The sequence below is a fragment of the Rhizobium jaguaris genome, from assembly GCF_003627755.1.
GTDB lineage: Bacteria > Pseudomonadota > Alphaproteobacteria > Rhizobiales > Rhizobiaceae > Rhizobium > Rhizobium jaguaris.
Genome location: NZ_CP032695.1, coordinates 1,722,918 through 1,953,603, shown reverse-complemented (window position 1 = coordinate 1,953,603; position 230,686 = coordinate 1,722,918). Strand labels below are relative to the sequence as shown.

Genomic DNA, 230,686 nt, shown 5'->3' with positions numbered 1-230,686 from the left:
GAAGGTGGTGGTGCCGGAGACGGGCTTTGCTCTCAACAATGGCATGATGTGGTTCGATCCGCGCCCGGGCCAGCCCAATTCGATCGCGCCGGCGAGCAGGCCGCTTGCCAATATGTGTCCCATCGTTGCGACCCGCGACGGCGTGCCGGAATTGGCGCTCGGCGCTGCCGGCGGCCGGCAGATCGTTCCGGCGGTGACGCAGATCCTCACCTATGTGGCGGCTTACGGCTTGTCATTACAGGAGGCGCTACTCAGCCCGCGTATCGACGCCAGCGGCACGACCATCCGCATCAACCGTGCCGCGGCCTCCGATGTTGCTGCTGCGGTCGCGTCCGAATTCAAGGTCGATATCATCGAAGACACGCTCTATCCCGTCAATTTCGCCGTGCCCTCGGCAGTCCTGCGCCGGGATGGCGTCAACATCGGGATGGTCCACCCAAAGAATCCATGGGCCGCCGTTCGGGAGGCAAACCCGAGATGACGACGCCGGTTCTGACCGTGGAAGACCTGCATATCTCAATTGGCGGCAGGCCTGTCGTCGATGGTGTCGGCTTCTCGGTCCGTGCGGGCGAAATCGTCACGCTGGTCGGTGAATCCGGCTGCGGAAAGTCGATGACGGCTTTTTCGGTCATGGGCCTGTTGCCGCGCGTCGCAGCACGAAAAAAGGGTTCGATCCGGCTGAACGGCAAAGAGTTGACCGAACTCGACAGTGCCGCCATGAAGCGCCTGCGCGGCGACGAGATGGCGATGATCTTTCAGGAGCCTGTCGCCTCGCTCAATCCGCTGATGCCGATCGGCAAGCAGATTGCTGAAAGCCTAGTCGTCCACCGTGCGCTTGGGAGCAAAGAGGCGCAGCGGCAGGCGATTGCTATGCTCGGTGAAGTTGGCATCCCTGAGCCGGCGATGCGGTTCCATCAGTTTCCCTTCGAATTGTCGGGTGGCATGTGCCAGAGGGCAATGATCGCCATGGCGTTGATCACTCGGCCGCGCCTCCTGATTGCCGATGAGCCGACGACCGCGCTCGATGTGACGATCCAGGCGCAGATCCTGGAACTGATGAAGCGATTGCGCGCCGAAACCGGCACGGCGATCCTGTTGATTACCCATGATATGGGCGTCGTTGCCGATATCGCCGACCGTGTAGCGGTGATGTATGCCGGCCGGATCGTCGAAGAGGCGTCCGTCGATGCAATCTTCGACGAGCAAAGACACCCCTATACGCGCATGCTGCTATCGACCATTCCAAGGCTCGACGGCGAGGCCAAGACCCTGTTGCCGACCATCAGCGGCGCGGTGCCGGATATCGGCGCCTGGCCGGAGGGATGCCGGTTTTCGACGCGCTGCCCGTTGGCTGATGAGCAGTGCCGGCAAACGCCGGCGCTTGCGGCCGCCGGCATCGACCGCCGGGCCGCCTGTTGGCATCAGGACCTGACTGGGAGGCTCGCATGACCGCGCCGCTCCTTTCCGTACACGATCTTCACGTGCATTTCCCGGTCCGCGGCGGTTTTCTCGGCCGGCCGGTCGGTTGGCTAAAGGCGGTCGATGGCGTCGATCTCGATATTGCGGCCGGCGAAAGCCTGGCGCTGGTCGGTGAATCCGGTTGCGGCAAGTCGACGCTCGGCGCCACGATCCTCGGAATGCAGCCAGCGACGTCGGGCAGGATCGTCTTCAATGGGGAAGATGTCACCAGCGACGCCTCGGTGCGCCGCGCCGATCTTTCCAGGGATATCCAGATCGTATTCCAGGACCCGGTTTCGGCGCTCAATCCCAAGCTTACCATCGGTGAAAGCATTGCCGAGCCTCTGATCGTCCACGGTGCCGGCACGCGGGAAGAACGCCGGCGACGTGTTGCGGAATTGCTGGAGCTTGTGGGGCTCAATCCAAGCCATGCCGATCGTAAGCCCAACGCCTTTTCCGGCGGTCAGCGGCAACGTATCGTCATTGCCCGCGCCATCGCGCTGCAGCCCAAGCTCCTCATCCTCGACGAACCGGTTTCTGCGCTCGACGTATCGATACGCTCACAGATCTTGAACCTGCTGCTTGAATTGCAGCAGCGCCTCGGCCTTTCTTATCTGTTCATTTCGCACGACCTTTCAGTCGTACGCCACTTTGCCGATCGCGTCGCCGTGATGTACCTCGGCCGGATCGCCGAGACCGGATCGACGGCGGAGGTTTTTGCGAACCCGGTTCATCCTTATACCGAAGCGTTGCTCAGCGCTGTACCGCTGCCTGATCCGAGAGCGCAGCGCCACCGGCAGCGCATCATCCTGCAAGGCGATCTGCCGAGCCCTGCCAATCCGCCGGCGGGCTGCCGCTTTTCGACCCGATGCCCCATCGCCGTACCTGTCTGCCGAACGATCTCTCCCGAGCTTGAGGCCCTCCAGCAGGGCGGCCATTCCGCTGCATGCCACGTGAGAGCGCCAAAATCCTAAAGGAGTAGATCACGATGCTACGCAAGGTTATTGTTTTCACGGCCGTTCTTGGGTTGGCCCTTTTCCCATTCGCCGTGATGACCCAGGCTGCCGAAAAGCAGCAGATCGTCGTGGATCTCGTCAACGAGCCGTCGACACTCGATCCGCAGCTTCAATGGAACCCGGACAGTTATTTCGTCTATCGCAATATTTTCGACAACCTCGTCACACGCGACAATAGCGGCAAGATCGTTCCGGAGATCGCCACCTCATGGAAGAACCTGTCGGACACAAAGATCGCCTTCACCCTGCGCGGCGACGTCACTTTTCACGATGGCACGCCGCTGACGGCCGAAGACGTTGCCTTCAGCGTCAATCGCATCATCGATCCGAAGCTGGCAAGCCCGCAGCTCAGCCAGTTCGCCAAGATCGCTAAGGCCGAGGTTTCCGGCGATCATGAAGTCACTTTGACGTTGCAGACGCCATATCCAGCTCTGCTGGCGCAGTTGACCAAACTGTCCATCGTTCCCGAGCATGTGGTGCAGAATGTCGGCAACCAGGCGTTCAATCTCGCGCCGGTCGGCAGCGGTCCCTATAAGTTCGTCAAATGGGATCGCGGCGTTTCCGTCACGCTTGTCCGTTATGATGGTTACTGGGGTAACAAAGGTCCGTTCGAGCAGGCCGTATTCCGCGCCGTACCGGATGCTTCGACTCGGCTTGCGGATCTGCAGGCAGGCGTTAGCGATTTCGCCCGCGCCCTGTCCTCAGATCAAGCGGCGCAGTTGGATGGCTCGCAGACCGTCAAGGCCGTGCCGGTATTGACGGAAAGAATGGCCTTTATCCGCATCAATCCGAACAAGCCTCCTTTCGACAAACTGGAGCTGCGCCAGGCGCTCGCCTATGCCATCGACAAAGAGGGAATCACACGGGGCATCCTCGGTGGCTTCGACAAGCCTGTCAGTCAGATGATGACGCCAGCGCATTTCGGGTGGAGCGACAAGATTACCGGGCTACCCTATGATCCGGATAGGGCGAAGGCCCTGATCTCCAGCGCCGGCAAGCCGGCGAAGTTTCAGCTGACCATTGGCGCCTTCTTCGACCAACGCGTCGCCGAAGCAATCCTGCAGGAACTGCAGGAGGTCGGTTTCGACGTCGAGATCTCGCAGGTCGACACGCCGACTTTCCTGCAGCTCGTCCAGAAAGGCCCGACCAACGCTCCGGCCTTGGCGATCAGCACCAATTCCTGCGCCTGCCAGGATGCCGATGGCGTCTTGAATTACCTGTTCCACTCAGGAAGCACTTGGACGATTGTCGAGAAACCCGAAATCGACGCCCTGTTGGACGAGGCAGGCTCTTCGTTGGACGAACAGAAGCGGTTGGCGGATTATGAAAAGATCGGCCAGTTCGTCGTAGACCAAGTGCCCACGGTGCCGCTTTACCAAATGGACGCGATCTACGGCGCGGCCAAGGCGCTGAATTTCCAGCCGACGCCCAATGAAAGCTTCTTCCTCAATCGGATGAGTTGGGCAGGATAAGTCGTTCTTATTCAATCATTTCTCGAGAAAATATCCCGCCGCCATGACTGGCGACGGGATTTTGATTTGGCGTGCCGGCCGGGTTGAAAACACCGATCAGCGGCCTTTCTGTTTCCGCCACTCGGCGAACTTGGCTTTTGGTGCGTCGCTGGTTGCCGGGTAGAGTCCGATGATGGTCGCGCCGTTCAAGACTTCCTCGGTGACGAAATCCTCGTAAGCGGTCATTTCTACAGTCTCTTCGGCAATCTCGTCGGCGAGGTGAGCAGGGATGACGATAACACCCTCATTGTCGCCGACGAGAACGTCGCCGGGGAAGACCGCTACATCGCCGCAGCCGATCGGTCCATTTATTTCGATTGCCTGATGCAGCGTCAGATTCGTCGGCGCTGACGGGCGGTGATGATAGGCGGGGATATCGAGATTGGCGATTTCCGGGCTGTCGCGGAAGCCGCCATCCGTCACAACGCCGGCGACACCACGCACCTGCAGCCGCGATATCAGGATCGAGCCGGCCGAAGCCGCGCGTGCATCCTTGCGGCTATCCATGACCAGAACAGCGCCGGGCGGGCACGCTTCGACAGCAGCGCGCTGCGGATGCTCCGGGTTGCGGAAGACATCGAGCGTATTCAGGTCTTCGCGCGCTGGGATGTAGCGGAGTGTAAAGGCCTGGCCGACCATGTTCGCCTTCTTCGGCGACAGCGGGTGGACATCCTGGATGAATTGATTGCGGAAGCCGCGCTTGAAAAGGGCGGTGGCGATCGTCGGCGTCGCCACGCCCATCAGCTTGTTGCGTGTCTCGCCGCTCAGCACGTAGTTGCTCATGATATCGTCCCTTGTGGTCAATAAATGTCGGGTTCGCCCGGCGTCGGGCCGAAACCGTTTTCCAGAAAATCGAAGTCGCAGCCGGTGTCCGCCTGCGCCACATGACGAGCGAACATCCAGCCATAGCCGCGGCCGAATTTTTCCGCGGGCTTGACCCAGGCATCGCGCCGCCGCTGCAATTCATCTTCGTCCACCAGCATGTCGATCCGTCGCGCTTCGAGATCGAGGCGAACGATGTCGCCGTTCCTCAGCAACGCCAGCGGGCCACCGACATGCGATTCCGGCGAGACATGCAGGATGCAGGCGCCATAGCTCGTCCCGCTCATCCGGGCGTCGGACAGGCGCAGCATGTCGCGATGGCCCTTTTTCAGCAATGCCTTCGGCATCGGCAGCATGCCCCATTCCGGCATGCCAGGGCCGCCCTGAGGGCCGGCGCCGCGCAGCACCATGACGTGGTCGGGGGTGATGTCGAGATTTTCATCATCGACTGCCGCCTTCATTTCCGGATAGCTGTCGAACACCAATGCCGGTCCCTGATGCTTGTAGAAACGCGGATCGCAGGCGGCCGGCTTGATGACGGCACCGGTCGGGGCGAGATTGCCCTTCAGAACCGCAAGCGACCCCTCATGATAGACGGGATTGTCGAGCGAACGAATGACGTCGTCGTTGTAGCACTTGGCGCCCTCCAGCGTTTCTCCGAGGGTGACGCCGGAAACGGTCAGCGCGGAGAGATCGAGCTTGGAGGAGAGCTTCGCCATCAGTGCGCTCAGGCCGCCGGCATAGTAGAAATCCTCCATGAGATAGGCCTTGCCCGTCGGCCGAATATTGGCAAGCACCGGTGTCGTGCGGCCAGCCCTGTCAAGATCGTCCAGCGTAAGGTCGACGCCGGCGCGTCGCGCCATTGCGATCAGATGCACGACCGCGTTGGTAGAACAGCCTGTTGCCATCGCCACGGCAACGGCGTTACCGATGGCGGCCGCAGTGACGATCTTCGAGGGGACAAGGTCCTCCCAGACCATCTCGACGATACGCCGACCGACGGCTGACGACATGCGGATGTGGTTGGAGTCGGCTGCCGGGATCGAGCTTGCGCCGGGCAAGGTCAGGCCCAACGCCTCGGCGATCGCAGTCATGGTGCTCGCCGTGCCCATCGTCATGCAGTGGCCGTAGGAGCGCGCAATGCCGGCTTCGACTTCCACCCATTCCTTTTCCGAAATCGTGCCGGCGCGGCGCTCGTCCCAGAACTTCCAGGAGTCCGACCCGGAGCCCAGATATTCGCCGCGGTAATTGCCGCGCAGCATCGGGCCTGCGGGCAGGTAGATCATCGGCAAGCCCATGCTGAGCGCTCCCATGACGAGGCCGGGCGTGGTCTTGTCGCAGCCGCCCATCAGCACGGCCCCGTCGACCGGGTGCGAGCGCAGCAGTTCCTCCGTCTCCATCGCCAGCATATTGCGATAGAGCATGGTGGTTGGTTTGACATAGCTTTCCGACAGGGACAGCGCCGGCAGTTCGAGAGGAAAGCCGCCGGCCTGAAAGATGCCGCGCTTCACGTCTTCGACTCGGTGCTTAAAATGGGCGTGGCAGGGATTAGCGTCGGACCAGGTGTTGAGGATGGCAATGACTGGCTTGCCCGTCCATTCTTCCGGTGCGTAGCCCATCTGCATGGTGCGCGAACGGTGTCCGGAACTTCTCAAGTCATCGGGCGCGAACCATCTGGCACTGCGCAGTTCCGCCGGTTTCTTCCTATTACTCATTATGTTCCAGCCCTGTATTCAATAATTGGTCGAGGAGATAATTCGGCTGCGCATCATTCTTTCATTCCCCATTTCTGCAAGGTTCTGCGCTCGATTGTCTGGAAAACCAGGTTCTCGACGATAAGGCCGATGACGATGACCGTCAGCAGGCCGGCGAAGACCGAGGGTATGTCGAGAAGGTTGCGGTTTTCGAAGATGAACCATCCAAGCCCGCCTTGGCCGGAGGAAACGCCAAAGACCAATTCGGCGGCGATCAATGTACGCCAGGAAAAGGCCCAGCCGATCTTCAGGCCGGTCAGGATTGACGGGAAGGCGGCGGGGATGAGAATGCGAAATACGTAGGAAAGTCCGGTCAGTCCGTAGTTGGCGCCCACCGTGCGCAGCGTGCGCGAAACGCCGAGAAAGCCCGCATGCGTGTTGAGAGCAACAGCCCACAGAACGGAATGTACGAGCACGAAGACGAGGCTCGCAGGCCCCAGACCGAACCAGATGAGGGCGAGTGGCAGCAGTGAGATCGCCGGCAGCGGATTGAACATCGCCGTCATGGTTTCGAGGAAGTCGGTGCCGATGCGCGTGTTGATCGCAACGACGGTCAGGATGGCGGCGAGCACCGTCCCCGTGACATAGCCTGTGACCAAAATCTTCAGCGTGGTCCAGATGCGTTCGGGCAGCACGCCATCGGAAAAACGATCGTAGAGTGCCATAAGCGTGTCGCTGAGCGTCGGGAAAAGCAGCGGATTGTCGAGATGCCGTGCATAGGTCTCCCAGATGACGGCCAGGACAACGATCAGCAGCGATTTGCGGAAGAGGCTCGATTGCCAAAGAAGCTCGACGGCGCCGAGCTTCTGCTCGACTGCAGCGATGTGGCCTGAGGGTTCGGCCCTCTCGGCCGCGAGGATGATCTGCGGTGCGCTCATGGCCTATTCCCTATGTCCTGTTTCGGCAAACAGCATGTGATGGATTTCCTGCTCCAGCTTGGCGGCGGCTGCGGTGTCGTGGCGGACTGCTTCGACATTGTGGATCTCGGCCTTGACGCGGCCGGGATGCGGCGAAAGCAGCAGGATGCGGTTGGAGATCTTGATCGCCTCGGCGATCGAATGCGTGACGAAGATGACGGTGAAACGCGTATCCTCCCAGAGCTGCAGAAGCTCATCCTGCATTTGCCGGCGGGTCAGCGCATCGAGTGCCGCAAAGGGCTCGTCCATCAGCAGGATATCGGGCTGCATGGCCATGCCGCGGGCGATCGCCACACGCTGCTTCATGCCGCCCGAAAGCATGTGCGGATAGGTATCGACGGCGCGCGTGAGCTTGACCTTCTCGATATAGTCGCGGGCGATGGCTTCGGCTTCTGCACGAGGCAGGCGTCTGGCGGTCGTCAACGGAAACATGACGTTTTCAAGGACGGTTTTCCACGGCAGGAGCTGGTCGAACTCCTGGAAGACCATCATGCGGTCGGCTCCCGGCTTCTTAACTGGTTGCCCCTTGATTTCGATACGACCCGCCGTCGGCGTCAGATAGCCGCCGATAGCCTTCAGCAATGTCGATTTTCCGCAACCCGACGGCCCGAGGAGCACGAAGCGATCGGACTGGGCGACCGAAAAGCTGACCTCTTCGGTGGCGGTAATCAAAAGGTTCGGCGTCTTGTAGCGAAGCGTCACCTTGTCGACGTTCAAGAGTGGTTTTGCCACGGCCGTTTCAGTCGGTAGGCCATCGGCTGCAATTTTTGCCTGAAGCATAAGGCTCCTCCAAGAGAGATAGCTGAAGGCGGCATTGGCGCCGCCAACAGGCTTCAATTGCCGTTCAGATCCGCCGCTTCGGGCAGATAGTAATCGGTCCAGGCCTTGGGCATCGTCTTCAAGGTCCCGATCTTGTAGAGGTGCGCCGCAAATTTCATGGTTCCCTGCGGATCCATGCGGAATTCCATCATGTGCGGCTGATTGAGGATCGCCAAGAGATCGTCGACGCTGGTCTTGTCGCCGCTGACCGTCTTGTAAGCCTCGACTGCCTTCTTGGGGTCCTTTTTGATCACATCGATAGCGTCCGCGGTTGCTTCGCGCACGGCCTTAATGATCGTCGGATTGGCGCCGGCGAATTGCGTCGTCGTAAAGAAGGTGCCTTGCGTCAGCTCACCGCCGATAATGTCGCGCGAATTGACGACCTCATGAACGCCCGGCTGCTTGAGTTCCAGATATTGGAAAGGCGGGGCCGAGAAATGGCTCTTCACTTCATGGTTCTGGTTTGCAAGCGCTGCCATGGCGTCGGGATGGCCAAGCTGTACCGTGTTGGCATCAAATTTGTGGACCTGATTGTCACCGTACATCTGAGCGGCCGCCATCTGGAGCAGGATCGCCTGCGTCGAAACGCCGACCGTCGGCACGGCGATCTTGTCACCCGGCTGGATGTCTTTTAGAGATTTGATGCGCGGATCGCGTGAGACCATGATGACCGGTTGCGCGGAGTTGGTGACGATACCCTTGACCTTGCCCCTGGTGCGGTCCCAGAGCAGCAACAGATTGCCGGTGCCGGTATTGACGATGTCGACGCTGCCGGAAAGAAGCGCATCGGTTTGCGCCCCGCCGCCGCTAAAGGTGCGCCATTCGACCTTGACGCCCGGCAGGCCGTCCGCTTCGGCGCGTTTCTCGATCAGCTTCTGCGTCTCCATGACATGGCTGACGAGATAAAGAATGCCTGGCTGCCGCGTGATCGAAATATCGGTTTTTTCGGCAGCGCCGGCCGAAAAAGCGCCAGCCAGCATCATGGCGGCCGCGGTCAGGCCGTGAAGAAATCCTCTCATTATGTCCTCCCAGATCGCGCAGACCCTTGAAATCGCGTTTGCATAAATTGACTAAAGCACTAATGTATCAGTGCATCAAGCCCTAAATTGTGCTTTATGATCTGACGCTCTCAACCAGGAAGGTAGCCAGTGAAAGTAAACCCGAAAGAATTCGCCTTGGACCGCTCCCGCCAGGTCGCGCCGCAGATCCTGGAAATCCTGAGGTCGCGTATTCTTTCAATGAGTTTGCCGCCGACCACCGTCCTGTCGCGCATCTCGCTTCAGAGCGAATTCAACGTCAGCCAGACGCCAGTTCGCGACGCTCTGATCAGGCTTGAAGAGGAGGGGCTCGTCGAGGTCTATCCGCAATATGCCACCGTCGTCGCCAGGATCGATATCGGCAACGCCGTCGAGGCGCACTTCCTGCGTTTGTCGATCGAGCTGGAGGCCATCCGCCGGCTGACGGCCGATTCGTCCGAGGAAACGGCGGCAGCGTTGCGGCATGTTCTGGTGCGGCAGGAGCATGTCATGTCGCCTGAAACCTACGATCTCTTCGATGGTCTCGACAAGGATTTCCACCGCGTTCTCTTCGAAAGGGCCGGCATACTGGGCCTCTGGGCAACCGTCCGGCGCCAGAGCGTCCATCTCGACCGGCTTCGCATGCTGAACCTGCCGATGCCCGGCAAATTGCAGCAGGTCATCGCCGATCACCATGCCATTGTCGACGCTGTTCAGTCTGGGGAGGTTGAGCAGGCTGTGGCGGCGCTTCGCAAGCATCTTTCGGGCACGCTGTCGATCATCGATCTCATCTGCGAAAAATATCCGGATTACCTCAGCCGATAGGCGGCTAATTGGTTACGGTCAGGACAACGTCGCGCGAAGCACATGCCCGGAGGCGTGTGCTTCCTCCTCCGGGGCGGTGCGTCTGGTCGTCACGAAAACGGAGCGGGGATTGGCTCTGTCCATAACGATCTTGGTTGGATGCGTCACCGGAAAGGGTATCGGTTCCAGCGCTTCGCCTGATGGCGCGAAGCGGAGAAGTTGCGATCCACCGACGCCGGCGATCCAGTAGATCCCGTCCTCATCGATGAATGCCCCGTCGGGCCGGCCTGCGAAATCATGCGTCGTCGCAAAGACGCGGCGATTGCTTGGCGCTCCCGTGCCGAGATCATAGTCACAGACCCAGATGGTTTGCACGGTGGGATGAGAATCCGAGAAATACATGCGGTGGCGAACGGGATCGAACGCGAGCCCGTTCGGTGTCCACAGGTTATCGAAAAGGCGGCGGTGGGTAAAACCGGCCTCGATGCAGAATATGGCTCCCGCGGGTTCCGTGAGATCCAGGTGCATGGTGCTAGCCCAGAAACGGCCTGCAGTGTCGACGGCGCCGTCGTTGAAGCGAACATCCGCGCGGCTCTCCGGTGAGCAGGCCAGGTCGAAACGGCCGTTTGCCGGATCGAAGAGAAAAATGCCGCTGGCAAGACCCGCCAGCAGCATCCCATCCGGCCGCAGGGCGATGCAACCGACAGCTTCCGGTGCATCCCAAACCTCAGTTCTGCCCGATGCCGCGTCCGTCCGCAGCAGACGGCAACCTTCGGTGTCGACCCACCAGAGACTTTTGCCATCCCCCGACCAGACCGGGCTTTCGCCGAGAAGGCCCCTTCGGTCGGAGAATATTTCGAATGCTGATATCATCTTGTTTCTTGCTTATGCGCGCTGTCTGCGGGCGTCCACATCGTCGCCGGATGTCAAGCTATCGACCAGATCCTTCCATCGCCCTAGGCGCGGTGCCGTTTCCGGCAGCGCCACCGTGCAGGCGATGGTAACAGCACAGCCGACAGCGATGAAGCCGGCAAGCGCCCAGGGCGCACCATTCAAAAGCGTCAGCAGCCAACCTGCGGCGAGCGTCCCGACGGAACCGATCAGCGCGCCGATCTGCTGGATGAACGAGACGCCGCTGGCGCGGACTCGCGTCGGGAAGAATTCGGCGAAATAGGCTGCTTGCGGCCCATACATAGCACTATGGCCGATCGCCAGCGCCGACGTCAGGCCGACCCAGATGTAATTGTCGACGCGATAATAGACCAGTGCGAAGGTGGGAAAGCTTGCCAGAAGGACTGTCGCCGCACCCAGGATATAGACGGGTTTACGGCCGATGCGATCGGAAAGGGCGCCCCAAAACGGCATGCTGATCAGTTCCAGTACGATTGCGACGAGCGATGCCGTTGTCATCACCGGCCGCGCCACGCCGCGGCTCGTCGCATAGGCGGTGATCAGCACGGCAAAGCTGGTGAAGGCAACGCTTTCGGCAAATTTGGTGCCGCAGCCAAGAGCAAGATAACGCGGATATTTCCTGACGATCTCGACCAGCGGATGCGGGTCTTCCGCACGGCGTTTGCGCATTTCCAGGAACAGCGGCGATTCCGTCAGCTGCAGGCGGATATACATGCCGACGGCGATCAGCACGAGGCTGAGCAGGAAGGGTATACGCCAGCCCCAGCTCATGAAAGCCTCATCCGACAGCGTCGTCGTCAACACGGCGAAGATGCCAAGCGGCAGGATGAAGCCGGCCGGCGCACCCGTCTGCACCCACGAACCGAAATAACCGCGCCTTTTGGCGGGCGCATGCTCGCACATGATGAGGATCGCGTTGCCCTGTTCTCCGCCGATACCGAAACCGTGCAGCATGCGGATGAACAGCAGGATCAAGGGAGCGGCGATGCCGATGCTGCTATAGGTCGGCATCAAACCGATGACGAAAGTGGCGACGCCGACGATCAAAAGCGTGGTGACCAGTGCGCTCTTGCGGCCATAGCGGTCGCCGAGATAGCCGAACAGCAGTCCGCCGATCGGGCGCACGAAGAATCCGGCGGCATAGGTGCCGAGGGCGACCAGCGAGCCGACGAGCGGATCGAAACTCGGAAAAAACAGCTTGTTGAAAACCAGCGCCGAAGCAGTGGCATAGATGAAAAAATCATACCACTCGACGGTGGTGCCGATGCAGGAGGCGATCGCCACCCTTCGCATCATGGCGGAGCTTGCCTGCTCCTTCAGTCCAATATTGCTCATAATATCCTCCCAGATCCTATATGCAGGCATTCCTCATCGGTACACTAGAGCACTAATGCATCAATATATCAATAGCGCGCTTGCAATGCCTTTGGTGGAGACAAGCACCGGCATGCCAGGAGTTTGGAAATGTTTGCGATGTTGAGAAACGTGGAGTCGCCGAACGGCTGCATTGGCTTAGGCGGCGCTTCGTGCGAGAAAAGTAAAGCTCGAACAAGATAGGGAATTTCCTTGACCATCGGACTTGCGCACGCCGAATTGATCGCGGTTCTGACGGCCGTTACCGGCAATGATCCCAGGGTTATGACGGTGCGGTCAGGCGATGCATTGCCGTCGGGACCGTTTGAGCTCGGGCATCGGACCTTGCAGAGCGGTCTTCGCGAATGGGTGCAAGAGCTAACGGCACATCCCGTCGGCTATCTGGAGCAGCTTTACACTTTTGCCGACCGTGATCGGAACAACGAGATCCTTGGCGGCCGGACGATCTCGATCAGCTATCTCGGCCTGGTGCGCGAGCAGGCAGCCCCTGGCGCCGGCCGGCCAGGATGGCATGGTTGGTACGAATATTTCCCCTGGGAAGACCATCGTCACGGCCGGCCCGCCGTACTGGAGGATATTGTCAGCCGGCTGAATATCTGGGTCGCCGGCGATCCGGCCAGGCTTGATCAGCGTCGGCGCCGCGCCGATTTTGCCTTTGGTTTGAACGATACCGCCTGGAACGAAGACTTGGTCCTGCAGCGCTACGAGCTTCTTTATGAGGCCGGGCTTGTCCTGGAGGCGGGTTGCGCTCAGAAGAGCAATTCCGGCCGGCCGATGTTTGCTGACCATCGGCGGATTCTTGCGACCGGCATGGCGCGGCTGCGCGCGAAAATCAAATATCGCCCTGTCGTTTTCGAATTGATGCCGGAGAGTTTCACTCTCCTTCAACTGCAACGCACCGTCGAGGCTTTGGCGGGTCTGACACTGCACAAGCAGAATTTCCGCCGGTTGGTCGAGCAACAGGAGCTGGTGGAGGAAACCGGCGCAACCGAAAGCGAGACAGGCGGCCGCCCGGCCAAGCTTTTCCGCTTCCGCCGCGCCGTCCTTGAAGAACGCGAACTCGCCGGAACAAAATTGCCGCTCTCCCGCAATTGACATATGCTCATAACGAGGATATCTATTTGCACATAATATGCTCAAACTGAGTATAATAAGGAGCCGGTCATGAACTACCCCGTATCCGCATCCTCCCTCTATGATCGTGTCAGCCGTGTCATCCCCAAAGCCGAATGGCTGACGTTTCAGGATGATGTCGAGGCAATTCTCGAGCTGAAACGACGCCGCAACGCCGTCATCCTCGCGCATAACTATCAGACGCCGGAGATCTTCCACGGCGTCGCCGATATTGTTGGCGACAGCCTGGCGCTTGCCCGCAAAGCGATCGACGTGGACGCCGACATCATCGTGCTCGCCGGCGTGCATTTCATGGCCGAGACCGCCAAGCTGCTCAATCCGGAAAAGACCGTGCTGATCCCCGATATGGCCGCCGGTTGCTCGCTGGCGGAATCGATCACGCCGGAAGACATCGCGCTGCTGCGCCAGGCGCATCCCGGTGTTCCCATTGTCACCTATGTCAACACGTCCGCTGCGGTGAAGGCGGCATCCGATATCTGCTGCACATCGGGCAATGCCAAGCAGGTGGTGGAATCGCTCGGCGTTCCCAAGGTCCTGATGATCCCCGACGAATATCTGGCGCAGAACGTGGCGCGGGAGACCAAAGTCGAAATCATCGCCTGGCATGGACACTGCGAGGTGCATGAGCTTTTCACGGCCGACGACGTGCGCCAGCTTCGCGAGAACTACCCCGGCGTGACGGTGCTTGCGCATCCGGAGTGTCCGCCTGACGTCGTCAAGGAAGCGGATTTCGCCGGCTCCACGGCCGTTATGTCTGACTATGTCGGCAAAAAGAGCCCGGCGCGTGTCGTGCTGCTGACCGAATGTTCGATGAGCGACAATGTTGCCGTCCATCATCCGGATGTCGAGTTCATCCGGCCCTGCAATCTCTGCCCGCACATGAAGCGCATCACGCTTGGCAATATCCGCAAAGCGCTAAAGGAAAACCAGCACGAAGTGATCGTCGATCCGGCAATTGCCGTTGCCGCGCGTCGGGCTGTGGAAAGGATGCTGGCGATATGACCGAGATTCATCACGATCTTGCAGACCGCGTGGCCATCATTGGCAGCGGTCTCGCCGGGCTGATGGCCGCGCTGACGCTGGCGCCGCAGCCGGCCGTCATCGTCACCCGCTCGGCACTCGGCGCGGAAACGTCGAGCGCCTGGGCACAAGGCGGCATCGCCGCCAGCATGGGAGCGGATGACAGCGCAGAGCTGCATCTCGCCGACACGCTTGCTGCCGGCGACGGACTTTGCGATCCCGCGGTGGCTGCCAGCATCATTGCCGAAGCGCCTGCGGCAATTGCCGCTCTGGAGCGGGCGGGCGTCCGCTTTGACAGAAATGGCGCGGGGGCCTTGTCGCTCGGCCTCGAAGCCGCCCATTCGTGTCGCCGCATCGTTCATGCTGAAGGCGATGGCTCTGGTGCGGCGATCGTTCGGGCGCTGGTACAGGCCGTCGTCAATACGCCATCCATTACAGTACTGGAAGGATATGAGGCGCGGCGGCTGCCCCTGGATGGCGAGCGGATCAGCGGTCTGTTATGTGCGACACCGAAGGGAATGGCCGTTCTGCCTACGTCCCGCGTCCTCCTTGCCACCGGCGGTATTGGCGGTCTCTTCGATGCGACGACCAATCCCATCGGCAATTTCGGCCAGGGAGTAGCACTTGCGGCGAGAGCTGGGGCGCTTCTGGCCGACATGGAATTCGTGCAGTTCCACCCGACAGCGCTTGCTTCCCGCCGCCGGCCGCTGGCTCTTGTCAGCGAAGCCGTACGCGGCGAGGGCGCAGCACTCGTCAATGAAAAAGGCGAGCGCTTCATGGCGTTGGTTCCCGGCGCGGAACTGGCCCCGCGCGATGTCGTCGCGCGGGCGATCAGTGCAGAAATCGCGCGCGGCGGCCGTGTCTTTCTCGATGCCCGCGAGGCACTCGGCAGCCGCTTTGCCGCCCGCTTTCCCGTCATTGATGCGCTTTGCCGCGAGGCCGGCATTGATCCGTCGCGCGAACTGATTCCAGTGCGTCCCGCCGTTCACTATCACATGGGCGGCGTGGCGACGGATGTGAACGGCCGCAGCTCCGTTTCCGGTCTCTGGGTAGCGGGGGAGGCGGCGTCAACCGGCCTTCACGGAGCCAATCGGCTCGCCAGCAACTCGTTGCTGGAGGCGGCTGTCATGGGCATGCGCGCGGCGCGGGACATCGCTGGCGTCTCGGCAAGCCTGGCGAACGTGCCTTCGGACCATGCGCGGCCGCCAACTCCGGATGCCTCGCTCGTTCGGCCGATCGTCTCGCGTCATCTTGGCGTGCTTCGCAATGCCGGCGCCATTCATGGAGCGATTGCTGCGCTTCTGCCGCTGGCCGAAAGCGAAGGTCCGGCCACCGATCCTGCCATCGTCGGGCTGCTGATCGCGGTTTTCGCCAACCTGCGGACGGAGTCACGCGGTGCCCATGCCCGAACGGATTTTCCGCTGAAGCTGCAGCAGACGCAACGCCGGACGATGCGCTGGCCTGACGCCTTGGATATCGCGCGGTCCGTCATCCCCTATTCCTTCGCCAGGAGCGCCTGACATGACCCTCGTTCCCCTTCCGCGCCTCATCGTCGAGCCGCTGGTACGCAATGCCTTGCTGGAAGATCTCGGTCTTGCCGGCGATATCACGTCCGCCGCCGTCATCCCGGAGGATCATCGCTCCGCCGTTGCCATGGTGGCCCGTCAGCCGGGCGTGATTGCCGGACTTGATGCCTCGGAACTCGCCTTCCAGCTTGTCGATCCAAGGATTACCATGACCCGCCATCTTCACGACAGCGCGAAGGTGGGCGCCGGCGACATCATTGCAACGATCGAGGGCCCCTCCCGCGGACTGCTAACGGCCGAGCGCACGGCGCTGAATTTCCTCGGCCATCTCTCCGGCATTGCGACGGTGACGGCCGGTATCGCCGAGGCGATCAGCGGCACGAAGGCATCGATCGTCTGCACCCGCAAGACGACGCCGGGGCTGCGTGCGTTGGAGAAATATGCGGTCCGGGCCGGCGGCGGTATGAACCATCGTTTTGCGCTCTACGACGCGGTGCTGATCAAGGACAATCATGTCGCAATCGCCGGTGGCGTCGCGAAGGCCATCCGGCGCGCCAAGGCCGGCGTTGGCCATATGGTCAAGATCGAGGTCGAGGTGGATACGCTCGAACAGCTTCACGAAGCCATAGAAGAGAGCGTCGACGCCGTGTTGCTCGACAACATGACGCCTGAACAATTGCGCGAGGCGGTGAGCATCGTTGCCGGGCGGGCAATCACCGAGGCGTCAGGCCGCGTCACGCCTTCGACGGCTACTGCAATTGCCGCCTCCGGCGTCGATCTGATCTCCGTCGGCTGGCTGACGCATAGCGCGCCGACGCTCGATATCGGGCTCGATTGGAAAGCGGTAGCATAAGCGGGGCTTGATCGACCGTTTCAAGCCGTGATCGGAGTCGGCGCCGCGATGTAACGATATCGTTATGGAAATTGCGCCGCGGCATCCGGTTGGCGCTTGCGCATCCGTCGCCTTGCTGATCAAAATCCGCGAGTTTTCATCATCATGCATGGGATGCGGCAAACAGTGACCAAGATTATAGATTACGTTTTTTCCATCGGCTCTCCCTGGTCGTATATCGGCCTGGAGCCGTTTCTCGATCTCGTTGAGAAGACGGGTGCGGAAATCCGGCCTTATCTCACCACCGTCGTCGAAGAGAATGGCGGCATCTTCTCGCGCAACCGGCCTGAGGCCCGTCGTCAATATTGGCAGCGGGATCTCAAGCGTTGGGCCGCCTTTCGCGGCAAGAAGTTGCTTCTGGAAAACCGCCCGCCGCTCGCCGACCCCGCACCGGCAGCGTTTATGGTCATCGCCGCTTATCTCGACGGCAAGCCGTGGCTCGACCTGACGAAGATCCTGCAGGAAGCGTTCTGGGGCCGCGGCGAGGATATCGGCAATCCCGAGGCGCGCAAGGCGATCGCCAGCGCCGCAGGTTTCGATGGCGACGCGCTTTCGAAGCGGGAGGGCGATGCCGATGTGCAGGGCAAGTGGACGGCGGATCGCGAATTTGCCGTCAAGAACGGCGTCTTCGGCTTCCCGTCGTTCCTCTATGACGGCGAACTCTATTGGGGCCAGGACAATCTGCATTTCCTCGAAAGTCATCTCAACGGCGTCAAGCCATAAGTGGCAGTCGCCATGCGTATAACTCCGGAGATTGAAATTAGTTTGCGGCGCTATACGCGGATTGAAAGTATTAAGTGTGCATCGCACCTATTCTGTGTGCGATGCGGTAATCTTGATTGGCCGAGTCTATATTTTGTCGTTGTGCAGGACTGCCTGTTCTACTTTACAGCGGGTTATTTTGCCGTTTAACTGCCGGGCTAGATTGTCGAGCGAGGCTAGGCTATAAAAATTTAATGATAGACACTCGGTTTCCGACGGCATTTCAGATGGTATTGACTACGGCCGTTCACAATCGAGACGGCCTGCGGTGCACGAGCTTTGAATTGGCCGCCGGTCTCGGCTCCAATCCCAGTTTTGTTCGGAAATTGCTCGTGCCGCTCAGTCAGAGCGGAATACTGATTTCGTCCGCCGGGAAGAATGGCGGCATCCGTCTGGGACGCTTGGCAAGCGAAATCACCCTTCACGACATCTATAGCGCGGTCATTTTCGACAAGCGCCTGTGGGCCGCACGCGATGATGTGCCGTGCCGCTGTCCTGTCAGTACGCATATCGCCGTGCTATTCGAAAGTGTGGCGCGCCGGGCGGAATTCGCCGTGATGGGAGCGCTCAATAGTTTGACAATCGCGGACGCGCTTCGTCAATTGAAGGAAATCGAGCAGCAGGAATTGCAAGCGGCCGATCCGGCGGGCTGTCCCAAGGCTGCGGCTGCCAAGAGCCTCGAATCGCTGTAAAGCCGAATTCTCCTCAATTGCGGCAAGGAAAGGTCCGGCAGGGAAACCGGACCAATCCCCATTTACTGATCGGAGGTCAATCTGATCAGAAACTACGCTGGAAGCGCAGGATGCCGGCCCACTGATCCTGACTGATCGAATCCCAGTTGGTGTAGGACACTTCAGGCTCGATCAGGAGGTTCTTCACCGGATTGAACTTCAGGTTCGTGGTCGCGGCAAAGATCTTGGAGTCGGTATAGGCGACCTGCAGGTTCCACTTCAGCTTGTCGTTGAAGGGAACTGCGACGCCACCCCAGGCAGCCCAGTCACCCCAGCCGCAAAGATCGCCGCGGCCCGGAGGGCAAGAATCTTCCGACAGGTTGGAGCCGGCATACTGGTTCAGCTTGGAGCCGTCCGTGTTCCAGCCGCCCATCAAGAACGCCGAGAAGACGCCGAAGTCAGCGTCGACACGAGCCTTGACTGCCCCTTCTTCGACGATCGAGTCATAGCCGCCAACAACCTTGACGCCCCAGATGCCGGACTTATAGCCAGCACCGGCAACGACGTTCGGAGCATAGTGGTTGGCCTTCGAGGTAACCCAGGCGCCGTCATAGCTGGAAGCGTCCGAAGCGGAGTTGGAATCTTCGAGCGAGATGACCGCCGTGAAGCCGTTGCCGGCATCGTAGTTGTAGGTCAACTGATTGAGTTCGTAGGGGCCGTCCCAGATCACGTCGTCGTTGATCACGTCGCCGGCGTAGCCTGCATAGAGGTTGTACTGCGAATCGAGCTTGCCGACCGTGAAGCCGCCCAGGCTGATATTGGCAAACAGCAGCTTCGTTGCGGTGGAGCCGCCTTCCTGCCAGTCCCAGCGCAGAACCATGTTGGTCTTCAGCGGGCCGTATTCGGTATCCGTGGCGGTATCGAGATTGAGTTCGGCGCGGGTATGCCACAGCGTGCCGACTTTGTTCGTCGGGCTGTAAGCGTCATACCATTCACCTTCGGAGCGAACTTCGCCGCCGACCTTCAGGCAGGTTTCGGTACCCGGAATAAAGAAATATCCCGTGCCATAGGCATCGCAAATGCGAACGTACTGAAGAGGCTCTGGTTCGGCTGCGACGATGGCGTCGGCAGCATGCGCACCAGAGGCGGCGGCAAGCGCCGCTGCAGAGCTGAGAAGAAGCGTTCTAATGTTCATAGTAAGTCCAATCTATTCTCGATTGGGCACAGGTTATCGCGCCGAAAAATCGACGTCCCCACCCCGGTCCCGTTTCGTAAACCCTTTCGGGTAGCGGTCCCTAACCGCGCCCTGAAGTATACAGATTCTCGATTTTGCAACAATGATAGATACAGTAAAATGACAATCATTGAGCGCAACAGTCAAGAATGTTGCGGGAATGTCACGGCAATTGAGGGTTTGGTTGCGCTACATTAAAATACAATTTAAAAATAGTAATTCCTGAGCAATGCGCCCGAACGGTATGGCAGGCTTCTATGACAACTGTTTGGCCTTCAGCACCGAGACGGCTGCTTCGCTGTTATGGACGTAGTCATTGGCGTCGGGCTGCCGCTGCACCAGTAGGATGAAGAGCAGGTCGGTCAGCATCAATTGTGCGTCGCGTGCTGTGATGGCCGAGGAGCGGACTCGGTCTTCGTCGCCGACGGTGTAGAGGCGAATATCGGCGACATGGGCAAGGGGATTGTCCTGGAGGCCGGTCACGGCGATAACGGTGGCGTTTCGCTGACTGGCAAGTTCCGCAATGCGTAGCGTTTCGATGCTGGTGCCGGAATAGGAGAGGGCGAACAGCAGGTCGTCGGCACTGAGCGTCGATGCATTGGCCATCTGCACATGACTGTCGCTGTCGTGCAGCACATTGCGCCCGAGCTTCATCAGCTTATAGGAAAAGTCGCGGGCGACCAGCGATGAGGCACCAACGCCGGCGAGATGAATGCGGCGGGCCTCGTAAAGCGCCTTCAGCGCCTTGTCGATATCCAGTTCGTTGTTGACGGCGATGGTTTGTTGCATCGCCTGCAGCTTGCTGCCGAGCAATTTCTGCAGGATGGTCAGATAGCCGTCGTCCACTTCGATCGTCCCGTGGATCATGCCCGCCGGGGCCTGCCATTCCTGAGCCTTGGCCTCGCTGACGGCGAGCTTCAGCTCCTGGTAGCCGGCATAGCCGAGTTTCTGGCTGAATTTGACGACACTCGATTGACTGCGGCCCGTCTCTGCGGCGAGGGCGGCCGACGACAGGCGCAGCATCTGGTCCGGATTTTCGACGATGAATTGCCCGATCTGACGATCGGCCGGCGCCATGCCTTCGAGCTTTGCGCTGATTTTCTTTAAAATAGACATCCGCCCCTTCAGGCCGTGGAGGCCGGTTCATGCGTCGACACAATCAAGCCACAAGATATCATCCGGCCGTCAGCGGGCAACCACGCTTTCGTCCCGTCAGCCACAGACGTTATAGCAAAGAACGCATGGAATAAAAAATTCCAATTCACATTGACAGGGCGGAATGGGCGAATACTCTTAAGTCTGAAGCAAGGGAATGGACTCTGCGCCTTCGCCCCTCTCCTTGACGGGTCTCATATCATGGACAGATTGCGAATATCAGGCGGAAACAGGTTGCAGGGCGCTGTGACGATTTCCGGCGCCAAGAATGCCGCCTTGCCACAGATCGCGGCGGCGCTGCTCAGTCCCCATCCGTTGGAACTAACGAATCTGCCGGCGGTGACCGATGTCGAGAACATGCTCGGCGTCGTCACGCTTCACGGAGCCGTCGTGAACCGTTCCGCGCACGGCACCACCGTCGATACCAGCGCCATCGTCTCGAAGGAAACCTCCTACGACACCGTGAGGCGTATGCGGGCGACGGTGCTGGTGCTTGCACCGCTGCTGGCACGTTTCGGCCATGCCCGTGTCTCCCTGCCCGGGGGCTGCGCGATCGGCGCCCGACCGGTCGACATGCACATCAAGGCGTTGGCGACGCTTGGGGCTGACATCGCCATCGAAAATGGTTTGATCGTTGCTTCGGCCCCTGGCGGGTTGAAGGGCGCGCGGATCGTTCTGAGTTCCCCATCCGTAGGAGCGACCGAGACGGCGATGATGGCCGCATGCGCCGCCAAGGGCGAGACGGAGATATTGAACGCGGCGCGCGAGCCGGAGGTGGCCGATCTCGCCGCCTGTCTCGGCGCCATGGGCGCCCGAATCGAGGGTGCCGGTACGCACCGCATCCTGATCGAGGGCAGCACGAACTGGCAGCCTGCCCGGCATCACGGCATATCCGACCGGATCGAGGCCGGCACCTATGCCGTTGCAGCCGCCATCACCGGCGGGCAGCTTGAACTGATCCACGCTCGGCTAGAGAACCTGGCTTCCGTCGTGCAGGCGCTGGAAGCCATGGGTGTCAGCGTCTGGCCGAGCGACCGCGGCCTGGTTGTTTCGAGGGATGGTCCGCTCAAAGGCGCCGATATCACCACCGAACCCTATCCCGGCTTTCCGACTGACCTTCAAGCCCAGTTCATGGCACTCGCCTGCTGCGCCGAAGGCGCCTCACTGATCCGCGAGACGGTGTTTGAAAACCGCTTTATGCATGTGCCGGAATTGATGCGCCTCGGCGCCAACATCACGCTGCAAGGCACCAGCGCCCTGGTCCGCGGCGGCGCGCCTCTTAGAGGAGCGCAGGTCATGGCGACCGATCTGCGAGCCTCCGTCTCGCTGGTGCTCGCGGCACTGGTGTCGAAGGGAGAAACCATCGTCAACCGCGTCTATCACCTCGACCGCGGCTATGAGCAACTGGATCGCAAACTCCGCCTCTGTGGGGCAGATATTGAGCGGCTGACATCATGAGCGGCGGAGCAGACAGAGCACGCTATTTTCTCGGTATCGATGGCGGAGGCACCGGCTGCCGTGCCAGGATCGAGGATGCGGATGGTACAGTGTTGGGCCAGGGATTGTCTGGCCCTGCAACCACGCGGCTCGGCATAGACGAGGCCTGGGCTTCTATTGCGCGGGCCTTTGGAGCGGCCATTGAGGAGGCAAGCCTCAGCCCGTCCGAAGTCAAGCGGATTCATGCGGGCGTTGGGCTTGCCGGCATCGGGCGGAAGGGCGCGCTTGAGGCATTGCGGGCCATAAAGCATCCTTTTGCCAGCATCGACTTTGTCAGCGACGGCGAGGGCGCCTGTCTCGGCGCCCATTCGGGTCGTGACGGCGCGATCGTCATTGCCGGGACGGGATCGATCGGCCTGGGTTTTGTCGAAGGGCGCCACTTGCGGGTCGGCGGATATGGCTTTCCGATCTCCGACGAGGGCAGCGGCGCGGATCTCGGACTGAAAACGGTGCAGCTTGCGCTGCGCGCGAATGACGGACGCCACGAGAAAACGGCTTTGCTGTCCGAAATCATGCAGCGGTTTCAGAATGATCCGATGGAAGCGGTCGCCTGGATGGACCGTGCCTCTGCCACGGATTACGCGGCGCTGGCGCCGATGGTGATGCGCCATGCGGATCAGGGTGACGCTGCCGGGCGGCGTATTGTCCAGAGCGCGGCGGAGCATATTGATACGCTGATCCGCACGCTTTTCGATAAGGGTGCGCCTCGCGTGTCCCTGCTTGGCGGCTTATCGAGCCCGCTCGAGCCATGGCTCGCACCGGACGTTCGCCGCCGCCTCAAGCCCATCGACGGGGACGCCGTCTCGGGCGCCATCATTCTCGCAAGGAAGTCTGTCTGCAGCCGCTGAAAGGGCGGTTTTGCCATCACCGATTTCATACATCAATTTTGGAATATTTTATTCCTATTGTGATTGACGAACGGAATAAATGGACATAATGTTAAGGAAGGTAAACAGGGAAATTAGCAGCGAACGAAGCCGTAAAGGCCGGCTGCTTGGGCTGATGACAGCTTTCCGTTGCGTTGAAAAATTAAGGCTGCTGCGGCTTGCCCGATCGTTATCGATCGAGCTTGCCAACCCTGATTTATTGTATCGAAGCATAATTTCGAGAGCAGGCACATGAGCGAACAAAGGTTGATATCCGAACTGGAGCAGTTGGTTTCCGAGGGTCGCAATCCGAACACGATGCACATCGATCTGTTGTCGACCTTCGATATCCTGCGTGAGATCAATTATGAGGATCAGACCGTCCCCGCCGCGGTCGAGAAGGTCATTCCAGCGATCGCCGCTGTCGTGAACCAGATCGTTGCGGCCTTCCAGAAAGGTGGCCGCCTGATCTACATGGGCGCCGGCACCAGCGGCCGGCTTGGCGTCCTTGACGCATCCGAATGCCCGCCGACTTTCAGCGTGCCGCCAAACATGGTGATTGGCCTGATCGCCGGTGGCCCGGATGCGCTGCGGCGTTCGATCGAAGGCGCCGAGGACGATCCGGAGCAGGGACGGCAAGCCTTGCAGGACATTAATCTGACGGCTGCGGACGTTGTCGTCGGTATTGCCGTCTCCGGCCGTACACCTTACGTCATCGGTGGATTGAACTATGCGAAGAGCGTCGGCGCGGTCACCGTCGCTCTGTCCTGCAACCCCAATTCTGTCATTGCCGGCATTGCCGATCTCGCGATTTCGCCCGTCGTCGGTCCCGAAATCCTGACGGGATCGACCCGGCTGAAGTCCGGTACCGCGCAGAAACTCATACTCAACATGCTGACGACCGCGAGCATGATCCGGATCGGCAAGAGCTATCAGAACCTGATGGTCGATGTGCATGCGAGCAACAAGAAGCTGGTCGCCCGCGCCTCCAGGATCGTCATGCAAGCGACCGGCTGCACGCAGGAAGACGCACGCCGTGTGCTCGACCAGACGGGCAATGATGTGAAACTCGCCATTCTCATGGAAATTACCGGGATGGGCATTGAAGAAGCCCGCGTGGCATTGCAAAACGCTGGTGGATTTCTGCGGAAGGCGATCAGCGCGAAGACCGCATGAACTGAAGTTGTGGCAGCGACAGCTTTAATGAAGTGGCCAAAATCGGCCGAGGAAGCGTTAAAAAGCGCTCGGAGGGAGAAAAGAATGAAAAGGCATTATGGAAGGAAGCTGATTTCGTGCGTCGCAGTCGCGGCGGGTCTCAGCATGGTAGCCGTTTCGACGGAGGCATACGCGGCAACGTTGCGCCTGGCATGGTCCCAGGACGCGACCGGGCTTGATCCGCACAAGCAGACCGCCTTTTCCTCGATCCGCTTGCTCGAATTGATCTATGAGCCGCTCGTCCGGCTCGATAGCAATCTGCAGATCGTGCCCGCCATCGCCGAGAGCTGGCAGTTTTCGCCCGATGGCAAGGAGCTGACCTTCAAGCTCAATCCGAATGCGAAGTTCCAGAATGGCGCTGCCGTCACTTCGGCCGATGTGAAGGCATCGTTCCAGCGCATTCTCGATCAGGCGACAGGTGCCGCCGCACGCGCCAATTTCCTGTCGATCGCCAGCATCGATACACCTGATGCGACAACCGTTGTCTTCCATCTGTCGCAGCCTGATGTTCCGATCCTGACGTCGATGACGAGCCTCAACGCCGCCATTGTTCCGGCGAGCGAAATCACTGCCGGTTCGATCGGCACGAAGGCGATCGGTTCCGGTCCCTTCAAGCTCGACAATTGGGTTCCGAATTCCAAGGAAGTCCTGAGCGCCAACAAGGCTTGGGCCGGCGGCACGGTCGGCGTCGATGGCATCGACGTGAGCGTCCTTCCGGATGAAACGGCAATTCTGGCATCGCTTCGTACAGGCCAGATCGATTTCGCGCTTCTGAACGACCCGCTGGTGGCGACGCTCGTTCCTAAGGAGCCGAAGCTGCAACTGACCCGGACGCCGGTGCTCTCCTACAACGTCCTGCAGCTGAACCCGTCGCGCAAGCCGATGGATCAGCTTGCGGTGCGCCAAGCGATTTCCTGCGCGATCGATCGGCAGGACGTGCTGGATACGGCAGCGCTCGGCGAAGGCAAGGTGACCGGTCCGTTGACGATGCCTCTCTATCAGACCGATCCAAGCCAGCTCTTCTGCTACAAGCGCGATGTCGAAAAGGCAAAGAAGCTGATGGCTGACGCGGGCTTTGCCAACGGCTTCACCGCAACCGTGATCGCCGCCACCGGCGAGCCACCGACCGCGACTGCCGAAGCCCAGGTCATCCAGTCGCAACTCGCCGAAATCGGCATCAAGCTCGATATCAAGGTGATGGAACTCAACGTCTATGTCGATGCCTGGCTGAAGGGCAATTTCGACATGGCGGTCGCGCTCAACGGCGGCAGCGCCGATCCCTATTCCATGTATAATCGCTATTGGACGAAGGCCGGCAACCTGCAGAAGGTCGCGAACTATATCGACGATACGCTGGATGGCCAGATGCAGAAGGGCCGTGTCGAAACCGATCCGGCGAAGCGCAAGGTCATTTTCGCCGACTTCGAAAAGCACATGGCCGAAGTCTCGCCCTGGATCTGGCTCTATACGTCCTACGGCTACACGGCCGAGCAGAAGAACGTTCAGGGCTTCGTGCCGACACCGACGGGCTCTCTGTTCGGTCTCAGCAAGGTATCCATCAAGTAGTGGATGCCGGGTTCTAGAGGACGTTCCATGGGATACTTGACGCGCCGGCTGATGACATTCCCACTGATCATGTTGGGGGTGTCCGTGCTCGTGTTCGTCGCCATCCGGCTTGTGCCGGGTGACGCGATCACGGCGATGCTGGGAACCAATGCCGGCCTGCTGACGCCTGAGCAGCGGCAGGCTCTGGCAGTCTATTTCGGCATCGACCAATCATGGTTCGTGCAGTATTGGCATTGGCTGTTCGGCGTACTGCAGGGCAATCTCGGCATTTCCGTCACCTACGGCAAGCCGGTGCTCGACATCATCCTCGAGCGGTTTCCGTTGACGCTCGAGCTTGCGCTGCTCTCCATGGTTATCGCGCTGCTGATCGGCCTGCCTGCCGGCGTCTTCGCCGCGACACGAAATGAAAAACTGTCCGATCTTGCGGTGCGCATCGTCGCCATGATCGGGCAGTCCACCCCGAATTTCGTTCTCGGCCTTCTCATCATCTATGCGCTTTCGGCAGGCTTCGGTGTCCTGCCGGCCATGGGCGCGTTCACACCGTTCCTCCAGGATCCGCTCGGCAATCTCGGCCAGATGATCCTGCCGGCGCTGACGCTCGGCTTTGCCTTTGCCGCCTCAGTCACGCGCGTCGTGCGCTCGGCAATGCTCGACGTTCTGAGCGATGACTATGTCCGCACCGCCCGCAGCCGCGGCGTGCCGTCCCGCGGCGTCATCTGGCGTCATGCGCTGCCCAACGCGCTCATTCCTGTGGTGACGCTGAGCGGTGTGGAGTTCGGCTATCTTCTCGGCGGAGCCGTGCTGGTCGAGCAGATCTATGCGCTGCCCGGTCTTGGACGGTTGGTGCTGGATGCGATCCAGCAGCGCGACTATGCACTCGTCCAGGGCTGCGTCCTGTTCATCGCTTTCAATTTCATGATCGTCAATCTTCTCGTCGACCTTGCCTATGTCGCCGTCGATCCGCGCGTTCGTCTGGGAGAGGGTTGATGCGCATTGGAAGGGCTATTTTCGGGCATACGAGCGGCCGCATCGGTGGCCTGATCGTGGGTGCCTATGTCATTCTCGCCATTCTGGGCACGCTGGGGCTGACGCCGCACGATCCGGTGATGCGGAGCCCGCTGAACCGCCTTCATGCGCCAAGTTCCGCATTTTGGATGGGCACCGATCTGCTCGGACGTGACGTGATGAGCCGGCTCATGAGCGGCATTGGCGAATCCTTCATCGTCGCCTTCCTCTCCGTCGCGCTCGCAAGCCTTATCGGCACGATGCTCGGATTGACGGCCGCCTGGTTCGGCAAGCGTTGGGACGGGCTGATCATGCGTACGATGGACGTGCTGCTGGCATTCCCGGCCATCCTTCTCGCGCTGTTGATCATCGCCATCATCGGTCCCGGCACATGGACCAGCGTTGCCGCCATCGCCATCGTCTATACGCCGATCTTTACCCGCGTCGTGCGCGGGCCGGCGCTATCGCTGAAATCGCGCGATTTCGTCGATGCGGCCCGCACCTTCGGCAGCAGCAAACCTTATATCCTGACGCGGCATCTGCTGCTGAACCTCGTCGCGCCGCTGACCGTCCAGATCACGCTGGCGCTCGCATGGTCGCTCCTGACCGAAGCCGGCTTGAGTTTCCTCGGCCTCGGTACGCAGCCGCCGGCCTCTTCGCTCGGACTGATGCTGAGCGACAGCCGCAATCTGATGGAGACGGCACCTTGGCTGCTGATTTTCCCGGGCCTCACCATCATGATCAGCATCCTCGGCTTCAATCTGCTCGGCGATGCCCTGCGTGATATTCTCGATCCGAAAATGCGGAGGTCCAGTCCGTGAGCCCTCTGCTTTCCGTTTCCGATCTGCAAGTGGGCTTTGGCCGCAATCCGGAAGCCAACAGGGTCGTCCACGGTGTCAACTTCGATCTCGCTGCCGGCGAGACGCTAGCGATCGTCGGCGAGAGCGGTTCGGGGAAATCGGTGACCGCGCTGTCGATCAACCGCCTCGTTGATTTCGGCGGCGGCCGCATCATCGGCGGCTCGATAAAGCTGAAGCGGACCGACAACAGCGTTCTCGACCTGACGACGGCGACCGAAGCGGAATTGACGAAAATCCGTGGCGCCGAGATCGGCATGATCTTCCAGGAACCGATGACCTCGCTCAATCCGGTGCTGACCATCGGCACGCAGATCGAAGAGTCATTCCGTCTGCATCGCGGCTTGACCGGCCGCCAGGCCACCGCCGCTGCAAAGGATGCGCTGGATCGCGTCCGCATCCCGGATGCCGCACGGCGGCTAAAATATTGCCCGAACCAGCTCTCCGGCGGCATGCTGCAGCGTGTGATGATCGCGACCGCGCTCGCCTGCAATCCGCGCCTGCTGATCGCCGACGAGCCGACCACGGCGCTCGATGTGACGGTGCAGGCGCAGATCATGGCGCTTCTTGCCGAGCTGAAGCGCGAGACCGGTATGTCGATGATCTTCATCACCCACGATATCGGTCTTGTTGCAGGCATCGCCGACAATGTCATGGTGATGCAGGCCGGCCGGGCAGTCGAACAGGGCGAGCTCAACCAGATCCTCGATAGTCCCAGCCATCCTTATACGCAGCATCTTCTCCATTCCGTTCCCCACTTTTCGGCCGGCCGCGCGGCGCGATCCGATTTTAGCCGTGACGACAGCGCGAAAGCCGCACCAGCGCTGGAGGTCGATGGGCTGACCGTTCGCTTTCCGGTGTCGGGCAGCTTCTTTCACCGTCCGACCGGCGAGGTGCATGCGGTCGAAGGCGTCGGTTTCGATCTGTTGGCCGGCGAGACGCTGGCGATCGTCGGCGAAAGCGGCTCAGGCAAATCCACCACGGCGCGGGCAATCCTTGGATTGGTCAAGTCGACGCGCGGCACGTTCACGGCGAAAACCGGAAAGGCGGCAGATCGCACGAGTGCCGTGCAGATGGTGTTTCAGAATCCCTATGCCTCGCTCAACCCACGACTTCGGGTCGATAGCATCCTGGCCGAACCCATCATCGCCGCCGGAGGCCGTGCATCGGGGGAGACGCGCAACAGAATGGCCATGTTGCTGAAACGCGTCGGCCTGCCCGAAAACAGCCTTGAACGCTATCCGCATGAGTTTTCGGGCGGTCAACGCCAGAGACTGTGCATCGCGCGGGCGCTGATGTTGAACCCTTCGGTTCTAGTACTGGACGAGGCTGTCTCGGCGTTGGACGTCTCCGTTCAAGCGCAAGTCCTGGACCTGCTGATCGAATTGCAGCGCGAGTACCGGCTTGCCTATCTTTTCATCTCGCACGACATGGCCGTTGTCGAGCGGATTGCCCATAGGATCGCAGTGATCTATGCGGGCCAGATCGTCGAGATCGGCGATGCCATGTCGGTGCTGTCGCGGCCGAAGCATTCCTATACCAAGCGGCTGATCTCCGCGGTGCCGACGGTCGATCGACGGCGCGAGAATTTCGTGGTGGACACGCGCCAGGTCCCTTCGCTGGTACGCCCGCTCGGTTTCGAGCCGACTGCACCTGAATGGCGCCGGTTCGCTCCGGATCATATGGCCCAGGCGGAAGCTTGAGAGAAACGCGGCCGGGAGGGGCGCATGACGACAACGGGGAATACGGAATTCGCGCGGCGTTTCGATCGGGCGTTTGAACCGGTTGAGGCTGCCGTTGCGGCCGGGCGCATTCCCGGCGGCGTGCTCGGAATCATTGATGTCGAAGGCAACCGCATGGTCCATGCGGTCGGTTCGGCACAGAAGATCCCGCTGACGCGGCCGATGCTCACAGATACATGGTTCGATCTGGCCTCCCTCACCAAAGTCATCTTCACCACGCCGCGCATCCTGGCTTTGGCCGAAGCCGGTACGATCGATCTCGATGCGCCGTTGATTTCGGTGCTGCCGGATCTGCGCCAATATGATGCGGCTGCCTGGGAGCGGCGGGTGACCTTTCGCCAGTGTCTCGGTCATCAAACGCCGTTTCCCGCCGTCGAGCCGCTTTATACCTACGGCCGCGATCCCGATCTGTTACGCGCCTTTGTTTTGCAGCGGGAGTGGCGGGCCGGTCCGCCGGTCTATTCCGACATCAACTTCATTTTGCTCGGCTTTGCGCTGGAGCGCCTAACTGGACAGATGATCCGTGACATGGATGCCGGCCCGGGATTCGCCTTCTCCGCCGCATCCGATCAAGCCGCCGCGACGGAGGATTGCACCTGGCGTCACCGCGTTCTCTCGGGCGAAGTCCATGATGACAATTGCTCCGCCCTAAAGGGCGCCGGTCATGCCGGCCTGTTTGGAACGGCAGACTCGATCCTCGATTTTGCGATGGGTTTGCTCGCCGGCTCTGGCGCGCCCGAGCGCTCCATTGCATTGATGCGTACGCCGTTGTCCGCGACACGCACCCATGGATGGGAACGGCCCTATGACGGCTGGTCCGGCGGTGGGTTATGTTCACCGGACACGATCGGCCATACCGGTTTCACCGGCACCGGCCTCTGGATAGATTTCGATCGAGGCAGGGCCTGGACCCTGCTGACTAACCGCATTCACCCGACCCGCCATTTCGACAGCGGCATCGTGCCGCTTCGCCAGACTGTCGGCGATTTCGTCAATAGAGCTTAGGAGCTTGATCATGGAACCAATCTGGGCCGTCGGTCTGATGACCGGAACCGTTCTCGACGGCAATATCGATGTCGCTCTGCTCAAGACGGATGGTGAGCGGATCGAAGAGTTCGGTCCCTATGTGCTGGCGCCCTATCCGGATTGGATCAGGACATTGCTGGAAGAGACGTTGGCGCAGGCTCGCGCCTGGAATTTTAACGGGCCGGAGCCGGAAATCTTCAAACGTGCCGAGGAGGCTTTGACGCGCGCCCAGTCGGCCGCAGTCAAGGAGCTCGTCGAAAGCTATGGCCTGACCATGGCCGATATCGGCGTGGTCGGCTTCCATGGCCAGACCGTGCTGCATCGCGCGCCGCAGAAGGATCGTCGCGGGGACACCCGTCAGCTCGGCGACGGCGAATTGATGCGTTCCATCCTTGGCACCAAGGTCGCCTATGATTTCCGTTCCGCTGATGTGCGTGCGGGCGGTCAGGGTGCGCCCCTGGCGGCCGCCTATCACACCGCACTGTTGCGCCGCGCTGGTGCCGCCGCCGACACCGCCATCCTCAATCTCGGCGGCGTCGCCAATATCACCTGGTCGGATGGCGAGGGCAATTTCGTCGCCTTCGACACCGGGCCGGCCAATGCGCCGCTCAATGATTTCGTTAGATCTCATGGCGCTGGTGAGATGGATAGGGACGGGGCGCTGGGCCGGGCTGGCACAGTGGATGAGGAAAGACTTGCGAAGCTGCTGGAGCACCCGTATCTCAGCGCCCCCTATCCGAAATCGCTGGATCGTTTCGACTTCGGCGCCTCGATGGCCGATGGGCTGGGCCTTAAGGATGGCGCTGCGACGCTCTCCGCTTTCACCGCATCAGCTGTTGGCAAGGCACTGGACCTGTTGCCCCATCGTCCAAAAAAGTTGGTGGTCAGCGGTGGCGGCCGTCACAATCCGACGATCATGTCGATGCTCAAGACCCGTGCCGGCGTCGAGCCGATCTCGGCGGAAACGCTCGGCTGGCGTGGCGACGCCGTCGAGGCAGAATGCTTCGCATTTTTGGCCGTGCGCGTATTGCGGGGCCTGCCGATCAGCTTCCCGGGCACGACGGGGGTACCGATCCCGATGTGCGGCGGACGCCTTGCCGAATAGGTCGGCTTCGGCGGAAATCATACTTCGATCATAATCGAACCATTGCCGAGCGAAAATCGCTTATGGTGATGTGGACGCATCCTGTTCAGGAGGATGAAGTGAGAACCGTTGAACCAAAGATTTTGTATTTCGGAACCCCTGTCGCACTCATCAGCAGCTTGAATGAGGATAACTCGACGAATTTGTCTCCGATCTCATCGTTTTGGGCGCTTGGCTGGACGATGTCGCTTGGCCTGTTGAATGACGCCAAGCTCTCAGAGAACCTCGCGCGGCACGCGGAGTGTGTCGTAAACCTTCCGTCTCCCTCAATGTGGCAGATGGTCGAAAAGCTCGCACCGCTGACCGGCAAAGACCCCGTACCCGAATTGAAGTCCAAACAATTCAGAACAGAGAAGGACAAATTTGCAGCAGCAGGATTTTCCAGGCGTGACAGCGAGTCGGTGCGCCCTGTGCGAGCCGCGGAATGCCCGGTTCAAATGGAAGCCCGCGTCTTGTCACTTCACGAAATGGGCGGAAAAAGGCTGGCGGAACTTGGAGGCGGCCTCGTTGCGGTTGTCGAGATCTTGCGCGTCCATGCGTCCGAAGAGTTTTTGAAAGACGATAGCGATCATATCGATCCGAACAAATGGTCTCCGCTGGTCTATAATTTTCGTCACTACTACGACTTGTCCGACACCGAACTCGGGAAAACTTTCCGGGCGTAGCATGCTCCAACAGGTCCTGACTCTATGCCATTGCCGCGACATAGCTGCGCCAGCCGCCATAATGCGTGATGTCGGTCGCATCGGCGATGGCGGTCGCCTCTACGAGAAATCCCTTGGCCGAGGTGCCGTCGGACAGCGAGATCGTACCGATGCAGAGCGGCGAGGGGACGGAGGCGACGAATTGGCCGAAGGCGGCTGGTGCCAATTGCCAGACCTCGACATCGATCTGACCGCCAGCCTCCTCGTCGACACGGATGAGCCCTGGTTTGGCGGGAACCTGCCCCGCCAATGCATATAGCCGGTAGCAGGCCGATGTCTGCGCTTCCCGCACGAGACGGCCATCTAGGGCGTGTAGCTGCGGGTTGAGCGGCATGCCGGAAAGATGGGCGCCGACCACCACGACCTCGATCATGCCTGCGTCATCAACGGCAGGAGGTTCGTCCCGCTGCGGCTGATGCCAGCCGGTGGCACCGAGCATCAGTCCGCTGGCCTTGTGAATATCCCGCGCGAGCGATGCCGTCAGCCCGTCGTGTCCGGACGGCGCTAGCAGGGTGACACTTGCCGGACGGCCGTCACCTCGTATTCCCGTCGGCACGGCAATGCCGCACATGTCGAGCAGATTGACGAAGTTGGTGTAAGTGCCGAGACGCGAGTTCTCGCGGATCGGTTCGGCCTCGACATCGGCACGAGTATAATGGGTCGGCGCGGTCGGTACGCAGAAAAGATCGACCGATGCGACCAGCGGCGCGACCTTCTGTTTCAAGGCTTGCAGCGCGTAGAGGCCGTTGAAGGCATCCGCCGCCGAAAGCTGCTTGGCGCCGCCATAGATCTTGCGCGTCACGGGATGGAAGCTTGCCTCCTTGGCGTCGAAGAAATCCTTCACTGCCGCATAACGTTCCGCCACCCAGGCGCCTTCATAAAGCAGGTTTGCCACCTTGTAGAAATCGCCAAACGACACTTCCACCAGCCGATGACCGAGTTTTGTCAGCATCTGCAAGGCGGCGTCATAGGCTGCTTCCATGACGGCGTCGCCGAAGAACAGTCGGTCGGCTTTCGTCGGGACGCCGATGGTCAGGACATTCGGTGTTTGTCCGAAACCGTCGGCCGGAATGGTTTTCGAATAGGCGTCCGTCGCATCGTGGCGCGCGGCGGCCTCAAACAGCCGCCAGGCGTCATCGACCGTCAACGCGAAGATCGAAACGCAATCCAGCGTGCGGCAGGCGGGAAGGACGCCGGTCGTCGATAACGCGCCGAGGCTGGGCTTGAGGCCGACGATATTGTTGAGGCCGGCCGGGACGCGCCCGGAGCCGGCGGTATCGGTGCCAAGTGCAAAACTGACGATGCCCTGCGCCGTCGCGACGGCCGAGCCCGAGCTTGAGCCGCCGGGTACCAAATCGGGGTCCATGGCATTGCGGGGTGCCGGATGGAGCGTGCGGACGCCGACCAGGCCGGTTGCGAATTGATCGAGGTTGGTCTTGCCGATGACGAGTGCGCCGGCCTCCTTCAGCAGACGCACCACAGTGGCATCGGCCTCGGGCATATAGGCGAAATCCGGGCAGGCGGCGGTCGTTGGCATGCCCGCGACATCGATATTGTCCTTGACCGCAAAGGGGATGCCCCAGAGCGGCTTTGCTCGGGGATCAAAAGGCCCGAGCGCGGCCGCCTGTTGCAGCAAGCTGCTTTTGTCGGCGAGATGCAGGAAGATGCCGGGATCGTCGACCTCGGCAATACGCGTGAAAGCCGCTTCGATGACGGCCGCAACGGTACCGCCGCTTTCATAGAAAACATGCAAGGATGAAATGTCGAAGGCCGGGCTGCTGGTCACGCTTTTTCCTCTTCCAATATTCTGACTGGCCGATCCCATTGGATCAGGACGACGCAGCCTGTATCGCTCCAGACCGAATGCTCGGTCCCGGCGGCATTGACGATGTAACAGCCCTTGGCGTAGTCGCCGGCCTCATCCGATTGTACACCTTCGAGCACGAGAATGGTCTCCAGCCCCTCATGCCGGTGGCGGGGCACCGAGGCGCCGGCCTCGTATTTCAGCAGAGCGACGCCCGGTTGGTCGCCTTCGAAGGGCTTGATCCAGTGGATGGTGACCTCATCCCGGAATGGGCTGAAGGTTAGCTCTTTCCAGCCGCCTGTTGTCAGCAGTTCGCGCGTCGTTTCAGGCATGATTGATGGTCTCCAGAATGTCCTCAACGCGCGCCGTCCAGCCGACAATCGCGCCCTGTGCTCGGATCATCGCGATGGCCGCTGCTTTGAACTCGGGGAAATAGCTTTCGGTCGCCTCCTCCGCGAGCAGGCATTCATAGCCGCGGTCGTTTGCCTCGCGCATCGTGGTCTGGACGCAAACCTCCGTGGTGACGCCGGCGAAAACGAGCTGCCTGATGCCTTTGATCTTCAGGATATCGCCGAGTTCGGTGGCGTAGAAGGCGCCTTTGCCAGGCTTTTCGATGACGATCTCGCCATCGATGGGCGCCAGTTCGGGTAGGATGGCCGTGCCCGGCTCTCCGGCAATGAGAATACGGCCCATCGGTCCGACGTCGCCGATCCTGAGTGAAGGATTGCCGCGGTCGCGCTTGGCAGGTGGCAGGTCGGAAAGATCGGACTTGTGGCATTCCATCGTGTGGATGACCGGCAGGCCCGCACGGCGGAAACCCGCGATTAGCCGTTGGACGTCGGGGACGATCTTCGTGATGCGGCTGACATCGTTGCCGAGGCTGGCGCCGAAGCCGCCGGGCTCGGCGAAATCGCGCTGCATATCGATGACGATCAGCGCCACAGCGTCACGTTGCAGCGGGAAGGCGAAAGGTTGAGCCTTGATCTCCGCTGCCATCAGTGATGCCCCGCCATATGCGCGCCGATCACGGATATATCGGCGGCGCGCGCCTGGGTTTCGTAGACGAGCTTGCCTTCGGAGATCACCATGATGCGATCGGACATTTCGAGAAGCTCATCGAGGTCCTCCGACAGCAGTAATACCGCCGCGCCGGCATTGCGAGCGCGCATGATGCGGGCGCGGATTTCGGCGACGGCGGAAAAATCGAGGCCGAAACAGGGGTTGGAGACGATCAGCAGATCGACCTCTCCCGTCAGCTCACGTGCCAAGACAGCGCGCTGGACATTGCCGCCGGAAAGTGCTGCGATCGGCGAGGAGGATGAGGCGGTCTTGACCTTGAAGTCTGAAATCAGCGACGTCGCGCGGTTCTTCATCTTCCCCTTGTTCAGCCAGATCGCATCACCGCCGTTTTCCTTCAGGTCGAAGGTGCGGAAGGCGAGATTTTCGCTGACGGTCATCCGCGGTGCGCAGGCGTTCTGCAATGGCTCTTCCGGAATGAAGCGGACATTGTTCCTGCGTGTTTCGGGCCGCGTTGCGCCATAGATCTCGCCGTTGACGCTGACCGACCCCCTTTCGGTCGGCCGCTGGCCTGCGAGAATTTCAGTCAGTTCCTTCTGGCCATTGCCGGAAATGCCGGCAATGCCGACGATCTCTCCGGAATGCACCGTCAGCTTGTCGATCTCGATGGTCTTCAGGCCGGAACGATCCGGGGCCTTGACCTGCTCGACATGCAGCACCGGTTTCGCCGTATCGGTGACGGGGACGCGTGTGTCGAGTTCAGCGAGTTTGACGTCGCCGATCATCATAGCCGCCATGTCCGCCGTCGAAAGTTCGCCGACCTTGCCGCCGCCGACAAGCTTGCCGCGGCGGAGGATGGAGACCGCATCGGCGAATTTCGTCACTTCATGGAATTTGTGCGAGATCATCAGAACGGTCAGCTCGCCGCGTTCGGTCATCCCACGTATCAGGCCGAGCATCTCGTCGGCCTCCGCCGGCGTCAGCACTGAGGTCGGTTCGTCGAGCACGAGGAAGGTGCGGCCGAGATAAAGCTGCTTGACGATTTCGAGCTTCTGCTTTTCGCCGGCGGCAAGTTCGCTCACTGGGCTATCGAGCGGGATCTTGAAGGGCATCCGCTCCATGAAGGCGGTAAGCGCCTTGCGTTCTCTCGCCCAGTTGATGACGGCCGGCAATTCGGCACGGCTGATGACAAGGTTTTCGGCACCCGTCAACGACGGCACCAGCGTGAAATGCTGGTAGACCATGCCAAGGCCATACGCGGCCGCATCTTTGGGTGAGGCGACCACTACTTCGCGGCCATCCACCGACAGGGAGCCCGAGGTCTGATGATAGAAGCCCATGATGCATTTGACGAGCGTCGATTTCCCTGCGCCGTTTTCGCCGAGCAGAGCGTGAAAGGTGCCGGCAGGAATGCTCACGGATACGTGGTCCAGCGCCGTGAAGCCGCCGAAACACATGGTCATATCGAGGGTTTCGATGCCGACGGCCTTGCCGGCCTGGGGGAGGGGCGTGTCACGGACGATGTTCATGGCAGTTGGCTCACCAAGGTTGCGGAATTGGACACGGAACCGAAGACGCCGCCCTGCATCTTCACCATCTTGATGGCAGCGAGGTGATTGCCATGGTCGGTCGCTCCGCAGCAGTCTTCCAGAAGCAGGCATTCGAAGCCGCGGTCATTCGCCTCGCGCATGGTGGTGTGGACGCAGACGTCGGTGGTGATGCCGGTGAGAATGATATTCTCGATGCGCTTCTGGTTGAGGATCAGTTCCAGATCGGTGGCGCAGAAGGAGCCCTTGCCGGGCTTGTCGATGATCGTCTCGCCGTCCATCGGCTTCAACTCGTCGATGATGTCCCAGCCCGGCTCGCCTCGGACGAGGATACGGCCGCAGGGACCGGGATCGCCGATGCCGGCATTGATGCGCTGCGAACGCCAGCGCTTGTTGGCGGGCAGGTCGGCAAGGTCAGGCCGATGCCCCTCGCGGGTATGGATGATGTGATAGCCTTTGGCGCGCATGGCGGCGAGCACCGTCTTGATAGGTTCGATCGGCGCGCGGACCAGCGACAGATCATAGCCCATGTGATCGACGTAGCCGCCGGGGCCACAGAAATCCGTCTGCATGTCGATGATGATGAGGGCTGTGTTATCCGGCCTCAGCGCACCATTGTAGGGCCAAGCATAGGGATCGGCGTCGACATAAGTCAGTTTCTGGCCGATGGCTGCGGTTGCGAGACTGTTCATGGCTGATCTCTTCTATTTGGTGAGCGAGAGTGCGCCTGGCGCGCCGGCGAGCGAGCGCGTGGGCGATGAAGTGATGATCATGATGACGAGCGTGAGCACGTAAGGGGCGGCGTAGAAGAGGTAATAGCCCTGGGTCACTCCGACGGATTGCAGCGCAGGGCCAAGCGCGCCGGCGCCGCCGAAGAGAAGTGCGGCGACGAAGCAGCCGATCGGATTCCAGCGGGCGAAGATTACCAGCGCCACCGCCATCAGACCCTGGCCGGAGGAGATGCGTTCATTCCAGGAGCCGGGATAGTAGAGCGACAGATAGGCGCCGCCGATTGCCGCCAGCGAGCCGCCGACAGCCGTCGAAAGCAGCCGGATGCGATCCGGATTGATGCCCATGGCACGTGCCGCATCGGTGCTGTCGCCAACGACGCGTAGCGTGAGACCGACTCTCGTATTTTTGAAGGCCCACCAGAGGACGACGGCGAGCGCCGCACCGAGGATGAAGAGGATGTTGATGTTTAGCGCCGCCTGCACCGGTGCCAGGCCCGACCAAAATCCGAAGGGGATTGCCGGCAGGTGCGGCGCGACCGGCTGAATGAAGGATTTGCCGAGGAAGAAGGCCAGGCCCAGGCCGAACTGCATCATGGCGATGCCGATGGCAATGTCGTTGACCTTCGGCCATTTGCAGATCCAGCCGTGTACCGCGCCAAAGATTGCGCCGGTCGCCATCGCTGCAATGACGCCGAGCCATGGGGAGCCGCTCATGACGGCAACCGCATAGGCGGTCATGGCGCCGAAGACGAGCGTGCCTTCAAGGCCAAGATTGATGCGGCCGGAGCGCTCGGTGATCGTTTCGCCGAGGCTGACGAAGATGAAGGGCGTCGAAACACGGATTGCGCCGGCGAAGATGGCGAGGGGCACGCCCCAGAGACCGATTGCGGTATCGTCCATCATGCGCTCCTTTTCCAGAGGTCGGGATTGAAGATCTTGAAACGGCCGTAAAAGGTTTCGCAGAAGAGAATGACGATGAAGAGCGTGCCCTGCAGGACTAGAACAGTCGCGTCGGGCAGGCCCATGCGGCGCTGGATCAGGCCGCCGGAGGCGTCGATGCCACCAAGAAGAATGGCGACCGGGATGATTGCCAGCGGATTGTGGCGGGCAAGGAAGGCAACGAGAATGCCGGTGTAACCATAGCCTGCGGCAAGTGAGGCATTGGCGCTGCCCTGGACGGCGGCGACCTCGATCATGCCGGCAAGACCGGCGAAGCTGCCGGCAATCGCCGTAAAGCCGGCAATCAACCGGCCGACGGGCAGGCCCTGGATTTGCGCGGCGCGGACGTTGCCGCCGGCGATGCGGGCGGCAAAGCCGTAACTTGTTACCTCGATCAATATCCAGGACGCGATGCAGGCGACGATACCGATGACGAGGCCCCAGTGCACGTCGATGCCTGGGATGTTGCCGAGCATATAGTCATGTGGCAGCGGCTTGGTGGATGGCTTGTTGAGGCTTGCCGGATCGCGCAGCAGCCCCTCGACGAACTGGTTCATCAAGGCGATGGCGATATAGGCGAGCAGCAGCGAGGAGATGGTTTCGTTGACGCCGCGATAGTGACGCAGGAATCCGGCAAGGCCGATCCAGATGCCGCCGATCACCATGGCCGCAAGCGCCATCAGCATGAGGACGATGATCGGCGGCAAGAGACCGACAATCGGCAGCGCGATCGCCGCCGCCGCAACGCCGCCAAGCACGACAGCACCCTCGCCGCCGATGATCACGAGACCGAGCCTCGCGGGTAACGCAACGCAGAGCGAGGTGAGCAGCAGAGGAGAAGCGCGGCTCAGGCTGTTCTGGATCGAAAACCAGCTACCGAAGCCGCCGGTATACATGAAGCGATAAAGGTCGGCCGGCGATTTGCCGACCGCCAGGATGAAGAGGGAGAAAAGCGCCAATCCGGCGAGGATTGCGCCAAGTGTGATCACGACCGGCTCAGCCCTTCGCGCCAGCCATTCGAGGGCCGGGCGCAACGCCCGTCTTTGCGTACCGATGGATAATGCGGGATCGTTGACTTCGACCGTCATGACGCTTCTCCCTCGATGATCAGGCCGTGGAGCCGACGACACCTTCGACCAGATAATTCATGCTCTCGAGTTCGATGGCATCCTCGGCGAAGCTCTTGTCGACCGTGATGACGACATTGCCCTTGTTGTCTTTGATCGGGCCTTTGAAGACCGAGAATTTACCCGCCATCATCTCGGCAAGCGTCGCCTCGAATTTCTTGCGGGATTCGTCGGAAACACCAGGGCCGAGCGGGCTCATCTTGACAAAGCCATCCTTCAGACCGCCTCGGACGAAGTTTCCAGGCTTTTCGCCGGCCTGGGTCTTCTTCACGAAGCCCGAATAGACATTGCCCCAGGCCCATTCGGCCCCGGTCAGATATTTCGCCGGGGCAAGCGGGCTCTGGTTGGCATGATAGCCGCAGATGAAGGCACCACGGCCCGCGGCGGTCTCGACAACCACCTTCGGGCTGTCGACATGGCAGGTGACGACGTCGGCGCCCTGGTCGATCAGCGCGTTGGTGGCTTCGGCCTCCTTGACGGCCAGCGACCATTCGCCGGTAAAGATCACCTGGCAGGTGATGGCCGGATCGACGGATCGGGCGCCGAGCAGGAAGGCATTGATGTTCTGCAGAACCTGCGGGATCGGCTTGGCGGCAACGAAGCCGATCTTCTTGCTCTTGGTTGCATAGCCGGCTGTGACGCCGTTCAGGTATTGACCCTGGAAAATGTAACCGAAATAGGAGCCGGTATTCGCCGGATGCTTTCCCGCCTGCCAGAGACCACCACAATGGCGGAACTGGATGTCGGGATATTTGGCGGCCATGGCCAGCATGTGCGGATCGAAATAGCCGAAGGATGTCGGGAAAACCAGCGTGGCGCCATCGAGATTGATCATCGATTCCATCGTCTTCTGCACATCGACGGTCTCGGGGACGTTTTCCTCCTCGACGACAGTGACACCGGATATCGCCTTGACGACGGCGGCACCTTCGGCGTGTGACTGATTGTAGCCGTAGTCATCCTTCGGTCCGACATAGATGAAGCCGACGGTGAGCGCGGTCTCAGCATAGGCGCGGGAGGAGAGAAGGCCCGGCGCGACGGTAGCGAGTGCGCCTGCTGCCGATGCCTGGAGAAAATTGCGGCGGTTCATGGAAAGGAGTCTGGTCATGTTATTGCTCCTTGCGGCGGAAGCCGGTTCGTAAAAAAAAGAGTTACGAAAAAGTGTATGCAATCACCGTGCCAGATTTTAACCTATTGATATTTGGTATTAAAATTCTTCGATTAAAATGGCCTGCGAAAAGTGTATGCAGATTACGCTAGTAACTGAGCTTCAAAAATGAGCAGTGCTCTTTTTTTGATCGAAAATACAGGATTTATTTTTCAAATGCCATCTTAGGAAGTCTTCCACGTGCTAAACATCATTTCAAAACAATAATTTAAATCGAGAATTGACTTTGCGGTTCTAGCGCTACATCTGTATGCAATAAATCGAGGCAGTCATCCCAGTGAAGCAGGTGAAGCGCAGAGAAATCGTCAGAGCCGGAACGACCGTCGAACAGATGGTGCGGGCAATTGCCGATATGATCGTGACTGGCGTGCTCCTGCCGGGGGCGAAGCTTGACGAAATATCGCTGGCGAGCCGTTTCGACGTATCGCGGACGCCGGTGCGCGAGGCGTTGCGTGAGCTTGGCGCGATGGGCCTTGTCGGCCGCGAACCGAACCGCAGCGCCGTCGTTACGAATGTCACCGGTGCCTATCTGCATTCGATGTTCGAAGCGATGGCGGAACTCGAAGCCATCTGTGCACGCCTATCCGCAGAACGGATGACCGTCGACGAGCGTCGCACCCTCGAGCTCGAGCACCGTGCTTCCGCCCGGCTCGTGCATGCACGCGCCGAAGAGGATTATGCCGCTTACAACATCGAGTTTCACACTCAGCTCTATCGCGGCGCTCACAACGACCATATTTTGGAACTGGTGACGCAAACCAGGGCCAGGCTTGCGCCGTTTCGGCGTGCGCAGTTCCGGCTTCCGGGCCGGCTTTCCAAATCCTTTGATGAACACGACGTTATCGTCACCGCCATTCTGCAGGCCGATGCCCAAGCCGCAAGCCGGGCCGCCTATTCGCATGTTGCCATTGTCAGTGATGCCAGCATCATTTTCGCTGCGCCTAACGCGGGCAACTGAGGCCGCTCCGGACGCTCCGATCACTGATCAAGGAAGCCTTTCACAGCCTTCATGGTTTTCGTTATCGCTTATCGATGCTATCAAGAGCGGCACTCTAGCGATTTGACGGTTTCCAACGGGTTTCGCACGGATGGCAGGCAACCAGCATCGGCCCAGCCTTGTCGGAAAGGCCATAAATTTCGTCATTGCATTCGGCTTTGTGGTTTTGGCCGTTTGTACCGCAAAGGCTCAGCCTGAATGGAGCGTTGCGCCACCTGCTTGCATTTCCGGACCTTTGATAACCGATACCGGCAAAACACTTTGCATCCGCAAGGAAAGTTACAATCGCGATCTCTGCGACGCGATCGACTATTTCGCTCGCGCCAATCATCTGCCACCGGATTATCTTGCCAGGCTCATCTGGCGCGAGAGCACGTTTCGCCCCGATGCCGTCAGTCCCAAGGGTGCGCGAGGCATTGCGCAATTCATGCCGGGAACGGCGAGATTGCGCGGCGTTCAGGACAGCTACGACTTGCTGGAGGCATTGGGCAAGGCGGCAGTATATCTGGACGAGTTGCGCAACCGTTTCGGCAATCTCGGCTTGGCTGCAGCGGCCTATAATGCCGGCGAAAACGGCCTCGCTAATTTTCTCAACTCCGGCAATCTCCCCTTTGAGACGCGCAGCTACGTGATTGCCATTACGGCGCACACGGTTGAGCAATGGAAGGATGACCCGCCTGATACCATCGCGCCGGAACTCGACAAGGGCAAACCTTTCACGCAGGCGTGCATGGCGCTCGCCGGCAGCCGCAGGCTGAAGCAGCAGGTCGCTCTGGAGCAGGAGCGTCCCTGGGCGCCCTGGGGTGCTCAACTTGCGGAACATTTCCAGCTCGATACCGTCCGCAGTCTTTTCTCCGAGGAAGTCGGTAGGCTTCCATCACCCCTGAATGAAGAAAAACCGCTCATCGTGCGCCAGCGTAACGGCGATTTCGGTTTCCGCATCCGATATGCCGCGCGCATCGGCCGGCAGACACGCGCCGAGGCGGACGCGGTTTGCACTCAAGTCCGCGAGAAAGGCGGAGCTTGTCTTGTGTTTAAGAATTGAGCGTTTGGTTCCGTCGGGATCAGCCGCTTGATACAGCGCACAATGAATCCATGCCCGTTACTCCCCAATCTATGGAAAATATTCGCCAATCGGCTAGTTTCATCGAGGGGGTCTCGGGAGGGCAACCAAAGGAGCGTGTGATGGCGCAGAAGCGTGAAGTTCCGGGAATTCGTGCCTACAGCAATCCCGCCGGTGGCTGGGGCGCATTGAGGGCGACTGCCAGGGCCGTGCGTAAGCAGATGGATGTCACCGAAGCGCCATTGCTTCTTCTGCGCACCAACAAGCCCGACGGTTTCGATTGCCCCGGCTGCGCCTGGCCCGACAAGGAGCATACATCGACCTTCCAGTTCTGCGAAAACGGCGCAAAAGCCGTCACCTGGGAAGCGACGAACAAGCGTGTGACGCCCGACTTCTTCGCCAAGTATACCGTGACCGAGCTATTGCAATGGAACGATTACGAGCTGGAAAATGAAGGTCGGCTGACCCATCCGATGGTCTATGACCGCACGACCGATGCCTATCGGCCGATCGAATGGGATGCAGCCTTTGCCCGCATCGGCGAGATCATGCGCAGCCTGCCCAACCCGGACATGGCGGAGTTCTACACGTCCGGCCGTGCCTCCAATGAGGCCGCTTTTCTGTTCCAGATTTTTGCGCGCGAATACGGCACCAACAATTTCCCCGACTGCTCCAACATGTGTCATGAGGCGACCAGCGTCGGCCTGCCGCAGTCGATCGGCATCGGCAAGGGCACGGTATCGCTGGAGGATTTCGACCGCTGCGAGCTGATCATCGCCATGGGTCACAATCCCGGCACCAACCATCCGCGCATGATGGGCACGCTGCATGAATGCTCGCGGCGCGGTGTGCCGATCATTGTCTTCAATCCATTGAAGGAGCGGGCACTCGAGCGCTTCGCCGATCCACAGAACCCAATCGAGATGGGCACGTTCGGCTCGACGCGGATTGCCTCTTCCTATTATCAGGTCAGGATCGGCGGTGATGCGGCTGCGCTGAAGGGCATTATGAAGGCGGTGTTGGAGTTGGCTGAAACGTCCGAAGACGTGCTCGACCGTGCCTTCATCGCCGAACACACCAACGGCTTCGACGCCTTCGCCGCCGATCTCAAGCAAACGGCTTGGGCCGATATCGAAAGGGCCTCCGGCCTTGCGCGTGCGGACCTGGAACGGGTTGCCGCGGCCTATGTCAAATCGAACGCCACGATCGTTACCTATGGCATGGGCATCACCCAACACGCCAAGGGCACCGCCAATGTGCAGCAGATCGCCAATCTGTTGCTGCTGCGCGGCAATTTCGGCAAGCCAGGTGCCGGCATCTGCCCGCTGCGCGGCCATTCCAACGTGCAGGGCAATCGCACGGTCGGGATCAGCGAGAGGCCGAATCCCGCGATGTTTGCCGGCATCGAGCGCGCGTTCGGCTTCAAATCGCCTGAGCACCATGGCCACGATGCAGTTGCGGCAATGCAGGCGATGGCGGAGGGGCGGTCGAAAGTGCTCATCTGCCTTGGCGGCAATTTTTCGATCGCGTTGCCGGATCCAGAACTCTGCGCCGAAAGCATGCGCAAGCTCGATCTCGCCGTTCATATGAATACCAAGCTCAACCGTTCGCAACTGCTGATCGGCAAGGAATCCATCATTCTGCCAGTGCTTGGACGCACTGAGCAGGATATTCAGTCCTCCGGACCGCAATCGGTGACAATCGAAGACTCGATGTCGATGGTGCATGCCTCGCGCGGCAAGCTGAAACCGGCGTCCGAACATCTGCGCTCCGAACCGGCGATCGTTGCCGGTATGGCGCAGGCGACATTGCCCGGCAGCAAGGTCGCCTGGATGGACCTGATCGCCGACTACGATCGCATCCGCGACAAAATCGAAATCGTCTTCCCGGATTTTGCGCGCTACAATGAGCGCATCCGCGTACCGGGCGGTTTCCGCCTGCCCCTTGGCCCAACCGAGCGTGTTTGGAAGACCCCTTCTGCCAAGGCCGAATTCCTGCTGTTCCAAGGGCTTAACGAGGATATTGTGTTTGCCGACGCTGGTATCCTCAAGCTCGCGACGATCCGCAGCCACGATCAATACAACACGACAATCTATGGTCTCGACGATCGCTATCGCGGCGTTTTCGGCCGGCGCGACGTATTGTTCATGAATGACGGCGACCTGGCTGCGAAGGGCCTGGAACATGGCGATCTCGTGGAGATCGAAACGGCCCTGCCTTCCGGCGCCAGACGTCTATTGAAGTTGACGGCGATTTCCTACGATATCGCGCCGGGTTCGGTTGCCGCCTACTATCCGGAAGCGAACTGCCTGATCCCGATCGACTACCAGGACAAGGAAAGCGGCACGCCGTCCTACAAGTCGGTTCCGGTGCGTGTCAGCAAAGCGGCGTAGCGCCGCTCTCAAACCTTGCGGCCACCGACCCAAGTGGCTGCGATGTTTGGCCTCGACGCGGTGTAGATGATTTTCTGCAGGATACGCTCGCCCTTGTCGCGGTCTTCGAATAGCCGCACCGTGCCTTTCTCGGCATCGGCATCGATGAGTACGGCGTCAAACTGATAGCCGGGCGTGAATTGCCCGATCGGAAGATCGAGCGCGATGCCGCCGCCTGCAGTCGCGATATGGAAGGCATCGCGAAAATCGATCTGGGCCGGGCCGAATGTCGAGCGGGCCGCTGCCGGCAAGTTCGGGTCGACGCCGCTTTGCAGCATTCGCGACGCCAGAATTGCGCCACGGGCATTCTCGAGCATCGAAGCGCTCGGGCCACCCGAAATGTCCGTGCCGAGACCGACATGCAGCCGCTTCTCGAGCGCGGCGCGCAATGGAAAGACGGCATTTGCGAAATAGGCATTCGAAAGCGGGCAATGAGCGACGGCGGCCTCACGCACACGGACCGTTTCCATATCCTTCGCGGTCAGGAAATTCGCATGCGCCAAAACCGTCTTGCGGCCAAGCAAGCCGAAGCGATCTAGGCTGTCTGTATCCGTCATGCCATGTCTTGCAAGGACATAGCCATGCGCCCAGTCGCTTTCCGAGCAATGGGTCTGCACATGGCAGCCGCATTCCTTCGCGACAGCGCCAAGGCCTTCAAGTGTCGCATCGGTGCAGGAGGGGATGAAGCGCGGCGTGACGACGGGCAAAACGCGCCCTTCGCCATTGTCTGGATGTCCACGCACATAGTCGATCAACGCTCGTGTGCCGTCGAGCGCCTCTTCCGTCGAGAGGTCGCGGTAGTACTCCGGACACTCATCGGCATTATCCATCGCTACCTTGCCGATCAGGGCGCGCTGGCCTTTTTCCAGACAGATATCGACCAGCGCCCGCGTCGCCTCCTGATGGATGGTGGCGAAATAAAGCGCCGTGGTTGTGCCGCTAGCAAGCAGATCGTCAACCAGCAGACCATAGATGCGGCGCGCGAAGGCGGCGTCCTGATAGCGCGCCTCGAGCGGAAAGGTATATTTCTGCAGCCAGACTTCTAAAGCGACATCGAGCGCATCGCCGAGCTGGGGATATTGCGGCGCGTGGACATGCAGATCGACGAAGCCGGGCAGGATGTAGCATCCGGCGGGGAAGATCACGAGTTCGCCGGAGGCGTCGCGTGCGTCACGAATGGCACGGTAGTTCGGGTCGCCGTGACGGTGAACGGCGATGATTGCGCCCTGAGCATCGATCTCGATTAGCACATCGTCCAGAACGTTGATGGTGCCGCGTTCGGGCGAATGAAATCCCGACGCGCTGAGCGTCTTGTTGCGCAGATCCATGAGTGTGCCTCTTCTCAGGCAGCCATGATCGTCGTGCCGTAGGTGATACCCTTCTCCTTCAACCAGCGGCGATAGGCGATTGAGGTGGCGTCGGCGCGGGTCGGGATCTCGGCGCGCGCTTCCATCGGCAGCAGAACCGGGCGCTGGTTTTCCAAGATGATACGGTCCTGCAGGAAGATCAACTGCTGGAAATGCACGAGTTCCGTCGTCGTCGAGACATCGTCGATCAGGAACATCACGGGATGGGCGCGGCAGCGATCGGGATCGAGCGGCTGCACGAAGAGACAGATCACATCCCAGCGGTTCTCCGCATTGGGGCAGGTCTTGTAGAGCAGGGTCGTGAATGGCGTCATGACGCGATAGATATAATCGGTCATGATGCCTTCGCTGGCCGAAAGAGCCGCTTGTGGCTGAAAGAACTGGCAATTGGTCGCCCAGACCTCGTCGACATCGCGGCGAATCTCGACATTGTAGTGCGTCACCTCGGTGTGCGGCTCGGCGCCGAGAATATCGGTGTGGACGAAGGGAAAATGCGCCAGATCGAGGAAATTCTCGACAATCCTGAGCCCGGAAGCGCGCACCGCGACCGTGCCGCAATTGACGACGCGCCGGTCCGGCTCGTCGGCCTCGGGAAGCTCGAAAAGGCCGCCCGGCGGCGTCCCGAGCGTGGTCCAGACGAGGCCGAAGCGCTTGATCAGCGGCAGCGACTCTTCCTGGCTGTCAGCTTTCACGACGAGCTCGCCGTCCGGATCCCGCGTGACCGTGAGATTGGTACCGAGCAGGCGGTTCGCAGAGGTCCCGAACGGAATCTCATTTTCAGTTTCGAGGGCATACCATTGGTCGAGGGCTGCTTTGTCGGAACATTGGCTCATGGACGCTCTCTTTCCCGTCTCTCGGTTCAGTTTAACGGACATCGCGATAGTAGGGCAGACCGATTGCGGCGGGTGCGGCCATGATACTGCGCATGCGCTGCCAGGCAAGTACCGGCACGATGATGAAGGCCATGGTGCCGAGATAGGGCAGCATGGAGAGGAAGGCCGGCGCGATCGGCCAGCCGCGCGCCTGGCCGACGAAACCGATCGCTGTGATGAGGCCGAAGAGCAGGCCCGAAAGGACGGCCGGGATGGGCCGGTAGCCGGCGAAGATCACCAGCGCCACCGCGATCCAGCCGCGGCCGGCAACGACGCCGTCGGACCAGGAGGGCACAAAGGCGAGTGTCAGGTAGGCGCCGGCTCCGGCCGCAAGCGCCGAACCGGCCGTGACATAGGCGAAGCGGATGAGATTGACCGGAATGCCGGCAGCATCGGCGGCGGCAGGATTTTCGCCGACCGCGCGCAGGTTGAGCCCATGGCGGGTGCGGAACATGATGTAGCTCAGCGCCACCGGCAGGACGATGTAGATGAGATAGACGAGGATATTCTGCGAAAAGAAGGCTTTGCCGAGTATGGGAACGTCGCTCAATAGTGGAATTTCGACACCGGAGAAGGTGGCGCGCGACGGCATGCCGGAATAGGCCCGGCCGAAGCTGGAAGCGATGCCGTTGCCCATCAGCGTCAGCGCCAGGCCGCAGAGCACCTGGTTGGCACGCAACAAGACCGTGGCGAGAGCAAACAGCATGCCGAAGACCGCGCCAACCAGAAGCGCGGCGAGGAAGCCGAAAATGGGTGAAGGAAAGGACGTCGTTGCTGCGATCGCCGTCAGCGCCCCCATCGCCATCAGGCCCTCGACGCCGAGATTGACGACACCGACGCGTTCGGCCAACACTTCGCCGAGGGCGGCGAGGGACAGGACGCCGCCGGCGAGGAAGGCTGTGGTGAGAAGGCCCGTCAGAAGCTCCATGATCTCTTTCTCCCCTTAAGCCTTGTCACGGGCAAAGCGGTAATGGGCGAGTTCGTCGCCGACCGCCGTCAGGAACAGGATAAGACCGGTGATGGCAAGCACGGCCGAAGTGGTCAGCCCCTGGGTCTGCAGAATGATGCCGGAATTGAGGATGAAGGCCATAAACGCGGCGGAAAATATGACGCCGATCGCGGAATTGCGCGCCAGAACTGCGACCATGATGCCGAGATAGCCGTAATTGTTGGAGATACCGCCCTGTAGCCGGTGCACCGTGCCGGCGATCTCCAGCATGCCGGCCAATCCGGCTGTCGCACCGGACAGCAGCATGACGGTGATCAGATGGCGACGGGCCGGCATGCCGGCATAATGTGCGGCGGACGAATTTGAGCCCACCAGGCGGACCTCATAGCCCCAGCGCGAAAAGGCGAGGATGCCGGCGACGACGAAGGCGGTGAGAATGGCGACCGGAAAGCCCCAATGCACCGAACCCCATAGTTCGGGGATCTCCGCCGATAGTCTTGCCGTCGCCGAATTCGCCGTCCGATCGCGCCAGGCACTTGTCGAGACGTAATATACCAGCAGGATGGCGACGAAGTTCAGCAGCAGTGTCGTGATCAGCTCGTTGACATCAGCATAGGCGCGGGCAAGCGTCGGGATAAGGATCCAGACCGCGCCGCCGATGAGGCCGGCCAAGAACATTAGCGGCAGGATCACGACCGGCGGTCCCGGCACGAAGAGACCGACCGCCGCGGCCGCAAAAGCGCCGGCATAGAATTGACCCTCCGCGCCGATGTTCCAGACGCCGATCTGCTGGCCGACAGCGACGGAGAGGCCCGTCAATATCAGCGGTATCAGAAGAACACCTAGATCCTGAAGGCCGAAGCTTGACCCGAAGCTCGAGTCGATCACTTCCGAGGCGAGCTCAAGCGGGTTGGCACCGGTGATAGCCAGGACAATGCCAGTGAAGACGAGCGCCAGCAGGATAGCAGCAATGCGCGCGGCAAAGGCGATGGCGGGCGAGGCGGAGGGCAAACGCTGAAGACGCCAGGATGCAGCCATTTCAGGCAACCTCGCGCATATGGGCCCGGCCGCCCATCAGCAGGCCGATCCGGTCGATGTCGGCCTTGTCGTTGTCGACGATCCCCATGATCCGACCTTCGTAGAGAACCGCGATACGGTCCGAGAGATTCAGCAGCTCCTCAAGCTCCTCGGAGATCAACACGATGCCGGCGCCGGCATCGCGCAGCTCGACGATATAGCGCAGCATAGTATTGATGGCGCCGACATCGAGTCCGCGGCTCGGATAGGCGGCGATCAGCACCTTGTTTGCGATACGCATCTCGCGCCGCGCGACGAGGCGTTGCTGGTTTCCACCCGAGAGGTTGCGAATGGGCATGCCGAAATCCGGAATTGCGACATCAGCCGCTGCGGCGATCTCCTTGGCAAGTGCCGCCGCCGCGCCCGGGCGGTAGACGCCGCCTGAAGAAACCGGCGGCTTCTTATATTCGCGCATGACGGCGTTGATGATGATGCTGCGCGCAGGCGCAAGGCCGCTATGCAGCCGGTCTTCGGGAATATGGCCGATGCCGCGCTCGACGAAATCTGCGGCGTTGCTACGCTCGACCGGCGTTCCCTCGATAAGGATGCGGCCACCGCTGACCGGTCGCATGCCTGCGAGTACCTGGCTGAGTTCGCGCTGGCCATTGCCCGCGACGCCGGCAATGCCGAGAATTTCGCCCGCATGAACCTGCAGCGACACGGCATGCAATGCCTCATCGCCGGCGTCGTTGAGCGCGGAGACCTCCTTGACGCTCAATACCGGTTCCGGCGAGATGGGCGCAGCACCTGCTGCCCGTTGCCGCATGTCGGCGAGGACGATATCGCGGCCCACCATCAATTTGGCAAGCATGAGTGGATTGCAGTCAGCCGTCTTTTCCGTGGCGATCTTGCGGCCACCGCGCAGAATGCTGATGCGGTCGGAAATTTCCAGCACTTCATCGAGCTTGTGGCTGATGAAGATGATGGCACTGCCTTCCCTCACGAAGTCGCGCAGCGCCTTGAACAGCTCGCGGGCCTCAACGGGCGTCAGCACCGCCGTCGGCTCATCCAGAATAAGGACGCGCGCCTGCCTTGCCAACACGCGCAGGATTTCGACGCGCTGCTGTTCGCCGGTGGAAAGATCGCTGATGCGGGCGCCGGGCCGTGTCTGCAGATTGAACTTTGTTGCCAACGCCGCCGCGCGGGCCTCCAGAACCTGCGCCGATGCGCGGCGCGGTGTTTCCGACCAGCCGAGATGAATGTTCTCGGCGACGGTGAAGGCTTGCACCAGCTTGAAATGCTGGTGCACCATGCCGATGCCGGCGGCGATCGCCTGAAGTGGAGTTGCGAATTGCTGGGCGTAGCCGTCGATGATGATCTCGCCGGCATCGGGCTGATAAATACCGGTCAGGATATTCATCAGCGTCGATTTGCCCGCGCCGTTCTCTCCAAGCAGTGCATGGATTTCGCCCGGCAGAACATCGAGATTGACATCTTCGTTGGCGATGACACCCGGAAAATATTTCGCGATGCCCCTGAGCTGGACCAGCGGCGGCGTACCCGGCGGGGCGGAAAAGGAAGGCGCGGTTTCAGTCATTGAAGGGCACCAAGATGTGATGAAGAGCGAACCCGGCCGGATACACCGGCCCGGTTCTGTTGGCGATGATGTATCGGTCAGGCGCTCAGACCGGTGACGCCCTCGACCGACCAATCCCAATTGTAGAGGTCGTTATCCGTCATCGTCTGGCCGGCGGCGATACGAACCTTGCCGCTCGAATCCTTGATCTCGCCAGTGAAGGGCGACCAGCCGCCCATGATCTTGTCGCGCACCGCATCGGCGGCAGCGGCGACATCGGCCGGAACCTTCTCGCCCCATTTGTCACGGTCGACGCCGGAGCCCATTGCAAACAAGGTATCGCCCGGCGTCCAGGTACCTGCAAGGCGCTTGCCGACTTGATCGATGTAGAATTTGTTGAAGTCGATGAGGACGGATGAGACATAGGAATTCGGGCCGTAGCGGCGGATATCGGTGTTCCACATGGCGGCCCAGACGCCGCGCTTTTCAGCGACTTGCAGGTAACCGGCTTCGTCCATGATGCCGAACAGGAAGTCACAGCCGTTGTCGATGAGCGCGGTGCCCGCCTGCGTCGCTGCCTGCGGATCGAACCACGAATTGATGGCGATCGTCTGCAGCGTCGCATTCGGATTGACGGATCGGGCGCCCATCAGGAAGGCGTTGGTGGAGGCAAAAACTGATGCCACTGGGAAGGAGGCCACGTAGCCGAGCTTGCCGGACTTCGCCAGATGGCCGGCCGCAACACCGATGACATAGGTCGGATACCAATGCGCCAGGTAATACCAGCCGAGATTGTCCATATTGACGCGACCGTCACACTCCAGGAAGGTGACGCCAGGCGCCTGCTTGACGACGGCATGCAGGAAGTCGCCATTCGAAGAGGTGTCGAAAATGATGTTGGCGCCTTCGCTGACAAACTGACGATAGGTGCGCGTCGCGTCGGCCGAATAGGGGATGTTCTCCACTTCGAGGATCTTCTTGAGCTTCGGATAGGCGGCTTTGACCGCAAGCAGGCCCTGGTGATGCGCCCAGGTCCAGCCTTCGTCTGAAATCGGACCGACATGGCCAAAGCCGACGATCGCATCCTCTTCCTTGATCGCTGAGAATGAAGCAGCCGCCCGCGCCGGGCTGGCAAGGCCAGCGGGCAGCATCAGAGCCGCCGCGCCGGCGGCGCTCATGTTTAGAAATCCGCGACGGGAAAGCGAACGCAAGTCAATCATGGGGTCCCCTTTTGGTTTGGCGCGGCGAACGCGCCGTGATCTTATCGACGCAACAATTATGCCAGTTGCAGCGGACGGATCGGGCGCTTTGCCGACGCTGCGTGTTCGCAAGCTCCGGAAAGTCTCTTGAATTCTCAAGGAGAGAACGTCTAGAATGCCTAAAACGGAAGCATGTATATTTTTTATGCATAGTGAGCAATTTTGATGCGCAAGGCGGAGAGTGGGTGAGGCGAACGGAAATTCAGCGGCATGACCGAACGGGCGCGGTTTATCTTCAGGGGGCAGATGGTGTGCGACAGTTTCATCGAATTCGCGCTGCATCGTGCGCATCGGCTGGATCTGGACATCGAGATGGAAGCCTGTGACGCGACGTCGGCGACGCTCGCGGTCAAAGGGCAGAACGATCTTGTCGACGCCTTCGAAATGGCCTGCAGCCTCGGGCCCTACGACTGCATCATTCTCGATATTGAGCGGAGTGACATATGAAATTGGAAGCAGGATGGGCGCCTGTCGCTCTGTCGTCGTCGATCGAGCCGGGGACATCGGCAGGCGCGGTCGTCGACGGCAGCGAGATCGTCGTCTGGCGTGACAATAGCGGCAACGCGCATGTCTGGGAGGATCGCTGCCCGCATCGCGGCATGCGCATGAGCTTCGGCTTCGTCCGAGGCGATCACATCGCCTGCCTATATCACGGCTGGCAGTATGATACCGCAGGGCAATGTCGCTACATTCCCGCGCATCCGACCCTGGATGTGCCGCAGACGATCAAGGTGCCGACCTATTCGACCACCGAAAAATACGGGATCATCTGGGCGACGAGAGCTTCAGAAGTGTCATTGCCGAACATCGATGCTGCGACGGGAATTACGCCGATTCGCAGCCTCTATATCGAGCGTGGGGCAGAGGAAGTTCATGCCTCATTCGCGAAAATGGGAATGAGCAGTTTCATCGGGAATGCCGGCATATTGCAGGCCGGGGACGACAGGTTGCTGATCGCGGTTCAGGTCATTTCGCCGAAGAAGACAACCATCCACATCGTCATTCTCGGCTCGCCGGCGATCAATGCGGGCGCCAAACAGAAGCGTTACGCGCAATGGGCCGAAGGTCTTCGCTTCGACCTCGAACAGACGGCTGAGGTCGCTTGATGGCGGAGATTACGCTCTACAACTACGAAATGGACGAGGGAAGCTATCGCATTCGCTTGCTGCTCTCCATGCTTGGGCTCGCCCATAAGACGACCGCCATCGACATGTTTCCGGGTAAGGAGGAAAGCAAGCCGGCTATGCTGGCGCTTAATCCCTTGGGCACCATGCCGGTGCTGACCGACGGCGATCTGGCATTGCGCGGCAGCGAGACGATTCTCGCCTATCTGGCCAAGGCCTACGACCCGACGCGGCGTTGGCTGCCGGAGGACGCGGCTGAATTCGGCCTCACGACGATGTGGCTGCATTTTTCCGCGACGGCACTCGCAGCTGCTGTCGCCGCGCGCCTGCAATCGCTCTTTGATACACCGGGCGATGAGGCCGCCCTGCGCGCCGACGCCCGCAAGGCTTTCCGTATCATGGACGACCACATGACGCTTCGCCATTTCGATGGCTTCGAGTGGTTCGTCGGCAATGGCCCGACGCTCGCGGACCTGACGCTGTTTCCGTCCTTTGCGCTGAGCCGCGATTACGGCATCGATCATGACGACTATCCGGCCCTGCGTCGGTGGCTGCGCCGTTTCCGTGCCATCGACGGCTTCCGCACCATGCCCGGCATTCCCGATTATCATTGATTTTGAGGTGGATATCCGATGACGCTCACACGCTTTTCCGTCAAGCCGCTCTCGACCATGACGCGGACGCTCGCCGACGTCGCCTTTGCCCGCCGGGAGCCCGATCTGGTGATCCAGGACGCGCGCGTGCTGTCGACCTATTCCGAACGCATTCTTGCCGGCAAAGAAGTCTGGATTTCCGGAGGCCGTATTGCCGCGGTCAAGCCGGCCGGCAACTACAGAGGTGGCGGCGCTAAACTCTATGACGCCAAGGGCGGTATCATCGCGCCCGGTCTCGTCGACCCCCACATCCACATCGAATCCAGCATGGTGACTGCCTGCGCCTATGCCGAGGCAGCGCTTCTGAACGGCACGACGACGATCTTCTGCGACAGTCACGAGATCGGCAACGTCATGGATGTCGCCGGTATCGAGGCAATGTTGGAAGATGCACGTCATGCACCGCTGTCGATCTTCCTGACCGTGCCGAGCACGGTGCCGGCTACTTCGTTGAAGCTGGAAACGGCCGGCGGCGATCTGGCGCCGGAGAAGATCGCGGCTCTGTTCGACAAATGGCCGGAGGCTCTTGCGCTTGGCGAGAAGATGGACTTCGTGCAGGTGGCGATGGGTGACGAGCGCAGCCATGCCATTCTGGCAGCGGCGCTTGAGCGCGGGCGACCGGTCTCGGGCCATGTCTACGGTCGGGAATTCGTCGCGGCCTATGCTGCGTCGGGCGTGACCGATACACATGAAGCGATTGATCGAGAGATCGCCGACGATCTGCTGGAGGCCGGCATCTGGCTATTTCTGCGTGGCGGCCCGCCGACGACGCCGTGGCATAGCCTGCCGCATGCGATCAAGACCATCACCGAGCTTGACTCCTCCCATAAGCGCATTGCCGTCTGCACCGATGACCGCGATGCCGAAGACTTGCTGCTCTTCGGTCTCGATTGGGTGACGCGCGAAGCGGTTAAGGCCGGCATGAAGCCGGAACAGGCCTGGTCAATGGGCTCTCTACATGGCGCGACACGCTTTGGCATGGAGCACGAAATCGGCGGTCTCGGCGGCGGGCGCCGCGCCGATCTCGTGCTGCTGACCTACGATCTGAAGCCTGTCAGCACCTGGTATGGCGGCGAGCTGGTGGTCGACGACCGCAAGATTATGCCGGTTCTCGATGCCGCACTGTCCAACCCCTATCGCTATCCCGAAGCGGCCTATCACACGGTGAAACTGCCGCGAAACCTGAAACTGACGCCGGAATTGCCGACCGGACCGGTGATCGCCCATACGATCAAGACCGAATTGCCGGGCATTACGCTCGGCCATGTCACGGTGGAACTCGAACCGGCCAATGATTGGCAGACGCATTTCGATCGTCATGGCCTTTGCTTCGTCACGGTGGTCGAGCGCCACGGCAAGTCGGCCGGCAATGTCGCCCATGGTCTTTTGAACAGCTTCGGATTGAAGAAAGGGGCGGTGGCCTCCTCTGTCGGCCATGACAGCCACAACATCATCGTTGCCGGCACCAACGAGGCAGACATGCAGATCGCGCTCGATGCGATCGCAGCCAAACAGGGCGGCGTCTGCGTCGTCATGGACGGCGAGGCGACGGCCATGGTGCCGTTGCCGATCGCCGGTCTACTCTCCGACAAACGCGTACACGAGGTCGCCGAAGAGGTGAAAGCGCTGAAGGTCGAATGGGAAAAGGCCGGCTGCACCATCGCCTATATGGGCTTCAATCTGATCCCGCTCTCCGTCATTCCGGAAATCCGTATCACCGATAAAGGGTTGGTGCTCGTGCCGGAAATGGAGATCGTGCCGCTGTTCGAGTCGGTCTGACACTTGGTGGTGCCTGGCGTCCTTGCCAGGCACTACAACTATCTTCCAACACGATGCCGGGTGAGGCGTTCGTATTCACCAAGAGCAACCACTCATCGCTAGTGTTGCCTTTTTGGCAATTCATTTAGCGAATAATTGTTCTTTATTAGAACGCCAAAATTCCTCATCCTCCTTGGCATTCGGCAAATGAGCAGCGGTACACGACGATAAGTCGGGCCGCGGGAACAAATAGGGGAACTATTATGTCTCATTTCATGATGAACCGACGTCGCTTCATGTCCAATGTCGCAACGGTGGGCGGCTTAGCCGCAGCACAGACCCTGATCGGTGTACGTGCGGGCCTTGCTCAGGACGTCGCACAGGTGAAAATGCAACTGGGTTGGCTGGTGTCCAACGGCGTGATCGGCGAAGTCGTCGCGCAGAAGAAGGGTTTCTTCAAGGAGCAGGGCGTCGAGCTGGAGATCGTTCCGGGAGGTCCGAATGTCGATGGTGTGGCCGGTGTCGCGGCGGGGCAATCGACCCTCGGGCAAATCTCTTCCAGCCCATCGGTGATGCTGGCGCGTTCGGCCGGCATTCCGGTTAAAGCCTTCATCGCCGGCTTCCAGAAACATCCCTTTACGTATTTTTCGCTGAAGAAGGCACCGATCCGTGAGCCGAAGGACATGATCGGCAAGACGATCGCCACGCAACCGACGGCCTTCATCCTGCTTCGCGCGCTGCTTGCCAAGAACGGCATCGCCGAGGATCAGGTCAAGATGGTCAATATGGGCTCGGACATGAACCAGCTCCTGACTGGCCAAGCTGACGCCGTCACCGGCTGGGTCACCAACACCAATGCCCTGTCGGTCCTGGGTGACGACCGCGTCGACATGATGCTCTGGGACGCCGGGCTACAGCTCTACGCTAACGTCTACTACACCACCGACGAACAGCTCGACAAACACGCCGACGTGCTGGTGCGCTTCACCACCGCAGCGGCCAAGGGCTGGGGCTATGTCCGCGACCATCCGGAAGAAGCCGTCGACATGCTGGTCGAGACCTATCCGAATCTCGACAAGGCGAGTGAACTCAAAGCTGTCGGGCCGATCGCGAAATTCTCCTTCGGCGACACCACCAAGCAATTCGGCTGGGGTGCAATGAACAGGGAAAACTGGGCAGCGCAGATCAAGGCCTATGCCGACCTCAAGCAGTTCACGGGGACGGTTCCGACCGTCGATGATGTCACGAGCTTCGCCATTCTTGATGCGACGGCCGACATCCGCAAGCAGGTCGGGTGAACGGCCATGACTGCCGCTGCCACTATCAAACGGCCAGATCCGCAGCCAGCCGGATCGCCGCTCGCCGTATCCGTCGCCAATCTGGACATCCGCTTTGGCGACAAGGACAACGAGATCACCGCTCTTTCCAACGTGTCGGTGAATATCCCCGAGGGGGCGTTCGTGACGATGCTCGGCCCCTCGGGTTGCGGAAAGTCGACCCTGCTACGCTGCATTGCCGATCTCGTGCACATCAGTGGCGGTTCGATCTCGGTGCTCGGGCGCTCGCCGCGCGAGGCTCGCGAAGGTCGCGATTTCGCCTTCGTGTTCCAGGATGCCACTCTATTGCCCTGGCGCAGCGTCATCGACAATGTTCGCCTACCGATCGAGGTCGGCAAGCATGCCGCCGGCTCCTTTGCCGATCCGGCGGAACTGCTGGCGATGGTTGGTCTCAAGGGGCGCGAAAACGCTTTGCCGCACGAGCTTTCGGGCGGCATGCGCCAGCGAGTCGCCATCGCCCGGGCGCTGGTCACCCGCCCGCGCATCCTGCTGATGGATGAGCCCTTCGGCGCGCTTGACGAGATCACCCGCGACAAGCTGAACGAGGAACTGCTGCGGCTGTGGCAGGAGACGGGCACGACGATCGTCTTCGTCACTCACTCCATCCCCGAAGCGGCTTTCCTTGGCCAGCATGTGCTGATGCTTCAGACACATCCCGGCCGGGTGAAGGAGTTCATGAAGGTCGATCTTCCGTATCCGCGGTCGCTCGCCATGCGGGATACGGTGGAATTCATTCAGGTGACGGCGCATTTGCGCGCTCTGCTGGAGGAATGCCTATGAGCAATGTGGTCTCTTCCGGAGCCCGATCCGGGCCCGCATCCACGCCGCGCAAGGTCGCTATCCTCGACGCCACCGTTGGCACCTTGTCGAAGAACCTGCCGGCGATTTGGCTGGTCTCGGCCTCGTCGTGCTCTGGCAATTGGTGATCTGGATCTTCAAGATCCCAACCTTTATGGCGCCGAGTCCGGCCGATGTCGTGTTCGCATTCCGTGACAATGCACCAACGTTATGGCGGAATTTCCTGCCAACCCTGCTTGAGGCCGCCCTCGGCTTCCTGTTCGGCAATCTCGTCGCCATCCTGCTGGCGGTCTGGTTCGTGCATAGCACGACGGCGGAAAAGGCATTTTACCCGATCGCCGTCTTCATCAAGGCGATCCCGATCATCGCGCTTGCGCCGATCCTCGTGCTGATCTTCGGCAATGGGCTGGCACCGAAGATCATCATTGCTGGCCTGATCTGTTTCTTCCCAACGCTGGTCAACATGGTCCAAGGGTTAAGGGCGGCCAGTCCCGCCATGCTCGACCTGATGCGGGTCCTGTCCGCCACCAATACGGAGATCCTCTGGAAAGTACGGTTTCCGAGCTCGCTGCCATTCCTGTTCGCCGCCTTGAAGATCGCGGCAACCAGCAGTGTCATGGGGGCTATCGTTGCCGAATGGATCGGCTCGAGTTTCGGCCTCGGCGCGCTGATCATCGAGGCCACCTACAATTTCCGCTCGCCGCTTCTCTACGCAACCGTTGTGATTGCAGCCCTTCTGGCGGTGATCCTCTTTGCCCTTGTCTCGGTCGTCGAGGCAAAGGTGGTGCGCTGGAAGCCGGCTGGATCGCATTGAGCACGCGCAACTAGGAGGAAGCGACAGTGATTGAGACAATCCATCAGCCTGCGCGCGACATCAAAGTGGTCGACCGCTCTGACGTCGTCGTGGTCGGCGGCGGACCTGCCGGAATTTCGGCAGCAGTATCGGCGGCCCGCAATGGCGCCAGCGTGACCTTGCTCGAGCGCTATCCCTATGTCGGCGGTCTCGCCGCCGGCGGTATGGTGCTGGTGCTCGACGATATGATCAACGAGCTCGAAATCACCGTGCGCGGCATCTGCATGGAAATGATCGAGCGCATGAAGGCCTGGGGTTTGTGCGTTACGCCCACGGACCGCGACCGCCTGATCGAATTCCGCGACACGCCGGAAGCATGGCAGCGCTGGGCGCGCTGGGGACTATTCGATTTCCACACGCCATCTATGCCGCATCCGATCTGCTTTTCCGCAGCCTTCGACCCTGACGCCTTCAAGCGTGCCTCCTATGACATTCTGGCTCTTGCCGGCGTCAAGCTCAGAACCCATAGCTGGTTCTCCTCCGCGATCGTCGAAGACAAGACGATCAAGGGCGTGATCTGCCAGACCAAGGCGGGCATGGAAGCAATCCTTGGAGATGTCGTCATCGATACCACGGGTGATCTTGACGTCGCCGCCAGCGCCGGTGCTTCGCATGTCGAATCCAATTTTATCCTGACGACGGTTTCTCGCTGGGGCGGCGTCGACACTGATGCGGCGGAGCGCTTTGAGCGCGAAGACCCCGAGGCGTTCAAATTGGTCGACCATGAGGCCAAGCGTCTGATCGGTGGGTGCTGGTCCTTCTGGTGGCTGAAGACGCCGCTGCCTGGCGTCGTTTGGCTCAATTGCCCGCACATGCCAAAATTGAGCGGCCTTAAGGTCGAGGACTTGACCCAGGCGGAGCTAGAGGGACGAGCCCGCATTGCTCGCCTGCTGGACTTCGCGCGTGAAAAGATGCCGGGCTTTGAGAATGCCTATGTCGTCGATTTCGCTCCGCAGACCGGTGTGCGCCAAACCCGGCTTCTGGAGGGCGACTATGTCGTGACGAAAGACGATGTGATGACCAGGCGGCATTTCGCCGACACCGTCTGTCGCGGCCGAGACTACTACACGCCTTATCGGGCGATGCTGCCGAAGGAGATCGACCAGTTGATCGTCGCCGGCCGCCATTACTCGGCAACGCCGCAGGCGCAGAAATCCAGCCGCGAAATTCCGCCCTGCATGGCGATGGGTGAGGCCGCGGGCGTTGCCGCCGTTGTCGCGCTCAATGCCGGCACGACGGTACGCAAGGCGGACGTCAAGGCAATTCAGAAACAAATGCGGGCGCAGGGTGCCGATCCCGGCGACGTACCGTCCGAAAATGCTACCTATCTGGAGGCCGCAGAATGACCACTCTTCCCCTCGACGGCATTCGTGTCATCGATTTCACCCAGGTCATGCTGGGACCGTCCTGCACGCAGGTGTTGGCCGACTACGGCGCCGAAGTCATCAAGGTCGAGAAGGAACGTATCGGCGATCTCTCTCGATGGTCGCTCGGCTCCGATCCGGACGGCCTCAACAATCCGGTTTTTTGCTCGTTGAACCGCAACAAGAAGAGCCTGGCGCTCGACCTCAAGCAGCCGGAGGCGCGCGATACCGTGCTCACGCTGCTGGAAACGGCCGACGTGGTCGTCAACAACTTCCGCCCGGGTGTGATGGAGCGCATGGGTTTCGGCTTCGAGGATCTGAAGAAGATCAACAAGCGGCTGATCTATGCCGTCGGCACCGGTTTCGGCCTGACCGGCCCCTATCAGCACAAAGGCGGCCAAGACGTGTTGGCGCAGGCCGTCTCAGGCGTGATGCGCCGCAAGTCGGACAGCAGTCATCCGACCTCGATCTATGCCACGCCGCTTGCCGATTATTCGGCCGGCATGCATCTGGTTCAGGGCATTCTTTTGGCGCTCCTGCAGCGCGACAAGACCGGCGAAGGCCAGCAGGTGGCAGTCAGCCTGTATAATTCCATGCTCGCCATGCAGATGCAGGAGGGGACGACGCATCTGATGCGTCAAAGAGACCTCAATTGGGGCGCCTTCCCGCTGACCGGCGTGTTCGAAACCACCGATAGCGCCATTGTCATGGTCGGTGCCTTCAAGCAGAACCCGTTGCAGGATATCTGCACTGCGCTGGAAATCGAGGATCTGTCGCAATTTCCGCATTACAAGGATTTCGACGCGCAAATGGCGCGGCGGCCGGAGTTGCAGGCGATTTTCCGCGACAATTTCGCGAAGAACACGACCGCTCATTGGCTGGAGCGGCTGGAAGGCGTCGATATCCTCTGCGCGCCCGTGCGTTCGCTTCCCGAGGCGCTGAGGGACGAGCAGACGATCATCAACAAGATGATCCTGGAAGCCGGCGAAACGGCGGCCGGACCGATCCGCCTCATCGGCTCGCCGATCGACATGTCGGCGGCGCAGGTGAAGGTGCGCATTGCACCGCCGCAGCTCGGCCAGCACAATGACGAAATCCTCGCGTCGCTCGGCAGGCTGCAGGGAGATGCGGCATGAGCGTCGGCTTTTCCGTCGAAGATCGTGTCGCCCGTGTCACCCTGGATCGTCCCGACCGCATGAATGCGGTCGACGCCGCGACGGAGCAGGAGCTGGAGACGATCTGGCGCGAGATCGAAGGGCGCGACGACATCAGTTGCGTCGTCCTGACCGGAGCCGGCGAAAGAGCCTTTTGCGCCGGCGCCGATCTGAAGGGCGGAAGCGACAGCTCCGGCCTCGACTATTGGGCGGCGAGCCGGGTGAACGGCTTCGGTGGGTTGGCGTTTCGCCGATCTCTCGATGTGCCGATCATTGCCCGCGTCAACGGATTTGCGCTTGGCGGCGGCTTTGAGATGGTGCTTGGCTGCGACATCGTCATTGCGGCGGAGACGGCGCGCTTTGGCCTGCCGGAAGCCCGAGTCGGGCGCATGCCGCTGGATGGCGGCATGGTGCTTTTGCAGCGAAAGATCGCCTTCAATCGTGCAATGGCCGTCATGCTGACGGGGCGGCAGTTCAGCGCCTCCGAGATGGCAGGGTTCGGAGTCGTGAACGAGGTTGTTCCGGTGGTTGAACTCGATACGGCCGTCGACCGCTGGGTTGCCGATATCGTTGCCTGCGCGCCGCTATCGCTGCGGGCGATCAAGCAGACGGTGAACCGGACTGGTCACCTGAGTCCCGCAGAGGCGCAGGCATTGCGCACGCCCGCGCTCATCAAGGCGCTGCAGAGCGAGGACGCGTTGGAGGGCGTCGCCGCCTTCCAGCAGAAGCGGGCGCCCGTTTGGCGGGGACGATGAGCGTGATATAGCTTCCGGCAGATCGAGGGGCTCCCATGCACGCTAGCATCTTGAAATATTTCGCAGAAGTTGCGCGTTCGGGCTCGATCCGCAAGGCATCGGACGAGCTGCATGTCGCGACTTCGGCTGTTAGCCGGCAGATCAAGAAGCTGGAGGATGAGCTCGGAACCCCTTTGTTCGAGCGTTTTTCCGACGGTCTGCGACTGACGGCGGCTGGCGAGATCGTCCTGAAGCATGCCAAAGATACGCTGCTGAAATACGAGATCATGAAATCCGATCTCGGCGATCTCCAGGGCAAATGCGCCGGCCGGGTCCATATCGCCTCGCTCGACAGTCTCGCGGTGCAGTTCCTGCCGGAATTCGTCATGGGCTTCCACAAGCGGCACCCGGCGGTGGATTTCCGCATTCGCAACGACAACTACACCAGTATTTTCCGCTTCATAGCGGAAGGCGACGTTGATATCGGCGTCACCTTCGATCTTGCTCGGCCACATGATATCAAGCTGGTCTATGGCATTCCGATGCCGCTGATGGCGATCGTGTCGCGCAATCATCCGCTGGCGCGGCAGAAATCGGCCACGCTGCAGGAATGCGCGCAGTTCAAGCTGCTTTTGCAGCTCGACAATGAAGTCATGAGCTCGATGATCGCCGTCGAGCTCGGTGCACTTAATCGTGTTGGCCGTACGCTGGTCGCGACGAACAATCAGATGATGCTGAAGCCATTGATCCTGTCAGGCGAGGGCGTCGCCTTCTTCACGCCACTTGGCCTCCTGGAAGAGCTCGAAGCCGGGGAGGTCGTTGCTTTACACATCGCCGGCTCGCAGTTGCACAATCTGCAGGTCGGCATCGTCGTGCCGCGTCAGCGCCAGCTTACCCATGCGACTGAAGTGGTGATCGAGTCGATGAGCATCGAGCTGAAGAAGTTCAGCGACAAGATCCATGCCGTGATCCAAAGGTAAAGAAGATGACGACACCCTCCCGGCTGCTGCTCCGTCCCGGCCACGAGGTTGCGGGGCGTTTCGACGGCACGACGCGGTTTCCCTTAGGAGTGGACGGATCGCTCGCACTTGGCCCGGGCGATCTGGTGATGCCGCCGCCCGTCAACGCCCATGACCATGGATACGGCATTCGCACGCTCGATTTCGGCGCCGTCGACGACGCCCTGGAGGTCTGGATTCCCGGCATGCGCCTGCGACCGAGGACAGATGCCTATCTGGAGGCGCTGGTGGCGTTCGCGCGGCTGGCGCGAACGGGCGTGGGCGCGACGATGCATTGCCACAACTCGCTGAATATCAACCGGCTCGGCGATGAAGCTTCCGCCGTCATCCGCGCTGCGGGGGATGTCGGCATTCGTTTGGGACTATCCTGTCCATTACTTGATTTCGATCCCTGGGCCTATGGCGGCGGGCCGGAGAAATTAAAGCCCTTGCTCAGCGACGATGACTGGCAGGCCCTGTTGCCGAGCATTCCGTCCTATGCGCCGATTGCAGAACAGATCGCCGCCGTCGAGGCTGTGGCTGCGGCAAATTCCAATCCGATGGTCGATGTCCAGTACGGACCGATCGGCCCGCAATGGTGCTCCGGCGCCATGCTGGAAGCGATCGCCGAGGCGTCCGCGCTCAACAACCGGCGCATCCACATGCATCTTCTGGAAAGCCCCCGGCAGCGGCAGTGGCTGGATCGCCGCTTCGCGCAGGGTGTCGTCCGCTACCTCGATGATATCGGCTTTCTGTCGCCACGGCTGGCGGTCGCCCATGGCGTACAGTTGCAGCCGGCAGAATGCGAGCTGCTGGCGGAGAGAGGCGTGCAGCTCGTCAGTAATCCCTCGGCCAATCTGCGCCTGCGTTCGGGCATCGCACCGATTCCTCTCGTGGCGGAGAAAGGCCCGGCCTTCGCTATCGGCCTCGATGGGTCCGGCTTCGACGACGATCAGGATCTCTGGCGAGAGATGCGGCTCATCTATCTTCTGCATGGCGGACGCGAGCTGACGCGCCAGTTCACCGCCGATCAAATCTTTGATGCCGCCATTCATATCGGCGCCAAGGTGGTCAACGCGCCGGCAGCTCAGGATTTTGTGGTGATCGATTATGACGCTCTGACGGCGGATTGCATGTTCGACGATATCGACGAGGCGGAGGTGCTGCTGACCCGCATGACATCGGCCTACGCCAAGGGGCTATTCGTCGCCAGGCGTGAGATCATGCGGAACGGTCGCCTGACCTCCGTCGATTTTGAGGGCGCGCGGCGGGAACTGCGCGAGCAGGCGAGGGGCGACTTGCCCCGCCTTCGGCGCGAACGACAGCTCGCCGGAATATTGTCTACCGCAATCCGACGCTACTACACTCAGTCGTGAGAAGGTCGATTATCTAGCCCACCCTCGCCAATTCAGCGGCAATCGCATCCAGTGTGTCGAGGCGCTCCGTCTCACTGATCTTCAGGTTTGGCGGCAATACATTGCCCCATATCGCATTCCCGGTCCGTTTACTAACGAGATATTTCACCGCCGGAATGAGCGGGTGAGCGGCGACTGCCTGCCTGAGATGTCTAACCCTATCGAGGGTCGTAGAATCGCCCTGGTTCTTCCAAAGCCGTGCCGAGGATTGCGGATCGATATTGACTGTCGCAGAAATGCAGCCGGCGAAATTGTCCTTGTCCGCGCTCGCAAGTGCTGCTTCGTTACTGGGAAACACGGCAAAATCGGGAATTTGCGCGAGCTGACGAGCATAGTCCAAATTGCCCGAACTATCTTTTGCCCCGCGAATGCGCTCGGGAAACATTTGGATGAGTTTTGCTGCCAGCGCGGGAGAGAACTCTATGCCCGTTAGCTGTGGGAAATTGTAGAGATACACGGCGATAGGTGTTTCTGCCATTTCCTGAATGACCTTGGCGAACCACGCAAAAAGCCCTGCGTCCTGAACCGGCTTGTAATAGTAGGGTGGCAGGATCAGCGCCGCGGCATAACCCAGTTCATAAGCTTGCCGCGTCAGCGCGATCGTCGTGTCGAGATCGGGCGTACCTGTGCCGACCATCATCCTGTTGCCGCCGAGGCTCTTTACAGCGGTCGCCATGAGTGCGCTTCTTTGCGAGAAGGAGAGTGAGTTCGCCTCGCCCGTCGTTCCCAGCACATTGAGAAGATCACATCCTTTCGCCAGACACCAGCGGCCATGTTCCAAGAAAGCGTCCGTGTCGATGGTTCCGTTTGCGGTGAGTGGAGTGGGTACGGCTGCGATGACGCCACCGATCTTTGCTGCTGTCATGTCGATATCCATTCTAGATGGTGACGCCCGTCTGGATCAGGCTCTCTCATAGGCGGCGACGAGCGGATGATCCCGATTGGTCGTATAGTTCCCGTCCCAGCCGCCGGGTGAACCCCAGTTGGTCACCCCGGGGCCGAAGAAATCGTGATTGACGGCTTTGAAATGGACCCGGTGCTGCGGAATTTCCTCGTCCCAGGATATCGCGTCGACCGGACAGACCGAGAGACAGAGACCGCAGTTGATACATTCGCCAGGGTGGATATAGAACATCCGCCCACCTTCGTAGATGCAGTCGACCGGGCAGGCGACCGTACAGTCACCATCCTTAACGTCGATACAGGGATCGGCAATGACATAGGCCATGCGGCGGCACCTCAATCTCAGCTTGAGGTGAGTATGGCAAAGTGGGGCGTTGCGAAAAAGCGCTGATTTTCGATGTTTTAATTGCCGCAAAGGCAACGGAGGTCGCGACTTGATCGCCGGATATAGGAGGTCTTATTGTTCTCAAACGGGGTGAATAAGATGGCTGGATCGAGACTATCTATTCTTAGCAATAAACCTCGCAACCTGGCTCGCCGGGTTGCTAGCCGGGTAAACCGTTCCGGTGTCGTTGTGCGCGCATTCGAATTTCACGAGGTTGCGCGGGAGCCGGCGCATGCCTTCTATGCGCGGATGTCGGTAGAAAATGAGGAGGATATCGATCTGCGCAGTGATCGATGGTCACGATCACCACCGCCCCCGGATTTTCAATAGCTCTTCCCGATCATCTCCGCTGCCTTAGAGCCGATCGCCATTGCCGGGGCATTGGTATTTCCGGAAGGAATGAAGGGAATGATCGAGCAGTCGATGACCCGCAGGCCATCGATGCCGCGCACACGCAGCTTTCTGTCGACCACCGACATCGGATCGTCGTCCGGCCCCATGCGCAGGCTGCCGGAAGGGTGATAATTCGTTTTGACGGTCTGGCCGGCGAATTTGGCCAGGGCCCGGTCATCCTGCAGCGCCCGGCCGGGCAGGATTTCGTCCGCGATCTTCGATTTGAACGGTTCCGTCTCCAGCAATTGCCGGGCGACCTTCAGCGAGGCGAGCGTCAGGCGCAGATCGTCCGGATCGCCGAAGAAGTTGCAATCGACCAACGGCTGATCCGCAGGGTTGGCCGAGCGCAGCTTGACGCTGCCGCGTGCCTTCGGGCGTAGCAGGCAGGAAGTGAAGGTGACGCCGTAGGTCGGCCTGGCGGAGGAGACGTCACGGTCGAGATAGACGATCGGGGCGCAATAGAGCTGGATCGATGGGCGTTCGCTGCCGTCCGGGTCGTAGAACAGACAGGATTCGATGCCGGTCGTGGTGACCGGGCCGGAGTTGAAGAGCAGATATTGCAGCCCGTTGCGAAGCATGGGCCACCCCTTGTCCTCACCGAAATAGCCGGATTTGGCTTTGGTCGTGGCGATGACCGGGACTTCGTGATGGTCTTGCAGGTTGGCGCCGACGCCGGGAAGATCGAGAGTAACGGCAATATCATGTTCGCGCAGATGATCGGCCGGACCGATGCCGGACAGCATCATCAGTTTGGCGCTATTGTAGGTGCCCGCGGCGACAAGGATTTCCCGTTCGGCATGGACCGTGTGGCTTTCTCCATTGCGCGTATAGGTCACACCGGTCGCGCGGCTGTTTTCGATGACGATGCGGTCGACGCGGGCATCGGTGACGATCTCGAGCCGCTTATCGCCGGCAAGCGGATCGAGGAAGGCCTTCTTGGCATCGGAGCGCTCCATCTTGCCGTGCCACTGGCCGTAGGTGTGCTGCATGATGCCGACGCCATTTTGCCTGACGCCGTTGAAGTCGGGATTATAGGGATGGCCGAGCCCTTGCGCGGCCAGCAGGAAATCCTCCGTTGTGTCCGAGATATGCCCCGGCTCGGAGATGCGCAGATTGCCGGATATGCCGTGATATCTGTTGTTGAAGCGCGTATTGGCCTCGATCCCTTTGAAGTGCGGAAGCATGTTGGCATAGGACCATTCTATCCCATGTCCGAGATGGGCGGCCCAGCCGTCGTAATCTTCTTTCTGGCCGCGCATATAGACCATGGCATTGACGGCGCTGCCGCCACCGAGTGCCTTGGCGACCGGAACGATCGGCCCGCGGCCGCCGAGTTGCGGTTGCGGAACCGTATGATGCATTTCGAGGAAGTCGTCGCGGGCGAGATATTTCATGTAGCCGGCGGGAAAGTCCATCAGCTTGGCTGTCTTACGCGGCCCGCGCTCGATGACGAGCACGGAAAAGCCGAAATCGCGCACCAGCCGCATGGCCGCGACGCAAGCTGCCGAACCGCCGCCCGCTATAATGAAATCATAGGTCTTCGCCACCAAAGCTCCCCCCTCGGCCGATATTCACCGCCTCAAATTGATCGTATCAAGCCCCCATCGACTCTGATCCGCGCACCTGTGACGTAAGACGCCCGCTCGCTAGCGAGGAAGGCAACGACATCGGCAAGTTCTTCCGGCTTGCCGTAGCGGCCCGCCGGGATGGTGGCAATCGAAGCGGCGCGGACCTGATCGAGTGTCATGTTCTGCCGCTGGGCCGCGGCTTGGTCGAGCTGATCGACGCGGTCGGTATGAATGCGGCCCTGGACGATGACGTTCACGGTGACACCGGCAGAAGCGACTTCGCCCGCCAGCGTCTTCGACCAACCGACAACAGCCTGCCGCAGCCCGTTGGAAATCGCTAGCCGCGGTATCGGCACTTCGACGCCGGAAGAAGTAAGCGTGATGATACGCCCCCATTTGCGCTCGACCATCTTCGGTAGGAGCTGTTGGGTCAGCCCGATCAGGTTCGCCACCATGCCTTCGAAGGCCGAGACCCAGATATCGGGTGCGATGGCCTGTGCTTCACCCGGCGCGGGCCCGCCGGAATTATTGATCAGAATATCGACGCCGCCATCGGTCAGGATGGATTGCGCGAGAGCTGAAACGCTGGCGCGGTCGTTCAGATCGACGCGCATGGCGCGGATCTTGCCGGTAGTGCCGGACTCCAGCTTGTTATTGAGGGCATCGATCAATTCACTGCCGCGCGCCGCGCCGATGACGTCAGCGCCTTCGTTGGCCAGTGCCAAGGCGATCGCCGCGCCCAATCCCTTGCTGGCGCCCAGCACCAGTGCCTTCTTGTCTTCCAGCCCGAGCCTCATGCACCGATCTCCTGAAGACGGACCGCTTGTCGGACGAGCAGGCGCTCCACGTCCTTCACATCGAGCGGCGAAAGCTTGGCACCGGGTTTGCGCAGTGCGGCTGATTTGATGACACCACGTTTGGCGAGAACATATTTGCGGGCGGCGAGACCAATACCCTGTTGCTGCTCGTAGCGTGCCAGTGGCAGATAGGCGTCGAAGATTTCATGCGCCCGGTCGACATTTCCGGCCGTATAAGCCTGCACGACGCCGACCATCATTTCCGGATAGCAGAAGCCGGTCATGGCGCCATCGGCGCCGCGGCCCATTTCTTCGGGCAGGAAGAGCCCGCCATTGCCGCAGAGGATGGAGATGCGTCGCGTTTCACCCTTGTCGCTGGAACCGCGCAACGCGGTGATCTTCGACAGACCCGGCCAATCCTCATGCTTGAGCATGACGCAATTCGGCACTTCCTTGATGATCCGGTCGATAACCTTGGGTGCGATGGTGACATTGGTCGTGAGTGGGTAATCCTGCAGCACGAAAGGCATGTTGCCCAGCACTTCGCCGACGGATTGATAGAAAGCAAAGGCCTGGTCGTCGGTCTTGATCGTCCAGGGCGGTGCAACCATGACGCCCGCCGCCCCCTGGTCCATCACCGCCTCGGCCAGTTCTTGCATCGGCGCAAGCCCGGGCGCGGAAACGCCGACAACAACCGGCAGGCGGCCATCGAGGCGCTTCAGCACGCGCTCGACAACGGTGCGCGATTCCTCCGCCGTCAATTTCGGCGCCTCGCCGAGCTGACCGAGTACCGTCAGCCCGGTCACCCCGACGCTTTCGTAGAAATCCACCATGCTGTCGATGCTGGCGAAGTCGAGCGCGCCTTCGTCGGTGAAGGGTGTTACGGCGATCACGTAGACGCCTTTGGCCTCTTCGGTCAGTCTGGCCATCTTGCCGCCTCCAAATTCATTCGCCGAACAGATGGTCCGGCGCTACTGGCAAACATCGTCATAATTTTTGTTGTTCGTCAAATGATTAGGCAGCGTCGCTTTGAGATGATGCTTCAACGGAGCCGATTTCCCTGACCATCGAAATAGCGGCGTCTTTCCGGCGCGCAGCGCAGATAAAGTACATCGCCGCGCTGAACATCCGGACCCTCGCGATATTCAGCGATCAGGCTCTGGCCGTCCTCTGTCTGGCAATAGAGATACCGCGTGCCGCCGAGATATTCGTCGAAATCGACGGTTACGCGGATCGCATCATTGCTGTCCGGCACGACGACGAGATGTTCCGGGCGCATGCCCAGCATCAGCTTGTCGCCGGGCGCCAGGCTGGCCTTCCGTATATCGGTCTTGATGCAACCGCCGGGGACTTTGGCGGAGCCATCGGAGGCCCATTCGGCTTCGATCATGTTCATGCGTGGCGAACCGATGAAGCCGGCGACGAAGATATTGGCCGGATCTTCATAGACCTCGCGTGGGCTGCCGACCTGCTCGATCTTGCCGTCCCTGAGCACGACTATCTTGTCGGCGAGCGTCATCGCCTCGGTCTGATCGTGCGTCACATAGATCATCGTGTTTCCAAGCTCGCGGTGCAGTCGGGCGATTTCGATACGCATGGAGACACGCAGTTCCGCGTCGAGGTTGGACAGCGGCTCGTCGAACAGGAAGACATCCGGCTTGCGCACGATCGCCCGGCCGATGGCGACGCGCTGCCGCTGGCCGCCGGAAAGCTGGCCGGGACGGCGGTCCAGCAAATGATCGATCTTGAGGATCGCCGAAGCGGCCCTGACGCGCGCTTCGATCTCGCCGGCATCGGTTCTGGCCATTTTCAGCCCGAAACCGAGATTTTCGCGCACGCTCATATGCGGATAGAGTGCGTAGGATTGGAAGACCATGGCGATGCCGCGATCGGATGGGTCGAGATCGGTGACATCCCGGCCCTTGATGGCGATCTCGCCATCGGTCACTTCCTCCAAGCCGGCGATCATTCGCAGCAAGGTCGACTTGCCGCAGCCGGAAGGGCCGACGAAAACGACGAAAGCACCTTCCTGCACATCGAGATCGATACCGTGAATGACCTCCAGCCCGCCGTAGCTCTTGCGGACGCCGGTCAATCTCATGCTGTTCTTCGCCATGTCAGGCTCCGTGTTGCATCTGGTCGGCGCGGACCCAGACCAGCATCTCACCCGGCTCGCGATTATCCCATAGATGATACGGAACGAAACGGGCAGTGGCGGCGCGGCTCTTCGGTGGCGCCGTTCGATAGAGGTCTGATCCCCAGTCGGCGTCATCGCGGTTCACCGGAATATCGAGTGCGACTGCGCCCTCCAATGTGGCAATTTCCGCGGTCTGCGCCGCTGCGGGGTTGCCGGCAAGCGTGATGCCGTTGAGATCACGGCCATTATCGGTGGTCTCGACGCAATAGACCAGGGGCCCGCGCATCAGTGCTGCGCGGCCGGCGTCCTGGCGCACTTTGGGATTGGCGAACAGGGTGCGCGGAATCAGCGGAATGTTGAGATCGACTTTATCGCCGCTCTGCCAATCCCGCTCGATGCGAGCATAGCCATCGACAGTGATCGAGGAAAGATCGACGGAGGCGCCATTGATGGCAAGCGTTGCGCCCTCTGCCCATTCAGGGATGCGCAGCGACAGTGCGAAGCGGGTGCTGCGGTCCGGATTGACCTCGAAATGGATCGCGCCATCCCAAGGGTAATTCGTTTCCTGAGACAGTTCGACCGTGGCGCCGCTTGCGAGCGGGACGCGAGCTTTGCTCTCACCATAGAGATGGACGGCGATTTCGTTATCGGCAGCCGCATACATGTAGGAGCCCACCGAAGCGAGCAGGCGGGCGATGTTCGGCGGGCAGCACGGGCAGTTGTGCCAGGTCCAGCGGTGATGTTTGCCGACGCTTTCCAGCGGGTTTTCGTAGAAGAATGTTTTGCCGTCAAGCGATAGCCCGGCCATCGCACCGTTATAAAGCGCCTGTTCCATGATATCGGCATAGCGCCGGTTCGGCCCGCGGCCGAGCATGCGGTTTGCCCAGAAGACCAGGCCGACCGAGGCACAAGTTTCGGCATAGGCGCTTTCGTTCGGCAGGTCGTAATAGTCGGTGAAGCCTTCGTTGGAAGCGGCCGGCCCAATGCCGCCGGTGACATACATCTGCTTGGTGGTCAGATCGTCCCACAGCGTTTCCAGCGCCGAGGTCAGGCTGTCGTCATTATATTCCGTGGCGATATCGGCCATGCCGGAATAGAGATACATGGCACGCACGGCATGGCCGACGACCTTCTTCTGCTCCCGCACCGGCTGGTGGGCCTGATTGTATTCATAGGTCTTCTGCACGAACTTTGCCGGATCGCGGCCGTCGCGCAGCGCCTCCTCGGTAAAGAAATGCGGCTCCTGGCCGCGCTCATCGATGAAATACTTGGCGAGATCGAGATATTTCTTCTCGCCCGTGACGCGAGCAAGCTTGACCAGCGCCAGCTCGACCTCCTCATGGCCGCAATAGCCTCGCAATTGCCCCTCGCCGTGACCGAAAACGGTGATCATGTAGTCGGCAAAACGGCTCATGACGTCGAGCAGCTTGCGCTTTCCCGTCGCCTGGTAATAGGCGACCGCAGCTTCGATGAGGTGCCCAGCGCAATAGAGCTCGTGATGGTCGCGCAGGTTGGTCCAGCGGCGGCCTGGTTGGACGCGTTGGAACCAGGCGTTCAAATAGCCATCCTCCTGCTGCAGTTTTTCATACATGTCGATGATCGCGTCGGCGCGAGCCTCAAGCTCTGGATTCGGGCGGCGATAAAGCGAATAGGCGATGGTCTCGATCGACTTGCCGAGATCGCTGTCCCAGAACATCTGCGTCGAACCCGACCAGGTCTGCAACGGGATGACGATGCCGGGGCTCGGCTGGTCGACGTCGATTGCCTTGATCATGCCGGCCTCGACGCAGCGGTCGAGCAGGGTGGCGGCCGTGGAGTTGCAGATCGCGTCCTGTCGGGCGCCGAAGAGGCCGTGAAGTTCGACATTCGGAACGGGCAGGGGGCGGAATTGGCGATTTTGCTTGTCTGACATGGCTTACATCCGTTTCGTTTGAGGTTCATTTCACCGCGCCGGCCATCAGACCGCGCATGTAATAGCGTTGCAGAAGCAGGAAGACGATGACGCAGGGGATGGTCATGACGGCGATGCCGGCCTGGACCGCGCCCCAGTTGACCGCGCCGAGCCGGCCGGTTCTGACCGCGATCATCAGCACCGGCAGCGTGAATTTCTCATTGCTGGAGAGCAGCACCAGCGCCGCCAGGAATTCGTTCCAGGCGTTGAGGAAGGCGAAGATCGCAACGGTTGCCACACCCGGCAGTACCAACGGGAAGAGAACGCGGAAGAGGAGTTTTAAGTCCCGCGCACCGTCGATGCGGGCTGCTTCCTCGATCTCCTTCGGCACTGCGTCGAAGGCGTTGCGCATCATGAAGACCGAGAAAGGCAGCTGAAGCGTGACATAGACAAGCGTCAGCCCTAGCAGCGAATTGTTGAGGCCGAGCCTTGCCAGGATGATGAAGAGCGGCGTCAGGATCGACTGGAACGGGATCATCAGCGTTGCGATGATCAGGATGAAGAAGGCGCCCTTGAACGGAAACTGATAGCGCGAAAAGCCATAGCCGGCGAGCAGGCTGACCATGACCGTCAGGATGACGGTCGTCACCGAAACGAAGAGCGAGTTCAGCGTATGCTGCACGACACCGGCGCCGAAACCGTCGAGCGCACGGTAGGCGTCGAAGCTGAAGCCCGATGTCGGCCACGGCGGCAGGGGCGGAAGGCTCGCCTCCGTGCCATGCCGGAACGATGACAGCAGCGCGATGGCAAAGGGCGCGAAAAAGAAGATGACGATGATAACGCCGACGCCGTGATAACTGACGGCACCCGACAATTTGCGCCGGGCGCGACGCTCTTTTGCGGTTCTCACCTTTGTGGTGCTCATGTTCGCGATGCTCATGGGCGATCCTCCCCGACGCGCAGCAGCCAGAGTTGGACAATGCTGATCAACACGAGAATAACGAGAAGGGCGATCGACAGTGCCGCGCCATAGCCGAGATTGAAGGACACGAAGGACTGGTTGAAGATGTAGTAGACCACCGAGATCATCTGGTTCTGAGGTCCGCCGCTGGTCATGATGTAGAACTGGTCGAAGGCAAGTACCGAGCCGGTGATCGAGATGATCAAGGCAAGCGCGATCGTCCGACGCATCAGCGGCAGAGTCAGGAAGCGGAAGCGCTGCCAGCGCCTGGCGCCGTCGATTCGGGCGGCCTCCGTCAGCTCCGAGGGGATCGCCTGCAGGCCGGTGAGCAGGATGATCATGGTGAAGCCGGCGATCTTCCAGACCACCATCACGACGATCGTGGCAAAGGCGGTGTCGAAGTCGGCAAGCAGGTTTGGCCTACGGTCGATGAGGCCAAGCGCCTGAGCTGCCGGTACGAAAAAGCCGCTATCGACATTGACGAGCCAGACCCAGAGAAGCGAGGCTGTCGCCAGCCCGACGACGACGGGCAGGAAGATGATGGTGCGGTAAAAGCCGACGAGGCGCCGCTGCTTTTCGACGTAGAGCGCCAGGGGAAAGGCAACCGCGAAAATGACGATGGTGACGATCACCGTATAGTAGGCGGTGAAACGCAAGGCCGCCATGAAGCGAACATCCGACACCATCCTTGTATAATTGCCGAAGCCGATCCAGCGCGGATTGCCGAGCAACGGCCAGTTGTGCAGGCTCATCCAGCCGGTAAAAAGCACAGGCAGGACAAAGAAGACTAGGACCAGCGCCATGGCCGGCGCGATGTAGAGAAATCCGTGCCAACCGGCATGTCGCCGCCGCTTTCGACGACGCAGTGCTCCGATAGCTTCGGGACCAGCCATGGAATGCTCCTGATGTTTTGGTGGGGAGGACCGGGAGGCCAGGCCTCCCGGTCTGTGATGGTTTATTACTGCTGTGCGTTGTCGATGATCGACTGCATTTCCGACTGTGCATTGGAGAAGGCCGAGTCGACGTTGTCTCCAAAGATTGCGGCGTTGGTGAAGCCGGCCCATGGGCCGTTGGCGCTGTTGATCAGGTCGTTGAACTGCAGCGTATAGGGCGTCTTCGCGATGGAGATGGCTTTCAGGCCCACCTGCATGCGCGGATCGAGACCTTGAAGCACCTGGTCGGCGATATCGCCGCGCGTCGGCAGGCTGCCGTATTTTGCCATGATCTTCTGGCCGTCCAGCGAATAGGTATATTCGAGGAACTTCTTCACGGCATCGAGCTTCTTCGTGCCCTTGGAGATGACGAAGTTGTCGCCGCCGGCAAACGAGGACGTCTTGCCGTCAACACTTGGGATCAGCGTTACACCGAAATGGATATCCGGATATTGGGTGATCAGTGTGCCGATCGAGAAGGCGCCGATGCTCTGCTGGCCGATCTTGCCGTTGCTGATGCTCAGGAAGTTGGCGCCGGTGTCACTGGCAGCACCCGCCGGCACCAGGTCCTTCTTGACCATGTTGCGGTAAATATCGACCGCCTTGCGCATCTGCGGCGTGTCGAGCGTCGCTTTCTTGCCGTCGGCCGAAAGAATGTCGGCGCCTGCACCCCAGGTGAGCGGCGTGAAGGTGAAGATCATGCAGCCGCCGCAGCCGCCGCCGGAGAAGTAGAAGCCGTAGGTATCACCGCCGAGCGCGCGGATTTTCTCGGCATTGCTGGTGATCTCGTCCCAGGTCGCCGGCGCCTTGTCCGGATCGAGACCGGCCTTCTTATAGAGGTCCTTGTTCCAGGCGAAGACGGAGGTCTCGACCGAGAGCGGCAGGCCATAAATATGGTCCTGATAGGTGCCGAGCTTCACATGCGACGGCGAGAGCGAGTTGAAATAGGGAAGGCTTTTGGCCCAATCGGTCAGATCTTCCAACTGGCCGGCTGCGGCGAAGGCTGGCGTGTAGATCAGGTCCATCGACAGGGCGTCGGGGGCCTGTCCGCCGGCGATCGCGGTTGCGTATTTCTGCACGAGTTCCGAGAAGGGCACCTCGGTCATGGTGACCTTGTCGTCGTGGCTGGCGTTATAAGCCTCGACGACCTTCTTGAAGGAATCGCCGATGCCGGAGCGCACCCACATCGAGATCTCGGCGGCGGATGCGCCGGACATTAGGCACAGAGATATGAGGCCGGTTGCGGCCAGAAGTCGCTTCATCATGTTTCTCCTCCCATGGGGCGTTTCCGTCTGCCCCTCTTCCTCAACTAATGATCGGGGTTTCCCCCACACGACTGCCGCACGACCAATTCGCACGGCAATGTCCTGATCCCCGGTTCGACGGCGCGGCCTTCCGCCAGCGCCAGAACCGTCAGCCCGGCCTCCCGACCGAGCGCTTTGAGATTCATGTCGACCGTCGTCAGCGGCGGCCGCGTCTGGGCGGCGACGATCTCCCAATTGTCGAAGCCGACCACGGAGACGTCCTGCGGCACGCGTACATCGCGCTCGCGCAGGGCGTCGACCACGGCACGAGCGATCTGGTCGTTGCCGCAGAAAATGCCGTCCGGCTTCGGTCCGGGGGTACCCCATAATTTGGCAACGGCCTCATGCCCCCAGGCCTCGGACCATGTGCCGTACAGTACCGGCAGCGTGTCACCGACGAGGCTGCGATAGGCCCTGGCGCGCTCGCGCACCGAAACGAAGCTTTCCGGGCCGGTGATATGGGCGATCCGGCGACGGCCGAGACCCATGAGCCATTCGACGGCCAGAGTGGCGCCCTGAAAATCGTCGGCGCAGAAGGTGACGCTGCCGGGCGTCCCTTCGGTAAAGGCGTAGACGACGGGTACGGGCAGATGAGACAGATCCACCGGCAGCCGGCGGTCGATCCTCTTTCCCGAGGCGATGATGCCATCGACGCTCTTGTCCAGCATAGCGTCCACATGAACCTTTCCGAGGGCAGGATCGTCTTCGATCGTGCAGAGAAATACCGAGACGCCGTGATCAACGAGCGCCTCGGTAATGCCGGCCATGACAGGGAGAGTGAAACGGCCGTAGGTATCGTTGGTCAAAAGACCGATGGTGAAACTCCGATTGCTGAGCAGGCCCTTGGCTAAAGCATTCGGTCGGAACCCGATCTCGGTCGCCACCCGCTTGACCCGCTCCCTGGTGTCGTCGCCCATCCGCCCGGTATTGTTCAACGCCTTCGATGCGGTCGAAATGCTGACACCTGCGGCAGCGGCAACATCGTGAATCGTTACCCGACCGTTTCTAATACGCTGATTTTCCAGGTGTCCTCTCCCGAACTCATTTGTCGTGAGAAAAGCTTTTCTCTAGGCGGGAGTCAAGATGGGAAAAGCTTTTCTCAAAATTTTTTGATCATGCCTGCCTATTGATGTCTTTCGCTGCAAACCGCCGGATATCTGCGCGACTTTTACTGCCGGTCGAAAGACCAGCGGTTCACCATATAGGTGCGTGGCGACGTTCCGAGCATGCGCCGGAACATTGTGGTGAAGGCGGCGACACTCTCGTAGCCGGCCTCCAGCGCGACATTGGTCACCGGCTGTCCTTCCGCAAGTTGCGGCAGGCATGCGAAGACGCTCGCCTGCTGACGCCAGGTGGTGAAACTAATGCCTGTTTCCTTGCGAAATTGCCGCGTGAAGGTCCGGCGGCTCATCGCCAGCTTTTCGGCCCAATCGTCCAGCCGAGCATTCGGCGTTGGGTTTGTCAGATAATCGCGGCACAGCGCTGCCAACCGCCGGTCGGACGGGAAGGGGAGGCCGAGCGGACGTTGCTCGAGCGTCGAAATCTCCTCGATGAGGAGGGAAAGGACAAGCTCGGCCTTGCGATTTCCGAGCGGAGCCTCCCGCAACCGGATGGCTTCTAGCAGCAGACTGCGTGCGAGATCCGTTACTTCGACCACGCGAGGCGCCTCGTCCGACAGTGTTGGATCGCGCGGTGTCACATAGACCGATTTCATGCTGACATCGCTCAACATCTCAACGGAGTGTTCCAGGCCAGCAGGAATGAACAATGCGTGGCCGGGCGGCACCATCCATCGGCCCCGGGTCGTCAGGATCAAGACAACGCCGGCGAAAACGCAGAGCAATTGCGTGCGGCGATGATGATGCCAGGGAACAGTGTAGCCTTGCGGCGGCTCCGAACTGTGGACGAGTACGTCCGCGTTCGATTCCTCCATCCAAAGCATATTTTGCTCGTGGTCCCTTTCGAGTGTCGCGAGCAGCTTTTGAGAGAGCTTTTCCATTTTGGCCCAATCGCGAAAGAACTGGACCAAAACACGAAAGAAGGTCACCCGCAAGCCGTGTAAAAGGCTGAACAAACAGCATGGCCGAAAAAAGAATCGGCCGGCGCAGGAAGGAATCCTCAATGGTTGCGGCATTTTCGGGTACGCAGGCCCGATTCGAGAAGACGACGATTTCAATCGTGGTGGCGGTCAGCGTCTGCCATCTTCTGAACGACATCATGCAATCGCTGCTGACATCGCTCTATCCGATGTTCCGTGAGAATTACGCCCTCGATTTCGTTCAGATTGGCCTTCTGACGATGACGTTTCAGATTACGGCATCGCTGTTGCAGCCGATCGTTGGCATCGTCACCGACAAATGGCCCATGCCCTATTCGCTGCCGGTCGGTATGGTCAGCACATTTTCAGGGCTGGTTCTGCTCGGTTATGCCAACAGCTTTGCCATCCTTCTGGTCGCAGCAAGCCTCATCGGTTTTGGGTCTGCCGTGTTCCATCCGGAAGCCTCGCGCGTTGCGCGGCTGGCTTCCGGCGGACGCCATGGCCTGGCGCAATCGCTCTTCCAGCTTGGCGGTAATGCCGGTTCTGCCATAGGGCCGCTGATCGCCGCCTTCTTCGTGCTCCAGCACGGCCAATCGAGCGTCGCTTGGCTTTCGGTTCTTGCTGTGATCGGCTTCATTGTCCTGAGCTGGGTCGGCACCTGGTACATCAGCCATCGGCGCCAGCAGGCCGCGCGTCCGGCTCCCAGCCGCGCCTTGCCGATAGCACGTAACAAGGCCATGTGGGCGCTTGCGATCCTGATCCTGCTGACTGCAACGAAGAACGTGTATATGGCGAGCATATCGAGCTATTTCACCTTCTACGTCATCGACAAGTTCCATCTCGACGTTCGCGATGCGCAATTGATGCTGTTCCTATTCCTCGGTTCAGTTGCGGTCGGAACGATTATGGGCGGTCCGGTCGGCGACCGTCTCGGAGCGCGCTTTGTCATTTGGTTCTCGATCCTGGGCGTTATCCCCTTCGCTCTGATGATGCCCTATGCGAACCTGTTCTGGACCTGCGTCCTGACGGTGGTGATCGGATTGGTGTTTGCTTCTGCCTTCCCGGCCATCGTGGTCTTCGCGCAGGAATTGATCCCCGGGCGCGTCGGGCTAATCGGCGGCATCTTCTTCGGCTTTGCTTTCGGGGCAGGCGGACTTGGTGCCGCGTTCCTCGGCGATTTTGCCGATACGCACGGAATTTCCTTCGTCTACACCGTCTGCTCCTATCTGCCGCTGCTCGGTCTGTTCACGATCTTTTTGCCGCGCATACCTCGGCATTGAGCAATAGTGGCGGGGTGGTTTACTGCCCCGCCGGGACGCTTCATCGTCCCGGCTCTTCGCATGGGGAGCCGAGCCTAATAAATCGCTTCTATTTTTGAGACTGGTCATCGGCCTGTTCTTCGCCTTAATCTATGCCTGCTTCACGCAGGAGGAGGAGACCGTCGAGTGAGCACAGGCACCAAAGTCCCGGCCGAGGAGCGTTTCTCCGGCGGCCTTTCCTACCTGCTCTTGCCAGTCACGTTCGTCTGATCCCGTCGGACTGTTATCATCCTTCTTGCTTTGCAAAGCCTCACCCTCCACCACGACCGCCGGTGCGGTCCCGGCTGACATCAACCGTGTAGGACAAGCCATGCATCTGACCATCGCCCAGCGTCTGGATCGCCTCAAGGTACGCACCGCAGAACTCAGCCATTGGCGCGAACGTGCGGTGGTTCCGGTCCGCAACTGGACGTTCGAAGGCGAGGATATAGCAGTCGGTCAGGCCTGGCCGCATCGCAAGGGCGTGATGCATTTCGCCTCGCAAGCAAATGTGCCCGCCGACTGGCCCTTGGAGGAAACCCGCCTGCAGCTCGATCTGGGCGGCGAGAGCCTGACCACGCTGACTTATGAAGGAGGGGAGATCGAGAGATTCGGCCTCGATCCCTACCACCAGGAGTTCCCCCTGAAAGGCCGCAGTCTCTCGATCACCACGGACAGCGTTGCCCGCTTCCCCTTCGGCGAACCGAACCGCCAGCCGAGGTTGAACCGAGCACAGCTCGCCTGGCTGGACATTCCCGTGCATCGGCTGAACCTGTTGATGCGGCAGGTGGCTGAGGCGATTGAGGCGCTTGATAATCACGATGTTGTGCCGCATCTGCTCGACGCCGCCGAGACGGCACTGCGCAGCCTGGACTGGCCTTCCGCCACGGCTCCTTATGTTTCCCGCACGGCGAACGCCGAATGGCAACAAAAGATCTGGGAATTGCCCGAGCTGATCGAAAATCCGCCAGGCCTGTCCGAGGACGAGCGCGCGACCGTCGTTGCTGCCTATGACGGCCTGATTGTCCGCCTGAGGACCCTGCAGGAACGCTATCCGCAGAACGGCGAATTGTTGTTGACCGGCCATGCCCATATCGATCTTGCCTGGCTGTGGCCCTATGACGAGACGCGCCGCAAGATGCGCCGGACCTTTCACACGGCGCTGTCCTTGATGAACCGCTCGCCCGATTTCCGCTTCAACCAGTCGACGGCGCATTATTACGCGCAGATGGAAGCTGACGATCCGCAACTGTTTGCGCGCATCAAGGAAAAAGTGGCCGATGGCTCGTGGGAAGTGATCGGCGGCATGTGGGTCGAGCCGGACACGAACATGCCGACGGGCGAAAGCCTGGTGCGGCAGATCCTTTATGGCCAGCGCTATTTCGAAAAGACCTTCAGCGCCCGTCACACGGTCTGCTGGCTTCCGGATTGTTTCGGCTTCTCCGGCGCGTTGCCGCAGCTGCTGCGCCAGGGCGGCATCGACAGTTTCTTCACCATCAAGGTCAATTGGAGCGAAACCAACCGGTTCCCCTACGATCTCTTCTGGTGGGAAGGTCTGGATGGCAGCCGGGTGCTGGCGCATACCTTTGACAATCCGATGCAGGGCTACAACGGCTTTGTCCAGCCGGATTGCCTCCTGCCGACCTGGAAGAACTTCCGGGCGAAAACCTTGCACGATACCTCACTCCTTGCGGTCGGCTATGGCGACGGCGGCGGCGGCGTGACGTCGGAAATGGTCGAGCGGGAACTACAGTTGCGCGATTTCCCTGCCATTCCGAAGGCTCGTTGGGGCAAGGTCGGCGATTTCTTTACGAGCGCCCATCGTACGGCCGGAGAAAAGCGTCTTCCGACCTGGTCCGGCGAAATCTATCTCGAACTGCATCGCGCGACGCTGACCAGCCAGAGTGGTGTCAAAAGGCTGCACCGAAGGGCGGAGCGGGCGTTGATCACGGCTGAAACTCTGGCATCGATCGCCCATATGATCGGTGGCGCTGCGCCGGAGAGCCTGGAGGCGGACTGGCGCGTAACCTTGAAGAACGAGTTTCACGATATACTGCCCGGATCGAGCATTCGGGAAGTCTATCAGGACGCTGAGCGCGAGCTCTCCGGCGTCATCGATCACGCCAGGATGGCTCAAATGGACGCTATGGATGCCATCGTTTCGGCTTTGCCGAGGGGCGGCATTGCGGACGCTCTCGTCGTCGTCAATCCATCTCTGGACGCCCGGCCGTTGCGTGCGGTTCTTGCCGACGGCACGGTCCTTTGCACCGGCGATATAATCTCGCCACTTGCCATCCATGTCTTCAACCGCGCCTCATTGAAATCTGCCGGCGGTTTGCGCGCCGAAGCGAGGCAGCTAGAGAATGAGCATCTCGCCGTTACCATCGGTGCAAGTGGGGCCGTGCAGAGTCTCGTTCACAAGGAGACCGGTCGCGAGGCGCTGGCGGAGCCCGCCAATCAGCTCTGGGTCTATCCGGTCGATAAGCCGCGCAATTGGGACGCCTGGGACATCGACGCCGACTATCCGGAAAAGGGTATTCGTCTCGACAAGCCGGAAAGCATAGAACTGGTCGAAAACAGTCTGCATCGAGCCGCGATCAAGGTCGTCCATCGCTATCGCGATTCCAGCGTCGTGCAGCATTATGTGCTGACGGCCAATGCGAGGCGGTTGGACATCGAGACGGAAATCGACTGGCATGATCGCCGCGCTCTGCTGCGATCGCTGAGCCCGGTCGCGACACGGGCGCGCACCGCCACGTTCGAATGCGCCTTTGGTGTTGTTAGCCGTCCGACCCACACCAATACGAGCTGGGATGCCGCGATGTTCGAGGCGGTCGCCCATCGCTTCATCGATCTTAGCGAGCCGGATTTCGGCTTCGCTCTGCTCAATGACGCGAAATACGGCCACAGCGCCCGCGGCGACGTACTTGGCATCAGCCTAGTACGCGGGCCTATCTATCCCGATCCGCTGGCGGACGAGGGAACGCAAAGTTTCACCTACGCATTGATGCCGCACACCGGCGAATGGCATTCCGGTGGCGTGCGGGAGGAGGCCGACGACCTGAACCAGCCGCTGATCGTCACGACGGCCGCCGATCTTGCCGAGGCTACGCTCGCTCCGATTGCCGTGACGGGCACACCGGTTGCGCTTTCGGCCATCAAGCGTGCCGAGGATGGCGACGGTCTCGTGCTGCGCGTCTACGAGCCGGCCGGCCGGCGCGGCGGACTTGCCATCACGCCAATGAACGGATGGGCGGTCAGCGAGGCTATCAATCTGATGGAGGAACCAACCCAACGCGATGCAGGTCCGGATATCCTGCCCTTCGAGGTCAGAAGCTGGAAGACAACGCGGGCGTGACGGCTGCGCCGACCTGGACGCTCGAATAAGGAGGAGCCTGCGCTCCATGAGGACGAATTACACCTTCAGGAATTGTGAGGACTTATCGAAGCTCAGGCCTGGAAATATCTTCGAGGTCAGGTCGCCGGCACCGACATCGAACTGCCGGTAAAGCATGGCGGCTGCGATCTCGCGCACGTCTGCGGTAGGCATCAGGTCGCGGTCCTCGAAGAGCTGTTCGTCTTTAATTCCCGGCCATTTGCCGAGCACGCGGCCGCCATTGATGGCGCCGCCCGCCAGTAGGCAGCAGCCGCCGGTGCCGTGATCCGTGCCGCCGGAGCCGTTCTGGCGGACGGTGCGCCCGAATTCGGTCATCGCCAGAACGACCGTTGTCTTCCATGCATCCGGGCCGAGCGTGCTCTTCAATGTCAGCACCGCCTGTGTCAGGTCACCAGCCGCTTTCCGGAACTGAGCCGTCTGCTGCACATGAGTATCCCAGCCGTTGATGGAGAAGCTGGCAATGCGGTATTCACGCAATAGCATCTTGGCTGCAAGCGCTGCGACATCGATTATCTGCTCGCCGCGTTTGGTGCCCGGTTCCTCACCCATCTTTGCCGACTGGTCGGCGCGTGTCGCCTCGTCCATCGCTTTAGCGAAAGCTGGATCGTTGGCATAAAGACGCGTTAGGAACTGCATCTCGTCCGCACCCATGCCGAAATTGGAATCCGAGGCCCAAACGTCGACCACATTGGGACCGGACAGGATCAATTCGGTCGAGGTGTTGATGTCGATCGCTTTGCGCGCCGTCGAGCGCGGAATGGTCGCGAGCGCGCGGTTCAGCCAGCCGGTCTTTTCCTCGGCGACGTGATCACCGCCCGATTCCAGCATGTCCTGGCCGTCGAAATGGCTGCGGGCGTCGCGATAGGGTGTCGAGACCGCATGGACGAAGGCTAGCTCCTTGGCCTTCCACAGCGGAAGCAGGTCCGCGGCCGCCGGATGCAGGCCGAAGAAGCCGTCGAGATCGACGAGCCCCTTGTCGGGAGCAAGAGCGATATCCGGCCGCAAGCTGGCGAAGGATAGTTCGCCATAGGGCTGCACCAGATCCAGCCCGTCCATGGCGCCGCGCAGCACGATGGTCACGAAGCGATTGTCTCCGGGCATGGCAGCAAAGGTCACCGGCGTAAAGATCGGCGCGGCCGCCAGGCAGCAGGCTGACGCGAGGAAACCGCGGCGGGAAAGCGGGAAGGCCTTGTCATCTGCCATGGGAATGCTCCTCGCTCTAGCGACGATTGAATTCGGGCGAAGCAAGCGTGAGCGTCAGGCCCATCATCTTGTTCGGCGCTTGCGATACGACCCGGATCGTGTCGTCGCGGGCCGCATCGGCAAGCGTCTCCTTGAGGAACTGCCGGGGATCATCCTGTTTGCCGTAACGGCCGATCGCGCGCCGCGCCCACGAAATTCGTTCGGAAAGCTCGCCGGCATTGATCCAGGCGTCGAAACCCTCTGGAAAGCCGGCCGGACTGGGTGGCCGCCAGACCGGCTGCCCCATGCGCTGCAACGCATAGATGCCGAGGCCGCGCGGCACGTAGAAGGTCGCGTCGATCGCAGCCTGCCGGCGTTTTGCTTCCTGAGGATCAGGTGCGTTGTCAGGCGTGGCAGAGTTGTTGCCTGGCGTGGCGGGGCTGTCACTAGCCATCGCCTGCGCTCCATCCACGTCATCGGCGAGCGGATCGACAATTGCTCCCGCGGCCGCGTTCTTGGGAAGATTGAGCGCGCGCAGACCAGCGACGATGAAGTCGAAAGGCTGCCGGGCCTTGGTTCCTTCACTCGTCCAAGCGGCCGGATGATCGAGCATCGCACCATAGACAGCCATCAGGTCGCCGTCCGTTTTCCGCCACGCCTGAGTCATCGCATCGATCATCGCTTGCGGCGGCGTATCGGAAATGAAGTGGATGGCGAGCTTACGGCTAATATGCGCCGCAGTTTTCGGGTTCAGCGCCAGATCGTTCAGCAGCTGCAGATAATCCCGCTCGGTCCGCTGCGTTCGGCCATAACTGACGCCCAGCACCCGATGACTGCCGGGCTCCGCAGCGGCCTTCCGGAAATCGGCCTCGACCGCCTGCCGATCGACTGTGATGCCCGTCAGTATCATCGCGGCGGATCGCACATCATCTTGCGTATAGCCGCTGCCGGCACCGAGCGTATGCAACTCCAGCAGCTCGCGGGCAAGGTTCTCGTTCAGCCCCTTGTTGCGTTTGATGCCGGCGGGGGAATCCGGCCCAAGCGACTGCGTCTGATCGAGATAAATCAGCATAGCCGGATGTTGGGTGGCGCTGCGCAGCAGATCGGGAAACGTCCCGCCGATATGGGGCCGGATTGCCTCAGCCTCGAAAAGAGGGACGATGAGTTTCATCGGCTGGGTCTTGTCGACGCTTACCGAAAAATGATTCGTCCAGAAGGCGGCCAGCCGCTCGTAGAAGCCGTACGGCGAGAAAACCGCCTGGGCGATACGCGCATCCGCATCGCGCTGATAGCTTTGCTGGAGTTCCTTGAAGATCGCCTTCTGTTCATCGCGCTTGGCGGCATCATCAATGTCGCTGCTGCGGATGTCGCGAAGACGGTCGGCCACATTGCCGATCGCCTGGCGGCGCGCCTCGATGCCGCCGACGGGAAAGAGACAATTGCCGTCGCTGATCCGCATCGGGTCGAGCAAGGCGTCCCTGTCGGCCGACACCGCTTCACCAGGACGGAAGCCGTAGCCGAACCGCAGCGCTGCTAGGGTCTGAAATGAAAGGCTCATCGCTTGTCACCACGTCACCAATTTCAGACAGGCTCGCAAGCAATTGTGGCAGGAAAGTTCGGAAATTGTGGCTTTTTCCAGACATGGACAATTTGTAATGCCCATATGGGTACGGCTTCCGCAGGCGTCCGATCGGTCCTAATTCGTCCCTAATTTCTCCTCTATATAATCAAGCAAATGAGGTGAGCAATGGTTAGATTTATTTATCGGAACATGGCGCTTTTACTGGCAACGGTCATGACCGCGCTCGCCATAACCATGCACAACATGTTTTTGCTCTTGGTGAGACACCACCACACAGTGCTGCATGACATCCGTCACGCGGTCTTTGCGATTGTTCTTTTCGGCATTTTCTATGCCATCCTGCGCTATATTCAGGCATTGCCGGACGACGCCGACTAGAATTCTTCAAAAGCTCCAGCCCTAAGTCCGAGTTCTTTCAGCTCCATGTCGATAGTCGTGAGGGCGCGCGCTCCCGTTCAACGTTTCTTCAATGCGGCCGCCGCGTACCGGCACTAGGATCGTTTGTTCGCGCGCGAGCATTGCCTCTTTGCTTTTCGTTTTCTTGTCGACATATTGCCTACAATCGCATTAATGTCGATTCAAGAGGCGGCGCCAGCCGCAGGAAAACCGCAGACAACAGGAACTGGAAAGCAAGATGACATGGTCCCACGCCGTCGCCCGCATCACTGACGATGAACGGCAGCTCCGGCTGGTGCGGCTGAGACAGGCGCTGGAGGCAGAGGGGCTTGCCGGAATGCTCCTGGGTTCGACGGACAGCCTGCGCTATTTCACCGGTCTCGTCTGGCATCCGAGCGAACGGTTCCTCGGCGCTCTCGTCACACCCACCGCACTTTACTACATCGTCCCGGGTTTCGAGCGCAGCCGCGTGGAAACACTGCCTCATCTGCCTGCCGAAATTTTAGTGTGGGAGGAGGAAGAGAACAGTGTCGGGCTCGTAGCACGCCTGCTGGGTCAAGTCGGCTCGCTCGCACTTGACGACGAGCTGCCGCTTTTCTTCTACCACAGGCTCGCTGCGGCTTTTGGCTCCGAAAGATTGACAGACGGCGGCCAGATCATGCGGAGCCTACGGCGTATCAAATCGCCAGGCGAGATCGCCCTCATTCAATATGCCATGGGTTTGACGCTCAATATACAGAAGCAGGCGCATGCGCTGATGAAACCGGGTATCAAGGCGTCGGAGGTTGTCGACTTTATCGACCGCCGGCATCGTGAGGTCGGCTCGGACGGAGGCTCGACCTTCTGTATCGTGTCCTTCGGAGCGGCGACTTCTCTGCCGCACGGCGCTGAAGGTGACCAGACGCTTGCGGAAGGCGACGTCGTGCTTGTTGATACCGGTTGCCAGATCGACGGCTATCATTCCGATCTTACCCGGACCTATGTACTTGAAAGTGGCAATAGAGAATTCGAAGCGGCCTGGGCGATCGAACGCGAGGCCCAGCAGGCGGTCTTCGATGCCGCCAAGCTCGGCGCGCCCTGCTCGAGCCTTGATGATGCCGCGCGCAAGGTGCTTGCAAAACATGCTCTCGGTCCCGACTACCGCCTCCCCGGGCTACCTCACCGCGCCGGCCATGGCCTCGGCCTGCAGATCCACGAAGAGCCCTATATCGTCCGCGGCAATGCAACGCCGCTCGCCGCCGGCATGTGTTTTTCAAACGAGCCGATGATCGTCTTCCCCGACAAATTCGGTATTCGGCTGGAAGATCATATCTACATGGCGGCAGATGGTCCGCATTGGTTCACCACTCCTGCCCGAGGGCCAAGCGAGCCATTTTCGTGATCGGCAGGCCGCATCAGGTAGCTGACAGCAAGCATACGCGCTGAATTCTCGTGACGGCCGGCTTTGGCTTTTCGGCTGCACTCGTCTTGTTATCGTGCTGGCGAGTGTTGTTATGGTTAACAATCCATCGCTGGAGAGCACGCCTGTGAATCCACAGCCGCATTTTATCAGGATAAACAATTGGTTAACGGATTTCGACATCGGCGTGGAGAGATGTGTTCAGGTTGGGGCGGGTAGAAGCGCAAACGTCCCCGTGCACCTTTCGATTAAGGGTCGGGGACCACTGAGGGAACCAAACCGCGTTTCCATAGTTTAATGGCGTCGAGATAAGTCAGAGGACAGTGTGACCGCCATGGTCCGCGATATCTGGCGCACGCGGCCATTGATGCGATCAGAAATGCGGAGGGCGATTTGCTGGGCTTTGCAAAAATTACGCGTGATCTTTCCGAACGAAGGAAGGCGGAAGTTAAGCTCACGCGGAGCGAGGAGCAGTTCCGCATTCTCGTTCAAGGTGTCGCAGATTATGCGATCTACATGCTCGATCCCCAGGGGCGCGTCTCCAGTTGGAATCTGGGGGCACAGCGTATCAAAGGCTACACGCAGCGAGAAATTCTCGGTCAGCATTTTTCCCGCTTCTATACGCAGGAGGACCGCGCGGCAGGGCTGCCCTGGAGGGCTCTCGATATCGCCGCCGAAGACGGACGGTTCGAAAACGAAGGCTGGCGGGTCCGGAAGGACGGATCCCGGTTTTGGGCGAGCGTCGTCATAGACGCCATTCGCGCGGATGATGGATCCCTTCTGGGGTTCGCGAAGGTCACTCGCGATATCACTGAGAAAAAGGAAGCCCAGCGCAAGCTAGAACAGGCGCAGGAAGAATTGTTCCAGGCCCAAAAGATGGAAGCCGTCGGCCAACTGACCGGCGGAATGGCCCACGATTTCAATAATCTGCTGATGGCCGTTCTCGGAAGCCTGGAAATCATGCGCAAACGTATCGCTGACGATCCCAATATCACTCCGCTGATCGACAATGCCATTCAAGGCGCCCAGCGCGGTGCGGCGCTGACGCAGCGCATGCTTGCTTTTTCTCGACGTCAGGACCTCAAGATCGAGCCGCTCAACCTGATCGAGCTGGTTCGCAATATGATTGACTTACTGCAGCGCGCGATGGGTCCGTCGATGATGATCGAGACGCATTTCCCGTTAAGCCTTCCAAGAGTGAATTCCGATCCGAACCAGCTCGAGAATGCTCTTATGAACCTGGCCGTGAACGCGCGCGACTCGATGCCATCTGGTGGATCTCTCATCATTGCCGCCAGACCTCGGGAGATTGGCAAAGGTGAAGTGAACGGTCTGGAAGCAGGGTCCTATATCTGCCTCTCCTTAAGGGATGAGGGAGAGGGAATGGACGAGGAGACGCGGGCCAATGCAACCACCCCGTTCTTTACGACCAAGGGGGTCGGCAAGGGAACAGGTCTCGGACTGCCCATGGTTCAGGGATTGATGGCGCAGTCTGGAGGCACGCTGATCCTGAAGTCGCGAAGGGGCGAGGGAACCACGGCCGAGCTTTGGCTTCCCGTCGCGGTGGAGACAGACATAAGGACGGAGAAGCAGGTGGCGGAAGCAACGCCTGCGGGCGGAGGATCCTTCAATATTTTGGCGGTGGACGATGATGCGCTGGTCCTGATGAACACGGCGTTCATGCTGGAGGATCTCGGCCATACCGTTCTGCAGGCCCATTCGGGGGAGGAGGCGCTGAAGCTGATCGAGGATCACGACGACATCCATCTTGTTATCACCGATCATTCCATGCCGAGGATGACAGGCTTCCAGCTCGTAGCGGCGATCGCTGAGCGCCTGCCCGACTTGCCGGTCATCCTTGCGACCGGCTATGCTGAGCTGCCGACCGGCAGCAAGAACGATCTGCTCCGTCTCCCTAAGCCGTTCAATCAGAAACAGCTTGCCGCGGTGATCGCCAAAGCCGTGAGGGATGCTCCCGTCGCCAACATTACGGCTGCCACCGACGGGAGATAGCCAACGTCTCTCCCGTCATGCATGTCCATAGATGAGCTTCGGATACCAGTCCCTTGCCCGTCCCTCGGGCGTCATGTCGAGAATCGTCCATAGCGGCATGAGGTCGGGGGCGCCGCGTGGATCCTGGCCGGGATCGGCGGTCACTGGACCCATTTCCTCGCTCCAGAAATGCCGGATCGTTCCGTCCCTGCGGGTAAAGACATTGATGGCCGCATCGTCGCTGCCATTGGGGCCGAGCGCACGATAATCGCGGCTATATTCGCCGGTCGGGTCGGAATAGAGCGGCAGATTTTGCCAGCGGCGTTCCCTCTGGAAATCAAGCAGTCTTTCGATCGGCGATCGAGCCACCACAGCAATGGCCACCCGCTGCTCGATATCGAGCACTTCGCCGTCCAGCGCCGAAAGGAACGATGTGCACATCGGGCAGGGCCGTGCCCGCTCCGGTCCGAACATATAGCTGTAGATCAGCAGGGTGTCCTTATCGTCGAACAAGTCGGCGAAATCGATCGGACCGTCCGGGCTGATGAGCTGATAGTGCTTTTTCACTATGCCACCCGGCGGCAGCGCACGCCGTTGCGCGGCGACGCGCTCTATATGCCGCCGAAGTTCGATCTCCTCAGCCAGCAGATCATTTCGCGCCTGCCGGTATTCGTTGCTCTCGTTCGGAAACCTGGCACCGTTCCTTTGCGCCAGTTCTGCGGCCGGTATGTATCCATCCTCGTTGATCATGATGTCCTCCCAGTGTGTTCCGCGGGCCTATACTGGTCGCAAGGCGCCGGCGGATTTCTACAATAACGCGGAGGAAAAACCCGGTTGCCGGTTGAAAGTTCCACCGTCCACGGAGGCATTTGACCGGCAGGAATCACTGGGCGGCGGAGCGGGCCTCGATCGCGTCATCCCATTCGACATCCGATGTCGGTTCTTCTTCCTCGAGCATCGGCGTGTCCATGACATAGAGATAGCCGTCGAGCATGTCGCACGCGCGTTCGGTGGCGTCGATCTTTGCCTCCGTTTCGCTGATCGCCGTGGCAATGGCCTTGATGCGGGCACGCAGCATATGGCCAACGACATCCTTGCCGGGGCGTTTCCCTAAGCGATCCAAATGGAGACGGATACGGTCGGAATGACGCTCCAGCTCGCTTTTGCTGAAGTTTGCCTTGCGGATTTCGTCCAAAAGACTGGCGCGCATGTGGGCGACGGGATCGAAGGTTCCGGGTTCGCGCTCGTCCAGCACCATATCGGTGATAAGCTTCTCGATGGCAACCAGCGCCTGCAGATCGACAGCATCGGTCAGTTCGACGTCATAGCCGGTATCGTCGAAGAGCTTTCGGCGCACGGGGTCCAGGAGCAGCTCATAGGCCTTCTGCAGCCGCCCGAAGGCATCGACGTCGCCGCCGGAATCGGGATGCGCCGTCTTCGCCCGCTTGCGATAGGCAGTCTTGATCTGTTCTTCGCTCGCATCGCGTCCGATGCCGAGAATCTCGTATGGATCGGTCACTCCAACTCCTGCTGCCGCCTTATGCTGTCGATGGTATGGGCAGAACACGGGGCCCGCCGACGGGCGGTTCCTATCCGCCCCGTCTCTTCTCTATCATCACCACGGCAGAGTTTGGACAAAAACTGTCGTGACGCAACACAGAAACGTCCCTTCAGTCGAAAGCCCCGATCCTTTAGCAGATTTTTATTTTGCGCCGTGTTTCCCGCAATCGAAAAACTATGCCGGTCCTTCTAGCCTGATTTCGACGGTTGTCGTCCGCGACATTCGTTGTCAGCAAAGGATCAAGGCGATGTACGCTCGTTACGGCATTCAATATCTCGCTCAGCATTTGCAGCAGGAGCAGCAGCTTCGCGCTTCCGGAAGAAACGATGGCGTCAAGGAAATCGATCAAGCCGCACCTCATTCGCATGACGGCAGAATTTTCCTGCGGCTTGCTTGCGTCATTGCCGTCTTCTCCGTCGGCGCTGCCGGCGTCATGCAATTGATGCATTGATTTCAAAAAAAGCCGCCGCCCATGGCCATCGAGCTGGACCAGACCTCACGCGCTACCGTCAACCGGTTTGTAGTAAAATGCGTTGTGGCGATCCTGATATCGCTGTTTGTCCGGTCGAATTATCTTCTCTCCGCAGCCCGCTGTTTTGAGCTTTACGCGCTGTTGATGGGGTTGATTGCGGCTTTGACGCGGCAGCGCTATTCGGCTCACTCCTTCAATCACTGGAGCAAAGCTCTGTGGCTGGCCTTCATATCGGCCGGCCTGCAAGTGCGTGTCCCACGCGACTGCTTGAACGAGGGGCGCTCGGCGGAGATCGGTCTCATTCGGCAGATGAAAGTGAGATAGAGACCTTAAGATCGTTCCCGCATCACGCGCGTCATCTCCTCCGCCGGGATGGGTCTGCTGAAGAGATACCCCTGAATGGCATGGCATCCGGCCTGCGACAGGAAACGGGCCTGCTCCTCCGTCTCCACGCCTTCCGCGATTACGTCCAGCGCCAGCAATCTTGCAAGCGAGACGATCGCGGACGTGATTGCCATGTCGTCGGCATCATCGGGAATATCGGCGATGAAGGACCGGTCGATCTTGAGCCGCGACAACGGGAAGCGTTTCAGAGTGCTCAAGCTCGAATAGCCCGTACCGAAATCGTCAATGGCGAGGCTGACGCCCAAGGCGTTCAGTTCATGCATCTTCATGATCGCGCCCTGCACGTCGCGCATCAGAAGGCTCTCAGTGACTTCGATCTCAAGCCATTGCGGTTCAAGGCCACTCTCGGCCAGCGCGGCGGCCACGTGCCGGATCATGCCATGTTCCTGGAACTGCCGCGCCGACATGTTGACGCCGATCCTCACAGGAGGCAGCCCCTGTTTCTGCCATTCCTTCGCTTGGCCACAGGCCTTGCGCAGCACAGCATCTCCAATCGGAACGATGAGGCCGGACTCCTCGGCAAGCGGAATGAATTCTCCGGGGAAGACGAGCCCGTCGGTTGGATGGTTCCAGCGCACGAGCGCCTCCACGCCAATGATTTCGCCGGAGATCATGTCTTTCTGCGGCTGGAAGTGCAGGACGAACTCGTCCCGTTCGATGGCGCGCCTAAGCTCCTCTGAACGTCCGAGTTTTCGCCGCGCATTCTCCGCCATTACCGGATCGAACACCTGGATACTGTTCCGGCCATTCTCCTTGGCGCGATACATGGCCATATCCGCGTTGGCAAACAATTCCGTGGCCGTTTTACCGTGCATGGCAAAGCAGGCCATTCCAATACTGCATGTGAGCTGCAGGTTCATTCCGGCCAGGGTAAGCGGCCGTGCGATGGTCTCGCGAATGCGCGCCAGCCTTGAGACGAAGTCTTCTTCGGTCTGATGGAGCGCCAGAATGAACTCGTCGCCGCCAATGCGCGATACTAGACTGCCCTGTCCGATCTCCTCGGAGATCCGGTTTGCGACGATCTTCAGCAGCTCGTCGCCGGCCGCGTGACCGAGGCTGTCATTCACGAGCTTAAAGTTGTCGACGTCGAGGAAGACGACCGCGACTTTTCCCGAGGTTTCGTCGGCACGCCGCAGCATATCATCGAGCTTCCGGTCGAGAAGCGTGCGGTTCGGTAACCCGGTCAGGGCATCGTGCTCGGCAAGGAAGGTAATGCGCTCAGCGTCATAGTGACGGTCGATCGCGATACCGATCGTCTGCGCGACGCCCGTCAGGAACTCCCACACGCTCGCTTCATGGCTCGACGATTCCTGGACGGCGAGCACGCCATGCTGTCCGCCGTCACCGGACGAGATTGCGAGGCAGCGCCACAGTGCGGGATTTTCGAGGATATCTGCCGGCGAAATCGAAATGGCGGCTGCAGATTGGGACGCCGCTGCGAGACGAACTAACTGGGCGCCTTCGTCTTGCAGCAACACAGCCGCCGCGATGCCCGGGATGACCTCTTCGAGCAGATCGGCAGCGTCACGCAGGAGCGGGTCAAGACGCACTCCCTTGGCCACCGCTTTGAGAAGTTGCGCCTGAGCCTTCATCAGGCTTTCTGCGCGCTTGCGGGACGAGATGTCCCGTGACGCCCCAACAACGCCGATCACCTTCCCAGCTTTATCCCTGAGCGGGACCCGCGACATCATCAGCCAGCCGCTGCCTCTCAGACGGCGTTCCTCGAATCCGAGATCGGGTTCACCGCTCTCCATGACGCGTCGCTCTATGGCGTCTATACTCTTAGCCGCGGCCGAAGGATGGAGGTCGTAATCCGTCAGCCCAACCATGTCTTCCACGCGCTCAAGCCCATTGTTCAAGACGATGGCCCTGTTGGCGAACAGGAAGCGCCCCTCCAGATCCTTTGCATAGATATAATCGGGCACATGATTGATCATGGCCACGAGCCAGTCGTAGCGCTCGGCAAGACTGGGCTCGCGGGACTGCGGGATCTCCTCCGTCGAGCGCGGGCGCGCGATCATTTCGTCGGCATCCACAGGTACCGACCCCACAGCCTGTTCTCCAACTGCCTTACGCATGTTCCCCTCGCCGTCCACGTCACTACAGTCTGAGCAAACAGTTATGTATCAGTGAAAGGCTCGTTGCGGGAGTGTTCTGTGTCAGCCTTCTCTGGCGACATCGTAAACCAGTGGTTCACAAATGATGTTTTCCGCAAAAATTGCCCCGCTCACGACCGCGTCGTGGGCGCGATGCATCATCCCTGATCACTGCCGCATAGCCGCCCAGACACACCTGCGCCCCGCCTCCAATGACGGAGACGAGGCGCGGGGTCCTGCAGCAGTTGTCCTTTAAAGGATGCTTATGCTGCTGCGAACGGCACAGCCACGAAGGTCTTGTTGCCGTCGCGCTGGATCAGAAGCAGGACCGATTTGCGGCCTGCCTTGCCGGCTTCAGCGACCGCGCTCTGGACTTCATGGGCATTACGGACCGGCTTGTCGTTGACCGAGACGATGATGTCGCCCTGCTGGATGCCGGCTGCTGCTGCCGGCTTGTCCGGATTGACGCTGGCGACAACGGCGCCCTCGACATTTTGCGGCAGGTTCAGCTGTTGCTTGACGTCGGGGGTCAGGTTGGCGAGACCGACGCCGATGCTGGGCTGGTTGGACGGCTGAACCTTGCCGTCGCCCTTGTCGTTGGCCGCCTGCTTGCTGTCGTCGTTGCCACCGACGGTAACGTTTACATCGATGCTCTTGCCATTGCGCCAGACAGTGACCGACCGCTTGTCACCCGGAGAAAGATCGGCAACCAGGCGCGACAGATCCTTGGGCGTCTTGACGGTTTCGTTGCCGACGGCTGTTACGATGTCGCCACTCTTGATACCGGCATCAGCAGCCGGCGTTCCGTCGGTGACATTGGCGACCAGGGCGCCTTGCGACTGCGACTGCGACAGGCCGACGGCATCGGCGACATCGTTCGTGACCGGCTGAATGGCAACGCCGAGATAGCCGTGATCGATCGAGCCGTTCTTTTCGAGCTTTGCAACGATCGTCTTGGCTTCATTCGAAGGGATGGCGAAACCGACACCGACGCTGCCGCCATTCGGCGAATAGATTGCGGTGTTGATACCGACGACATTGCCGTTGCCATCGACCAGCGGGCCGCCGGAATTGCCGTGGTTGATCGGAGCGTCGATCTGGATGAAGTCGTCATAGGGGCCGCTGTGCAGGTCGCGGCCGCGGGCCGAAACGATGCCGGCGGTGACGGTCGTGCCGATGCCGAAGGGATTGCCGATCGCCAGGATCTGGTCGCCGAGCTTCAGCTTGTCGGAGTCGCCCCAGGCGACGGTTGGGAGCGGCTTCGGCGCCTGGATCTTCAGGACGGCAAGGTCCGACTTGGCGTCGGCGCCGAGAAGCTTGGCCGGCACTTCGGTACCGTCGTCGAGCGTCACCTTGATGTCGGTGGCATTCTCAACGACGTGGTTATTGGTGACGATGACGCCATCGGCGCTGATGACGAAGCCGGAGCCGAGCGCCTTGGCACGCTGGGCCGGATTACGCTGCGGCGCCTGCTGCTGCGGCAAGGGGATGCCCTGGTTCTCGAAGAACTGGCGGAACTGCTCGTCCATCGGGGAATCGCCAGCATCCGCGCCGGTATCGGTTGCCTTCATGGTGGTGGTAACGGTGACGACCGCCGGCTTGTCTGCGTCGACGATCGGCGCGAAGGAGCCGCCGGGCGCGATGATGCCACCGGGTTCGTTGGCGGCCATGGCAGCGGGGCTGGTGAGGGCGAAGGGCAGGGCGCCTGCGCCGACGATGATGGCCGCTCCGACGATGGCTGCGGTGCGATGCTTGCGAAGAAGAGATGACATGGCAGATGTCCCTTACGTGATCGTTGGCGATATGGCGTCTTGGGTCCATGTCCAGGACCAGGCGTCAAACGGAGTGCCATTTCTATTCTTTCCCGAGAACTTTGATTGCTCTAAGTTACTGCAGAATTTGCAGCGGAAAGAAGAAGTGGCGCTGATGATTTATATGATCCGCCTGGTAACTTTTACAAATTAAATATTGATCATGTTTATATTACAATATTGCAAGACATTACTAGAATTTAATATTTCTGCGCCGGAATTTCTCCATATTTATTGTTCAGGCACCATCCGCCTGTGGCCAGCGCTTCAGCGCCTCCGAACCAAGTTCGGTCAGGGCGTAAATGCCGCGGTCAACGCGTTCGAACCAGCCATAGACGTTATGCTGCAAGATCTTTGCGGCTTCAGGGGCGTTGGCGCGAATATCCTTGGGGCGCTGCTGGCCGTTCTGGATGGCAACTGCACAGGCGAGTGCCTGTTGGCGATAGGCGGTCATGATCGGCGAACGCGTGCTGCCGCCGCGTGTGGGATCGCCCTTGCGCCGCCTATGCTCCTCAACGAGGCGTGATCGCCGGCGCGTGTTTTTGCGGGGCATCGGCGCAACCGGACTGACGATGACGTCGACAGTGCCGTTGTCGGCAACGGCCAGCATGCCGAAGCCGAGACGGCGGCAGAGATCGCGAAACCGGCGGTCGCTTTCTCGCCCCTTGCCCTTCGCCGAGACGCGGGCGGCAATCCAGACCTCGTCGCTTGCCGTCGCCCGATCGACCGCCTGCAGCACCAGTTCCAGATTGAAGGCCAGCTTCAACTCGCAAATGACGACGACGGGCGGTTCGTCGCCACTCAGGCCGACAAGATCGCAACTGCCGATCTCGCCCTTTACCGCATAGCCGGCTGCCTCCAGGAAATTCTTGATCGGAAGATAAAGCGCCGTCTCCAAATCCTGCCCTCTGCTTATCTGATGGTCATCGCTGTTTTACGTGATTCGCGATGCCAGAAAGTCGATAAAGGCGCGGATGCGGGCGGCAAGATGGTCATGGCCGGCATAGACGGCATGGATCAGTTCGATATCTCCCGCATTGAAGTCCTCCAGCACCGGCACAAGCGCGCCGGCCTCGATATCCGGCTGCACATGAAAATATCCGACGCGGGCAAGGCCGAGGCCAGCGAGACACAGACTGCGCACCGTAGGTCCATTATTGGCCTGCAGATTGCCATAGACCGGTTTCACGAACCCCGATCCGGTGGCCGGATCGCGAAAGGGCCAGCCCTCGGCCGTCGGGCGGAAGTTGAAAGTCAGGCAATTGTGTCGGTCCAGATCGTCGGGTGTCGCCGGCATGCCATGTGCTGCAACGTAGGCCGGTGCGGCGACGATGACGCGCCGACTCTCAAGCAGCTTGCGGGCTTTCAGCGAACTGTCGCGCAACAGTCCCGAGCGGATGGCGACATCGGCGCGTTCACCGACGATATCGATGATGCTGTCGTTGAGGGAGAGGTCGAGTTCGATTTCCGGGTAGCGCGCCAGGAAATCCGGAATGAGCGGCACGACGTAGTGCACCCCGACCGCGACCGATGCGCTGACACGCAGACGTCCGCGAGGGACCGCCGCGCCACCGGCGGCCACGACACGCTCCGTCTCCTGTATGTCGGCGAGGATACGTCGCGCCCGCTCAAGGTACATCTCACCTTCCGGAGTCAATTGCAGTGCACGGGTGGTGCGCACGAGAAGGCGTGTGCCGAGCCGGTCCTCCAGGCGGGTGACGAGCTTGCTGACGGCGGAGGGCGACAGGCGCAATTTCCGTCCCGCCGCCGAGAAGCTATGAAGCTCGGCCACCTCGACAAAGACATCCATCTCACCGGCGCGATTATCTACCATGTTCTCATCTTTTTGAATTTAATTCACAAGTGCTGAGTTTATGTACTGGATTATCCATTGAATGTCTTGAGGCCATATTCTGGCCGAACAAGAACCAGCGCAGCCGGATGCTCCGGACGCTTTTTCGACGGGTCACGTCATGCCATCAGCTCTCTTTGCCTTGACGATCGCGGCCTACGCGATCGGCACCACCGAATTCGTCATCGTCGGTCTGCTGCCAACCGTTGCGACCGATCTTCATATCACTCTTCCGCTTGCCGGCCTCATTGTCAGCGTCTATGCGCTCGGCGTCACCTTCGGCGCCCCGATCCTGACGGCGCTCACTGGCCGCATCGAGCGCAAGCCGCTGCTGCTCGGCCTGATGGCGCTTTTCATTGCCGGCAACGGCATGGCGGCTTTGAGCCCCGGCTACGAGCCGCTGCTTGTCGCCCGGGTGCTTTCGGCCTTCGCCCACGGTGTCTTCTTTTCCGTCGGATCGACTATCGCGGCTGATCTCGTGCCGGAAAACCGCCGGGCTTCGGCCATCGCTATGATGTTCATGGGGCTCACGGTGGCGATCGTCACTGGCGTGCCGCTCGGCACGTTCATCGGCCAGACTTTCGGCTGGCGGGCCACTTTCGCTGCTGTTGCCGTTCTCGGCGTCATCGCCTTTGCCGGCATCGCGCTGCTATTGCCGTCAAATCTGAAGAAGGCGCCGCCGGCAGGCATCGGCGAGCAGGTCCGCGTGCTTGCAAGTGGCCGGCTGCTGATCGTCTTTGCCATGACGGCGCTGGGCTACGGCGGCACGTTCGTCGCCTTTACCTTCCTGGCCTCGATCCTGCAGGAGGTGACCGGCTTTGCGGCCTCCGCTGTCAGCCTGATCCTGGTGCTTTATGGCGTCGCCATCGCCGTCGGTAATGTTGTTGGCGGCCGCCTTGCCAATGGCAATCCGGTCAGGGCGCTGACGGGGTTGTTCATAACCCAGGCAATCGTGCTCGTGCTTTTCAGCTTCACCGCCGTCTCGCCCTGGCTGGCAATTCCGACTTTGGCTGCTCTCGGCTTCCTGTCCTTCGCCAATGTCCCGGGGCTGCAGCTCTATGTCGTCCAGCTTGCCCGCCAGGTGCGTCCGGCGGCTGTCGACGTCGCCTCGGCGCTGAACATCGCCGCCTTCAACTTTGGCATCGCCGCCGGTGCCTGGATCGGCGGCCTGGTTGTGGAATCCTCGCTTGGCCTCGGCGCCACCCCCTGGGTCGGTGCGATCCTGGTCGCCGCGGCCCTTGTCCTCACCCGTTGGAGCGGCGCGCTCGACCGCCGCTCGGCCTTTGTGGCGGCGCCTGGCGCTGCCAGTGCCCGAACCTAGCCAGGAAGTAGTCACAGTATGAGTTTTCACCTAACCCTTGGTATGGCTTCGTCTAACCAATTGCAGTGCGCGGACGAACACTGCGCATAATTGGCCGGCTCATTTCTAATTGGTACCTCTTGGTTGCTTGGGACTTGGCAACCGGAAGGTAAACGATCATGGACGTGTATGAGGCGGTCAAGAGCCGGCGGGCGGTGCGCAGGTTCATCGATCGGGATATCCCGAAGGATGTGCTGGAGCGCGTGCTGCTCGCCGCGACTTGGGCTCCGTCCGGATCGAACATCCAGCCGTGGAACACCTATGTGGTGACCGGAGCGCCGCTTGCCGAGCTCAAGAAGCGCGCGGGGAAACGCGTGGTCGCAGGCGATCCCTGGGACGAGCGGGAATACGAAATGTATCCGCCCGCAATGAAGTCTCCGTACCGCGAACGTCGATCCGCCTTCGGCCATGAACGCTACAGCGCACTTGGCATTGCGGACGGCGACTGGGAGGCAAGTCAGAGAGCGGCTTCCGCGAATTGGGATTGTTTCGGCGCGCCTGCCGCCCTGTTCTGCTACATCGACCGCGACCTGGGTCTAGCCCAATGGGCCGATGTGGGCATGTATCTTCAGACCATCATGCTGCTGCTGCGCGGCGAGGGATTGCACAGTTGCACCCAAATGGCTTGGTCAGTCTACCGCAAGACCGTCGCGGAGATCCTGTCGCCGCGCGAAGGGCTCATCCTGTTCTGCGGCATGTCGATCGGGTACGAGGATGTGACAGCGCCTTACATCCGTACTGGCCGGGCGCCACTGAACGAGACCGTCACGTTCGTCGACTCGACTTCGCAACGATCGGCGCAAATAGCGCGCGGCGATTCGTTGCTGGGTGTATGAAACGATGCCCCCACTCTGCGAAGGCCGACTTGGGGCGTTGAAGTCATCCTGATCGGACTCAGAGTATCTACGATTCAACAACCAGGAGGATTACGACAATGAATTCGATTTTGCCAAGGCTATTTGTGTCGGCTGCAGTTTGCCTCTTTGGCACATTAGCGGTTGCCGCGGAAGACACCGCACACGTCACGCCTCTCATGCAAAAAGACCTTCCAAATTATCCGGGCAAGGAGGGGCTGATGATATCGGTCGAGTATGGACCGGGAGGTTCCTCGCCTATTCACAAACACGAGGCGAATGCATTCGTCTACGCTCTGGAGGGCTCGGTCGTGATGCAGGTCAAGGGACAAAAAGAGGTAACCGTGTCGGCGGGAGAGACCTATTATGAAAGTCCCACCGACATTCACTTGGTCAGCCGCAATGCAAGCAATACCAAACCGGCAAAATTTATCGTCGTCCTGCTCAAGAACAAGGGTGCGCCGGTTGTCCTGCCCGTGAAGTGACATTGGGTGAGATCGGCGGGCCGCTCAGTCCGGGCAGAAGCGGTTGGTGACGATTGCTGCACAATTGTGCAAATTGGAAGGGAGCCGCAACAAGCGGCTCCCTTCGCGATTACGCCTCGAAATTCAGTTCAACTTCGGAAACGGCAATCGACGCCGGCAATAACGGCTTACGGATCCGTTTCCCGAAGTGCCGTTTGAAGCCAAAGACATTGTTGATCAGGCTCTTCGTGTAGAGGCCAGGGCCGCTCGAATAGATGCGCCAGCCGCCGTCGACGGCGATATCGCCTGCCTTGACGCGATCCCAATCATCAGACGCGTGATAACGATCGGCGAAGGCAGCGTCGCTGCTGCTGAAATAGGTGTTGCGCTGGCGCAGCGATGCATGGTCGAGCCGGCCGCTGACCGCGATCGGATTGGCGAGCGCCAGTGCGCTCCAGACGCCTTCGGCATCACTATCGAGGGCCAGCGCTTCGCAGTAGCGCAGATGCGCATGCACATACATCAGCCCGATCTCGCGCCCAAAGAAGGACGAGGATTCGGCGCGACGGAACAAAGTCTCGGGTCCACCGGCATAGGTCGCCGGCTTTTCCATCAGCCTCACCCCGTCCGGGAACAGCAGATTGTCCTTGATCAGCTTCATGTGCTGATGTCGCTGCTCGGGCGTAAAGAGACCACCCAGCATCGGCTGCGTCATTGCGATCAGCGAATAATGCAGGCCGGTGCGGGTATCTTGCGGATGCAGCAGCAGTTCGACGCCGTCATGGCTCGGATTGAACACGCCGTAGCCGGCGACGACGCCGTCGCGCATCAAGAGGCGGTTGAAATCATCGCGCATGGCTGCGGCCGTTTCCTTGAGTGTCTGCGCCTCCCCGGCGCGGCTGCACAGCGTCAGGATCGCGGCGTAGCGCACGAGCTGCTCGTAGAGCAGCGAGACGGTCCAACTGCTGACCATCCAATCGCGCAAATGCGGATCGGCCGGCTGCAGGCTGTCGTTCCAATCGCCTTCGCCATAGCGGATCAGGCTGGTGCCGGGCACGAAGCGGCTGCGGACGGTATCGAGCAGCTTGTCGACATGCGCGGAAATCGTCGCCGTCTCTTCGGTCCGTTGCATGGTATCGTCGGCGCGCCATGGCACGGTTTCGGCCAGGAAAGCGAGATCGCCCGTGGCCTCGATATAGTCGCACAGCGCCTTTAGCGGCCAAACGACGATATCTCCATGGCTCTCGCCGGCGCGGATATTGGCATAGGGCTCCAGCATGAACCATTGCGGCCAGTCGCCCCGATCCCGGTATTGCTCCGAAAAGACCGTGCTCAGAACCTGCTTCACTTCGGCATCGTGTTCATAGGCGAGCAGGAATTCTACCGGTCCCTGGCAGACGTCGCGCGTCCCCCAGGCAGCGCCGGTATATTGCTCGAGGCCGTGCGGTACGCTCAAGTGCACGATCGCGTCGTGCGCAATCCAGGGCAGCATCACAGCCTGTGCAACGACATCAGCCCCATCACCTTCGATGCGCATGCCGCGCGTCACATGGTTCCAGAAGCGCTGTGCAGGGGCAAGCATCACTTCGCTGCTGACGCCGGCCTTGTAACGCGCGGCAAGACGTTCGCCTGCCGCTGCGTCGGTCATCGATCCGGTGACCGCAAAGCTGAAGCTTTGCGTCGGGCGCGACTTCAGCGCGATGAAGGGGCCGTTGCGAGAAATGCCGTCGCTGTACAGAAGCTCATCGCCGCCGACTGCTTCGAAGGCATCCGGCGTCGAGGTGACGAGATGATAGGCGGCATGCGGATAGCGATCCCAAAGCCAAGACGGCTGGGGGCGGAACGATATCCGCTTGGCGGCAGCGTCGATCTCGATATTTGCGACGGCTTCGTAGTCACGTTCGCCAAGCACGATGTGGCCGAATACCAGGAAGCGGCAGGCAGTACCTTCGACCGTGACGTTCCACTGCATGGAGGGGTCATCACCGGAGGCGATCGCCGTCACGGTGATGGTGCGGCCGGCAAGCCGATAGATCCAGCGGACATCGCTCAATCCCATATCAAAGGCAGCGGGGACGCCAAGCAGGCGCCAGCCTTCGCCGAGGTCGACGAGGATGCGCAGGCCGCTCGCCCGCGTCAGGTTGTAGGGATCGCGGGAGACCGAGAAGAGCTTGTGGAAGGACGTATTGCCGATGGTCAACTGCGCGGCGAAGATGCCCTGCATCCAGCAGGTTGCAGCCAGCGTCTGGTCGTCCAACAGCATGTTCTGGCCACTACGAACGATAGCCCCGTGACGGCGGGCAACGACATGCTCTTTCTCACGCAACACGATGTGGCGATTAAGCGAACCGTCCGGCACGAAGAAGGAATAGAGCTGGCCATCGATACGCTCTTCCAGCATCCGCTTCGGATAAAGCCGGTTGATCGTCGCTTCGTCCAATGGCTCGGTTGCGAACAGGGGGGCGTCCTGCACGAGGCTGCGAACGGGCAGACTGGCGGCAATATCCGTTGCGATCAGTTCGCCGAGCGCCTGCGGCAGGGCGTCGAGCCGTGCAAGGTCTGCATCGCCGGAGGCTGCAGGGTGATCGGCAACGAACAGGCCAAAGAATGTTGTGGTCACAACAGCCCCTGGCGCGAGCGCGAGTGGCTTCGACTGGATCGCCGGGCAGGCGACTTCGTGCTGCCGGGGCGTGCTGGGCAGGCTTTCGCCGAAGCCCGGCACCATGTGCGCGTCGCCGCCGCGGGCGGGCACCACCAGCTGGATCGCGTCCGTGGCATAGGCCGCGGCTCCATCAAGGCAGCCCTGTGCGAGCCACGGATTACGCCCGCCACCCTGCTTGAGGTTCTGCCGGTTCATCACGACTGGGCCAAAGGCGGCATGATCGGCAATGTGGTGGTCGATATACTGCGAAGCATAGGCTTCGCTGTTCATCAGGAAACCACGATCACCGAGGCCGACATCCTGGATCAGGACGAGATCGGCCAAAAGCGCGGCGCTGGTCGTATTTTCAAGCCAAACCTGCCAGAACCAGACGCTTTCGCTGGAATGGAGCTGCAGCCGGACCGTATGCTGGATGCCGGCGGTCTCGCCGCTCCAGCAAAAGCCCGTCTCGTCATGGCCGAACCGCACGGCGGCCTTGGGACCGGCGATTTCGGCGACTTTAGGCTGTGAACCGCCAATGCGCAGATAGAGGCGCCCGATACCGCCGTAAACAGGCGATCCCAGCACCTGATTGATCATGACACCGCCCTGCTGGTCGGCGAAGTCGATGGCAAAAACCGTACCGTTCGGTAGCGCCGATACCGATAGGCCGGCGCTATTCGTAAGTGTGGAAAGACCGAGTTCTTCGCGCCGTGGCGTCTGAAAGCTGCGATTGGGTTCCGAGGACATAGCCGGTGTCTCGCTGATTCATGGGTCGGATAAGCGCACTAGATCACAAGCCGCCGCTTGATCATAGGAGGCAATTTGCCGTTTCCGACCGCAATCCTTCATGAGATCCGCTTCGACTTGTGACCGGCGAATTCCGTCACCACCGAGCCTGGGGTATGTGCAACCTGATTGGCCGTGCGCACAACGGAGGAAAGATCGGCATCGTCCCAAGCCTCCTTCGACATACCCTTGATGCGGAACGTCTTGCTCTCGCCCGGCATCAAGTTGACCAACATGTCGTCGACCTCGGCACTCGGGCTGATGCGATCGGCAAACAGGCAGAGATCGCGCAGGAAGGATTGCGCCGTAACCGTGACGGCTAGGCCATCGGTGGTCTGTTCGGCCTGGAGCTCGAAGCGAGGCTGCGGATATTGCAGTTTCATATCCTTTTCGAAGAACCACCAGGCCTCGGCATCGCCAAGGCGGGCGCGCAGGAACTCTCGATCAGGATCGCCCGGCGTGGCCACATCCTTAGGTATCGATATCTCAGTGGCTTCGAAGCGGTCGCAGAGAATGCGCCAGACGGAATGGCGGGCGAGAAGCGTGCCGCTGAAATCGAAACGCTCGACGGTGAGGGGTACGCGCCAAAACAAGGTCGTGTCGTTGACGGCGACGGCGGAGAGACTGTTGCCACGCGGCTGGATGGTCAGGAAGTGCGGTGCGTAGCTGTTGCGCAGCGCGTACCAGAGCGGCTTCTTCCGTCCGGCACCGTCGACCGCTGCCCAGGAGGTCACCGGCCAGCAGTCGTTGAGCTGCCAGACGATCGTGCCCATGCAGGTGGGGCGATGCGATCGCATATGGTCGACGCCGACGCTGATGGCGCGCGCCTGGTTGAGCTGCGTGACAAAGAGCCAGTCGTCGAAGCTTTCCGGGGCGGGAAACCAATCTTCCAATCCCTTGAGCAGCTTGTCGTTGCCGCTGGTTGCCTTCTGGTGATGCAGAACGCCGGGGGAGGCGGGCGCTCGATTTTTCTCGCGCACGGATGCGGTAAGCGTGGCGTAGGTCGGCGGTGCCTGCCAGCCGAATTCGGAGCAGAAACGCGGGACATAATTGCGGTAGGTCTCGTATCCGACCTCGTTCCAGACGTCCCAGATGTGCTTGCAGCCATGCTCGTCGGCATTAGGTGCAATTTCCATCGAGCCCGAATAGGGGCTTCCGGGCCAATAAGGCCGTGTCGGATCGATTTCGGCGACGAGTTTCGGCAGCAGGTCGAGATAATAACCGGCGCCCCAGGGGCGATTGCCGAGCACTTCCTGCCAGCCCCAGTCGAAATAGCCCCAGATGTTTTCATTGTTGCCGTTCCAGAGCATCAGCGAGGGGTGCGGCATCAGCCGGGTGATCGCCTCGCGAGCCTCCGCTTCGACCTCGCTATAGACCGGCTCGTCCTCTGGATAGGCGGCGCAGGCGAACAGGAAATCCTGCCAGGCCATGATGCCGACGGCATCGCATTCCTCGTAGAAGGCATCGGTCTCGTAAATGCCGCCGCCCCATACGCGGAGAATGTTTATATTGGCATCGCGCGCCTGGCCGATCCGCTCGCGGTAGCGTTCCTGAGTCACACGCGGAAGGAAGCAATCCTCCGGAATCCAGTTGGCGCCGCGGGCAAAGACCGGCACATCGTTGACGACGATGGTAAAGGCGGAGCCGATTTCGTCAGCCGTGGTGTCTAGGCGCACGGATCGGAAGCCAACGCGGCGTTGCCAGCGGTCGAGGGTTGCACCATCGGAACCCAACAGGTGAAGATCGAGATCGTAAAGCGGCTGGTCCCCTAGTCCATGTGGCCACCAGACTTGCGGATTGTCGATCCGGCATTCCACCAGGGCATGCGTTTCGCCTTGCGCAATCCGCACCTCAGAACGCTTGCCGCCGATCGACATCACCAGAGCCGCGCTATCCACGCCCTCGGCAGCCCATTCGATCTCGATGCGCAGGCGCGCGAGGCCATCACCGCCCTGCAGCGTGATTTCAGGGCGAACGGTGCTGAGACGGGCCTTCGACCAGCTCTCGATGGCGATTGGCTTCCATATGCCCGATGTAACAACCGTCGGACCCCAGTCCCAGCCGAAATTGCAGGCCATCTTGCGGATGAGATGGCTGGGGCCGGGATAGTTGGCCGGAATATCTGCGGCCGAACCGAGAGCGCTGCGAACCGCCTCTCCGTGGGCATAGGCGGAATCAAAATCGACGATGAGCTCGTTCCGGCCGTCCTTGAGATGCTCGCGAATATCGAAGCGATAGCTGCGATGCATGTTGCGCGTTTCCCCAAGCAGCACGCCATTCAGTTCCAGACGCGCCGCCGTATCGAGCCCGAGGCAGGAGAGATCGATACGATCCGCCTCGTGGTCGTCCCAGTCGAAAGCCATCCGATAACGCCAGGCAGAGCGGCCGATCCAGTCCTGGGAGATCTCGTTGATATCGAGATAGGGGTCGGTGATGAGCCGGGCCGACAAGAGATCGAGATGCACATTTCCCGGCACCATTGCCGGGATCGTCGCCGGTAGCGAGGGGGCGGTCGAAGGTGCGTGAAGGCGGGAAACGGTCCAGCCGGTGTCGAGTGCCAGTTTCTTCATGTTTATCGGTCCGTCATGAAGTGGAATGTGTCAAATCTGCCGTGGCTCTTTGGAAGGCTCTATGAATTGCAGCCCGGCGTGAAGATGACGGTTCATGTGATAGGCATAGGCGATGCGGTCCTGCTTTTTCAATGCGGCGATGATATCGCAATGTTCGTCATAGGAGCTTTCGACCGCGTCGCGGGAGCGCTTGCCGGCCTCCATCAGCCGCTGCAGCAGCGGCTGCAGAATGCCATAGACTTGGGATAGCGTGCGATTGTCGGCGAGGCTCACCAGTTCGGCATGGAACTTGAAGTCGCATTCGGCGGCGTCGGAAAGTTCTGGTGCCTGCTTCATGGCGTCGTTGATTGCTTCCAGCCTGGCAATGCCGGCATTGTCGATATTTTCGAACAGAAGATCGGAGAGATTGACCTCGATCAGCCGACGAAAACCCTGGATGTCCAGGAAGCTCTCGGCTGAAATGTCGAGCGCGAAAGAAAACAGCTCCATCAGCGCCTGTTGACGGCGGTCGGTGATGACGGCGCCGACCTTCTGTCTGCTTTCGACGATGCCGTAGGCCTTCAGGATGCGGATCGCTTCGCGCACGGTGTTGCGGCTGCTGTTGAACATCGCCGCCAGCTCGATTTCCGACGGCAGGGCGTCGCCGACCCCGAGATTGCGCTCACGCATCAACTGCCGGATCGCATCGACCGCATGGTCCACCGCCGATCCCTTATCCTCGATCTCTGCGGTTTCCATTGTCACGCGTCCTCCAACCCACAAAGAGGATATTGTTGGTCAATAAGGGATGTCAAGCATACATGAGGATGGACTTTCGCTGACACGGCGATATGTTGACCAACAAATAAGGGAGGCATTGCATGGAGAGCTGTTGGCGGTGGTTCGGACCGAAGGATCTCGTTCCACTCATTCACGCACGTCAGGGCGGGGCAACGGGCATCGTGACCGCGCTCCACGAAATCTCCTATTCCCGCGTATGGACGCCGGAAGAGATCGAGGCGCGCAAGACCTTGGTGGAGGCGGCGGGCATGCGTTGGAGCGTCTGCGAATCGATCCCGGTCCCGAGCGTCATCAAGCTCGGTGGCGCCGGGGCTCTCCAGGCGATCGGCGTCTGGAAGGACACACTGGTCAATCTCGCTCGATCCGGCATCAAGACGATCTGCTACAACTTCATGCCGGTGGTCGACTGGACCCGCACGGACCTGCGCTTCGAGATGCCGACGACAGCGCTGGCCCTTCGTTTCGACATGGTGGAATTCGTCGCCTATGACGTTTTTATCCTGCGCAGAAAAGGTGCCGAGGCAAACTATGGGCCGGAGCTTTTGCAGCGTGCCGAGGAGCGATTGAAGGGGCTCTCGGAGGAGGCAGTTCGCCGACTGGAGAGCAATATTATCGCCGGTCTTCCGGGCGGCGAGGACAGCTATGGCCGTGAGGCCATCCGTGCGGCCATTGAGTCCTTCGATGGAGTGACGACGGAGGATTTGCAGGCGAGCCTCGACGATTTTCTGCGTGAGGTCGTACCGGTCGCTGCCGAAGTTGGAGCACGGCTCGCCATTCACCCCGACGATCCTCCGATTTCGCTCTTCGGCCTGCCGCGGGTGGTTTCGACGGCAGACGATCTGCGTCGTATCGTCAGCAGCGTCGATCATCCGGCCAACGGCCTGACGCTTTGCGTCGGTTCCCTGGGTTCGCGTGCCGACAATGATGTGCTCGCTATGGCGCGCGAATTTGCGCCGCGCATCAATTTCGCCCATCTGCGCGATGTGGCGATCGAACCGGACGGCTCTTTTGTCGAAGCCGCCCATCTGGAAGGCCGCAGCGATATGTACGCGATCCTGCGTACGCTTCTGGCGGAGGAGGCTCGTCGCCGCACCGGGGGCCGGCCGGATCACCTTATTCCGATGCGCCCCGACCATGGGCATCTGATCGGCGACGATGTCGACAAACCGACCAACCCCGGTTATTCGCTGATCGGGCGGTTGAAAGGCCTGGCCGAGCTGCACGGTGTGATCCATGCCATCGGCAAGACCGATGAATATTCGCGATATTGGAAAAGATTAGAAGATTAGTCCCGCACCGGTAGCCTGGATCCGCACCTTTCAATTTGGGCCAGAGCCGGACGAATCAGAGCACGACGACGCCTTCTTTAGGGCGGTTAAATCAGGTTCCCGCACCGCCTGGATTGCGATATGTTTCCAGGATCAAGGGCGGAGGTTCGGCTATGCGACGGCGGGAATTCATTGCGGGGCTCGGATGCACGCCTGCGGTGGCAGCATTTTCTTCCATTTGTGCTTGCAATGCCTTTGCCGCAGACACTCACTGGAGCTACGAAGGGCATGGCGGGCCGAACGAATGGGCGGAGCTTGACGCGGCCAACGCGGCCTGCTCGGTCGGAACTCAGCAATCGCCGATTAACATCGTCGATCCCATCAGGGCGACCCTCCCGCCGCTTGGGATTAACTGGTCGAAGCGTGCCGACGCCATCGTCAACAATGGCCATACAATCCAGGTGAACGTCGCCAACGGCTCTAGGCTCATCGCTCCCGGTGGCGAGTACAAGCTCGTTCAGTTTCATTTCCATCATCCGAGTGAGCACCAGATCAACGGCAAAACCTACCCGATGGAAGTACATTTCGTGCACGCGAATGCCGCGGGTGCACTCGCGGTTGTCGGCGTACTGATCGAGAACGGCAGGGCAAACGCAGTCTTCGACAAGATCGTATCTACTATGCCGGTAACGGAGGGCGCCCCGGTCAAGATTGACGCCGCAATCAACCCAAACGGACTCTTGCCGCCGAAATTGACCTATTACCGCTATTCCGGTTCGCTCACGACCCCGCCGTGCAGCGAGGATGTCGATTGGCTCTTGCTGACCCACCCGATCCAGGCCTCCGCCGACAGTGTGGCCGCATTCGCCAAGCTCTACCAAGACGACGCGCGCCCGGTGCAAAAAAGCAACCGCCGTTTCGTTTTGCGGTCAGGGTGACCGCGTGCCCTTACCCAAAATGATGTATCGAATTTCAGAAATATAAATTTATAGTTGTTTCCTCATTTTGGGAGGAAACTCGAGTGGATCTGCGAAGAAATCATAGAGATCTTAGTTCATCTCAGAAGACAGCATTCGTCGATGCGGTACTGGCGCTCAAGAATAATGTAGATAGCGTGCTACATCCCGGCGCCCAAAAGCGCTACGATGACTTTGTCGAGGTTCACAAAAATGCGATGGTGAGTGGACCGGCAATGATCATGCCCATGCCACATGGCGGCCCCTTGTTCTATCCTTGGCACCGCATCCTTCTCCGCCAATTCGAGCTTGCTCTCCAAACGGCGGTCAATGACACTTCGATCACCCTGCCGTATTGGGACTGGGAGTACTCGGGTACGAGCAATCCTTTCACGCCGGATTTCCTCGGTGGCGATGGTGATGCAACACAGGGAGGTCACGTCACCACTGGTCCATTCGCTTACAGCGGAGGTCAATTCCCAATCCGGGTGTGGGACGGTCCGGCCGGGGACCCCGGCCTTCGAAGAGAGTTTGGTGAAGACGCCACATCCTGGCTTCCGACACTCAGCGATATTTCGGCAGGTTTGGCAAAAACGCCCTATTCGCCTGGTCCGTCCAGCTTCGAACGCGTGTCCGAAGGCGTTTTGCACAATCCGGTTCATCGTTGGGTTGGCGGAAACATGGCGGATGCGACTTCGCCAAATGATCCGGTCTTCTTCCTCCATCACGCATTCTTGGACCTGCTTTGGGAGCGCTGGAAAGTTCAGCATCCAACGATGCCTCCCTACAGTCCGGAGACGGGAGCGAAGGGTTACGACCTTGGCTCCAAGCTGGTGTTCAATGCACGGGGCAATCCATCACCTTGGAGAGAAACGTGGACCGTCAAGCAGATCCTCGCCCCGACGGATCTCGGTTACAGTTATGCCTGATCTGACGCTATCCACCACTTGACGACTCGGTGTCTCGTTAAGCGAGGACGGCTGAGGCTGTCTTCGCCGCCAGTATTTTGCTTCTATCTTCGTAAGTTCAATCAAAAGCCGGCGACGTGCCGCGGCTTGTAAGGGGCCCCACTGGAAAAGCTTTTAGAGATTGGAAGAGATCCAGTTTCGAACAGGCTGAAGCGTGAGGCGAACACCAGCCGGCACATGACAGAGACTTCTCGATCCTTTCACACGGCTGTCGCTTGCGACCGCCTTCCCTCACTGAAAAGTCGGTCATACGTCCACCTCACTTGGCGTCAATGTCTTGTAGCCGCTGGCTAAGACGATGCAGCGAGTGCTCTATCCCGGCTGAGAGGGACGCTCAGCAATTTCGACGGGAGTCTTCATGATGATCTCGCGGTGCGGGAAGGGGATCGAAATGCCTTCTTGCTTGAAGGCGTCCCATAACGCCATTAGTACCTCGCCCCGGATGTTGGTCAGCCCATTGCTTGGATCAGAAATCCAGAACCTCAACTTGAAATCGAGCGAAGACGATCCGAAGGCCGTCATCCAGCATACCGGCGCAGAATAGGTATTCGTGATCCGGGGGATCTTCTGTGCCGTTTCTATGGCGATACGCACAACATCGTGCGGGTCGCTGTCATAGGAAGTTCCAAAATCGACTTCGATACGGACGAAGTCGCTGGAAAACGACCAGTTCACCACTTGCTGCGAGATAAAGTCCTCATTCGGGATGAGATATTCCTTGCCGTCTCTGGTGATCACCGAGACGAAACGGGAGCGCAGGTCCCTGATCGAGCCGAAAGTTTCCCCGAGCGAAATCGTGTCCCCCGGCTTGATGGACTTGTCGAGCAGAATGATGACACCGGAGATGAAATTCGACACAACCTTCTGTAAACCGAAACCGATACCGACGCCCACCGCGCCTGAGAACACGGTGAGGGCCGTAAGGTCGATTCCTGTGGCCGACAGCGCGATTGCCCCTGCCAGTATGATCAAGCCGATCTTGATGAGTTTGCTGATGAGTACCTTGAAGGAGGGAGAAAGGTCCGTGGACCGTTGAACCCAATGAGAAGAAACGTTTCCAGTCAGTACGGCGAGCCAGACCAGCGCAACCGCCAGAACGACGGCTTTCATGATCAAGAGCAGTGAAAGCTTCACCGCGCCGATCCTGAGTGCAGCACTGTCGAGAGCCCCAAAGACGGCGCCGTCAAGCCCGACGGTGTAGAGGGCAATATAAGACCAGCTGGCAATCGCGACGATGCGTGCGAGGGTCTGATTGCGGATGATCCTCGTTAGCACCGCTACGACGAACCATGCCGCCGTAAGTGTCAGCGCAGTTTCGACAAGCCATCGATGGGAGGGCCATGCATAACGCGATAGAGCCCCTTCCACCAACCACAACCACACAATCAGGAAGAGCCAACGCAGGCGTCTCAGGAAAGCGACAATAACGCGCAGCAGGTCCGGATTTCCCTTGATTTTGCGTGCGCGCGCTTCGAAGATCGGCTCTACTCGTTTCGCAGCGAATGCCGAAAGTAGGAAACCTAAGGCAATCAATCCGCACTGGTAGAGTGTCCATGCGTTAAGAAGAACAGTCCGGATCCAAGCCTCAGTTTCTATGAAGATTTCCTGGAAACCCACCGCCTAGCCCCCTCTTGTCCGCCACCGGTGATTATTCCTTGTGAATCGTAGCACCTGCGCGGTTACGGCTCTACAGCGCCCTGCGTCTTTTCAAACGCAGGAAGGTCGTTGTGGCAGTTTGGATCGCTTTCCTTAAATCGATCCTGATTTGAGGAGGCATGCGGTAGCACGGAATTATCGGCAGTCGCGAGAGCTTCGGATGCCGCGGCCAAGAAGAATGCACCACTGACGGTCTGATCGCGAGTGATTGGGTTCCGTTGGAGTCGCTCACCTGGCACGGCGAAAGCCGCCACCTATCTGATCACAAAGGCGGCAGAAACGAAAACGATCGCCGCCGAACCCGGCGTGCTCGAAGCAGGGTAAGAGGTGACGATCTCCCTATGTCTCGTTCGGCGAAGACGACTGGTGCCGTCTTCGCCTTTCGCACCCTCTTAGATTGTTCAATCAAAAGCCGGCGACGTGCTGTGGCTTGTAAGGGGCCTCAAGCGCTTTGATTTCATCGGTATTGAGGACAAGGTCGTCCGCGGCGATCGCATCCTCCAGATGGCTCATCTTGCTGACGCCGACGATCGGCGAAGTCACTTCAGGCTTCTGCAGCACCCACGCCATGGCGATTTGCGCCATGCTCGTGCCTCGAGCTTTGGCGACGGCTTCGACAGCGGCCACTATTTCGCGGTCGCCGGTCTTCTCATACATTGTCTTATTATAGCGGTCGGTGATGGCGCGCTTGGTTTCCGTGCCCCAGGGGCGCGTCAGCTTGCCGCCGCCGAGAGGGCTCCATGGCAGGACAGCGATACTCTGGTCCTTGCAGAGCGGCAGCATCTCGCGCTCCTCCTCGCGGTAGACGAGGCTGAGCTGGTTCTGCATCGAGACGAATTTGGTCCAGCCATTCAGCGCTGCGGCATGCTGCAGCTTGGCGAATTGCCAAGCCCACATGGAGGAGGCCCCGATATAGCGTGCCTTGCCGGCGCGAACGACGTCGTTTAGCGCTTCCATCGTCTCTTCGACGGGTGTGAAGGGGTCGAAACGGTGGATTTGGTAGAGATCGACATAGTCGGTACCAAGGCGGCGCAGGCTGTTGTCGATTTCGCCGAGAATGGCGGCTCGCGACAGACCCTGACCATTCGGACCGGGACGCATGCGGCCGAAGACCTTGGTCGCAAGGACGATTTCCTCGCGCGGCGCCAACTCCTTCAACAATATGCCGGTGATTTCTTCGCTCGTACCTTGCGCATAGACGTTCGCCGTATCGAAGAAATTGATGCCCGCGTCCCAGGCACGCTTGTATAGCGGCCGCGCTTCGTCGAGACCAAGGACCCATGGACGCTCGTCGGTCTGCTTGCCGAAGGACATGCAGCCGAAGCAAATACGGCTGACTTCAAGCCCGGTCTTGCCAAGTCTTACGATTTTCATGGTCTTTCCTCCAAGTTTCGCTTTGAAACAATCGTGTGGGTGGGATCGGCTGCCAGAGAGACAGTTCCGAAAGGCGTTTCGGAACGCGTGGCCGCATCATACCGCTGGGTTTCCCTCCGCTCGGCACGGAAGGAGATGTAGAGGGCGCAATAATGATTGCCAGAAAGAAGTGGAGTGTCAGCTTTGACGGCAAGCCGCCGATCTTGTCAAGATATCCGATCGTATTTTCCGGAATTGCAAGACGCCTTCGCATTCCGGAAATGCCGTTTCCCGGAGGACCCGATAGGGACGGAATGGACGGGAGAGCTATGGTTCAAGAAGACATCGGCCGGGACTGCCTCAGGCCCTAAATGGACGTCATGCCGGACGAGACATGGCTGTCAGGAATTCATCTGTATTCGTCACAATCGTATCGCCCATGAAACGCAGGGATTCGAGGGAGCGTCTTCCTGCCTCCGCATCTCCGTGGCCGCATGCGTCTTCGATCAAGACTGGAACGATCCCTAGATCGGCTGCATGGCGGCAGGTCGGCTCGATTCCGATTTCCATGGCAATGCCGCAGATCGCCAGAGCCGAAAGGCCAGCATCCCGCATGGCGAGCTGCAAGGGAGTCCCTTCGAATGCCGACATCCCCAGCTTGTCAAACACGAAGTCCCCCTCTTGCGGCCGCAGTTCCGGAACGATCTGAACCGCCTCGCTATCTCGTAGAAACCAGGGTTTCACTTTTTCCGGGTCGTCCGTGCGTTGCCATGCCATCGCCATCCGCGTTGCGAAGAAACCCATCCACGGCTTCGGCAGCGAAAGATGACGACAGAAAGCGATCCGCATTCCCGCGCTCCGGGCGGCTGCAACAACTGCTGCGATACGATCAATCGTCTCATCCGCGCCCTTGACTTGCCGGGCAATGCCGATCTGCATGTCGTATACAAGCAAGGCGGCGCGATCCGGTGAAAGCCAATCGGCAACGGTTTTGGGCATGGTCATTGGCGCAGCGTCCCTGACAATGAGCGACGGCCCCTTCTAGAACATGGTGCTCCATTTGCCTAGCATCAAACGGTTGTTCAACGGTAATGCTCCTGCTGGTTATGCCGCGCGACCACCACCGTCCAGTATCATAGCGGCGGCCCGAAGGCGGGATCGACATGGCGCTCGAGCGGCCATTGGAAATGCCGGATTGGATATCCAGCAGACTGCTGTTCAAATCCCCGTTCGTGTTGATCGCCGCCAGCGACAACCAGGCTGTCGCCGACCTTCCCGAGAACGAGGCAATGCCGATGGAGGTCTTCTGCGCGTTGCCGCACGCGCTGAGATCGATCGACGGGAGCATGTCGGGGATGGTTGACGACGCGCTCGCGGCAACGGGCCTCAGGCGGCGGGTCACGCTTGCGCTGCCACACTTCCAGGCCGTGGCGCTTGCCGTTGCCTCGGAGCAGCATATTGCGGCAGTGCCGTCGCAGTTCGCCGCCGCGATGCGCCACCGCCTAAAGCTACGTGTCTTTCCTCCACCGCTCGACATCCCGGTGCCGGATGTCCGGGCTCTAATGGCATGCCCGTCATGATCAGGACTCCGCGCATCGGTGGATGCGTGAGCTGGTCGTAGAAGCGATCGAGGAACTCGGCTGGACATTGACGCAGCGCGAATAGGCCGGCGAGCCGGTGCAGGCCATCCGTCTAGGGTCTAAGGAAAATATCAAGTTGTTGACATGGTTGCGCATGCTGACCGACGCCGGGTGAACGGTGAAACTATCGTGTGGATGGCGTCGGCTGTCAGAGAGACAGCTCAAGGAGACGTCTCTGTTTACGTGGGATTTCCTAGGTAGGCTTTCGATAAAATGAAGCGTTCGGTTGCATATTTTCTGGGCTTTTGCTTAACGTTTAGGCGAGCTACTATTTTGATTTTATTTAACTTTTTTTACTATAACTATTTAGTCCGCTATCATTTCAACGCAAACTTGCCAGGTCGATCCGCTCATGAACTCCGTTTGGCCCAACGCCCCGAACGATGATTTTCGGTCGCTGTTCAAGACGCACCCCTCGCCGATGTGGGTCTATGATCCCGAGACGCTGCGATTTCTGATCGTCAATGACGCCGCACGCGATCTGTATGGCTATAGCGATGACGACTACGCCGATATGACGGTTCTCGATATTCGCCCGCCGCAGGAGCGCGAGCGTATGGCCAATGCCGTTCAGCGTCGTTCGGATGTGGAGAAGGCACAGCGCTGGACTCATTTGAAGGCCAATGGTCAGACATTCGAGGTGCTGACCTACGGCCGTGAAATTCGTTTTGACGGCGGAGCGGCGATCCTGGCGATCGTCCAGGACCGCACGGAGGTCAATGCTGCGCGGCGGCAGGTTACCGACACCCGGTCGCTGCTCGATAGCATCGTCGACAACTTGCCCGTCGGCGTCTTCGTCAAGGACATGGCGAAGGATGGCCGTTATATCCTCTTCAACGAGGCCTGTGGCGCCATCATCGGACGCCAGGCGAAAGACGTTCTCGGGAAGAGCGACCGGGCGATTTTTTCCGCGGAGCAAACGGCTGTGTTTCGCCGGCAGGATGAGCGTGCCTTCGAGACGGCCTCGACCATAGGTTTTGAGGAGACGATCGAGGGCCTCGATGGTGTTTCGCGCATTCTGAGAACGGCCAAGCGCGTGCTGCCAGCGCCGAAAGGCCAGGCGCCGCGTTATCTTCTCGGGATTTCCCAGGATGTCACGGAGGAACGTGGCGTCGAGGCCAAGCTCGCACATCTTGCCATGCACGATTCTCTCACAGGCCTTCCGAACCGTGCATTCTTTTCCGAAAGCATCGTCCGGCAGGTGGCCGCGGCAACGCCGGATATGCCGATCGCGCTGCTTTACCTCGATGTCGATCATTTCAAACACATCAACGACAGCAAGGGACATGCTGCCGGGGACGCGCTTCTGTGCCAGGTCGCGCAACGGCTTCTTCGGCTCTCGGAGAGAAGCGATCTTGTTGCCCGTCTCGGCGGCGACGAGTTTGCGCTGGTTCTGAAGATGACAGATGCCGGCCGGGCCCAGCGCCTGGCCGATCTGTTGCTGTTGTCGCTCGCCGCACCTTTTGACCTCGACGGGGTTCGGGAACATGTGAGCTGCAGCATCGGTATCGCGATGGCGCCGGAACATGCGGCCGACGCCGATGTCTTGATGCGCGACGCGGATCTGGCACTTTATGCTGCGAAGGAGAGCGGCCGGTCGACCTATCGCTTTTACCAGACCGAGATGCGGCTTGAGGCCGAGCGGCGCCATCAACTCACCATCGAGCTGCGGGAAGCGCTGCAGAACGACGAGTTCGAACTCTATTACCAGCCAATCGTCCGGCTGGACAATGATAAGCTGTCTGGCTTTGAAGCGTTGATCCGTTGGCGGCATCCGGAGCGTGGCCTGATCGCGCCGCTGGAGTTCATTTCGGTCGCCGAGGAAACCGGCATGATCGTACAGATCGGCGAGTGGGTCCTCCGCGAGGCCTGCTGCACCGCCTCGCAATGGCCGAACCACCTGAAAATCGCCATCAATCTCTCGGTCTATCAATTCAGGCATGCGAGCCTGCTTGCCACCGTGGTCTCCGTATTGCATGAGAGCGGACTACGCCCCGAGCGGCTGGAGATTGAGATTACCGAATCCATCCTGCTCTCTGAAGTGGAGCAGAGCCTGCCCCTGCTTCGCGCCTTGAAGGAACTCGGCATCCGCATCGCCATAGACGATTTCGGCACCGGTTATTCGTCGCTGAGCTATCTGCGCTCCTTTGCCTTCGACAAGATCAAGCTCGACCGCAGTTTCGTTGCCGGCATGGAGACCGATCCCGGCAATCTCGCAATCGTGCGCGCCGTCGTCGGCATCGCTTCGGGTTTCAACGCCTTAACGCTGGCGGAAGGTATCGAGACGGAGGAGCAACTGGGAAAATTGCGAGCCGAAGGCTACAGCGAAGTACAGGGTTTTCTCCTCGGTAAGCCAATGCCGCGCAAGGATGCGGAGGCGCTGATTTTTAGCGAGGTGCATCCGGCAAACATGATCCCTATGCGTAAGCCGAGGCGCCAACGGCGGGTGGGCTGGACGACCGCGGCCGGCTCCCGATAGAGGTCGGCAAAAAAATCGGCAAAAAACTGACGCCGCCTGTCGGAAAACATCATCATCCATCGTCCTTGGAGCAGCCCGTCCTATGGGCACAATTCAAAAGTCCGCTCCGAGGAGACAATCATGACCGATGCAGAACAACCGCAATCACAGCAGCCCAAAGTGCCGGTTCTTGGCGGCCTGGTGCCTTATTTGACAGTAGACGGCGCCGTGAAGGCTGCCGAATTCTATAAGCGCGCCTTCGGCGCCGAACAGGTATTCATGTATCCGGCTGACGAGCAGGGCCGGACGATGCATATCCATCTCTATGTCAATGGCAGTTCGTTGATGCTCTGCGACGCCTATCCTGAATATGGTCACGCGCTGGAAAAACCGCAGGCTTTTACCCTGCAATTGCTCGTCGACGACATTGATGCCTGGTGGAAGCGCGCTGTCGATGCCGGTGCCGAGGTCGTCATGCCGCTCGAGGTGATGTTCTGGGGCGATCGCTGGGGCCAGCTTCGCGATCCATTCGGGATTGTTTGGGCCATGAATGCACCGGTCAAGAAATAAACCCTGCACGACAAGCCTCGGATTCGAAAGGCTCGAACCGGGGCTTGTTCCATGGAATGCTGTTGCAAGGGGTGCTGGTCGGCCGCGCCCTTTGATCCGTTATATCGGTCTACAACAGATACGCCTTTTAGATGGCCGGTCTCCTATAGGCGGCGAGTGCCGCTTCGACGCCGAGGGCGATTTGCAGCAGCTTGCCGTCATCACCGAATGCGCTGGTAAGCTGCAGACCGAGCGGCAGATGTCCATCCATGCCGCAGGGAAGGCTCATCGAGGGGTGCCCGGTCATGTTGGCAAAGCCGCTCGACAGCATTTCGCCTTCCTCGCCCTCCTCGGTGAATTCCGGATCTTCGGTTGGGGCGGGAAAGGGAACGCTGGGGCTTAGCAGCACATCGACATCGGCGAATTGAGCCTCGACCGCGTTGCGAAGCTGCAAGCGAAAATCCTGAGCTTGCAGGTAATCTACCGCGCTAACATGGAAACCGGCCTCGACTTGCGACCGGGTTCTCGGCGCATAGCCTGCAGGATTTTCAGCATAGAGTTCTTTATGGATGAGCGACGCCTCCGGCTTGATGATTTTTCGCAGTTCCGAGTTCGCCAAGGCCAATAACGGGATATCGATCGTTTTGACGATGGCGCCATGTGCCTCCAGCGTCTTGATCGTCTGCATGAGGTTTTCCGCCACTGCCGCGGTCAGTTCCCGGCTGTCGGCATGATAGGAAAGAACGCCAATCCCGACGCCTTCCAGCGATGACTGCGACAGAGGGAACGGCTTTCCGGAGAGATATTCCAGGAGGATCGCCGCATCCGTGACGGTGCGGGCAAGCGGCCCGGCATGATCGAGCGTTTGCGACAGGGGGAAAACACCGTCGACCGATATCAGCCCGAAGGTCGGCTTCAAACCAACGATCCCGCAATAGGAGGCGGGGATACGGATCGATCCTCCGGTGTCCGTACCGACGGCCAAGGGAACGATGCCGGCCGCGACGACGGCTGCAGAACCGCCGCTGGAGCCACCCGACGTCCGGCCTGTATCGTGCGGATTGTTGGTCTGGCCGACATCCGGATGGGCGATGCCGTAGGCATATTCGAGCAGATTGGTCTTGCAGAGGATAATGGCGCCCGCCTGACGCAGCCGTTTTACGAACTCCGCATCGTCAGCGGCCACCACGGGCGGACGGACGCGGCTGCCAAAACCGCTCGGTACGCCCCGGACGTCAATCAAATCCTTGATGGCAACGGGAATACCGTGCAGCGGCCCGACGTGACGTCCGGACCAGAGGTCGGCTGCAGCACGCGTCGCCTGTTCCAAGGCCGCTTCACGCATGACATGAGCAACCGCATTCAAACTTGGTTCGAGCCTTTCGACGCGCTCCAACGCTGCCGTCACGACATCGACAGGCGACAGCGAACCGTCGCGGTAACGGCTGCCAAGCTCGCCCACGCTCAAAAATCCGATGTCGCGTTTCGTTTCGTCGCTATCCTTCGATGCACTCACGGCTGTTCCCCCTTCATTGTGCTTGTTCCAACCGTCGCGCAGCTGGCGGCAGGCCAGCATGACGCCGTAACGGCATTGTGTGGAAGATCGATCGGAAGAATGCGTGCACTGACGACGTTCGGCAAGCATGTTGTTATGCCGCCGCTTGCGAGAGGCCTGCCATGCGTCGCGAGTCGAAAATCTCGCGGCACTCTATTCGGAAAGCAGGGTCCGTGTCAGCGGATGGGTGGCATCGGTGAGGCCGTCCAATACCGTGAAATGATTTTGGTCCGGATCAACGACGGCGTTGGTTGCCGCGCCAAGGCCGGTCCAGATATTGGCGAGCAGGGCAGTCTGGCGGATGAATTCCGCCCGTTCGGCGCCGCCGACCCAGCAGGTGAGGCGGATATTTTCAACGGGTTCCAACAGCGCCGGGCTTTCAGCCGCGGCTTCGGCGGCATCGATGCGCAGGTGGTCGTTCATGGCCCGCTTCATGATCGGGCGCAGGTCGTGAACGCCGGAGATGGAAACGACATGCCGGATGCGGGCCTGGACTGGTGCGGCAAGTGGCGACGTCTTCGTGACCATGCGGGTCGCGAGCTGGCCGCCGGCCGAATGTCCGACCAGCATCACAGAGCCATCGACCATATCGGCGACCTTGCCGATCGCAGCCGCAATTTCCTTGGCGATGCCAGCAAGGCGGATGTCAGGGCAAAGCGTATAGGAGGGGATGGCAACAGCGTAGCCGTTGGCGACGGGGCCGGCGGCAAGATGCGACCAATAACTCTTGTCGAGCTCCAACCAGTAACCGCCATGAATGAAGACCACCAGTCCCCTCGGTTTCTCGACGGGCAGGAAAAGGTCGAAACGATTGCGCGCCCCGAGCCCGTAGGCGAGATCGAGCTCGGCGCGCTCGGTCTTGGCCAGGCTATCACGAAAGGCCCGTGCCGGCTCTACCCAGGCTGCCGGCCAGCGGTCACCGCCGACCACATAGGCATCACTGGTATAGGCGCTTTCCCAGTCGGTAATCCTGAAATAGCTCATCGCCCGATCCCCATCCCTTACGAGCACGAATCCGATATCACGTCACAGTCGACCGTACGGCAAAGCGTGCTTCCTTCCATGATCCGCTGCTGAGAATATCCTCCAGCACCTCGGCTGCCTGCCAGACATCGCGGTAGCCGACATAAAGCGGCGTGAAGCCGAAACGCAGGGTGGCGGGCGCGCGGAAATCGCCGATCACGCCGCGCTCGATCAAGGCCTGCATCACTTCATAACTGTTGTTGTGCGTGAAGGAGACCTGGCTGCCGCGCTTTTCGCTATCGCGCGTGGTTTCCAAGACGACGCCATATTGGCCGCATTTTTCCTCGACCAACTGGATGAAGAGATCGGTAAGCGCAATGCTTTTCTTGCGCAACGCGCTCATGTCGACCTCATCCCAGACGCCGAGCACGCCCTTCAGTGCTCTGAGCGACAGGATCGGCTGCGTGCCGCAGAGGAAGCGCTTGATACCCTCGCCGCCGGCAAAACTCTGCTCGAAAGCGAAGGGCCGGGCATGACCCCACCAGCCGCTAAGCGGTTGGGTGATCGCGTCGTGGTGGCGGTGCGCGGCGTAGACGAAGGCCGGCGAGCCGGGGCCGCCGTTCAAGTATTTATAGGTGCAGCCAACGGCGAAATCGGCATTGGCGCCATCAAGATCGACAGGCAATGCACCGGCGCTGTGGCAGAGATCCCAGATCACCAGCGCGCCGGCCTCGTGGATCTGGCGCGTCAGCGCCGTCATGTCGCGCAGCTCGGCGCTTTTGTAGTTCACGTGGTTCACCAGCACCACGGCGACTTGGTCGTCGATCAAATCCTCGATATTGTCCGCATCCCTGCCTTCGAGGCGAAGGGTAACGCCCGGTCGCGTCGAGGCAACGCCTTCGGCCATGTAGAGATCGGTCGGGAAGCTGTCGCCTTCGGCGACAATAACGCTGCGGCCCGGCCGCATGGCAAGAGCGGCGTGAAGGGCCTTGTAGATGTTGATCGAGGTCGAGTCGGTGACCACCGTCTGGCCCGGTGCCGCGCCGATCAGCCGGCCGATGCGGTCGCCGAGCGCGAGCGGCAGGTGGAACCAGCCGGCACTGTTCCAGCTACGGATCAGGCCGTTGCCCCACTCCTCCGTCGCCGCCTGTTGCAATTCGGAAAAAACGTCGTGCGAGGCTGCGCCGAGCGAATTGCCGTCGAGATAGATGACGCCCTCGGGCAAGGCGAAGCGGCTGCGGAAGGAACGCAGCGGATCGGCCGCATCCATGGCCTCGACAGCGGCGAGATCGGGAAGGCTGCTCATGGTATCGGGTCTCACTTTATTCGCGGATGGTTTCCCGGGCGGGCGCGCCGCCACGGCTGCGCTTGATGCTTGGCAGCGCCAGCATCAGCAGGACGAACAGGCCGGTAGCGAGCTTCAGGTTCGGCGGCGGCATGCCGGCAGCGAGGCAGAGCGAGACGAGCTGATAATAGATGATCGAGCCGACGAACGGCGCGAGCAGCTGCCTGAGCACAGTCTGCTTGCCGGTGAACGCCTCGCCGATCATCAGTGCGGCCAGGCCGTTGATCAGGATGCCGATGCCCATATTGACGTCGGCGAAGCCCTGCGATTGCACCATCAGCGCGCCGCTGGAGGCAGAGAAGGCGCTGGCAAGGCCAACACCGCCGATCGTCGCGGCCCAGACATTGATGCCCTGCGCTTCGGCCATTTCTGGATTGGCGCCGACGGCGCGCATGGCCGTACCCTTTTCCGTCTTGAAATAGCGGTTGAGGACGAGGAGCACGATCAGGGCAATCACACCGGCGACGACGATCTTGCTTGCCGGGAAGCCCGGCTGCGTCAGCGGCACCCAATCAAACACCGTCGGTGAGCCGAAGACCGAGAGGTTCGATTTGCCCATGATGCCAAGATTGACGCTGTAAAGCATGGTCGACATCAGAATACCGGCGAGCAGCGTATGGATGCGGAAGCGCAGGTGAATGAAGGCCGTGCAGCAGCCGGCGGCAAGACCGACGACAAAAGCTGCGGCGATCGCGAGTGGCGGCGCAACGCCCGCCGCCAGCAGAATACCGCAGACGCAGCCGCCGAGTGGAAAGGCGCCCTCGCTGGTCAGGTCCGGGAAGCTCAGCATGCGGAAAGGGATCATGATGCCCAGCACGACGAAGCTCAGGATGAAGCTCTGCGCCAGCGTGACCGGGATCAGTGAGACGAAACTTGAAACGGTTTCTTGAATGAAATCCATGATATCAGCTCACCAGCAGCATGCGGTCGGTCTTGACGGCGAAGTGACCGATCAGTTCGGGCACGGTGATGCGCCGCTTGCCTTCCCCGGTAATTTCAAGATGCACCCGGCCGGCATCGAGCATGATGATGCTGTCACCGAAATCGACGGCGTGCTGCATGTTGTGCGTCACCATTAGGGTCGTAAGCTTCAGCGCCTCGACGGTGCGCACCGTCGCCTGCATGACGATGTCGGCCGTGCGCGGATCGAGGGCGGCGGTGTGTTCGTCGAGCAGCAGTACGTCGGGCGAACCGCCCACTGCCATGATCAGCGACAGCGATTGGCGCTGGCCGCCCGATAGAAGCTCCACCTTGGTGTCCAGGCGGTTTTCAAGACCCAGCCCGAGAACAGCGAGGCGTTCCTTGTAGGCGGCAAGACGGGCGGCATTCAGGCCGGGTCGAAATCCCCGCTTCTTACCGCGCAGCTCCGCCAGAAGCATGTTCTCGCCGACGGTCATGCTGGCGGCGGTGCCCTTCATCGGGTCTTGGAAGACGCGGGCCAGACGTGCGGCACGCTTGTGGACCGGTATGTTCGTGACGTCGTTGCCATCGATGAGGATCTGGCCGGAATCGAGGCTAAGGGCACCGGAAATGGCATTCAGCATGCTGCTCTTGCCAGCGCCGTTCGAACCGATGACGACGCCGAATTCGCCGGTCTTGAGGGAGAGTGTCAGGCCGTTGAGCGCGACCTTTTCGTCGGGCTGGCCTCTGTAGAAAACCTTGCGCGCGGATTTGATGTCCAGCATCCGTGCCTCCCCTGCAGTGTAGGGTTATGAAATGGCGGCGCTTTCAACGCCGCCATGGATCAGGTTGATCCTTCGAAGATGCCGCCGATCACTTCGTGAAGCAATTGCAATCGGCAAGTGATGCCGGCACTTCGGCGCCGAAAGCCTTCAGGACCGTCTTGTTGATCAGCGGAGCATGGTCCTCATAGGCGGGACGCGATGGCGCGATCGTCTTGGGGTCGCCACCCTTGAGGATCTTTGCGGCGATCCTGCCGGCATTTTCGCCGACCTGCTCGTAGTTGACTGCGAAGCTTGCCGGGACGACACCGCTGCGAACTGCGGCGTCGTCTGAATTGACGATCGGGATCTGGGCCTGCCGGGCGGCTGCGGCAACGGCGGTGATTGCCGGCTGCAAAAGGTTCGAGGCGGGCGTGTAGATCACGTCTGCCTTGCCGGCGAGCGATGCGATGCGCTGCTGGATGTCGTTGACATTGTCGACACCGACAGCGACCAGTTCGAAGCCAGCGGCCGGAGCGGCGGCCTTAACCTTTTCGATCAGGGCGGCGTCGTTGGCCTCGCCCGGATTGTAAGGCACGCCGATGCGCTTGGCATTCGGAAGCAGCTTCTTGGTGAAGGTCAGGATGGCGGCGATGTCCTGCAGGTCGCTCGCGCCGGTAATGCCCACATCGCCGGCATCCCAGGAGGGAACCAGCTTTGCGGCGACCGGATCGGTCACGGCCGAGAACACGATCGGAATGCCGGAGCCGGCGAGCGCCTTCTTGGCGATCTGCGAGACCGGCGTCGTGATGGTGTACATCAGTTTCGGATGGTCCGACTGCAGCTTGGCGATCATCTGCGGCACCAGCGAGGCGTCGAAGCTGGTGTTGCTCTCGGTGTAGACCACGTCCTTGCCTTCGACGAAACCGTTGTCGGCCAGCGCCTTCTTGAAACCGGCAATCGAGGCGTTGAGCTGCGGATGTTCGCCAAAATTGGCAATAGCGATCTTAATCGGCTCGGCGGCTGCCGTGACGACGCTCGCCATGAATGCGCCAGCGAGAACCAGTCCCGACAACCACATGGATGTGGATTTCTTCATCGTTTCCTCCCGGATTTTGTAGAGAGCCTCGCTCCCCCCACCTTTGTTGCCAGGGATCATAGCGGCTACGATGGCCCTGTCAATTTGCGATATATGATATACCCAATCAGCGAATTTGATATATAATTTTGCCGAAGGATGGATTTATATATAATCTCAAGCTTGGGTGACCTGGGAACGGCGCTATGCAAGACAAGGAACCTTTGACGAAGACGGAAGCGGCCTATTGGCTGCTGCGGCGAGATATTCTCAATACGAAGCTTAGACCCGGCGCATCATTGAAACTGAGCGCCTTGCGAGACGCCTATGGCGTCGGTTGGACACCGCTGCGCGAAGCCTTGTCGCGGCTGGAAGCCGAAAAGCTGGTGACGGCCATCAGCAATCGCGGTTTTGCCGTCGCCCCAGTTTCCCGTACGGAGCTGGAAGATCTGATGCGGGCGCGAATGGTTGTCGAACTGCCGCTGCTGCTGGAATCGATCGAAAAAGGCGGACAGGCCTGGGAATCCACTGTGGTCACAGCGCATTATCGCCTCTCGCGCTGCAAGATCGTACCCGATGCCGCTTCCGAGGAAATGGCTGACGAGTGGGATGAAAAGCATACGGCCTTTCATGCCGCTCTCTTGAGCGCTGCAACCTCGAACTGGCTCCTGCGCTTTCAGGGTACGATTTCCGACCAGCTCCGCCGTCATCACCGCTTTCTCGGCCTCGCGCCGACGCAGCGCGCCGCCGCGGGCCTGACGATCGGCTACGAGACGGCGGTTGCTGCCTTGCGCGACGCGATGGCGATCGAGCATCACACGGAGCTGATGGAGGCCGCCCTCGACCGCGATATCGAGCGCGCCAGGGCACTAATGACCGAGCATATTGGCTACACGCTTCAGGTCTATGTCAGGTCTGAGGATGAGGACGGCGAGCGCGAGCCATTAAAGCTGCGCAGCGGCGCTTAGCTGCAAGAAAGTTCCCGACCTTTTCTGTTTGGGGATGACAAGGCGGCACATGCGCCTATTGTTTGGCGATCATTCTCTTCACGCCGGATTCCGGCATCATCCAATTTTGAAAATATCCTTGGGAGGACATCATGACACGTGCAGTGGTCATAGGAGCAACCGGCCATGTGGGCACTTATCTCGTGCCGCGGCTGGTGGACGCCGGGCATGAGGTGGTGGCGGTGAGCCGCGGTTGGGCAAAGCCCTATTCGCCGAACCGCGCATGGGATGCCGTCGAACAGTTGACGATGGATCGCGAGGCTATGGAAAAGGACGGCAGTTTCGGGCCGGCGATCCTGGCGCTGAAGGCCGATATCGTCATCGATATGATCTGCTTCACCCTGGAGAGCGCAAAGCATCTGGCCGAAGCTCTCTCAGGCCATGTCAGCCATTTCCTACATACGGGCACCATCTGGACGCACGGTTTTGCTACCGTCGTACCGACGCTCGAGGAAACGCCGAAGCGACCGTTCGGTGAATACGGTACGCAGAAGGCGGCCATAGAGACCTATTTGTTGGGCGAAGCGCGCACCAAGGGTTTTCCGGCAACGCTGATCCATCCTGGTCATATAGTCGGTCCCGGCTGGGCACCGCTCAATCCGGCCGGCCATTTCAACCTCGCGGCGTTTTCGACGCTGGCGCGGGGTGAAACGCTTGTGCTGCCGAATTTCGGTCTGGAAACGGTCCATCATGTCCATGCCGACGATGTCGCGCAGATGTTCATGGGCGCGATTGCCAATTGGCGCGCCTCGACCGGCGAGAGTTTCCATGCGGTATCAAGCGGCGCGCTGACGCTCAGAGGTTATGCCGAAGCCATGTCGCGCTGGTTCGGCCATGAACCGAAACTGGAATTTCTTCCCTACGACAAATGGGCCGAAAGCCAGTCGCCGGAGGATGCCAAGGCGACGTGGGAGCATATCGCCCGCAGCCCGAATTGCTCGATCGCAAAGGCCGAGCGGCTTCTCGGCTACCAGCCGCGCTACGCTTCGCTGCAGGCGGTGCAGGAGTCCGTGGCGTGGCTCATGGCGAACGGGCAGCTTAGGTGAGGGGGCCAAACTTCCAGGGAGGCCGAAACCCTCATCGCCGCAGCCAGGCCTCTATGCCTCTTGAGGCGGCGCGTCCGGTGGCGAAACAGGCGGAGAGAAGATAGCCGCCGGTCGGGGCTTCCCAATCGATCATTTCTCCGGCGACGAACACGCCGGGGAGGGCTTTCAGCATGTATCCATCGTTGACACCGCTCCAGCGGACGCCGCCCGCCGATGAGATAGCCTCGGCGATGGGCCGCGGCCTCAGCAGCGGGATCGGCAGGGCCTTGATCAGCTGCGACAGCCACTCCGGGTCCGCCAGAACGGCGGGAGAAACAAATTCTCGCAGCAGCGCCATTTTGACGCCTTCGATTCCGGCGCCTTTGCGGAGGCGATTGGGAAGGCTGGCTTTGACGTCCTGCCGCGCTAGATCGCGCGACAGCCGTTCCGCTGTCCTGCCGGGTGCGAGGTCGACTATGAGCGCAGCTTTGCCATCGCTTGCAAGCCGGTCGCGCAGGCTGGCGGCGTGAGCATAGACAAGGCTGCCTTCGATGCCGTGCCGGGAAATAACGAATTCGCCAGGAAAGGTGCCGGCATCAGATGTCGCCGTCACCGCCTTTAGCGGCATGCCGGCGAAGCGCTCTGCGAAGATCGTGCTCCAGGCGACATCGAAGCCACAATTGGCGGGCTGGAATTCGGTGATCTCCACGCCTTTATCCCGAAGCCAGGTGATCCAGGCGGCGTCTGAACCGAGCCGCGGATAGCTCGCGCCGCCGAGCGCCAGCAGAGCTGCGTCGCAATGAACGATCGTTGGTCCCTCCGGCGTCTCGAAGACGAAGCCACCTTCGGCAAAACCGGTCCAGCGATGCCGTGTCCGCACCCTTACGCCCTGCGTCTCCAGCCTGCCGAGCCAAGCGCGCAGCAGCGGTGAGGCCTTCATGACCTTTGGAAAAACTCGGCCCGAGGAACCTGTGAATGTCTCCGTACCAAGCCCCGCCGCCCAGGTCCTGAGATCGTCAGGCGTAAACGCATCGAGGGCGGGGCAGAGGCGTTCGGAGGCCGCACCGAAGCGATTGGCGAAACGGGCGTAATCCTCGGCATGGGTAATGTTGAGGCCGGATTTTCCGGCCAGCAGGAATTTGCGCGCGACCGTCGGCATGCTGTCGTAGACGGTGACCCGATGGCCGGAGAGAGACAGCACTTCGGCCGCCATCAAGCCCGCAGGGCCGCCACCGATGATCGCGATCTGCTTTCCTGTCATGAAGTCGCCGGGTGTTGAATCATTTCTGTTCTCTTGGGCCGAGCGGGCGCTGAAAGCAAGGCGCCTTGGCGATGAGTGCCCGATCGTCAATTATCGAGTAGCTGCCTCTCTGGCCGAGGCCGCCATGTCGCCTAGATCAATGCCTGGCTATCTATATCGTCGGGCATGCCATCGTGAAGGACTTGATCAACCCTTTCCGCTACGTCGACCGAACTATCGTTCTGCGTCATCGGCGTGCGTGCAGTTTCATAGTCTCCTGCCTCATCTCGAACCTCTAAACCCAGGGGGCCTCACATGAGCAACAGTCAGGTACAAAGCACAACGGCGAGCGAGAGTTCGACAACGCCAGCGGTCGCGTTGAAGCTTGAGGTTGCCGTCCTCCCCGTCGCTGACGTCGACCGCGCCAAGCGCTTTTATGAAAGCCTTGGCTGGCGGCTCGACGCGGACTTTGTTCGAAGCGACGGATCCCGCGCCGTCCAGTTCACGCCTCCCGGCTCGCCGTGCTCGATCCATTTGGGGTCGACGTCGAGCCTCTATCTTGTCGTATCCGATATCGAAGCGACCCATGCGGAGCTTGTCAGGCGCGGCGTCGAGATCAGCGAGATATTCCACCGCGGCGAAGGGCCCGGCCGTGTGAGCGGACCGCATCCCGAGCGCCGCAGTTATGCTTCGCTCGCCTCATTCAGCGATCCGGACGGCAACAACTGGCTGCTTCAGGAGGTTACCGCGCGGTTGCCCGGCCGTGTGGACGCGAATGTTACGTCATTCACCTCGCCGACCGAGCTTGCGGCCGCGCTCCGTCGGGCGGCGGTCGCGCATGGCGAGCATGAGAAGCGAACCGGCGGCCAACGCGATGAGAATTGGCCGGACTGGTACGCCGAGTACATGGTCCAGGAAGAAGCCGGCGAAGAATTGCCTTTGTAAGTGCGCACGGCCGGCGAAGCGTCGAAAACGTCTGTTCCACTTGCCTACCGAAGGCAGGATCCGTGATCAGCGCGACGCTTCGAGCCTGGCGCTGTACTTGCGTTTCCGACGGTACGGTATATAACTATATAGTTACTATGGCCTTGGATTTTCCGGGGACTGTCAACTTGTGCCATGATCGGTTACTTGTCGGTGGCTAAGAGGCCGTCTGGCCTTGCCAAACGCAATCGGGAGTCGCGATGTCCGAAGCCAAAACCGCAAAAGGCCGATCGAAGAGCCCGGAGGCTGAAATTGTGGTCGAGTCCACCGATCAGGCGGTATCGCGTTCGCCAGCCGAGCGGCCACGTCTCAGGGATGCGGAGCGTACGAGCAAGGCGATCCTGGCCGCGGCGACCAAGGAATTTGCCGAGCGCGGTTATGGCGGCGCCCGTGTCGACGCCATCGCCGAGCGTGCCAATATCAACAAGCGCATGCTCTACCACTATTTCGGTGGCAAGGATGCGCTTTATGTCGCTGTCCTCGAAGGCAGCTACGTTGCCATCCGTTCGGCGGAGGCAAGGCTCGATCTCTCGCATCGCAGCCCTGCCGAAGGCATGCGGGAGCTTGTTGTTTTCACATGGAAATATTTTCTGGATCATCCCGAGTTTCTTGGTATTCTTAGCACGGAGAACCTGCATAAGGCTCGCTTTCTGAAGCGATCGGCGCGGATTTTCGAGCTGCATTCGCCTCTGGTTGCAGAGATTTCCGGTCTGCTCGATCGTGGCGCGGCGGCCGGCGACTTTCGACCGGGCTGCGATCCCGTTAAGATCTACATGAGCATCGCGGCGCTCGGTTCCTTCTTCCTGACGAACCGCTGGACGCTGTCGACGATCTTCCGGCGGAACCTTTCCGACAAGTCGGAGATCGATGCCTGGGGCGAGCACATCGTCGAGGTCGTCTTCGCCTATCTGCGTCCCTAAGCGCAAAACGCCTGCTAATCCCGCCGAATCCGCGCAGTTGTCGCAACGGCCGTCGACGATGGCCGTTGACAGCTCCGCTTTGCCGTGTCAGTTATGTAACTATATAGTTATTTACGGGAGGAGGAGACATGGTGACGAAACAGATCGGCATCATCATGCACGGCATCACCGGCCGCATGGGTTACAATCAGCATCTCGTGCGTTCGATCCTGGCGATCCGCGAGCAGGGCGGCGTGCTGCTTGCTAATGGCGACAGGTTGATGCCGGACCCGATCCTGGTCGGCCGCAATGCCGAAAAGATCGGGGAAATCGCCCGCAGGCACGGCCTTGCCAAAACGACCACCGATCTCAACAGCGCTCTTACCGATCCTCACAACACGATTTTCTTCGACGCCGGTTCGACGCAGATGCGCATCTCGCTGCTGGAGCGAGCCATCGCAGCCGGCAAGCATGTCTATTGCGAGAAGCCTATTTCCGAGACGTTGGCCGAAGCGCTAAGGGTCGCCGCATTGGCGGAGCGTCATGGCGTCAAGAACGGCGTCGTGCAGGACAAGCTCTATCTGCCAGGCCTGCGGAAGATCGCTATGCTGCGCGACAGCGGTTTCTTCGGTAAGATTCTCTCCGTACGCGGCGAGTTCGGCTACTGGGTTTTCGAAGGCGATTGGGGCGTGAAGGCGCAGCGTCCGTCCTGGAACTATCGCAAGGCCGAGGGCGGGGGGATGATCCTAGATATGCTGCCGCATTGGCGCTATGTGCTCGACAATCTCTTCGGCGAGGTCAAAGCCGTAAGCTGCTATGGTGCGACGCACATTCCAAGCCGCGTCGATGAAAACGGCAAGACCTACGTCGCCGACGCTGACGATGCGGCATATGCCACGTTCGAGCTCGATGGCGGCGTGGTCGCGCAGATCAATTCCTCCTGGGCAGTGCGCGTGCGTCGTGACGATCTCGTGACGTTCCAGGTCGACGGCACGCATGGTTCGGCAGTCTGTGGGCTGATGCGCTGCTGGACGCAGCACCGCGTCAACACGCCGAAGTCGGTCTGGAATCCGGATCAGCCGCAGCCAATCAATTTCTTCGAGACTTGGGACGAAGTGCCCGACACGCAGGCCTTCGACAATGGTTTCAAGGCGCAGTGGGAGGATTTCCTGCGCCACGTTGTCGACGATACGCCGTGGAAATTCACCTTGCGCGAGGGCGCCAAGGGCGTTCAACTCGCCGAACTCGCTCAAAGGAGCTGGGCGGAGCGCCGCTGGCTCGACGTTCCCTCGCTTTCCGCTCTCTAGGAGGTTAAGACCATGACGAAGACCCTTCGTTTGCCCATGGCCGGCGGCAAGCTTGCCGAATTTACCGTCGCCAACACGCCGCTTAGTCCTCCGGAACGCCCGGCGGGTGGGCATCGTTTCAACCGCGTCGCTTATGCGGCCGCTCACGTCGTCGTCGATCCCCTGGCCGACAACGATCCCTGGCTCGACCGCAACATCGATTGGGAGCGCACGATTGCTTTCCGCGAATATCTCTGGGATCTCGGCTTGGGCGTCGCGGAAGCCATGGACACGGCGCAGCGCGGCATGGGCCTCGACTGGGCTGGCGCCAAGGAGCTGATCACCCATGCGCAATCGGCCGCCCGCAATCGTTCGGACTCGCTGATCGCCTATGGCGCCGGCACCGATCATCTAGCACCGGGACCGGATGTCACCATCGATGATGTCATCCGCGCCTATGAGGAGCAGGTCGCCTTTGTCGAAGGCCAGGGCGGGCGCATCATCCTGATGGCGAGCCGCGCACTTGCGGCCGCCGCCAAAAGCCCGGATGACTACATCCGCGTCTACAACCGCATCCTCGGGCAGGTCCGGCAGCCGGTGATCATCCACTGGCTCGGCTCCATGTTCGATCCGGCGCTGGCGGGCTATTGGGGTTCGCCGGACGACATGCTTGCCATGGACACGGCGGTTGCGATCATCAACGACAACGCTGCGAAGGTCGATGGCGTCAAGATCTCGCTATTGTCGGCGGAAAAAGAGATCGTCATGCGCCGCCGCCTCGATCCCGCGGTCAAGATGTATACCGGCGACGATTTCAACTATGCCGAACTGATCGCCGGGGATAGCCAGGGCTATTCGCATGCGCTGCTCGGCATATTCGACGCGATCGCGCCGGCTGCGAGCGCGGCGCTCTCGAAGCTTGCCGAGAACGATCTCGAAGCCTTCCATCAGATGCTGGCGCCGACCGTCCCTCTGTCGCGCCACATCTTCAAGGCGCCGACGCGCTTCTACAAGACCGGCGTGGTTTTCCTCGCCTATCTCAATGGCTTCCAGGATCACTTCCAGATGCTGGGCGGCCAGCAAAGCACGCGATCCATCGTGCATCTGTCGGAGCTGTTCCGTCTGGCCGATACGGCGCGTATCCTGAGCGATCCCGATCTCGCCGTGCAGCGGATGAAGACGATCCTAGCAACCGTCGGCGTTGCCTAATCGGAAACAGGATCTGGGAGGATCATCAGAATGGCTGTATCGGGCCTTTCCATCAATCTTGCGACCGTGCGCCAGCAATATGACATGCGCCAGGCGGTCGAGGCCTGCCTGAAGCAGGATATCGTTGCGATTGCGCCATGGCGCGATCAGGTGCATGCGATCGGGTTGTCGGAAGCAGCAAGAATCGTGGCGAATAACAGGCTGAAGGTCACCGGGCTTTGCCGTGGGGGCATGTTCCCGGCTGCCGATGCCGAGGGCCTGAAGGCGGCGATAGATGACAACAGGCGGGCGATCGACGAAGCCGCGGCGCTGAATGCCGATTGCCTCGTGCTTGTCGTCGGCGGTCTGCCGAAGGGTTCGAAGGATATCGCTCACGCTCGCGAAATGGTGGCTGATGGCATTGCGGCGATCCTGCCGCATGCTCGCGGCGCCGGCATTCCGCTCGCGATCGAGCCGCTGCATCCGATGTATGCCGCCGACCGTGCCTGTGTGAACACGCTGGAACAGGCGCTCGATATTTGCGACCTGCTGGGCGAGGGTGTTGGCGTCGCCGTCGACGTCTACCACGTCTGGTGGGATCCGAAGCTTTATCAGCAGATCGCAAGGGCTGGCGCCAACGGCCAAATCCTGGCGCACCATATCTGCGACTGGCTGGTACCGACGAAGGATCTGCTGCTGGATCGCGGCATGATGGGCGATGGCGTCATCGACCTGAAGCGCATTCGCGCCGCTGTCGAGAAGGCCGGCTTTTCCGGTCCGCAGGAAGTGGAAATCTTCTCCGAGGCGAATTGGTGGAAGAGGCCGGGTGAGGAGGTATTGTCCACCTGTGTCGAACGCTTCCGCACCGTCTGTTGAAGGAGCATCGTGAGCCCGATCAGGCAGGCATAGAAATGCCGGGCCACGAATGGCCCGGCGACGTTTGAAGACTTGAACCGAGCGGCTTATTCGACCGGGACGATCTTGCCGGCATCCCACTTGTAGAGCGAGAAGCTCTGCGAGGTGAGGTCGCCAGTTTCGCCATAGGTGACCTTGCCGATGGCAGTCTGGATCGGTTCGCCACTCTTCAGCGCGGTTGCGACGGCTTGCGCGTCGTCGGCGCTGCCAACCTTTTCAATGCCGGCCTTCAGCACCTGTACTGCAGCAAAGGCATTCAGCGTAAAGGCTTCCGGCGGGATGTTGCGCGCCTTCAGCGCCGCGGCGGCGGCCTGGGAATCCGGGTTCTTCAGCGCGTCAGAGGCATTGGTGAAGATCGTGCCTTGGGCGGCTTCATTGGCGATTGCCCAAAATTCAGTGTTCGACAGGCCATCACCGCCGATAATCTGCGCCTTGACAGAGATGTCGTGCAACTGACGGGCGAGAAGACCGCCCTCCGGATGATAGCCGCCGAAATAGACGACATCGACGCCGGCTGCCTTAAGCTTCGACGTCAGAGCGCTGTAGTCCTTTTCGCCGGGGGTCAGGGAGTCGTTGATCACTTCGGTCACGCCGCCAGCATTCAGCGTGGCCTTGAAAGCGTCGGCCAGACCTTTGCCGTAGGCCGCCTTGTCGTTGAGGATCGCGATCTTCTTGTCCTTGAAGTTCGTCAGCACATGTTTCGCTGCAACATCGGCCTGCTGGTCGTCACGGCCGCAGGTGCGCAGGATATTGGTCAGGCCGCGCTTGGTGAGATCCGGCGCAGTCGCGGTCGGCGTCACCATCAGGATGCCGTTTTCGGCAAGCGCATCCGAAACCGGAATGGCGACACCCGAGGTTACCGGGCCTACGACGAAACGAACGCTCTGACCGACGAAATCGTTGGCGACGGAGACGCCTTGCTTCGGATCACCGGCATCGTCTCCAAGCTTCAGCACGACTTTCTGACCGAGAATACCGCCGCTCTTGTTGATCTCGTCAACGGCGGTCTGTGCGCCATTCTTCACCTGGTCGCCGTAAGCGGCGACGGGGCCGGTTAGCGGTGCAATCAGGCCGATCACGATATCCGCATGCGCGAGTGGCGCGAAGGCCAGCGAGGCGACGAAGGTCGCAGCCGTCAATGTCTTCAGACTCATTTTCTTTCTCCTTGGATGGGCGCGGCAGCGCCCTTTGAACCCGCCGCAATGGCCTGTCGTGACGCGCGAACTGCCGTAAGGCGCCTGAAAATGGAGACAGGAAATGGCATCGAGGCTGATGATCGCTTTCGGACATTTTTGACCTCAAAAGCGTTCATAAGGGCAGTTTCTGTAAGAATATTACCGCGATTCCGCAAGAAAATAACTGTGGTGAGGACAATTTTAACGATTTTTCAGAAGTTCCCGTCGAGGGACCACTGCCGGAATTTGGCGGGCGTGAGGCCGTTTTGGGCTTTGAATGTCTTACCGAAGGCGGCTTCGGATTCGTAGCCGACTTCGGCGGCTATATAGGCGATGCTACGTCTTGTCCCTCGCAGCAGATCGCTTGCAACAGACATCCTCAGGGTTGCCAGGAAATCGCCGACCGTCATTCCTGCACGAGCCATGAATTGCCGTGCATAGGTTGCACGTGACATTGCCGAGAGGTTGGCTAGTTCCTCGATCGTCCAGCGGTTTGCCGGCGCCGTCATCGCGGCTCGTACGGATTTGCTCAAGCGCGGATCGGCAAGCAGCGCGAGAAGACCAGGGGTTCGGTCCGGCGCGGTGTCGCGTGTCCGCAGCGCCAGGATGAGCAAAGCGAGACACATGCCGGTGACGATCACCAGCGCTCCCGGCTGCTGGAGCACCGTTTCCTGTCGCAGGAGGTCGACGAAGGTTCTGAGCATATCGCCACTTTGGAGGCTTGTCAGCGATGCGTGGAACGGATCCGGCAGGGAGTCGAGCAGCAAGGCGGACGATCCCGGCGCGCATTTGAAGTGACCGCAGAGCAGGTCGACATCGGCCGCCAAGCCGTTTTGCCGCAGCGGGAGCATGCCGTCGTGGGACACTGTCAGGGGTGCGGTCGGTTCGCTGGCGTCGCCAAGGTTTTTGAGAATATGCGCGCTGCCGCGCGGAAACAGCAGGAAATCACCGGCTTGCAGCACGATCTCTTGCTCGGAGCGCAGCCTGATGGTGCAGCTTCCGTCGAGGACGAGATGGAAGGGGAGCACACTCTCCTGTGCCGGCTCGTGATCGATATGAAATGCGCCCTCCAGCCGACAGCGAACATCGAGCGTCGGCTGGAGATGGGAGAGTTCGACAAGGCGGCTCAGTGTATCCATGTGATGAGACGATCGCGCTATGAGATGAGCGCTTTAAGCATACAACGTATCAGTGATTGGAGGCATAGTCTTTTTCAACAGCCGAGGCAATCACACTGCCGCTGAGATCACGAAGGAGATCGCCATGTTGAATTGGAAGGAATATCGCTCGCAGTTGTTGGGTCGCATCGGCGAGATCGCCAAGGTCGTGCCGGAAACGATCAAGGGTTACCAGACGCTATCGGCCGCCGGCCAAAAGACCAATTATCTCGATGCCAAGCAGCGCGAGCTGATCGCCCTTGCCGTCGCTGTGACGCTGCGTTGCGATGGCTGTATCGTTGTCCACACCACCGAAGCAAAGAAGTATGGTGCTACCAAGGAAGAGATCGCCGAAGCCCTCGGCGTCGCCATCTCCGTCAATGCCGGCGCCGCTCTCGTCTATTCTGCCCGAGTCATGGATGCCGCCGAGGCCGTTGGCAGTTAATTCCTTACGAAACAAGCCTCACAAGATCCGGCGGGCGAATGTCTTTCGCATCTACAAATCGAGCTGCAGTCGTTCGCCCTCGTCGCCCTCCGTCGCCCCCGGCACGGAACAGCAGATCAGGGCCTCATCCTCACCAACAGGCGCGGTCGGTGTTCTGGTGTAGGCAACCGTGCCGGCGATGATTTTCGTCCGGCAACTGCCGCAATTGCCGAGACGGCAGCTGAATTCCGGTGACAGGCCCCGCGCTTCGGCAAGTTCCAGCAAGGTGCCGGAGCCGGGCTCCCAGCGGGCTTCCTTGGCCGAGCGCATAAATTGCACGAATACGGAGGCCTGCGTGGGAGTGCCCAGAGAGACAGTTGCCGCAGCCGCATCGGATTTCCGAACCAACGAGGCGGGACCGAAGGCCTCGGTGTGGATGCGGGAGTCGGCGATGTTGAGGCCGGTGAGGCCATCATAGATTGACTGCATAAACGTCGGCGGTCCGCAGAGGTAGAAGTCGTAATCGTTGAAGCGCAGGACCGAGGTCAGGAGCGGCATATCGATATGACCGATCCTCTCATAGTCGTCGCCGGCCGTTGAACCCACCGAATTGCTCAGAACGCGGACGAGGCGGATCACGCCCTGTGCTGCGGCGACGAGGTCTTCGATCTCGCGATCAAAGGCACGGTCGGCTTTGCTGCGCGCGGAGTAGAACAGCCAGGTCGGGCGTAGGTAGCGCTTGCGAAATCCTTCATAGACGATGTGGCGCAGCATGGCGAGGAGCGGCGTAATGCCGATACCGGCGGCGAGCAATACGGCGGGACGTTTCTCCGTTGCATCGATGGTGAAAAGACCGGACGGCGCCCGGGCTTCGATGATGTCGCCTTCGCGGACGGTGTCGTGTAGATGCCGTGACACCAGACCTTCGCGCTTGACGCTGATGCGGTAAAGACCATCCGAGGGTGCCGTCGAAAGTGTGTAGGTGCGGATGACCGCTTTGTCTGCTTCCTTTGGTGTCAGGCGTATCGGCAGATGCTGGCCGGGTAGGTGTGGGATCAGCCCGTTGCCATCGGCGGGCTCCAGATGAAACGAGCGGATGAGAGCGCTTTCGTCGACGATCTTGGCAACACGGAACAGTCGCCAAGTCTTTGCCAGCTCCGCGGCTCTCAACTGACTCGTGGCGTCGTCCCAGTTACCGGTCATCAGCGCGTTGGGCGACCAGCCGCGCTCGCGAAATTTCCAGCGCAGCGGCAACGCGCCCGGACGGCGGACGATCCGGCGGGGCGTGAAGCGCCAAAGCCGCTCCGCGCCCTGAAAGGCCGCGATCTCCGGCGACTCCAGAATAACCTCCGCTTCACCGGTGAGCTGCAGCAGCTCGCCGCTGTCGAAATCGGCAAAGACCAGCCCCGCCTTCGGATTGACGAGGAAATTGCCGAGCGTGTTGAAGAAGAGATTGCCGGCGAAATCCGGAACCGTCAGCACGCCGTCACTGCCAATACGCACGAAGCCGGCCTTGCCGCCGCGATGCGACACGTCCACCTGCCTCTGCCCATTCTCTCGATCGACATAGGAGGCGACGAAGAAGGTATCGGCGCTCGTGATCATGCCCTTTGCCCTGCTGTCGAGCTCCCTGAGATGGAGCGCCTGCTGATCCGTCTGTTTGGACGGATCATGGACAAACTCGAAATCCCGAAGCTGGATATATTGCGGACAATTGCCGTAGGATTGACTGACCGCCACATCGAAGCCGCCGTTCTCTTGTCGGCGGATCCTACCATTCAGACGGTTGCGGCGGCGGGTGTGAAGCTCGATACCGAGCATGCCGATAGCATCGCCGTCATTCATGCCGCTATCGGCGGGATCTGCCGGATCGCGGCCGAGATCGACAGTCAGCGTGTGGATATCGGGGCTATGCAGAAAACCCGGAGGGGCGGTACGCAGCGTCGCCCAGGTATCGCCTGTTGCATCTACTACGCCGAGCACAATGAAAGGCAGTTGCGGGTAGAAGTCGCGGTGCTGCTCTATCAGATAATCACGCAGAACACGCTGGCCGACTTCGCTCATCCGCTCCGCCACCCCGGCCTTTTTCTGCAGGGCGATTTCCCCGGCATGCCAGGGAGACGCATTTTCGGTTCCGTTCATGGTCAACATAATCCGGCCTTTCGAAGAAGGGGAGCGACGCTGCTTCCGGGAAAAGTTTCAGGCTACGTCGGCGATGCCGACCGGCGTCTTCTGGAAGGCGTAAAAGCCTGGAAGGGCTTCGACGCGGGCAAGCCAGGCGCTGACGTTGTGATACCGGAAACGGTCGACATTGCCCTCGGGCGAGCGGGCAATGTAGCTATAAAGCGCCACATCAGCGATCGTCGGATGATCGGCGGCAATCCATTGGCGCGTCGCGAGTTCATCGTCGATCAGCTTCAAGATGACATGGGCGCGGGCGATCACCTCATCCGCATTGAACTTGGCTCCGAAGACGGTGACAAGACGTGCAGCGCAGGGACCATAAGCGATTTCGCCGGATGCGACCGAAAGCCAGCGCTGCACGGCGGCGCTGCGCACAGCATCTTCCGGCAACCAGCTTTTTCCCGCGTATTTCTTGGCGAGATAGACCAGGATTGCCGTGGAGTCGGCGATGACGGTGCCATTGTCGTCCAGCACCGGAACCTGGCCGAAGGGATTGAGCGCCAGAAACGCCGGCGTCTTGTGCTCGGCCTTGGCGATGTCGACTTCGACGATGTCTGCGTCGGCGCCGATCAGCGACACGAACAGACGGGCGCGGTGGGAATGGCCGGACAGAGGATGGACATAGAGTTTCACGGTTTTGGTCTCCAAGTGAGCAGTTATCCAGGCCAAAAATGATTGTTTCTTCAGAAAACAGAAGTGAGATAATGAACAAGAAACTATTCCTTCAAACGGAATAATCATGATCGCGACAGGAGAGGTGGTTGGATAAGCTGCAATGCATGAAGGTGCTGGTGAAAGTCGCAGATACGGGCAGTTTCGCCGATGCAGCGCGACAGATGCATATGAGCTCACCAGCCGTTACCCGTGCGGTGGCCTTTCTGGAGGAGGTCACCGGAGCGCGCTTGTTTTTGCGATCCACCCGTTCGGTGAAGCTCACCGCGCAGGGCCACCACTATGTCGAGGATTGCCGCCGGGTCCTCAGCGACATCGACGAGGCCGAGGCGTCCGCCGGCGGCTCCTATGCGACGCCCTCCGGCGTACTGACGGTCACGGCGCCGGTGCTGTTCGGGCAATACTATGTCATGCCCATCGTCACCGAGTTCCTGGCGCTGCATCCGGCGGTCACCGGGCGCGTGCTGCTGTTCGATCGGATCGTCAATCTGGTGGAGGAGGGGATCGATGTCGCTGTCCGTATCGGCCACCTGCCGGATTCCAGCTACAACGCCACGAGGGTTGGCACCGTGCGCCGCGTCGTCTGCGGCGCGCCGTCATATTTCGAACGTCATGGCGTGCCGCAGACGCCGGCCGACCTCGCCAGCCATACGATCATTGCGAGCACAGGATCGTCGGCGCCGCTCGATTGGCGGTTCGGCCCTGAAGCCAAACTGTCTCCTACCCTTCATCCGCGCCTGTTCTGCAACACGGTCGATGCCTCGATCTCGGCGGCCCTGAGCGGCTGGGGCCTGGCGCGTCCGCTCTCCTATCAGGTCGCAAGGCCAGTCGCCGACGGCCGGTTGCGTATCATTCTGGAGGAATTTGAGGAGGAACCGCTGCCGATCTACGTGGTGCATCCCGAAGGCCGGCATGTCTCCGCAAAGACGCGCGCCTTTGTCGATTTCGCCGTGGAGCGACTGCGGGCAGGACCGACAATCCGTTAGCAACGGCCATCCCCCGAGCCGCTTCAGCTTCCCTCACACATCTTGGCGAAGCGGCTGAATGCCGTTCGCAGTCGCGGAACGGCATCATCGACAAAGGCTCGAACCTTCGGGACGGAAAGGCGGCCTTCGGGCACCACGATGTGAACCGGCAGCGGTGGTGCCTCATCCTTTGCCAGGATGATCCTCAGTTCACCGCGGCTGACCCTCTCCGCGATATGGTAGGAGAACACACGGGTGACGCCATGGCCTGCAGCGACCGAGGCAATCACCGCAGCTATGCCATTGACGACCAACCGCGGCGAAAAATGCACGAGGCGTTGGGCGCCGTTCGGCGAGGTCGCTGGAAAGCTCCAGCTCGTTTCGCCGAATTGGGCAAGCGCCACGCATTGGTGATGGGCGAGATCGGCAGGCTCCGTGATCGGCGGATGGGCATCGAGGTAGAATGGTGCGGCACAGATCACGCGGCGCACTTCGCCGATCCTGATTGCCACCATGCTGGAGTCGGAAAGATGCGCGATCCTCAGGCCGACGTCGATACCTTCGTCCACCAGGCTGACGGGGCGGTCGAGCAACAATAGCTTCGCCTTGACCTCGGGATTGCGGTCGAGAAACGCGTCGAGGATCGGCTGCACGATGGTTGCGCCGGCGATAAGCGGCGCGGTTATGGTCAGCAAGCCGCGCGGCGCCTTGGTTTCTCCCGCCGCCAATAGATCCGCCTCCTCCATGTCGGACAATACGCGCCGGCAGGCGGCGGCATAGCGCTCGCCGGCCTCGCTCAGCCGGATTGTCCGGGTGGTCCGGTGCAGGAGCTGGACACCGACATGCTGTTCCAACGATGTGATGGCGCGTGTAACCGCGGCCGCCGAACGCCCGAGCTTACGGCCAGCGGCGGCCAGACTTCCTTCGTCCAGTGCCGTAACGAACACCTTCATGGCCTCGATGCGATCCATATTATTCCTCAATCTGTAAGACTGACTTCCGATTGGAACTTATTCCGCCGATCTTCGCAATACATTATCTCTTTTGTAAGCGAGGCGAGAGCGTTTCGCCGGCCCTTCAAGGGCATCCGTAACATCGAAAAGAAATTCAAGGCGTGCGGGAGCAAACCGCCACGGCGCGGTTGGCTGCGCCCTGTTAACGGGCCTCCGCCCCTCGGAAGGAGAGAAGACAATGAGCAACGAACAGAAGGTCGCAATCATCACTGGCGCATCGCAAGGCATCGGCGCCGCCCTAGTCGCCGCTTACCGCAAGAACGGCTATGCCGTTGTTGCCAATTCCCGTTCGATCAAGCCATCCTCGGACCCTGCCGTCGTCGCTGTCGATGGCGATGTCAGCGACCGAGGCGTCGCCGAACGCATCGTGAAGGTGGCGATGGAGCGGTTCGGCCGCATCGATACGCTCGTCAACAACGCGGGTATCTTCATTGCCAAGCCGTTTACCGACTACACTGTCGAAGATTTTCGGAATGCCATGGCCGTCAATGTCGAGGGCTTCTTCCATATCTCGCAATTGACCGCCGCTGAAATGCTGAAGCGCAATAGTGGTCATATCGTCCAGATCACCACCACGCTGGTCGATCAGCCGATTGCCGGTGTTTCGGCCGCACTTGCCTCGCTGACCAAGGGCGGGCTCGATGCCGTCACACGGGCGCTGGCCATCGAATATGCTAAGAGCGGTATTCGCGTGAATGCGGTAGCGCCCGGTATCATCAAGACGCCGATGCATGCGCCGGAGACACATGAATTCCTGGCTGCCCTGCACCCGGTCGGCCACATGGGCGATATCGCCGACATCGTCGATGCCGTTCTCTATCTCGAACAGGCCGGCTTCGTGACCGGCGAGACCTTGCATGTCGACGGCGGCCAGCATGCCGGTCGCTGGTAGACGATATCCCAATAACGAGCGGCGCGTCCTGATGCCGCCGCTCCAACGAGGAGAAAAATCATGCCCTATGTAAACATCCAGGTAACGCGCGAAGGCACCGCACCGAGCGCCACCCAAACCACTGCCGAACAGAAGGCAGCCCTGATCAAGGGCGTCAGCGACCTTCTCTTCAATGTTCTCGGCAAGCCGCAAAACACCACGTTCGTTGTCATCAATGAGGTGGAGATGGATAGCTGGGGCGTCGGCGGCCTTCCAGTTGAGGACTACCGGCGACAGCTTGCCGCATCGGACGGCAAATAGCGGCGCGGAAATTGCGCTTTCTATACGACAACAGCCGATATCGATTATACCGCATCCCGTTGCCTATCTGATTGGACGGGGTGTGGTTTCGATGCGATCGGTTGCGATGATCATTTTTCCGGGGGTACAAGCCCTCGACGTCTCTGGTCCGTTGGACGCGTTCGCGGAGGCGAATGTGTTTATCGCTGATGACGACGGATATCGCGTGACTTTGATCGGCCCTGAGCGGGAGCCGTTCCGCGCCTCGAACGGGATGCTCCTGGCGCCGGATCTCACTTATGAGGAGGCCGAACCCGGCTTCCAATTGGTGCTGGTCGCGGGAGGGCCGGGGCTTCCCGAAGCAGCGCCCGACCCGCGGTTGGCCGCCTGTCTACACGCCATCGTCGGCGCGGCCGCGCGTTACGGCTCGATCTGTACCGGCGCCTTCGCGCTTGGTCACGCAGGCCTTCTGGACGGACGGATGGTAACGACCCACTGGCAGAATGCGCCGGTGCTAGCGCGGATGTTTCCTGAGGCGAATGTCGATTTCGATCGCATCTATATCCGCGATGGCGCCCTCCTGACCTCGGCGGGCGTCACCGCGGGCATTGATCTTGCGCTCTCAATCATCAATGAGGATCATGGTTCCGCCGTCGCGCTCGCCGTTGCCAAACGCCTTGTCGTCGTTGCGCAGCGCCAGGGCGGCCAGTCGCAATTCAGCCCTTACATTTCGGCGCCATCGGAAGAGAGCTCGCCGATCGCCAAGGTCTACCAGCATGTCATGGCGCATCTGCGTGACCGCCTTTCCGTTGCCGATCTCGCGGAACGGGCCGGCATGAGCCCGCGCAATTTTGCTCGTGCCTTCGCGCAGCAGGTTCAGGCGACGCCGGCCGAATTCGTGGAACAGGCGCGTGTCGATGCGGCACGCAATCTACTGGAAGGAAGCGATCTTGCGCTGAAGGCCATCGCCTTCGAATGTGGCTTCGGCAATGTTCAGCGTATGCGGCTGGTCTTTGCGAAACGGCTGGGCGTGACGCCGAACCAGTATCGGGCGAGCTTCAGGAGGGACTGAGTCTTACCTTCGCCCCAACGGGGAGAAGGTCGCGCGCAGCGCGGGTTGAGGGGGCGTTACAGGCAGAGTTTTCATTGGATTACCAAATAGATAAACAGCCTTGAAACGCCCCCTCATCCGCCCCTGGTGGGGCACCTTCTCCCCGGTGGGGAGAAGGCAGGCAAATCAGCTATCCCAAGCCGAATCCATGATCATTTCTCCGAAATTCATCCGCTTGTAGGTCGGGTCCATGCGCTCCAGCACGTCGGCCTTGACGTTGCCGAAGGTGGTGTCCGGCTTCTTGATCGTGCCATAGCAGAAGGCGGAGAGAATGCCGTGCTTGAACTTCAGTCCGCGCGGATGGCAGGTGCAGACCTCATGGCGCTGTTCCTCGGTGAAATCGTGGTAGGCAATGCCCAGCACGTCCATCTCGACGCCAGCTGTGACGAGGGCGACTGTTGGGCGCTTGTGCTGCGGAATGCCGGGCGTCGTGTGCAGCGCAATCGAATCCCAGACATCGTCGACATCCCGCTCGGAGACGTCATAGGCCTTGAGAAAGTCACGGGCGGCATTGGCGCCATCGACTTCGAAACGGTCGGTCTCGCTGGCGTGGGAATCGAACAGGCCCATATCGTGGAACATGGTGCCGACATAGAGCAATTCAGGATCGTATTTGAGCTTCTTGCGCTCGCCCGTCAGTGCGCCGAACAGGAAGACGCGGCGGGAATGGTGGTAGAGCAGGTCGGTTTCGGTGTCGCGCACCAACTCTGTCGCTGCCCTTGCCATCTGGCTGTCCGGTATCCTGATTCCGGCAATGACTTCGCTTCCCTGGGGCATGGTCAAATCTCCTTATCGTGCCAATCAGCGGATGCGGAGATGATCGTGAAAGGAGCCTTTCATCGCAATCAAAGCGATGCGTGGAATTCGGACAAAGGAGGCGTTTATTCTGCCAATGCTTGATGCCAGGCCCGCCTGTAGTCTCGCAGACCCTGCAGATCGGTCCGGATAGGCGGGTTTTCCGGCGGCGGCGCCGGCTTGATACCGGTTAGCAGCGCCGCACCCTGGCTGGTGCCCGTCGAGCCGGGCAGCGCGACGATGTCGGATCCCGTCAGTGAAGACAGCCCAGCAAGATAAGCGCGATTGAGTGCGAAGGGCCCCTCGACGAAAATCGGGCCTTTGGCACCGATCAGGCCAAGGCAAGCCTCGGTCATCAACGCCAGATAGAGGCTGGCGGCGGCCAGGCGCTCCTCGGGGCTCGCTTGCGCTTGCCCGATCCATCGCATCTTCTTGCCGGGGAAGGGGCCGGAGCCCTCGACCACGTTCGGCAGCAGCATGAGGCCCTTTTCGATCACGCTGTCGAGCGCCTTTTCGGCCGTGTCCGATGATACGAGCCCGATCCCTGCCGCCAGGATCTCGAATTCCCGCCCACCCATGAAGCGCGAGGAAGGCACCGTGCGCCCATAGGCATCGACATTGGCCAGCGCATCACGTGTCGGGTCGAGATTATCAAGGTCACCGCCGACGGCGAAGTTGATCACCCAGGTGCCGGTCGACACAACGGCGAAGGGTGCTTCGTTTTCGAGCAGATGCGGCAGCAGCGAGGCGTTGGAATCATGGATGCCGCAATAGACCGCGACTGGCGCATCAAGGCCGATCTCGGTCACGATCGTCGGCAATAGAGGGCCGAGCGCATCGAAGGCGGAGCGAATGGGGGCCATCAGGGAACGGATGCCGAGCGTGTCGACCAGCGAGGAATAAGCGCCGGCGGACGGGTTCCAGAGATCGGTATGGCAACCGAGCGAGGTTACCTCGTTGGCGGCGACACCCGTCAGCCGAAAGGCCCAATATTGCGGATAGGTCAGGATCGTGCTGACGCGCTCGAATTCGCTGGGAAATACGCTCTTTTGATAATGGATTTGCGCGCCGACATTCAGACCGCCAGAAAGGCTCGGCGAAAATGTCTCGCTGAATGGCGGGCGCAGGCGTTCATAAGTTTCCTGCACGGCTTCCGGATAACGATGCTCGTAATCGAGCACCGGCAGGGCAAGCGTGCCATCGGCGGCAAGAAGAACGGCGGAGGCGCCATGCGTAGTAATCGATATGGCGTCGAAGCCGGGTGTGGCCGCAAAGCCCTTTAGCGCGCCGATGACGAAATCCCATAGGCGCTCGATATCGTAATGCGGATAGGGGCCGGTCTTCAGCGTCGTGTTGGACGTCCGCACGGCGGCAATCTCTGCGCCGGTTTGCGCGTCGAGCACCACGACTTTGGCATTGGTCTTGCCGATATCGAGGACGGCGATGCGGCGATAGGTCGACGTAGCGATCATGGCAGATGGAAGACCGTCACGAGATCGCTTTGAACCGGCGAATTATCGGGATTGGTTGCCATGATATCCGCCATATGCGCCCACCATTTCTTCATGACGGGATGATCGGGAAGGCTGGCCATCGTATGATCCTTCGGCCGCGTCAGAACGCCGAACAGCGTGTTCGTCTGGCGGTCGAGATGGATGGAATAGTCGCTGACGCCGGCCTGATGCAGCAGTTCCACCAGTTCCGGCCATATCTCGTCATGACGTTTTCTGTACTCGGCCTCCATGCCGGGATTGAGCGTCATCTTGAAGGCGTGGCGTTCGAGGAGAGCGGTCATTTCGAGCTCATGGCTTTGACGCGCCGTGCGACGATCGGCAGCGCGATGGTGATGATCAGGAGGAGGCCGATGAAGATCGACATGACGATACCCGGCACGTTCAGAAGGCCGAGGCCGAACGTGACCAGCCCCATGACGAAGGCAGCGATGACGACCCCGCCGATCGTGCCGGAGCCGCCGACGATCGATACGCCGCCGAGCACCACCATGGTCACCACCTCCAGCTCCCAGCCGAGCGCGATCGACGGGCGGGTGGAGCCGAGACGCGACGTCAGGCAGACGGAGGCGATACCGCTCATGATGCCGGTCAGAAGGAACAGGATGAATTTCACCCGTTCGACCGGGATGCCGGAAAAGCGCGCTGCAAAATCATTATTGCCGATCGTATAGACCTGTCGGCCAAAATTCGTTGCGTGCAACAGGATGGCAAAGGCTACTGCCAACACGATGAAAAGAACGAATTCGAAGGAGAAGACCCAGAAGACATAGCCCTGGCCGAAATAGGCGAAGGCATCTGGATAGTTGCCATAGGCCTTGTCGCCGAGCACGATATAGGAAATGCCGCGGAACAGGCTCATCGTGCCGATTGTGACGACGATCGACGGCAACTTCAGCACCGAGACGAGGAAGCCGTTGAAAAGGCCGCAGACGAGTCCGACGCCTAGCCCGATTGCCACCAGCCCAACCGTATCGACGCCCACTTGCGCAGCGGCGCCCATGGCTGTCGACGCGAGCGCGATAATGGCGGCGACGGAAAGATCGATTTCGCCGGAAATGATCAGTAGCGCCATGGCAAAGGCGATCATCGCCTTTTCGGTGAAATTGAAGGTCGCGTCCGAGAGATTGTAAGGGTCGAGGAAATATGGCGAAGCCAGTGAGTTGAAGATGAAAATGACGATCGCTACGCCAAGCAGCAGCACTTCCCAGCTCGCCATCACGCGCGTGAAAGGCGTGCCCAGGCGGTCGGGAATGCTACGCTTTTCCGCTGTCGTTTCGGACACGGTGCTCATGCGGTTACCTCCTTACTCGAGGTTTCCTTGGCCGCCTGATCCCTGAGGATGATGCGGCCGCGATTGCGCTCACGCCGGGCATTGAAGACGACGGCGAGGATGATGACGGTGCCGGAGATCGCCATTTGCGTGAACGGCGAAATGCCGATGACGGGTAGGGCATTCTTGATGACCCCGAGAAACAGCGCGCCGAGCACGGTGCCGGCGACCGAGCCGACGCCGCCGGCAATCGAGATGCCGCCGATGACGCAAGCCGCGACGCTATCGAGCTCAAAACCGTTGGCGATGTCGACATAGGCGACGGCATAGCGCGATACCCAGAGATAGCTGCTGAGGCCGGCCAAGGCGCCTGACAGGACAAAGGCAAGGAAGCGTGTCCAGCCAACATCGATGCCGGCATAGACGGCGGCCACAGGATTGCCGCCGCTGGCATAGGTAGAGCGACCGAAGCGCGTATAGCGCAGCACGAAATACATCATCAGCACGATGGCAATGGCAATCCAGGAGAGAACCGGCAGACCGAGAAGGGGCGTGCGCGGCACATTGAGGAAGATCGGCGTGAACTGATGTGCATTCACCCAAGCGCCGCCGGATAACACAAAGGCCATGCCGCGATAGATGGTAAGCGTGCCGAGGGTGACCACGATCGGCGGGATTTCCAGAGCCCAGACGAGATAGCCGTTGATGGCGCCAAGTACTGCCCCCATGACGACAGCGGTGACCACGAGAACGATCAGCGGCAGATCGGGATAGGCGGCATTCAGCATGGCGACGGCCATGCCGGTGAAGGCAAGATTTGCGGCGACGGAAAGGTCGATCGATTTCGTCAGGATGACCGTCATCTGCGCCAGAGCCAGGATGATCAAGATCGACGTGTCGTTGAAGATATTAGCGAGATTGGCGGGCTCAGCAAAGCCGGCCGCACGCGTCGCGAAACCGGCGATCATCACGACAATGATGACGAAGAGCAGCGTCTCGCGTTTCTTGAGAATAGGTGGCATCCGGCTCTCCCTATGCATTGCCCGTGGCGGCGCGCACCAGCGTTTCCGGCGTCAAGCCTTCGCGGTCGAACAGGCCGACCGAAAGTCCTTCCTTCATCACCAACACGCGGTCCGACATGCCGAGGATTTCAGGCAGTTCGGAAGAGATCATGATGATGCTGAGGCCTTCTGCCGCCAGCTCGCTGATGAAGCCGTGCACGGCCGCCTTCGAGCCGATGTCGATGCCCTTGGTCGGCTCGTCGAGAATGATGATCTTCGGTTGCGTCGCCAGCCATTTGCCAATCACCACCTTCTGCTGGTTGCCGCCCGAGAGCGTGCCGACAGGCACGGAAAGGGCGGCGGCACGCAGGTCCAGCCGTTCGGCATATTTGCGGGCGAGCGCAAACTCGTCGGCCGCCTTGAGGAAGCCCTTACGCGAGGTCCGTCCCAGCGAAGGCAGCGACATGTTCTGGTAGATCGGCATTGGCAGCGCCAGCCCATGGCGGCCACGCTCCTCCGGCACATAGACGATGCCGGCGCGGATCGCGTCATGCGGCGAATGGATATGGATTTCCTGACCATTCAATGTCAGCCGGCCGGAGAGCGGCCTGGTTATGCCGAAGAGCGATTGGCACAGTTCGGAACGGCCGGCGCCGATCAGGCCGTAGACGCCGAGGATTTCGCCGCGCTGGAGCTTGAAGGAGATGTCGCGGAATTCGGTGCGGTGGCAGTAGTTTTCGACTTCGAGCACGACGTTGCCGATCGTGACCGGCACCTTCGGGAAGGCATCCTTGACGTCGCGACCGACCATCATGCGGACGATCTCATCCTGCGGCGTCTCCTTCAGCCGGCCATGCCCAACGGCTCGGCCATCGCGAAAGACCACGAAATTGTCGGCGATTTCATAGAGTTCATCGAACTTGTGGCTGATGAACAAAATGGCCTTGCCCTTGGCCTTCAGACCTTCGACGATACGGAAGAGGTCATCGATCTCCTTGCGGGACAAAGCCGCGGTCGGTTCGTCCATAATAACAATGCGGGCCTCGATCGACAGGGCGCGGGCAATCGCCACAAGATGGCGCTGTGCGATGGAAAGGTCCTTCAGGCGGATCGACGGATCGATGGTGCTTTCCAGTGATTCCAGCAGCAGCCTTGACCGGCTATTCATCGTCTTCCAGTCGATGGTGCCGAATTTGGTGCGTGGCGCATGGCCGAGAAAGATGTTTTCGGCAACCGTCAGCTCATCGAAGAGCACGGTCTCCTGATGAATGGCGGTCACGCCAGCGTCAATCGCGGCCTGGGCGCTGTGGAACGTGGCCGGCTTGCCGTCGATGAGTATCTCGCCCTCGTTTGGACGATAGATACCGGTCAGAATCTTGACGAGCGTGGATTTGCCAGCGCCGTTTTCGCCGATCAGGGCGGTGACCTTGCCGGGATAAAGCGAGATGCTGACGCCATCGAGCGCCTTTACACCCGGAAAGATCTGAGAAATGCCGCGCATTTCCAGAATGGCGGTATTGCCCAAGGTTGGCATGCCAGCGGCGGGTCGTTGAAGGACTGTGGTCATCAGCAATGTACCGGATAAGTGAACCAAGTCCGGCGGCCGAAGCCGCCGGAAAGCTGCGAATGAGGTCGTCGATCAGAAGACCTTGGAGAACTGATCGATATTCGAAGCATTGTAGACGAAGGGATCGGCCATGGCGGCTTCGCCGTTGTCTCCGACCTTGATCTTGCCCATGCGGCCGGCATTGATCTCGCTGCCCGGCTTGCCGTCGGTTTCACCCTTGACGAGGCGGTAGGCGATCTGCGTTGCAGAGTAACCGAGGTCGATCGGGTTCCAGATCGCAAATTCCTTCGTGGCGCCCGACTTGATGGCGCCGGCCATTTCGGACGGCAGGCCGAGACCGGTCACATAGACCTGGCCGATCTTGCCGGCATCCTTGACGGCCTGCGAAGCGGCGAGCACGCCGACGGTGGTCGGAGCGACGATAACCTTGACTTCCGGATGCGACGTCATGAGGCCCTGGGCTTCGCGGTAGCTCTTGTCCGAAAGGTCGTCGCCGTAGACGGTCGTCACCAGGTTGAGGCCCGGGAAGTCCTTGAGCTGCTTCTTCATCTCGCCGATCCAGATGTTCTGGTTTGTGGCGGTCGAAGTCGCCGACAGGATGGCGAAATTGCCCTTGCCGCCGTCAAGATGGTCCTTGGCGAGCGTCAGGCACATCTTGCCGATCAGCTCGTTCGAAGACGGATTGAGCTGCAGGATGCGGCCGGCCGGAGCCACGCCGGAATCCCAGGAGATAACCTTGATGCCGCGCTGCGTTGCCTTCTTCAAGGCAGGCACCACAGCATCCTTGTCGTTGGCGGAGATAGCAATGGCGTCGACGCCCTGTGCGATCAGCGAGTTGATCACTTCGATCTGGGCTTCGGCGGTCGGCTGCGTCGGACCGGTGTAGATCACCTGGACGCCGCCGAGTTCCTTGGCAGCTTCCTGAGCGCCCTTGTTGGCCGCTTCGAAAAAGCCGTTGCCAAGCGACTTCACCACGAGGCCGATCTTGACATCTTTTGCACTTGCCGTGCCGGCCATCATTGCGACGGCCAGCGCTACGCCGATCGCCAATTTCTTTGCAATACTCATGTTTCTTCCTCCCAAAGTTGCCCAAAATTGATAGGCTACGCTCACCCCGTCACAGCCGCGCATTTCATGCGACTGACGGGGAATCCTCCCTCTCGGCCTGCGCCGTGACGCTCGCTATGATCAGCGATACGCCGGCATCCTCGATCATCCGCACAGTCTCCGCCGAAATGCCGTCATCGGTGATGATGGTGGTCACCTGTTCGAGCGGGCACAGAATCAGGCTGGAGCGCTGACGGAACTTGCTGGAATCAACCATCACAACCAATTCGTCGGCCTGGCGCATCAGCTTCTGCTCGCTCTGGATCACCAGCGCGTCGGCCTCCATGATGCCAAGCGGGCCGACGCCTTGCGCGCCGACGAACATGCGCCGCGCATAGAAGTTCCGGGTCGTGTCGTTGTCGAAGGGCGACAGGATCAGGCTCTGCTCGCGATAGATCGCGCCGCCCGGCACCGTCACAGTGTTTTTGGAATGCTTGACCAGATGTTCGGCAATGGCGAAGGAATTGGTCATCACCTGCAGCCGATAGGCCGAGATATAATGAACAAGCTGGAAGGTCGTCGTGCCGCCATTGATGATGATGGCGTCGCCCTGGCCGCATAGTTCGGCTGCCTTGCGCGCAATTGCTCGTTTCTTATCGATATTGACGCCTTCCGAAACCCGAAAGGGACGTCCAGCCAAATTGCCGAGCTGCGGAGGATGGATCGATTCCGCACCGCCACGCACGCGCCGGATCTTTCCCTGCACATGCAGGGCCGCAATATCACGGCGGATCGTCGCTTCGGAGGCCTCGGTCAATTCGGAAATATCCTGAATTGTCACCACAGGCTTTTCCTGTACGGCGCTCAAAATGATGCGATGGCGTTCACGTTCGTGCATCGGCTCCTCCTTCTCGGGTTATTTCGCAAATGTGACAAAGTGTCAATCACAAACGCTCAAAAACTTTCATATTGCATCGCAGCATTATCAAATTTGATCGTTTTCGATTGACAAAGCGACTGTGCGTGAGCGATATCGTGATTAACAAGGGCGGTTTGAGCATGTTTCGGACCGTCCGCAAGACATGATCTTATGGGAGGATGACATGGCGGCTGATATTCAGCTTCTGGAAAACCGTTGGGATGATGCATATGCGGCCGGCCTCGATGAGCCGGGCAAGCTTCTCTACCGGTCGAATCTGCTCGGTGCTGACAAGCGTATCACCAATTACGGTGGCGGCAACACATCGGCCAAGGTCATGGAAACCGATCCGCTGAGCGGCGAGAAGGTTAAAGTACTGTGGGTCAAAGGCTCCGGCGGCGATGTCGGCACCATCAAGCTCGACGGTTTTGCAACGCTTTATCAGGACAAGCTCGAGAGCCTGAAGAGCATCTACAAGGGAGTAGCCGACGAGGACCGCATGGTCGGCTTCCTGCCGCACTGCACCTTCAACCTTAACGCCCGCGCCGCTTCCATCGATACGCCGCTGCACGGTTTCGTGCCCTTCACTCACGTCGACCATATGCATCCCGACGCGATCATTGCGATCGCCGCTTCGAAGAATTCCCGTGAGTTGACGCGCGAAATTTTCGGTGGGGAAATCGGTTGGCTGCCCTGGCGGCGTCCCGGTTTCCAGCTCGGGCTCGATCTTGAAGCCTTCGTAAAGGCGAATCCGAATGCCAAGGGCGTTGTTCTCGAGAGCCACGGCCTCTTCACCTGGGCTAACGACGCAAGGAGCTGCTACGAACTGACACTTGCGATCATCAACAAAGCAATTCAATGGTTTGCGGCGAAAACTGAAGGTAAAACTATCTTCGGTGGTGCAGCCGTCCAGAGTCTGCCGCAGGCGGAACGCCGGGCGATTGCCGCCAAGTTGATGCCGGAAATCCGTGGTCGCATTGGCAAGGCTGAGCGTAAGCTCGGTCATTTCGACGATCAGGATGCTGTGCTCGAATTCGTCAATTCGAACAATCTCCGTCCGCTCGGCGCGCTCGGCACGAGTTGCCCGGACCATTTCCTGCGCACCAAGATTCGGCCGCTGATCGTCGATTTCGATCCGGCAAAGCCCGACGCCGATGCCGTCATCGCGGGTCTCGACCAGGCGCTGGAAGACTACCGCGCCGACTACGCCCGCTATTACAACGACTGCAAGCACGACAATTCGCCCGCCATGCGCGACCCTAACCCGGTGATCTTCCTGGTGCCAGGCGTCGGTCTGCTGTCCTTCGCTCGCGACAAGGCGACAGCACGCATTGCCGGCGAGTTCTACGTCAACGCCATCAACGTCATGCGCGGGGCTTCGACCGTATCCGAATATCAGGGCCTGCCGGAACAGGAAGCCTTCGATATCGAATATTGGCTGCTGGAAGAAGCGAAGCTGCAGCGCATGCCGAAGCCGAAGAGCCTTGCCGGCCGCGTTGCTTTTGTCACCGGTGGCGCCGGTGGCATTGGCCGCGCAACGGCGGCGCGTCTGGTGGGCGAGGGTGCCTGCGTGGTGCTGGCCGATATCGACCAGTCAGCACTTGAGAGCACGCAGGAGGATTTCACCAAGAAATACGGTGCTGACTCGGTGCGCAGCGTTAAACTTGACGTGACCAAAGAGGACGCGGTGATTTCCTCCTTCGCGGAAGCCTGCGTCGAATTCGGCGGCATCGACATCCTCGTGTCCAACGCCGGCATTGCCTCCTCCGCACCGATCGAAAGCACCGAGCTTTCGATGTGGAACCGCAATATCGATATTCTCGCCACCGGCTATTTCCTTGTCTCGCGAGAAGCCTTCCGGCTTTTCCGCCGTCAGAATCTCGGCGGCAACGTCGTCTTCGTCGCCTCCAAGAATGGCCTTGCTTCGTCGCCGAATGCCGCTGCCTATTGTACGGCCAAGGCTGCCGAAATCCATCTGGCGCGCTGCCTGGCGCTCGAGGGCGCGGAAGCGGGCATTCGTGTGAATACCGTCAATCCCGACGCCGTCCTGCGCGGCTCCAAGATCTGGAACGGCGAATGGCGCGAACAGCGTGCCGCCTCTTCGAAAATCGAGGTGGATGAGCTGGAGGAACATTATCGCAAGCGTTCAATGCTGAAGTTGAATGTTTTCCCGGAAGATATTGCAGAGGCTATCTATTTCCTTGCCTCCGATCTTTCCGCCAAGTCGACCGGCAACATCATCAATGTCGATGCCGGCAACGCGCAGAGCTTTACGCGGTAATGGATGCGTTTTCCCTTCTCCCCTCGGGGAGAAGGTGGCCCGAAGGGTCGGATGAGGGGGTGGCACCGCAAATGTGGTTCTATCTTTCGCTTATGCTCAAGATGTGAGTCGCTATGCTCCTCACTCCCCCTCATCTGCCTGTTGGGCATCTTCTCCCCGCTGGGGAGAAGACGGAAGATCGAAGCGCCGTAACATCTCAAATTGCATACCTGGGAGGAAAGAATGGCCGAGTTCAGAATTGCGCCGGATCTGGTCGCTGCGGAAAACGACAGGCGCGCTGCTGCGCTGAAATCCGATTATGAGGCGCTGGGCGCCACACTTGCCCGCCGCGGCGTCGATATCGAGGCGGTGACGAAAAAGGTTTCCGAATTCTTCGTCGCCGTGCCCTCGTGGGGCGTAGGCACCGGCGGCACGCGCTTTGCCCGCTTTCCTGGTACGGGCGAGCCGCGCGGCATTTTCGACAAGCTCGACGATTGCGCCGTCATCCATCAGTTGACGCAGGCGACGCCGACCGTTTCGCTGCATATCCCCTGGGACAAGGCGGATGCGAAGGAGTTGAAAGCAAAAGGCGACGCGCTCGGCCTCGGCTTTGATGCCATGAACTCCAACACCTTCTCAGATGCTCCCGGCCAGGCACATTCCTATAAATACGGCTCGCTCAGTCATGTCGACGCGGCAACCCGCGCCCAGGCAGTCGAACACAATCTGGAATGCATCGAGATCGGCAAGGCGATCGGTTCGAAGGCGCTGACGGTCTGGATCGGCGACGGCTCGAACTTCCCTGGCCAAAGCAACTTCACCAAGGCGTTCGAGCGTTATCTCGCTGCGATGGCAGACATCTACAAGGCACTGCCGGACGACTGGCGGCTGTTTTCCGAGCATAAGATGTACGAGCCGGCCTTCTACTCGACCGTTGTGCAGGACTGGGGCACCAACTATCTGATCGCCCAGACGCTCGGGCCAAAGGCCTTCTGCCTAGTCGATCTCGGTCACCATGCCCCGAACACCAATATCGAGATGATCGTCGCCCGCCTCATCCAGTTCGGCAAGCTCGGTGGCTTCCATTTCAATGATTCGAAATACGGCGACGACGATCTCGACGCCGGTGCGATCGAGCCCTATCGGCTGTTCCTCGTCTTCAATGAATTGGTCGACGCGGAGCATCGTGGCGTGAAAGGCTTCCGTCCGGCCCATATGATCGACCAGTCGCACAATGTTACCGACCCGATCGAAAGCCTGATTTCCAGCTCCAACGAAATCCGTCGCGCCTACGCGCAGGCATTGATCGTCGATCGCAAGGCGCTGGCGGACTATCAGGACGCCAACGACGCCCTGATGGCCTCCGAAACGCTGAAGCGCGCCTACCGCGCGGACGTGGAACCTATCCTCGCCGAAGCCCGCCGCCGCACCGGCGGCGCGATCGATCCAGTCGCGGCCTATCGGGCGAGTGGTTATCGCAAGAAGGTTGCTGCCGAGCGTCCAGCGTCGGTAGCAGGCGGCGGCGGAATTATCTGAGACATTAAAATTCGAGAAGCAAGCCACGCGCCGGCTTTCTCACCGGAAGATCGTCCTCTTCAAGCGGAGCGTTGGTAAGCTAGCGTTCCGTCAATGCGCCAGAGTCTGCCCCGGAATCGCCGACAGCAATTCCCGCGTATAGGGATGCTGCGGGTTGTTGATAAGCTCCGCGGCAGGCCTCAGTTCCACAATTTCGCCGCGGCGCATGACGGCGATGCGGTCGCAGACCTGGGCGGCAACATGCAGGTCGTGGGTGATGAACAGCATGGCGAGGTCGAGGCGGCCTTTCAGCTCTTCCAGCAGCTTCAGCACCTGCGCCTGCACGGTCACGTCGAGCGCGGAAACAGATTCGTCAGCGACGAGAACATCGGGCTTCAGCGCGAGCGCACGGGCAAGGCCGATGCGCTGGCGTTGGCCGCCGGAAAATTCGTGTGGCAGACGATCAATGGCGCGCGGATCGAGGCCGACGAGGGTCAAGAGCTGGCGGGCTTCCTGCAACGCCTCGGCATGGCTGACGCCGTGCGCGAGCGGACCATCCGCAATGCTGAGGCCGATCTTGCGGCGCGGGTTGAGCGAGGCGAAGGGGTCCTGGAAGACCATCTGGATGCGCTTGCGCGCCTGTCGCAGTTTGGCGCCTTTGAGCTTGGTGAAGTCGTCATCGGCGAGCATCACCTGGCCGCTGTCTGGATCGATCAGCCGCGTCACCAGCCGGGCGACCGTGGATTTGCCTGAACCGGATTCGCCGATCAGGCCCAGCGTTTCACCCCGCCGGATTTCGAAACTGACATTGTTGACCGCCTGGGTCCGGCGCTTCGGCTGCAGGAAACCTCCGCCGGAAACATAGGTCTTGCACAGCTTGTCGACGGAAAAAGCGATCGGGCGTGCGTCGGTCGAGGGGCGTTCCGGGGGAGTTGCCGAAGGGACGGCGGCGAGCAGCGCCTTGGTGTAGTCCTGGGTCGGGTGTTTCAGCACGCTTTCGGCCGTGCCCTGCTCGACCATCAGACCTTTCTGCAAGACCAGCACCTTGTCGGCGATATCGGCCACAACGCCGAAGTCATGGGTGATGAAGACCACGGACATGCCGCGCCGCTGCTGTATGTCGCGGATCAGCCGCAGGATCTGCGCCTGGGTGGTGACGTCGAGTGCCGTCGTCGGCTCGTCGGCAATCAGCACTTTTGGTTCCAAGGCCAGAGCCATGGCGATCATGGCGCGCTGGCGCTGGCCGCCGGAAAGCTGGTGAGGGAAGGAGCGGACGATACGCTCGGGATTGGGCAGGCCGACTTCGGTTGCGAGCGTCACGGCTCGCTCGGCCCGTTCCTTCTCGGTCAGCAAACCATGCGCTTCAAACACCTCGGCGATCTGATCGCCGATGCGCATCGAAGGATTGAACGCCGTCATCGGCTCCTGGAAGATCATGGAAACGCGCTTGCCGCGCAGGTCCCGCAGCACCTGTGGCGGCGCGCTGATGATATCGGCGCCCTCCAGCAGGATTTCGCCCTTCTCGATTCCGATCACCTTGGGAAGCAACCCCATGATGGTCTGGGCACACAGCGATTTCCCAGAGCCGGATTCTCCGACGATGCAGAGAATTTCCCGCTCTGCCAGGTCGAAGCCGAGGCCTTGCAGCGCATATTTCCGGTCTCCGCCCAGGGGGAGCGTGAGAGTCAAATCGCGGACGGAGAGAACGGAAGCAGACGTCATGGTTTCAATATCCCAAACTCAACAGCCGAGGGCGATGCCGTCCTTGCGATGGTCCGAGGCGCCGAGCAGGACGCCGCGCTCGTGATCGATCAAGATCGCTTGCGCGCCGCCGATCGGTTCATCCGCCCACTCGGTGACATGGCCGCGGCGTTCGAGGTCCCGCTTGATCTCTTCGGAGATCGTCGGTTCCAGCGATAGTTTGCCGCCGTAGCAGAAGCTGCGCGGCTGGTCGCTTGCCTGCTGCGGATCGAGATCGCGATCGAGGATCTGGCTCAACATGTGAGCGTGGCCGACGGCCTGATATTGACCGCCCATGACGCCAAAGCTCATGCGCGTCTTGCCACCTTCCATCAGCATGGCCGGGATGATGGTGTGGAAGGGTAGCTTGCCGGGGCCAATGGCGTTCGGATGACCTTCTTTGACGACGAAGCCGGAGCCGCGATTCTGCAGCAGCACGCCGGCGCGCGGCGCATAGATGCCGCTGCCGAAGGCGAAGAAAACCGAATTGATCAGCGAAATCGCATTGCCGTCGCGATCGACGACGGAGACATAGACCGTGTCCTTGTGCGTTGGTCCATCCCATACCGTGGCGTCGGCAGCGCGTTCCAGGCTGATCTTTGCGCGGATGGCGGCAATCGACTGGTTGGACAGTAGTTCATCGATGCTGAACGTTAGATAATCCGGATCGCTGATGAGCTGGTCGCGTTTGGCGTAAGCCGCCTTTGTCGCCTCTGCCAGCAGGTGGATGCGGTCCGCTTCGGTCAGCTTGGGATCGCGAAGGTCGAAACCGTCGAGAATGCGCGTAATCAGGATAGCGGCCAGGCCCTGGCCGTTCGGCGGGCATTCCAACAGGTCCCGGCCACGGTATTTGCCGGAAATCGGCACGGTCTCGAACGCCTTGTAATTGGCGAAATCACTTTCTTCATGCAATCCGCCAAGCGACTGCAGAACCTGGGTAATTTCCTCAGCGACCTTGCCGCGATAGAAGGCATCGCGGCCGTCCTTGGCGATGGCTTTCAGCGTCGCGGCGAGGGCAGGGTTGGCCATGCGCTCGCCGGTGCGCGGTGCGCGGCCGTGCGGTAGGAAATAGGCGGCAGCAGCCGGATATTTGGCGACACGGTCGCTGTAGCGGCGCCAGTCGAGTTCGACACGTGGGGTAATGCAATAGCCGTCTTCGGCGGCTGCGATTGCCGGCGCAAGCACACGGCCCATGTCGAAACGACCATAGGAACCGATCAGCCGGCACCAGGCGTCGACCGCGCCGGGAACTGTGACCGCATGCGGACTGTCGTCGGGAATGGCGGTGAAGCCCTTCTGAAGGAAGTAATCGAGCTTCGCATTTTGCGGAGCGCGGCCGGAGCCGTTGAGCGAGACGGGCGTACCGCCGGCAGGGCTATAGAGGGCAAAGCAATCGCCGCCGATACCGGTCATGTGCGGATCGATGACCGACTGCAGCGCAACCGCGGCAACTGCCGCATCGACCGCACTGCCGCCGGCACGCAGAATATCGACCGCCGCGAGCGTAGCCTGCGGATGCGAGGTCGCCGCCATGCCTCTGTCGGAAATCGCGACCGACCGGCCCGGCTTGAAAAAATCCCGCTGCTGCATGTCTTTCAACGTCCTCTGTCTGTTACTGTCTGCGCGTCACTCACGCGGCCTCAATGTCGTTTTACGGCGTTTTCTCTGCCAGGAAAGCCATGCCGAGATCGGCGCGCCCTGGAATTTCAAACAGCGTCTCGCGAAACTGGTCGAGCGCGATGGCGATGGCACCGAAGAGGCCGGCCTGGCTGCCGAGCGGGCTGATGGTGCAGGAGAGAGGCACGGGCACGCAACGCGACAGATAGAAGCTGATCCGCTCCACCAATTCGGGCCGTGCCCCGACGCTGCCACCGAAAATCACGACCTCGGGATCGACGACCGCGGAGATAGCAACGAGCGAGGTCGCGACGACACGCGCCACTTCGTCGATCACCATGCCCGCTGCCGGATCATCCCTGCGCTCGAACAATTCACGCACGGTCAGGCCAGGTGTGCCGCCGAGCGCCTCGTAGCGGCCGCGGATGGCGATGCTGCCGATCGCCGATTCCAGCGCGCCCGCCATGAAGGTACGGGAATCGAAGGGATCGGCCCCGATCGGAAGGGTGGAGATTTCGCCGGCCGCCCCGCGGGCGCCGCGGACAATGCGGCCCTCATTGACGATCCCCATGCCGATGCCGGTGCCGAGCGCCACGAAAACGAAATTGTCGATGCGACGGCCGTTGCCCAGCCACTGCTCTCCCTTGGCGGCCATGTTGACGTCGTTCTCGATGAGGATGTCATAGCCCAGCCTGTCGCGAAGAACGTCTTCAAAAGCCAAGTCCGTCAGGCCGGGGATATTCGGCACCATGGTAAGCCGCCGCGTCTTCGGATGAACGGCGCCGGGGATGCCGATTGCCCCCATCTTGACGGATTTCTTGGCAATGCCGGTCTTTTCGAGCAGCGCGTCATGGACGCGCACGATCTGGTCGACAACGCGTTCGCCGCCGCGTGAATCGGTGCTCTCTATAAGCTCGCCGACGATTGCGCCGGTAAGATCGGCGAGAGCGGCATGGATCTTGGTGCCACCAATGTCGACGCCAAAGACGAAGGCCTTCCGCGGCTCCAGTTCATAGGTCACCGCGCTTCGGCCAACCGCGCCCTGGGTACGGCCGGTTACGCGCAGCCAGCCCTCATCCTCAAGATCTCGGACGATCTCGGACATGCTTTGCTTCGACAGTCCCGTCAGACGCGCCAGCTCAGCGCGCGATACTGGGGCATTTTCGAAGACAGCGCGCAGCACGGTGCGCGATGTGATCTGCCGGGTAAGGGGAACGGATGTCGAAATATCTGTCATGGCCTAATTTTTTGTCAGCTTTGCGAACAAACTACTGAATGAAGGAAGCGCGTCAAGAGGCATTTTCGGTATAATTGGTCGATTTTTAATCACTGACCATTGTTTGAGCAAATATTTAGTCAGGATACTTTACAATCGCCAAAAACCATGCATCACTTAGGACTGTATAAAATCTGGGCAGGTGGGTTGACCTCTTTGGGGGCGCCACAAGGAGATATTTTATGGGAACTTCCATCAAGGCGCTTTTGATGGCGTCGGCTATGGCCGTGACGATTGGATCCGCGCATGCGGCAACATTGCGCGTTGGACTTCAAGATGATCCGGATTCGCTCGATCCCGCGGCAAGCGGCACCTATACCGGCCGCATCGTTTTTGCCGCCATGTGCGACAAGCTTGTTGATATCAACGCCAATCTCGAGATCGTGCCGCAGCTCGCGACCGCCTGGACGTGGAACGACAAGGGCACCGACGTCACCTTCACGCTTCGCAGCGGCGTAACCTTCCAGGATGGCACGCCCTTCGACGCTGCCGCCGTGAAGTTCAACATCGAACGCATGACGACGCTGAAGGACTCGAAACGCAAGGCCGAGCTTGCGCCGATCGATACCGTCGAAGTGGTCGATCCGACCCACGTCATCTTCCATCTGAAGGGGCCGTTTGCCCCGCTGCTCTCCGTGCTCAGCGACCGTGCCGGCATGATGGTGTCGCCGACGGCTGCGCAAAAGGGCGGCGAGTTCGCGACCAACCCGGTCTGCTCAGGTCCCTATATGCTGAAGGCGCGCAAGCAGCGCGACTCCATTACCCTCGACAAATATGCAGGTTACTGGAACGCAGACTCCATCGGCTATGACGAGATCCAGTATCTTATCATTCCGGATTCCACCGTGCGCCTGTCACGCCTGCAGGCTGGCGATCTCGAAGTCGCCGAGCGTATCGCGCCGACGGACCTTGCTACCGTGCGTTCGGACAACAAATTGGCGCTGCATTCCTCGCCAGGTCTTGCTGTTTCCCATCTGATGATCAATGTCGGCAATGGCGAGAAGGCCAAGACGCCGATCGGCACCGATCCCCGCCTGCGCAAGGCCCTGGAACTGTCGCTCGACCGCAACGTCATCAACCAGGTGGCTTTCAACGGCGAGTTCATTCCCGACAATCAGATGATCCCGTCGTCGAGCGCCTTCTACAGCAAGTCGCACCCGATCCCGGCGCGTGATGTCGAAAAGGCGAAGGCGCTGATCGCGGAAGTCGGCGGTGCTGCGCCGAAGCTGGAAATTACCTATGAAAACTCGCTGACCGACGGGCGCGTGGCGCAGATCATTCAAGCGCTCGCCAGCGAAGCCGGCTTCGACGTGCAGTTGCTGCCGCTTGAGACGACCTCCGCCATACAGCGCTATCTGGCCGGAGACTTCCAAGCCTACATCGGCAACTGGAGCGGCCGCGCCGATCCGGATCCGACCCTCTATGCCTTCTTCGGTTCCGACGGCAGCCAGAACGTCAACAAATACAAGAACCCGGAGATGGACAAGACGCTGGTGGCCGCCCGTCAGGCATCGGATGAGGCAACGCGCAGGCAGCTCTACGAGAAGGCGACGGACATCTACCTGACGGACCTTCCGACCATTCCGCTCTATCATCCGAATTGGTTCTATGGAGCAAGGGCCGATGTGACGGGCATTACCATTTTTCCGGATGGCATCCTGCGTGTGCAGGGCGTAAAGCCTGCCAAGTAAGCGATCGTTCGCTGGGGATGGCGCGGAGTTGCCGCGCCATCCGTTTTTCGGTTTTGCATGATCTCCTTCCAAAACCGCATCGCAGCTTTCGGGATCATGCAGCAAGAGAAAAGCCATGTTTCTTTTTATCCTGCGCCGCCTGGCGATCGCCATTCCAACCTTATTGCTGGTATCGATCCTGGTTTTCGGCCTGTTGAAGCTTCTGCCCGGCGATCCGGCGATTGCGCTGGCCGGCGAGGACCGCGATCCCGCCGTCATTGAGTTCCTGCGGCATAAATACATGCTGGACCAGCCGCTCTACACCCAATATGTCCATTGGCTCTGGGGCATCCTGCAAGGCGATTTCGGCCTGTCGATCCGCACGAAGCTGCCGATCGGCGAGATGATCCTCGAGAAATTGCCGGTCACCATCCAGCTTTCGGTCATGGCGATGATCCTTGCGCTGGTCATCGGGATTCCTGCCGGTGTCATTGCGGCGCTGAAGCGTGGTACACCTGTGGATTACGGTGTCAGTATACTCGGATTGGCTGGTCTTTCTGTTCCGAGCTTCTGGCTCGGCATCATGCTGATCCTCGCCTTTGCGGTGAAGCTAGGCTGGTTGCCATCGGGGGGGTACGTCGGTCTGTTCGATTCGCCGCTCGACAATCTGCGCTATATGTTGATGCCGAGCATCGTATTGGGAACGGCGGCTGCCGCGATTGTCATGCGTCACACCCGGAGCTCCATGTTGCAGACGCTACGGCAGGATTATGTCCGAACCGCCCGTGCCAAGGGCCTGAAGGAGCGCATCGTCGTTATCCGGCATGTGTTACGCAACGGCTTGATCCCGGTGGTCACCGTCAGCTCGCTGCATTTCGGCGAGCTTCTGTCCGGCGCGGTGCTGACCGAGCAGGTCTTCGGCATCCCTGGCTTCGGCAAGATGGTGGTCGACGGCGTGTTCGGCCGTGACTATGCGGTCGTCCAGGCCGTCGTTCTCTGCTCGTCAGCGATGTTCCTGCTGCTCAATCTTTTTGCCGATATCGCCTATGTCATTCTGAGCCCGAGGTTGCGCGGATGAACACGACCGAAGCCACGCTCGCCATTCCAGCCGCTTCCGGCAATCGCCGATCCGCGCTGAGGCGCTGCCTCAGCCAGCCGAGCGCCATCATCGGCGGCCTCATCGTTCTTTTCTTCGTGCTGGTCGCGATCCTCGCGCCCGTCATTGCGCCATTTCCGCCGAACGTATCGAGCTGGCTTGCCGTCCGGCAGGCACCTTCGGCGCTGCACTGGTTCGGCACCGACGATCTTGGCCGCGATATCCTCTCTCGCGTTATCTTCGGTGCACGCGCTTCGCTGCTTGTCGGTCTCGTCTCGGTGGTGATAGCCATCGTCATCGGTGTGCCGCTCGGCCTGATCTCCGGCTATTTCGGCGGTATCGTCGATGTCGTGATTTCCCGCTGCACGGATGCGTTGCTGTCCTGCCCCTTCCTGGTGCTCGCGATTGCCTTTGCGACCTTCCTCAATCCCAGTCTCGAAAATGCGATGATCGCCATCGGCATCTCGGCGATGCCGATCTTCGTTCGTCTGACGCGCGGGCAAGTGCTGACCGTCAAGACCGAGGACTATATTGCCGCGGCGCGCCTGCTGGGTGTGCCCAATATCAAGATCATGGGCGTCTACGTGATGCCGAATATCCTGGCGCCGGTCGTCGTACAGGCCACGATCACCATGGCGACGGCGGTGCTTGCCGAAGCGAGCCTTGCCTTCCTCGGCCTTGGCCAGCGCCCACCGGATCCGTCCTGGGGTTCGATGCTTGACACGGCACGACAATTCCTGCAGCAGGCGCCGTGGATGCCGATCTGGCCGGGTGTGGCGATCATCGTGCTGGTCATGGGCTTCAACCTGCTCGGCGACGGCCTCAACGATGCGCTCGATCCGCGCCAGGATTGATTAGATCAAACCTGGCAGCCTTTCAGGAACACCTCGGCGCAAATTCGCGCCCGCCGGCTGATCTCCGCGATGTTCGGGGGAGGGAGCTGGCGCAGGATGGCGGCGCGCTGCGGCTCCATGATCATCATTCCACGCAGCATGCCCGAGGCCATATGCGGGTCTTCCAGGCGGATGAGCCCGCGCTCGCACTGCGTCGTCAGCCATTTTTCCATGAAGGCGTTCGAGCCGACGATCGCGGTCTCATAGAAGGACGTGGCGATTTCCGGAAAGCGGTCCGATTCGGCGATGACGAGACGCATGATGTCGATGGTGTCGTCCGACATCGTCAGCATGCCATAGGCCGTCAGCAGCCGCTCCAGTCCCTGACGCAAATCCATCGTCGCCAGCGTCGACTGGTCCAGCGCCAGGAAAAACCGGCTTATGCGGTCGGAAACGATGCTTGAGAACAGATCGGCCTTGGTCGGAAAAAGCCGATAGAGTGTCTTCGTCGAAACGCCGGCGGATTGGGCGATCGCATTGATGCTTGCCGCCGCGTAGCCGTTTTCCCGGAATTGCGCGTCGGCGGCCTCGATGATCAGGCTTTTCGTGTCGTCGTCGCAGCGAAGCTGAGGTCGGCCGCGGGGGCGCCTCTCAATTATTTGAATTTCGACCATGATGATTTTCCAAAATCCTGTTGACTTCCAATTTATAGTGCATATTTTGGAAAACATCAAGTTTCCTAAATATCGGACCGGGGATTTTTGCGGGCCATCCGCCCTTCCAAAACGATCGGACCATCAGGAGAGACAACAGTGGAAAACAAGGTTCATATACTGAATACCGGCAAGCAGGCACCGGTTGCCGAGGCCCCGGCCATGGATGCAGGCAAGCCGGATGTGTCGGTCGAACTGGCGCGCATCGCCGTTGAGGAAAAGCCGACGGCGAAGAAGCGGGGCAAGTCGTTCCTGTTTGGGGCTACCGCACTCGCCGTGATCGCTGCCGCTGCTTACTACGGTCATAACTACTGGACGGTCGGCCGCTTCCAGGTGTCGACCGACGATGCCTATGTACAGGCCGACAACAGTGCCATCGCGCCGAAGATCTCCGGCTATATCACGGATGTCGTGGTCAACGACAATCAGACCGTCAAGGCAGGGCAGGTGCTTGCCCGCATCGACGATCGCGACTTCAAGACGGCGCTCGATCAGGCTAAGGCAGACGTCGCCGCCGCTCAGGCCGATGTCGAGGCCAAGCTGGCGTCCCTTGACACGCAGCAGTCATTGATCTCGGCCGCCCAGGCGACCGTCGATGTCGACAAGGCCAATGAGACCTTCGCCGAGCAGAACGATAAGCGCTATGCGAACCTATCCGTCAACGGATACGCGCCGGTGCAGACCGCACAACAGGCCGCCTCGCAGATCGCCGCCGCCCGCGCCGCGATCGATCGTGACACGGCATCGCTGGCTGCAACGACCAAGCAGGTCGATCTGCTAAAGGCGCAACTGGCGCAGGCTAAGGCGACGCTTGCTCATGACCAGGCCGTCCAGAGCCAGGCCGAGCTCAATCTGTCCTATACGACGATCATGGCGCCGCTCGACGGTGTCGTCGGCAACCGCACGCTCCGCGTTGGCCAATATGTGCAGGCGGGCACACAGTTGATGTCGGTCGTGCCGACCTCGGCGGCCTATATCGTCGCGAATTACAAAGAGACCCAGTTGACCGACGTGCATGCCGGCCAGCCGGTCGATATCGAAGTCGATATGTTCCCCGGCCGCGTCTATCACGGCCACGTCGACAGCCTGGCGCCTGCCAGCGGCCAGGAATTCGCACTGCTGCCGCCGGACAATGCCACCGGCAATTTCACCAAGGTCGTGCAGCGCATCCCGGTCAAGATCGTTCTCGATAGCGACACCGTCGCTTCCGGTGATCTGCGTCCCGGCATGTCGGTACAGCCGAGCATCGACATCAAGACGGCCGATCAGGGCCATGGTGCGTGAACGGTGAAGGATGAGGAGTATTGAGCCATGTCCACCATCGCAGCCACCGCCATCCCGCAGCCGAGTGCGAGAGCAAGCACCAGAGAATGGATTGCCGTGCTTGCCGGCATGATCGGCGCCTTCATGGCGATCCTGAATATCCAGATCACCAATGCCTCGCTCCTCGATATCGAGGGCGGCATCGGCACGGGCGTCGACAATGGCGCCTGGATATCGACCTCCTATCTGATCGGCGAAATCGTCGTTATTCCTTTGACGGCCTTCTTTAGCAACGTCTTCTCGTTTCGCCGCTATATCCTTGTGAATTCGATCCTGTTTCCGCTGTTCTCGATCGCCTGTGCTTTCGCGCATGATCTCGGCACGATGATCGTCCTGCGCGGGCTGCAGGGCTTTGCCGGCGGTGTGCTCATCCCCATGGCCTTCACCATGATCCTGACCAAGCTGCCCAAGGCGCAACAGCCAACCGGGCTTGCGATCTTCGCGCTTTCGGTCACGGTCGCCCCGGCCATCGGCCCCACCATCGGCGGTTATCTGACGGAGAATTACGGCTGGCAGACGATCTTTTTCATCAACGCCCTGCCGAGCGCGATCATGGCGATCGCCCTCGCGCTGACACTCGAGAAAGGACCGATGCGGCTTAACCTGCTGAAGCAGGGCGACTGGGCTGGCATCGTGACGATGGCAATCGGGCTTTCAGCGCTGCAGACCGTGCTCGAAGAGGGCAACAAGGACGATTGGTTCTCCTCGCCCTTCATCTTGAAGCTCAGCGTCATTGCCGTCATCTCGCTCAGCGCCTTCATCTGGATAGAGCTCACCGTCCAGAACCCGCTGGTGAAGCTGCGGCTTCTAAAGCAACGCAATTTTGGTATCGGTGTTCTCGTCAACGTATTGGTCGGTTTCGCGCTCTTCGGCTCGGTCTATATCCTGCCGCAATATCTCGGCCAGGTGCAGCGTTACAATGCCGAACAGATTGGTAACGTGCTTGCATGGACGGGTCTGCCGCAGCTCATCCTCATTCCCTTGGTTCCGATGATGATGAAGCGCTTCGATGTACGTTATATCGGCTTCCTCGGCATTGGCATCTTCGCCATAAGCTGCTTCATGAACGTGACGCTTTCAGCCGACACGGCCGGCGATCAATTCTGGATCCCGAATATCGTGCGCGCCATCGGCCAGGCCATGGTGATCACCCCGATCACCGCCATCACAACGGCCGGTATTGCACCCGCTGATGCCGCCGCCGCATCCGGCCTGACCAACATGCTACGAAATCTCGGCGGTGCGGTCGGAACGGCGACGCTCGGCACGGTGCTCACCAAGCGCGAGCAGTTCCACTCCAACATCATCGGCCAGTCGGTGACGCTGGCGCGCGACGAGGTGAGGGAGCGGCTGACGCAAATGACCAACTATTTCCTGGCGCATGGCGTCTCGGATCACGCACTTGCAGCGCAGAAGGCAACGGTCGCTCTCGGCAGCATCATCAAGCGGCAGGCACTGATCATGGGTTTCAGCGACACCTTCGCCGTCATCGGTATCCTGCTGGCGACCGCGGCAATCGCCACGCTTTTCGCACGTAAGCCACAAGCCGGTGGCGGGGCAGGAGCTCATTGACGCGGCATCGGCTCTAGCGGAACGGTTTGGACCGCTGCTTGCAGGCCGCGCAGATAGGCTTCTTTCGATTGTTTGATATGGACCGCGACAAGCTCCACCGGCTTGTCGCGGCCGCCTGCTGATCGGGGCGGTCAGCTAGGCTCGGTCGCTATGCGCTCGGTCGGCGCAGCTCACGCAGGTAATTGGCACTAACCACCGCGCTCTCGTAAGGCGGCATGGTTGGCCGGTCGACTTCCGCGACGATCCAACCGTCGAAGCTTGGGCCGAGTTCAGTAAGCATGGCCTTGATATCGAGATTGCCGATCCCCGGCTCGGCCCAGAGACCGTCCAGCGCCGTTTGCGGATAGCTCTTGCCCGCCGCAATCGCCGCGTCGCGGACGTCAAGCCTGATATCCTTGATATGCATGATGCTGATACGATCCCTATAGGATCGGAAAAGGCCGAGCACATCGGCGCCGGCCCAGGAAAGATGGCCGCTGTCGGGGCCGAAATTCAGCGTGCCCGGACCAATGGTGTCAAGTGTCCGGCGCGTGTCGTTTTCGGTCTCGATCCAGGTTCCGACATGCGGATGCAAGGCCGGCATGACGCCCTCGGCTTTCAGCGCCTCGGCAACGTTACCAAGCTGGTCGATGATGAAATCGAGCCTCGCCTGGTCGAACATCGCACCGACCGCTGGCTTGTCGACGCGCGGACGCAGCTTCGGCGGCATGTGCACGGCGATGAAGATATCCTTGAGGCCCAAAGCAGCCTGCCGACTGCCGGCAAGTTTTGCCTCCTCCAAAGTTTTTTCGAGCGGCACCTCCGCCTCGGGGCTCGGGATGCCGAAATAGCTCGGGGCCGGCAGGATTCCGGCGCGCTCGAAAGCCGCCTTGTAGTCTTCCAGCGATGTGCCGACAGGAATCGCGATGACGGCGGCAGGAAAGCCGACCTGTCGGATTTGCGCCAGAAAATCATCGAGCGGCGGCGCCTTGCTGCGATCCAGGAAGCCGTCCTCCGATGCCAGCCACTGAATAGGGTTGATGGCGATCCGGTAGCCGTCCGCAGTTACTCGTGGCGATAGATCAGACATGCAAGCTGTTCCTTTCAAAATTGGATGTAGCTATCGGATGGAGAGGCCTTGGCCTCTCGCATGCGCCGCACTGAATTTCTGCTGGTATACATTACACGCGGCAGGATGGCTGGTGTCGGAGCATCCGGCACGCCACCGGAGGTCGCCTCGCATCAAGCGTCGAAAACCTCCTCATCTGCACCTTGCGGCACGACCGCCGGGCGCGCGCAAGGTGTGGTGATGGCGACATGCTGGCCCTCAACCGAAGACTGTTCGAAGCCTTCCAGGGCTTCGAGGACATGCATGGCCATATCGCCGTTGGCGCGGTGTGGGCGGCTGTGGCGGATAGCCATGGCCATGTCGACAACGCCGATCATGCGATAGTCCGCCTCCGAGCGGCCGTCATCCATCACACGGTTTGGAGTGCCGAAGGGATAGGCGGAGATATCGACATTTTCCCAGTCGCCCCCCGCCTCGGCGATCTGCGGCGTGCCGCCGAAGAAATTGGGATCTGGAATGACGAGGCTGCCTTCCGTGCCGTAGATTTCCATGTGCGAGCGCCGATGCCTATGCACCTCCCAGGACATCGAGATGGCAACATTGGCGCCGCCCAGAAATTCGAGTACGCCGTTGTAGAAGGTCGGAACCTCGACGTCGATCACGGCGCCGGTCAGCGGCCCCTGGACGACTTCGCGCTGCGGAATCCCGTTGGTGGAGATCGCCGAAACGCGCTTGATCGGTCCCAGCAAATTAATGAGCTGCGTCAGGTAGTAAGCGCCCATGTCGAGCATCGGCCCGCCGCCCTGTTTGAAGATGAAGAAGGAAGGGTTGGCGTAGCGATGCGCCGAACTGCGGGTCATGAAAGTGACGGCGCCGCCAACCGGTTTGCCGATACGGCCGGCATCGATCACGGCGCGGGCAGCCTGATGCGCTGCTCCCAGGAAAGTGTCGGGCGCACCGCCGACGCGCAGGTTCTTGGCGCGCGCAGCTTCCATCACCAGACCCGCCTCGGCGAAGGTCGCCGTCAACGGCTTTTCCGAATAGACATGCTTACCGGCCGATATGATCTGATGGCTGACGTCTGCATGTACCATTGGCAGCGTGAGATTGACCGCGAGCTCGATCTCCGGATCGGAGAGCAACTCATCGACGGTGACGGCCTCAACCCCGAATGCCTTAGCCTTGGCTTGCGCGGCCTCCGTCCGGATGTCTGCTATCGCTTTGACTTTGATGAGCTTTGATCGTGCCGCGCCCCTTAGATACGAGTTGCTGATGTTGCCGGCGCCGATGATGCCGATCTTAACAGGTTCCACGTCCAACTCCCGTTAGGCCAGGTAAAAGTCCATTTGCATCCATGGGCTATGGCCGGAACGACCGCACCCAATATTCGCGACAAGTCCCCCACACTGCCACTGTTCCCATGAGTGTTTGACGATGCTCGCTTGAATCTTCCAAATCGCGTTCTAAAAACCCTGTGAAACAAGGCATCTGGAGTCTGTGTTACTCCAGAAAGTTCCAAATTGCAGGCTTGAAATTTCCAAACGACAGGGCTCTTGCCAATAGAGGGCAAAAAGCCCGACTTTCGTCGGGCTGCAATCTGAATCCCGTCTCGTCAAAGGAGCGATAAGGGGGGCGATATCAGAGCGCCGATAAATTCTACCTCGATGGCCGATGCCATTGAAAAGGGGTTCGATGGATCGAAGGGCAAGCTGCTCGGTGATCGCTGCCCGGTCGATCTTGCTCACGGAAAAAATTTGCTCCAGTGACAGATGTCGACTGGCGAATTCATCAAGTTCCTCGGCTCGCTTTAGTCTCGCCGTGGACGGCGCAGCGTGAAGCTCTCGAACGGAGAGAGCTGGCCATCCTGGCCCACCACGTCGTAATAGGTCACCTTCATGGTAGTGAGATCGCCTTGATGGGCGCCCGGGTCGACATCGAAAGCGGCGAAGCCATAGGAGTGGGCGGCGTTGCGCACGGCCGACCAGGTCGCGTCCTCGGCCACGTAGATCGGCGGACGCTTGCCGGTGGTGGGATTCTTGTCGCCCACGCCCATGATCACTCGACAGCAGGGCGGGTTGAAGAAAAGTTCGTTGGAGGGCACGGACGTGCCGCCGCCGCCGATCACCATGTGCACCGTACCCTTGGTGGTGTCGATCACGTCGGTGGCGGTACCGACCGGGATCGGCGTCAGCGTCTTGTTGTTCTGCAGGCCGCGGATGGGGTGGGAGCGCTCGTAATGATGCTCATGGCCGCAGACCACCAGGTCCACGCCATATTTGTCGAACAGCGGCAGCCATTCCTCGCGGATGCCTAGATCGGCGCCGTTGAACTTGTCGGCGGTGGAAATGGCGACTTGGTGCATGCAAACCACCAGCCAGTCGATGTCCTTGTCGTCGTGGGCTGCGGCGAGCTCCTTCTCGAGCCATGCTTTCTGCGCGCCGCCGGAATAGCCGCGCACATAGGAATCGCCACCATCCTGGTAGCAGACATCGTCATTGGCGATGGCGATCACCCGCATCGAGCCGGCAGTGAAACTGTACCAAAGCCCATGTGTCACCTCGGTCTGGCCATCGGCGGCTGGCAAGGAAAAATAGGTCTGGTAGGCTTTGTAGCCGATCGGCCCGTTGCCGAGTTCGTTCTCGTGGTTGCCGGGCGAAGGCATCCACGGGCGGTTGCGGGCGCTGCGGGTGTTGTTGTTCCAAAAATCCCACCAGGTTCGCACGCGGTCCTGGGCGAGGTTAGCGTAGCACAGATCCCCATTGAACAGGTGGAAGAGGGGGCGCAGGCGCTCGACGCCGAGCGTGGTGTCGCCTGCCGCGGGCGAACCGAGATTGTCGTTGATATAGGTGACGCCTTGCAGCGTGACACCCGCCGGCGGGTGGAAGACCTTGCCGAGAGTCGGTGTGCCCTGGTCACCGAAGCTGGTGAACGTAAGGGGCTGGCGACCACGCGGTGAGGTGCGGAAAGTGCCGAATTGCGGCTCGGCGCCATCGTGCAGCGCGGCGTAGAGATAGGCGGCATCGGCGTCGAGCCCACCGACCTTGGCGTGCCAGGCATAGACGGTCTGGTTTGATTTGCCGTCGACATAGCTGGATTCGACGGCGGCCACCGTTTGTTCGAGCTTGCCGTCGAGCCGGCCGATCAGGACGCGCGGCTGCTTCACCGGCTGGAGCGTATGCCAGGAGACCACCATCTCGGCGGACGCATCGGCGCCGAACTGAAGATGGAGCCCCGCCACCGGGGGCGTTTCCACCGGGCTCGGCGAACTAGCGGCAGTCGGTGCCGGCGCATTCTCCTCGGCGCTGGTGAACGAAGCCGTCAGAAGCACACCGGTGCCAATGCCGGCGGCGGCAAGGAGTCTGCGGCGGCTGATGTCAAAGTTCTTATCGCTGTCCGGTGTTTTCATGGCGGGGCGCTCTGGCGAGTTGGGGGCTCCCCTTGCTAGCGCGAGACTGTGACTATGGCGCGACAATCTGGCCATGGCCGCCGCCTTTGCATCGCATGGAACAAAGATGCCAGCATTTGGAAGATTCAAGCCAGCGTCGTCAGTGGTGAAGCAATGAACATGGGCATCGGCGAAACTTGTTTGGCGAAATTCTATCTGGTATGCAAAAAAGACTGCTTGCATGGTCAAGTCTGACGACAGCTTTCGACCCGCCCACGAAAGGTTTTGATGCCAGATCCAATCATTCCCGCACCACCCCATGCCCGTTCCGCAGGCATGCGCGTCTATCCCCACGAACCTCGGGCGCAAGTCGACCGCAAAGCTTCGCTGGTGGAGGATGCGTATCAGGCGCTGAAGGCCAGCATTCTCGATGGGACGCTGCCGGCTGGCTATCAAGCCGTGGAGCAGCGTATCGCCGAGCAGCTCAAGATGAGCCGCACGCCAGTGCATGAGGCGGTGATCCGCCTGCAGCATGAGGGGCTGGTGCGCGTATTGCCGCGGCGCGGCGTGCAGGTGCTGCCGATTTCGGCTGCCGATATGATCGAGGTCTATCAGTTGTTGACTGCTATGGAGGGCATGGCTGCAGCTTTGCTGGCCGAACATCCGGAGCGCTCCGAATATCCTCTGCGGATGATGGAAGACGCAACCAACCAGATGGAGCGCACGCTGAATGCCGGCGACCTGCGCGGCTGGGCCCGCGCCGACGATCAATTCCATCGCCTGCTGGTCGGTGAATGCGGCAATCAGCGCCTGGCGCGCATCGCCGCCACGATGGCCGATCAGGCACAGCGCGCTCGCACGTTAACGCTGTCTTTCCGCCCGGTCCCGGAACTCTCCGTCCAGGAGCATCGGCTGATGATATCAGCCATCCGGGCCGGCGACATCGTCGGCGCACGGGCAGCGGCAGAACAGCATCGCACGCGCGCGAGCAGCGAGATTCTGAACGCGATAGAGCGGCTTTGATACGACAGACCCAGCCGGCTTCACCTAACGGTGGGCCGGGCATGACATGACCGGCCGATAGGAGCGGCTTTATCGATGGAGATGACTCAATATCCGAGCCTTCGCAACCGAACGGTGGTCGTCACGGGCGGAGCCTCGGGCATCGGCGAGGCGATCGTTCGCGCCTTTGCCGCCAATGGCGCCCGCATCGCTATCCTCGATATTCAGGAAGAAGCCGGAAGCCAGCTGGCATCGGAGCTTTCGGGCGGGCAGACGAAGGTTGATTTTTATCGCTGCGATCTCACCGATATCGAGGCGATGAAAGCCGCTTTCGCCGATGTCAGGCGTGAGATCGGTCCTGTCGCGGTCCTCGTCAACAATGCCGCTAACGACCGGCGGCAGGATTTCCTTGATGTCTCTGCCGAAGAGTTCGATTGGATGATGTCCGTCAATCTCCGCCACGTCTTTTTTGCCGCACAGGCGGTGGTGCCGGATATGCGAGAACTCGGCTACGGCTCGATCATCAACATGACGTCGGGCGCCTGGATTCGCGGTGCGCCGGACATGCAGGCCTATTGCACCGCCAAGGCGGCGATCGTCGGCTTCACCAATTCGCTTGCCCGCCAGGTTGGGCCGGACCGCATCCGCGTCAATGCGCTCGCGCCGGGCATGATCATCACCGACCGGCAGCGCGCGCTATGGTATCAGGATGAAAGCAAGATCGCCGCCGGCCGCCAGATGCAATGCATCCCCGGTCCGGTCGAGGAGAGCGACGTGGCGCGCGCCTGCTTGTTCCTTGCCGCCGATGACAGCAAGATGATCACCAAGCAAGTGCTTCTGGTGAATGGCGGAACGGTCTGAGGAGAGCCGAGAGGAGAGGTCTCCATGAGCAACATTGACGCGTCCGTTCCACAGCGGAAATACCGGATTGCCGCCATCCCGGGAGACGGGATCGGCACGGAGGTGATCGCGGCCGGGTTGGAAGTGCTGGATGTGCTGGCCGCCCGCAACGGCGGTTTCTTGATTGAAGTCGATCACTTTGATTGGGGCAGCGAGCGCTATCGCAGAACCGGCGCCTTCATGCCATCCGATGGGCTGACGTTATTGAAGAAGGCTGACGCGATCTATTTTGGCGCCGTGGGCGCGCCGGATATTCCGGATCATGTCACCTTGTGGGGACTTAGGCTGCCGATCTGCCAACGGCTCGACCAATATGCCAACGTCCGCCCGACTCGGATTTTCCCCGGCGTCACCAGCCCGCTGCGCGGTGTCGAGCGGGGTGATCTCGACTGGCTGATCGTTCGCGAAAATTCCGAGGGCGAATATTCCGGCCATGGTGGCCGCGCCCATATCGGCCTGCCGGAGGAGGTGGCGACGGAAACGTCGATCTTTACCCGCCGCGGCGTCGAGCGCATTATGCGCTTTGCTTTTACTGAGGCTGCGAAACGTGCGCGCAAGCATCTGACCGTCGTCACCAAATCGAACGCACAGCGCCACGGCCTGGTATTGTGGGATGAAATTGCCGCCGAGGTCGCGGCGGATTTTCCGGATGTGTCCTGGGACAAGGAGTTGGTCGACGCCATGACCTTCCGCATGGTCAGCCGTCCGAGAAGCATCGATACGGTCGTGGCGACCAATTTGCATGCGGATATTCTGTCCGATCTCGCGGCTGCACTCGCTGGTTCGCTTGGCATTGCGCCCACAGGCAATATTGATCCTGAGCGCCGGTTTCCTTCGATGTTCGAGCCCATCCATGGTTCGGCCTTCGACATTGTCGGCAAGGGTATTGCCAATCCGGTAGCAAGCTTCTGGACCGCTTCCATGATGCTCGAGCATCTCGGCGAGGCCGCCGCCGCTCATGCGCTGATCACTGCGGTGGAACAGGTTTGCGCCGCCGGCATTCTCACTCCAGATCTTGGTGGCAAGGCGACGACCGTGGAGGTGACACGCGCAGTTTGCGACGCGCTTCGCGGGTCCAACTTCGCGCCGGGGGAGACAAGTATTCCCGCCTGATTGTCGGCGCTATTCCATTTAGGAGGATCACGATCATGTATCAGCGTCTTTCTGGCTACACGCTCCGTCGCCCGGAGCTTTTTCGCGAGGCCAATTACATCGGCGGCAAATGGGTCGCCGCCGATAGCGGGCGTACCTACGATGTCCTTAACCCGGCAACGGGCGATATTATCGGCCGCGTACCGTCCATGGGTGCGACGGAGACCAACCGCGCGATCGACGCCGCCTATAGGGCTCAGAAGGGCTGGGCGGCGTTGACCGCGCAACAGCGCTCCGACCATCTCAAGAAGCTCTGTTCCCTTATGCTCGAAAACACCGAGGATCTGGCGGCGATCATGACGATCGAACAGGGCAAGCCGCTTAGCGAAAGTCGTGGCGAGATCGCCTATGCGGCAAGCTTCATCGAATGGTTCGCGGAGGAGGCCAAGCGTGTCTATGGCGATGTGATCCCGGCGCCGGTCGCCGGCCGTCGGCTGATTGTCCTGAAGCAGCCGATTGGCGTTTTTGCGGCGATCACGCCCTGGAATTTTCCTTCAGCCATGATCACACGCAAGGCCGGCCCTGGATGGGCCGCAGGCTGCACCGGCATCATCCGGCCGGCGAGCCAGACACCCTATTCAGCTTTGGCGATAGCGATTCTCGCGGAAGAGGCCGGTTTTCCTGCCGGTGTCTGCAATGTCATTACTGGCCCTTCGTCGGAAACCGGGCCGGCGATCACCGGAAGCCCGCTGGTCAGAAAGCTCTCCTTCACCGGCAGCACCGCTGTCGGCGCGAGATTGCTCGCCGAGTGCGCGCCGACAATCAAGAAGACGAGCATGGAACTCGGCGGCAACGCGCCCTTCATCGTTTTCGACGATGCCGATCTCGATGAGGCCGTCAAAGGCGCGATCGGCTCGAAATTCCGCAATACCGGTCAGACCTGCGTCTGCGCTAACCGCATCCTGGTGCAGGACAAAGTGCATGACGCCTTTGCCGAAAAGCTCAGTGCAGCCGTCGCCAAGTTGAAGCTCGGGAACGGCATGGAGGACGGCGTGACGCTTGGTCCGCTGATCGACGAAGCCGCTATGCGCAAGGTCGAGGCGCATGTCGGCGACGCGCTGGAGCGGGGCGCCAAACTGATTTCCGGCGGCAAGCGCAACGGTCGCGGCGGCAATTTCTACGAGCCGACCATTTTGGCCGGTGTGTCCACGGCTGCGGACATTTTCCATGAGGAGACGTTCGGACCTGTCGCGCCATTGTTTCGTTTCGAGACCGAGGAGCAGGCGATCGAAATGGCGAACGACACGCCGTTCGGCCTTGCCTCCTATTTCTATGCGCGCGATGTCGGCCGTATCTTTCGGGTAGCCGAGGCGCTGGAATTCGGTATTGTCGGCATCAACGAGGGCCTTATTTCAACAGCCGTCGCACCCTTCGGCGGCATGAAGCAATCCGGCATCGGCCGCGAGGGCTCGAAATACGGCATCGAGGAATATCTTGAAGTGAAATATCTTGCCCTTGGCGGGATTGGTGGTTGAGGAAAATCATTATGACGACTGATATTGACGGTTTCGCCGGGCGGCTGAAGCGCCGAGAAAATGGTGGCATGATCGCAGCCTGGATCGGCGCACCCGACCCGCTGCTGGTCAACCACCTGTCACAAGAGGCCTTCGACGCCGTGGTGCTCGATATGCAACACGGCATGTGGGACATGGCCTCCGCCGCCAATGGCATCGCTCAAGTGCGACTGACCGGCAAGCCGGCGATAGCACGCATTCCAGTCGCCGATTTCGCCTCCGCCTCGCGACTTCTGGATGCCGGCGCTTCCGCCATCATTGCGCCGATGATCAATTCGGCGGACGATGCCCGCGCCCTGGTCAAAGCAACGAAATATCCGCCGCTCGGCGAGCGCAGCTGGGGGCCGTCGCTCGCACTTAATCATTTCGGCATCGCCGCTGACGAGTATCTGCAGGGCGCCAACGGGCTGACCGTCACCATTGCCATGGTCGAGACCCGTGCCGCGCTCGATGCCATCGATGAAATCCTTGCCGTCGACGGCATCGACGGCATCTTCGTCGGTCCGTCCGATCTCTCTATAGCGCTCTCGAATGGTGCGCGTCTGGCGCCGGACAGTGCCGCGATCGACCAGACATTGGCGCATGCCGTGGCGCGTTGCCGCGCCCATGGCAAGCTGATCTGCGCTTTCGGCACCGACGGCGAACGCGCCGGCCAATTCCTGAAGCTCGGCCTGGATCTCGTCATTGCCGGCGCCGAAACCGCACAGCTTCGCGCCGGTGCTCGCGCAGCAATCACCACTGCCCGGAAAATTGCTGCTTCCTGACATATTGCCGGAACTGGAGGTCCGGCACTGTCTTTATTGCGCAGCTCGCAGACGGTGACCTGAAGCTTTCGCGGCCAGACGGCCTGTCCGAACGGGCCGCCGACCTTGGTATCACACGGTAGCCAGACTTCTAGCTGTAGGCGCCTTTAAGGGGCGAGTTTGACATAGCAAGGATTGTACATGTTATAGCCGCAGCCATTTCCAACGGCCTGTGCGGGCGTAATAACATTCTGCAACGCGATGGCTACCAGCGCGACAGCGATCACGGACAGAACCAGTTTCGAATATTTGTCCATAATATCCCTCTAAATATACAACCTATGCGGATATATTTAGCGCGATTCTCGTGTGTTTGCGAGGGGTGATTGTGGATACGGATTGAAATCTGTGGTGGGTTTCGGGTGGGAGCGACCGGTGCCGAAATTCTGTGCCGCAAATGCTTGACTTGACGAAGCAACTGAGCACTGGGAATTGCAACCTGGAAATCAAAACCGATCGTGCTCGTAAACCACCTCAGCCCACGTTCCCGTCGCCGTCGACTCCAGGCAGGCATCGATGTAGGCCAGACCGTCAACGCCGATCCAGGCATTGGGCGTCAATTGGGCCAGCGGAACAGGCTCGGCGCCGGCGATGCGGGCGGCAACCAGTTCGGCAAAATCGGTATAGATATTGGCGAAGGCCTCGAAGAAGGCTTCGGGATGGCCGGTGGGCAGGCGGGTGCCGCGTTGGGCGTGCGGATGCAGGCTCGGCAGGCCGCGCGTGCGCACCTCATCGGCGCGGTTCAGCCGCATGACGCGCAGATCGTTGGCTTCGGCTTGGTTCCAGGAGATGCCGCCCTCTTCACCGTAGGCCTCGATGCTGACGACATTCTGCGCGCCGGTTGCCACCTTGCTGACCAGCATCTGGCCCCGTGTGCCGTCATCGAATTTCAGGATCACTTGCGCCGTGTCATGTGCCGTGCGGCCAGGCAGCGACGGGCCGACATCGGCAAGTACGGCCGTGATGCGGCGGCCACAAACAAAGCTCATCAGTTGATGAGCATGCACGCCGATATCGCCAAGTACATGGCTCTTGCCGCCCTTAGCCGCATCGAGCCGCCATTTGGTACGTGGCGCCATCTTGTCCGGCTCGGCCTCGATAGGTCGGCTGAGTGAGCCCTGCACATAGCGGACATTGACGAGACGGAGCGCACCGATCTCGCCGCCGGTGATGGTCGCGCGCGCCTCGCGCACCATGGGATAGCCGGAGTAATTATGGGTGAGCGACAGGATGCGGCCGCGGTCATGCGCCTTACGGGCGAGCGCCAGCGCACTGTCGTAGTCATTGGTCAGCGGCTTGTCGCAGATGACATCCAGGCCGGCGTCGAGAGCGGTGGCGGCATATTCATAATGGCTGTCGTTCGGCGTCATGATTGCAACAGCGTCGATGCCATCAGCCCGCACGGTTTCGGCCTCGATCATGGCTTGGACATCGGTATAGCCGCGCCTGATGCCGAAGGCATGGGCTGAAATCAGCGACCGCTCTGGATCGGAGGAAAAGACACCGGCGGCGAGATCGAAGCAATCGTCGATGCGGGCGGCGGTGCGGTGCACGGGGCCGATAAGCGAGCCTTGCGCGCCGCCGATCAGGCCGAGGCGCACCCGTCTGCCAAGAAGTTTGAAAACCACAGCCTGCGACATGGGAACTCGCCTTTCATGCTGACCGATAAGAAAAATTAGATAGCGCAACTCTATTAAGGGCACAGCGGCACGCTCGATATTTTTGGTGCATGAGGTCAGCGTGCCGCCGCTGCGACCGACACCTTGCCGCGTTCGCGGATCGTCTTCCAATCGGCGGCGTCGATCAGCTCGCGGGGCGCGAGGAAAGCGCCGCCGACGGCAAAAATGTTGCGCAGCGCCAGATATTGGCTGGAATTATCGTCGGCGCAATCAATGCAGCGACGGGATATTGGGTCATGGGAAAACCGATCTCACAAGTATTTGGAAGAGCTGCGGATCACTCAATAGTAGCGCGCAACGGAGACTTGCATAGATCGTTTCCATGGGTGGCTCTTTTATTGGCGGACCGTCGAGGCAACGCCCCGACGACCCAAGAGTGATACTTGCACGCGCATTCGACAGCGGGCATTGTCGAGTAGCTAAGGCGGAGCGAAGGGAATTGTCGAAAGTGCAGGGATCGGGAGTGGGGCGTGGATTGCGGCGGGATCCGGGGCAGCGTGTGACGCTGCGCACGGTCGCGACTGCGCTTGGCCTCTCGATCACGACCGTCAGCCGCGCATTGAAGGAGGGCCCGGAGGTCAACCGCGAGACAATCGAACTGGTGAAACGAGTGGCGGGCGAGCTTGGTTATCGCCCAAATCTCGGCGGACTCAATCTGCGGACCGGCAAGACCCACGCGATCGGCATCGTGTTGCCCTTCGAACGCGAAGGCGAGATGAATATCGTCGTTGCCTCGCTGGTCGAAGGCGTGTCACGCCATATGAAGGGCTATGGCTATCGGACCACGGTCGTCCCGCAATTACAGGCGGACGATCCCCTGGCGACGGTGCGCGATCTCGTCGAAGAGGGGTCGGTCGACGGCGTCATCATTACCCACACGAGACCGCAGGACGACCGCGTCAAGTATCTGCTGGAGGTAGGCACGCCTTTCGTCACCTTCGGGCGCACCGAGCTTTTAAGTATTCATTCGAACGTCGATCTCGACCACGAGGCGATCGGTGCTGAAGCGGCACGGTTGCTTCTGGATGCCGGCCACCACAGGCCGCTGCTGATCGCGCCGTCCAGCCAGTTCACCTACAGCCTGCAATTCGTCAAAGGCTGGAGCAAGACCTTTACGGCGCGCAACCTCACTGTTCCCGACGACCTTATCCATTTTGCAGCGACGACGCCCGACAGCGGCCAGGAACTCGCGAAAAATATAATCGCCTGGCATCCGGAAGCGACGGGCGCCTTTGTTGCCAGCGAAGAGGCCGCGCTCGGGTTTCTGGCCGGCTTGCGCAAGATCGGCCGGCATGTGGGCAAGGATTTCGCGGTGATTACCTATGGCGGCACGCGATTGCACGATTTCTTCAATCCGCCGCTCAGCGCCTTCTATTATTCCAACTATGTCATCGGCGAGCGTCTGGCTTCTTTTCTATATCGCGCGATTGGCGGCGATGATCCAAGCGATCTGCGCGAACTTATCCGTGCCGAATTCGTAGATCACGATAGCCAGGCACTCTCCGCTTGACGGGAGAGTCCGCCGAAAGGCATTCGTAACGTTCTCATTCCAAATCCTGCCGGAGAATCCGTGCGGAATAGCCTGAAAAAGGTCGCTTGACAGAATTGAAGTTATCCATCATTCGTAACGTTACGAATTGCCGATTGGAGGGGTAAGAGGTTCCGTTCGGCAAGGGTTGTCAGCAAGAGGGCGGGAGCCTCGTGTTTCGTAGGCGACCGCATTCCATGGGAGGATGATGTCGTGGGCGCAGGCTCGCTTTTTTTTGGATCGCCAATTTGGACGTTCAACTGGAATCCGCCTTATGAGGCGCCGTTGAAGCGGCTGGCGCGCACCGGCTGCAAGGGTTTCGAGCTCACCGCCTGGTCGGTCGATATGCTGGCCTATTACACGCCGGCGACGATCCGTGGGCTGAAAGAGATCGCCGAGGGCGAGGGGCTGACGCTCACCAATTTCTTCTTCAACCTGCCCTTCAGCCGGCAGGCGGGTGCTGCTTTCTCCACCGTCGATCTCGGCGGCTACAAGCGCGGCGTCGATGTCGTGGCCGAGATCGGCGCGCCGATCGTGACCAGCATGACGCCCTATCCCTTCCAGTCCGACGTCAAGCCGATCCTGCAGCGGCCGATCTCGCAGGAGTGGACCGCAGCCGTCGAGCCGCAATGGGACTGGACGGCGGAATACAATGCCGTGGTCGACGGTTTTGCCAAGGCATGTGAAATCGCCGGCTTAGCCGGCTTGCGCGTCGCCATCGAGCCGCATCCCTATCGCTGGGTCAGCTCCGGCCAGGGCATGCTACGGCTGATCGAGCGCACCGGCGCTTCAAACCTCGGCCTGAACTTCGATCCGAGCCATCTTTTTCCGGCCGGCGACATGCCGCACTATGTCGTGCTGGCGCTTGGCGATCGCATCTTCAACACGCATTTCTCTGACAATGAAGGCCATACCAACGCTCATTGGCGCCCGGGCCGTGGCAAAATCGACTGGAAGGCGATTTTCGCCGCTCTGCAGGCGATCGGCTATTCCGGCCCGATCACGCTGGAGCTGGAGGATGCGCCCGGTGCGTCGCATTGGACACATTTCCGCGAGGCGACGCCTGAATTCGATCAGGAGATGCGGCGCGGCATGAACTATCTGCGCGATGCCGCCGCTGAACTCAACATCACCATTTCCTAGAGGCCACATCCATGAGCACTGCCCCCATGAAAGTCGGCATCGTCGGCGCCGGCAATATCAGCGCTACCTATGTCGCAACCCTGCATATGTTCGATTTCATCCGCGTCAAATCGATCTACGACCTTTATGAGGAACCGGCGAAAAAGCTTGCCGCCCAATTCGGCCTTCAGGCAGTCTCCCTCGACGCCATGCTCGCCGACCCGGAAATCGGGCTGATCATCAACCTGACGACGCCGGTTTCGCATTACTCGATCAGCAAAAAGGCGCTTCTCGCCGGTAAGCATGTCTATTCGGAAAAGCCGCTTGGCATCAGCATGGCGGAAGCCGAAGAGTTGATGTCGATCGCCCGCGCCAGCGACCTGCGCCTCGGCTGTGCGCCCGATACCTTCCTTGGCGGTGGCCATCAGTTGACGCGCCGGTTGTTCGATGAAGGCTGCATCGGCAAAGCGGTGTCGGCAACCGCCATGCTGCTGCTGCCCGGCCACGAGCATTGGCACCCGAACCCGGCCTTCTTCTACGGCCGCGGCGGAGGGCCTATGCTGGACGTCGGTCCCTATTACGTCACCAATCTGATCGCCCTGCTCGGTCCGGTACGCGAGGTTTTCGGCGCTGCCAAGATCACCCGCATCGAACGCACGGTGAAGACCGATCCGCGCCGCGGCGAGACGATCAAGGTGCTGGTCCCAACGCATCTGACCGGTGTGATGGAGTTCCACAGCGGTGCGACGATCACCATCGCCACAAGTTTCGATGTCATCAAGCACAAGCACAATCAAATCGAGATTTACGGCTCCGAAGGAAGCATGGTAACACCGGATCCGAACAACTTTAGCGGTAAGGTTGAGATATTCCGCGACGGCGGTGAGGCTTGGGAAGAGATTCCAGTGGACCATCCTTATACCGAAGGTGTGCCGGGCCATCTCGGACTGCGTGGTTTGGGCGCGGCCGAAATGGTAGATTCCCTTCGTGCAGGGCGCCAGCATCGCGTATCGTCGGAACTCGCCTTTCACGCGCTGGAAGTGATGACGGCATTCGAGCGTTCCGCTCAGTCGCGCAAGGTGGTTGCAATCCACAGCAGTTGCGGCCGGCCGGATCCTATCCCGCGTGCAATTAATGAGGGACGTTTCGTATAGGCTAGGCTATAGAGAGTTAGGAGAATTGGCAGTCCTCCCAGACTGCATACTTGACGAGCGGGCAATGCCGAGGAAGCATCGCCTGTTCGCCGCGGGGAATGGAGGCCCGGCGGCGCGGTTTTGGAGGGCGACAGCATTCGGCACCCGATGGTCTTGAGACGGCGGCGGCTGAAATACAGGTGTTCAGAAGAACGCCATAAATGGAGGAGGAGCATATGCGTGGATTGTTAATGGCATTGGTTGGCGCCACGGCGCTGATCGCACTGGGCGTCACCGGCGCTCAGGCTGAGGGAAAGAGAGCCGAGGTCCTGCACTGGTGGACATCTGGCGGTGAGGCCGCTGCCGTGCGTGAACTCGCCAATACATTCAATGCCGCCGGTGGCCAATGGGTCGATACCGCGATCGCTGGGTCCGGCTCAACCGCGCGTCCGATCGGCATTAACCGTATCATCGGTGGCAACCCGCCGACAGCCATGCAGTTCAATACCGGTACGCAGATGAATGACTTGGCCCAGCAGGGCCTGCTGCGTCCGCTCGACGATCTTGCCAAGGAGCAGGATTGGAAATCGGTCCTGACGCCGGCCTTCTATAATGCCATCCAGTTCCAGGGGCATATTTATGGTGCACCGATCAACGACCATGGCCAGAATTGGCTGTTCTACTCCAAGCCGGTTTTCGCCAAGGCAGGGGTGACCGAAGAGCCGAAAACCTGGGACGAAATGTTTGCCGCGCTCGACAAGATCAAGGCCGCCGGCCTGATCCCGGTCGCCGTTGGCGGTCAGCCCTGGCAGCTCCAGTTGATGTTCAATGCCATCCTTCTCGGCGAAGGCGGCAAGGAACTCTATGCCAAGGTCTGGAAGGATCTCGACACTGACGCCGTCAAGTCCGACAAGTTCAAGCATGTGGCGGAAGTCTTCGCCAAGCTGCGCAACTATCAGGATCCGGGCAGCCCGAACCGTGACTGGAATGTGGCGACCGGTATGCTGATCGACGGCAAGGCCGGCATCCAGTTCATGGGTGACTGGGCCAAGGGCGAATTCATCCATGCCAACATGGTCGCCGATAAGGATTTCGGCTGCATCCTCGGGCCGGGTGAATCCAACTTCATGATGGGCGGCGACATCTTCGTCTTCCCGGTCCTGAAGGACAAGGCGGCGACCGATGCTCAGACGCTGCTTGCGACTGTGATCATGTCCAAGGAAGGCCAGCTCGCCTTCAACTCCAAGAAGGGCTCCGTGCCGGTCCGCCTCGACGTGGACAACTCCAAGCTCGACGCCTGCGCCCAGAAGGGCCTGACCGCGCTCAAGGATCAGAGCCGGCAGATTCTGGCGCCGGACGTGCTCACCCCGCAGGACATCGTTCAGACCGAACAGGACCTTGTCGCCCAGTACTGGACGACGCCGAGCATGACGGCCGACCAGTTCGCCGAGCAGTTCGCAAAGGTCATCGAGCAGGCGAAGTAAGCCTCATCCGACATCCATGCGGCGGCAGGGCCTACCTGCCGCCGGTTCCCATGAATGCGCAGGAGGAGCTTTATCCATGAGTACCCCGCAAACTGCTGCCGGAACCATCGCTGGGACCGTCGCCGGGACGGCTGCCACGAGGAAGAAGAGACATCTTTCCGCCTATGTCGCGCTGTTCCCAGCCTTTATCATCGTGTTGCTTGCCTATGTCGTAACGGTTGTCTGGAACATCTGGATATCGTTTACCGACAGCAAGGTGCTGCCAGTCAACATCTTTGTCGGCACCAAGCAGTACGAACGACTGTTCACGACGGCACGCTGGCTGCTTTCGCTGCAGAACGTCGTCGTCTTCGGTATCCTCTTCATCGCCGGCTGCCTGATCCTCGGCTTTCTTCTGGCTGTTGCGCTCGATCAGAAGGTTCGCTTCGAAAATACCTTCCGGACGATCTTCCTCTACCCCTTCGCAATGTCCTTCATCGTCACCGGCCTTGTCTGGCAGTGGATCATGAACCCGACGCTCGGCCTGCAAAGGGTCGCCGACAGTATCGGGTTCACCTGGTTCCGCTTCGACTGGATCGTCCAAAGCGACCTGGCGCTCTACGTCATTGTGCTCGCTGGCATCTGGCAATCGTCCGGATTGGTCATGGCGATCATGTTGGCGGGATTGCGCGGCGTCGATCGTGAACTCTGGAAGGCGACGCGCATCGACGGCATACCGACATGGCGCGTCTATCTCCACATCGTCATTCCGATTCTGAGGCCGACCATCATCACCGCCAGCGTGCTTCTGGCGATCGCCGTGGTCAGGGTCTACGAACTGGTGCTGGCAACCACCGGCGGCGGGCCGGGAATATCGACCGAAGTGCCGGGGAAATTCATCATGGATTACCTCTTCGGCCGCGGCAATATCGGCCTTGCGACCAGTGCCTCGACCGTCATGTTCATTACCGTGGTCATCCTGGTCACGCCGTGGCTCTACTACGAATATTTCCGTGATAAACCGAGGGGGAACTGATGACAATGCCATCTTCCGTCGCAAAGGTCATGGAGGGCCCGTCAGGGCACAAGCCGCAGCATCTGTCCCCGGCGCGTATCGGTCTTTATGCTTTTCTCGTGATAGCCGCGCTGTTCTTCCTGTTGCCGCTCTATGTGATGATCGTCACCTCGCTGAAATCCATGCCGGAAATCCGGCAAGGCAATATCTTCGCCTTTCCGCAGGTCTGGACCGGCGAAGCCTGGGTGCAGGCGTGGAGCACCGCTTGCACCGGCCTTGAGTGCGGCGGCATCAGCGTCGGCTTCTGGAATTCGGTGAAGATCCTGATACCAAGCATGATTATGTCGATCTTCATTTCATCGCTGACCGGCTATGCGCTGTCCTTCTGGCGGGTAAAGGGAGCGAACGTTCTCTTCGCTATCCTGCTGCTTGGCGCTTTCATTCCCTATCAGGTGTTCATCTATCCGCTGGTACTCATCTACCGCAGCGTCGGCGTCTATTCGACATTGCCCTGCATCATCATCACCCACACGGTCTTCGGCCTGCCGGTGTTGACGCTTCTGTTTCGCAACTATTATTCCAGCCTGCCGATGGAGCTGTTCAAGGCCGCCCGAGTCGATGGTGCGGGACTGTGGCAGATCTTCTTCCGGCTGATGATCCCCATGTCGATCCCGATCCTAGTGGTGGCGGGGATTCTGCAGGTCACCGGCATCTGGAACGACTTCCTCTTCGGCGTCGTCTTCGCCGGTCGGGAAAATTTTCCGATGACGGTTCAGCTCAACAACATCGTCAACTCGACCCAAGGCGAGAAGCTTTACAACGTCAACATGGCGGCGACCATCCTCACGGCTTTGGTTCCGCTGATCGTTTATTTCGGTTCGGGTCGCTGGTTCGTGCGCGGCATCACCGCGGGTGCAGTCAAGGGATAATTCATGGCCAATGTTTCCATTCGCGAACTCGCAATCGATTTCGGCACCGTCAGCGTTCTGAAATCGTTGAATATTGAAATCCAGTCGGGCGAGTTCATCGTCCTTCTCGGGCCTTCCGGCTGTGGCAAGTCCACTTTGCTCAACGCCATCGCCGGCCTCACCGACATCAGCAGCGGCCAGATCTGGATCGGCGACAGGAACGTCACCTGGGAGGAACCGAAAGACCGCGGCATCGGTATGGTCTTTCAGTCCTACGCGCTGTACCCGACAATGACGGTGGAGGGAAATCTTTCCTTTGGGCTGCGCATCGCCGGCATGAACAAGGATGAGATTGCCAAGCGCGTCGATCGCGCCGTGCAGATCCTGCAGATCGATCCGCTGCGTAAACGGAGACCAGGCGAACTTTCCGGCGGCCAGCGCCAGCGCGTCGCCATCGGCCGCGCACTGGTGCGCGACGTCGATGTCTTCCTGTTCGACGAGCCGCTTTCCAACCTCGACGCCAAGCTCCGCACCGAGCTGCGCGTCGAGTTGAAGCGCCTGCATGCGGGGCTTGGTTCGACAATGATCTACGTCACGCACGACCAGATCGAGGCGCTGACGCTCGCCGACCGTATCGCTGTCATGAGCGGCGGCGTTATCCAGCAGTTCGCCGCACCGAAGGAAATCTATCGCCGGCCGGTCAACCGTTTCGTGGCCGGCTTCGTTGGCTCGCCGTCCATGAACTTCCTGTCGGGGCAGGTTGCCAGCAATGGCGGTACGCCTGCTTTCATCCTGCCCGACGGGCGCAAGATCGACTTGAATGGTTATGAATTCTCGGGCACGCCTGGCGACGGACGCCCCGCAACGCTCGGTGTGCGGCCGGAACAAATGCAATTTGTCGCTGCCAACGGCCGGATGTCCAGCCTGCCGGCAACCTTCAGCATCGTAGAACCCATGGGCTCAGACAATCTGGTCTGGGGGCAGATTGGCAAAGAGACCATGTCGGTGCGTATCGATGCTGATGAGGATGTTGCGCTGGAAAGCGAGCAGCCGGTCTATTTCCAGCCGGCGCTCGCATCGCTGTTCGGCGAAGACGGTCAGCGTCTATAAAGGATCAAACTGCGCCGCGCGTTCGACCGAGCGCGCGGCGCAGCTTTCAGGCTCTCACTTCGAAGACCATGTTGAACGGCGTTTCGGTCGCCTTGCGGAAATGCGAATAGCCCGCATCCATGGCAACCTTGCGCAGTTTCATCTCGCCGGCTTGCGCGCCTAAACCCAGCCCGACTTCCTGTGACAGCGAGGCCGGCGTGCAGATCATCGTCGATGCGCCGTAGTAAACGCGGCCGACCGGGTTGAGATTGTCCTTCAGGCAATCATGCGCAAAGGGTTCGACGATCATCCAGGTGCCGTCGTCGGCGAGACTTTCCCTGACATGCTTTCCAGCGCCGACAGGATCGCCCATGTCGTGCAGGCAGTCGAACATCGCCACGAGGTCATAGCCGGCAGCCGGGAAATCCTTGGCGGTCGCCTGCTCGAAGGTGATGCGGCCATCGACACCCGCCTCTTTCGCTGCGGCTTTCGCCCGTTCGATGGAGGGGAGATGATAGTCGAAGCCGAAGAAGGTCGAGTTCGGATAGGCCTGCGCCATCAGGATGGTCGAGGCGCCATGGCCACAGCCGACATCGGCGACGGCCGCACCGGCTTGAAGCTTTTCGTGCATACCCTTCAGCGCCGGTATCCATTCCGCAACAAGATGGCTGTTGTAGCCCGGCCGGAAGAAACGCTCCGTGCCGCGGAACAGGCAGGCGCTGTGTTCATGCCAGCCGAGACCGCTGCCGGTCTTGAAAGCATTGGCGATTTTCGGCTCGTCGAGCCACATGGATTGAACAACTTCGAAGGCGCCGGTGAAGAAGGCGGGACTGTTTTCCTCCGCAAACACCATTGCCTGTTCGGGTGTCAGGTAGAAGCGCTCGGTCTGGTCGTCATAGCTGACATATTCGGCCGCCGCTTGAGCCGACAGCCACTCACGCACATAACGCTCCTTCACGCCGACCTTGTCGGCCAATTCCGCCGACGTCATCGGTGTTCCGTCCGCCATGGCCCTGAACAGGCCCAAATGATCTCCGAGCGTCACCAATACACCCGTGACGGCCGCGCCGAGATCGCCGACTAAGCGTCCGACTAGGGCGTCGAGTTTTTGCATATCAGGTTCGCGCATGACATCCTCCTCCCATCAGAGCTGATGCAGTGTTCCGTCCGGACGTGTATTCGAAAGTCGAAACATACTCCCGGGCGGGAGGGGAGGCAATGATACAACCGGGCTAAGCACGCTTCTTGCTGCCCATCAGAAAAGGCGTAACCTATTGAGGTAACGCCTTATTTTTGAAAATGTGCAAGGCGCTTCAGCCGGCGCGGGCCAGTTCCTTTTCCAGGACCGAGAGCAAGCGCGGATCATCTGCCGTAACGTCAGGTGCGAAGCGGGCGGCAACTTTGCCGTCCCGGCCGATCAGGAATTTTTCGAAGTTCCAGACGATGCCGCCGTCCTGTCCGGTTTGAAGGCCGTTTTTTGCAAGGCGCTCCCGCATCGGCCCGTCACCGGTCGTCACGACGTCAGAAGCGATCAAGCTGTTGTAAAGCGGATGCCGCTCCTCGCCTGTCACCGCGATCTTGGAAAACATCGGAAACTGCACGTCATAAGTCAGGGTGCAGAAGCTCAGGATTTCGTCGTTCGTGCCGGGCTCCTGGCCTTTGAAATCATTGGCGGGAAAGCCGGCGATGACGAGGCCGTCGTCGCGCTTGTCCTCATAGAGCTTTTCCAGCCCTTCATATTGCACCGTCAGTCCGCATTTGGAGGCGACGTTGACGACCATGATCACCTTGCCGCGATAGTCGGCGAGCGTCGTCTCGCTGCCGTCGATCTTTTTTACCGGAATATCGAGTACGGTATCAGTCATCACAATCACTCCAATCATTTTGAAAACGGGCTGCCGATATCAGCGCCGGAGCCTGCCGAAGTCAACGGCACGATTGCGTTACGCCGCCTCGTCCAGCCGCACCAGATGGCCATTCGCGACCTCACGAAATTGGCGCGCCGGCGGGTTATAGCCAACGGGCCGCACCGGGCTCTTCAGCTCGTCAACGGCGAGATTGCGCTTGATGCCGCGCCGGGACGGATCCGGCACCGGGACAGCCGCCATCAGCTTCTTCGTATAGGGATGCTGCGGGTTCTCAAACACCGAGGCACGGGGGCCGATCTCGACGATCTCGCCGAGATACATCACGGCGACGCGATGGCTCACGCGTTCGACGACAGCCATGTCGTGTGAGATGAAGAGATAAGCGAGATTGAGGCTCTGCTGCAGGTCCATCAGGAGATTGCAGACCTGCGCCTTGATCGAGACGTCGAGAGCTGAGACGCTTTCGTCTGCCACGATGACCTTCGGGTCGAGGGCGAGCGCACGGGCAATGCAGATGCGCTGACGCTGGCCGCCGGAAAATTCATGCGGGTAGCGCGACATCATATCCGCCTTCAGCCCGACACGCTCCAGCAGGTCGGCCGCTTTCTCGCGCGCCTGGGCGCGGGTGCCGAGCCCGTGCTCGATAAAGGGCTCAGCGACAGCGGCGCCAATGGTCATGCGCGGATTGAGGCTGGCAAACGGGTCCTGGAAGATCATCTGGATACTGCGGCGCATGCGGCGCAGATTGAGCGCGTCGAGCTTCATCACGTCGTAGCCGTCGAGCCGGACTTCCCCGGCATTGGGGTCGATCAGGCGCATGATCGAGCGTCCGGTCGTTGATTTACCGCAGCCGGATTCGCCGACCAGAGACAGCGTCTCGCCCTGGGCGAGATCGAAGGAGACGTTCTCGACGGCGTGGATGGCGCCGGTTACGCGGCCGAGAAGCCCACCTCGGGTAGCGAAGCGGGTCACGAGATTCTTCACTTCCAGGATCGGCGTCTTGCCGCGATCGACCGTGTCGGTGACTGCGGTCGGTTCCGTGCGCTCACCGGTGCTTGCATCGACGACCGGGAAGCGCAGCGGTTGCGGCTGCTCCTTCATCGAGCCAAGCCGAGGCACAGCGGAGAGCAGGGCGCGGGTATAGGGGTGCTGGCCGCGATGGAAGATATCGTCAGTGTTGCCGGTTTCCACCGCTTCGCCGCGATACATGACGATGGTGCGGTCGGAGATTTCCGCCACGACGCCCATGTCGTGGGTGATGAAGAGGACGGACATGCCTTCCTCTTCCTGCAAAACCTTGATGAGATCGAGGATTTGTCCCTGAATGGTGACATCGAGTGCCGTCGTTGGTTCGTCGGCAATCAAAAGCTTCGGGCGCGAGGCCAGCGCCATCGCGATCATGACGCGATGGCGCATGCCGCCGGAAAACTGATGCGGATATTCGTCAAAGCGGGAGGAAGCGTTCGGAATACGCACTTTTTCGAGCAAGCGGATGGTCTCGGCCTTGGCTTCGGCCTTGGAAATATCGCCGTGGCAGGTGAGCGCCTCGGAAATCTGCCGGCCGATGGTGAAGATCGGATTGAGGCTGGTCATCGGCTCCTGGAAGATCATCGCGACATCCTTGCCGCGCACCTTGCGCATTTCGTTGTCCGAGAGCGAAAGGATGTCGCGACCGTTAAGCTTGATCGAGCCTTCGATGCGGCTGCTGCCCTTGGCGAGCAGTCGCATGATCGAGAGCGAGGTGACGCTCTTGCCGGAGCCGGATTCGCCGACGATCGCGACCGTCTCGCCTGGCATGACATCGAAGGAGATGTTCTTCACCACCGTGCGCCATTCGCCATCGGCAAGGAACGATGTCGTCAGGTTGGAGACGGAGAGGACGGGCTTTGCGTCTGCTTTCGTCTGCGGAGCGGCAACGGTTGTCATAGGCTCACCTTTGTGATCTTGCGCATCGTATCAGGCATTACGCGATTCCGCTCATGACGGCTTCGGCGATGTGGCGAAGGAGGCCGATGGGCGGCCTTCGGCAATCCTTGCGGCCTCCAGTGCCGCGATCTTTTCGTCGATCTCTCGACGGTCGATCATGCCGCTCGGGTTCTGCCGCGTGGGCGTGGTCTCGGCAACATGCAGATAGCGTTCCTGTGCGACGGCATAGAGCCGTTCGAGCTCCGTCAGCGGATCGGCGCTGTCGTCGACACGGATGTTCAGCCAGGCATAATCCTGGTCGCGATAGATGACCAAAGCAGCGGATTGCTTGCCGCGTTTGTCGCCGCCCGCGTCCTCGCCGGCGCGCATGGCTTCGAGCAGCCGCTCGGCGAGCGGCATGCCCTGGGTCTTCTTGAAGGTCGACAGGCTCTTGGCGATGACCTGCGGACCGGCCAGCATGTTGCCGGCAACCGAGACATTTTCGTCGATCAGATGACCGGCCCAGTCGATGCATTTGGCGCCGGTGAAAGCGGCATTGTTGCCGTTGCTGTCGATCATGTGGAACTGGCGCTGTTCGCGACCTTCGTCGCGCGCGGTCAATGTCCTAATGATTTCCTCCGGCATGTGGCCGGCGGCAAGCATCGCCAGACCATCGATGCCGTAAAGCGGGCTGCTGAACGCCTGCGTCGCGACGGCGCCAATGCCGCCGCGAATATTCGGTACGATGTTGCCGACCGCGAAAAAGCGGGTGGCGACGGCGATGGCGAGATGGCCGGTTTCCGGCTCGCGCGTGACGATCGACCAGGTCATGAGCTTATCTCCCGACCGCATAGGCCTGCATCAAACGTGGGGTGGCCGCCGCGCGCAGCAGGCCGCTGGCATCGCGCCGCGCGGCGGTCAGCCGGCCGACCGTCCATTCCGGCGCAACCGTCAGTTTGTGGCCCTTCTTGCGCAGTGCATCGAGCATCTCGGCGCTGAAATTGGCCTCCGCCGTAATGCTGCCGGGCTCGCGGGTGCGGGGGTAGAAGGAGCTCGGGAAATGCGAGGTGTGGAACAGCGGCTGGTCGATCGCCTCCTGCAGATTCATGCCGTGATGGGCATAACGCAGGAAAAAGGCGAGCTGCCATTGCTCCTGCTGATCGCCGCCGGGCGTGCCGAAGGCAAGCGTCGGGCGGCCCTGGTAAAGGCCAAGCGATGGCGTCAGCGTGGTGCGCGGCCGCTTGCCGGGAGCGAGCGACGAAGGCAGGCCCGGCTTCAGCCAGAACATCTGCGCTCGGCTATTGAGACAGAAGCCGAGGCCTGGAATGATCGGCGAGGACTGCAGCCAGCCGCCCGAAGGCGTCACCGAGACCATATTGCCTTCGCGGTCGATCACGTCGATATGCACGGTATCGCCACGCTTTTCCGTCAGGTGCGACATGGTCGGCTCGTAGACCGCGCCGGCCTTGGCTTCCGGTGTATCCAGCATATCCATGGTGAGATCAAACTGGCTTTCGAAGCCGGCTAGCTTACCGGGACGCAGGGAATGAGAAGCCTCCGAGGTGATTAGCTTGCGGCGTTCCGCGGCATAGGCGTCGGACAACAGGATATCGAGCGGCACCTTGGTGAATTTCGGATCGCCGTAATAGACCTCGCGGTCAGCGAATGCGAGCTTCATGGCTTCCGTGATGGTGTGGACGAAATCCGCGCCGGCCGGGTCCATGGCCTTGAGATCGAAACCCTTTAGCAGCGACAGTGTCTGCAGGAAGGCTGGCCCCTGACCCCAGGGGCCGATCTTGGCGATCGTCCAGTTATGGTAATCATAGGTCAACGGCTCTTCGATTGTCGCCGACCAGTTGGCCATGTCGTCGGCCGTCAGCACGCCCTTGTGGTGTTGGCCGCTCGCATCCACGACTTCGGCCTTGCGCACATAGGTATCGATCGCCTCTGCGACGAAGCCACGATAAAAGGCGTCGCGGGCTGCTTCGATCTGCGCCTCGCGGCCGCTTTTGCTTTCCGCTTCCGAGACGACGCGCTTCCAGGTTTCGGCAAGGACAGGGTTCTTGAAGTTCGACCAGGGTTCGGGAGCGGAGCCGCCGGGCAGCCAGGTCTCGTAGGAGGTCGGCCACTCCTTGCGATAGAATTCGGCGAGACCGGCAATGGTCGCCGAGACACGCGGCAGCACCGGATGTCCGTGTTCGGCATAGTGGATTGCCGGTTCGAGGACGTCGCGGACGCTGAGCTTGCCGTAGTCGCGCAGCATCAGCATCCAGCCGTCGAAGGAGCCGGGGACCACGGTTGCGAGCAGGCCGTCGCCGGGGATCAGCGACAGGCCTTCGCCCGTATAGTGCTCGAGTGTGGCGCCGGCGGGGGCAGTTCCCTGAGCACAGATGACTTCGACCTTGTCCTTCTTCTTCGAATAGATCACCGCCGGCATATCGCCGCCGGGACCGCAGAGATGCGGCTCGAGGACCTGCAGAACGAAGCCGGTCGCGACCGCCGCATCGAACGCATTGCCGCCCTTTTCGAGAATGCCCATGCCGACCGCTGAGGCGATCCAGTGTGTGGAAGTCACGACACCAAAGGTGCCGAGGATTTCAGGGCGGGTTGTAAATGTGGTCATTATAGAAGTCCTTTCAGATGATTCACGCTTCGCGCGGATCGAGCGCATCGCGCAGGCCATCGCCCAGTAAATTGAAACCGATGACGACGAGAAAAATGGCTGCGCCCGGCCACATGGCCATCCAGGGCGCCTGCTCCAGGTAGTTCTTGGCCACATTGAGCATCGATCCCCAGCTAGGCGCCGGCGGCTGCTGGCCGAGGCCAAGGAAGGAGAGGCTGGCCTCGGCGATGATCGCTGTTGCGATGGTGAGCGTTCCCTGCACCAGGATAGGTGCGAAAACGTTCGGTAGGATGTAGCGGATGATGATGCTGAAATGGCGCAGGCCGATCGAGCGCGCACCTTCGACATATTCTTCCGTCTTCACCGCGAGTACCTGACCGCGCGTCAGGCGCACGAAGACAGGCGTTGCCGAAAGTCCGATGGCGATCATCGCATTGGTCAGGCTCGGCCCAAGAAAGGCGGCGAGCGCGATCGCGGTGATAAGAAAGGGCATCGCCAGGAAGGCTTCGGTAATGCGCGAGACGATCTGATCGATCCAGCCGCCGTAATAGCCGGAGATAAGGCCGAAAGGTACGCCGATCGCCAAGGCGATAGCGACGGAAAAGATGCCTGCCATCAGCGATGCCCGCGCGCCCCAGATCATGCGAGAGAGAATGTCGCGGCCGATATCGTCGGTGCCGAGCCAATGGGCGGCCGACGGCGCCTTGCGGATCGTCGACCAGCTCGTCGCGACCGGATCGGCCAACGGTAACACCGGCGCCAGAATGGCAAGCGTCGCAAAGAAAAGGATGATGGCGAGGCCGACCAGCGCCCCCTTGTTTGCCTTCAGTTTGCGCCAGGCGCGGTTCGGTGCGCGTTTGGCGGGGGCGGCCGCAGCCGACGTCTGCGCGATCGCGGTCATAGGGCGGCCCTCAGACGTGGGTTCAGAAGGACATAAAGAACATCGGCAATCAGATTCATCCCGATAAAGCCGACGGCGGTGCAGAGCACGACACCCTGGACGACGGCGTAGTCGCGGTTGAAGACCGCATCGACGATGAGCTTGCCGAAACCGGGAATGGTGAAGATCTGCTCGGTCAGAACCGCGCCAGCCAGCAGTTCGCCGAAGAGCAGCGCGCTGACGGTGACAACCGGCAGGATGGCGTTGCGAAACGAGTGGCTGAGAACGACGGCAGCTTCCGGAAGGCCCTTGGCACGGGCCGTGCGGATATAATCGGCGCTGAGCACGCTCAGCATCGAAGAGCGTGTGTGGCGCATCAGCGTGGCGGCGAGCGCATTGCCGAGCACGAAGGACGGCATCAGCATGGTCTGGATCGAACGCAGCGGATCGTCGAAGAATGGCTGATAGCCGGAAGCCGGAAGCCAGTGAAGTTTCACCGATATCAGCAGGATCAGCATGATCCCGAGCCAGAAATTCGGCACGGACAATCCGCATAGGGCGACGATATTGGCGAGGAAGTCGATGACGGTATTCTTCTTCACCGCTGCCAATATGCCCATGGGGATGCCGATGACGAAGGCGAAGATCATCGACATGACGGCGAGTTGAATCGTTACCGGCAGCTTCTCGGCAACCAGCGTCAACACCGGCTGGTTGGTGCGCAGCGAAATGCCGAGATCGCCGGTGACAGCACCCTTCAGCCAATAGCCATACTGATACACCACCGGATCGTTCAACCGGTATTTCTCGCGAAGGAACTCGATGACCTGCGGGTCACGCTCTTCGCCGGCCATCGCCAGGATCGGATCGCCCGGCAGAAGTTTCTGCAGGGAGAAAACGAAGATGGAGATGATCAGCAGCGTCGGTATCGCAACCAGCAGCCGCTTTCCGATATAGGTGTACATGAGCAGATCCTGACCTCGTCATCGATCATGGGAGGGCCATGCGGAGCGCAACCTGCACTCCGCATGGCGCTTTTGCGCTAGCTGCTCTTCTTCACGCCCACGAGGCGGATCATGCCGTCCGGCGAGGGCACGAAGCCGGTGATCTTCTTGTTGTAAGCCCAGATCCATGCCTGGTGGCCGAGATAGATGATCGGCAGTTCGTCATTCATGATCACTTCGGCGGCGTCATATTTCTGCTTTCGGACTGCATTGTCCTGCGACTGGCGCGCTTCCAACAGGAGCTTATCGACCTCCGGATTGCTGTATTTGGAGTCGTTGAGGCCAGCGCCGGTGGTAACGAATTGCTGGATATTGCCGTCGGGATCGGAGCGGCCAGACCAGTCGGAACGGCTGAGCTGATAGTTGCCGGCCGTCTGCGCGTCGAGCAGCGTGGCAAACTCGGTCGTTTTCAGCGAAACATCGAAGCCGACCTCGGCGACCATGGACTGGATGATCTGCATCGTCTGCATTGTGACCGGATTGTTGGCCACTGCAATTTCGACCGGCACACGATCGTACCCCGCCGCCTTGACCAGTGCTTTTGCCTTGTCGACATCGCGGGCGGGAACCGGAATGTCCTTGTCGTACCAGGGGCTGTTCGGCGCGAAGGGCTGATTGCCGGCAAGTCCGGTGCCGTCGAAGACCACCTGCATCGCGGCATCCCGATCGATCGCTAGCGAGAAGGCCTGGCGCAGGCGCTTGTCCTTGCCGAGCGGATTGTCGGCGCGCGCGCCGTTGCCGATATTGGCGTAGATCCCCAGCCAGCCCGTCCCGACCGCATCGGAATAGGCGAGATTGGAATCGCTCTTGACGGTGCCGACGTCGGATGCGGCTACACGTTCGATCATGTCGAGATCGCCCGAGCGCAGGTTAGCGAGGCGCACCGTCGTGTCGGGGATCGGCAGGTAGGTCACCTTGTCGACAAAGATATTGTCCTTGTTCCAGTAATCCTGGAACTTCTCCAGCACGATGCGGTCCTGCTGCACGCGCTCGACGAATTTGAACGGCCCGGCGCAGACCGGATGATCGCCGAACTTCGCGCCCAAAGCCTTGGCAGCCGTCGGAGAGACAATCATGCCGGCACGATCGGAAAGCTGGGCGAGCAGCGTGACGTCAGGTGCCTTCAGCGTGAAGGTCACTTCGTATTCGCCCGTTGCCTCGACCTTGGCGACGGAGGAGAGTTCGCTCTTGCGGCGCGATTCCGGCATCGTCTGGTTGCGTTGGATGGTGTCTACCACGGCCTGCGCATTAAACGGCGTCTCGTCCTGGAATTTTACGCCCTGGCGCAGTTCCATCGTCAGTTGCTTGCCGTCCGCTGACCATTTCCACGAGGTGGCGAGCTGCGGCACGAATTTGAGGTCCGGCGTCACGTCGACAAGCTTGTCGCAGAGCGCGGTGTAGACGATGCGGCCGACAAACGTGCGTGATTGCGCTGGATCCAGCACGTCGGCATCGTCCTGCAGGCCGATCTTCAGTTCAACAGCAAAAGCCGGCAGCGCGATCAAAGTTCCGACGGCCAGCGATGTCAGGAATTTGGCGATCTTCATGAGGTTCTCCTGTTATCATTTTGTTTTCAATGCATTCTCGGCCGGTTTCCTCTCCGGTCGTCAGTTTCGGCACAGAGGTGCCAATGATCATTCCAACTCGTCAGCCAGTTCTTTCTGTGGATGCTGAGCGTCGAGCGAGGTGACGCGAATCAGGCTTTCCTGCAGCACCAGCAGATGCTGGCGCATGGCTTCGGCGGCTTTCATTGGATCGCGGGCCGCGATCGCGTCGATGATCGCCACGTGTTGCGCGTAGGTTACCGGGCGTGTCCTGTTGATGTTGCGGGCCAATTCGCGAATGGTTTGCCATGCCTCGTCCTGACGGACATGGTTGATGACATCGAAGATCGTCAGAAAGAACTGATTGCCGGCGCTCTGTGCGATCAGGCGATGCAGTGCACCGTCCCAGAGTTCGCGGCTATCTGCATCGCCGCTGGCGAAGATCTTTTTCGTCAGCTCGTACATGCGGTCGATATCATCGGGCTTGGCGCGCATCGCCGCGAGTTGCGCGAGCTGCGGCTCGACGCGCAGGCGCACTTCCATGATTTCCATCAGATTGGTACCGGCAATCAGCGAACCGACGTGCTGGCTCCAGTCGTCCGGGCGCTGGCCGGCATAGGTGCCCGATCCCTGGCGCCGCCAGATGCGGCCTTCCGCTTCCAGCACTTCCAAGGCCCGTCTGATAGCGCGGCGGCTAACGCCGAACATATCCGAAAGCGCGCGCTCGGTCGGCAGCTTGCCATCTGGTTCCAGGTTGTCAGAGCCCAACAGACCCCGGAGTTTCTCCAGGGCGTAGGTCGAATTTTCCGGAAGACCGCTGGCTGGCATGGTGCTAAATGGTTCGTACCAATTTTCGATTGGTTCAATAGAAATTCAACTCACTTGCAGCGTCAAGCTCTTTCTTGGGCAATATATTGTGATGCGCAATAATTGTGCGTCGCACCTAATTTTGCAGCGAAAATCGGAGCGTCGTGCCTTCGCGATGGTCAGAGTCGGGCCGCCGAGCGTGCAGAGAGCGCCACCTCGGGCGTGAAGGTAAAATCCTTGTCGAAAGGATAGGTCGGCTTCTGCTTGCGCAGCCGCGGCAGGCGCTCGACGAACTGGTCGACGACGCCGGGCGACAATGCCATCAGGTTCGGACTGGCGATCGGAGCCAATTCCGGAGAGAGATAGCCGGACTTCACGACGACGATCTTGGCGCGATGCGGATCAAGGCCGAGGCGCGTGAAATCGGCGATATTGTGATACGGGCGACGTTTAGCAGATAGCACCAGATCGATGCCCCCAACCGAGACGACCGCCTGGTGATCCGCGGCGTCATCGGCTTTCAACAGGAACTTGACGGTGAACTCGGCGGTTACCGGTTTGCTACCCTTGGTGTCCAGAGATGCGCCGACAGCGAGCTCGAGTCTGGCGCCAACGCCGGCGGCGTAGCAGGCTTCGGTTGCCGCCTTGTCGGCGATCCCGGCAAAAACAACGCCGCTGGCTCCCTTTGCAATCAGTTCCGCCAGGACGTCGGCGCGATCGCCGACACCGCCGCCGGTCGGGTTGTCGCCGGATTCCGCGAGCACCGCAGGCGTTGTCGGGCTGGCGATTGCCTTGGCGACGCACTCCTCGATCGTGCCGGTCTCGCAGCCGAAGACGAAATCCTTGCGGACATCCCAATAGGCCTGCGCCAGCAGTTTCGCTTCGCGTTCGAGAACGGAACGGTCCGTGCCGGTCATGATGGCGGCGGCCGTGGCGCGCGGCTCGTCGGCCCAGACATAGCCGACCATCAGCGAGGCATCCCAGACACCGTCGATGGCATCGATGCCGGGCAGCAGGTCGTAGAGGCTCTTTGCGGGTTCATCGACCGTGCTGGTGCGCTCGCCGGGCAGCACGACCGGGATCGGCGCCCAGAGCAGAATCGGCTTTACGCCGGTTTTCAGGCTTTCGGTGAGCATCGTCACCGCGCGGCGCATGGTTTCCTCGACGTCAATATGCGGCGCGGTGCGATAAGTGGAATACATGTCCAAGGCATCGATGATGCGCTGCGTGACGTTGCCATGCAGGTCATAGCTGGCCGAAACCGTGCAGTCGTAGCCGACCAGTTCGCGGGCAGAGCTGATCCAGTCGCCCTCGGCATCCTCCATGCCTTCGACGTACATCGCGCCATGCATCGCAAGATAGAGACCGTCGAGCGGCAGCAGCGGCTTTAGCCGCTCCAGGAACTCCGCCTTGAAGGCTTCATAGGTGTGGCGGGCAACGGGCCCGCCGGCGATGGCCCTGGCGTGGATCGTCGGCAGGAATTCGGCGTCATAGTCTTTGAGAAATGCGAAATAGGGCGCAGCCGTCAATTCCTCGCCGCGGACGACGCGGAAATCCTTCTCTTCATTTAAGACGGGGTTGTACGTGCTGCATTCGATATGAATGCCACCGACGGCGATGCGCATAGGAACCTCAATTCAGGTTGGGACCAATCAGGAAATTATGAGCGGCAATGCTGGCGGCACCCCGCGCCCAGATGTCGCTGTCGACGCGCTGGGTACGGATCGGCGTCTGGCCGGCGTAGCGCGGTAGCACGTTGGCTTCGATCGCCTGCTGCACGACCGTGCCGAACAATCCGTCAAAATTGCCTTCGACGTGGGTGATCAGGATCATGCCGGGATCGTTGAACTGAATGATATGGGCGATTGCCAAGCCCAGGGCGGCGCCAGCCCGATGCAGAATGCGGATAGCGACGGCATTGCCGACTGACGCCTCTTCCTCCAACTCGGTGAGCGAGGTGCAGGAAAGACCTTCCGCCTTGGACATTTCTTTAATTGCCTTTATCGAGGCGACCGTATCGAGGCAGCCGCGCTTGCCGCAGCGGCAGGGCGAGCCGTTGGGTTCGATAGTGCAATGGGCAATTTCGCCGGCGCCGCCGTGGTTGCCGCGATAGAGCTTGCCGCGAATGAAATGGGCGCAGCCGATGCCATCGCCGAAGGAGACGACGCTGAAATTCCGGATGTCGCGGGCGATGCCGAACAGCTTTTCGCTGACGGCCACGGCCTTGGCATCGTTTTCGATGAAGGTCTCGACACCGGTCTTTTGCCGGACGATCTTGGCCAACGGCACGTCCTGCCAGCCAAGCAAGGTGGATTGCACGCAATTGGCCTGCTTCTCATCGACGAAACCGGAAAGCGCAACGCCGAGGCCCGACAATTTGTCGGCCACATCCGGCCGCCCTGCGAGGAGCTTCGGAAGTGCGTCGGCTATCAATCCCGCTATAATCTCAGGATCGCGCGACAGCGGCATGTTCTCCCGAGCAATGATCTTGCCGTTGAGATCGCTGAGGACCATTGGCGCCGGATCTTCCAACAGTGAAATGCCGACGAAGAACGCACCTTCGGGATGCAGGTCGAGCAGTATCGACGGCCGGCCCTGGCCGTAGACCGTCTCGGTCTCGTGCAGGACGCCGAGGGTAATCAGGTCACGGGCAATGCCGCTCATCGCTGCCTTGCTGAGCCCCATCGACGCGGCAAGAACCGTCCGGCTGAGTGGGCCGGACTCGCTGATGACGCGCAGGAGCTGTCGCTGCGAAGAGGTGAGCAATTCGATGTTCCGCCTGGGTGTTTGCCTATTATTTTGGCTTGACAATAAGTTCAGCAAATGAACAAATCAACCGCAATAAATTACAAAAAATGACTTAAGTCCATTGCCCGGTCGATGGATCAGAGACATTCAAAATGGGTGAACGAGATGACGATTTTCAGGAAAAAGCTCATGAAAAGCAGCAGCTTGCTCGCGATCGGCGTGATCGCTGGCGCGCTGTATTCGCCGATCGCGGCACTGGCCTCGACGTTGAACGTCATGCAGACCGAGGCGCCACGTTCGATGGATCCGGGCGACCAGACTGCAACCTATACCGCCGCTCTCCTCGACCCGATGTATGAGGGCCTTCTTGCCCGCAGTTCCGATCTTACGCTGAAGCCGGCGCTTGCCACCGAATGGAAGAGCGACGACGCCGGTCTCGTTTGGACCTTCAAGCTGCGCGAAGGCGTCACTTTCCACGACGGTACGCCGTTCAATGCGGATGCCGTCGTCAAGAACTTTGCACGCCATCTCGATCCGAAGCGCGGCCTTGCGGCCAGCGGCCGTTTGCGCACCTTCATCGACAGCGTCACGGCGGTCGATCCGATGACCGTACAATTCAAGCTGAAGCATCCTTACCCAGCCTTCCTTGCGCTTCTGACCACCGGTGCCTGCCTGATGGTGAGCCCGGTTGCGGATGCAGCGGGCACGATCGGCAGCAAGGCAGTCGGAACCGGCCCTTACAAGCTCGCGGAGTATAAATCCGGCGAATATGTGTTGGAAGCGAAAAACCCGAACTATTGGGGCGGTGCGCCGAAAGGGGTAGGCGAGATCAAGTGGACTTGGACGTCCGAACCCTCAGTCATGAACATGGCATTGCAGACGGGGGATGCCGATGTCGTCAGCCCGCTGCCGCCGGCCTTTGCCAAGCAGATCGACGCCAATCCGGATATGAAGCTCAACAAGAGCGAGGGCTCCGCCGTCTTCTGGCTGGCACTCAACACCAAGCTGAAGCCGCTGGACGATGTCCGCGTGCGTCAGGCATTGAACTATGCGACCGACCGTGCCGGCCTCGTCAAGGCGATCATGCAGGGCTATGCGACGCCGGCTAATTCGCCGCTCGCGCCGGTGACCCCGGGATATGACAAGACGTTGGCGTCCTATACCTACGATGTCGACAAAGCAAAGAAGCTGCTCGCTGATGCCGGCTATCCCAACGGCTTCGAGATGTCGACCATCGTCCAGGAGCCGGACGCCCGTCTTGGCGAAGTGCTCCAGGCCATGTGGGCCAAGGCGGGCGTGAAGCTCGATGTTCGCCGCATGGAAAGCGGCGTCTGGGCCAAGGCGGCTTTTGCCGATCCGGTCGGTAAGCAGACAGATGGCACCGGCTCGGTCGTCGCCTCCTGGTCATCGGGCGTGAATGGCGCAGACCTGCAGTTCCGCCCGCTTTATTATTCGGCGAGCGCCGCACCCGCCGGCGCCAATCTCGGCTTCTTCAACGAGCCGAAGCTGGACGAGGTGCTCGATAAAGCGGCATCCACGCTGGATGAAAGCGCCCGCAACGCGCTTTATGTCCAGGCGCAGAAGATCGTCAATGACGAGGCGCCGCACGTGCTGCTCTATACGACGCAGGACCTCTATGCGACCCGCGCCAACGTCAAGGGCGTCTGGGTCGTGCCCGGCGGCCAGATTGAGGTCAAGGACGCGACCAAGAACTAATGAATTGGCAGGCGGAGGCTGCCGGAGCGCCGTGCGTTCGAATGAACCACAAAGGTCGCTCTGGCTCTTTGAAGTCAGAGCATCCTGTATTCGTGTGATCACATTTGAATACCGGATGCCCTAGTCTCCGTCTGCCCCTCCCGGAAATGACCGTCTGATGAAAGCCTATATCGCCAGAAAGCTGCTTGCGCTGCCGCTGATCCTCATCGGCGTCTCGTTGCTGGTGTTTCTTGCCATTCGCGCTCTGCCCGGAGATCCCGCCCGCCTAATGGCCGGGCCGGAGGCGACGCAAACCGCAGTCGACGATATGCGCACGCGCCTCGGGCTCGACCGCAGCTTGCCGGCGCAATATGCCGATTTCGCTTACGGCGCGGTGAGGGGCGATCTCGGCATGTCGATCAAATCGAAACTGCCGGTCGTTTCGGAGATCGGCGAGCGTCTGCCCTATACGATCGCGCTGGCGATCACATCCTATCTGCTTGCCATCCTCGTCGGGGTACCGGCCGGCATGGCCGGTGCGATCTTTCGCCACCGTTGGCCGGACCAGATCGTCATGCTGCTTGCTATTGCCGGTGCGTCGATCGCGAATTTCTGGCTGGCATTGATGGCGATGAACACGTTCTCGGTTTCGCTCGGCTGGCTGCCGCTGCTCGGCGCGACGTCATGGAAAAGTTATATCCTGCCCTCCGTTTCGCTTGCCGTCCTGCCGATGGCCATCATCGCCCGCATGACTCGATCCAGCATGATCGAGGTGCTGTCTCAGGATTATATCCGTACGGCGCGCGCCAAGGGCGTGCCGGCTGTGACCATCTATTGGAGCCATGCGCTCCGTAATGCACTGCTGCCGATCATCACCATCGTCGGCCTGAATTTCGGCAGCCTGATCGGCGGCGCCGTGGTGACGGAATCGGTGTTCAACTGGCCAGGCATCGGCCGGCTTCTGGTCGATGCCGTTCGCTACCGCGACTATCCCGTCATCCAGGGCGTCACGCTGGTCGCGGTGACCGGCGTCGTCGTGATGAACTTCCTGGCGGAAATGCTGATTGCCGCCTTGAACCCGAGAATAAGGTTCGACTGATGGCGTTGACCGATACAGAGGCTGGAACGGCACCAGAGCGTGGACGCTATCGCACCGCGTGGCGCCGTTTGGCGGCCCATCGCGGCATTCTCATCGGCGGCATATTGATAGGCATCATCGTGCTGCTCGCCGTCTTCGCGCCGCTGATCACCTCGGCCGATCCCTATGCGCAGGACCTGATCAACACCATGCTGCCGCCGAGCTTCGACCATCCGTTCGGCACGGACGACAATGGTCGCGATATCTTCGCTCGAGTGATCTACGGCGCTCGTATCTCGCTGCTGGAAGTGATGCTCAGCGTCGGGCTTGCGACTGTCGTCGGCGTACCGCTCGGCATTGTCTCCGGCATGACCGGCCGCTATGTCGACCACGCCATCATGTGGGTCATGGATGTGCTGTTCGCCTTTCCGGGCGTCGTGCTCGCCATCCTGATTGTCAGCGTTCTCGGCACCAGTCTCGTCAACATGATGATCGCCATCGCGATCTTCTCAGTGCCGGTCTATGCGCGCCTCAGCCGAAATCTAACGCTTGGGCTGAAGCAGATGGAATATGTCGAGGCGGCGACTTCGCTCGGCATTTCACGCTCGCGGATCATGACGCACTATATCTTGCGCAACGCCATCGGCCCGATCATCGTGCAATCGACGCTGACGGCGGGAACGGTGATCCTCTCTGCCGCCAGCCTCTCCTTCCTCGGCCTCGGCGCACAACCGCCTCTGCCGGAATGGGGCGCGATGATGAGCGACGGCCGCAACTATCTCGGTCTGAACATCTATATGTCGCTGTTTCCCGGTCTCGCCATCATGGTCACCGTGCTCGGCTTCAATATACTCGGCGATGGCCTGCGCGATATGCTCGACCCGCGTCGCTAGCGACGCGAGGCTGGGGTTTTCGGCAATCAGACATGCCGGCCGATCTCATGGATAAGATCAACGAACGCCCGCAGCCCCGCCGGCAGGAGCCGGCGGCTGGGATAATACAGACAGAGGCCGGGCAGAACGGGCGTCCAGTCCTTCAGCACGTGCAGCAATCGTCCCTCGGCTATATCGGCGGCAGCAGACCATTCCGAAAGATGCGCCAAGCCGGCGCCTTCGCGGGCCGCTTCGAGGATCAGCGTCGGCTCATCGAGTGTAAGGGAACCCGGAACATCGAGGGTCAGCACTTCGCCGTGCCCTTCGAATTCCCAGCGATAGGGCGCGCCGCTCGGCAAGCGGGCACGGATGCAGCGATGCTGCATCAGATCCTGCGGCTTGCCGGGCTGCGGGTGCCTCTCGAAATAGTTGCGAGATCCGACGACGGCATAGCGTAACGGTGGGCCAAACGGCACGGCAATCATGTCTTTTGGGACCGTATCCACCGTGCGGATGCCGGCATCGAAGCCACCGACGACGATATCGATCATCCGGCCTTCGGTGACGAGGTCGACCTGCATGTCGGGATAGCGGTTAAGGTATTCAAGAACGATCGGCGTCAGCACCTGGCGCGCCGCCCCAACGGAACTGTTGATGCGCAATATGCCGGCCGGGGTGTCGCGAAGGCTGTTAACCGCCTCCACGGCGCCCTGGATGTCCTTGAGCGCCGGCGCGACCGTGGCGACGAATTGCTCCCCGGCCGCTGAAAGCGACACGCTGCGCGTCGTCCGGTTGAACAGGCGCACACCAAGCCGGGCTTCCAATCCGGCGACGGCATGGCTCAGCGCCGTCGACGACATGCCAAGCTCCACCGCGGCGGCTCGGAAACTGCCGCGTCGGGCGACGGCGATGACGGCTTCGAGTTCGATCAATCCAGATTTGTGCATTATCCCGATTTCTGCACCACTTCGTGGCGATTTGTCCCGCTTATCGATGCAAACCTATCGGCTTATATCAGAAATGACCAGAGACACCGCCATCAGCCGGGCAAGGAGATCATCATGCGGATCATCGACAAGATTTATATCGACGGCGACTTCGTCACGCCGCACGGGGAAGAGCTTTTCGATCTCTTCAATCCGGCAAAGGGTAAGGTCATCGGCAAGGTCAGGCTCGGCGACGAGGAGGATGCACGTCGCGCCATCGCCGCCGCCAAGCGGGCCTTTCCGTCCTTCTCACAAACGAGCAAGGAGGAGCGCATCGCCTTGCTGCATCGCCTGCACGATGCCGTTCTCACAAAGGCGGACGCCCTGACGGAGGCTACGATCGAGGAATATGGCGGCCCGGTTTCTCGTGCCGCCTGGGCGACACAATATGCGGCCGATTGTTTTCTCAATGCCGCGAAAACGCTCGGGCAATATGAATTTACCCGGCGGATCGGATCGGCCGAGGTGATCATGGAGCCGCTCGGCGTGGTTGGTCTCATCACCCCCTGGAACAACGACTACGGTTTCATCTGCAACAAGCTCGCGACCGCGATTGCCGCGGGCTGCACCGCTGTCATCAAGCCGAGCGAGATGAGTGCTTTGCAGACTGAGATCCTGACTGAGTGCCTGCACGATGCAGGCTTGCCGGCCGGCGTGTTCAACATCGTCAACGGGCGCGGCGATGTGGTCGGCAGCAAATTGAGCAGCCATCCCGATATTGCCAAGATCTCCTTCACCGGCTCGACCGCCGTCGGCAAAGCCATCCTGCGTACGGGCGCTGAAACCATGAAGCGGGTGACGCTCGAGCTCGGCGGCAAGTCGCCGACACTGGTTCTCGAGGACGCCGATTTTGCCGAAGCCATTCCGCATGTCATCGCTGCCGGCTTCGCCAATAGTGGCCAGGCCTGTATTGCAGGCACGCGTGTGCTCGTGCCGGAATCGCGCGCCACGGAATTCGACGCGATGCTCAAGGCTGCGGTCGAAAATATCAAGGTTGGCGACCCCCGTGATCCCGCAACCGCGATCGGTCCGATGGTCAGCCAAAAACAATATGAGCGCGTGCAGCGCTACATCCATCTTGGGACCCGGGAGGGGGCGACCGTTCTTGTCGGCGGCGAAGGCCGGCCGGACGGTCTGGAGAACGGCTATTTCGTCAAACCGACCGTTTTCACCGGTGTCACCAATGACATGACGATCGCTCGCGAGGAGATCTTCGGGCCGGTCCTCTGCGTCCTCACCTACGGGAGCGAAGACGAAGCGATCGCAATCGCCAACGATACCGTCTACGGCCTGCAGGCCTATGTGATCTCCTCCAATCCGACGCGCGCCCGCGCGGTCGCCTCGCGCGTCGCGGCCGGTCGCGTGCTGATTAATGGTTTTCACAACGAGCCCATGGCGCCCTTTGGCGGTTTCAAGCAATCCGGCATCGGCCGCGAATATGGTGTTTTTGGTCTGGAAGCCTATCTGGAGCCGAAGAGTGTAATCGCCCCTGCTTGAGCAACGCATTTCCTGCACCAGCCTCGAAATAGCGACTTGTCAGCCGGATCTGTCTCGCGCAAGCTGTTGATATCGCATTTCATTGCAGGGCTGTGCTCATGATCGCTCCTCTCGATGACGAAGTCTTTCTGCGTCGCTCCTTCGAGGTGGCGTCACGGGCGCGGCTGAATGGCAATCATCCTTTCGGTGCCATTCTGGTCGGGCCTGACGGCACGGTACTGATGGAGCAAGAAAACGCCTACAATCCGACGCAGGACATGACCGGCCATGCCGAGCGCGTGCTGATGACGCGGGCATCGCAGCAATATTCGCCGGGATTCCTCGTGCAATGCACGATGTATACCTCCGCTGAACCCTGTGCCATGTGCGCCGGCGCCGCCTATTGGGCGGGCGTCGGCCGTGTCGTCTATGGTCTTAGCGAAAGCCAGTTGAAGGCGATCACCGGCAATCACCCCGAAAATCCGACACTTGATCTGCCCTGTCGCGTGGTCTTTGAAGCGGGTCAGCGTAAAGTTGAGGTCGTCGGGCCAATGCTCTGCGAGGAAGCGACGGCGCTGCATGATGGCGTGTGGTGATCCGCAAACTGCATCGCAATCGGTCCAAAATTTCACAAATGCGAGAAGTCGCGGAACAGGGCGCGCATTTGTTAAACGGTTGACATGTGCTGGCGTAAGTATGCAATGCTTATTATAATGATTCAGCAGGCCAACGTCCCTGTAGTTGCTTAATCCTCCAACGTTGATCCCAAAATTTATCGTTCGCCCATGGCCGTCTCGACGGTCCGGGCGCGTTTGCCGCCGGGCGGTACAGTCAGAAAGGAATGTCATGTCCAGCACGGCCGATCGTTCGAGACGTCCGTTGGTCATTGTCTCGATCATGCTCGCGACCTTCATGGTCGCAGTCGAGGCGACGATCGTTGCCACCGCCATGCCCCGCATCGTCGGCCAGCTTGGCGGCTTCACCTATTATAGCTGGGTTTTCTCCGCCTTCCTCCTGGCACAGTCCACGACGACGGTGATCTATGGCAAGCTGTCGGATATTTTCGGTCGCAAGCCGATCCTGATCGGTGGCATCCTGATCTTCCTTGTCGGTTCGGCGTTGGCGGGCTTTGCCTGGTCTATGGCCTCCCTGATTGCCTTCCGGCTGCTGCAGGGTCTCGGTGCCGGTGCGATCCAGCCTGTGACGATGACCGTGGTCGGCGATCTCTACAAGCTGGAAGAACGCGCCAAGGTGCAGGGCGTGCTCGCCAGCGTCTGGGCGGTCTCGGCCGTCATCGGCCCGCTTGCCGGCGGTATTATCGTCGACAATTTCTCCTGGGCGTGGATCTTCTGGATCAACCTGCCTGTCGGTGTGCTGACCATCATCGGCTTCTCGCTCTTCCTGCATGAGCAGATCACGCCGCGCGAGGCGAGGATCGATTATCTCGGCACGATCCTGTTCTCCATATCGATCATCTCGCTCCTGGTGATCCTCACTGAAACCGACTCCGGCTTCGCCGTCCTCGGCTCGCTCGCGATCGTCTTCGTCGTCGCCGGCTTGCTATTCCTCTTGCAAGAACGCCGTGCGCCGGAGCCGATCATCTCGATCGAGCTCTGGGGCCGACGGCTGGTGGCGACCAGCAATGCGGCCACGCTTCTGGCTGGCATGGCTCTGATCGGGTTGACGACCATCCTGCCGATCTATGTGCAGGGCGTGCTCGGCCGCTCGCCGCTGGTGGCCGGTTTCACGCTGACGATGCTGATTGTCGGCTGGCCATTGGCGGTAATGCTTTCGAGCCGCTTCTTCCGTACGTTCGGCATTCGCAGGACGCTGCGTGTCGGCAGCGTCATGTTTCCCTTCGGCTCCGCTTTTCTTCTGTTCCTCACGCCGGAGAGCAGCCCTGTCCTGGCCGGTATCGGCTCTTTCCTGATGGGTTTCGGCATGGGTCTCATCAGCCTCACCAGCATCGTGCTTGTACAGGAGAGTGTGGAATGGTCGATGCGTGGCAGCGCCACGGCGTCCATCATCTTTTCGCGCAGTCTCGGCAATACTCTCGGGGCGACCGCCTTGGGCGCGGTGCTCAATATCGGTATTGTTCATTTCGGCAGCGGCGAGCTAGCCGCCAAGCTGCATGATGTCTTGAACCAGCCGAGCGGCCTTTCCGATCTCGCCGGTAATCCGGCAATCCGTGCCGTCTTCGATGCTGCCTTGCATTGGACCTTTTGGGGTGTCGTCGTGGTCGCGGTCCTGACTTGTGCGACCACCTGGCTCATTCCGGTGGCGCATGATGCCGGCCGACGGCAGATGCCAAAGACGGATGCGCAGGAGGCGATGACGCACTGAGTCTCTGCCATTTTCTGGATGTTGGGCAATCCGGCGAAATGCGATGTACTCCGCGGGTCATTTTGCGATTATCCGCTCTTGCTTGATGATCCTTCCGGCACAAGGGCAATTATCAAATCCGCCGGATTGCAGCAGTTTCTCCGTCATGAAAGGCCGCTCAACGGCTTTGGTTCAACACGAAGGAATGCAGCCATGAACACGCAAACCAATACCGAAATGCCGCGTCACGAGGACACACAGCCAACGATGCGTACCGCCAGGGTCCATGAATTCGGCGGGGTAGATTCCATCATCATCGAGGACATTGCCCGCCCGCAGCCGGGCAACGACGAAGTGCTCATCCGCGTCGGAGCTGCCGGCGTCGGCCCGTGGGACGGCTGGATCCGCGCCGGCAAAAGCGCGCTGCCGCAGCCTTTGCCCCTGACGCTTGGCTCGGACCTTGCCGGCATCGTCGAGGCTGTCGGCCCTGGCGTGAGCAAATTTGCAGTGGGCGATGCCGTCTTTGGTGTCACCAATCCGCGCTTCATCGGCGCCTATGCTGACTATGCCGTTGCCACCGTCGGCATGATCGCCAAGAAGCCGGCCTGGCTCGACGATGTCGAGGCTGCTTCACTTCCTGTGATAGCGGTGACGGCATGGCAGGCGCTGTTCGATCGGGCAAAGCTCCGGCGCGGCCAGTCCGTGTTTATCCATGGCGCGGCCGGCAATGTCGGTGCCTATGCCGTGCAATTCGCCCACCGCGCGGGCTTGGAAGTCATTGCCACCGCGAGTGCCCGCGATATCGAGCGAGTCCGGAAACTCGGTGCGGACCGTGTCATCGACCGCAGCCAGCCGTTTGAAGAGTTGGTGAGCGATGTCGATGCCGTCATCGATCTTGTCGGCGGCGACACGCAGACCCGGTCCTTCCAGGTGCTGCGTACCGGCGGCAAATTGATCTCGGTCGTCTCGCAGCCGGATCAGGACGAAGCCAAACGCCGTGGCGTGGAAGCCGCCTTCTTCCTTGTCAACGTGACGACGGCGACCTTGACGGAGATCGCTGCGATCATCGGGGCCGGGCAGCTCGTCACCAATGTCGGCGCCGTTCTGCCCTTTGCCGATGCGAAATTGGCGCATGAAATGCTGGAAGGCATGCGCCCGAATCCCGGCGGCAAGATCGTCTTGAAGATCGGTGCTTGAAGGCGTTCACGTCTCAGAAATCGTATCGATCGATGCGCCAGGAATCGAGCAGGCGGTGCGAGGCCTTGAGGGCCGCGTCGGGATTGCGGGCGACGATCGCGTCGAGGACGTCCTTGTGGTAGGGCAGGGAACGCTTCTGGCCCTCAGCCACTTCGTCATGGCTCGAAAGCGCTCGGTTGGCATAGATCGCGACGGCGATCAAATCGATAAGCTGCGCATAGATCATGTTGCGTGTGGCGGCAAAGATCGCGGTATGGAAGCGCAGGTCGGCATCGGCATTGGTGTTGATGTCGCCGATGGTGGAAACCATGTCCTCATAGGCAGAGGCTATGGCGGCGAGGTCCTCTGCGGTGCCGCGCGCAGCCGCCCGAGCCGTCGCTTCCGGCTCCAGAACTCGCCTGAGATCCTTGATCGAGCGCATGATCTCCACCGACGGACCGGTCTCGTAGTGCCAGACCATGACGTCGGTATCGAGATGATGCCAGTTGGAGCGCTCCTTGACCCGCGTGCCGACGCGGGTCTTGATTTCCACCAGCCCCTTGCCGGCTAGGCATTTCATCGCTTCGCGGATAACGGTGCGGCTGATGCCGAACTGCTCCACCAGATCCGGTTCGTTCGGAAGCGTCGCGCCGACCGGATAATCGCCGCCGACGATGCGGCGGCCGAGTTCATGCACGAAATAGCCGAAGACGCCGCGCCGGGGGATCGTGCCGTATTTGCGCACATAGGCATCGAATGGCGACTGCGTCACGATCAGTTTCGTTTCCGGGCTCACCCGAGAGGCAGTCGCTGCGCCAATGCCGTATTTCATTATCCGGGACTCTCATTCCTGGTTGAAGAGCCGATACAAGTAAAATTTCAGCTTATGACGGGCTCCTTGAGGATCTCACGCTGATATTTTGGGTTGCTCGTAACGGTTCCATAGTTGGTCGATATCGATTCGGCCATTCTCGTTGCGCCATATCTCGATAGAAGACTCTACCATGTCTTGTGTGCGTATGCCTACTGGCGCCACATCGACCAGTTTGTTCGAGAAAACGAGCTGAATGAGGCACGGCCTGGCATCGCGCAGGCGATCTTCCGCGCATGCATGGCATCATGCGCGACATAGGCTATTGACGTCATCATGCAACGCATATTCATGACAGCAAGCGCGACTTTGCTGCTTGACGGGATCGTATAAGCAATTGATATTGCCAAAATCGAATATCCGATCTGATTTGATGCTGCGGCGCCCGGCCATGGCTTTCGGAATTCCAGACAACGGAGCGGGGAGAGGACCTTGATCGAGAAGTGTGTTGCCGCGGCAGCGAAGAATTTGTTGAGCGCTCGGCGTAGCGGCTTCCACCTTGAGGGATTGGCTGACGACTTCGTTCCTGAAAGTGTCGAGGCTGCTTACAGCGTTCAAGATAAGCTGGTCGAACTAAGCGAAGAGGCGATCGGTGGCTGGAAGATCGCAGCCGGAACCGGTCCGGAGCCGCTTTGCTCGCCCATTCTCGCCGGTGCCTACCGCCGCGGCAGTGACGTCCTGAATGTTGCCGGCGCCATGGCGACGCTCGTCGAGGCTGAGGTCGGCGTCCGTTTCGGCAATGACCTGCCGCCGCGCGATACGCCCTATAGCCAGCAGGAGGTTCAGTCGGCGATCGCAGCGCTGCATCCGTCCCTCGAAATCCTGGGAACGCGTTTCAACCCCAAGCTGGAGGTGCCGCGGCTGACCGTTATCGCCGACCTGCAAAACAATTCCGCCGTCGCCGTCGGCGCGCCGAAGGAGAACTGGCAGGGGATCGATCTGTCGCGCCTCGGCATCACACTGAGGATCGGGACGGCGGTATCAACCGTCGATGCGGGGCCGTCCATTACCGATGTCATGGACGCACTGACGTGGCTCGCCAATGGCCGCGCCCGCGACCACGGCGGCTTCAAGGCCGGGCAGGTTGTCATTACCGGCTCGCGCATAAATGCGCCGGTCGGTCGTCCCGGCGAAACCGTCAGCGCCGATTTCGGCGCGCTGGGCGCCATTTCGCTGCGCCTTGTTTAAGGTCCGAGATCACAGAGGTTGCGACAGCAGGTCGCTTGCCGCCTATTCACTGCCGAAGATCATCATGAAGCGCTTGCGCGACCGTTCGATATGGTCACGCATCGCCGCTTCGGCGGCAGCAGCGTCCTTTTGCTTGATCGCAGCGATGATGCGCTCGTGCTCGTCATTGGCATCGGTTGTGGCGCGGGCGTGAAAGAACAGGCGGAAGAGATGTACATGCGTGTGCAGCCGCGCCAGCGTCTCATGAATCAGCAGATTGCCGCTGCCGATCGCGATGAGGTCGTGGAAGGTACTGTCGCTCTGGGCGAACTCGCCATAGGCAAGGCGGGGATCGTCATTGCGGGCCGAGCGCATGTCCTTGTCGACCTTCTCCAGCGCCTCGATCGCCTCGTCCGTCATGTTGACTGCAGCGCGACCGGCAGCGAAGGGCTCCAACAGCAGCCGCAGTTCATAGAGCTGCTGCAGCCGGTCCTTGTCGAGCTGCGGGGCGGCGCTGTAGCCGATGAGATGCGTCTTCACGACGAGACCCAGCGCTTCCAACCGAGACAGCGCCTCGCGGATCGGTGTCTGCGAGACGCCGAGCTCGCGCACAAGGCTATCGACCGAGATACGGCCACCCGGCGGGATCTTCAGCGACATCAGTTGCGCGTAGATCGCATTGTAAACTTCGTCGCCGAGACGGGGAGGGCGGCGCACGAAACTGCTTCCGGTATCACTCGTCCCGATCAGACCCTTTACCATTGAAAATTACTCCCTTGACGCAATCTTTCCTTAGCAGCATAGTGCCTTGGCTTCAATCAGATATCCGATCGGATTTTATGTTGTGACTGTTGTCGACGCGAATTTGTTGCGGGATGTGGCTGCCAAGGCACTCAAACGCGCAGGTATTCCACAGGATCATGCCGATCAGCAGCTTAATCTCCTATTCGAAGCCGAACTTCGCGGTATCCCGTCCCACGGTTTTCTCCGTCTCGACCGAATCACGCGCCGCATCGCCAATGGCGTTGCGGATCCTAATGTGCGCGGTCTGCATGAATGGCGCAAGCGTGCCTTCCTGAGTGTCGACGGCCAGCGTGGGCTAGGCCCCGTTGTCGTGAATGCGGCACTGGAGGCACTGACGGCGAGGGCGCGGGAGACGGGTATCGCCGTGGCCGCAATCCGCAATTCCAATCATATCGGCATGCTCGGCTGGTATGCCGAACGGGTCGCCGCCGAAGGCTTCACCATTATCGCGCTGTCGACCAGCGAAGCCCTGGTGCATCCCTGGGGTGCCCGCCGCGCCATGCTCGGCACCAATCCGATCGCGATCGGCATTCCGAGCGAGGATAGGCCCTTTATGATGGATACCGCCACCGGCATCGTATCGATGGGCGAGATCCATGACCACGCGCATCGCAAGGCGCCGATCCCGCAGCATTGGGCGCTAGATGCCGCCGGCAATCCGACAACGGACGCCGAGGCGGCAAAGAAAGGTGCGATCGCGCCCTTCGGTCAGGCCAAAGGTTATGCGCTCGGTCTCGCTTTCGAGTTGCTGGTCAGCAGCCTTGCGAGTGCCGCCATCGGGACCGATGTGCGCGGGACGCTGGACGAGACGGAGATTTGCAACAAGGGCGACATCTTCATTGTCATCGATGGCCCGCATTACGGCCTCAAGGCCTATCTCGACGAAATTCGTGCGTTGGAGCCGGCCGCGGGCTTCGATCGGGTGCTGATCCCCGGCGAGCGCGGCCGCGCCTGCCGCGAGCAGCGACTGCGGGATGGCGTGCCGATCGCCGACGAGGTTTGGGAACGGCTGCAAGTTCTGGCCGGAACGAAAGTTGCGGCCTGATGGGCCGCTAAAGGAGAAATGGCATTGTCATTGTTCGGTACACTGCGCACACCGCGTAATCTGGTCTTTGGCGTTGGCCAGCGCCGCGCGCTCGCATCCTGTGCGGCCGGTCTGGGCAAACAGGCATTGGTCGTCACCGACGAACGGCTGGCGGGCGACGGCGAGCTCAAGTATATTGTCGATACTCTCTCGCAAGCTAGTGTAAAAACAAAGATATTTGATGGCACTATAGCCGAATTGCCGCTGGAATGCATCGCCCGCGGCGTTGAGTTGGGCAAAGCTCTCGGCGCCGATCTCGTCATCGGCGTCGGCGGCGGCAGTTGCATCGATGCCGCAAAGGTGATCGCACTGCTGCTGGCGCATGGCGGCAGGGCTCAGGATTATTACGGCGAGTTCAAAGTGCCGGGACCGGTCTTGCCGCTGATCGCTTTGCCGACAACCTCGGGCACTGGTTCCGAGGTGACGCCCGTTGCTGTCATCACGGATCCCGACCGCGCCGTAAAAGTCGGCATCGCCAGCCCCCATCTGATTTCGCACACCGCAATCTGCGATCCGGAGTTGACCTATTCCTGTCCGCCGTCCCTGACCGCCGTATCCGGCGCCGACGCGCTGACCCATGCAATCGAGGCCTATACGACGGTGCGTCGCGAGCCGACCGGAACGATCGTCCACGAACATGTTTTTCTCGGCAAGAATGTGCTGAGCGACAATTACGCACTGATGGCGATCTCGCACATTACCGCCAGTCTGAAGCAGGCCTATGACAACGGGAGTGATGCTGTGGCGCGCGAAAGACTGATGCTGGGGGCGACCACCGCCGGCCTCGCGTTCGGCACGGCGGGCACGGCGGCTGCCCATGCTGTGCAATATCCGGTCGGAGCCATGACCCACACGCCGCACGGCATGGGTGTCGCTGTCATGATGCCCTATGTCATGGAGTTTAACCGCAACCATTGCGAGGCCGAACTGGGTGAGATCGGTGTTGCCATGGGCCTCGATCTTGCCGGCGCATCTGCGTTTGAGCGCGCCTCCACGACGATCGATGCCGCCGATCGCCTCTTTGCATCGATCGGCATTCCAAAGACCATCGCCGATCTCGGTGTTGTCGCTGACCAATTGCCCCTGGTTGCCGAGCAGGCGATGGGCAGCGCCCGGCTGATCAAGAACAATCCCCGTCCGCTCGACATGGCGACGATGACAGTGCTGGTCGAGGCCGCGTTCAGTGGCGACCGCAGCCGTCTTCGCGCCATCGCATCCGACCGAAAGGCAAGTTGAACATGAACGCCATCCAGAAAATCTCCGCGGCTATCAGTTTCGATATCGCCGCTATCCCGACCGATCTTTATATCGGCGGCAAATGGCGGCCCGCTTCGACGGGCAAGCGCGCCGACGTGGTCGATCCCTCGACCGGCGTCACGATCGGATCGGTCGCCGACTGCACCGTTGACGATGCCATGGAGGCAGTCGCTGCCGCTCATGCCGCAGCGGCCGGCTGGGCCGCGACCGCGCCGCGCAAGCGCTCCGAGATCCTGCGCCGCTGTTTTGAGCTGATGATCGAGCGCAAGGATATGCTTGCCGAGCTGATCAGCCTGGAAAACGGCAAGGCGTTGAACGATGCCCATGGAGAAGTCGCCTATGCCGCCGAATTCTTCCGCTGGTTTTCCGAGGAAGCCGTGCGGTTGAACGGCGATATCTATTCCGCACCCTCCGGCGCCAACAAGATTATCGTCCAACACCAGCCGATCGGCATCGCCGTGCTCGTCACGCCATGGAACTTCCCGGCGGCGATGGCGACGCGAAAGATCGCGCCGGCTTTGGCGGCGGGCTGCACCTGCGTTTTAAAGCCGGCGACAGAAACACCGTTGACTGCCTTCGCGCTGGCTGAGATCTATGCCGAGGCGGGTGTACCGGATGGCGTTGTCAACGTCGTCACGACATCGCAGGCAGGCCCGGTCGTCAGCGCCATGCTGCACGATCCGCGCGTGCGCAAGCTCTCCTTCACCGGTTCGACGCCGGTTGGCCGCAAGCTGCTGCATGAGGCCGCCGATACCGTCATCTCCTGCTCGATGGAGCTTGGCGGCAATGCGCCCTTCATCGTCTTTGACGACGCCGATCTGGGCGCGGCGATCGAAGGCGCTATGGTCGCCAAGATGCGCAATGGCGGCGAAGCCTGCACGGCGGCAAACCGCTTCTATGTACAGAAGGGCGTTGTCGACGAGTTTTCCAAGCGCCTTGCCGAGCGCATGAACGCCATGACGGTCGGAGTCGGCTACGACAAGGCGACGCAGTGCGGGCCAGTCATCAACAAAACCGCACTCGACCGCATTGCCGGCCTCGTCGATGACGCGACCGCGCGGGGCGCGAAAGTCCTGACCGGCGGCAAGCCGCTCGATCAGGACGGCTACTATTTCCCGCCAACGGTGCTCACGGATGTCATCGCCGATGCGAATATTACGGCCGCCGAGATTTTCGGCCCGATCGCCGCGATCACAACGTTTGAAACCGAGGAAGAGGCTATCCGTGTCGCCAACGATACCGAATTCGGCTTGATCTCCTATGTCTACACCCGCGATCTCAGCCGGGGGCTGCGCGTATCGGAGCGGATGGAAAGCGGCATGGTCGGCCTGAACCGCGGGCTCGTTTCCGATCCCGCCGCCCCGTTCGGTGGCACCAAGCAGAGCGGTCTCGGCCGGGAAGGGGCTCACCACGGCATTCTGGAATTCTGCGAAACCAAATACATCGCCGTCACGTGGTGACGATTTTCCTTCTCCCCAGCGGGGAGAAGGTGCCCGACAGGGCGGATGAGGGGGGCGAGAAGCGGGAGCTTCGAGCGTCTTGAGCAGTGAGCGAAAGACAGTCTCCCCGGCAACGCCCCCTCAACCCGCGCTACACGCGACCTTCTCCCCGATGGGGCGAAGGTAAGTGAAGGAGAACTAGCTTGAAGATCAAGAGCGTAGAAGCTTTCCAGTTGCCTATGGGCGCTGGTGAAGCAACGTCACCGCGTTGTGCATTCGTCCGCATCGAAACTGAAGATGGTCGGTTCGGCCTCGGCGAGGCCTCGCCGATGCAAGGCGGTGTTGCCTCGCTCGGCATCATCGCCAGGGATATGGCGCCTTATCTCGTCGGCAAGGATGTGCTCGACCATACCATCCTGCTCGACACGCTGTTCCATAAATGCGTGAAGCTCGGCCCGGAGGGTGCGACGACTGCGGCTCTTGCCGCCCTCGACATCGCCCTTTGGGACCTGAAGGGAAAGCTTCTGGGGCAGCCGGTCCACAAGCTGCTCGGTGGCGCCTGGACGACGAGCCTGCCGTGCTACACTTCCATCGGCAATAATTCGGGCCGTACCGTTGACGAAGTGCTCCGTGTCGTCGAGCGGCGTGTCGCCAAGGAAAAGCCGGCGGCGGTGAAGATCCGCTGGGATGGCGACCGCACCAAACAAGACGTCGATCTTGCCGGTGATATCGCCAAGGCCAAGGCCGTGCGCAAGCTGCTGGGCGATGATTTCGTCATTGGCTTCGACGCCAATAATGGCTACTCGATCGGCGGTGCGATCCGCGTCGGCCGCGCGCTGGAAGACCTTGGCTATATGTGGTTCGAAGAGCCGGTGCAGCACTATAACGTCCGCGCCATGGGTGAGGTGGCACAACGACTGGACATCACGGTTTCGGCGGGCGAACAGACCTATACGCTGCAAGGGCTCCGCGAACTGATCGACGCCGGCGTGCGCATGGTGCAGCCGGATATTGTGAAAATGGGTGGCATCACCGGCTTGATGAAATGCTCCGCGCTGGCTCATGCCCATGGTGTCGAGCTGGTGCCGCACCAGACGCAGCCAACCGTCGGTCATCTCGCGAACATTCACGTGCTCAGCACGATCATGCATCTCGCCAAGCCGGTGGAACTGGCCGACAATTGGGAGCGCGGTTCGCCTGTCTTCGTCAATCCGTCCGAGCCGAACAACGGCCGCTTCGAACTACCGACAGCACCGGGGCTTGGGGTACAATTCGACGCCGTCGAATTGGAGAAGCGCAAGATCGTGATCAAATTCTGATCCGGCCCCTAAGCGAAACGTGATCGTCCTATCGAATGATGGGACGATTTGCGTCTATCGGAAACGGTTCCGAACCGTTTAAATAGCAGGAGATGTGAGGCGGATTCGGAGCAATTTGTGAATGACTGATATGTCCACGCGCAAGCGGGCGGAGCCGGCACAGGTTTCCGGTTCGCGCCCGCTACTGATTGCATTGCTCGTGGCCGGCGCCTTCTTCATGGAAAATCTCGATGGCACGGTTATTGCCACTGCGCTGCCGCAGATGGCCGTGTCTTTCGGTGCCCGACCCGTCGATCTCAATATCGGCATGAGTGCCTATCTGCTGACGCTCGGGGTCTTCATCCCGATCAGCGGCTGGATCAGCGATCGTTTCGGCGCCCGGCTGGTTTTCACGACTGCCGTCGTGGTCTTCACGCTGGCTTCAGTTCTCTGCGGCTTTGCCGACAGTGTCGGCTCCTTTGTCGCCATGCGAATCCTGCAGGGGATCGGTGGTGCGATGATGGTGCCGGTCGGCCGCCTCGTGGTTCTCAACAATACGCCGAAGGATCGATTGATCTCGGCAATTGCGACGATCACTTGGCCGGCGCTCGTGGCGCCTATTTTGGGGCCGCCGCTCGGCGGTTTCATCACCGATCATGCGACCTGGCGCTGGATCTTCTTCCTCAATCTGCCGCTCGGCATATTGGCGTTCGTCTTCGCTCTCATGCTGATCCCGGAGACCAAGAACGCCGCGCGGCCGCCGTTCGACTGGATTGGCTTCGTCATCAGCGGTTTCGGGCTTGCGAGTCTGATGTATGGTCTGGAGCTGATCGGCCGTCCCGATCCGGTCTGGCTGGAAGCCTGGGCCTATGTCATTGTCGGCCTTGCTCTTCTAGCCGCCGCCGTGTTCCATTTCCGGCGAACCGAACATCCCCTGATCGATTTAGTGGCGTTGAAACAGTCGACTTTTGCCATCACTATTTCCGGCGGCTCGCTCTTTCGCATCGCCATCGGCGCTGTGCCTTTCCTGCTGCCGCTGATGTTCCAGGTCGGTTTTGGGCTCACCGCCTTTCACGCCGGCATGCTCACCTTGGCGGTCTTTGCCGGCAATCTAGCGATGAAGCCGGGTACGACGCCGATCCTGCGGCGCTTCGGGTTCAAGCCGGTGCTGCTGGTCAACGGCATCCTCAATGCGATCTTCATCGCTGCCTGCGCACTGTTTTCGCCGGATACGTCCCTCTGGTTCGTCATCCCGGTGCTGTTTATTGGCGGCATGTGCCGGTCGATGCATTTCACGGCGTTGAACACCATCGCCTTTGCCGACATCCCGGCACAGCAGATGACAGGGGCGAACACGGTGTTCAGCACGGCCTTTCAAGTGACCATGGGCATGGGGATTGCCGTCGGCGCCATCGGCATCCGTATCGGCCAGGCGATCAGCGCGCCGCTTGGCATGAACGGGATCACCGCCATCGAGTTCCGCCTGGCTTTCGTCATGCTTGGGATCATCGCTTTGCTCGCCGTTGTGGATTGCCTGCCGCTCGACCCAAAGGCCGGCGAGAATGTTTCGCGCAAGCCGAAATCGAGCGCAAAAAAGGCGGCCTAAACGGTCGCCTTGGCAGGAGCAGGCAGGTGGGACCCATCGCCGCTTAGCGGCTCAAAAATGATAGTGGATAAGGTTATAGCGTAAGAGCAGGGCAGGCACTGCGATCAAAAGGAGAAGAAGCACTGCCATACTTGCGGCACGTAACATTTTTAAGCGACGCGTGCGCTGACCGGTCCAGTCATATACCATTTACATGTCTCCCCGTTCCTCGCGTGCTAAAAGGCAGTAAAATCAAACGCTAGTCAATACTAATAATAGAACTACCTTTAACAAGGGGCACCTAATCCTTTGGATTGGTGAGCGCTTCGCCCGTCTTGTGTGGAGCTGCCTCAATTTGCCCCTTTCTTGGCAGAAAGATCATTTTGTGGCGGCGACCACGGCTATATAACAAACGATGAATGTCCTCGCGGTCATGCGGGGATGGGAGATTGCTTCCGAACAGAGGAAAGACGTGATGAGCAAGATGCGTGCCCTGGTACTGGAGCGTCAGCATGAGCTGGCGCTACGCGATATCGACTTGCCGCAGGAGGTCGGGCCGGGTGAGGTGAAGGTCAAGATCCACACGGTCGGCGTCTGCGGATCGGACGTGCACTACTACACGCACGGCCGTATCGGCCCATTCGTCGTCAATGCGCCGATGGTACTCGGCCATGAGGCAGCCGGAACAGTTGTTGAAGTCGGCACGGGTGTGACGCATCTGAAGGTCGGCGACCGCGTCTGCATGGAGCCCGGTATTCCGGACTCCAATTCCAAGGCCAGCCGTCTTGGCATGTACAATGTCGACCCCGCGGTCACTTTCTGGGCGACTCCGCCTATCCACGGCGTGCTGACGCCCTTCGTGGTGCATCCGGCCAATTATACCTTCAAACTACCTGACAATGTCAGCTTCGCCGAGGGCGCCATGGTCGAGCCTTTCGCGGTCGGTATGCAGGCGGCCACCAAGGCGAAGATCACACCCGGCGACACGGCTGTCGTGCTCGGGGCCGGCCCGATCGGCACCATGGTTGCCATCGCCGCGCTTGCCGGGGCTGCGCCCGCGTCATCGTTGCAGATCTTGCTCAGCCGAAGCTCGATATCGCCGCTCACTATCAAGGCGTAATCCCGGTCAATATTCGCGAGAAGAACCTGGTCGAAGAGGTCAAGCGGCTGACGGACGGCTGGGGTGCCGATGTCGTGTTCGAATGCTCCGGTTCGCCGAAGGCCTGGGAAACGGTGATGGAACTGCCGCGTCCCGGCGGCGTTATCGTCGCCGTCGGTCTGCCGGTGGCGCCGGTGGGTTTCGATGTCTCCACGGCATCGACGAAGGAAATCCGCATCGAGACCGTCTTCCGTTATGCGCATCAATATGAGCGTTCCATCGCTCTGATCGCATCCGGCCGCGTCGATCTGAAGCCGCTGATCTCCGAAACCTTCAAATTCGAGCAGTCGATCGAAGCCTTCGATCGTGCCGTGGAAGCCCGGCCGAGCGATGTGAAGCTGCAGATCGTTCTGGATCAATAAGCATTTGCTCTCTCCGCCGCGCCCTGCAAATGGCGCGGCGGATTGCTTTTTGGCTTCGCATGATGTTGTCCGAAAACACCCTGCGTTTTTCCGGATCATGCCCGAACCGGTAGACGTCCCCGCAAGAGCGATGCTAGCCTAGCATCAAACAGAGGGAATTTGGCGGTAACGCCGTGAACTGGGAAAGGGCCGACGTGCCGCACGACGTCGCATTGATAGCACTGATCGCCGCCGGTTTCGTGTTTGCGGCCATTTTCGGCTATCTCGCTGACCGGCTGCATCTGCCGCCGTTGGTCGGATACCTCGTTGCCGGCGTGATGATCGGTTCGTCGACGCCTGGTTTTGTCGCCGACACCGCGCTTGCGTCGCAACTGGCCGAAATCGGCATCATCCTCTTGATGTTCGGCGTCGGCCTGCATTTTTCGGCAGCCGATCTGCTCGCGGTGCGGGGGGTCGCGATTCCCGGCGCCATCGGTCACATCACCATTGCCACACTCCTGGGTATTGGCCTGACGTCACTATGGGGCTGGGGCATAGGTGCCGGTCTGGTCTTCGGCTTGAGCCTTGCCGTCGCCAGTACCGTTGTGGTGCTGAAAGCGTTGGAAGAGCGCAATCTGGTCAGTACGGCCAACGGCCGCGTCGTCGTCGGCTGGCTGATCGTCGAAGATCTGGCGATGGTGCTCGCGCTCGTGCTGTTACCGGCTTTTGCCGGAGTCCTTGGCGGTGACGCTGATGCCGGCGCTCAAGCCAGTACCGGGCCAATCGGGCTGACCATCGGCATTACCCTTGTCAAGGTGGCGGCTTTTGCCGCTATTGCGATTTTCCTCGGCCCGAGGGTCGTCCCCTGGCTGTTGACCTCCGTTGCAAGGACCGGTTCGCGCGAACTCTTTACCCTGTCGGTCCTTGCCATCGCGCTCGGCATCGCTTTTGGCGCAGCGGAGATATTCGGCGTTTCCTTCGCACTCGGCGCGTTCTTTGCCGGTCTTATCATGAGCGAATCCCGTCTCAGCCATCGGGCTGCGGCCGATTCCCTGCCATTGCAGAATGCCTTTTCGGTATTGTTCTTTGTTTCCGTCGGCATGCTCTTCGATCCGTCGGTACTGGTGCGCGAACCGCTGATGATCTTGGGGGTGCTCGCTGTTATCATTCTCGGCAAATCGCTGAGCTCTTTCAGCGTCGTGACGTTGCTGCGCTATCCCCCTAACATAGGGTTTGCAGTTGCCTCCGGGATTGCCCAGATCGGCGAGTTTTCCTTCATCCTGGCCGCCCTCGGCATCTCGCTGGGTCTCCTGCCGCGCGAAGGGCAGAATCTGATTCTTGCAGGCGCCATATTGTCGATCACGGTCAACCCGCTGGTTTTCGCCGGCATTGGAAGGCTGGAGAAATGGACTATTTCCCGGTGGCCGGGACTGACGGCCGGCTATGGAGCGGCAAAGCAAGAACGGCTACGTCGTGAACTGGCCGCCATCGGCGCGCAGCGCGAGGCGCGGGACCGGCAGCATCATCTTGAAATCGAGCAGTTGATCGAGACGTTTCCGATGTTCGACAAAGTCGATGAAAGCGCACAAGAAGAACTTCTGCTGCTTTTCCGGCCAAGGTCGGCATCGCCCGGCGATCGCGTCATCCGCACCGGCGACCGGGGCGACAGCATGTATTTCATTGCGTCCGGTGCGGTCGAAGTGCAGCTTGAGGACGACGAGATTCCACTCCGCGCCGGCTCGTTCTTCGGCGAGATGGCGCTATTGACGGGCGCACGCCGCACTGCCGACGTGGTGGCGGTCGATTTCTGTCAATTCCTCGTGCTGGAACGCCGCGACTTCAACCTGTTCATGTCCCGCCACCCGCGACTGCGCGCCGCCGTCAGCAGCATGGCCCGAGAGCGGCAGGAGATGAACGTCTCACGCCAGAAGCGGGATCAATCGCTGGACGCGGGTTGATTGATTTCGCAAGCCTACCGCCGTGCCAGCCAGGCCTTTGAAACACGGCAGGCCATCGTATAGGCCGGATCGAAAACATTCCCGACGTCATAACGCACGACCTGACCGAGCAGATGGCTGGCGGCGGTTTTGTCGAGCCCATAATCGGAGGTCAGCCAGCGCAGCATTTCGCTGGTCGCATGCTGCAGCGCCTGGTCGAGCGGTCGGGTATTGCCGATGGTGAAAATGTCGTCGGCGGTTTCGCCACGCGGCCAGACGATCGTCTTCTTCTTTTCGACGCTGAGCCGCACTGTCACTTCGAAGGTGGTCTCGATGCCGGTCCCGACGATCTCGCCGTCGCCTTGCACGGCATGGCAATCGCCAAGGAAGAAGAGGGCGCCCGGCGCCGATACCGGAAACCAGATTGTCGTGCCGGGTCCGAGGAGCCGGTAATCCATATTGCCGCCGTATTCACCGCTGGTGGCGGTGGATATGGCCTGGCCGAGCGACGGTGCGACGCCGAAGCAGCCGATCATGGGCGACAGCGGCAAAACGAAAGATTCGAGACCGGCGACCGGCTCGGAAAGCCGGGCCGTCAATGCCTGGCGATCGATCTGCCAGATCACCTTGTCACTCGGCGGCAGCGTCCGCACGTCTTCCGGGTCAACGACATTGCCGGCAACGACACTCCGGGTGAAGCCTGTGCCGCGCGTCGGCACCATGCCGAGGATTTCGACCTTCAATGAATCGCCCCGTTCCGCGCCTTCGACAAAAATCGGACCGTTCATCGGATTCGGGCCGGAAGCCCGCTGGATGCCTTCCTTATCGTAACCGGCGGCATCTAGCGTCTCAGTGATGACCGTGTCGCCATTGGCGATGTGCAACGCCGGAGGAAGAGAACCAATGACGTTGTGATAGGCCGTCGGAGTGAAACGATGCGTTGCCATGGAGCGTCAGCCTTGTCTGGAGTCGGGTCGACCTAACCTATGCCGGATTCGGCCGCAGCGGAAAGGGCCGAATACTCGCAATTCTCGCGGTCCTACGAAATATCTCCGACGCCTTGCTTTGTAGCTTCCGTCCCTGGGGAACGTAACGCTGTGGGTCATGGAGCAATCGCCTCGACCCGACCCGGAATCGCCGATCGCCTTCAACCATAAGCAGCTTTGTGTTACGACAATTCAGGCGGGATCGAGGTGCGCATGCGGGGGAATAGACATTTCAAATGCTTTCACTTTTCCAGAACTTAAGGAAATTTTCCGGCTCGATGATCAAACAGTCGATCAGGAGGAGGATCGTCGCGATCGCTGCCGGCTTGATCGTCCTGATGATCGCGACTTCTGTACTGTCGATGGCGATGGTTGGGAGGGTGGGTCATCTGCTCGATGAGCTGACGGCAAGGTACAATCCGGTAAACGAGCATTTGGCGCGGATCAATATCCTGTCGTTTGAACGAGCTCTTGCACTGCGTCGCATGATGATCGCAAAGATGCAGGAGCCGCCCGATGAGACGGGGTACCAGGCTCGCAAGCAGCTATTTGACGCGAAGGCTGCCGAAACCGACCGCGAGGTGCAGACTGCACGCGAGCTCATCAATGCAATCATCGCGGATACAAGTACGCCTTCTGACAATGCAGCACTGGCACGCATCGACAGCCGGCTCGACGGCCTGATGAGTGATGGCCGTCGCCTTCTGAACCAGGAGATTGGAGAACTGCTTGCACGCCTCGATGCGCGGGATTTTGACGGCGTGAGAGATCACCTTTCACGCGTCGATGCGCTGCGTGATGAACTCAATCAAAGGATCGACGCCCTTCGGGAGGAGATGCTGAAAGTGAGCTACGGCGCCATCGCAACGATTAGGGCGCAGCAATCTCAGGCAGTCCTGATCTCCGCGATCGCCACGCTGCTTGCCGCGGTCATCGGGTTAATTTTCGCCAACCTTGTGAGCGGTGGCATTATTCGCTCGGTCCGGCAATTGCTCGAGGGTACGCGCGCCGTCGAGGCGGGCCATCTCGATCAATCCATCGATGTCACGACGCGCGACGAAATTGGAGAGCTGGCCGCCGCATTCAACCGGATGGTCGTGCAGCTGCGCGAAAACCAGCGCGTCAGGGAAACTTTTGGCAAATACATCGATCCCCGCGTGGTGGAAGGCCTTATCGATCGCCCAAACTTGACCGCAACGGAAGGTCGGCGCAGGTTGATGACGGTGCTGTTCTGCGATCTGAGGGGATTTACGAGCCTGAGCGAAGGCTTGGTGCCCCAAGGTCTGGTCAAGGTCATGAACCGCTACTTTTCGCTTATGTCCGAACCTATCCGCACCAACCGCGGGATCATCGACAAATATATCGGCGACGGCATCATGGCCTATTGGGGCCCTCCATTTGTTGACGAGGCTGATCACGCGCGACTTGCGTGCCTCGCCACTGTGGAAATGATCGAGCGCATCGAGACGTTGCGTCGGGAAATTCCCGAACTGCTGGGTGTCCGCGGCACGCCGATGGAGAAATGCGATTTGCGGATAGGCATTGCGACGGGTGACGCCTTGGTCGGAAGCATCGGCTCAGACATCATGATGAGTTATACGGTGATGGGCGATGTCGTAAATCTCGCCTCGCGCCTGGAAGGCGCAAATAAGGCTTACGGCACCCGCAATCTGGTATGTGAGAGAACAATGGCCGCGGCGGGTACCGCACTCGAGTTCCGCGAAGTCGATCGGATCGTGGTCGCGGGCCAAACGCATCCGGAGGCGGTTTTTGAGGTGCTTGGACGCAATGGCGAGCTGGCACCGGAACGATTGGCGTCACGGGACTTTTATCGGGAAGGGCTCACCGCATACCGCGAACGTCGGTGGGATGATGCGCTTCGCGCGCTCAAGGCGTCGCTGGAGGTGATGCCTGGTGACGGACCATCGTTGGGCCTGCTGGACCGCATCGAAAACCTCAAGGTAAATCCACCCTCCCAAGATTGGGACGGGTCGTGGCGCATTGAAAAATAGTCATCCTGGCGCAGCCGGCAGATCATCCGGCTTCGTGGGACAATCACGAACACAGTCGCAAATTCAATTGATCGGCGGGCAGCCGATAGCCTTGTGCCGGATCGCCGTCACGACAGTCGTCGCGATCCACTTCGGCAGCCGGCCAACCTGCGTCATATCCAAGCATTGTGGATCCTCTAAGGAAGCCATGCAGTCTACGAATGCGGGGCGCTCGACGTCCCATACGCCGAGCTTATCGAGGATTTCGGTCTCGACTCGTCCCGGGCTCAGGATGTTGACAAGATCCCCAATGGGGCAGGACTCCGCTGATCAATGGTTGTGGGCCGGCACAAGTTCGCCACTACGCCCTTTGGTCCGTGTGTAGATCCGGTTTGCCGAATTGAGGCGAAGGAGTGTACGGGGTTAAGCTCTCCGTATGACTATGTTCCGGATTCCGTTGGCTCAGAATTTCCTGATGATCGCCAGTCTTCTGGCCGCCTTGGTGCTTGCCTTGCACGTCCCGGGCGTCCCATCAGCGACGAGTCATCATAGGCTATACCACACGGCGGCTTCGGTTGTTTCGCGGCGCAACACTCATGACTGTACACAGATTGTCCGCGGCGAAGGACCCAGGCTAACGCGGCCGACGAAAATCTTGCGCAAATGCCGTCGCGCCGTTTATTCGGCCTTCTGCGTCATCAGTTTGCCGCTCGTTCTCCCGGAACTTGAGATTGTGCGGACATTTTTCGCGAGGGATTGGCCAAGGCTGTTTCCTGCCGATCCCCAAAACCTTCAGCGCCCTCCAACGTGCCCTGTCTAACCCAGCCAGGCTTTTTTGCCTTCGACAGGCGTCGGTAGGACAAGTGGTCCTCCGCCGCGCGGAACTCGAAATCTGCCGACATACCTAAGACCGCGGCCGCCGAATTTATCCGGCGTCTGCAGGCGTAGGTTTCGGCAAGTTTCAAACGAGCCTGTCGATGACGACGCAGGTCAGCCTGGTGTTCGCGAGTGTCCCGATCCCATTCAAATCCTTGTGCTTGCTCGATCTCCGCAGGAGATGGCTGCACGTTTGCAGGAGTTCTCGATGCCGGCGTCTATGACCAGTTTCAACACTCTCCGTCAGGCTCCCCGTCGCGTTTGCCGCGCGTTCTGGGAGACCATCCCAAGCCCTGTGCGGCGAACGCCATTCATGTTCCGCACGGGGCGATATATCTACCGTAGGTTCACACGCAACACCTCGCGGGTTCAGTCTCACTACACCCAATTCATGCGTAACCCGCCGCTGCTGTCGCTCATAGGAGCGCTCGCGTCTCAATACCCGCGCAATGGCAACGTCAGGATCGCTTCGGTCGGCTGCAGTACGGGCGCCGAACTGTATTCGGTTCTTTATTCGGTCAGGAAGATTCGGAGCGATCTGCGGCTCACGGCGCTCGGCGCAGACATATCGAGCGAAGTCGTGGAGGTGGCAAGGCGGGGCGTCTACCATCCGGACGTTCCGGCTGCCGAAGGAAGCCTCTACATCGCGGGCAGGGCGGAAGTCGCAAGCGTCGACGTGCCGTCACTCATGGAGATCCTGCAGCCGCTTCCGGATGGCTCACTGCAGGTGAAGGACTGGCTCAGACAGGATGTCACTTGGCTCACCGCGGACGCGACGGATGGCAGATTGCTGGATCTCGTCGGTCGGCAGGATTTCTTGCTGGCGAACAATTTCATGGGACCGATGGAGGACCGGGTGGCCGAACGGTGTCTCCGCAACATGATGAGGCTGGTCGCTCCCGGCGGATATCTGATCGTCGACGGCATTGATCTCGACGTCAAAACCAAGGTGTTGAAGGCATCCGGATTCCGACCCGTGCTGACTAGCCAGGAGGAGATATGGGCTTCGGATGGGTCGAAGAATGGCTGGCCCTGGCTGCGCTGGGCGCGGGAGCCTCTGGACCGCCGAGAGCCGAATTGGGCGGTGCGATATTCCGTCATCTTCCACCTCGCAGATCGGTAGCTTTCCCCAGGTTCCCGTTCGGCCGCCGTCGGTTCAGGCTATTGGCGGCCGGCGACCTGTCAGCCAGGAGCATTGACGATGCTTTCGCCCGTCGAAGACACAAATATCGAGAGCCGCCGGAATCGAGCGGAATCCATCTCGGCCGGCACGCGTCGGCCAATCCCGGCGATCATCTCCGGCGGAACTTGGATCGTTACGGCGAAGATCGTTTCGCTGATGTCCCAGATCGCGACGTTCTTCGTTGCTGCGCGCATGTTGAGGCCGGTGGAGTTCGGGTACTACGCCTTCGGTTCCGCCATTGCCATGCTGATCGTGGTGATGGCGGAAGGTGGGTGGGCGGAATTCATGATGAAGGCTGGTGACGAGGAGGATTGCTTCGACCAGGTCACCACCCTCTCGCTCTTCAGTGGCTGCTTATTTACCGCTACCGGAGCGATTGCGGCCGCCGTCCTCTACGCCTTCAGCGGCGATGAATCGCAAAGCGCGCTTCTTGCTCTGTTCAGCTGCTGGATGTTGCCTGCCGCGCTGACCGCGGCTTACGATGGAGCGCTCGTCGCTTATGGCCGCCTGGGTCCACGTGCGATCGTCAGGATCGCAGGGGAGGCGTCGGGTCTGATCGCCGCAGTGGCGTTGCTCTACTTGCATGGGTATGCGTCGGCATTGGCGGCGGCCAAAATAGTTTGCCAGCTCGTTCTGCTCATCGGTTCGATCTATGCCGTGAAACGGCTACCGCGCCTGCGTTTGACGAAGCCCATGTTTGCCGAGGTCATGGCGTTTTCGCGCCAGATCGTCGGCAATCGCCTTGTCGTTTTCCTCGGGTCGTATTCGGGCACGCTCGTCGTCGGAAGTTTTCTCGGGATAGCGGACGCCGGGTTCTACCGTGCAGCCGAGCGCGTCGTCGCGGTTGTTTCAGAACTGCTGGGCGAGCCGGCCCGACAGTTGAGCTGGGTGGTTTTCCGGCGCGCCCATCTGCAGGCTGCTGCACCGGAGCGATCGGTCGGTCGCGCCGGCGTCCGGTTCCTTCTCACTCTCATCGCTCTCGCCGCGCCCATGTATCTCGGACTGGCGCAGATATCCGATGCTGTGGTGCGGCTGCTGCTTGGCGAGGTGTGGATGCCCGCTGCTGCCATAATCCCTTTCCTCTGCCTGCGGCAGTTGCTGCTTTCGCCGGGTTACATCAATGAGGCGTCGCTGTCCGTCGTTGGAAACATCCGGCATCGGCTTCCCGTTACGCTGCTGAACGTCGCCGTTTCGCTCGCGGTGGTTGTTATGGTCGCTCGGTTCGGATTAAGGGCACTGGCGATCGCACAATGCTTCACGGCGGCGTTCGCGCTGGCGACGGCCATCGGATTGCAGTCGAAGTTCGCGGGTGTAGATTGGCGGGAGATTTCGAAGGGGGCAACCCTGCTGATCGCGCCGTCCAGCCTCGCAATGCTTGTGACGGTGGGACTGGTCCGGCAGTATTTTTACGAGGATTGGCCGTGGCAGACCGTTGTAGCCCTTCAGATTGGTGCGGGCGCTCTCGTCTATGCCACCGTCCTGCTGGTCGCGGTTGGACTATGCAGGCGCCTGCATTGGCTGGCGCTGGAATAGTGAGGGCAAGTCAAGATTACGCCCTCTTTGCAAATGGGTCGGTCAATCAACCGACCCAGCGAGGCTGAGCCTCAATAGTAACGCCAGCCCCCGCGATGATATTCACGATGCACCCAGTAGCGGTGGCCATCCCAGTAGCCATGTCCGTGATAATAAACGCCTACCCTCGGACCTCCAGGCACGACAACAACAGCGCCGCCTGGTGCGGGGTTCGGACGGCAGTAGCCATAGGGACCGCGATGAAATCCAGCACCACATCCCTGAGCCGCGTCAGCGGTAGAAACAATTGCGGTTAGCGCCGCCACGGAAGTGAAGGCTACGATAAGCAGCTTTTTCATGATGTCCTCTTTCTAAAATCATCAGGGACACTCCTCGCATCCCGAACGTATCCTTAACGCGAATTCCTGCCATTTTTATCATTCGAAATGAAAATTTTTTCGAATAGCTCTGCGAGCGCACCCGCGATTGGACAAGAGCGGCCTTTGGAAGATGGCTCCCATCCAGGCATCTGAAACAAATGCCTCCTTGTCAGATAGCTTCCATTGGCTACAGCATTACGACGAATGGACGCAATTTTGCCCCGCCATCTTCAAGAGTGGCGGCCAATGCTGTTTCAGATGGGTTCTCGACGGCAGAAAGAGCGTCTTGCATGTGCCCCCGCTTGGCTCGTCTTTCAATGAACGCGGCTAATGGTGCTTAAAATACTGCACCTCGCGCTCATGCTTCTCAGCTTCCGCGCGTGATTTGAACGTGCCGAGATTTCTGCGTTTGAGAGTCTTCGGATCGACCTTGCGCGTGTAGAGGCGGTACTCACCAGACTTCAGCTTGCGGATCATGGCAACCTCCTATGCAGACCATAACCCTTATCCACGAATGACGGTTCCGCCATGACTGCGGGATATTGGCCGACGAATGAGCGCAACTGCCGAGCGCTTTTTCCGGGGGAGTGGACAGCGAGCTGGATCCTGTCTGCCTTTGCACTATTGTTAGTCGGACGAAGTGGCGGCCCCGCCTCACTCGTCAACACGAGAAAAGCATCGGCAGCAGGCCTGGCGAAGGGCGACGCTGAGCAGGGTCTGAACGCGATTGGCGGCGTGAAGGCGTCTGACGCGGATGGGGAGATCACGCTATGCCGAGACAAATACTCTTCATTCAAGGTGCGGGAGCCACAGCGCACGACGAATGGGACGTTAAACTGGTCCAGAGCCTTGAGCGTGAACTCGGCCGAGACTACTCCATCCGATATCCAAGAATGCCTGATGCGGACGATCCACGCTATCAGACCTGGAAGGCAGCACTGCTGCATGAATTCGATGTCCTCGAGGATGGTGCCATCCTTGTCGGTCATTCCATCGGTGGAACCGTTCTCATCCACGTACTTGCTGACAAGCGCCCGAAATTCAGGCCCGGCGCCCTCATTCTTATCTCGACGCCGTTTATCGGCGAGGGCGGGTGGCCGAGCGACGACATCATAGCACGCACCAACTTTTCTCAACGTCTGCCTGTCGGGCTGCCCGTACTCATCTATCATGGGAGCGAAGACGAAACCGTTCCATTCGCGCACGCCGAGCTTTATGCCAAGGCTATCCCACAAGCGGTCGTCCGCTCTCTCCCACACCGCGATCATCAGCTAAACAACGATCTGAGCGAGGTTGCTCAGGATATTCTTAAGGGTCCACCATTTCCGCAAACAGCCGATCGCGGAAGCCCTTGACCTCTCGCTGTTTGAGCGCGCCGGAGAGATCGGCGAGGTAATATTTCGCGGTCGATTTCATGGCGTGGTTGCAGGGCCGCATTAGCCTGCTGGTCGCACACTCTCTCGCCGGATCGACCGTCTGTGTGAAGTTTACCTTTGTAGGTCAGCTTCGTATCTGATAAGTGTTTTGCATGATCGATAAGCCCGCAGTCGCTGAACCACCACTTGCTTCAACCGTTGCAGAAGAGCTGCGGGCGTTCGCGAGCAAGCTAAAGCGAAAGCTCCGTGAGCAGGGCCATGCTGGAGACCTGACATCGAGCCAGGCATCAGCACTTGTTCGACTGGAAAAGGAAGGCCCGATGACTACCTCGGCGCTCGCGCGCTCTGAGGGCATGCGTCCACAGTCGATGGGCGCGCTTCTTGCCGCACTGGAGTCGTCAGGGCTTGTTGCGGGAATACCCGATCCCTCGGACGGTCG

General features: G+C 60.4%; 195 protein-coding genes and 4 pseudogenes (2 of these 199 only partly in view). 104 read left to right on the top strand and 95 right to left on the bottom strand.

Features of this window, described 5'->3' with window-relative positions; translation table 11 throughout:
• The 4 genes in view from CCGE525_RS31250 to CCGE525_RS31235 are tightly spaced (at most 14 nt apart) and all read left to right on the top strand, a layout consistent with a single transcriptional unit that may run on beyond the window.
• Positions 1–481: the end of a gamma-glutamyltransferase family protein gene (locus tag CCGE525_RS31250; protein WP_120708074.1), read on the top strand. Its footprint begins 1,064 nt before the window's first position; 481 of the gene's 1,545 nt are visible here — the last part of the coding sequence; its start codon lies off the left edge, out of view; its stop codon occupies positions 479–481.
• Positions 478–1,449, top strand: a complete 972-nt coding sequence (locus CCGE525_RS31245) for an ABC transporter ATP-binding protein (RefSeq protein WP_120708073.1) — start codon at positions 478–480, stop codon at positions 1,447–1,449. Before CCGE525_RS31250 ends, CCGE525_RS31245 begins: the two co-directional genes overlap by 4 nt.
• Complete coding sequence (locus CCGE525_RS31240; RefSeq protein WP_120708072.1) at positions 1,446–2,432, top strand: ABC transporter ATP-binding protein; 987 nt, start codon at positions 1,446–1,448, stop codon at positions 2,430–2,432. Before CCGE525_RS31245 ends, CCGE525_RS31240 begins: the two co-directional genes overlap by 4 nt.
• Positions 2,433–2,446: 14 nt before the next feature.
• Positions 2,447–3,946, top strand: a complete 1,500-nt coding sequence (locus CCGE525_RS31235) for an ABC transporter substrate-binding protein (protein ID WP_120708071.1) — start codon at positions 2,447–2,449, stop codon at positions 3,944–3,946.
• Between the two features lie 96 nt (positions 3,947–4,042).
• Here the strand turns inward: CCGE525_RS31235 and CCGE525_RS31230 are convergent, their stop codons facing one another.
• The 5 genes from CCGE525_RS31230 to CCGE525_RS31210 are packed head-to-tail and all read right to left on the bottom strand — an operon-like array spanning position 4,043 to position 9,316.
• Complete coding sequence (locus CCGE525_RS31230; RefSeq protein WP_120708070.1) at positions 4,043–4,768, bottom strand: ribonuclease activity regulator RraA; 726 nt, start codon at positions 4,766–4,768, stop codon at positions 4,043–4,045.
• Between the two features lie 17 nt (positions 4,769–4,785).
• Entirely contained in the window at positions 4,786–6,522 is a 1,737-nt protein-coding gene (araD, locus tag CCGE525_RS31225; protein WP_120708069.1) for an L-arabinonate dehydratase, read from the bottom strand.
• Between the two features lie 53 nt (positions 6,523–6,575).
• Positions 6,576–7,439 carry an ABC transporter permease gene (locus CCGE525_RS31220; protein WP_120708068.1) on the bottom strand — a complete coding sequence of 288 codons (864 nt, stop codon included), beginning with the start codon at positions 7,437–7,439 and terminating at the stop codon, positions 6,576–6,578.
• Between the two features lie 3 nt (positions 7,440–7,442).
• Entirely contained in the window at positions 7,443–8,258 is an 816-nt protein-coding gene (locus tag CCGE525_RS31215; protein ID WP_120708067.1) for an ABC transporter ATP-binding protein, read from the bottom strand.
• Positions 8,259–8,311: 53 nt separating this feature from the next.
• Positions 8,312–9,316: an ABC transporter substrate-binding protein gene (locus CCGE525_RS31210; protein WP_120708066.1), complete on the bottom strand. Its 1,005-nt coding sequence runs from the start codon at positions 9,314–9,316 to the stop codon at positions 8,312–8,314.
• Positions 9,317–9,445: 129 nt separating this feature from the next.
• Here CCGE525_RS31210 and CCGE525_RS31205 point away from each other — a divergent pair, with 129 nt between their 5' ends.
• Complete coding sequence (locus tag CCGE525_RS31205; RefSeq protein ID WP_120708065.1) at positions 9,446–10,138, top strand: GntR family transcriptional regulator; 693 nt, start codon at positions 9,446–9,448, stop codon at positions 10,136–10,138.
• 18 nt (positions 10,139–10,156) lie between these two features.
• Here the strand turns inward: CCGE525_RS31205 and CCGE525_RS31200 are convergent, their stop codons facing one another.
• Positions 10,157–10,990 carry an SMP-30/gluconolactonase/LRE family protein gene (locus tag CCGE525_RS31200; RefSeq protein ID WP_120708064.1) on the bottom strand — a complete coding sequence of 278 codons (834 nt, stop codon included), beginning with the start codon at positions 10,988–10,990 and terminating at the stop codon, positions 10,157–10,159.
• A gap of 12 nt (positions 10,991–11,002) precedes the next feature.
• Positions 11,003–12,364: an MFS transporter gene (locus CCGE525_RS31195; protein WP_245472216.1), complete on the bottom strand. Its 1,362-nt coding sequence runs from the start codon at positions 12,362–12,364 to the stop codon at positions 11,003–11,005.
• A gap of 231 nt (positions 12,365–12,595) precedes the next feature.
• On the opposite strand from CCGE525_RS31195, the gene CCGE525_RS31190 reads away from it, so the two are divergent.
• From CCGE525_RS31190 to CCGE525_RS31165, 6 genes are all read left to right on the top strand, one after another.
• On the top strand, positions 12,596–13,498 hold the full coding sequence (locus tag CCGE525_RS31190) for an NUDIX hydrolase (protein ID WP_120708063.1): 903 nt from the start codon (positions 12,596–12,598) through the stop codon (positions 13,496–13,498).
• 69 nt (positions 13,499–13,567) lie between these two features.
• Entirely contained in the window at positions 13,568–14,539 is a 972-nt protein-coding gene (nadA, locus tag CCGE525_RS31185; protein WP_120708062.1) for a quinolinate synthase NadA, read from the top strand.
• Entirely contained in the window at positions 14,536–16,077 is a 1,542-nt protein-coding gene (locus CCGE525_RS31180; RefSeq protein ID WP_120708061.1) for an L-aspartate oxidase, read from the top strand. The genes nadA and CCGE525_RS31180 overlap by 4 nt, the downstream gene beginning before the upstream one ends.
• A 1-nt stretch (position 16,078) precedes the next feature.
• Positions 16,079–16,936 carry a carboxylating nicotinate-nucleotide diphosphorylase gene (nadC, locus tag CCGE525_RS31175; protein WP_205587492.1) on the top strand — a complete coding sequence of 286 codons (858 nt, stop codon included), beginning with the start codon at positions 16,079–16,081 and terminating at the stop codon, positions 16,934–16,936.
• Positions 16,937–17,101: 165 nt separating this feature from the next.
• On the top strand, positions 17,102–17,698 hold the full coding sequence (locus tag CCGE525_RS31170) for a 2-hydroxychromene-2-carboxylate isomerase (RefSeq protein WP_120708728.1): 597 nt from the start codon (positions 17,102–17,104) through the stop codon (positions 17,696–17,698).
• A gap of 233 nt (positions 17,699–17,931) precedes the next feature.
• A complete protein-coding gene (locus CCGE525_RS31165) occupies positions 17,932–18,429 on the top strand; it encodes an RrF2 family transcriptional regulator (RefSeq protein ID WP_120708059.1) in 498 nt (165 codons plus the stop codon).
• Positions 18,430–18,514: 85 nt separating this feature from the next.
• Here the strand turns inward: CCGE525_RS31165 and CCGE525_RS31160 are convergent, their stop codons facing one another.
• A complete protein-coding gene (locus tag CCGE525_RS31160) occupies positions 18,515–19,603 on the bottom strand; it encodes a porin (protein WP_120708058.1) in 1,089 nt (362 codons plus the stop codon).
• Between the two features lie 294 nt (positions 19,604–19,897).
• Positions 19,898–20,758 (bottom strand): MurR/RpiR family transcriptional regulator, encoded by an 861-nt coding sequence (locus CCGE525_RS31155; RefSeq protein WP_120708057.1) that lies wholly within the window; start codon positions 20,756–20,758, stop codon positions 19,898–19,900.
• A 240-nt stretch (positions 20,759–20,998) separates the two neighbouring features.
• Here CCGE525_RS31155 and murA point away from each other — a divergent pair, with 240 nt between their 5' ends.
• The 10 genes from murA (at position 20,999) to CCGE525_RS31105 (ending at position 32,380) form a co-directional block, all read left to right on the top strand.
• On the top strand, positions 20,999–22,255 hold the full coding sequence (gene murA, locus CCGE525_RS31150; RefSeq protein WP_120708056.1) for a UDP-N-acetylglucosamine 1-carboxyvinyltransferase: 1,257 nt from the start codon (positions 20,999–21,001) through the stop codon (positions 22,253–22,255).
• A complete protein-coding gene (locus tag CCGE525_RS31145; protein ID WP_120708055.1) occupies positions 22,252–23,142 on the top strand; it encodes a glucosamine kinase nucleotide-binding domain-containing protein in 891 nt (296 codons plus the stop codon). The genes murA and CCGE525_RS31145 overlap by 4 nt, the downstream gene beginning before the upstream one ends.
• Positions 23,143–23,412: 270 nt before the next feature.
• Positions 23,413–24,336, top strand: coding sequence for an N-acetylmuramic acid 6-phosphate etherase (murQ, locus tag CCGE525_RS31140; protein WP_120708054.1), 924 nt, complete (start codon positions 23,413–23,415; stop codon positions 24,334–24,336).
• An 84-nt stretch (positions 24,337–24,420) separates the two neighbouring features.
• Positions 24,421–25,941 carry an ABC transporter substrate-binding protein gene (locus CCGE525_RS31135; RefSeq protein ID WP_120708053.1) on the top strand — a complete coding sequence of 507 codons (1,521 nt, stop codon included), beginning with the start codon at positions 24,421–24,423 and terminating at the stop codon, positions 25,939–25,941.
• Positions 25,942–25,968: 27 nt separating this feature from the next.
• A complete protein-coding gene (locus CCGE525_RS31130; protein ID WP_120708052.1) occupies positions 25,969–26,928 on the top strand; it encodes an ABC transporter permease in 960 nt (319 codons plus the stop codon).
• A complete protein-coding gene (locus tag CCGE525_RS31125) occupies positions 26,928–27,767 on the top strand; it encodes an ABC transporter permease (RefSeq protein WP_120708051.1) in 840 nt (279 codons plus the stop codon). The genes CCGE525_RS31130 and CCGE525_RS31125 overlap by 1 nt, the downstream gene beginning before the upstream one ends.
• Positions 27,764–29,506: an ABC transporter ATP-binding protein gene (locus tag CCGE525_RS31120; RefSeq protein WP_120708050.1), complete on the top strand. Its 1,743-nt coding sequence runs from the start codon at positions 27,764–27,766 to the stop codon at positions 29,504–29,506. The genes CCGE525_RS31125 and CCGE525_RS31120 overlap by 4 nt, the downstream gene beginning before the upstream one ends.
• A 24-nt stretch (positions 29,507–29,530) precedes the next feature.
• Positions 29,531–30,550 carry a serine hydrolase domain-containing protein gene (locus tag CCGE525_RS31115; protein WP_120708049.1) on the top strand — a complete coding sequence of 340 codons (1,020 nt, stop codon included), beginning with the start codon at positions 29,531–29,533 and terminating at the stop codon, positions 30,548–30,550.
• A gap of 10 nt (positions 30,551–30,560) precedes the next feature.
• Positions 30,561–31,676, top strand: a complete 1,116-nt coding sequence (locus tag CCGE525_RS31110; RefSeq protein WP_120708048.1) for an anhydro-N-acetylmuramic acid kinase — start codon at positions 30,561–30,563, stop codon at positions 31,674–31,676.
• Between the two features lie 62 nt (positions 31,677–31,738).
• Entirely contained in the window at positions 31,739–32,380 is a 642-nt protein-coding gene (locus CCGE525_RS31105) for a flavin reductase family protein (RefSeq protein ID WP_245472215.1), read from the top strand.
• A gap of 22 nt (positions 32,381–32,402) precedes the next feature.
• Here CCGE525_RS31105 and atzF read toward each other — a convergent pair whose 3' ends face one another.
• The 8 genes from atzF to CCGE525_RS31065 are packed head-to-tail and all read right to left on the bottom strand — an operon-like array spanning position 32,403 to position 40,692.
• On the bottom strand, positions 32,403–34,205 hold the full coding sequence (gene atzF / locus CCGE525_RS31100) for an allophanate hydrolase (RefSeq protein WP_120708047.1): 1,803 nt from the start codon (positions 34,203–34,205) through the stop codon (positions 32,403–32,405).
• Entirely contained in the window at positions 34,202–34,555 is a 354-nt protein-coding gene (locus tag CCGE525_RS31095) for a cupin domain-containing protein (RefSeq protein WP_120708046.1), read from the bottom strand. The genes atzF and CCGE525_RS31095 overlap by 4 nt, the downstream gene beginning before the upstream one ends.
• Complete coding sequence (locus tag CCGE525_RS31090; RefSeq protein WP_120708045.1) at positions 34,548–35,219, bottom strand: cysteine hydrolase family protein; 672 nt, start codon at positions 35,217–35,219, stop codon at positions 34,548–34,550. Before CCGE525_RS31090 ends, CCGE525_RS31095 begins: the two co-directional genes overlap by 8 nt.
• Positions 35,219–36,769: an ABC transporter ATP-binding protein gene (locus CCGE525_RS31085; protein ID WP_120708044.1), complete on the bottom strand. Its 1,551-nt coding sequence runs from the start codon at positions 36,767–36,769 to the stop codon at positions 35,219–35,221. Before CCGE525_RS31085 ends, CCGE525_RS31090 begins: the two co-directional genes overlap by 1 nt.
• Complete coding sequence (gene biuH, locus CCGE525_RS31080) at positions 36,766–37,479, bottom strand: biuret amidohydrolase (protein WP_120708043.1); 714 nt, start codon at positions 37,477–37,479, stop codon at positions 36,766–36,768. The genes CCGE525_RS31085 and biuH overlap by 4 nt, the downstream gene beginning before the upstream one ends.
• Before the next feature lie 12 nt (positions 37,480–37,491).
• A complete protein-coding gene (locus tag CCGE525_RS31075) occupies positions 37,492–38,418 on the bottom strand; it encodes an ABC transporter permease (RefSeq protein WP_120708726.1) in 927 nt (308 codons plus the stop codon).
• Positions 38,418–39,545 carry an ABC transporter permease gene (locus CCGE525_RS31070; RefSeq protein ID WP_120708042.1) on the bottom strand — a complete coding sequence of 376 codons (1,128 nt, stop codon included), beginning with the start codon at positions 39,543–39,545 and terminating at the stop codon, positions 38,418–38,420. The genes CCGE525_RS31075 and CCGE525_RS31070 overlap by 1 nt, the downstream gene beginning before the upstream one ends.
• Before the next feature lie 19 nt (positions 39,546–39,564).
• Positions 39,565–40,692, bottom strand: a complete 1,128-nt coding sequence (locus CCGE525_RS31065) for a BMP family ABC transporter substrate-binding protein (protein WP_120708041.1) — start codon at positions 40,690–40,692, stop codon at positions 39,565–39,567.
• A gap of 337 nt (positions 40,693–41,029) precedes the next feature.
• Here CCGE525_RS31065 and CCGE525_RS31060 point away from each other — a divergent pair, with 337 nt between their 5' ends.
• The 3 genes from CCGE525_RS31060 (at position 41,030) to CCGE525_RS31050 (ending at position 45,205) form a co-directional block, all read left to right on the top strand.
• Complete coding sequence (locus CCGE525_RS31060; RefSeq protein ID WP_120708040.1) at positions 41,030–41,710, top strand: GntR family transcriptional regulator; 681 nt, start codon at positions 41,030–41,032, stop codon at positions 41,708–41,710.
• 130 nt (positions 41,711–41,840) lie between these two features.
• The gene (locus CCGE525_RS31055) at positions 41,841–42,794 is read left to right on the top strand and encodes a lytic transglycosylase domain-containing protein (protein WP_120708039.1); all 954 of its coding nucleotides are present in this window, start codon (positions 41,841–41,843) and stop codon (positions 42,792–42,794) included.
• 140 nt (positions 42,795–42,934) lie between these two features.
• Positions 42,935–45,205 (top strand): FdhF/YdeP family oxidoreductase, encoded by a 2,271-nt coding sequence (locus CCGE525_RS31050; RefSeq protein ID WP_120708038.1) that lies wholly within the window; start codon positions 42,935–42,937, stop codon positions 45,203–45,205.
• An 8-nt stretch (positions 45,206–45,213) separates the two neighbouring features.
• On the opposite strand, the gene guaD is transcribed toward CCGE525_RS31050, so the two are convergent.
• The 6 genes from guaD to CCGE525_RS31020 form a co-directional block, all read right to left on the bottom strand.
• Positions 45,214–46,572 carry a guanine deaminase gene (gene guaD, locus CCGE525_RS31045; RefSeq protein ID WP_120708037.1) on the bottom strand — a complete coding sequence of 453 codons (1,359 nt, stop codon included), beginning with the start codon at positions 46,570–46,572 and terminating at the stop codon, positions 45,214–45,216.
• 14 nt (positions 46,573–46,586) lie between these two features.
• Complete coding sequence (locus tag CCGE525_RS31040) at positions 46,587–47,444, bottom strand: aromatic ring-hydroxylating oxygenase subunit alpha (RefSeq protein ID WP_120708036.1); 858 nt, start codon at positions 47,442–47,444, stop codon at positions 46,587–46,589.
• Between the two features lie 31 nt (positions 47,445–47,475).
• Positions 47,476–48,411: an ABC transporter permease gene (locus tag CCGE525_RS31035; RefSeq protein WP_120708035.1), complete on the bottom strand. Its 936-nt coding sequence runs from the start codon at positions 48,409–48,411 to the stop codon at positions 47,476–47,478.
• Between the two features lie 15 nt (positions 48,412–48,426).
• Positions 48,427–49,470: an ABC transporter permease gene (locus tag CCGE525_RS31030; protein WP_120708034.1), complete on the bottom strand. Its 1,044-nt coding sequence runs from the start codon at positions 49,468–49,470 to the stop codon at positions 48,427–48,429.
• Position 49,471: 1 nt separating this feature from the next.
• Positions 49,472–51,046, bottom strand: coding sequence for an ABC transporter ATP-binding protein (locus CCGE525_RS31025; protein ID WP_120708033.1), 1,575 nt, complete (start codon positions 51,044–51,046; stop codon positions 49,472–49,474).
• Between the two features lie 77 nt (positions 51,047–51,123).
• Positions 51,124–52,245: a BMP family ABC transporter substrate-binding protein gene (locus tag CCGE525_RS31020; RefSeq protein ID WP_120708032.1), complete on the bottom strand. Its 1,122-nt coding sequence runs from the start codon at positions 52,243–52,245 to the stop codon at positions 51,124–51,126.
• Between the two features lie 249 nt (positions 52,246–52,494).
• Between CCGE525_RS31020 and CCGE525_RS31015 the strand changes: the two genes are divergently transcribed.
• The 12 genes and pseudogenes from CCGE525_RS31015 to CCGE525_RS30960 all read left to right on the top strand — a co-directional run bounded on the left by CCGE525_RS31015 (position 52,495) and on the right by CCGE525_RS30960 (position 64,433).
• Positions 52,495–52,731, top strand: coding sequence for a hypothetical protein (locus CCGE525_RS31015; RefSeq protein ID WP_245472214.1), 237 nt, complete (start codon positions 52,495–52,497; stop codon positions 52,729–52,731).
• A complete protein-coding gene (locus tag CCGE525_RS31010) occupies positions 52,728–53,390 on the top strand; it encodes a Rieske (2Fe-2S) protein (protein WP_120708031.1) in 663 nt (220 codons plus the stop codon). Before CCGE525_RS31015 ends, CCGE525_RS31010 begins: the two co-directional genes overlap by 4 nt.
• The gene (locus tag CCGE525_RS31005) at positions 53,390–54,022 is read left to right on the top strand and encodes a glutathione S-transferase family protein (protein ID WP_120708030.1); all 633 of its coding nucleotides are present in this window, start codon (positions 53,390–53,392) and stop codon (positions 54,020–54,022) included. Before CCGE525_RS31010 ends, CCGE525_RS31005 begins: the two co-directional genes overlap by 1 nt.
• A gap of 18 nt (positions 54,023–54,040) precedes the next feature.
• Positions 54,041–55,840 carry an adenine deaminase gene (locus CCGE525_RS31000; RefSeq protein WP_120708029.1) on the top strand — a complete coding sequence of 600 codons (1,800 nt, stop codon included), beginning with the start codon at positions 54,041–54,043 and terminating at the stop codon, positions 55,838–55,840.
• A gap of 242 nt (positions 55,841–56,082) precedes the next feature.
• Positions 56,083–57,117 (top strand): ABC transporter substrate-binding protein, encoded by a 1,035-nt coding sequence (locus tag CCGE525_RS30995; RefSeq protein WP_120708028.1) that lies wholly within the window; start codon positions 56,083–56,085, stop codon positions 57,115–57,117.
• A 6-nt stretch (positions 57,118–57,123) separates the two neighbouring features.
• On the top strand, positions 57,124–57,936 hold the full coding sequence (locus CCGE525_RS30990; protein ID WP_120708027.1) for an ABC transporter ATP-binding protein: 813 nt from the start codon (positions 57,124–57,126) through the stop codon (positions 57,934–57,936).
• A pseudogene (locus CCGE525_RS30985) lies at positions 57,933–58,768 on the top strand (ABC transporter permease). Before CCGE525_RS30990 ends, CCGE525_RS30985 begins: the two are co-directional and overlap by 4 nt.
• A 26-nt stretch (positions 58,769–58,794) precedes the next feature.
• Positions 58,795–60,153 carry an FAD-dependent oxidoreductase gene (locus CCGE525_RS30980; protein WP_120708026.1) on the top strand — a complete coding sequence of 453 codons (1,359 nt, stop codon included), beginning with the start codon at positions 58,795–58,797 and terminating at the stop codon, positions 60,151–60,153.
• A complete protein-coding gene (locus CCGE525_RS30975) occupies positions 60,150–61,307 on the top strand; it encodes a CaiB/BaiF CoA transferase family protein (RefSeq protein ID WP_120708025.1) in 1,158 nt (385 codons plus the stop codon). Before CCGE525_RS30980 ends, CCGE525_RS30975 begins: the two co-directional genes overlap by 4 nt.
• Positions 61,304–62,080 carry an enoyl-CoA hydratase-related protein gene (locus CCGE525_RS30970; protein ID WP_120708024.1) on the top strand — a complete coding sequence of 259 codons (777 nt, stop codon included), beginning with the start codon at positions 61,304–61,306 and terminating at the stop codon, positions 62,078–62,080. The genes CCGE525_RS30975 and CCGE525_RS30970 overlap by 4 nt, the downstream gene beginning before the upstream one ends.
• Before the next feature lie 35 nt (positions 62,081–62,115).
• The gene (locus CCGE525_RS30965; protein ID WP_120708023.1) at positions 62,116–63,039 is read left to right on the top strand and encodes a LysR family transcriptional regulator; all 924 of its coding nucleotides are present in this window, start codon (positions 62,116–62,118) and stop codon (positions 63,037–63,039) included.
• Positions 63,040–63,044: 5 nt separating this feature from the next.
• Positions 63,045–64,433 (top strand): amidohydrolase family protein, encoded by a 1,389-nt coding sequence (locus CCGE525_RS30960; protein WP_120708022.1) that lies wholly within the window; start codon positions 63,045–63,047, stop codon positions 64,431–64,433.
• Between the two features lie 13 nt (positions 64,434–64,446).
• On the opposite strand, the gene CCGE525_RS30955 is transcribed toward CCGE525_RS30960, so the two are convergent.
• The 12 genes from CCGE525_RS30955 to CCGE525_RS30895 all read right to left on the bottom strand — a co-directional run bounded on the left by CCGE525_RS30955 (position 64,447) and on the right by CCGE525_RS30895 (position 77,742).
• Positions 64,447–65,337, bottom strand: a complete 891-nt coding sequence (locus tag CCGE525_RS30955; RefSeq protein ID WP_120708724.1) for a dihydrodipicolinate synthase family protein — start codon at positions 65,335–65,337, stop codon at positions 64,447–64,449.
• 36 nt (positions 65,338–65,373) lie between these two features.
• On the bottom strand, positions 65,374–65,700 hold the full coding sequence (fdxA, locus tag CCGE525_RS30950; RefSeq protein WP_120708021.1) for a ferredoxin: 327 nt from the start codon (positions 65,698–65,700) through the stop codon (positions 65,374–65,376).
• 383 nt (positions 65,701–66,083) lie between these two features.
• A complete protein-coding gene (locus CCGE525_RS30940; protein ID WP_120708020.1) occupies positions 66,084–67,700 on the bottom strand; it encodes a GMC family oxidoreductase in 1,617 nt (538 codons plus the stop codon).
• A 32-nt stretch (positions 67,701–67,732) separates the two neighbouring features.
• A complete protein-coding gene (locus tag CCGE525_RS30935) occupies positions 67,733–68,518 on the bottom strand; it encodes an SDR family oxidoreductase (RefSeq protein WP_120708019.1) in 786 nt (261 codons plus the stop codon).
• Positions 68,515–69,447: a dihydrodipicolinate synthase family protein gene (locus CCGE525_RS30930; protein WP_120708018.1), complete on the bottom strand. Its 933-nt coding sequence runs from the start codon at positions 69,445–69,447 to the stop codon at positions 68,515–68,517. Before CCGE525_RS30930 ends, CCGE525_RS30935 begins: the two co-directional genes overlap by 4 nt.
• 113 nt (positions 69,448–69,560) lie before the next feature.
• Positions 69,561–70,634, bottom strand: a complete 1,074-nt coding sequence (locus tag CCGE525_RS30925; protein ID WP_120708017.1) for an ABC transporter ATP-binding protein — start codon at positions 70,632–70,634, stop codon at positions 69,561–69,563.
• A gap of 1 nt (position 70,635) precedes the next feature.
• Entirely contained in the window at positions 70,636–72,567 is a 1,932-nt protein-coding gene (locus CCGE525_RS30920) for a glycoside hydrolase family 127 protein (RefSeq protein ID WP_120708016.1), read from the bottom strand.
• Between the two features lie 25 nt (positions 72,568–72,592).
• Positions 72,593–73,456 carry a carbohydrate ABC transporter permease gene (locus CCGE525_RS30915; protein WP_120708722.1) on the bottom strand — a complete coding sequence of 288 codons (864 nt, stop codon included), beginning with the start codon at positions 73,454–73,456 and terminating at the stop codon, positions 72,593–72,595.
• A 26-nt stretch (positions 73,457–73,482) separates the two neighbouring features.
• Complete coding sequence (locus CCGE525_RS30910; RefSeq protein ID WP_120708015.1) at positions 73,483–74,400, bottom strand: carbohydrate ABC transporter permease; 918 nt, start codon at positions 74,398–74,400, stop codon at positions 73,483–73,485.
• Between the two features lie 65 nt (positions 74,401–74,465).
• Positions 74,466–75,704, bottom strand: coding sequence for an ABC transporter substrate-binding protein (locus CCGE525_RS30905; protein ID WP_120708014.1), 1,239 nt, complete (start codon positions 75,702–75,704; stop codon positions 74,466–74,468).
• Positions 75,705–75,748: 44 nt separating this feature from the next.
• On the bottom strand, positions 75,749–76,768 hold the full coding sequence (locus CCGE525_RS30900; protein WP_120708013.1) for a LacI family DNA-binding transcriptional regulator: 1,020 nt from the start codon (positions 76,766–76,768) through the stop codon (positions 75,749–75,751).
• 143 nt (positions 76,769–76,911) lie between these two features.
• Positions 76,912–77,742, bottom strand: a complete 831-nt coding sequence (locus tag CCGE525_RS30895; RefSeq protein WP_120708721.1) for an AraC family transcriptional regulator — start codon at positions 77,740–77,742, stop codon at positions 76,912–76,914.
• A 122-nt stretch (positions 77,743–77,864) separates the two neighbouring features.
• On the opposite strand from CCGE525_RS30895, the gene CCGE525_RS30890 reads away from it, so the two are divergent.
• Positions 77,865–79,061: an MFS transporter gene (locus CCGE525_RS30890; RefSeq protein WP_120708720.1), complete on the top strand. Its 1,197-nt coding sequence runs from the start codon at positions 77,865–77,867 to the stop codon at positions 79,059–79,061.
• 349 nt (positions 79,062–79,410) lie between these two features.
• Positions 79,411–82,437: an alpha-mannosidase gene (locus CCGE525_RS30880; protein WP_120708011.1), complete on the top strand. Its 3,027-nt coding sequence runs from the start codon at positions 79,411–79,413 to the stop codon at positions 82,435–82,437.
• Between the two features lie 57 nt (positions 82,438–82,494).
• Here CCGE525_RS30880 and CCGE525_RS30875 read toward each other — a convergent pair whose 3' ends face one another.
• Both CCGE525_RS30875 and CCGE525_RS30870 read right to left on the bottom strand, forming a co-directional pair.
• Positions 82,495–83,679 (bottom strand): DUF1501 domain-containing protein, encoded by a 1,185-nt coding sequence (locus CCGE525_RS30875; RefSeq protein WP_120708010.1) that lies wholly within the window; start codon positions 83,677–83,679, stop codon positions 82,495–82,497.
• Between the two features lie 16 nt (positions 83,680–83,695).
• Positions 83,696–85,216: a DUF1800 domain-containing protein gene (locus CCGE525_RS30870; RefSeq protein WP_120708009.1), complete on the bottom strand. Its 1,521-nt coding sequence runs from the start codon at positions 85,214–85,216 to the stop codon at positions 83,696–83,698.
• A 189-nt stretch (positions 85,217–85,405) separates the two neighbouring features.
• Here CCGE525_RS30870 and CCGE525_RS30865 point away from each other — a divergent pair, with 189 nt between their 5' ends.
• The 3 genes and pseudogenes from CCGE525_RS30865 to CCGE525_RS30855 form a co-directional block, all read left to right on the top strand.
• Positions 85,406–85,618 carry a hypothetical protein gene (locus CCGE525_RS30865; protein WP_120708008.1) on the top strand — a complete coding sequence of 71 codons (213 nt, stop codon included), beginning with the start codon at positions 85,406–85,408 and terminating at the stop codon, positions 85,616–85,618.
• Positions 85,619–85,874: 256 nt separating this feature from the next.
• Positions 85,875–87,017, top strand: a complete 1,143-nt coding sequence (locus CCGE525_RS30860; protein WP_120708007.1) for a M24 family metallopeptidase — start codon at positions 85,875–85,877, stop codon at positions 87,015–87,017.
• A 348-nt stretch (positions 87,018–87,365) separates the two neighbouring features.
• Positions 87,366–89,048, top strand: a pseudogene (locus CCGE525_RS30855) (PAS domain S-box protein); the annotation flags it as partial.
• A gap of 15 nt (positions 89,049–89,063) precedes the next feature.
• Here CCGE525_RS30855 and CCGE525_RS30850 read toward each other — a convergent pair.
• Complete coding sequence (locus CCGE525_RS30850; protein WP_120708005.1) at positions 89,064–89,777, bottom strand: DUF899 family protein; 714 nt, start codon at positions 89,775–89,777, stop codon at positions 89,064–89,066.
• Positions 89,778–89,910: 133 nt separating this feature from the next.
• On the bottom strand, positions 89,911–90,546 hold the full coding sequence (locus CCGE525_RS30845; RefSeq protein WP_120708004.1) for a J domain-containing protein: 636 nt from the start codon (positions 90,544–90,546) through the stop codon (positions 89,911–89,913).
• 289 nt (positions 90,547–90,835) lie between these two features.
• Between CCGE525_RS30845 and CCGE525_RS30840 the strand changes: the two genes are divergently transcribed.
• Positions 90,836–91,039 (top strand): hypothetical protein, encoded by a 204-nt coding sequence (locus CCGE525_RS30840; protein WP_120708003.1) that lies wholly within the window; start codon positions 90,836–90,838, stop codon positions 91,037–91,039.
• A 21-nt stretch (positions 91,040–91,060) separates the two neighbouring features.
• On the top strand, positions 91,061–91,384 hold the full coding sequence (locus CCGE525_RS30835) for a hypothetical protein (protein ID WP_120708002.1): 324 nt from the start codon (positions 91,061–91,063) through the stop codon (positions 91,382–91,384).
• Positions 91,385–91,389: 5 nt separating this feature from the next.
• Here CCGE525_RS30835 and CCGE525_RS30830 read toward each other — a convergent pair whose 3' ends face one another.
• On the bottom strand, positions 91,390–93,543 hold the full coding sequence (locus CCGE525_RS30830; protein WP_245472212.1) for a putative bifunctional diguanylate cyclase/phosphodiesterase: 2,154 nt from the start codon (positions 93,541–93,543) through the stop codon (positions 91,390–91,392).
• Positions 93,544–93,824: 281 nt separating this feature from the next.
• Entirely contained in the window at positions 93,825–95,333 is a 1,509-nt protein-coding gene (locus CCGE525_RS30825; RefSeq protein ID WP_120708001.1) for a DegQ family serine endoprotease, read from the bottom strand.
• On the opposite strand from CCGE525_RS30825, the gene CCGE525_RS30820 reads away from it, so the two are divergent.
• Complete coding sequence (locus CCGE525_RS30820) at positions 95,332–95,526, top strand: hypothetical protein (RefSeq protein WP_120708000.1); 195 nt, start codon at positions 95,332–95,334, stop codon at positions 95,524–95,526. The genes CCGE525_RS30825 and CCGE525_RS30820 overlap by 2 nt on opposite strands.
• A gap of 84 nt (positions 95,527–95,610) precedes the next feature.
• Here CCGE525_RS30820 and CCGE525_RS30815 read toward each other — a convergent pair whose 3' ends face one another.
• Positions 95,611–96,270 (bottom strand): DUF2161 domain-containing phosphodiesterase, encoded by a 660-nt coding sequence (locus CCGE525_RS30815; protein WP_120707999.1) that lies wholly within the window; start codon positions 96,268–96,270, stop codon positions 95,611–95,613.
• 36 nt (positions 96,271–96,306) lie between these two features.
• Positions 96,307–97,206: a LysR family transcriptional regulator gene (locus CCGE525_RS30810; protein ID WP_162950354.1), complete on the bottom strand. Its 900-nt coding sequence runs from the start codon at positions 97,204–97,206 to the stop codon at positions 96,307–96,309.
• 139 nt (positions 97,207–97,345) lie between these two features.
• Between CCGE525_RS30810 and CCGE525_RS30805 the strand changes: the two genes are divergently transcribed.
• The 3 genes from CCGE525_RS30805 (at position 97,346) to CCGE525_RS30795 (ending at position 99,923) form a co-directional block, all read left to right on the top strand.
• Complete coding sequence (locus CCGE525_RS30805) at positions 97,346–98,545, top strand: MFS transporter (RefSeq protein WP_120707997.1); 1,200 nt, start codon at positions 97,346–97,348, stop codon at positions 98,543–98,545.
• 158 nt (positions 98,546–98,703) lie between these two features.
• Positions 98,704–99,420, top strand: a complete 717-nt coding sequence (locus CCGE525_RS30800) for a nitroreductase (RefSeq protein ID WP_120707996.1) — start codon at positions 98,704–98,706, stop codon at positions 99,418–99,420.
• Between the two features lie 98 nt (positions 99,421–99,518).
• On the top strand, positions 99,519–99,923 hold the full coding sequence (locus tag CCGE525_RS30795) for a cupin domain-containing protein (protein ID WP_205587491.1): 405 nt from the start codon (positions 99,519–99,521) through the stop codon (positions 99,921–99,923).
• A 109-nt stretch (positions 99,924–100,032) separates the two neighbouring features.
• Here CCGE525_RS30795 and CCGE525_RS30790 read toward each other — a convergent pair whose 3' ends face one another.
• The 3 genes from CCGE525_RS30790 to CCGE525_RS30780 form a co-directional block, all read right to left on the bottom strand.
• Positions 100,033–103,293: a GH36-type glycosyl hydrolase domain-containing protein gene (locus tag CCGE525_RS30790; RefSeq protein ID WP_120707995.1), complete on the bottom strand. Its 3,261-nt coding sequence runs from the start codon at positions 103,291–103,293 to the stop codon at positions 100,033–100,035.
• A 98-nt stretch (positions 103,294–103,391) separates the two neighbouring features.
• Positions 103,392–105,902, bottom strand: a complete 2,511-nt coding sequence (locus CCGE525_RS30785; RefSeq protein WP_120707994.1) for a glycoside hydrolase family 2 protein — start codon at positions 105,900–105,902, stop codon at positions 103,392–103,394.
• Between the two features lie 30 nt (positions 105,903–105,932).
• The gene (locus CCGE525_RS30780; RefSeq protein WP_245472339.1) at positions 105,933–106,640 is read right to left on the bottom strand and encodes a FadR/GntR family transcriptional regulator; all 708 of its coding nucleotides are present in this window, start codon (positions 106,638–106,640) and stop codon (positions 105,933–105,935) included.
• A gap of 122 nt (positions 106,641–106,762) precedes the next feature.
• On the opposite strand from CCGE525_RS30780, the gene uxuA reads away from it, so the two are divergent.
• The 3 genes from uxuA to CCGE525_RS30765 all read left to right on the top strand — a co-directional run bounded on the left by uxuA (position 106,763) and on the right by CCGE525_RS30765 (position 109,835).
• A complete protein-coding gene (gene uxuA, locus CCGE525_RS30775; RefSeq protein WP_120707992.1) occupies positions 106,763–107,971 on the top strand; it encodes a mannonate dehydratase in 1,209 nt (402 codons plus the stop codon).
• A gap of 152 nt (positions 107,972–108,123) precedes the next feature.
• Entirely contained in the window at positions 108,124–108,888 is a 765-nt protein-coding gene (locus tag CCGE525_RS30770) for a carbonic anhydrase (RefSeq protein ID WP_120707991.1), read from the top strand.
• 83 nt (positions 108,889–108,971) lie between these two features.
• Complete coding sequence (locus tag CCGE525_RS30765) at positions 108,972–109,835, top strand: tyrosinase family protein (protein ID WP_120707990.1); 864 nt, start codon at positions 108,972–108,974, stop codon at positions 109,833–109,835.
• A gap of 351 nt (positions 109,836–110,186) precedes the next feature.
• Here the strand turns inward: CCGE525_RS30765 and CCGE525_RS30760 are convergent, their stop codons facing one another.
• The 3 genes from CCGE525_RS30760 to CCGE525_RS30745 all read right to left on the bottom strand — a co-directional run bounded on the left by CCGE525_RS30760 (position 110,187) and on the right by CCGE525_RS30745 (position 113,888).
• A complete protein-coding gene (locus CCGE525_RS30760; protein WP_120707989.1) occupies positions 110,187–111,491 on the bottom strand; it encodes a mechanosensitive ion channel family protein in 1,305 nt (434 codons plus the stop codon).
• 444 nt (positions 111,492–111,935) lie between these two features.
• The gene (locus CCGE525_RS30755; protein ID WP_120707988.1) at positions 111,936–112,904 is read right to left on the bottom strand and encodes an aldo/keto reductase; all 969 of its coding nucleotides are present in this window, start codon (positions 112,902–112,904) and stop codon (positions 111,936–111,938) included.
• Positions 112,905–113,261: 357 nt separating this feature from the next.
• Positions 113,262–113,888, bottom strand: a complete 627-nt coding sequence (locus tag CCGE525_RS30745; RefSeq protein ID WP_120707986.1) for a cysteine hydrolase family protein — start codon at positions 113,886–113,888, stop codon at positions 113,262–113,264.
• A gap of 158 nt (positions 113,889–114,046) precedes the next feature.
• Between CCGE525_RS30745 and CCGE525_RS30740 the strand changes: the two genes are divergently transcribed.
• The 3 genes from CCGE525_RS30740 to CCGE525_RS30730 all read left to right on the top strand — a co-directional run bounded on the left by CCGE525_RS30740 (position 114,047) and on the right by CCGE525_RS30730 (position 117,551).
• Complete coding sequence (locus CCGE525_RS30740) at positions 114,047–114,463, top strand: LysR substrate-binding domain-containing protein (RefSeq protein ID WP_245472211.1); 417 nt, start codon at positions 114,047–114,049, stop codon at positions 114,461–114,463.
• A 412-nt stretch (positions 114,464–114,875) separates the two neighbouring features.
• Positions 114,876–117,002 (top strand): putative bifunctional diguanylate cyclase/phosphodiesterase, encoded by a 2,127-nt coding sequence (locus tag CCGE525_RS30735; RefSeq protein WP_120707985.1) that lies wholly within the window; start codon positions 114,876–114,878, stop codon positions 117,000–117,002.
• 120 nt (positions 117,003–117,122) lie between these two features.
• Complete coding sequence (locus CCGE525_RS30730; protein WP_120707984.1) at positions 117,123–117,551, top strand: VOC family protein; 429 nt, start codon at positions 117,123–117,125, stop codon at positions 117,549–117,551.
• Between the two features lie 127 nt (positions 117,552–117,678).
• Here the strand turns inward: CCGE525_RS30730 and CCGE525_RS30725 are convergent, their stop codons facing one another.
• The 6 genes from CCGE525_RS30725 to CCGE525_RS30700 all read right to left on the bottom strand — a co-directional run bounded on the left by CCGE525_RS30725 (position 117,679) and on the right by CCGE525_RS30700 (position 124,153).
• Complete coding sequence (locus CCGE525_RS30725) at positions 117,679–119,046, bottom strand: amidase (protein ID WP_162950353.1); 1,368 nt, start codon at positions 119,044–119,046, stop codon at positions 117,679–117,681.
• Positions 119,047–119,238: 192 nt separating this feature from the next.
• Positions 119,239–120,069, bottom strand: coding sequence for an alpha/beta hydrolase (locus tag CCGE525_RS30720; RefSeq protein ID WP_120707982.1), 831 nt, complete (start codon positions 120,067–120,069; stop codon positions 119,239–119,241).
• Positions 120,070–120,106: 37 nt separating this feature from the next.
• Positions 120,107–121,354, bottom strand: a complete 1,248-nt coding sequence (kynU, locus tag CCGE525_RS30715; protein ID WP_120707981.1) for a kynureninase — start codon at positions 121,352–121,354, stop codon at positions 120,107–120,109.
• A 16-nt stretch (positions 121,355–121,370) separates the two neighbouring features.
• The gene (locus tag CCGE525_RS30710) at positions 121,371–122,294 is read right to left on the bottom strand and encodes an ABC transporter permease (protein ID WP_120707980.1); all 924 of its coding nucleotides are present in this window, start codon (positions 122,292–122,294) and stop codon (positions 121,371–121,373) included.
• Positions 122,295–122,298: 4 nt separating this feature from the next.
• Positions 122,299–123,078: an ABC transporter ATP-binding protein gene (locus tag CCGE525_RS30705; protein ID WP_120707979.1), complete on the bottom strand. Its 780-nt coding sequence runs from the start codon at positions 123,076–123,078 to the stop codon at positions 122,299–122,301.
• A gap of 88 nt (positions 123,079–123,166) precedes the next feature.
• Entirely contained in the window at positions 123,167–124,153 is a 987-nt protein-coding gene (locus CCGE525_RS30700; protein WP_120707978.1) for an ABC transporter substrate-binding protein, read from the bottom strand.
• Between the two features lie 185 nt (positions 124,154–124,338).
• On the opposite strand from CCGE525_RS30700, the gene CCGE525_RS30695 reads away from it, so the two are divergent.
• Together CCGE525_RS30695 and CCGE525_RS30690 are read left to right on the top strand one after the other, a co-directional pair.
• Positions 124,339–125,100 (top strand): GntR family transcriptional regulator, encoded by a 762-nt coding sequence (locus CCGE525_RS30695; protein ID WP_120707977.1) that lies wholly within the window; start codon positions 124,339–124,341, stop codon positions 125,098–125,100.
• A gap of 131 nt (positions 125,101–125,231) precedes the next feature.
• The gene (locus CCGE525_RS30690; protein WP_120707976.1) at positions 125,232–126,185 is read left to right on the top strand and encodes an NAD-dependent epimerase/dehydratase family protein; all 954 of its coding nucleotides are present in this window, start codon (positions 125,232–125,234) and stop codon (positions 126,183–126,185) included.
• Between the two features lie 31 nt (positions 126,186–126,216).
• Here the strand turns inward: CCGE525_RS30690 and CCGE525_RS30685 are convergent, their stop codons facing one another.
• Entirely contained in the window at positions 126,217–127,425 is a 1,209-nt protein-coding gene (locus CCGE525_RS30685; protein ID WP_120707975.1) for a TIGR03862 family flavoprotein, read from the bottom strand.
• Positions 127,426–127,719: 294 nt separating this feature from the next.
• Here CCGE525_RS30685 and CCGE525_RS30680 point away from each other — a divergent pair, with 294 nt between their 5' ends.
• From CCGE525_RS30680 to CCGE525_RS30660, 5 genes are all read left to right on the top strand, one after another.
• Positions 127,720–128,349, top strand: a complete 630-nt coding sequence (locus CCGE525_RS30680) for a VOC family protein (protein WP_120707974.1) — start codon at positions 127,720–127,722, stop codon at positions 128,347–128,349.
• 239 nt (positions 128,350–128,588) lie between these two features.
• On the top strand, positions 128,589–129,308 hold the full coding sequence (locus CCGE525_RS30675; RefSeq protein WP_120707973.1) for a TetR/AcrR family transcriptional regulator: 720 nt from the start codon (positions 128,589–128,591) through the stop codon (positions 129,306–129,308).
• A gap of 128 nt (positions 129,309–129,436) precedes the next feature.
• Complete coding sequence (locus tag CCGE525_RS30670; RefSeq protein WP_120707972.1) at positions 129,437–130,594, top strand: Gfo/Idh/MocA family protein; 1,158 nt, start codon at positions 129,437–129,439, stop codon at positions 130,592–130,594.
• 12 nt (positions 130,595–130,606) lie between these two features.
• Positions 130,607–131,782, top strand: coding sequence for a dihydrodipicolinate synthase family protein (locus CCGE525_RS30665; protein ID WP_120707971.1), 1,176 nt, complete (start codon positions 130,607–130,609; stop codon positions 131,780–131,782).
• Positions 131,783–131,812: 30 nt separating this feature from the next.
• Complete coding sequence (locus CCGE525_RS30660) at positions 131,813–132,637, top strand: sugar phosphate isomerase/epimerase family protein (protein WP_120707970.1); 825 nt, start codon at positions 131,813–131,815, stop codon at positions 132,635–132,637.
• Between the two features lie 86 nt (positions 132,638–132,723).
• On the opposite strand, the gene CCGE525_RS30655 is transcribed toward CCGE525_RS30660, so the two are convergent.
• Together CCGE525_RS30655 and CCGE525_RS30650 are read right to left on the bottom strand one after the other, a co-directional pair.
• Positions 132,724–133,830 carry a branched-chain amino acid ABC transporter substrate-binding protein gene (locus CCGE525_RS30655; protein WP_120707969.1) on the bottom strand — a complete coding sequence of 369 codons (1,107 nt, stop codon included), beginning with the start codon at positions 133,828–133,830 and terminating at the stop codon, positions 132,724–132,726.
• A 233-nt stretch (positions 133,831–134,063) separates the two neighbouring features.
• Positions 134,064–134,990 carry a cupin domain-containing protein gene (locus tag CCGE525_RS30650; RefSeq protein WP_120707968.1) on the bottom strand — a complete coding sequence of 309 codons (927 nt, stop codon included), beginning with the start codon at positions 134,988–134,990 and terminating at the stop codon, positions 134,064–134,066.
• 124 nt (positions 134,991–135,114) lie between these two features.
• On the opposite strand from CCGE525_RS30650, the gene CCGE525_RS30645 reads away from it, so the two are divergent.
• On the top strand, positions 135,115–135,453 hold the full coding sequence (locus tag CCGE525_RS30645; protein ID WP_120708717.1) for a carboxymuconolactone decarboxylase family protein: 339 nt from the start codon (positions 135,115–135,117) through the stop codon (positions 135,451–135,453).
• A 51-nt stretch (positions 135,454–135,504) separates the two neighbouring features.
• Here CCGE525_RS30645 and CCGE525_RS30640 read toward each other — a convergent pair whose 3' ends face one another.
• Both CCGE525_RS30640 and CCGE525_RS30635 read right to left on the bottom strand, forming a co-directional pair.
• On the bottom strand, positions 135,505–137,583 hold the full coding sequence (locus tag CCGE525_RS30640) for a 2Fe-2S iron-sulfur cluster-binding protein (protein ID WP_205587490.1): 2,079 nt from the start codon (positions 137,581–137,583) through the stop codon (positions 135,505–135,507).
• 48 nt (positions 137,584–137,631) lie between these two features.
• A complete protein-coding gene (locus tag CCGE525_RS30635) occupies positions 137,632–138,249 on the bottom strand; it encodes a glutathione S-transferase family protein (RefSeq protein ID WP_120708715.1) in 618 nt (205 codons plus the stop codon).
• 128 nt (positions 138,250–138,377) lie between these two features.
• On the opposite strand from CCGE525_RS30635, the gene CCGE525_RS30630 reads away from it, so the two are divergent.
• Positions 138,378–139,274 (top strand): LysR family transcriptional regulator, encoded by an 897-nt coding sequence (locus CCGE525_RS30630; protein ID WP_120707967.1) that lies wholly within the window; start codon positions 138,378–138,380, stop codon positions 139,272–139,274.
• Positions 139,275–139,297: 23 nt separating this feature from the next.
• Here the strand turns inward: CCGE525_RS30630 and CCGE525_RS30625 are convergent, their stop codons facing one another.
• Positions 139,298–140,224: a LysR family transcriptional regulator gene (locus tag CCGE525_RS30625; RefSeq protein WP_120707966.1), complete on the bottom strand. Its 927-nt coding sequence runs from the start codon at positions 140,222–140,224 to the stop codon at positions 139,298–139,300.
• Positions 140,225–140,444: 220 nt separating this feature from the next.
• Here CCGE525_RS30625 and CCGE525_RS30620 point away from each other — a divergent pair, with 220 nt between their 5' ends.
• The 3 genes from CCGE525_RS30620 to CCGE525_RS30610 all read left to right on the top strand — a co-directional run bounded on the left by CCGE525_RS30620 (position 140,445) and on the right by CCGE525_RS30610 (position 142,509).
• Positions 140,445–141,158, top strand: a complete 714-nt coding sequence (locus CCGE525_RS30620; RefSeq protein ID WP_120707965.1) for an SDR family NAD(P)-dependent oxidoreductase — start codon at positions 140,445–140,447, stop codon at positions 141,156–141,158.
• Positions 141,159–141,218: 60 nt separating this feature from the next.
• Positions 141,219–141,458, top strand: a complete 240-nt coding sequence (locus CCGE525_RS30615) for a tautomerase family protein (RefSeq protein WP_120707964.1) — start codon at positions 141,219–141,221, stop codon at positions 141,456–141,458.
• Positions 141,459–141,549: 91 nt separating this feature from the next.
• Positions 141,550–142,509, top strand: coding sequence for a GlxA family transcriptional regulator (locus CCGE525_RS30610; RefSeq protein WP_120707963.1), 960 nt, complete (start codon positions 141,550–141,552; stop codon positions 142,507–142,509).
• Positions 142,510–142,674: 165 nt separating this feature from the next.
• On the opposite strand, the gene CCGE525_RS30605 is transcribed toward CCGE525_RS30610, so the two are convergent.
• The 8 genes from CCGE525_RS30605 to CCGE525_RS30570 form a co-directional block, all read right to left on the bottom strand.
• On the bottom strand, positions 142,675–143,325 hold the full coding sequence (locus CCGE525_RS30605; RefSeq protein ID WP_120707962.1) for an HD domain-containing protein: 651 nt from the start codon (positions 143,323–143,325) through the stop codon (positions 142,675–142,677).
• A 104-nt stretch (positions 143,326–143,429) separates the two neighbouring features.
• Positions 143,430–144,815: an FGGY-family carbohydrate kinase gene (locus CCGE525_RS30600; protein ID WP_120707961.1), complete on the bottom strand. Its 1,386-nt coding sequence runs from the start codon at positions 144,813–144,815 to the stop codon at positions 143,430–143,432.
• Positions 144,812–145,138: an L-rhamnose mutarotase gene (gene rhaM, locus CCGE525_RS30595; RefSeq protein WP_120707960.1), complete on the bottom strand. Its 327-nt coding sequence runs from the start codon at positions 145,136–145,138 to the stop codon at positions 144,812–144,814. The genes CCGE525_RS30600 and rhaM overlap by 4 nt, the downstream gene beginning before the upstream one ends.
• A complete protein-coding gene (locus tag CCGE525_RS30590; protein WP_120707959.1) occupies positions 145,135–146,148 on the bottom strand; it encodes an ABC transporter permease in 1,014 nt (337 codons plus the stop codon). Before CCGE525_RS30590 ends, rhaM begins: the two co-directional genes overlap by 4 nt.
• A complete protein-coding gene (locus tag CCGE525_RS30585; RefSeq protein ID WP_120707958.1) occupies positions 146,145–147,149 on the bottom strand; it encodes an ABC transporter permease in 1,005 nt (334 codons plus the stop codon). The genes CCGE525_RS30590 and CCGE525_RS30585 overlap by 4 nt, the downstream gene beginning before the upstream one ends.
• 10 nt (positions 147,150–147,159) lie before the next feature.
• Positions 147,160–148,695 carry a sugar ABC transporter ATP-binding protein gene (locus CCGE525_RS30580; RefSeq protein WP_120707957.1) on the bottom strand — a complete coding sequence of 512 codons (1,536 nt, stop codon included), beginning with the start codon at positions 148,693–148,695 and terminating at the stop codon, positions 147,160–147,162.
• 72 nt (positions 148,696–148,767) lie between these two features.
• Positions 148,768–149,763: a rhamnose ABC transporter substrate-binding protein gene (rhaS, locus tag CCGE525_RS30575; protein WP_120707956.1), complete on the bottom strand. Its 996-nt coding sequence runs from the start codon at positions 149,761–149,763 to the stop codon at positions 148,768–148,770.
• Between the two features lie 64 nt (positions 149,764–149,827).
• Entirely contained in the window at positions 149,828–150,640 is an 813-nt protein-coding gene (locus CCGE525_RS30570) for a DeoR/GlpR family DNA-binding transcription regulator (protein ID WP_120707955.1), read from the bottom strand.
• Between the two features lie 205 nt (positions 150,641–150,845).
• Here CCGE525_RS30570 and CCGE525_RS30565 point away from each other — a divergent pair, with 205 nt between their 5' ends.
• Together CCGE525_RS30565 and rhaI are read left to right on the top strand one after the other, a co-directional pair.
• Positions 150,846–152,942, top strand: coding sequence for a bifunctional rhamnulose-1-phosphate aldolase/short-chain dehydrogenase (locus CCGE525_RS30565; RefSeq protein WP_120707954.1), 2,097 nt, complete (start codon positions 150,846–150,848; stop codon positions 152,940–152,942).
• Between the two features lie 222 nt (positions 152,943–153,164).
• Positions 153,165–154,457, top strand: coding sequence for an L-rhamnose catabolism isomerase (rhaI, locus tag CCGE525_RS30560; protein ID WP_120707953.1), 1,293 nt, complete (start codon positions 153,165–153,167; stop codon positions 154,455–154,457).
• A gap of 90 nt (positions 154,458–154,547) precedes the next feature.
• Here the strand turns inward: rhaI and CCGE525_RS30555 are convergent, their stop codons facing one another.
• The 3 genes from CCGE525_RS30555 to CCGE525_RS30545 form a co-directional block, all read right to left on the bottom strand.
• Positions 154,548–156,158: a dipeptide ABC transporter ATP-binding protein gene (locus CCGE525_RS30555; protein ID WP_120707952.1), complete on the bottom strand. Its 1,611-nt coding sequence runs from the start codon at positions 156,156–156,158 to the stop codon at positions 154,548–154,550.
• Between the two features lie 18 nt (positions 156,159–156,176).
• Entirely contained in the window at positions 156,177–157,766 is a 1,590-nt protein-coding gene (gene ggt, locus CCGE525_RS30550; protein ID WP_120707951.1) for a gamma-glutamyltransferase, read from the bottom strand.
• Between the two features lie 61 nt (positions 157,767–157,827).
• Positions 157,828–159,030: an ROK family transcriptional regulator gene (locus tag CCGE525_RS30545; RefSeq protein ID WP_120707950.1), complete on the bottom strand. Its 1,203-nt coding sequence runs from the start codon at positions 159,028–159,030 to the stop codon at positions 157,828–157,830.
• Positions 159,031–159,251: 221 nt separating this feature from the next.
• Here CCGE525_RS30545 and CCGE525_RS30540 point away from each other — a divergent pair, with 221 nt between their 5' ends.
• The 3 genes from CCGE525_RS30540 to CCGE525_RS30530 all read left to right on the top strand — a co-directional run bounded on the left by CCGE525_RS30540 (position 159,252) and on the right by CCGE525_RS30530 (position 162,689).
• On the top strand, positions 159,252–160,760 hold the full coding sequence (locus CCGE525_RS30540; protein WP_120707949.1) for an ABC transporter substrate-binding protein: 1,509 nt from the start codon (positions 159,252–159,254) through the stop codon (positions 160,758–160,760).
• A gap of 115 nt (positions 160,761–160,875) precedes the next feature.
• Positions 160,876–161,817 carry an ABC transporter permease gene (locus CCGE525_RS30535; protein ID WP_120707948.1) on the top strand — a complete coding sequence of 314 codons (942 nt, stop codon included), beginning with the start codon at positions 160,876–160,878 and terminating at the stop codon, positions 161,815–161,817.
• On the top strand, positions 161,814–162,689 hold the full coding sequence (locus CCGE525_RS30530; protein ID WP_120707947.1) for an ABC transporter permease: 876 nt from the start codon (positions 161,814–161,816) through the stop codon (positions 162,687–162,689). Before CCGE525_RS30535 ends, CCGE525_RS30530 begins: the two co-directional genes overlap by 4 nt.
• A 5-nt stretch (positions 162,690–162,694) precedes the next feature.
• Here CCGE525_RS30530 and CCGE525_RS30525 read toward each other — a convergent pair whose 3' ends face one another.
• Positions 162,695–163,342, bottom strand: a complete 648-nt coding sequence (locus tag CCGE525_RS30525) for a TetR/AcrR family transcriptional regulator (protein ID WP_120707946.1) — start codon at positions 163,340–163,342, stop codon at positions 162,695–162,697.
• Between the two features lie 201 nt (positions 163,343–163,543).
• Here CCGE525_RS30525 and CCGE525_RS30520 point away from each other — a divergent pair, with 201 nt between their 5' ends.
• A complete protein-coding gene (locus CCGE525_RS30520) occupies positions 163,544–164,665 on the top strand; it encodes an HlyD family secretion protein (protein ID WP_120708714.1) in 1,122 nt (373 codons plus the stop codon).
• A gap of 27 nt (positions 164,666–164,692) precedes the next feature.
• Complete coding sequence (locus CCGE525_RS30515; protein ID WP_120707945.1) at positions 164,693–166,276, top strand: DHA2 family efflux MFS transporter permease subunit; 1,584 nt, start codon at positions 164,693–164,695, stop codon at positions 166,274–166,276.
• Positions 166,277–166,424: 148 nt separating this feature from the next.
• On the opposite strand, the gene CCGE525_RS30510 is transcribed toward CCGE525_RS30515, so the two are convergent.
• The 3 genes from CCGE525_RS30510 to CCGE525_RS30500 all read right to left on the bottom strand — a co-directional run bounded on the left by CCGE525_RS30510 (position 166,425) and on the right by CCGE525_RS30500 (position 170,730).
• A complete protein-coding gene (locus tag CCGE525_RS30510; protein WP_120707944.1) occupies positions 166,425–167,345 on the bottom strand; it encodes a sugar phosphate isomerase/epimerase family protein in 921 nt (306 codons plus the stop codon).
• Between the two features lie 152 nt (positions 167,346–167,497).
• Positions 167,498–168,637 carry a Gfo/Idh/MocA family protein gene (locus CCGE525_RS30505; RefSeq protein ID WP_120707943.1) on the bottom strand — a complete coding sequence of 380 codons (1,140 nt, stop codon included), beginning with the start codon at positions 168,635–168,637 and terminating at the stop codon, positions 167,498–167,500.
• Positions 168,638–169,131: 494 nt separating this feature from the next.
• Positions 169,132–170,730 (bottom strand): purple acid phosphatase family protein, encoded by a 1,599-nt coding sequence (locus tag CCGE525_RS30500; protein ID WP_120707942.1) that lies wholly within the window; start codon positions 170,728–170,730, stop codon positions 169,132–169,134.
• Positions 170,731–170,997: 267 nt separating this feature from the next.
• Between CCGE525_RS30500 and CCGE525_RS30490 the strand changes: the two genes are divergently transcribed.
• From CCGE525_RS30490 to CCGE525_RS30470, 5 genes are all read left to right on the top strand, one after another.
• Positions 170,998–171,732 carry a GntR family transcriptional regulator gene (locus tag CCGE525_RS30490; protein ID WP_245472210.1) on the top strand — a complete coding sequence of 245 codons (735 nt, stop codon included), beginning with the start codon at positions 170,998–171,000 and terminating at the stop codon, positions 171,730–171,732.
• 75 nt (positions 171,733–171,807) lie between these two features.
• Positions 171,808–172,572 (top strand): SDR family NAD(P)-dependent oxidoreductase, encoded by a 765-nt coding sequence (locus CCGE525_RS30485; RefSeq protein WP_120707940.1) that lies wholly within the window; start codon positions 171,808–171,810, stop codon positions 172,570–172,572.
• A gap of 24 nt (positions 172,573–172,596) precedes the next feature.
• On the top strand, positions 172,597–173,724 hold the full coding sequence (locus tag CCGE525_RS30480) for a tartrate dehydrogenase (protein WP_120707939.1): 1,128 nt from the start codon (positions 172,597–172,599) through the stop codon (positions 173,722–173,724).
• A gap of 35 nt (positions 173,725–173,759) precedes the next feature.
• Positions 173,760–175,238 (top strand): NAD-dependent succinate-semialdehyde dehydrogenase, encoded by a 1,479-nt coding sequence (locus CCGE525_RS30475; RefSeq protein ID WP_120707938.1) that lies wholly within the window; start codon positions 173,760–173,762, stop codon positions 175,236–175,238.
• Positions 175,239–175,249: 11 nt separating this feature from the next.
• Positions 175,250–176,041, top strand: a complete 792-nt coding sequence (locus tag CCGE525_RS30470; RefSeq protein WP_120707937.1) for an HpcH/HpaI aldolase family protein — start codon at positions 175,250–175,252, stop codon at positions 176,039–176,041.
• Between the two features lie 485 nt (positions 176,042–176,526).
• Here the strand turns inward: CCGE525_RS30470 and CCGE525_RS30465 are convergent, their stop codons facing one another.
• On the bottom strand, positions 176,527–177,720 hold the full coding sequence (locus CCGE525_RS30465; protein WP_120707936.1) for a Gfo/Idh/MocA family protein: 1,194 nt from the start codon (positions 177,718–177,720) through the stop codon (positions 176,527–176,529).
• Between the two features lie 487 nt (positions 177,721–178,207).
• Between CCGE525_RS30465 and CCGE525_RS30460 the strand changes: the two genes are divergently transcribed.
• The 7 genes from CCGE525_RS30460 to CCGE525_RS30430 all read left to right on the top strand — a co-directional run bounded on the left by CCGE525_RS30460 (position 178,208) and on the right by CCGE525_RS30430 (position 186,038).
• On the top strand, positions 178,208–179,269 hold the full coding sequence (locus tag CCGE525_RS30460) for a LacI family transcriptional regulator (RefSeq protein ID WP_245472338.1): 1,062 nt from the start codon (positions 178,208–178,210) through the stop codon (positions 179,267–179,269).
• 231 nt (positions 179,270–179,500) lie between these two features.
• Entirely contained in the window at positions 179,501–180,430 is a 930-nt protein-coding gene (locus CCGE525_RS30455; protein WP_120707934.1) for a sugar phosphate isomerase/epimerase family protein, read from the top strand.
• 11 nt (positions 180,431–180,441) lie between these two features.
• Complete coding sequence (locus tag CCGE525_RS30450) at positions 180,442–181,563, top strand: Gfo/Idh/MocA family protein (protein WP_120707933.1); 1,122 nt, start codon at positions 180,442–180,444, stop codon at positions 181,561–181,563.
• Between the two features lie 215 nt (positions 181,564–181,778).
• The gene (locus CCGE525_RS30445) at positions 181,779–183,026 is read left to right on the top strand and encodes an ABC transporter substrate-binding protein (protein WP_162950351.1); all 1,248 of its coding nucleotides are present in this window, start codon (positions 181,779–181,781) and stop codon (positions 183,024–183,026) included.
• A 76-nt stretch (positions 183,027–183,102) separates the two neighbouring features.
• Positions 183,103–184,041, top strand: a complete 939-nt coding sequence (locus CCGE525_RS30440) for a carbohydrate ABC transporter permease (protein ID WP_120707932.1) — start codon at positions 183,103–183,105, stop codon at positions 184,039–184,041.
• Positions 184,041–184,949, top strand: a complete 909-nt coding sequence (locus tag CCGE525_RS30435) for a carbohydrate ABC transporter permease (protein ID WP_120707931.1) — start codon at positions 184,041–184,043, stop codon at positions 184,947–184,949. Before CCGE525_RS30440 ends, CCGE525_RS30435 begins: the two co-directional genes overlap by 1 nt.
• A 3-nt stretch (positions 184,950–184,952) precedes the next feature.
• On the top strand, positions 184,953–186,038 hold the full coding sequence (locus tag CCGE525_RS30430) for an ABC transporter ATP-binding protein (RefSeq protein WP_120707930.1): 1,086 nt from the start codon (positions 184,953–184,955) through the stop codon (positions 186,036–186,038).
• A 46-nt stretch (positions 186,039–186,084) separates the two neighbouring features.
• Here the strand turns inward: CCGE525_RS30430 and CCGE525_RS30425 are convergent, their stop codons facing one another.
• From CCGE525_RS30425 to CCGE525_RS30375, 11 genes are all read right to left on the bottom strand, one after another.
• Positions 186,085–187,146, bottom strand: a complete 1,062-nt coding sequence (locus CCGE525_RS30425) for a class I SAM-dependent methyltransferase (protein WP_120707929.1) — start codon at positions 187,144–187,146, stop codon at positions 186,085–186,087.
• A 184-nt stretch (positions 187,147–187,330) separates the two neighbouring features.
• On the bottom strand, positions 187,331–187,882 hold the full coding sequence (locus CCGE525_RS30420; RefSeq protein WP_120707928.1) for a glutathione peroxidase: 552 nt from the start codon (positions 187,880–187,882) through the stop codon (positions 187,331–187,333).
• A gap of 78 nt (positions 187,883–187,960) precedes the next feature.
• Entirely contained in the window at positions 187,961–189,811 is a 1,851-nt protein-coding gene (locus tag CCGE525_RS30415) for an ABC transporter ATP-binding protein (RefSeq protein ID WP_120707927.1), read from the bottom strand.
• Positions 189,812–189,862: 51 nt separating this feature from the next.
• Positions 189,863–190,621 (bottom strand): DUF1028 domain-containing protein, encoded by a 759-nt coding sequence (locus CCGE525_RS30410; RefSeq protein WP_120707926.1) that lies wholly within the window; start codon positions 190,619–190,621, stop codon positions 189,863–189,865.
• A 4-nt stretch (positions 190,622–190,625) separates the two neighbouring features.
• The gene (locus tag CCGE525_RS30405; protein WP_120707925.1) at positions 190,626–192,413 is read right to left on the bottom strand and encodes a gamma-glutamyltransferase family protein; all 1,788 of its coding nucleotides are present in this window, start codon (positions 192,411–192,413) and stop codon (positions 190,626–190,628) included.
• Positions 192,414–192,435: 22 nt separating this feature from the next.
• Positions 192,436–193,314 carry an ABC transporter permease gene (locus CCGE525_RS30400; RefSeq protein ID WP_120707924.1) on the bottom strand — a complete coding sequence of 293 codons (879 nt, stop codon included), beginning with the start codon at positions 193,312–193,314 and terminating at the stop codon, positions 192,436–192,438.
• Entirely contained in the window at positions 193,311–194,258 is a 948-nt protein-coding gene (locus CCGE525_RS30395; RefSeq protein ID WP_120707923.1) for an ABC transporter permease, read from the bottom strand. Before CCGE525_RS30395 ends, CCGE525_RS30400 begins: the two co-directional genes overlap by 4 nt.
• A gap of 77 nt (positions 194,259–194,335) precedes the next feature.
• Positions 194,336–195,844 (bottom strand): ABC transporter substrate-binding protein, encoded by a 1,509-nt coding sequence (locus CCGE525_RS30390; protein ID WP_120707922.1) that lies wholly within the window; start codon positions 195,842–195,844, stop codon positions 194,336–194,338.
• An 87-nt stretch (positions 195,845–195,931) separates the two neighbouring features.
• Positions 195,932–196,669 carry a FadR/GntR family transcriptional regulator gene (locus tag CCGE525_RS30385; RefSeq protein ID WP_120707921.1) on the bottom strand — a complete coding sequence of 246 codons (738 nt, stop codon included), beginning with the start codon at positions 196,667–196,669 and terminating at the stop codon, positions 195,932–195,934.
• Positions 196,670–196,827: 158 nt separating this feature from the next.
• Positions 196,828–198,273 (bottom strand): M81 family metallopeptidase, encoded by a 1,446-nt coding sequence (locus CCGE525_RS30380; RefSeq protein WP_120707920.1) that lies wholly within the window; start codon positions 198,271–198,273, stop codon positions 196,828–196,830.
• A 7-nt stretch (positions 198,274–198,280) separates the two neighbouring features.
• On the bottom strand, positions 198,281–199,414 hold the full coding sequence (locus tag CCGE525_RS30375) for an ROK family transcriptional regulator (protein WP_120707919.1): 1,134 nt from the start codon (positions 199,412–199,414) through the stop codon (positions 198,281–198,283).
• 171 nt (positions 199,415–199,585) lie between these two features.
• On the opposite strand from CCGE525_RS30375, the gene CCGE525_RS30370 reads away from it, so the two are divergent.
• From CCGE525_RS30370 to CCGE525_RS30360, 3 genes are all read left to right on the top strand, one after another.
• A complete protein-coding gene (locus CCGE525_RS30370; protein ID WP_162950350.1) occupies positions 199,586–201,112 on the top strand; it encodes an ABC transporter substrate-binding protein in 1,527 nt (508 codons plus the stop codon).
• Positions 201,113–201,269: 157 nt separating this feature from the next.
• Positions 201,270–202,190: an ABC transporter permease gene (locus tag CCGE525_RS30365; protein ID WP_120707917.1), complete on the top strand. Its 921-nt coding sequence runs from the start codon at positions 201,270–201,272 to the stop codon at positions 202,188–202,190.
• A complete protein-coding gene (locus CCGE525_RS30360; RefSeq protein WP_120707916.1) occupies positions 202,190–203,062 on the top strand; it encodes an ABC transporter permease in 873 nt (290 codons plus the stop codon). Before CCGE525_RS30365 ends, CCGE525_RS30360 begins: the two co-directional genes overlap by 1 nt.
• 26 nt (positions 203,063–203,088) lie before the next feature.
• Here the strand turns inward: CCGE525_RS30360 and CCGE525_RS30355 are convergent, their stop codons facing one another.
• Positions 203,089–203,988, bottom strand: coding sequence for a LysR family transcriptional regulator (locus tag CCGE525_RS30355; RefSeq protein ID WP_120707915.1), 900 nt, complete (start codon positions 203,986–203,988; stop codon positions 203,089–203,091).
• A gap of 114 nt (positions 203,989–204,102) precedes the next feature.
• On the opposite strand from CCGE525_RS30355, the gene CCGE525_RS30350 reads away from it, so the two are divergent.
• The 4 genes from CCGE525_RS30350 to CCGE525_RS30335 all read left to right on the top strand — a co-directional run bounded on the left by CCGE525_RS30350 (position 204,103) and on the right by CCGE525_RS30335 (position 209,022).
• Positions 204,103–205,524, top strand: coding sequence for an aldehyde dehydrogenase family protein (locus tag CCGE525_RS30350; protein WP_120708711.1), 1,422 nt, complete (start codon positions 204,103–204,105; stop codon positions 205,522–205,524).
• A 98-nt stretch (positions 205,525–205,622) separates the two neighbouring features.
• Positions 205,623–206,099: a nucleoside deaminase gene (locus CCGE525_RS30345; RefSeq protein WP_120707914.1), complete on the top strand. Its 477-nt coding sequence runs from the start codon at positions 205,623–205,625 to the stop codon at positions 206,097–206,099.
• Between the two features lie 250 nt (positions 206,100–206,349).
• The gene (locus CCGE525_RS30340; RefSeq protein WP_120707913.1) at positions 206,350–207,846 is read left to right on the top strand and encodes an MDR family MFS transporter; all 1,497 of its coding nucleotides are present in this window, start codon (positions 206,350–206,352) and stop codon (positions 207,844–207,846) included.
• Positions 207,847–208,038: 192 nt separating this feature from the next.
• Complete coding sequence (locus tag CCGE525_RS30335; RefSeq protein ID WP_425375908.1) at positions 208,039–209,022, top strand: NADP-dependent oxidoreductase; 984 nt, start codon at positions 208,039–208,041, stop codon at positions 209,020–209,022.
• Between the two features lie 13 nt (positions 209,023–209,035).
• Here CCGE525_RS30335 and CCGE525_RS30330 read toward each other — a convergent pair whose 3' ends face one another.
• Positions 209,036–209,833 (bottom strand): FadR/GntR family transcriptional regulator, encoded by a 798-nt coding sequence (locus CCGE525_RS30330; RefSeq protein ID WP_120707912.1) that lies wholly within the window; start codon positions 209,831–209,833, stop codon positions 209,036–209,038.
• 471 nt (positions 209,834–210,304) lie between these two features.
• On the opposite strand from CCGE525_RS30330, the gene CCGE525_RS30320 reads away from it, so the two are divergent.
• A complete protein-coding gene (locus CCGE525_RS30320) occupies positions 210,305–211,060 on the top strand; it encodes a 2-keto-4-pentenoate hydratase (protein ID WP_120707910.1) in 756 nt (251 codons plus the stop codon).
• 42 nt (positions 211,061–211,102) lie between these two features.
• Here the strand turns inward: CCGE525_RS30320 and CCGE525_RS30315 are convergent, their stop codons facing one another.
• Complete coding sequence (locus CCGE525_RS30315) at positions 211,103–211,801, bottom strand: GntR family transcriptional regulator (RefSeq protein ID WP_120707909.1); 699 nt, start codon at positions 211,799–211,801, stop codon at positions 211,103–211,105.
• Between the two features lie 82 nt (positions 211,802–211,883).
• On the opposite strand from CCGE525_RS30315, the gene CCGE525_RS30310 reads away from it, so the two are divergent.
• From CCGE525_RS30310 to CCGE525_RS30280, 7 genes and pseudogenes are all read left to right on the top strand, one after another.
• Positions 211,884–212,888 carry an Ldh family oxidoreductase gene (locus CCGE525_RS30310; RefSeq protein WP_120708709.1) on the top strand — a complete coding sequence of 335 codons (1,005 nt, stop codon included), beginning with the start codon at positions 211,884–211,886 and terminating at the stop codon, positions 212,886–212,888.
• 24 nt (positions 212,889–212,912) lie between these two features.
• A complete protein-coding gene (locus CCGE525_RS30305) occupies positions 212,913–214,163 on the top strand; it encodes an iron-containing alcohol dehydrogenase (protein ID WP_120708708.1) in 1,251 nt (416 codons plus the stop codon).
• A gap of 2 nt (positions 214,164–214,165) precedes the next feature.
• Positions 214,166–215,644 (top strand): NAD-dependent succinate-semialdehyde dehydrogenase, encoded by a 1,479-nt coding sequence (locus tag CCGE525_RS30300; protein WP_120707908.1) that lies wholly within the window; start codon positions 214,166–214,168, stop codon positions 215,642–215,644.
• A 182-nt stretch (positions 215,645–215,826) separates the two neighbouring features.
• Positions 215,827–216,942: a mandelate racemase/muconate lactonizing enzyme family protein gene (locus tag CCGE525_RS30295; protein ID WP_120707907.1), complete on the top strand. Its 1,116-nt coding sequence runs from the start codon at positions 215,827–215,829 to the stop codon at positions 216,940–216,942.
• 130 nt (positions 216,943–217,072) lie between these two features.
• On the top strand, positions 217,073–218,527 hold the full coding sequence (locus CCGE525_RS30290) for a DHA2 family efflux MFS transporter permease subunit (protein ID WP_120708707.1): 1,455 nt from the start codon (positions 217,073–217,075) through the stop codon (positions 218,525–218,527).
• Positions 218,528–218,981: 454 nt separating this feature from the next.
• Positions 218,982–220,027, top strand: a pseudogene (locus CCGE525_RS30285) (NAD(P)-dependent alcohol dehydrogenase).
• 194 nt (positions 220,028–220,221) lie between these two features.
• Complete coding sequence (locus CCGE525_RS30280; protein ID WP_120707906.1) at positions 220,222–221,964, top strand: cation:proton antiporter domain-containing protein; 1,743 nt, start codon at positions 220,222–220,224, stop codon at positions 221,962–221,964.
• A gap of 14 nt (positions 221,965–221,978) precedes the next feature.
• Here CCGE525_RS30280 and CCGE525_RS30275 read toward each other — a convergent pair whose 3' ends face one another.
• A complete protein-coding gene (locus CCGE525_RS30275; protein ID WP_120707905.1) occupies positions 221,979–222,890 on the bottom strand; it encodes an acetamidase/formamidase family protein in 912 nt (303 codons plus the stop codon).
• A 317-nt stretch (positions 222,891–223,207) separates the two neighbouring features.
• Between CCGE525_RS30275 and CCGE525_RS30270 the strand changes: the two genes are divergently transcribed.
• A complete protein-coding gene (locus tag CCGE525_RS30270) occupies positions 223,208–224,941 on the top strand; it encodes an adenylate/guanylate cyclase domain-containing protein (RefSeq protein ID WP_120707904.1) in 1,734 nt (577 codons plus the stop codon).
• A gap of 177 nt (positions 224,942–225,118) precedes the next feature.
• On the opposite strand, the pseudogene CCGE525_RS30265 reads toward CCGE525_RS30270, so the two are convergent.
• Positions 225,119–225,220, bottom strand: a pseudogene (locus tag CCGE525_RS30265) (short-chain dehydrogenase); the annotation flags it as partial.
• Between the two features lie 784 nt (positions 225,221–226,004).
• Between CCGE525_RS30265 and CCGE525_RS30255 the strand changes: the two are divergent.
• Together CCGE525_RS30255 and CCGE525_RS30250 are read left to right on the top strand one after the other, a co-directional pair.
• Positions 226,005–226,919, top strand: a complete 915-nt coding sequence (locus tag CCGE525_RS30255) for a CheR family methyltransferase (RefSeq protein ID WP_120708706.1) — start codon at positions 226,005–226,007, stop codon at positions 226,917–226,919.
• 78 nt (positions 226,920–226,997) lie between these two features.
• Positions 226,998–228,512, top strand: a complete 1,515-nt coding sequence (locus tag CCGE525_RS30250) for an oligosaccharide flippase family protein (RefSeq protein ID WP_120707902.1) — start codon at positions 226,998–227,000, stop codon at positions 228,510–228,512.
• A 71-nt stretch (positions 228,513–228,583) separates the two neighbouring features.
• Here the strand turns inward: CCGE525_RS30250 and CCGE525_RS39930 are convergent, their stop codons facing one another.
• Together CCGE525_RS39930 and CCGE525_RS30235 are read right to left on the bottom strand one after the other, a co-directional pair.
• A complete protein-coding gene (locus CCGE525_RS39930) occupies positions 228,584–228,850 on the bottom strand; it encodes a GCG_CRPN prefix-to-repeats domain-containing protein (protein WP_120707901.1) in 267 nt (88 codons plus the stop codon).
• Between the two features lie 348 nt (positions 228,851–229,198).
• The gene (locus tag CCGE525_RS30235) at positions 229,199–229,348 is read right to left on the bottom strand and encodes an SPOR domain-containing protein (protein WP_120707899.1); all 150 of its coding nucleotides are present in this window, start codon (positions 229,346–229,348) and stop codon (positions 229,199–229,201) included.
• 293 nt (positions 229,349–229,641) lie between these two features.
• Here CCGE525_RS30235 and CCGE525_RS30230 point away from each other — a divergent pair, with 293 nt between their 5' ends.
• Complete coding sequence (locus tag CCGE525_RS30230) at positions 229,642–230,226, top strand: alpha/beta fold hydrolase (protein WP_120707898.1); 585 nt, start codon at positions 229,642–229,644, stop codon at positions 230,224–230,226.
• 173 nt (positions 230,227–230,399) lie between these two features.
• Positions 230,400–230,686, top strand: the 5' portion of a protein-coding gene (locus CCGE525_RS30225) for a MarR family winged helix-turn-helix transcriptional regulator (protein ID WP_120707897.1). 169 nt of this gene lie beyond the right edge of the window; only the first 287 of its 456 coding nucleotides appear in the window; its start codon is at positions 230,400–230,402; its stop codon lies off the right edge, out of view.

Coding starts and splice junctions, on each gene's coding strand:
- CCGE525_RS30795 (WP_205587491.1), top strand. CDS start 99,519: ATGAATTCGATTTTGCCAAGGCTATTTGTGTCGGCTGCAGTTTGCCTC.
- CCGE525_RS30640 (WP_205587490.1), bottom strand. CDS start 137,583: ATGTTGACCATGAACGGAACCGAAAATGCGTCTCCCTGGCATGCCGGG.
- CCGE525_RS30770 (WP_120707991.1), top strand. CDS start 108,124: ATGCGACGGCGGGAATTCATTGCGGGGCTCGGATGCACGCCTGCGGTG.
- CCGE525_RS30365 (WP_120707917.1), top strand. CDS start 201,270: ATGAAAGCCTATATCGCCAGAAAGCTGCTTGCGCTGCCGCTGATCCTC.
- CCGE525_RS31015 (WP_245472214.1), top strand. CDS start 52,495: ATGACCGAACGGGCGCGGTTTATCTTCAGGGGGCAGATGGTGTGCGAC.
- CCGE525_RS30355 (WP_120707915.1), bottom strand. CDS start 203,988: ATGCACAAATCTGGATTGATCGAACTCGAAGCCGTCATCGCCGTCGCC.
- CCGE525_RS30990 (WP_120708027.1), top strand. CDS start 57,124: ATGACTGCCGCTGCCACTATCAAACGGCCAGATCCGCAGCCAGCCGGA.
- CCGE525_RS30890 (WP_120708720.1), top strand. CDS start 77,865: ATGGTTGCGGCATTTTCGGGTACGCAGGCCCGATTCGAGAAGACGACG.
- rhaS (WP_120707956.1), bottom strand. CDS start 149,763: ATGAGTATTGCAAAGAAATTGGCGATCGGCGTAGCGCTGGCCGTCGCA.
- CCGE525_RS31005 (WP_120708030.1), top strand. CDS start 53,390: ATGGCGGAGATTACGCTCTACAACTACGAAATGGACGAGGGAAGCTAT.
- kynU (WP_120707981.1), bottom strand. CDS start 121,354: ATGAGCAGCCTTCCCGATCTCGCCGCTGTCGAGGCCATGGATGCGGCC.
- CCGE525_RS31180 (WP_120708061.1), top strand. CDS start 14,536: ATGACCGAGATTCATCACGATCTTGCAGACCGCGTGGCCATCATTGGC.
- ggt (WP_120707951.1), bottom strand. CDS start 157,766: ATGCAGCAGCGGGATTTTTTCAAGCCGGGCCGGTCGGTCGCGATTTCC.
- CCGE525_RS30570 (WP_120707955.1), bottom strand. CDS start 150,640: ATGCACGAACGTGAACGCCATCGCATCATTTTGAGCGCCGTACAGGAA.
- CCGE525_RS31135 (WP_120708053.1), top strand. CDS start 24,421: ATGAAAAGGCATTATGGAAGGAAGCTGATTTCGTGCGTCGCAGTCGCG.
- CCGE525_RS30700 (WP_120707978.1), bottom strand. CDS start 124,153: ATGAAGAAATCCACATCCATGTGGTTGTCGGGACTGGTTCTCGCTGGC.
- CCGE525_RS30850 (WP_120708005.1), bottom strand. CDS start 89,777: ATGATCAACGAGGATGGATACATACCGGCCGCAGAACTGGCGCAAAGG.
- CCGE525_RS31240 (WP_120708072.1), top strand. CDS start 1,446: ATGACCGCGCCGCTCCTTTCCGTACACGATCTTCACGTGCATTTCCCG.
- CCGE525_RS30335 (WP_425375908.1), top strand. CDS start 208,039: ATGAACACGCAAACCAATACCGAAATGCCGCGTCACGAGGACACACAG.
- CCGE525_RS31030 (WP_120708034.1), bottom strand. CDS start 49,470: ATGGCTGCATCCTGGCGTCTTCAGCGTTTGCCCTCCGCCTCGCCCGCC.
- CCGE525_RS30370 (WP_162950350.1), top strand. CDS start 199,586: ATGAAAAGCAGCAGCTTGCTCGCGATCGGCGTGATCGCTGGCGCGCTG.
- CCGE525_RS30695 (WP_120707977.1), top strand. CDS start 124,339: ATGCAAGACAAGGAACCTTTGACGAAGACGGAAGCGGCCTATTGGCTG.
- CCGE525_RS31125 (WP_120708051.1), top strand. CDS start 26,928: ATGCGCATTGGAAGGGCTATTTTCGGGCATACGAGCGGCCGCATCGGT.
- CCGE525_RS30420 (WP_120707928.1), bottom strand. CDS start 187,882: ATGACTGATACCGTACTCGATATTCCGGTAAAAAAGATCGACGGCAGC.
- CCGE525_RS31230 (WP_120708070.1), bottom strand. CDS start 4,768: ATGAGCAACTACGTGCTGAGCGGCGAGACACGCAACAAGCTGATGGGC.
- CCGE525_RS30870 (WP_120708009.1), bottom strand. CDS start 85,216: ATGAGCCTTTCATTTCAGACCCTAGCAGCGCTGCGGTTCGGCTACGGC.
- CCGE525_RS30820 (WP_120708000.1), top strand. CDS start 95,332: ATGGCAGATGTCCCTTACGTGATCGTTGGCGATATGGCGTCTTGGGTC.
- CCGE525_RS30605 (WP_120707962.1), bottom strand. CDS start 143,325: ATGCCCCAGGGAAGCGAAGTCATTGCCGGAATCAGGATACCGGACAGC.
- CCGE525_RS30300 (WP_120707908.1), top strand. CDS start 214,166: ATGAACGCCATCCAGAAAATCTCCGCGGCTATCAGTTTCGATATCGCC.
- CCGE525_RS31090 (WP_120708045.1), bottom strand. CDS start 35,219: ATGGCAGCGGAGATCAAGGCTCAACCTTTCGCCTTCCCGCTGCAACGT.
- CCGE525_RS31200 (WP_120708064.1), bottom strand. CDS start 10,990: ATGATATCAGCATTCGAAATATTCTCCGACCGAAGGGGCCTTCTCGGC.
- CCGE525_RS30930 (WP_120708018.1), bottom strand. CDS start 69,447: ATGGCCAGACTGACCGAAGAGGCCAAAGGCGTCTACGTGATCGCCGTA.
- CCGE525_RS31010 (WP_120708031.1), top strand. CDS start 52,728: ATGAAATTGGAAGCAGGATGGGCGCCTGTCGCTCTGTCGTCGTCGATC.
- CCGE525_RS30425 (WP_120707929.1), bottom strand. CDS start 187,146: ATGCGCGAACCTGATATGCAAAAACTCGACGCCCTAGTCGGACGCTTA.
- CCGE525_RS30490 (WP_245472210.1), top strand. CDS start 170,998: ATGCCAGATCCAATCATTCCCGCACCACCCCATGCCCGTTCCGCAGGC.
- CCGE525_RS31155 (WP_120708057.1), bottom strand. CDS start 20,758: ATGTCTATTTTAAAGAAAATCAGCGCAAAGCTCGAAGGCATGGCGCCG.
- CCGE525_RS30535 (WP_120707948.1), top strand. CDS start 160,876: ATGTTTCTTTTTATCCTGCGCCGCCTGGCGATCGCCATTCCAACCTTA.
- CCGE525_RS31195 (WP_245472216.1), bottom strand. CDS start 12,364: ATGAGCAATATTGGACTGAAGGAGCAGGCAAGCTCCGCCATGATGCGA.
- CCGE525_RS30475 (WP_120707938.1), top strand. CDS start 173,760: ATGTATCAGCGTCTTTCTGGCTACACGCTCCGTCGCCCGGAGCTTTTT.
- CCGE525_RS31245 (WP_120708073.1), top strand. CDS start 478: ATGACGACGCCGGTTCTGACCGTGGAAGACCTGCATATCTCAATTGGC.
- CCGE525_RS30395 (WP_120707923.1), bottom strand. CDS start 194,258: ATGTACACCTATATCGGAAAGCGGCTGCTGGTTGCGATACCGACGCTG.
- CCGE525_RS30800 (WP_120707996.1), top strand. CDS start 98,704: ATGGACGTGTATGAGGCGGTCAAGAGCCGGCGGGCGGTGCGCAGGTTC.
- CCGE525_RS30740 (WP_245472211.1), top strand. CDS start 114,047: ATGGCGCTCGAGCGGCCATTGGAAATGCCGGATTGGATATCCAGCAGA.
- CCGE525_RS30350 (WP_120708711.1), top strand. CDS start 204,103: ATGCGGATCATCGACAAGATTTATATCGACGGCGACTTCGTCACGCCG.
- CCGE525_RS30565 (WP_120707954.1), top strand. CDS start 150,846: ATGGCGGCTGATATTCAGCTTCTGGAAAACCGTTGGGATGATGCATAT.
- CCGE525_RS30895 (WP_120708721.1), bottom strand. CDS start 77,742: ATGGAAAAGCTCTCTCAAAAGCTGCTCGCGACACTCGAAAGGGACCAC.
- CCGE525_RS30340 (WP_120707913.1), top strand. CDS start 206,350: ATGTCCAGCACGGCCGATCGTTCGAGACGTCCGTTGGTCATTGTCTCG.
- CCGE525_RS30965 (WP_120708023.1), top strand. CDS start 62,116: ATGCACGCTAGCATCTTGAAATATTTCGCAGAAGTTGCGCGTTCGGGC.
- CCGE525_RS30530 (WP_120707947.1), top strand. CDS start 161,814: ATGAACACGACCGAAGCCACGCTCGCCATTCCAGCCGCTTCCGGCAAT.
- CCGE525_RS31220 (WP_120708068.1), bottom strand. CDS start 7,439: ATGAGCGCACCGCAGATCATCCTCGCGGCCGAGAGGGCCGAACCCTCA.
- CCGE525_RS30860 (WP_120708007.1), top strand. CDS start 85,875: ATGACATGGTCCCACGCCGTCGCCCGCATCACTGACGATGAACGGCAG.
- CCGE525_RS30790 (WP_120707995.1), bottom strand. CDS start 103,293: ATGTCCTCGGAACCCAATCGCAGCTTTCAGACGCCACGGCGCGAAGAA.
- CCGE525_RS30440 (WP_120707932.1), top strand. CDS start 183,103: ATGAGTACCCCGCAAACTGCTGCCGGAACCATCGCTGGGACCGTCGCC.
- CCGE525_RS30610 (WP_120707963.1), top strand. CDS start 141,550: ATGCGATCGGTTGCGATGATCATTTTTCCGGGGGTACAAGCCCTCGAC.
- CCGE525_RS30390 (WP_120707922.1), bottom strand. CDS start 195,844: ATGAAGATCGCCAAATTCCTGACATCGCTGGCCGTCGGAACTTTGATC.
- fdxA (WP_120708021.1), bottom strand. CDS start 65,700: ATGGCCTATGTCATTGCCGATCCCTGTATCGACGTTAAGGATGGTGAC.
- CCGE525_RS30580 (WP_120707957.1), bottom strand. CDS start 148,695: ATGACCACAGTCCTTCAACGACCCGCCGCTGGCATGCCAACCTTGGGC.
- CCGE525_RS30555 (WP_120707952.1), bottom strand. CDS start 156,158: ATGACGTCTGCTTCCGTTCTCTCCGTCCGCGATTTGACTCTCACGCTC.
- CCGE525_RS30330 (WP_120707912.1), bottom strand. CDS start 209,833: ATGAAATACGGCATTGGCGCAGCGACTGCCTCTCGGGTGAGCCCGGAA.
- araD (WP_120708069.1), bottom strand. CDS start 6,522: ATGAGTAATAGGAAGAAACCGGCGGAACTGCGCAGTGCCAGATGGTTC.
- CCGE525_RS30405 (WP_120707925.1), bottom strand. CDS start 192,413: ATGACCACATTTACAACCCGCCCTGAAATCCTCGGCACCTTTGGTGTC.
- CCGE525_RS31085 (WP_120708044.1), bottom strand. CDS start 36,769: ATGAACATCGTCCGTGACACGCCCCTCCCCCAGGCCGGCAAGGCCGTC.
- CCGE525_RS30290 (WP_120708707.1), top strand. CDS start 217,073: ATGTCCACGCGCAAGCGGGCGGAGCCGGCACAGGTTTCCGGTTCGCGC.
- CCGE525_RS31070 (WP_120708042.1), bottom strand. CDS start 39,545: ATGACGGTCGAAGTCAACGATCCCGCATTATCCATCGGTACGCAAAGA.
- murA (WP_120708056.1), top strand. CDS start 20,999: ATGGACAGATTGCGAATATCAGGCGGAAACAGGTTGCAGGGCGCTGTG.
- CCGE525_RS30480 (WP_120707939.1), top strand. CDS start 172,597: ATGAGCAACATTGACGCGTCCGTTCCACAGCGGAAATACCGGATTGCC.
- CCGE525_RS30445 (WP_162950351.1), top strand. CDS start 181,779: ATGCGTGGATTGTTAATGGCATTGGTTGGCGCCACGGCGCTGATCGCA.
- CCGE525_RS30590 (WP_120707959.1), bottom strand. CDS start 146,148: ATGAGCACCGTGTCCGAAACGACAGCGGAAAAGCGTAGCATTCCCGAC.
- CCGE525_RS30825 (WP_120708001.1), bottom strand. CDS start 95,333: ATGTCATCTCTTCTTCGCAAGCATCGCACCGCAGCCATCGTCGGAGCG.
- CCGE525_RS30785 (WP_120707994.1), bottom strand. CDS start 105,902: ATGAAGAAACTGGCACTCGACACCGGCTGGACCGTTTCCCGCCTTCAC.
- CCGE525_RS30735 (WP_120707985.1), top strand. CDS start 114,876: ATGAACTCCGTTTGGCCCAACGCCCCGAACGATGATTTTCGGTCGCTG.
- CCGE525_RS30345 (WP_120707914.1), top strand. CDS start 205,623: ATGATCGCTCCTCTCGATGACGAAGTCTTTCTGCGTCGCTCCTTCGAG.
- CCGE525_RS30970 (WP_120708024.1), top strand. CDS start 61,304: ATGAGCGTCGGCTTTTCCGTCGAAGATCGTGTCGCCCGTGTCACCCTG.
- CCGE525_RS30485 (WP_120707940.1), top strand. CDS start 171,808: ATGGAGATGACTCAATATCCGAGCCTTCGCAACCGAACGGTGGTCGTC.
- CCGE525_RS30920 (WP_120708016.1), bottom strand. CDS start 72,567: ATGTCAGACAAGCAAAATCGCCAATTCCGCCCCCTGCCCGTTCCGAAT.
- CCGE525_RS30935 (WP_120708019.1), bottom strand. CDS start 68,518: ATGAGGCTCGGGCTGGAAGACAAGAAGGCACTGGTGCTGGGCGCCAGC.
- CCGE525_RS31020 (WP_120708032.1), bottom strand. CDS start 52,245: ATGATTGACTTGCGTTCGCTTTCCCGTCGCGGATTTCTAAACATGAGC.
- CCGE525_RS30875 (WP_120708010.1), bottom strand. CDS start 83,679: ATGGCAGATGACAAGGCCTTCCCGCTTTCCCGCCGCGGTTTCCTCGCG.
- CCGE525_RS31025 (WP_120708033.1), bottom strand. CDS start 51,046: ATGACTGAAACCGCGCCTTCCTTTTCCGCCCCGCCGGGTACGCCGCCG.
- CCGE525_RS30385 (WP_120707921.1), bottom strand. CDS start 196,669: ATGCCAGCCAGCGGTCTTCCGGAAAATTCGACCTACGCCCTGGAGAAA.
- CCGE525_RS31095 (WP_120708046.1), bottom strand. CDS start 34,555: ATGCCTGAAACGACGCGCGAACTGCTGACAACAGGCGGCTGGAAAGAG.
- CCGE525_RS30515 (WP_120707945.1), top strand. CDS start 164,693: ATGTCCACCATCGCAGCCACCGCCATCCCGCAGCCGAGTGCGAGAGCA.
- CCGE525_RS30450 (WP_120707933.1), top strand. CDS start 180,442: ATGAGCACTGCCCCCATGAAAGTCGGCATCGTCGGCGCCGGCAATATC.
- CCGE525_RS30360 (WP_120707916.1), top strand. CDS start 202,190: ATGGCGTTGACCGATACAGAGGCTGGAACGGCACCAGAGCGTGGACGC.
- CCGE525_RS30380 (WP_120707920.1), bottom strand. CDS start 198,273: ATGCGCATCGCCGTCGGTGGCATTCATATCGAATGCAGCACGTACAAC.
- CCGE525_RS30315 (WP_120707909.1), bottom strand. CDS start 211,801: ATGGTAAAGGGTCTGATCGGGACGAGTGATACCGGAAGCAGTTTCGTG.
- CCGE525_RS30955 (WP_120708724.1), bottom strand. CDS start 65,337: ATGACAGCAGCAAAGATCGGTGGCGTCATCGCAGCCGTACCCACTCCA.
- CCGE525_RS30500 (WP_120707942.1), bottom strand. CDS start 170,730: ATGAAAACACCGGACAGCGATAAGAACTTTGACATCAGCCGCCGCAGA.
- CCGE525_RS30830 (WP_245472212.1), bottom strand. CDS start 93,543: ATGCGTAAGGCAGTTGGAGAACAGGCTGTGGGGTCGGTACCTGTGGAT.
- CCGE525_RS30745 (WP_120707986.1), bottom strand. CDS start 113,888: ATGACCATGCCCAAAACCGTTGCCGATTGGCTTTCACCGGATCGCGCC.
- rhaI (WP_120707953.1), top strand. CDS start 153,165: ATGGCCGAGTTCAGAATTGCGCCGGATCTGGTCGCTGCGGAAAACGAC.
- nadA (WP_120708062.1), top strand. CDS start 13,568: ATGAACTACCCCGTATCCGCATCCTCCCTCTATGATCGTGTCAGCCGT.
- CCGE525_RS30910 (WP_120708015.1), bottom strand. CDS start 74,400: ATGGCTGGTCCCGAAGCTATCGGAGCACTGCGTCGTCGAAAGCGGCGG.
- CCGE525_RS30415 (WP_120707927.1), bottom strand. CDS start 189,811: ATGACAACCGTTGCCGCTCCGCAGACGAAAGCAGACGCAAAGCCCGTC.
- CCGE525_RS31145 (WP_120708055.1), top strand. CDS start 22,252: ATGAGCGGCGGAGCAGACAGAGCACGCTATTTTCTCGGTATCGATGGC.
- CCGE525_RS31160 (WP_120708058.1), bottom strand. CDS start 19,603: ATGAACATTAGAACGCTTCTTCTCAGCTCTGCAGCGGCGCTTGCCGCC.
- CCGE525_RS30665 (WP_120707971.1), top strand. CDS start 130,607: ATGACGAAGACCCTTCGTTTGCCCATGGCCGGCGGCAAGCTTGCCGAA.
- CCGE525_RS30720 (WP_120707982.1), bottom strand. CDS start 120,069: ATGAGCTATTTCAGGATTACCGACTGGGAAAGCGCCTATACCAGTGAT.
- nadC (WP_205587492.1), top strand. CDS start 16,079: ATGACCCTCGTTCCCCTTCCGCGCCTCATCGTCGAGCCGCTGGTACGC.
- CCGE525_RS30840 (WP_120708003.1), top strand. CDS start 90,836: ATGTACGCTCGTTACGGCATTCAATATCTCGCTCAGCATTTGCAGCAG.
- CCGE525_RS31105 (WP_245472215.1), top strand. CDS start 31,739: ATGGTGATGTGGACGCATCCTGTTCAGGAGGATGAAGTGAGAACCGTT.
- CCGE525_RS30905 (WP_120708014.1), bottom strand. CDS start 75,704: ATGATGAAGCGACTTCTGGCCGCAACCGGCCTCATATCTCTGTGCCTA.
- CCGE525_RS30660 (WP_120707970.1), top strand. CDS start 131,813: ATGGCTGTATCGGGCCTTTCCATCAATCTTGCGACCGTGCGCCAGCAA.
- CCGE525_RS30675 (WP_120707973.1), top strand. CDS start 128,589: ATGTCCGAAGCCAAAACCGCAAAAGGCCGATCGAAGAGCCCGGAGGCT.
- CCGE525_RS31065 (WP_120708041.1), bottom strand. CDS start 40,692: ATGACCAGACTCCTTTCCATGAACCGCCGCAATTTTCTCCAGGCATCG.
- CCGE525_RS30650 (WP_120707968.1), bottom strand. CDS start 134,990: ATGGATACACTGAGCCGCCTTGTCGAACTCTCCCATCTCCAGCCGACG.
- CCGE525_RS31130 (WP_120708052.1), top strand. CDS start 25,969: ATGGGATACTTGACGCGCCGGCTGATGACATTCCCACTGATCATGTTG.
- CCGE525_RS30925 (WP_120708017.1), bottom strand. CDS start 70,634: ATGGCGAAGAACAGCATGAGATTGACCGGCGTCCGCAAGAGCTACGGC.
- CCGE525_RS30410 (WP_120707926.1), bottom strand. CDS start 190,621: ATGACCTGGTCGATCGTCACGCGCGAGCCGGAAACCGGCCATCTCGCC.
- CCGE525_RS30435 (WP_120707931.1), top strand. CDS start 184,041: ATGACAATGCCATCTTCCGTCGCAAAGGTCATGGAGGGCCCGTCAGGG.
- CCGE525_RS30805 (WP_120707997.1), top strand. CDS start 97,346: ATGCCATCAGCTCTCTTTGCCTTGACGATCGCGGCCTACGCGATCGGC.
- CCGE525_RS30645 (WP_120708717.1), top strand. CDS start 135,115: ATGTTGAATTGGAAGGAATATCGCTCGCAGTTGTTGGGTCGCATCGGC.
- CCGE525_RS30540 (WP_120707949.1), top strand. CDS start 159,252: ATGGGAACTTCCATCAAGGCGCTTTTGATGGCGTCGGCTATGGCCGTG.
- CCGE525_RS30680 (WP_120707974.1), top strand. CDS start 127,720: ATGAGCAACAGTCAGGTACAAAGCACAACGGCGAGCGAGAGTTCGACA.
- CCGE525_RS30865 (WP_120708008.1), top strand. CDS start 85,406: ATGGTTAGATTTATTTATCGGAACATGGCGCTTTTACTGGCAACGGTC.
- murQ (WP_120708054.1), top strand. CDS start 23,413: ATGAGCGAACAAAGGTTGATATCCGAACTGGAGCAGTTGGTTTCCGAG.
- CCGE525_RS30600 (WP_120707961.1), bottom strand. CDS start 144,815: ATGATCGCTACGTCGACCTATCGCCGCATCGCCGTCCTCGATATCGGC.
- CCGE525_RS30810 (WP_162950354.1), bottom strand. CDS start 97,206: ATGGTAGATAATCGCGCCGGTGAGATGGATGTCTTTGTCGAGGTGGCC.
- CCGE525_RS30465 (WP_120707936.1), bottom strand. CDS start 177,720: ATGTCGCAGGCTGTGGTTTTCAAACTTCTTGGCAGACGGGTGCGCCTC.
- CCGE525_RS30400 (WP_120707924.1), bottom strand. CDS start 193,314: ATGACCGCGATCGCGCAGACGTCGGCTGCGGCCGCCCCCGCCAAACGC.
- CCGE525_RS30275 (WP_120707905.1), bottom strand. CDS start 222,890: ATGGCAACGCATCGTTTCACTCCGACGGCCTATCACAACGTCATTGGT.
- CCGE525_RS31040 (WP_120708036.1), bottom strand. CDS start 47,444: ATGAGCCAATGTTCCGACAAAGCAGCCCTCGACCAATGGTATGCCCTC.
- CCGE525_RS30780 (WP_245472339.1), bottom strand. CDS start 106,640: ATGGAAACCGCAGAGATCGAGGATAAGGGATCGGCGGTGGACCATGCG.
- CCGE525_RS30585 (WP_120707958.1), bottom strand. CDS start 147,149: ATGCCACCTATTCTCAAGAAACGCGAGACGCTGCTCTTCGTCATCATT.
- CCGE525_RS30975 (WP_120708025.1), top strand. CDS start 60,150: ATGACCACTCTTCCCCTCGACGGCATTCGTGTCATCGATTTCACCCAG.
- uxuA (WP_120707992.1), top strand. CDS start 106,763: ATGGAGAGCTGTTGGCGGTGGTTCGGACCGAAGGATCTCGTTCCACTC.
- CCGE525_RS30270 (WP_120707904.1), top strand. CDS start 223,208: ATGATCAAACAGTCGATCAGGAGGAGGATCGTCGCGATCGCTGCCGGC.
- CCGE525_RS30620 (WP_120707965.1), top strand. CDS start 140,445: ATGAGCAACGAACAGAAGGTCGCAATCATCACTGGCGCATCGCAAGGC.
- CCGE525_RS31115 (WP_120708049.1), top strand. CDS start 29,531: ATGACGACAACGGGGAATACGGAATTCGCGCGGCGTTTCGATCGGGCG.
- CCGE525_RS30230 (WP_120707898.1), top strand. CDS start 229,642: ATGCCGAGACAAATACTCTTCATTCAAGGTGCGGGAGCCACAGCGCAC.
- CCGE525_RS30730 (WP_120707984.1), top strand. CDS start 117,123: ATGACCGATGCAGAACAACCGCAATCACAGCAGCCCAAAGTGCCGGTT.
- CCGE525_RS30615 (WP_120707964.1), top strand. CDS start 141,219: ATGCCCTATGTAAACATCCAGGTAACGCGCGAAGGCACCGCACCGAGC.
- CCGE525_RS30430 (WP_120707930.1), top strand. CDS start 184,953: ATGGCCAATGTTTCCATTCGCGAACTCGCAATCGATTTCGGCACCGTC.
- CCGE525_RS31050 (WP_120708038.1), top strand. CDS start 42,935: ATGGCGCAGAAGCGTGAAGTTCCGGGAATTCGTGCCTACAGCAATCCC.
- CCGE525_RS30470 (WP_120707937.1), top strand. CDS start 175,250: ATGACGACTGATATTGACGGTTTCGCCGGGCGGCTGAAGCGCCGAGAA.
- biuH (WP_120708043.1), bottom strand. CDS start 37,479: ATGAACAGTCTCGCAACCGCAGCCATCGGCCAGAAACTGACTTATGTC.
- CCGE525_RS31210 (WP_120708066.1), bottom strand. CDS start 9,316: ATGAGAGGATTTCTTCACGGCCTGACCGCGGCCGCCATGATGCTGGCT.
- CCGE525_RS30545 (WP_120707950.1), bottom strand. CDS start 159,030: ATGACAGATATTTCGACATCCGTTCCCCTTACCCGGCAGATCACATCG.
- rhaM (WP_120707960.1), bottom strand. CDS start 145,138: ATGACCGCTCTCCTCGAACGCCACGCCTTCAAGATGACGCTCAATCCC.
- CCGE525_RS30710 (WP_120707980.1), bottom strand. CDS start 122,294: ATGGATTTCATTCAAGAAACCGTTTCAAGTTTCGTCTCACTGATCCCG.
- CCGE525_RS30250 (WP_120707902.1), top strand. CDS start 226,998: ATGCTTTCGCCCGTCGAAGACACAAATATCGAGAGCCGCCGGAATCGA.
- CCGE525_RS30625 (WP_120707966.1), bottom strand. CDS start 140,224: ATGGATCGCATCGAGGCCATGAAGGTGTTCGTTACGGCACTGGACGAA.
- CCGE525_RS31000 (WP_120708029.1), top strand. CDS start 54,041: ATGACGCTCACACGCTTTTCCGTCAAGCCGCTCTCGACCATGACGCGG.
- CCGE525_RS30995 (WP_120708028.1), top strand. CDS start 56,083: ATGTCTCATTTCATGATGAACCGACGTCGCTTCATGTCCAATGTCGCA.
- CCGE525_RS31165 (WP_120708059.1), top strand. CDS start 17,932: ATGATAGACACTCGGTTTCCGACGGCATTTCAGATGGTATTGACTACG.
- CCGE525_RS31035 (WP_120708035.1), bottom strand. CDS start 48,411: ATGGAGCTTCTGACGGGCCTTCTCACCACAGCCTTCCTCGCCGGCGGC.
- CCGE525_RS31110 (WP_120708048.1), top strand. CDS start 30,561: ATGGAACCAATCTGGGCCGTCGGTCTGATGACCGGAACCGTTCTCGAC.
- CCGE525_RS30705 (WP_120707979.1), bottom strand. CDS start 123,078: ATGCTGGACATCAAATCCGCGCGCAAGGTTTTCTACAGAGGCCAGCCC.
- CCGE525_RS30960 (WP_120708022.1), top strand. CDS start 63,045: ATGACGACACCCTCCCGGCTGCTGCTCCGTCCCGGCCACGAGGTTGCG.
- CCGE525_RS30670 (WP_120707972.1), top strand. CDS start 129,437: ATGGTGACGAAACAGATCGGCATCATCATGCACGGCATCACCGGCCGC.
- CCGE525_RS30685 (WP_120707975.1), bottom strand. CDS start 127,425: ATGACAGGAAAGCAGATCGCGATCATCGGTGGCGGCCCTGCGGGCTTG.
- CCGE525_RS30755 (WP_120707988.1), bottom strand. CDS start 112,904: ATGAAAATCGTAAGACTTGGCAAGACCGGGCTTGAAGTCAGCCGTATT.
- CCGE525_RS31235 (WP_120708071.1), top strand. CDS start 2,447: ATGCTACGCAAGGTTATTGTTTTCACGGCCGTTCTTGGGTTGGCCCTT.
- CCGE525_RS30255 (WP_120708706.1), top strand. CDS start 226,005: ATGCCGGCGTCTATGACCAGTTTCAACACTCTCCGTCAGGCTCCCCGT.
- CCGE525_RS30655 (WP_120707969.1), bottom strand. CDS start 133,830: ATGAGTCTGAAGACATTGACGGCTGCGACCTTCGTCGCCTCGCTGGCC.
- CCGE525_RS30880 (WP_120708011.1), top strand. CDS start 79,411: ATGCATCTGACCATCGCCCAGCGTCTGGATCGCCTCAAGGTACGCACC.
- CCGE525_RS39930 (WP_120707901.1), bottom strand. CDS start 228,850: ATGAAAAAGCTGCTTATCGTAGCCTTCACTTCCGTGGCGGCGCTAACC.
- CCGE525_RS30835 (WP_120708002.1), top strand. CDS start 91,061: ATGGCCATCGAGCTGGACCAGACCTCACGCGCTACCGTCAACCGGTTT.
- CCGE525_RS30520 (WP_120708714.1), top strand. CDS start 163,544: ATGGATGCAGGCAAGCCGGATGTGTCGGTCGAACTGGCGCGCATCGCC.
- CCGE525_RS30690 (WP_120707976.1), top strand. CDS start 125,232: ATGACACGTGCAGTGGTCATAGGAGCAACCGGCCATGTGGGCACTTAT.
- CCGE525_RS30525 (WP_120707946.1), bottom strand. CDS start 163,342: ATGGTCGAAATTCAAATAATTGAGAGGCGCCCCCGCGGCCGACCTCAG.
- guaD (WP_120708037.1), bottom strand. CDS start 46,572: ATGGATCTGCGCAACAAGACGCTCAGCGCGTCGGGATTTCATTCGCCC.
- CCGE525_RS31215 (WP_120708067.1), bottom strand. CDS start 8,258: ATGCTTCAGGCAAAAATTGCAGCCGATGGCCTACCGACTGAAACGGCC.
- CCGE525_RS31075 (WP_120708726.1), bottom strand. CDS start 38,418: ATGGACGATACCGCAATCGGTCTCTGGGGCGTGCCCCTCGCCATCTTC.
- CCGE525_RS30235 (WP_120707899.1), bottom strand. CDS start 229,348: ATGATCCGCAAGCTGAAGTCTGGTGAGTACCGCCTCTACACGCGCAAG.
- CCGE525_RS30510 (WP_120707944.1), bottom strand. CDS start 167,345: ATGTCTGATCTATCGCCACGAGTAACTGCGGACGGCTACCGGATCGCC.
- CCGE525_RS31055 (WP_120708039.1), top strand. CDS start 41,841: ATGGCAGGCAACCAGCATCGGCCCAGCCTTGTCGGAAAGGCCATAAAT.